This window comes from Ensifer adhaerens, assembly GCF_013283195.1.
Classification (GTDB): domain Bacteria; phylum Pseudomonadota; class Alphaproteobacteria; order Rhizobiales; family Rhizobiaceae; genus Ensifer; species Ensifer adhaerens_G.
Map to the genome: position 1 here is coordinate 1,930,368 of NZ_JABEKT010000001.1, position 222,189 is coordinate 2,152,556.

General features: G+C 60.8%; 227 protein-coding genes and 8 tRNA genes (1 of these 235 cut by a window edge). 154 read left to right on the forward strand and 81 right to left on the reverse strand.

Translation table 11 applies throughout. The features are described from left to right. Both LPJGGPFB_RS09100 and LPJGGPFB_RS09105 read left to right on the forward strand, forming a co-directional pair. Positions 1–1,498, forward strand: partial view of an ATP-binding protein gene (locus LPJGGPFB_RS09100; protein WP_173419672.1) — the 3' portion only. It extends 1,964 nt beyond the left edge of the window; only the last 1,498 of its 3,462 coding nucleotides appear in the window; its start codon lies beyond the left edge, outside the window; its stop codon occupies positions 1,496–1,498. A gap of 62 nt (positions 1,499–1,560) precedes the next feature. After that, positions 1,561–1,959 (forward strand): (R)-mandelonitrile lyase, encoded by a 399-nt coding sequence (locus tag LPJGGPFB_RS09105; protein ID WP_173419673.1) that lies wholly within the window; start codon positions 1,561–1,563, stop codon positions 1,957–1,959. 294 nt (positions 1,960–2,253) lie between these two features. Here LPJGGPFB_RS09105 and LPJGGPFB_RS09110 read toward each other — a convergent pair. Beyond that, a tRNA-Val gene (locus tag LPJGGPFB_RS09110) sits at positions 2,254–2,329 on the reverse strand. Between the two features lie 727 nt (positions 2,330–3,056). On the opposite strand from LPJGGPFB_RS09110, the gene LPJGGPFB_RS09115 reads away from it, so the two are divergent. The 25 genes from LPJGGPFB_RS09115 to LPJGGPFB_RS09235 all read left to right on the forward strand — a co-directional run bounded on the left by LPJGGPFB_RS09115 (position 3,057) and on the right by LPJGGPFB_RS09235 (position 27,120). After that, positions 3,057–3,133: transfer RNA gene (locus tag LPJGGPFB_RS09115), tRNA-Asp, on the forward strand. A 75-nt stretch (positions 3,134–3,208) separates the two neighbouring features. Beyond that, positions 3,209–3,285, forward strand: a tRNA-Asp gene (locus LPJGGPFB_RS09120). A 295-nt stretch (positions 3,286–3,580) separates the two neighbouring features. Next, positions 3,581–3,946 (forward strand): NADH-quinone oxidoreductase subunit A, encoded by a 366-nt coding sequence (locus LPJGGPFB_RS09125; protein WP_112809915.1) that lies wholly within the window; start codon positions 3,581–3,583, stop codon positions 3,944–3,946. Then, positions 3,937–4,515 carry a NuoB/complex I 20 kDa subunit family protein gene (locus LPJGGPFB_RS09130; protein ID WP_077498495.1) on the forward strand — a complete coding sequence of 193 codons (579 nt, stop codon included), beginning with the start codon at positions 3,937–3,939 and terminating at the stop codon, positions 4,513–4,515. The genes LPJGGPFB_RS09125 and LPJGGPFB_RS09130 overlap by 10 nt, the downstream gene beginning before the upstream one ends. Before the next feature lie 18 nt (positions 4,516–4,533). Continuing rightward, positions 4,534–5,139, forward strand: coding sequence for an NADH-quinone oxidoreductase subunit C (locus LPJGGPFB_RS09135; RefSeq protein ID WP_173419674.1), 606 nt, complete (start codon positions 4,534–4,536; stop codon positions 5,137–5,139). A gap of 57 nt (positions 5,140–5,196) precedes the next feature. After that, the gene (locus LPJGGPFB_RS09140) at positions 5,197–6,387 is read left to right on the forward strand and encodes an NADH-quinone oxidoreductase subunit D (RefSeq protein WP_112809913.1); all 1,191 of its coding nucleotides are present in this window, start codon (positions 5,197–5,199) and stop codon (positions 6,385–6,387) included. Further along, positions 6,387–6,641 (forward strand): hypothetical protein, encoded by a 255-nt coding sequence (locus tag LPJGGPFB_RS09145; protein ID WP_173419675.1) that lies wholly within the window; start codon positions 6,387–6,389, stop codon positions 6,639–6,641. The genes LPJGGPFB_RS09140 and LPJGGPFB_RS09145 overlap by 1 nt, the downstream gene beginning before the upstream one ends. Before the next feature lie 16 nt (positions 6,642–6,657). Then, a complete protein-coding gene (locus tag LPJGGPFB_RS09150; protein ID WP_173419676.1) occupies positions 6,658–7,785 on the forward strand; it encodes an NADH-quinone oxidoreductase subunit E in 1,128 nt (375 codons plus the stop codon). An 11-nt stretch (positions 7,786–7,796) separates the two neighbouring features. Continuing rightward, entirely contained in the window at positions 7,797–9,101 is a 1,305-nt protein-coding gene (nuoF, locus tag LPJGGPFB_RS09155) for an NADH-quinone oxidoreductase subunit NuoF (protein ID WP_173419677.1), read from the forward strand. Between the two features lie 5 nt (positions 9,102–9,106). After that, on the forward strand, positions 9,107–9,781 hold the full coding sequence (locus LPJGGPFB_RS09160) for an NADH:ubiquinone oxidoreductase (protein WP_173419678.1): 675 nt from the start codon (positions 9,107–9,109) through the stop codon (positions 9,779–9,781). 104 nt (positions 9,782–9,885) lie between these two features. Beyond that, positions 9,886–11,964: an NADH-quinone oxidoreductase subunit NuoG gene (nuoG, locus tag LPJGGPFB_RS09165; RefSeq protein ID WP_173421003.1), complete on the forward strand. Its 2,079-nt coding sequence runs from the start codon at positions 9,886–9,888 to the stop codon at positions 11,962–11,964. Positions 11,965–11,984: 20 nt separating this feature from the next. Next, positions 11,985–13,028: an NADH-quinone oxidoreductase subunit NuoH gene (gene nuoH, locus LPJGGPFB_RS09170; protein WP_077498487.1), complete on the forward strand. Its 1,044-nt coding sequence runs from the start codon at positions 11,985–11,987 to the stop codon at positions 13,026–13,028. Between the two features lie 64 nt (positions 13,029–13,092). Further along, positions 13,093–13,584 (forward strand): NADH-quinone oxidoreductase subunit NuoI, encoded by a 492-nt coding sequence (nuoI, locus tag LPJGGPFB_RS09175; protein ID WP_112809906.1) that lies wholly within the window; start codon positions 13,093–13,095, stop codon positions 13,582–13,584. A gap of 137 nt (positions 13,585–13,721) precedes the next feature. Then, positions 13,722–14,336: an NADH-quinone oxidoreductase subunit J gene (locus LPJGGPFB_RS09180; RefSeq protein ID WP_173419679.1), complete on the forward strand. Its 615-nt coding sequence runs from the start codon at positions 13,722–13,724 to the stop codon at positions 14,334–14,336. A 28-nt stretch (positions 14,337–14,364) separates the two neighbouring features. Then, a complete protein-coding gene (nuoK, locus tag LPJGGPFB_RS09185) occupies positions 14,365–14,673 on the forward strand; it encodes an NADH-quinone oxidoreductase subunit NuoK (RefSeq protein ID WP_025426592.1) in 309 nt (102 codons plus the stop codon). A gap of 7 nt (positions 14,674–14,680) precedes the next feature. Then, complete coding sequence (gene nuoL / locus LPJGGPFB_RS09190) at positions 14,681–16,675, forward strand: NADH-quinone oxidoreductase subunit L (protein WP_173419680.1); 1,995 nt, start codon at positions 14,681–14,683, stop codon at positions 16,673–16,675. Beyond that, a complete protein-coding gene (locus LPJGGPFB_RS09195; protein WP_173419681.1) occupies positions 16,675–18,186 on the forward strand; it encodes an NADH-quinone oxidoreductase subunit M in 1,512 nt (503 codons plus the stop codon). Before nuoL ends, LPJGGPFB_RS09195 begins: the two co-directional genes overlap by 1 nt. A 19-nt stretch (positions 18,187–18,205) precedes the next feature. Beyond that, on the forward strand, positions 18,206–19,651 hold the full coding sequence (gene nuoN / locus LPJGGPFB_RS09200) for an NADH-quinone oxidoreductase subunit NuoN (protein ID WP_173419682.1): 1,446 nt from the start codon (positions 18,206–18,208) through the stop codon (positions 19,649–19,651). After that, the gene (locus LPJGGPFB_RS09205; RefSeq protein WP_173421004.1) at positions 19,651–20,415 is read left to right on the forward strand and encodes a biotin--[acetyl-CoA-carboxylase] ligase; all 765 of its coding nucleotides are present in this window, start codon (positions 19,651–19,653) and stop codon (positions 20,413–20,415) included. Before nuoN ends, LPJGGPFB_RS09205 begins: the two co-directional genes overlap by 1 nt. Before the next feature lie 23 nt (positions 20,416–20,438). Continuing rightward, complete coding sequence (locus LPJGGPFB_RS09210) at positions 20,439–22,106, forward strand: ribonuclease J (protein WP_173419683.1); 1,668 nt, start codon at positions 20,439–20,441, stop codon at positions 22,104–22,106. A gap of 68 nt (positions 22,107–22,174) precedes the next feature. After that, positions 22,175–22,579, forward strand: a complete 405-nt coding sequence (gene mce, locus LPJGGPFB_RS09215) for a methylmalonyl-CoA epimerase (protein WP_173419684.1) — start codon at positions 22,175–22,177, stop codon at positions 22,577–22,579. A 128-nt stretch (positions 22,580–22,707) separates the two neighbouring features. Then, complete coding sequence (locus LPJGGPFB_RS09220) at positions 22,708–22,977, forward strand: DUF1467 family protein (protein WP_025426599.1); 270 nt, start codon at positions 22,708–22,710, stop codon at positions 22,975–22,977. Between the two features lie 780 nt (positions 22,978–23,757). Next, a complete protein-coding gene (gene proS, locus LPJGGPFB_RS09225; protein WP_173419685.1) occupies positions 23,758–25,086 on the forward strand; it encodes a proline--tRNA ligase in 1,329 nt (442 codons plus the stop codon). 20 nt (positions 25,087–25,106) lie between these two features. Next, on the forward strand, positions 25,107–26,417 hold the full coding sequence (locus LPJGGPFB_RS09230; protein WP_173419686.1) for a lipoprotein-releasing ABC transporter permease subunit: 1,311 nt from the start codon (positions 25,107–25,109) through the stop codon (positions 26,415–26,417). A 16-nt stretch (positions 26,418–26,433) separates the two neighbouring features. Then, positions 26,434–27,120 (forward strand): ABC transporter ATP-binding protein, encoded by a 687-nt coding sequence (locus tag LPJGGPFB_RS09235; RefSeq protein WP_077498476.1) that lies wholly within the window; start codon positions 26,434–26,436, stop codon positions 27,118–27,120. 267 nt (positions 27,121–27,387) lie between these two features. Here LPJGGPFB_RS09235 and LPJGGPFB_RS09240 read toward each other — a convergent pair whose 3' ends face one another. From LPJGGPFB_RS09240 to LPJGGPFB_RS09250, 3 genes are all read right to left on the reverse strand, one after another. Further along, positions 27,388–27,855 carry a DUF5680 domain-containing protein gene (locus LPJGGPFB_RS09240; RefSeq protein ID WP_173419687.1) on the reverse strand — a complete coding sequence of 156 codons (468 nt, stop codon included), beginning with the start codon at positions 27,853–27,855 and terminating at the stop codon, positions 27,388–27,390. 80 nt (positions 27,856–27,935) lie between these two features. Continuing rightward, a complete protein-coding gene (locus tag LPJGGPFB_RS09245; protein WP_173419688.1) occupies positions 27,936–28,508 on the reverse strand; it encodes a hypothetical protein in 573 nt (190 codons plus the stop codon). A gap of 65 nt (positions 28,509–28,573) precedes the next feature. After that, positions 28,574–29,029 (reverse strand): hypothetical protein, encoded by a 456-nt coding sequence (locus LPJGGPFB_RS09250; RefSeq protein ID WP_173418167.1) that lies wholly within the window; start codon positions 29,027–29,029, stop codon positions 28,574–28,576. Between LPJGGPFB_RS09250 and dnaE the strand changes: the two genes are divergently transcribed. Further along, the gene (gene dnaE, locus LPJGGPFB_RS09255; RefSeq protein WP_173419689.1) at positions 28,955–32,452 is read left to right on the forward strand and encodes a DNA polymerase III subunit alpha; all 3,498 of its coding nucleotides are present in this window, start codon (positions 28,955–28,957) and stop codon (positions 32,450–32,452) included. The genes LPJGGPFB_RS09250 and dnaE overlap by 75 nt on opposite strands. A gap of 93 nt (positions 32,453–32,545) precedes the next feature. On the opposite strand, the gene LPJGGPFB_RS09260 is transcribed toward dnaE, so the two are convergent. The 4 genes from LPJGGPFB_RS09260 to LPJGGPFB_RS09275 all read right to left on the reverse strand — a co-directional run bounded on the left by LPJGGPFB_RS09260 (position 32,546) and on the right by LPJGGPFB_RS09275 (position 36,260). Next, positions 32,546–33,784 carry a L,D-transpeptidase family protein gene (locus LPJGGPFB_RS09260; RefSeq protein WP_173419690.1) on the reverse strand — a complete coding sequence of 413 codons (1,239 nt, stop codon included), beginning with the start codon at positions 33,782–33,784 and terminating at the stop codon, positions 32,546–32,548. A gap of 104 nt (positions 33,785–33,888) precedes the next feature. After that, positions 33,889–35,181, reverse strand: coding sequence for a DNA polymerase IV (locus LPJGGPFB_RS09265; protein ID WP_173419691.1), 1,293 nt, complete (start codon positions 35,179–35,181; stop codon positions 33,889–33,891). A gap of 162 nt (positions 35,182–35,343) precedes the next feature. Beyond that, a complete protein-coding gene (locus tag LPJGGPFB_RS09270; RefSeq protein WP_173419692.1) occupies positions 35,344–35,985 on the reverse strand; it encodes a hypothetical protein in 642 nt (213 codons plus the stop codon). Positions 35,986–35,987: 2 nt separating this feature from the next. Further along, positions 35,988–36,260, reverse strand: coding sequence for a DUF3572 domain-containing protein (locus LPJGGPFB_RS09275; protein WP_173419693.1), 273 nt, complete (start codon positions 36,258–36,260; stop codon positions 35,988–35,990). A gap of 156 nt (positions 36,261–36,416) precedes the next feature. On the opposite strand from LPJGGPFB_RS09275, the gene LPJGGPFB_RS09280 reads away from it, so the two are divergent. Continuing rightward, entirely contained in the window at positions 36,417–36,788 is a 372-nt protein-coding gene (locus tag LPJGGPFB_RS09280) for a response regulator (RefSeq protein ID WP_025426610.1), read from the forward strand. A 17-nt stretch (positions 36,789–36,805) separates the two neighbouring features. Next, positions 36,806–38,173: a PleD family two-component system response regulator gene (locus tag LPJGGPFB_RS09285; protein ID WP_173419694.1), complete on the forward strand. Its 1,368-nt coding sequence runs from the start codon at positions 36,806–36,808 to the stop codon at positions 38,171–38,173. Between the two features lie 546 nt (positions 38,174–38,719). On the opposite strand, the gene rpmG is transcribed toward LPJGGPFB_RS09285, so the two are convergent. From rpmG to LPJGGPFB_RS09335, 10 genes are all read right to left on the reverse strand, one after another. After that, a complete protein-coding gene (gene rpmG / locus LPJGGPFB_RS09290; RefSeq protein ID WP_007626161.1) occupies positions 38,720–38,887 on the reverse strand; it encodes a 50S ribosomal protein L33 in 168 nt (55 codons plus the stop codon). Between the two features lie 93 nt (positions 38,888–38,980). Next, positions 38,981–40,165 (reverse strand): MFS transporter, encoded by a 1,185-nt coding sequence (locus tag LPJGGPFB_RS09295; RefSeq protein ID WP_173419695.1) that lies wholly within the window; start codon positions 40,163–40,165, stop codon positions 38,981–38,983. A gap of 13 nt (positions 40,166–40,178) precedes the next feature. After that, a complete protein-coding gene (locus LPJGGPFB_RS09300) occupies positions 40,179–40,883 on the reverse strand; it encodes an NUDIX hydrolase (RefSeq protein WP_173419696.1) in 705 nt (234 codons plus the stop codon). Beyond that, positions 40,880–41,341: a DUF983 domain-containing protein gene (locus LPJGGPFB_RS09305; protein ID WP_173419697.1), complete on the reverse strand. Its 462-nt coding sequence runs from the start codon at positions 41,339–41,341 to the stop codon at positions 40,880–40,882. Before LPJGGPFB_RS09305 ends, LPJGGPFB_RS09300 begins: the two co-directional genes overlap by 4 nt. Before the next feature lie 32 nt (positions 41,342–41,373). Continuing rightward, complete coding sequence (rnr, locus tag LPJGGPFB_RS09310; protein WP_173419698.1) at positions 41,374–43,743, reverse strand: ribonuclease R; 2,370 nt, start codon at positions 43,741–43,743, stop codon at positions 41,374–41,376. Between the two features lie 2 nt (positions 43,744–43,745). Continuing rightward, complete coding sequence (gene topA / locus LPJGGPFB_RS09315) at positions 43,746–46,427, reverse strand: type I DNA topoisomerase (protein WP_173419699.1); 2,682 nt, start codon at positions 46,425–46,427, stop codon at positions 43,746–43,748. A 266-nt stretch (positions 46,428–46,693) separates the two neighbouring features. Beyond that, positions 46,694–47,845: a DNA-processing protein DprA gene (dprA, locus tag LPJGGPFB_RS09320; RefSeq protein ID WP_173419700.1), complete on the reverse strand. Its 1,152-nt coding sequence runs from the start codon at positions 47,843–47,845 to the stop codon at positions 46,694–46,696. After that, a complete protein-coding gene (gene plsY / locus LPJGGPFB_RS09325) occupies positions 47,845–48,456 on the reverse strand; it encodes a glycerol-3-phosphate 1-O-acyltransferase PlsY (RefSeq protein WP_173419701.1) in 612 nt (203 codons plus the stop codon). Before plsY ends, dprA begins: the two co-directional genes overlap by 1 nt. A 28-nt stretch (positions 48,457–48,484) precedes the next feature. Beyond that, complete coding sequence (locus LPJGGPFB_RS09330; RefSeq protein ID WP_173419702.1) at positions 48,485–49,774, reverse strand: dihydroorotase; 1,290 nt, start codon at positions 49,772–49,774, stop codon at positions 48,485–48,487. Further along, positions 49,771–50,712, reverse strand: coding sequence for an aspartate carbamoyltransferase catalytic subunit (locus LPJGGPFB_RS09335; RefSeq protein ID WP_173419703.1), 942 nt, complete (start codon positions 50,710–50,712; stop codon positions 49,771–49,773). The genes LPJGGPFB_RS09330 and LPJGGPFB_RS09335 overlap by 4 nt, the downstream gene beginning before the upstream one ends. Positions 50,713–50,869: 157 nt before the next feature. Between LPJGGPFB_RS09335 and LPJGGPFB_RS09340 the strand changes: the two genes are divergently transcribed. Next, positions 50,870–52,522 (forward strand): acyl-CoA dehydrogenase family protein, encoded by a 1,653-nt coding sequence (locus LPJGGPFB_RS09340; protein WP_173419704.1) that lies wholly within the window; start codon positions 50,870–50,872, stop codon positions 52,520–52,522. Here the strand turns inward: LPJGGPFB_RS09340 and LPJGGPFB_RS09345 are convergent. Then, on the reverse strand, positions 52,504–53,439 hold the full coding sequence (locus LPJGGPFB_RS09345) for an AEC family transporter (protein ID WP_173419705.1): 936 nt from the start codon (positions 53,437–53,439) through the stop codon (positions 52,504–52,506). The two genes, LPJGGPFB_RS09340 and LPJGGPFB_RS09345, sit on opposite strands and share 19 nt — an antisense overlap. A 380-nt stretch (positions 53,440–53,819) precedes the next feature. Here LPJGGPFB_RS09345 and LPJGGPFB_RS09350 point away from each other — a divergent pair, with 380 nt between their 5' ends. Next, positions 53,820–54,158, forward strand: coding sequence for a DUF6105 family protein (locus LPJGGPFB_RS09350; RefSeq protein WP_173419706.1), 339 nt, complete (start codon positions 53,820–53,822; stop codon positions 54,156–54,158). On the opposite strand, the gene ruvX is transcribed toward LPJGGPFB_RS09350, so the two are convergent. Continuing rightward, positions 54,101–54,589 carry a Holliday junction resolvase RuvX gene (gene ruvX / locus LPJGGPFB_RS09355; RefSeq protein ID WP_173419707.1) on the reverse strand — a complete coding sequence of 163 codons (489 nt, stop codon included), beginning with the start codon at positions 54,587–54,589 and terminating at the stop codon, positions 54,101–54,103. The two genes, LPJGGPFB_RS09350 and ruvX, sit on opposite strands and share 58 nt — an antisense overlap. An 82-nt stretch (positions 54,590–54,671) precedes the next feature. Here ruvX and LPJGGPFB_RS09360 point away from each other — a divergent pair, with 82 nt between their 5' ends. The 5 genes from LPJGGPFB_RS09360 (at position 54,672) to LPJGGPFB_RS09380 (ending at position 59,512) form a co-directional block, all read left to right on the forward strand. Beyond that, on the forward strand, positions 54,672–55,376 hold the full coding sequence (locus LPJGGPFB_RS09360) for a metal-dependent hydrolase (protein ID WP_173419708.1): 705 nt from the start codon (positions 54,672–54,674) through the stop codon (positions 55,374–55,376). A 110-nt stretch (positions 55,377–55,486) separates the two neighbouring features. Then, positions 55,487–55,774, forward strand: coding sequence for an Asp-tRNA(Asn)/Glu-tRNA(Gln) amidotransferase subunit GatC (gatC, locus tag LPJGGPFB_RS09365; protein WP_053247080.1), 288 nt, complete (start codon positions 55,487–55,489; stop codon positions 55,772–55,774). A gap of 52 nt (positions 55,775–55,826) precedes the next feature. Continuing rightward, positions 55,827–57,308 (forward strand): Asp-tRNA(Asn)/Glu-tRNA(Gln) amidotransferase subunit GatA, encoded by a 1,482-nt coding sequence (gene gatA, locus LPJGGPFB_RS09370; RefSeq protein WP_173419709.1) that lies wholly within the window; start codon positions 55,827–55,829, stop codon positions 57,306–57,308. Between the two features lie 113 nt (positions 57,309–57,421). After that, on the forward strand, positions 57,422–57,925 hold the full coding sequence (locus LPJGGPFB_RS09375; RefSeq protein ID WP_173419710.1) for a GNAT family N-acetyltransferase: 504 nt from the start codon (positions 57,422–57,424) through the stop codon (positions 57,923–57,925). Positions 57,926–58,045: 120 nt separating this feature from the next. Next, positions 58,046–59,512 (forward strand): GGDEF domain-containing protein, encoded by a 1,467-nt coding sequence (locus LPJGGPFB_RS09380; RefSeq protein ID WP_173419711.1) that lies wholly within the window; start codon positions 58,046–58,048, stop codon positions 59,510–59,512. Between the two features lie 39 nt (positions 59,513–59,551). Here LPJGGPFB_RS09380 and LPJGGPFB_RS09385 read toward each other — a convergent pair whose 3' ends face one another. Together LPJGGPFB_RS09385 and LPJGGPFB_RS09390 are read right to left on the reverse strand one after the other, a co-directional pair. Beyond that, positions 59,552–59,806 carry a YjhX family toxin gene (locus tag LPJGGPFB_RS09385; RefSeq protein WP_173419712.1) on the reverse strand — a complete coding sequence of 85 codons (255 nt, stop codon included), beginning with the start codon at positions 59,804–59,806 and terminating at the stop codon, positions 59,552–59,554. A 175-nt stretch (positions 59,807–59,981) separates the two neighbouring features. Further along, complete coding sequence (locus tag LPJGGPFB_RS09390) at positions 59,982–60,293, reverse strand: DUF1294 domain-containing protein (RefSeq protein WP_173419713.1); 312 nt, start codon at positions 60,291–60,293, stop codon at positions 59,982–59,984. A gap of 149 nt (positions 60,294–60,442) precedes the next feature. Between LPJGGPFB_RS09390 and gatB the strand changes: the two genes are divergently transcribed. The 5 genes from gatB (at position 60,443) to LPJGGPFB_RS09415 (ending at position 64,149) form a co-directional block, all read left to right on the forward strand. Next, positions 60,443–61,945, forward strand: a complete 1,503-nt coding sequence (gene gatB / locus LPJGGPFB_RS09395) for an Asp-tRNA(Asn)/Glu-tRNA(Gln) amidotransferase subunit GatB (RefSeq protein ID WP_173419714.1) — start codon at positions 60,443–60,445, stop codon at positions 61,943–61,945. A gap of 3 nt (positions 61,946–61,948) precedes the next feature. Next, the gene (locus tag LPJGGPFB_RS09400) at positions 61,949–62,446 is read left to right on the forward strand and encodes a GNAT family N-acetyltransferase (protein ID WP_173419715.1); all 498 of its coding nucleotides are present in this window, start codon (positions 61,949–61,951) and stop codon (positions 62,444–62,446) included. 146 nt (positions 62,447–62,592) lie between these two features. Further along, the gene (locus tag LPJGGPFB_RS09405; protein ID WP_173419716.1) at positions 62,593–63,063 is read left to right on the forward strand and encodes a GNAT family N-acetyltransferase; all 471 of its coding nucleotides are present in this window, start codon (positions 62,593–62,595) and stop codon (positions 63,061–63,063) included. 108 nt (positions 63,064–63,171) lie between these two features. Then, positions 63,172–63,567, forward strand: a complete 396-nt coding sequence (locus tag LPJGGPFB_RS09410; RefSeq protein WP_025426633.1) for an NADH:ubiquinone oxidoreductase subunit NDUFA12 — start codon at positions 63,172–63,174, stop codon at positions 63,565–63,567. A 129-nt stretch (positions 63,568–63,696) separates the two neighbouring features. After that, positions 63,697–64,149, forward strand: coding sequence for a DUF2155 domain-containing protein (locus tag LPJGGPFB_RS09415; RefSeq protein ID WP_173419717.1), 453 nt, complete (start codon positions 63,697–63,699; stop codon positions 64,147–64,149). 358 nt (positions 64,150–64,507) lie between these two features. Here the strand turns inward: LPJGGPFB_RS09415 and aat are convergent, their stop codons facing one another. The 5 genes from aat to LPJGGPFB_RS09440 form a co-directional block, all read right to left on the reverse strand. Beyond that, positions 64,508–65,122, reverse strand: coding sequence for a leucyl/phenylalanyl-tRNA--protein transferase (gene aat, locus LPJGGPFB_RS09420; protein WP_173419718.1), 615 nt, complete (start codon positions 65,120–65,122; stop codon positions 64,508–64,510). A 9-nt stretch (positions 65,123–65,131) separates the two neighbouring features. Further along, positions 65,132–66,475 (reverse strand): acetyl-CoA carboxylase biotin carboxylase subunit, encoded by a 1,344-nt coding sequence (accC, locus tag LPJGGPFB_RS09425; protein ID WP_173419719.1) that lies wholly within the window; start codon positions 66,473–66,475, stop codon positions 65,132–65,134. A 12-nt stretch (positions 66,476–66,487) separates the two neighbouring features. Continuing rightward, positions 66,488–66,952, reverse strand: a complete 465-nt coding sequence (gene accB / locus LPJGGPFB_RS09430; RefSeq protein ID WP_173419720.1) for an acetyl-CoA carboxylase biotin carboxyl carrier protein — start codon at positions 66,950–66,952, stop codon at positions 66,488–66,490. 23 nt (positions 66,953–66,975) lie between these two features. Beyond that, the gene (aroQ, locus tag LPJGGPFB_RS09435; RefSeq protein ID WP_173419721.1) at positions 66,976–67,422 is read right to left on the reverse strand and encodes a type II 3-dehydroquinate dehydratase; all 447 of its coding nucleotides are present in this window, start codon (positions 67,420–67,422) and stop codon (positions 66,976–66,978) included. Between the two features lie 118 nt (positions 67,423–67,540). After that, positions 67,541–68,308 (reverse strand): DsbA family protein, encoded by a 768-nt coding sequence (locus tag LPJGGPFB_RS09440; protein WP_173419722.1) that lies wholly within the window; start codon positions 68,306–68,308, stop codon positions 67,541–67,543. A 300-nt stretch (positions 68,309–68,608) separates the two neighbouring features. Here LPJGGPFB_RS09440 and LPJGGPFB_RS09445 point away from each other — a divergent pair, with 300 nt between their 5' ends. After that, entirely contained in the window at positions 68,609–69,721 is a 1,113-nt protein-coding gene (locus LPJGGPFB_RS09445) for a pyridoxal phosphate-dependent aminotransferase (RefSeq protein ID WP_427858227.1), read from the forward strand. 292 nt (positions 69,722–70,013) lie between these two features. On the opposite strand, the gene LPJGGPFB_RS09450 is transcribed toward LPJGGPFB_RS09445, so the two are convergent. Beyond that, positions 70,014–72,839 carry an Rne/Rng family ribonuclease gene (locus LPJGGPFB_RS09450; protein ID WP_173419724.1) on the reverse strand — a complete coding sequence of 942 codons (2,826 nt, stop codon included), beginning with the start codon at positions 72,837–72,839 and terminating at the stop codon, positions 70,014–70,016. 838 nt (positions 72,840–73,677) lie between these two features. Between LPJGGPFB_RS09450 and LPJGGPFB_RS09455 the strand changes: the two genes are divergently transcribed. The 3 genes from LPJGGPFB_RS09455 to prfB all read left to right on the forward strand — a co-directional run bounded on the left by LPJGGPFB_RS09455 (position 73,678) and on the right by prfB (position 78,881). Next, on the forward strand, positions 73,678–74,841 hold the full coding sequence (locus LPJGGPFB_RS09455) for an N-acetylmuramoyl-L-alanine amidase (RefSeq protein WP_412728392.1): 1,164 nt from the start codon (positions 73,678–73,680) through the stop codon (positions 74,839–74,841). Between the two features lie 356 nt (positions 74,842–75,197). After that, positions 75,198–77,651: a penicillin-binding protein 1A gene (locus tag LPJGGPFB_RS09460; protein WP_173419725.1), complete on the forward strand. Its 2,454-nt coding sequence runs from the start codon at positions 75,198–75,200 to the stop codon at positions 77,649–77,651. Between the two features lie 98 nt (positions 77,652–77,749). Continuing rightward, positions 77,750–78,881, forward strand: a protein-coding gene (prfB, locus tag LPJGGPFB_RS09465) for a peptide chain release factor 2 (RefSeq protein WP_173419726.1) whose coding sequence is annotated in 2 segments (ribosomal slippage) — positions 77,750–77,818 and positions 77,820–78,881 — 1,131 coding nt in all. Because the reading frame shifts where the segments join, the coding sequence is not laid out codon by codon here. Between the two features lie 170 nt (positions 78,882–79,051). Here prfB and LPJGGPFB_RS09470 read toward each other — a convergent pair. Both LPJGGPFB_RS09470 and LPJGGPFB_RS09475 read right to left on the reverse strand, forming a co-directional pair. After that, the gene (locus LPJGGPFB_RS09470) at positions 79,052–79,561 is read right to left on the reverse strand and encodes a hypothetical protein (RefSeq protein WP_173419727.1); all 510 of its coding nucleotides are present in this window, start codon (positions 79,559–79,561) and stop codon (positions 79,052–79,054) included. A gap of 106 nt (positions 79,562–79,667) precedes the next feature. Then, positions 79,668–80,441 carry an NAD kinase gene (locus LPJGGPFB_RS09475; protein WP_173419728.1) on the reverse strand — a complete coding sequence of 258 codons (774 nt, stop codon included), beginning with the start codon at positions 80,439–80,441 and terminating at the stop codon, positions 79,668–79,670. Positions 80,442–80,600: 159 nt separating this feature from the next. On the opposite strand from LPJGGPFB_RS09475, the gene LPJGGPFB_RS09480 reads away from it, so the two are divergent. Beyond that, positions 80,601–80,676, forward strand: a tRNA-Thr gene (locus LPJGGPFB_RS09480). Positions 80,677–80,855: 179 nt separating this feature from the next. Here the strand turns inward: LPJGGPFB_RS09480 and LPJGGPFB_RS09485 are convergent. Then, positions 80,856–81,797, reverse strand: coding sequence for a LysR family transcriptional regulator (locus LPJGGPFB_RS09485; protein ID WP_173419729.1), 942 nt, complete (start codon positions 81,795–81,797; stop codon positions 80,856–80,858). Between the two features lie 140 nt (positions 81,798–81,937). Between LPJGGPFB_RS09485 and LPJGGPFB_RS09490 the strand changes: the two genes are divergently transcribed. Together LPJGGPFB_RS09490 and LPJGGPFB_RS33005 are read left to right on the forward strand one after the other, a co-directional pair. After that, positions 81,938–82,558 (forward strand): FMN-dependent NADH-azoreductase, encoded by a 621-nt coding sequence (locus LPJGGPFB_RS09490; RefSeq protein ID WP_173419730.1) that lies wholly within the window; start codon positions 81,938–81,940, stop codon positions 82,556–82,558. A gap of 129 nt (positions 82,559–82,687) precedes the next feature. Further along, positions 82,688–82,984: a hypothetical protein gene (locus LPJGGPFB_RS33005; RefSeq protein WP_234902874.1), complete on the forward strand. Its 297-nt coding sequence runs from the start codon at positions 82,688–82,690 to the stop codon at positions 82,982–82,984. Positions 82,985–83,158: 174 nt separating this feature from the next. Here LPJGGPFB_RS33005 and LPJGGPFB_RS09495 read toward each other — a convergent pair whose 3' ends face one another. Beyond that, on the reverse strand, positions 83,159–84,034 hold the full coding sequence (locus tag LPJGGPFB_RS09495; protein WP_173419731.1) for a TrmH family RNA methyltransferase: 876 nt from the start codon (positions 84,032–84,034) through the stop codon (positions 83,159–83,161). Positions 84,035–84,253: 219 nt separating this feature from the next. Here LPJGGPFB_RS09495 and LPJGGPFB_RS09500 point away from each other — a divergent pair. The 3 genes from LPJGGPFB_RS09500 (at position 84,254) to tuf (LPJGGPFB_RS09510) (ending at position 85,882) form a co-directional block, all read left to right on the forward strand. Beyond that, positions 84,254–84,338, forward strand: a tRNA-Tyr gene (locus LPJGGPFB_RS09500). A 23-nt stretch (positions 84,339–84,361) separates the two neighbouring features. Beyond that, positions 84,362–84,435 (forward strand) — tRNA-Gly (locus LPJGGPFB_RS09505). A gap of 271 nt (positions 84,436–84,706) precedes the next feature. After that, a complete protein-coding gene (gene tuf / locus LPJGGPFB_RS09510) occupies positions 84,707–85,882 on the forward strand; it encodes an elongation factor Tu (protein WP_173419732.1) in 1,176 nt (391 codons plus the stop codon). Positions 85,883–85,900: 18 nt separating this feature from the next. Here tuf (LPJGGPFB_RS09510) and LPJGGPFB_RS09515 read toward each other — a convergent pair whose 3' ends face one another. After that, positions 85,901–86,230: a hypothetical protein gene (locus tag LPJGGPFB_RS09515; RefSeq protein WP_173419733.1), complete on the reverse strand. Its 330-nt coding sequence runs from the start codon at positions 86,228–86,230 to the stop codon at positions 85,901–85,903. Between the two features lie 86 nt (positions 86,231–86,316). Here LPJGGPFB_RS09515 and LPJGGPFB_RS09520 point away from each other — a divergent pair. The 9 genes from LPJGGPFB_RS09520 to rpoC all read left to right on the forward strand — a co-directional run bounded on the left by LPJGGPFB_RS09520 (position 86,317) and on the right by rpoC (position 98,758). Continuing rightward, positions 86,317–86,392 (forward strand) — tRNA-Trp (locus tag LPJGGPFB_RS09520). Between the two features lie 195 nt (positions 86,393–86,587). Further along, positions 86,588–86,788 carry a preprotein translocase subunit SecE gene (secE, locus tag LPJGGPFB_RS09525; RefSeq protein WP_025426653.1) on the forward strand — a complete coding sequence of 67 codons (201 nt, stop codon included), beginning with the start codon at positions 86,588–86,590 and terminating at the stop codon, positions 86,786–86,788. Between the two features lie 16 nt (positions 86,789–86,804). Next, the gene (nusG, locus tag LPJGGPFB_RS09530; protein WP_077498435.1) at positions 86,805–87,335 is read left to right on the forward strand and encodes a transcription termination/antitermination protein NusG; all 531 of its coding nucleotides are present in this window, start codon (positions 86,805–86,807) and stop codon (positions 87,333–87,335) included. A gap of 208 nt (positions 87,336–87,543) precedes the next feature. Beyond that, complete coding sequence (gene rplK, locus LPJGGPFB_RS09535) at positions 87,544–87,972, forward strand: 50S ribosomal protein L11 (RefSeq protein WP_053247107.1); 429 nt, start codon at positions 87,544–87,546, stop codon at positions 87,970–87,972. A 4-nt stretch (positions 87,973–87,976) separates the two neighbouring features. After that, on the forward strand, positions 87,977–88,675 hold the full coding sequence (gene rplA, locus LPJGGPFB_RS09540) for a 50S ribosomal protein L1 (RefSeq protein ID WP_173419734.1): 699 nt from the start codon (positions 87,977–87,979) through the stop codon (positions 88,673–88,675). Positions 88,676–89,007: 332 nt separating this feature from the next. Next, a complete protein-coding gene (gene rplJ, locus LPJGGPFB_RS09545) occupies positions 89,008–89,526 on the forward strand; it encodes a 50S ribosomal protein L10 (protein WP_025426657.1) in 519 nt (172 codons plus the stop codon). Between the two features lie 58 nt (positions 89,527–89,584). After that, on the forward strand, positions 89,585–89,962 hold the full coding sequence (gene rplL / locus LPJGGPFB_RS09550; protein WP_025426658.1) for a 50S ribosomal protein L7/L12: 378 nt from the start codon (positions 89,585–89,587) through the stop codon (positions 89,960–89,962). 266 nt (positions 89,963–90,228) lie between these two features. Then, complete coding sequence (gene rpoB, locus LPJGGPFB_RS09555; RefSeq protein ID WP_173419735.1) at positions 90,229–94,368, forward strand: DNA-directed RNA polymerase subunit beta; 4,140 nt, start codon at positions 90,229–90,231, stop codon at positions 94,366–94,368. Positions 94,369–94,552: 184 nt separating this feature from the next. Then, a complete protein-coding gene (gene rpoC / locus LPJGGPFB_RS09560) occupies positions 94,553–98,758 on the forward strand; it encodes a DNA-directed RNA polymerase subunit beta' (RefSeq protein ID WP_173419736.1) in 4,206 nt (1,401 codons plus the stop codon). 117 nt (positions 98,759–98,875) lie between these two features. On the opposite strand, the gene LPJGGPFB_RS09565 is transcribed toward rpoC, so the two are convergent. Next, the gene (locus tag LPJGGPFB_RS09565; RefSeq protein WP_025426661.1) at positions 98,876–99,172 is read right to left on the reverse strand and encodes a hypothetical protein; all 297 of its coding nucleotides are present in this window, start codon (positions 99,170–99,172) and stop codon (positions 98,876–98,878) included. A 561-nt stretch (positions 99,173–99,733) separates the two neighbouring features. Between LPJGGPFB_RS09565 and rpsL the strand changes: the two genes are divergently transcribed. From rpsL to rplQ, 31 genes are all read left to right on the forward strand, one after another. Then, a complete protein-coding gene (gene rpsL, locus LPJGGPFB_RS09570) occupies positions 99,734–100,105 on the forward strand; it encodes a 30S ribosomal protein S12 (protein ID WP_003507760.1) in 372 nt (123 codons plus the stop codon). Between the two features lie 79 nt (positions 100,106–100,184). Beyond that, positions 100,185–100,655: a 30S ribosomal protein S7 gene (gene rpsG, locus LPJGGPFB_RS09575; protein WP_025426662.1), complete on the forward strand. Its 471-nt coding sequence runs from the start codon at positions 100,185–100,187 to the stop codon at positions 100,653–100,655. A 29-nt stretch (positions 100,656–100,684) separates the two neighbouring features. Beyond that, positions 100,685–102,784: an elongation factor G gene (fusA, locus tag LPJGGPFB_RS09580; RefSeq protein WP_173419737.1), complete on the forward strand. Its 2,100-nt coding sequence runs from the start codon at positions 100,685–100,687 to the stop codon at positions 102,782–102,784. Positions 102,785–102,855: 71 nt separating this feature from the next. Next, positions 102,856–104,031 carry an elongation factor Tu gene (gene tuf, locus LPJGGPFB_RS09585; protein WP_173419732.1) on the forward strand — a complete coding sequence of 392 codons (1,176 nt, stop codon included), beginning with the start codon at positions 102,856–102,858 and terminating at the stop codon, positions 104,029–104,031. Between the two features lie 314 nt (positions 104,032–104,345). Continuing rightward, complete coding sequence (gene rpsJ / locus LPJGGPFB_RS09590; protein WP_003507767.1) at positions 104,346–104,654, forward strand: 30S ribosomal protein S10; 309 nt, start codon at positions 104,346–104,348, stop codon at positions 104,652–104,654. Positions 104,655–104,794: 140 nt separating this feature from the next. Beyond that, on the forward strand, positions 104,795–105,481 hold the full coding sequence (rplC, locus tag LPJGGPFB_RS09595; RefSeq protein WP_025426664.1) for a 50S ribosomal protein L3: 687 nt from the start codon (positions 104,795–104,797) through the stop codon (positions 105,479–105,481). Between the two features lie 12 nt (positions 105,482–105,493). Next, a complete protein-coding gene (rplD, locus tag LPJGGPFB_RS09600; RefSeq protein WP_112811830.1) occupies positions 105,494–106,114 on the forward strand; it encodes a 50S ribosomal protein L4 in 621 nt (206 codons plus the stop codon). Further along, on the forward strand, positions 106,111–106,404 hold the full coding sequence (locus LPJGGPFB_RS09605; protein WP_025426666.1) for a 50S ribosomal protein L23: 294 nt from the start codon (positions 106,111–106,113) through the stop codon (positions 106,402–106,404). Before rplD ends, LPJGGPFB_RS09605 begins: the two co-directional genes overlap by 4 nt. Positions 106,405–106,447: 43 nt before the next feature. After that, positions 106,448–107,287, forward strand: a complete 840-nt coding sequence (rplB, locus tag LPJGGPFB_RS09610) for a 50S ribosomal protein L2 (protein ID WP_112811829.1) — start codon at positions 106,448–106,450, stop codon at positions 107,285–107,287. Between the two features lie 15 nt (positions 107,288–107,302). Then, positions 107,303–107,581: a 30S ribosomal protein S19 gene (rpsS, locus tag LPJGGPFB_RS09615; RefSeq protein WP_112811828.1), complete on the forward strand. Its 279-nt coding sequence runs from the start codon at positions 107,303–107,305 to the stop codon at positions 107,579–107,581. Between the two features lie 2 nt (positions 107,582–107,583). Continuing rightward, positions 107,584–107,973, forward strand: a complete 390-nt coding sequence (gene rplV, locus LPJGGPFB_RS09620) for a 50S ribosomal protein L22 (RefSeq protein WP_112811827.1) — start codon at positions 107,584–107,586, stop codon at positions 107,971–107,973. Beyond that, positions 107,973–108,686 (forward strand): 30S ribosomal protein S3, encoded by a 714-nt coding sequence (gene rpsC, locus LPJGGPFB_RS09625; protein ID WP_053247115.1) that lies wholly within the window; start codon positions 107,973–107,975, stop codon positions 108,684–108,686. Before rplV ends, rpsC begins: the two co-directional genes overlap by 1 nt. A 36-nt stretch (positions 108,687–108,722) precedes the next feature. Then, entirely contained in the window at positions 108,723–109,136 is a 414-nt protein-coding gene (gene rplP, locus LPJGGPFB_RS09630; RefSeq protein WP_011975175.1) for a 50S ribosomal protein L16, read from the forward strand. A 12-nt stretch (positions 109,137–109,148) separates the two neighbouring features. Next, positions 109,149–109,349: a 50S ribosomal protein L29 gene (gene rpmC, locus LPJGGPFB_RS09635; RefSeq protein ID WP_025426672.1), complete on the forward strand. Its 201-nt coding sequence runs from the start codon at positions 109,149–109,151 to the stop codon at positions 109,347–109,349. A 12-nt stretch (positions 109,350–109,361) separates the two neighbouring features. Then, on the forward strand, positions 109,362–109,598 hold the full coding sequence (gene rpsQ / locus LPJGGPFB_RS09640; protein ID WP_025426673.1) for a 30S ribosomal protein S17: 237 nt from the start codon (positions 109,362–109,364) through the stop codon (positions 109,596–109,598). 178 nt (positions 109,599–109,776) lie between these two features. Then, positions 109,777–110,145, forward strand: a complete 369-nt coding sequence (rplN, locus tag LPJGGPFB_RS09645) for a 50S ribosomal protein L14 (RefSeq protein ID WP_003536525.1) — start codon at positions 109,777–109,779, stop codon at positions 110,143–110,145. 14 nt (positions 110,146–110,159) lie between these two features. Further along, complete coding sequence (gene rplX, locus LPJGGPFB_RS09650; RefSeq protein WP_025426674.1) at positions 110,160–110,471, forward strand: 50S ribosomal protein L24; 312 nt, start codon at positions 110,160–110,162, stop codon at positions 110,469–110,471. Next, entirely contained in the window at positions 110,464–111,021 is a 558-nt protein-coding gene (rplE, locus tag LPJGGPFB_RS09655) for a 50S ribosomal protein L5 (protein ID WP_025426675.1), read from the forward strand. Before rplX ends, rplE begins: the two co-directional genes overlap by 8 nt. 34 nt (positions 111,022–111,055) lie before the next feature. Next, the gene (rpsN, locus tag LPJGGPFB_RS09660; protein ID WP_025426676.1) at positions 111,056–111,361 is read left to right on the forward strand and encodes a 30S ribosomal protein S14; all 306 of its coding nucleotides are present in this window, start codon (positions 111,056–111,058) and stop codon (positions 111,359–111,361) included. 12 nt (positions 111,362–111,373) lie between these two features. Continuing rightward, positions 111,374–111,772, forward strand: a complete 399-nt coding sequence (gene rpsH, locus LPJGGPFB_RS09665; RefSeq protein ID WP_025426677.1) for a 30S ribosomal protein S8 — start codon at positions 111,374–111,376, stop codon at positions 111,770–111,772. Between the two features lie 40 nt (positions 111,773–111,812). Beyond that, entirely contained in the window at positions 111,813–112,346 is a 534-nt protein-coding gene (gene rplF / locus LPJGGPFB_RS09670; protein WP_112811826.1) for a 50S ribosomal protein L6, read from the forward strand. Between the two features lie 12 nt (positions 112,347–112,358). Continuing rightward, a complete protein-coding gene (gene rplR / locus LPJGGPFB_RS09675; RefSeq protein WP_025426679.1) occupies positions 112,359–112,721 on the forward strand; it encodes a 50S ribosomal protein L18 in 363 nt (120 codons plus the stop codon). Positions 112,722–112,849: 128 nt separating this feature from the next. Beyond that, entirely contained in the window at positions 112,850–113,419 is a 570-nt protein-coding gene (gene rpsE, locus LPJGGPFB_RS09680; RefSeq protein WP_025426680.1) for a 30S ribosomal protein S5, read from the forward strand. 12 nt (positions 113,420–113,431) lie between these two features. After that, a complete protein-coding gene (gene rpmD / locus LPJGGPFB_RS09685) occupies positions 113,432–113,635 on the forward strand; it encodes a 50S ribosomal protein L30 (RefSeq protein ID WP_025426681.1) in 204 nt (67 codons plus the stop codon). A 13-nt stretch (positions 113,636–113,648) separates the two neighbouring features. Further along, positions 113,649–114,119 carry a 50S ribosomal protein L15 gene (gene rplO / locus LPJGGPFB_RS09690; protein WP_115420480.1) on the forward strand — a complete coding sequence of 157 codons (471 nt, stop codon included), beginning with the start codon at positions 113,649–113,651 and terminating at the stop codon, positions 114,117–114,119. 233 nt (positions 114,120–114,352) lie between these two features. After that, positions 114,353–115,693, forward strand: coding sequence for a preprotein translocase subunit SecY (gene secY, locus LPJGGPFB_RS09695; protein ID WP_065785913.1), 1,341 nt, complete (start codon positions 114,353–114,355; stop codon positions 115,691–115,693). Continuing rightward, positions 115,690–116,268 carry an adenylate kinase gene (locus LPJGGPFB_RS09700; protein WP_173419738.1) on the forward strand — a complete coding sequence of 193 codons (579 nt, stop codon included), beginning with the start codon at positions 115,690–115,692 and terminating at the stop codon, positions 116,266–116,268. The genes secY and LPJGGPFB_RS09700 overlap by 4 nt, the downstream gene beginning before the upstream one ends. A gap of 231 nt (positions 116,269–116,499) precedes the next feature. Beyond that, a complete protein-coding gene (gene rpsM / locus LPJGGPFB_RS09705) occupies positions 116,500–116,868 on the forward strand; it encodes a 30S ribosomal protein S13 (RefSeq protein WP_025426685.1) in 369 nt (122 codons plus the stop codon). Positions 116,869–117,096: 228 nt separating this feature from the next. Next, positions 117,097–117,486 carry a 30S ribosomal protein S11 gene (rpsK, locus tag LPJGGPFB_RS09710; protein WP_003536496.1) on the forward strand — a complete coding sequence of 130 codons (390 nt, stop codon included), beginning with the start codon at positions 117,097–117,099 and terminating at the stop codon, positions 117,484–117,486. Positions 117,487–117,589: 103 nt separating this feature from the next. Further along, the gene (locus LPJGGPFB_RS09715) at positions 117,590–118,600 is read left to right on the forward strand and encodes a DNA-directed RNA polymerase subunit alpha (RefSeq protein ID WP_025426686.1); all 1,011 of its coding nucleotides are present in this window, start codon (positions 117,590–117,592) and stop codon (positions 118,598–118,600) included. 44 nt (positions 118,601–118,644) lie between these two features. After that, positions 118,645–119,070 carry a 50S ribosomal protein L17 gene (gene rplQ, locus LPJGGPFB_RS09720; RefSeq protein WP_077498418.1) on the forward strand — a complete coding sequence of 142 codons (426 nt, stop codon included), beginning with the start codon at positions 118,645–118,647 and terminating at the stop codon, positions 119,068–119,070. 285 nt (positions 119,071–119,355) lie between these two features. Here the strand turns inward: rplQ and LPJGGPFB_RS09725 are convergent, their stop codons facing one another. From LPJGGPFB_RS09725 to msrP, 3 genes are all read right to left on the reverse strand, one after another. After that, the gene (locus LPJGGPFB_RS09725) at positions 119,356–119,955 is read right to left on the reverse strand and encodes a histidine phosphatase family protein (protein ID WP_173419739.1); all 600 of its coding nucleotides are present in this window, start codon (positions 119,953–119,955) and stop codon (positions 119,356–119,358) included. A gap of 149 nt (positions 119,956–120,104) precedes the next feature. Then, entirely contained in the window at positions 120,105–120,758 is a 654-nt protein-coding gene (gene msrQ, locus LPJGGPFB_RS09730) for a protein-methionine-sulfoxide reductase heme-binding subunit MsrQ (protein WP_173419740.1), read from the reverse strand. A gap of 2 nt (positions 120,759–120,760) precedes the next feature. Continuing rightward, a complete protein-coding gene (gene msrP, locus LPJGGPFB_RS09735; protein ID WP_173419741.1) occupies positions 120,761–121,702 on the reverse strand; it encodes a protein-methionine-sulfoxide reductase catalytic subunit MsrP in 942 nt (313 codons plus the stop codon). Between the two features lie 198 nt (positions 121,703–121,900). Here msrP and LPJGGPFB_RS09740 point away from each other — a divergent pair, with 198 nt between their 5' ends. From LPJGGPFB_RS09740 to sugE, 3 genes are all read left to right on the forward strand, one after another. Beyond that, positions 121,901–123,298 carry a DegQ family serine endoprotease gene (locus LPJGGPFB_RS09740; protein WP_173419742.1) on the forward strand — a complete coding sequence of 466 codons (1,398 nt, stop codon included), beginning with the start codon at positions 121,901–121,903 and terminating at the stop codon, positions 123,296–123,298. Continuing rightward, on the forward strand, positions 123,295–124,602 hold the full coding sequence (locus LPJGGPFB_RS09745; RefSeq protein WP_173419743.1) for a replication-associated recombination protein A: 1,308 nt from the start codon (positions 123,295–123,297) through the stop codon (positions 124,600–124,602). Before LPJGGPFB_RS09740 ends, LPJGGPFB_RS09745 begins: the two co-directional genes overlap by 4 nt. A gap of 252 nt (positions 124,603–124,854) precedes the next feature. Continuing rightward, positions 124,855–125,169, forward strand: a complete 315-nt coding sequence (gene sugE, locus LPJGGPFB_RS09750) for a quaternary ammonium compound efflux SMR transporter SugE (RefSeq protein ID WP_173419744.1) — start codon at positions 124,855–124,857, stop codon at positions 125,167–125,169. A gap of 56 nt (positions 125,170–125,225) precedes the next feature. On the opposite strand, the gene LPJGGPFB_RS09755 is transcribed toward sugE, so the two are convergent. From LPJGGPFB_RS09755 to LPJGGPFB_RS09795, 9 genes are all read right to left on the reverse strand, one after another. Then, entirely contained in the window at positions 125,226–126,011 is a 786-nt protein-coding gene (locus tag LPJGGPFB_RS09755) for an ATP12 family chaperone protein (RefSeq protein WP_173419745.1), read from the reverse strand. Continuing rightward, positions 126,004–126,669: an HAD-IA family hydrolase gene (locus LPJGGPFB_RS09760; RefSeq protein ID WP_173419746.1), complete on the reverse strand. Its 666-nt coding sequence runs from the start codon at positions 126,667–126,669 to the stop codon at positions 126,004–126,006. The genes LPJGGPFB_RS09755 and LPJGGPFB_RS09760 overlap by 8 nt, the downstream gene beginning before the upstream one ends. Further along, positions 126,669–127,661: an RluA family pseudouridine synthase gene (locus tag LPJGGPFB_RS09765; RefSeq protein WP_077498410.1), complete on the reverse strand. Its 993-nt coding sequence runs from the start codon at positions 127,659–127,661 to the stop codon at positions 126,669–126,671. Before LPJGGPFB_RS09765 ends, LPJGGPFB_RS09760 begins: the two co-directional genes overlap by 1 nt. A 37-nt stretch (positions 127,662–127,698) precedes the next feature. Next, complete coding sequence (crcB, locus tag LPJGGPFB_RS09770; protein ID WP_173419747.1) at positions 127,699–128,076, reverse strand: fluoride efflux transporter CrcB; 378 nt, start codon at positions 128,074–128,076, stop codon at positions 127,699–127,701. 26 nt (positions 128,077–128,102) lie between these two features. Then, a complete protein-coding gene (fghA, locus tag LPJGGPFB_RS09775) occupies positions 128,103–128,936 on the reverse strand; it encodes an S-formylglutathione hydrolase (protein ID WP_173419748.1) in 834 nt (277 codons plus the stop codon). A 25-nt stretch (positions 128,937–128,961) separates the two neighbouring features. Further along, positions 128,962–129,609 (reverse strand): DUF1345 domain-containing protein, encoded by a 648-nt coding sequence (locus tag LPJGGPFB_RS09780; protein WP_173419749.1) that lies wholly within the window; start codon positions 129,607–129,609, stop codon positions 128,962–128,964. 40 nt (positions 129,610–129,649) lie between these two features. After that, on the reverse strand, positions 129,650–130,090 hold the full coding sequence (locus LPJGGPFB_RS09785) for a YaiI/YqxD family protein (protein WP_077498406.1): 441 nt from the start codon (positions 130,088–130,090) through the stop codon (positions 129,650–129,652). A gap of 133 nt (positions 130,091–130,223) precedes the next feature. Next, complete coding sequence (locus LPJGGPFB_RS09790) at positions 130,224–131,351, reverse strand: S-(hydroxymethyl)glutathione dehydrogenase/class III alcohol dehydrogenase (protein ID WP_077498405.1); 1,128 nt, start codon at positions 131,349–131,351, stop codon at positions 130,224–130,226. 80 nt (positions 131,352–131,431) lie between these two features. Further along, a complete protein-coding gene (locus tag LPJGGPFB_RS09795; RefSeq protein WP_173419750.1) occupies positions 131,432–131,830 on the reverse strand; it encodes a helix-turn-helix domain-containing protein in 399 nt (132 codons plus the stop codon). A gap of 250 nt (positions 131,831–132,080) precedes the next feature. On the opposite strand from LPJGGPFB_RS09795, the gene LPJGGPFB_RS09800 reads away from it, so the two are divergent. Continuing rightward, positions 132,081–133,025 carry a DMT family transporter gene (locus LPJGGPFB_RS09800; RefSeq protein WP_234902791.1) on the forward strand — a complete coding sequence of 315 codons (945 nt, stop codon included), beginning with the start codon at positions 132,081–132,083 and terminating at the stop codon, positions 133,023–133,025. 30 nt (positions 133,026–133,055) lie between these two features. Here LPJGGPFB_RS09800 and lipB read toward each other — a convergent pair whose 3' ends face one another. Beyond that, positions 133,056–133,775, reverse strand: a complete 720-nt coding sequence (lipB, locus tag LPJGGPFB_RS09805; protein WP_173419751.1) for a lipoyl(octanoyl) transferase LipB — start codon at positions 133,773–133,775, stop codon at positions 133,056–133,058. 194 nt (positions 133,776–133,969) lie between these two features. Between lipB and LPJGGPFB_RS09810 the strand changes: the two genes are divergently transcribed. After that, positions 133,970–134,054: transfer RNA gene (locus LPJGGPFB_RS09810), tRNA-Leu, on the forward strand. Positions 134,055–134,170: 116 nt separating this feature from the next. Here the strand turns inward: LPJGGPFB_RS09810 and LPJGGPFB_RS09815 are convergent. The 4 genes from LPJGGPFB_RS09815 to LPJGGPFB_RS09830 form a co-directional block, all read right to left on the reverse strand. Further along, positions 134,171–134,941 carry an adenylate/guanylate cyclase domain-containing protein gene (locus LPJGGPFB_RS09815; protein WP_173419752.1) on the reverse strand — a complete coding sequence of 257 codons (771 nt, stop codon included), beginning with the start codon at positions 134,939–134,941 and terminating at the stop codon, positions 134,171–134,173. 434 nt (positions 134,942–135,375) lie between these two features. Beyond that, entirely contained in the window at positions 135,376–135,720 is a 345-nt protein-coding gene (locus tag LPJGGPFB_RS09820; RefSeq protein WP_173419753.1) for a hypothetical protein, read from the reverse strand. 161 nt (positions 135,721–135,881) lie between these two features. Continuing rightward, on the reverse strand, positions 135,882–136,142 hold the full coding sequence (locus tag LPJGGPFB_RS09825; RefSeq protein ID WP_173419754.1) for a hypothetical protein: 261 nt from the start codon (positions 136,140–136,142) through the stop codon (positions 135,882–135,884). 119 nt (positions 136,143–136,261) lie between these two features. Continuing rightward, positions 136,262–136,771 (reverse strand): peptide deformylase, encoded by a 510-nt coding sequence (locus LPJGGPFB_RS09830; RefSeq protein WP_173419755.1) that lies wholly within the window; start codon positions 136,769–136,771, stop codon positions 136,262–136,264. A gap of 285 nt (positions 136,772–137,056) precedes the next feature. On the opposite strand from LPJGGPFB_RS09830, the gene mgtE reads away from it, so the two are divergent. Together mgtE and LPJGGPFB_RS09840 are read left to right on the forward strand one after the other, a co-directional pair. After that, a complete protein-coding gene (gene mgtE, locus LPJGGPFB_RS09835) occupies positions 137,057–138,478 on the forward strand; it encodes a magnesium transporter (protein ID WP_173419756.1) in 1,422 nt (473 codons plus the stop codon). A gap of 70 nt (positions 138,479–138,548) precedes the next feature. Further along, a complete protein-coding gene (locus LPJGGPFB_RS09840; protein WP_025426710.1) occupies positions 138,549–138,935 on the forward strand; it encodes a MerR family transcriptional regulator in 387 nt (128 codons plus the stop codon). 77 nt (positions 138,936–139,012) lie between these two features. Here LPJGGPFB_RS09840 and LPJGGPFB_RS09845 read toward each other — a convergent pair whose 3' ends face one another. The 3 genes from LPJGGPFB_RS09845 to LPJGGPFB_RS09855 all read right to left on the reverse strand — a co-directional run bounded on the left by LPJGGPFB_RS09845 (position 139,013) and on the right by LPJGGPFB_RS09855 (position 141,322). Further along, positions 139,013–139,486: a methyltransferase family protein gene (locus LPJGGPFB_RS09845; RefSeq protein WP_173419758.1), complete on the reverse strand. Its 474-nt coding sequence runs from the start codon at positions 139,484–139,486 to the stop codon at positions 139,013–139,015. Between the two features lie 3 nt (positions 139,487–139,489). Continuing rightward, positions 139,490–140,497 (reverse strand): acetyltransferase domain-containing protein, encoded by a 1,008-nt coding sequence (locus tag LPJGGPFB_RS09850; RefSeq protein ID WP_173419759.1) that lies wholly within the window; start codon positions 140,495–140,497, stop codon positions 139,490–139,492. A gap of 132 nt (positions 140,498–140,629) precedes the next feature. Continuing rightward, positions 140,630–141,322: a DUF599 domain-containing protein gene (locus LPJGGPFB_RS09855; RefSeq protein ID WP_173419760.1), complete on the reverse strand. Its 693-nt coding sequence runs from the start codon at positions 141,320–141,322 to the stop codon at positions 140,630–140,632. 694 nt (positions 141,323–142,016) lie between these two features. Between LPJGGPFB_RS09855 and LPJGGPFB_RS09860 the strand changes: the two genes are divergently transcribed. Beyond that, positions 142,017–143,417: an L-serine ammonia-lyase gene (locus tag LPJGGPFB_RS09860; RefSeq protein ID WP_173419761.1), complete on the forward strand. Its 1,401-nt coding sequence runs from the start codon at positions 142,017–142,019 to the stop codon at positions 143,415–143,417. A 77-nt stretch (positions 143,418–143,494) separates the two neighbouring features. Further along, a complete protein-coding gene (locus LPJGGPFB_RS09865; RefSeq protein ID WP_173419762.1) occupies positions 143,495–143,932 on the forward strand; it encodes a DUF1489 family protein in 438 nt (145 codons plus the stop codon). A gap of 133 nt (positions 143,933–144,065) precedes the next feature. On the opposite strand, the gene LPJGGPFB_RS09870 is transcribed toward LPJGGPFB_RS09865, so the two are convergent. The 6 genes from LPJGGPFB_RS09870 to LPJGGPFB_RS09895 all read right to left on the reverse strand — a co-directional run bounded on the left by LPJGGPFB_RS09870 (position 144,066) and on the right by LPJGGPFB_RS09895 (position 149,905). Continuing rightward, on the reverse strand, positions 144,066–144,335 hold the full coding sequence (locus tag LPJGGPFB_RS09870) for a hypothetical protein (RefSeq protein WP_077498392.1): 270 nt from the start codon (positions 144,333–144,335) through the stop codon (positions 144,066–144,068). A gap of 78 nt (positions 144,336–144,413) precedes the next feature. Next, complete coding sequence (locus tag LPJGGPFB_RS09875; RefSeq protein WP_173419763.1) at positions 144,414–145,931, reverse strand: SPOR domain-containing protein; 1,518 nt, start codon at positions 145,929–145,931, stop codon at positions 144,414–144,416. A 184-nt stretch (positions 145,932–146,115) separates the two neighbouring features. Further along, positions 146,116–146,850: a hypothetical protein gene (locus tag LPJGGPFB_RS09880; RefSeq protein WP_173419764.1), complete on the reverse strand. Its 735-nt coding sequence runs from the start codon at positions 146,848–146,850 to the stop codon at positions 146,116–146,118. A gap of 328 nt (positions 146,851–147,178) precedes the next feature. After that, positions 147,179–147,787 (reverse strand): transglutaminase-like cysteine peptidase, encoded by a 609-nt coding sequence (locus tag LPJGGPFB_RS09885; RefSeq protein ID WP_173419765.1) that lies wholly within the window; start codon positions 147,785–147,787, stop codon positions 147,179–147,181. A 789-nt stretch (positions 147,788–148,576) separates the two neighbouring features. After that, positions 148,577–149,185 carry a PilZ domain-containing protein gene (locus tag LPJGGPFB_RS09890; RefSeq protein ID WP_173419766.1) on the reverse strand — a complete coding sequence of 203 codons (609 nt, stop codon included), beginning with the start codon at positions 149,183–149,185 and terminating at the stop codon, positions 148,577–148,579. A gap of 111 nt (positions 149,186–149,296) precedes the next feature. Further along, the gene (locus LPJGGPFB_RS09895) at positions 149,297–149,905 is read right to left on the reverse strand and encodes a PAS domain-containing protein (protein WP_173419767.1); all 609 of its coding nucleotides are present in this window, start codon (positions 149,903–149,905) and stop codon (positions 149,297–149,299) included. A gap of 345 nt (positions 149,906–150,250) precedes the next feature. Between LPJGGPFB_RS09895 and LPJGGPFB_RS09900 the strand changes: the two genes are divergently transcribed. Further along, positions 150,251–150,982, forward strand: coding sequence for a rhomboid family intramembrane serine protease (locus tag LPJGGPFB_RS09900; protein ID WP_173419768.1), 732 nt, complete (start codon positions 150,251–150,253; stop codon positions 150,980–150,982). Between the two features lie 265 nt (positions 150,983–151,247). Then, on the forward strand, positions 151,248–151,676 hold the full coding sequence (locus LPJGGPFB_RS09905; RefSeq protein ID WP_077498384.1) for a CBS domain-containing protein: 429 nt from the start codon (positions 151,248–151,250) through the stop codon (positions 151,674–151,676). 158 nt (positions 151,677–151,834) lie between these two features. On the opposite strand, the gene LPJGGPFB_RS09910 is transcribed toward LPJGGPFB_RS09905, so the two are convergent. From LPJGGPFB_RS09910 to folE, 3 genes are all read right to left on the reverse strand, one after another. Next, the gene (locus LPJGGPFB_RS09910; RefSeq protein ID WP_173419769.1) at positions 151,835–152,800 is read right to left on the reverse strand and encodes a patatin-like phospholipase family protein; all 966 of its coding nucleotides are present in this window, start codon (positions 152,798–152,800) and stop codon (positions 151,835–151,837) included. 406 nt (positions 152,801–153,206) lie between these two features. Further along, positions 153,207–153,659 (reverse strand): phosphoribosyl-AMP cyclohydrolase, encoded by a 453-nt coding sequence (gene hisI / locus LPJGGPFB_RS09915; protein WP_173419770.1) that lies wholly within the window; start codon positions 153,657–153,659, stop codon positions 153,207–153,209. Positions 153,660–153,682: 23 nt separating this feature from the next. Further along, positions 153,683–154,300 (reverse strand): GTP cyclohydrolase I FolE, encoded by a 618-nt coding sequence (gene folE / locus LPJGGPFB_RS09920; RefSeq protein ID WP_173419771.1) that lies wholly within the window; start codon positions 154,298–154,300, stop codon positions 153,683–153,685. A gap of 342 nt (positions 154,301–154,642) precedes the next feature. Between folE and LPJGGPFB_RS09925 the strand changes: the two genes are divergently transcribed. From LPJGGPFB_RS09925 to LPJGGPFB_RS09950, 6 genes are all read left to right on the forward strand, one after another. Next, positions 154,643–155,089, forward strand: coding sequence for an iron-sulfur cluster assembly scaffold protein (locus LPJGGPFB_RS09925; RefSeq protein WP_173419772.1), 447 nt, complete (start codon positions 154,643–154,645; stop codon positions 155,087–155,089). A 3-nt stretch (positions 155,090–155,092) separates the two neighbouring features. Next, positions 155,093–155,467, forward strand: a complete 375-nt coding sequence (gene yidD, locus LPJGGPFB_RS09930; RefSeq protein WP_173419773.1) for a membrane protein insertion efficiency factor YidD — start codon at positions 155,093–155,095, stop codon at positions 155,465–155,467. Next, complete coding sequence (locus LPJGGPFB_RS09935) at positions 155,464–155,892, forward strand: DUF2267 domain-containing protein (RefSeq protein WP_173419774.1); 429 nt, start codon at positions 155,464–155,466, stop codon at positions 155,890–155,892. Before yidD ends, LPJGGPFB_RS09935 begins: the two co-directional genes overlap by 4 nt. 17 nt (positions 155,893–155,909) lie before the next feature. After that, positions 155,910–156,449: a DUF1697 domain-containing protein gene (locus LPJGGPFB_RS09940; protein WP_173419775.1), complete on the forward strand. Its 540-nt coding sequence runs from the start codon at positions 155,910–155,912 to the stop codon at positions 156,447–156,449. Positions 156,450–156,577: 128 nt separating this feature from the next. Then, positions 156,578–158,560, forward strand: coding sequence for a threonine--tRNA ligase (thrS, locus tag LPJGGPFB_RS09945; protein ID WP_173419776.1), 1,983 nt, complete (start codon positions 156,578–156,580; stop codon positions 158,558–158,560). Positions 158,561–158,655: 95 nt separating this feature from the next. Next, positions 158,656–159,495, forward strand: coding sequence for a lysophospholipid acyltransferase family protein (locus LPJGGPFB_RS09950; protein ID WP_173419777.1), 840 nt, complete (start codon positions 158,656–158,658; stop codon positions 159,493–159,495). Between the two features lie 45 nt (positions 159,496–159,540). Here the strand turns inward: LPJGGPFB_RS09950 and LPJGGPFB_RS09955 are convergent, their stop codons facing one another. Beyond that, positions 159,541–160,545, reverse strand: coding sequence for a hypothetical protein (locus LPJGGPFB_RS09955; RefSeq protein ID WP_173419778.1), 1,005 nt, complete (start codon positions 160,543–160,545; stop codon positions 159,541–159,543). Between the two features lie 99 nt (positions 160,546–160,644). On the opposite strand from LPJGGPFB_RS09955, the gene LPJGGPFB_RS09960 reads away from it, so the two are divergent. Together LPJGGPFB_RS09960 and LPJGGPFB_RS09965 are read left to right on the forward strand one after the other, a co-directional pair. After that, a complete protein-coding gene (locus LPJGGPFB_RS09960; RefSeq protein ID WP_173419779.1) occupies positions 160,645–161,229 on the forward strand; it encodes a nitroreductase family protein in 585 nt (194 codons plus the stop codon). Beyond that, a complete protein-coding gene (locus tag LPJGGPFB_RS09965) occupies positions 161,229–161,831 on the forward strand; it encodes a flavin reductase family protein (RefSeq protein ID WP_173419780.1) in 603 nt (200 codons plus the stop codon). Before LPJGGPFB_RS09960 ends, LPJGGPFB_RS09965 begins: the two co-directional genes overlap by 1 nt. A 37-nt stretch (positions 161,832–161,868) precedes the next feature. On the opposite strand, the gene LPJGGPFB_RS09970 is transcribed toward LPJGGPFB_RS09965, so the two are convergent. Next, entirely contained in the window at positions 161,869–162,573 is a 705-nt protein-coding gene (locus LPJGGPFB_RS09970; RefSeq protein ID WP_173419781.1) for an aldolase, read from the reverse strand. Positions 162,574–162,646: 73 nt separating this feature from the next. On the opposite strand from LPJGGPFB_RS09970, the gene LPJGGPFB_RS09975 reads away from it, so the two are divergent. Then, positions 162,647–163,786 (forward strand): DUF2336 domain-containing protein, encoded by a 1,140-nt coding sequence (locus LPJGGPFB_RS09975; RefSeq protein WP_173419782.1) that lies wholly within the window; start codon positions 162,647–162,649, stop codon positions 163,784–163,786. 93 nt (positions 163,787–163,879) lie between these two features. Here LPJGGPFB_RS09975 and LPJGGPFB_RS09980 read toward each other — a convergent pair whose 3' ends face one another. Continuing rightward, positions 163,880–164,296 (reverse strand): hypothetical protein, encoded by a 417-nt coding sequence (locus LPJGGPFB_RS09980; protein ID WP_173419783.1) that lies wholly within the window; start codon positions 164,294–164,296, stop codon positions 163,880–163,882. 242 nt (positions 164,297–164,538) lie between these two features. Here LPJGGPFB_RS09980 and LPJGGPFB_RS09985 point away from each other — a divergent pair, with 242 nt between their 5' ends. Beyond that, complete coding sequence (locus LPJGGPFB_RS09985; protein WP_173421007.1) at positions 164,539–165,018, forward strand: GNAT family N-acetyltransferase; 480 nt, start codon at positions 164,539–164,541, stop codon at positions 165,016–165,018. Positions 165,019–165,092: 74 nt separating this feature from the next. Here LPJGGPFB_RS09985 and parE read toward each other — a convergent pair whose 3' ends face one another. Continuing rightward, positions 165,093–167,156 (reverse strand): DNA topoisomerase IV subunit B, encoded by a 2,064-nt coding sequence (parE, locus tag LPJGGPFB_RS09990; RefSeq protein ID WP_173419784.1) that lies wholly within the window; start codon positions 167,154–167,156, stop codon positions 165,093–165,095. Between the two features lie 209 nt (positions 167,157–167,365). Between parE and LPJGGPFB_RS09995 the strand changes: the two genes are divergently transcribed. The 6 genes from LPJGGPFB_RS09995 (at position 167,366) to LPJGGPFB_RS10020 (ending at position 174,196) form a co-directional block, all read left to right on the forward strand. Then, entirely contained in the window at positions 167,366–168,298 is a 933-nt protein-coding gene (locus tag LPJGGPFB_RS09995; RefSeq protein ID WP_173419785.1) for an alpha/beta hydrolase, read from the forward strand. Positions 168,299–168,427: 129 nt separating this feature from the next. Next, positions 168,428–169,870, forward strand: coding sequence for a UbiA family prenyltransferase (locus tag LPJGGPFB_RS10000; protein ID WP_173419786.1), 1,443 nt, complete (start codon positions 168,428–168,430; stop codon positions 169,868–169,870). Then, positions 169,867–171,189, forward strand: a complete 1,323-nt coding sequence (locus LPJGGPFB_RS10005) for an FAD-binding oxidoreductase (protein WP_173421008.1) — start codon at positions 169,867–169,869, stop codon at positions 171,187–171,189. The genes LPJGGPFB_RS10000 and LPJGGPFB_RS10005 overlap by 4 nt, the downstream gene beginning before the upstream one ends. 93 nt (positions 171,190–171,282) lie before the next feature. Next, positions 171,283–171,723, forward strand: coding sequence for an EamA family transporter (locus LPJGGPFB_RS10010; protein WP_173419787.1), 441 nt, complete (start codon positions 171,283–171,285; stop codon positions 171,721–171,723). Then, positions 171,720–172,730 carry an NAD-dependent epimerase/dehydratase family protein gene (locus tag LPJGGPFB_RS10015; RefSeq protein WP_173419788.1) on the forward strand — a complete coding sequence of 337 codons (1,011 nt, stop codon included), beginning with the start codon at positions 171,720–171,722 and terminating at the stop codon, positions 172,728–172,730. Before LPJGGPFB_RS10010 ends, LPJGGPFB_RS10015 begins: the two co-directional genes overlap by 4 nt. A gap of 11 nt (positions 172,731–172,741) precedes the next feature. Beyond that, a complete protein-coding gene (locus tag LPJGGPFB_RS10020; RefSeq protein ID WP_427857840.1) occupies positions 172,742–174,196 on the forward strand; it encodes an aspartate aminotransferase family protein in 1,455 nt (484 codons plus the stop codon). Between the two features lie 35 nt (positions 174,197–174,231). Here LPJGGPFB_RS10020 and LPJGGPFB_RS10025 read toward each other — a convergent pair whose 3' ends face one another. Next, positions 174,232–174,834, reverse strand: a complete 603-nt coding sequence (locus LPJGGPFB_RS10025) for a YceI family protein (protein ID WP_173419790.1) — start codon at positions 174,832–174,834, stop codon at positions 174,232–174,234. A 3-nt stretch (positions 174,835–174,837) separates the two neighbouring features. Then, positions 174,838–175,452 (reverse strand): cytochrome b, encoded by a 615-nt coding sequence (locus LPJGGPFB_RS10030; RefSeq protein WP_173419791.1) that lies wholly within the window; start codon positions 175,450–175,452, stop codon positions 174,838–174,840. A gap of 213 nt (positions 175,453–175,665) precedes the next feature. On the opposite strand from LPJGGPFB_RS10030, the gene LPJGGPFB_RS10035 reads away from it, so the two are divergent. Beyond that, positions 175,666–176,112 carry a hypothetical protein gene (locus tag LPJGGPFB_RS10035; RefSeq protein ID WP_173419792.1) on the forward strand — a complete coding sequence of 149 codons (447 nt, stop codon included), beginning with the start codon at positions 175,666–175,668 and terminating at the stop codon, positions 176,110–176,112. 1 nt (position 176,113) lies between these two features. Here LPJGGPFB_RS10035 and LPJGGPFB_RS10040 read toward each other — a convergent pair whose 3' ends face one another. Continuing rightward, a complete protein-coding gene (locus LPJGGPFB_RS10040; protein WP_173419793.1) occupies positions 176,114–176,725 on the reverse strand; it encodes a TetR family transcriptional regulator C-terminal domain-containing protein in 612 nt (203 codons plus the stop codon). A 154-nt stretch (positions 176,726–176,879) separates the two neighbouring features. On the opposite strand from LPJGGPFB_RS10040, the gene LPJGGPFB_RS10045 reads away from it, so the two are divergent. The 5 genes from LPJGGPFB_RS10045 to pyrG all read left to right on the forward strand — a co-directional run bounded on the left by LPJGGPFB_RS10045 (position 176,880) and on the right by pyrG (position 182,034). After that, complete coding sequence (locus LPJGGPFB_RS10045) at positions 176,880–177,371, forward strand: GNAT family N-acetyltransferase (RefSeq protein ID WP_173419794.1); 492 nt, start codon at positions 176,880–176,882, stop codon at positions 177,369–177,371. A 59-nt stretch (positions 177,372–177,430) separates the two neighbouring features. Next, complete coding sequence (locus tag LPJGGPFB_RS33585) at positions 177,431–178,750, forward strand: GNAT family N-acetyltransferase (RefSeq protein WP_210264376.1); 1,320 nt, start codon at positions 177,431–177,433, stop codon at positions 178,748–178,750. Positions 178,751–178,879: 129 nt separating this feature from the next. Further along, complete coding sequence (gene tpiA / locus LPJGGPFB_RS10055; protein WP_173419795.1) at positions 178,880–179,650, forward strand: triose-phosphate isomerase; 771 nt, start codon at positions 178,880–178,882, stop codon at positions 179,648–179,650. Between the two features lie 134 nt (positions 179,651–179,784). Beyond that, positions 179,785–180,255 (forward strand): preprotein translocase subunit SecG, encoded by a 471-nt coding sequence (gene secG, locus LPJGGPFB_RS10060; RefSeq protein ID WP_112809893.1) that lies wholly within the window; start codon positions 179,785–179,787, stop codon positions 180,253–180,255. 141 nt (positions 180,256–180,396) lie between these two features. Continuing rightward, positions 180,397–182,034, forward strand: coding sequence for a CTP synthase (gene pyrG, locus LPJGGPFB_RS10065; protein WP_327795898.1), 1,638 nt, complete (start codon positions 180,397–180,399; stop codon positions 182,032–182,034). A 78-nt stretch (positions 182,035–182,112) separates the two neighbouring features. Here the strand turns inward: pyrG and LPJGGPFB_RS10070 are convergent, their stop codons facing one another. The 7 genes from LPJGGPFB_RS10070 to LPJGGPFB_RS10100 form a co-directional block, all read right to left on the reverse strand. Beyond that, on the reverse strand, positions 182,113–182,772 hold the full coding sequence (locus LPJGGPFB_RS10070) for an SdpI family protein (protein ID WP_173419797.1): 660 nt from the start codon (positions 182,770–182,772) through the stop codon (positions 182,113–182,115). Beyond that, positions 182,769–183,038 carry an autorepressor SdpR family transcription factor gene (locus LPJGGPFB_RS10075; protein WP_209792869.1) on the reverse strand — a complete coding sequence of 90 codons (270 nt, stop codon included), beginning with the start codon at positions 183,036–183,038 and terminating at the stop codon, positions 182,769–182,771. Before LPJGGPFB_RS10075 ends, LPJGGPFB_RS10070 begins: the two co-directional genes overlap by 4 nt. Before the next feature lie 135 nt (positions 183,039–183,173). Continuing rightward, positions 183,174–184,367 carry a DUF418 domain-containing protein gene (locus LPJGGPFB_RS10080; RefSeq protein ID WP_234902792.1) on the reverse strand — a complete coding sequence of 398 codons (1,194 nt, stop codon included), beginning with the start codon at positions 184,365–184,367 and terminating at the stop codon, positions 183,174–183,176. Between the two features lie 285 nt (positions 184,368–184,652). Continuing rightward, the gene (locus LPJGGPFB_RS10085; RefSeq protein ID WP_173419799.1) at positions 184,653–185,306 is read right to left on the reverse strand and encodes a CDP-alcohol phosphatidyltransferase family protein; all 654 of its coding nucleotides are present in this window, start codon (positions 185,304–185,306) and stop codon (positions 184,653–184,655) included. 3 nt (positions 185,307–185,309) lie between these two features. Beyond that, the gene (locus LPJGGPFB_RS10090; RefSeq protein WP_173419800.1) at positions 185,310–185,696 is read right to left on the reverse strand and encodes a hypothetical protein; all 387 of its coding nucleotides are present in this window, start codon (positions 185,694–185,696) and stop codon (positions 185,310–185,312) included. Beyond that, positions 185,693–186,643: a phosphatidate cytidylyltransferase gene (locus LPJGGPFB_RS10095; RefSeq protein ID WP_077498349.1), complete on the reverse strand. Its 951-nt coding sequence runs from the start codon at positions 186,641–186,643 to the stop codon at positions 185,693–185,695. Before LPJGGPFB_RS10095 ends, LPJGGPFB_RS10090 begins: the two co-directional genes overlap by 4 nt. Further along, the gene (locus LPJGGPFB_RS10100; RefSeq protein WP_173419801.1) at positions 186,640–187,287 is read right to left on the reverse strand and encodes a lysophospholipid acyltransferase family protein; all 648 of its coding nucleotides are present in this window, start codon (positions 187,285–187,287) and stop codon (positions 186,640–186,642) included. Before LPJGGPFB_RS10100 ends, LPJGGPFB_RS10095 begins: the two co-directional genes overlap by 4 nt. 538 nt (positions 187,288–187,825) lie before the next feature. On the opposite strand from LPJGGPFB_RS10100, the gene LPJGGPFB_RS10105 reads away from it, so the two are divergent. The 15 genes from LPJGGPFB_RS10105 (at position 187,826) to LPJGGPFB_RS10175 (ending at position 202,047) form a co-directional block, all read left to right on the forward strand. Further along, positions 187,826–188,635 carry a class I SAM-dependent methyltransferase gene (locus LPJGGPFB_RS10105; protein WP_173419802.1) on the forward strand — a complete coding sequence of 270 codons (810 nt, stop codon included), beginning with the start codon at positions 187,826–187,828 and terminating at the stop codon, positions 188,633–188,635. 547 nt (positions 188,636–189,182) lie between these two features. Then, positions 189,183–190,073: a VOC family protein gene (locus LPJGGPFB_RS10110; RefSeq protein ID WP_173419803.1), complete on the forward strand. Its 891-nt coding sequence runs from the start codon at positions 189,183–189,185 to the stop codon at positions 190,071–190,073. Then, a complete protein-coding gene (gene kdsA, locus LPJGGPFB_RS10115) occupies positions 190,073–190,915 on the forward strand; it encodes a 3-deoxy-8-phosphooctulonate synthase (protein ID WP_173421010.1) in 843 nt (280 codons plus the stop codon). Before LPJGGPFB_RS10110 ends, kdsA begins: the two co-directional genes overlap by 1 nt. 130 nt (positions 190,916–191,045) lie before the next feature. Beyond that, the gene (eno, locus tag LPJGGPFB_RS10120) at positions 191,046–192,320 is read left to right on the forward strand and encodes a phosphopyruvate hydratase (RefSeq protein ID WP_173419804.1); all 1,275 of its coding nucleotides are present in this window, start codon (positions 191,046–191,048) and stop codon (positions 192,318–192,320) included. Positions 192,321–192,462: 142 nt separating this feature from the next. Beyond that, the gene (locus tag LPJGGPFB_RS10125) at positions 192,463–192,783 is read left to right on the forward strand and encodes an FtsB family cell division protein (protein WP_173419805.1); all 321 of its coding nucleotides are present in this window, start codon (positions 192,463–192,465) and stop codon (positions 192,781–192,783) included. Between the two features lie 136 nt (positions 192,784–192,919). Beyond that, positions 192,920–193,966: a pyruvate dehydrogenase (acetyl-transferring) E1 component subunit alpha gene (pdhA, locus tag LPJGGPFB_RS10130; RefSeq protein WP_173419806.1), complete on the forward strand. Its 1,047-nt coding sequence runs from the start codon at positions 192,920–192,922 to the stop codon at positions 193,964–193,966. Between the two features lie 17 nt (positions 193,967–193,983). After that, positions 193,984–195,363 carry a pyruvate dehydrogenase complex E1 component subunit beta gene (locus LPJGGPFB_RS10135; RefSeq protein WP_173419807.1) on the forward strand — a complete coding sequence of 460 codons (1,380 nt, stop codon included), beginning with the start codon at positions 193,984–193,986 and terminating at the stop codon, positions 195,361–195,363. Between the two features lie 15 nt (positions 195,364–195,378). Further along, positions 195,379–196,722: a pyruvate dehydrogenase complex dihydrolipoamide acetyltransferase gene (locus LPJGGPFB_RS10140; protein WP_173419808.1), complete on the forward strand. Its 1,344-nt coding sequence runs from the start codon at positions 195,379–195,381 to the stop codon at positions 196,720–196,722. 66 nt (positions 196,723–196,788) lie between these two features. Further along, on the forward strand, positions 196,789–197,430 hold the full coding sequence (locus LPJGGPFB_RS10145; protein ID WP_173419809.1) for an SGNH/GDSL hydrolase family protein: 642 nt from the start codon (positions 196,789–196,791) through the stop codon (positions 197,428–197,430). A gap of 1 nt (position 197,431) precedes the next feature. Further along, positions 197,432–198,013 (forward strand): GNAT family N-acetyltransferase, encoded by a 582-nt coding sequence (locus LPJGGPFB_RS10150; RefSeq protein ID WP_173419810.1) that lies wholly within the window; start codon positions 197,432–197,434, stop codon positions 198,011–198,013. A gap of 18 nt (positions 198,014–198,031) precedes the next feature. After that, positions 198,032–199,477, forward strand: coding sequence for a dihydrolipoyl dehydrogenase (lpdA, locus tag LPJGGPFB_RS10155; RefSeq protein WP_173419811.1), 1,446 nt, complete (start codon positions 198,032–198,034; stop codon positions 199,475–199,477). Between the two features lie 74 nt (positions 199,478–199,551). After that, positions 199,552–199,803, forward strand: a complete 252-nt coding sequence (locus LPJGGPFB_RS10160) for a GlsB/YeaQ/YmgE family stress response membrane protein (protein WP_173419812.1) — start codon at positions 199,552–199,554, stop codon at positions 199,801–199,803. 134 nt (positions 199,804–199,937) lie between these two features. Beyond that, positions 199,938–200,909: a lipoyl synthase gene (gene lipA, locus LPJGGPFB_RS10165; protein ID WP_173419813.1), complete on the forward strand. Its 972-nt coding sequence runs from the start codon at positions 199,938–199,940 to the stop codon at positions 200,907–200,909. 115 nt (positions 200,910–201,024) lie between these two features. Beyond that, complete coding sequence (locus tag LPJGGPFB_RS10170; RefSeq protein ID WP_234902876.1) at positions 201,025–201,588, forward strand: P-loop NTPase family protein; 564 nt, start codon at positions 201,025–201,027, stop codon at positions 201,586–201,588. Positions 201,589–201,597: 9 nt separating this feature from the next. Beyond that, the gene (locus LPJGGPFB_RS10175) at positions 201,598–202,047 is read left to right on the forward strand and encodes a type II toxin-antitoxin system RatA family toxin (RefSeq protein ID WP_173419815.1); all 450 of its coding nucleotides are present in this window, start codon (positions 201,598–201,600) and stop codon (positions 202,045–202,047) included. Here the strand turns inward: LPJGGPFB_RS10175 and LPJGGPFB_RS10180 are convergent. Together LPJGGPFB_RS10180 and LPJGGPFB_RS10185 are read right to left on the reverse strand one after the other, a co-directional pair. After that, positions 202,035–202,532, reverse strand: a complete 498-nt coding sequence (locus tag LPJGGPFB_RS10180) for a CinA family protein (RefSeq protein WP_173419816.1) — start codon at positions 202,530–202,532, stop codon at positions 202,035–202,037. The genes LPJGGPFB_RS10175 and LPJGGPFB_RS10180 overlap by 13 nt on opposite strands. Beyond that, positions 202,519–203,742: a bifunctional 2-C-methyl-D-erythritol 4-phosphate cytidylyltransferase/2-C-methyl-D-erythritol 2,4-cyclodiphosphate synthase gene (locus LPJGGPFB_RS10185; RefSeq protein WP_173419817.1), complete on the reverse strand. Its 1,224-nt coding sequence runs from the start codon at positions 203,740–203,742 to the stop codon at positions 202,519–202,521. The genes LPJGGPFB_RS10180 and LPJGGPFB_RS10185 overlap by 14 nt, the downstream gene beginning before the upstream one ends. Before the next feature lie 149 nt (positions 203,743–203,891). On the opposite strand from LPJGGPFB_RS10185, the gene dusB reads away from it, so the two are divergent. From dusB to hflX, 9 genes are all read left to right on the forward strand, one after another. Then, positions 203,892–204,920, forward strand: a complete 1,029-nt coding sequence (gene dusB / locus LPJGGPFB_RS10190; protein WP_173419818.1) for a tRNA dihydrouridine synthase DusB — start codon at positions 203,892–203,894, stop codon at positions 204,918–204,920. Further along, positions 204,917–206,074, forward strand: coding sequence for a two-component system sensor histidine kinase NtrB (locus tag LPJGGPFB_RS10195; protein ID WP_173419819.1), 1,158 nt, complete (start codon positions 204,917–204,919; stop codon positions 206,072–206,074). The genes dusB and LPJGGPFB_RS10195 overlap by 4 nt, the downstream gene beginning before the upstream one ends. Continuing rightward, the gene (gene ntrC, locus LPJGGPFB_RS10200; protein WP_077498331.1) at positions 206,071–207,525 is read left to right on the forward strand and encodes a nitrogen regulation protein NR(I); all 1,455 of its coding nucleotides are present in this window, start codon (positions 206,071–206,073) and stop codon (positions 207,523–207,525) included. The genes LPJGGPFB_RS10195 and ntrC overlap by 4 nt, the downstream gene beginning before the upstream one ends. 213 nt (positions 207,526–207,738) lie before the next feature. Next, complete coding sequence (locus LPJGGPFB_RS10205) at positions 207,739–210,009, forward strand: sensor histidine kinase NtrY-like (RefSeq protein WP_173419820.1); 2,271 nt, start codon at positions 207,739–207,741, stop codon at positions 210,007–210,009. Beyond that, positions 209,999–211,363 (forward strand): two-component system response regulator NtrX, encoded by a 1,365-nt coding sequence (gene ntrX, locus LPJGGPFB_RS10210; protein WP_077498329.1) that lies wholly within the window; start codon positions 209,999–210,001, stop codon positions 211,361–211,363. The genes LPJGGPFB_RS10205 and ntrX overlap by 11 nt, the downstream gene beginning before the upstream one ends. Before the next feature lie 52 nt (positions 211,364–211,415). After that, the gene (gene trkA, locus LPJGGPFB_RS10215; RefSeq protein WP_173419821.1) at positions 211,416–212,792 is read left to right on the forward strand and encodes a Trk system potassium transporter TrkA; all 1,377 of its coding nucleotides are present in this window, start codon (positions 211,416–211,418) and stop codon (positions 212,790–212,792) included. A 15-nt stretch (positions 212,793–212,807) separates the two neighbouring features. After that, complete coding sequence (locus LPJGGPFB_RS10220) at positions 212,808–213,671, forward strand: D-amino-acid transaminase (RefSeq protein ID WP_173419822.1); 864 nt, start codon at positions 212,808–212,810, stop codon at positions 213,669–213,671. A 110-nt stretch (positions 213,672–213,781) separates the two neighbouring features. Continuing rightward, on the forward strand, positions 213,782–214,024 hold the full coding sequence (gene hfq, locus LPJGGPFB_RS10225; protein ID WP_003535434.1) for an RNA chaperone Hfq: 243 nt from the start codon (positions 213,782–213,784) through the stop codon (positions 214,022–214,024). A 78-nt stretch (positions 214,025–214,102) separates the two neighbouring features. Beyond that, on the forward strand, positions 214,103–215,428 hold the full coding sequence (gene hflX, locus LPJGGPFB_RS10230; RefSeq protein WP_173419823.1) for a GTPase HflX: 1,326 nt from the start codon (positions 214,103–214,105) through the stop codon (positions 215,426–215,428). Positions 215,429–215,458: 30 nt separating this feature from the next. On the opposite strand, the gene mazG is transcribed toward hflX, so the two are convergent. Next, complete coding sequence (gene mazG / locus LPJGGPFB_RS10235; RefSeq protein ID WP_173419824.1) at positions 215,459–216,292, reverse strand: nucleoside triphosphate pyrophosphohydrolase; 834 nt, start codon at positions 216,290–216,292, stop codon at positions 215,459–215,461. Positions 216,293–216,296: 4 nt separating this feature from the next. Continuing rightward, positions 216,297–216,884, reverse strand: a complete 588-nt coding sequence (locus tag LPJGGPFB_RS10240) for a nucleoside deaminase (protein ID WP_173419825.1) — start codon at positions 216,882–216,884, stop codon at positions 216,297–216,299. A gap of 232 nt (positions 216,885–217,116) precedes the next feature. Between LPJGGPFB_RS10240 and cysG the strand changes: the two genes are divergently transcribed. The 5 genes from cysG to LPJGGPFB_RS10265 all read left to right on the forward strand — a co-directional run bounded on the left by cysG (position 217,117) and on the right by LPJGGPFB_RS10265 (position 222,068). Next, entirely contained in the window at positions 217,117–218,577 is a 1,461-nt protein-coding gene (gene cysG / locus LPJGGPFB_RS10245) for a siroheme synthase CysG (RefSeq protein ID WP_173419826.1), read from the forward strand. 10 nt (positions 218,578–218,587) lie between these two features. Beyond that, positions 218,588–218,902 carry a DUF2849 domain-containing protein gene (locus LPJGGPFB_RS10250; protein ID WP_173419827.1) on the forward strand — a complete coding sequence of 105 codons (315 nt, stop codon included), beginning with the start codon at positions 218,588–218,590 and terminating at the stop codon, positions 218,900–218,902. Positions 218,903–218,916: 14 nt separating this feature from the next. Beyond that, positions 218,917–220,590 (forward strand): nitrite/sulfite reductase, encoded by a 1,674-nt coding sequence (locus tag LPJGGPFB_RS10255; protein WP_173419828.1) that lies wholly within the window; start codon positions 218,917–218,919, stop codon positions 220,588–220,590. Positions 220,591–220,607: 17 nt separating this feature from the next. Then, positions 220,608–221,108 carry a DUF934 domain-containing protein gene (locus tag LPJGGPFB_RS10260; RefSeq protein WP_173419829.1) on the forward strand — a complete coding sequence of 167 codons (501 nt, stop codon included), beginning with the start codon at positions 220,608–220,610 and terminating at the stop codon, positions 221,106–221,108. A gap of 147 nt (positions 221,109–221,255) precedes the next feature. Next, positions 221,256–222,068: a ferredoxin--NADP reductase gene (locus LPJGGPFB_RS10265; RefSeq protein ID WP_173419830.1), complete on the forward strand. Its 813-nt coding sequence runs from the start codon at positions 221,256–221,258 to the stop codon at positions 222,066–222,068. The last annotated feature ends 121 nt before the right edge of the window (positions 222,069–222,189 follow it).

Here is a 222,189-nt window from a genome sequence, read left to right on the forward strand (position 1 = left end):
TGTTCGCACGCAGCAGCGCTCGACCCGGCTGGAGTTCGATCGCGCCCAGGCCGACGCGAAGGACGCGCGTGAAACACTCAAGGAATCACTCGCCGAGATCGGACTGACCGAACGTCTCCCGCCGCGGCTTGATGATCTCATGGCCTTTGCCGAAAATGCCATCGCGCAGGCACAGGCGGCCTTCGTTGCCGGCAAGGCGGCGCGCGAGGCCGCTCGACGTGCCGCCGACGGTCTGGAGCAGCGGCTGTCGACCTTGACGCAGGCCGAAGACGCCTTGTCGTCCTGGCAGGCGCAATGGGATGATCTGCTGTCGGGCACCTGGCTTGCTGGTCGGCCTGAGCGGCCGCTGCCGGATCAGATTGCGCCCATGCTCGCCGTCTTGCAGGATCTCGACAAGCTGGTGCAGCGCAAGGTGGATCTCGATCACCGCGTCACCGGCATGCGCAAGGACCAAGTGGCCTTTGAGACGGCGATCGCAGACCTTGCCGGCGCTTCGGCCGTCGACGATACGCTTGCGACCTTCGCCGCCATGAAGGCGCGCATCGCCGAGGCTGAAAAACACGAGGCTCGGCGCGCGGCGCTGTTGGCGGAATGTGTCCGGCTTGAAGAGGAGAAACGCAAGGTAGCTGCGGAGCAGGAGCTCCACGTTGCCCGCAAGCGCCTCGTGCTCGATTTTTTCGACTGCGAGACTTTGGATGAAGCAGGCTTGCGGCTCGACGCTTCCCGCGAACAGGAGAGGCTGTGCCAGCGCATCACCGAAGCGGAGGCCGACCTGGTGTCGCGCCTTGGCGTTGTCAGCATCGACGATGCGTTGGCGTTACTGGCCACGCTTGATGACGAGGCGGTAAGGCTGGAGTTGGTTCGCATCGAGGCGCTTCTTGAGGAAAGCGACCGCGATGTCAGCGAGTTGCATGCCGACATGCGAACGAAGGAAGCCGCGCTTGCAAATATCGCCGGCGATGACACCGTTGCAGCCCTCGAGCAGCGTCGCCGCACGCTGCTTTTGGAGATCGAGGCAAAGGCGCTCGGCTATCTCAAACTGAGGGCGGGTCTGATCGCTGCCGAACAGGCGCTCCGGCTCTTTCGCGAGCGCCACCGCAGCGCCATGATGCGGCGCGCCTCGGAAACCTTCAGCCGTATCAGTGGCGGAGAATATACGGGTCTGTCGGCACAGGCCGACAAGGGCCAGGAGTTCCTGATTGCCAACGCCGCTGCCGGCGGATCCAAGCTGGCACGCGATCTCTCCAAGGGCACGCGCTTCCAGCTCTATCTGTCACTCAGGATCGCGGGCTACCATGAAGTGGCCGCAGCGCGCGAAACCTTGCCCTTCATTGCTGACGACATCATGGAGACGTTTGACGACGGTCGTGCCGGTCGCGCCTTCGCGTTGATGGCGGATATGGCCCGCCTCGGGCAGGTGATCTATCTGACGCATCACGAGCATCTTTGCGACATCGCCCGGGCGGCGTGCCCGGAAGTGACCATCCACAGGCTTTGACGCTTGCTTAAATCGGCATGCTGTTGCCGAATGGTCGCCACGAAGAACTGGAGGAACGGCAGATGGATATCATACCCAGCGGTTCACGGCCCTCAACGCGGCCTCCGGCCGAGTATTTTACCGGAGCGGTCAGGCAGGACCCCGTGATCGAGGCGGCGGAGCCGGCTCGCGTGCGCGCCGTGAACGTGACGTTCGAGCCTGGGGCACGCACTGCGTGGCATACGCATCCGCTGGGCCAGACCCTGGTGGTCACCTCGGGCCGCGGGCTGGCACAGGTCTGGGGCGGGCCGGTGCGCGAGATAAAGACTGGGGACGTGGTTTGGTTTCCGCCGGGTGAAAAGCACTGGCACGGTGCCGCGCCGGATACCGCCATGGCTCACCTCGCCATTCAGGAAGCACTCGAAGGCAAGGCGGTCGATTGGCTCGAACATGTCAGCGAAGAGCAGTATCGCGGCGTCTAGCCGATTCTTTTGCGAATCGGCCGCGTTTGAGATGGGATGGCGAATCGGATTTGAGGAGTTCTTTCGCCGCGCGCCGCCAGAGCAAGGGCGCTTTCAAGAGAATCGGCTCCGCGACACGACTGAACGCCAAAGTGGTTTTCGCCGCTTGAGTTTGCCGGAAGCGCCAACAGCACGATGTTTTGATGCGTTGAGTCCGCGAGACGCTGGGCGTTCATCGCGCATTGCGGCATAAAGCACTGCGAGAGGCAGACACATGGCCTGAATTATCATCAACAATTACATGAGAAGAGAAAATGGTGGGCGATGACGGACTCGAACCGCCGACATCCTCGGTGTAAACGAGGCGCTCTACCAACTGAGCTAATCGCCCTTCAGCGTCCGGACCGGATGTGTCCGCCGCGTCGGTGGCCGTGATCTAGGCGTAACCGAAAAAAACCGCAAGAGCATTTCCGTCGTTTTTTCGATTTTTTTTGCACGACGCGACAGAAGTGCAGGAGTTGTCGGGTTCTCGCGTTGTGGAAAAAAACGGTGAACGGCGACTGTGGAAAACGACGATTGGTCTCACGGCGACTTTCGCTCGAATCCGTCGAGCAGGGACCAATACCAAGTCTCGATGATAGGAACCTATAGGATGGCTCACGGCTCATCGCCGGTCTCTGCCTCGGCGCGGTGCTGCATCGAGCAAGCATCGCATCGACGCCAGAGCCAGCCAGCATTACCTTCGGCAGGCTTCTCAAGCTTTCTGGCGGTGTCGAGATCCTTGACCGATGCACGAGCATCGCTCCGCGGATCTCTCCTTGCCAGAAAACCCGATCGAGCCTGTCCTATAGGTTCTTATCATCGAGACTTTGATGAACATCCGCGCACCGGCTCTCCTCATGGCGGGACGTCCGGCCGTGCAAAGGGAAGCGAGCCTCCTATGATAGGGGAGGGAAGAGCCGGCTTTGATCTTGCCTGTGGATCAAATTTGGCTCTGTCACGGATTTGTCTCCAAACACGCTTGACACCCAAATGCGAACCGCTTAGTTAGCCGCTCATCGAACGGGCAAGCCCGCTTCGGTGCCGGGGCGGAAACGCCCCAGCCACTTCAAGATGATGCGGGTGTAGCTCAGTCGGTTAGAGTGCCGGCCTGTCACGCCGGAGGTCGCGGGTTCGAGCCCCGTCACTCGCGCCATTCTTGACATGGTTTGACTTGAGGCATTTTCAGAAAATGCCGATGGTGGTAATACTGACCCCTTGGGTCATATGCGCGGGTGTAGCTCAGTCGGTTAGAGTGCCGGCCTGTCACGCCGGAGGTCGCGGGTTCGAGCCCCGTCACTCGCGCCATTTACCCCTTGATCCCTCCGATATAATATGATTGCGAATAGCCTCTTTTGCAGTGCGGCAATCTGTCCTCCAAACTACGATTTTACCGTAAAGTCTGCCCATCCCTGCAAATCAGCGCTTTGCCGCGGCACGTCGTCCAATCCTGTGTCGCGAACCGGTTTAAATGCCCCTCGAAGGCTTGCGCGCAAGCGCGGGCTGCGCTAACCACTCTGGCGTTGCAACATATTTTTCGGCCTGCGAGATTTGTTGTTTGGCGCTCTCCCATGCGCCCTCCCGCAGGCAGGGACGGATAACAATGACTGAACTTCTCGGTTCCTATGTTCCGATCGCGATTTTCATTGGAATCGCACTTGTGATCGGTGTGGCACTTTTGATTGCCCCTTTCGCCGTGGCGTTCAAGGCGCCTGATTCGGAAAAGCTGTCGGCCTACGAATGCGGTTTCAATGCGTTCGACGACGCTCGCATGAAGTTCGACATTCGATTCTACCTTGTGTCGATCCTCTTCATCATCTTTGACCTGGAAGTCGCCTTCCTCTTCCCGTGGGCCGTTTCGTTCCATCAGCTCGGCTGGTTTGGATTCTGGTCCATGATGGTCTTCCTCGGTGTGCTGACGATCGGCTTTATCTATGAATGGAAGAAGGGAGCGCTGGAATGGAACTAGCATCCGGCACCACGCTCGTTGCGCCCAAGCCGAAGGGGATCATCGATCCCTCGACCGGCAAGCCGATCGGCAGCAATGATGCATTCTTCGGCGAGATCAACAACGAGCTCGCCGACAAGGGTTTTCTGGTTACCTCGACCGACGAGCTCATCACCTGGGCGCGCACCGGTTCGCTGATGTGGATGACCTTCGGTCTTGCCTGCTGCGCCGTCGAGATGATGCAGATGTCGATGCCGCGTTACGACGCTGAGCGCTTCGGCTTTGCGCCGCGCGCCTCACCGCGCCAGTCCGACGTGATGATCGTCGCCGGCACGCTGACCAACAAGATGGCGCCCGCACTCCGCAAGGTCTACGACCAGATGCCGGAGCCGCGTTACGTGATCTCGATGGGTTCGTGCGCCAATGGCGGCGGCTATTATCACTATTCCTATTCCGTCGTGCGTGGCTGCGACCGTGTCGTGCCCGTTGATATCTATGTGCCAGGCTGTCCTCCCACGGCAGAAGCGCTGCTTTACGGCGTGCTTCTGCTGCAGAAGAAGATCCGCCGGACCGGCACGATCGAACGCTAAGGGTAGGGGGTTCTGAACATGAGTGAAGCCCTGAACGAGCTTGCCTCCTATCTGCGCGAGACGCGCGGTCAGCTGATTTCGGACGCCGCGATCAATTACGGCGAACTGACGCTGACGACGACGGCTGCAAACCTGATCGAGCTGTTGACGTTCCTGCGTGATGACGTGCAGTGCGCCTTCATCAACTTCGTCGATGTTTGTGGCGTCGACTGGCCGCAGCGGCCGGATCGTTTCGACGTCGTCTATCACCTGCTGTCCCCGCGCCAGAATCTGCGCGTGCGCATCAAGGTTGCGACCGGCGAAGGCGAACCCGTGCCGTCGGCCACCAGCGTCTTTCCGGGCGCCGACTGGTTCGAGCGCGAAGCCTACGACATGTATGGCATCCTGTTTACCGGCCATCCGGACCTGCGTCGCATTCTGACGGATTACGGTTTTGAGGGGCATCCGCTGCGCAAGGACTTCCCGGTTACCGGGTTTGTCGAGGTTCGCTATGATGACGAAGCCAAGCGCGTCGTCTATGAGCCCGTCGAACTGAAGCAGGAATTCCGGAACTTCGACTTCCTCTCCCCGTGGGAAGGGACCGAATACGTCCTGCCCGGCGACGAGAAGGCGAAAGCACGGTGAGACTAAGTCGGCCCGCGGCGACCCCTAGAGGGCGCCGTCCGGCCTGGAGCAATCGGTATGACCGAACATAACGTCCGCAATTTCAACATCAACTTTGGTCCGCAGCATCCGGCGGCGCACGGCGTTCTGCGTCTGGTGCTCGAGCTTGATGGCGAAATCGTCGAGCGCGTCGACCCGCATATCGGCCTGCTGCATCGCGGCACCGAGAAGCTGATCGAAACCAAGACCTATCTGCAGGCTGTTCCCTATTTCGATCGGCTCGACTACGTCGCGCCGATGAACCAGGAGCACGCTTTTGCGCTTGCCGTCGAAAAGCTGACCGGAACAGAAGTGCCGATCCGCGGCCAGCTGATCCGCGTTCTCTACTCGGAAATTGGCCGTATCCTGTCGCATCTTCTGAACGTGACCACGCAGGCCATGGACGTCGGCGCGCTGACACCGCCGCTCTGGGGCTTCGAGGAGCGTGAAAAGCTGATGGTGTTCTACGAGCGTGCCTGCGGTGCGCGCATGCACTCGGCCTATTTCCGCCCCGGTGGCGTGCATCAGGATCTGCCGCACGAGTTGGTCGAAGACATCGGCAAGTGGATCGATCCGTTCCTGAAGACCGTCGACGATATCGATGAGCTTCTGACCGGCAACCGCATCTTCAAGCAGCGCAACGTCGACATCGGCGTCGTCAAGCTGGACGACGCCTGGGCCTGGGGTTTTTCGGGCGTGATGGTTCGTGGTTCCGGCGCTGCCTGGGACCTGCGCCGTTCGCAGCCCTACGAATGCTATTCCGACATGGAATTCGACATTCCGATCGGCAAGAATGGCGACTGCTTCGATCGTTACCTCATCCGCATGATCGAAATGCGCGAGTCGGCCAAGATCATGCGCCAATGCGTGAACCGCCTGCTCGGGGACGCCAAGGTTGGGCCGGTCTCGTCGATGGACGGCAAGATCGTTCCGCCGAAGCGCGGCGAGATGAAGCGCTCGATGGAAGCGCTGATCCACCACTTCAAGCTCTACACCGAAGGCTACCATGTGCCGGCAGGTGATGTTTACGCAGCCGTCGAAGCGCCGAAGGGCGAATTCGGCGTCTACCTCGTCTCCGACGGTAGCAACAAGCCCTATCGCTGCAAGATCCGTGCCCCAGGCTACGCGCATCTGCAGGCGATGGACTTCCTCTGTCGCGGACACCAGCTTGCCGACGTTTCGGCGGTGCTGGGCTCCCTCGATATCGTGTTCGGTGAGGTGGATCGCTGATGCGTTTCGCGCCCCTGGCAACGGCTGGATTTCTTGTGCTGGCAACGGCGGCATCCGCGCAGGATTCCGCCAACAGCGAAGCGTCTGCCGGAATGCGTGGGGGCTCGATGGCCGAGCTCGTGGCCAACGGCTACGAGATCAAGGCAGCCGTGGCCAATGGCACGCGCTACATCGTATTTTTACAAAAAGACCAGTCGGCCTATGCCTGCGAGTTCGTTTCGGTGACGAAGTCGCGGTGTGGATCGATTAACTGATAAGGTGTCGTGAAGAATGTCTGTTCGTCGACTAGCCGAAGACAATGTCCAGCCGGCGGCTTTCGCGTTCAATCGCGAAAATGCCGCTTGGGCACAAATGACAATCCAGAAGTATCCGAAAGGCCGCGAGCAGTCCGCGGTCATTCCGCTGTTGATGCGGGCGCAGGAGCAGGACGGCTGGGTAACGAAGGCCGCGATCGAATCGATCGCCGACATGCTCGGCATGGCCTATATCCGCGCGCTCGAAGTTGCGACCTTCTATACCCAGTTCCAGCTGAAGCCGGTCGGCACGCGCGCTCACATCCAGGTCTGCGGCACGACGCCGTGCATGCTGCGTGGCGCTGAAGACCTGATCCGCGTCTGCAAGAGCAAGATCGCCCATGATCCCTTCACCCTCAACGAGAGCGGGACGCTGTCGTGGGAAGAAGTTGAATGTCAGGGCGCCTGCGTGAATGCGCCGATGGTCATGATCTTCAAGGATACCTATGAAGACCTGACGCCCGAGCAACTCGAGCAGATCATCGACCGCTTTGATGCAGGCAAGGGCGCCGAGGTTGCGACCGGCCCGCAGGTCGACCGCATCTTCTCGGCACCGGAAGGTGGCCCGACGACACTGGCGACTCCGGATGCACCGGTGAAGAAGGCTCCGGCTGCAGCCAAGAAGGCCGGCGAAGCGCCTGCCGTCAGCGTGCCGCCGTCGAATGCCGCACGCGTCAAGACCGATGCCATCGAAACCAGCGCCGCCGTGAAGACGCCGGCAACGGCAAAGGCGGCCGCGGCCGAAAATGCCAAGGTCGAAGGCGACACAGTCGACAAGTCGAAGCCCGCCAAGGCAGCCGAGATTTCCGGCAAGCCGTCGCTTGAAGACAAGAACCGCCCGGCAGGCATTTCGCGGCCCGGTTCCGTCGACGACCTCAAGCTGATCTCGGGCGTTGGCCCGAAGATCGAAGGCACGCTGCACGAACTCGGCATCTTCACCTTCGCGCAGGTCGCGTCGTGGAAGAAGGTCGAACGCGAATGGGTCGACAGCTATCTGAATTTCAAGGGCCGGATCGAACGTGACGATTGGGTCAAGCAGGCCAAGGCGCTCGCCAAGGGTGGCGAAGCCGAATACATCAAAGTTTTCGGCAAGAAGCCGCGGTAAAGAGGTGAACCATGCTCAGAGATGAAGATCGCATCTTTACCAACATCTACGGCCTCAAGGACAAGTCTCTCAAGGGCGCGATGAGCCGTGGCCATTGGGACGGCACCAAGCAGCTGCTCGAAAAGGGCCGCGACTGGATCGTCAACGAAGTGAAGGCATCCGGCCTTCGCGGCCGTGGCGGCGCCGGCTTCCCGACAGGCCTCAAGTGGTCCTTCATGCCGAAGGAAAGCGACGGCCGTCCGCACTATCTGGTCGTCAACGCCGACGAATCCGAACCAGGCACCTGCAAGGACCGTGACATCATGCGTCACGACCCGCACACGCTGATCGAAGGCTGTGTCATTGCCTCCTTCGCAATGGGTGCGCATGTGGCCTATATCTACGTGCGCGGCGAGTTCGTCCGCGAGCGCGAGGCGCTGCAGGCAGCCATCGACGAGTGCTACGCTTACGGCCTGCTCGGCAAGAACAACAAGCTCGGCTACGACATCGACATCTACGTGCACCATGGTGCCGGCGCCTACATCTGCGGCGAAGAGACGGCCCTGCTCGAAAGCCTTGAAGGCAAGAAGGGCCAGCCGCGCCTGAAGCCGCCGTTCCCTGCCAACATGGGTCTCTACGGCTGCCCGACGACCGTCAACAACGTCGAGTCGATCGCGGTTACGCCGACTATCCTGCGCCGCGGCGCCGGCTGGTACACGAGCTTTGGTCGTCCGAACAACCATGGCACAAAGCTCTATTCGGTTTCCGGGCACGTCAATCGTCCGTGCACGGTCGAAGACGCCATGTCGATCCCGTTCCATGAGCTCATCGAGAAGCACTGCGGCGGCATTCGCGGCGGCTGGGACAACCTGCTTGCCGTCATCCCCGGTGGATCGTCCGTCCCTTGCGTGCCCGGCGCGCAGATGAAGGACGCGATCATGGATTTCGACGGGCTGCGTGAGGTCGGCTCCAGTCTTGGCACCGCCGCCGTCATCGTCATGGACAAGTCCACCGACATCATCAAGGCGATCTGGCGTCTCTCGGCCTTCTACAAGCACGAGAGCTGCGGCCAGTGCACGCCGTGCCGCGAAGGAACGGGCTGGATGATGCGCGTGATGGAACGCATGGTTCAGGGTCGCGCCCAGAAGCGCGAAATCGACATGCTGTTCGATGTCACCAAGCAGGTGGAAGGCCACACGATCTGCGCGCTCGGCGACGCAGCCGCCTGGCCGATCCAGGGCCTGATCAAGCATTTCCGTCCGGAAATGGAAGCGCGCATCGACGAATACACGCGCAATGCGTCGTCGCATGGCGCGGTCCTGGAAGCGGCGGAGTAACGGTCATGGTCGGCGCACGCAAGGATGGACAGGTGAGGGGAGAGGCCGAGAGCGGCATTTCATCCGCACGTCCGCTTGGCGGCGATCCGGCCGATCCGTTCGGCATGGCCGAATGGATGAAGACCATGCCGCAGGTGCCGCTGCATCCGTTGATGGCGCATCCGGCAGGTGCTGTTGCGGCTGCAACCGCACTGGGTTTCGGTCTGTCGAGCCACATCGCTGGCGTCATGCTCGGTGCGATGCAGGGCGCGGTCGAAGCGTTGCAGAAGGGTTCGGCTTTGGCCGGCCAGATGCAGGCAGGCGTTCCGGCTGAAGTCGCTCCGATCAAGCCTGCTCCGGCCCAGGCGGAAGCAAGAGCGCAAGAGACCGTGAAGCCGACTGTGGCGAAGAAGAGCCCGGCCCCCAAGCCGAAGACAGAGAAGAAGTCGGTGGAGCCTGCAAAGGCTCAGGCTGCTTCGAAGCCGAGGGCTCGTACCTCCGACGATCTCAAGCGGATTTCCGGCGTCGGCCCGAAGCTCGAGCAGGTGCTGAACGGCAAGGGCATTCGGCGGTTCGCCGATATCGCCGCGTGGAGCGAAGCCGATGTCGCTCGCTTCGATGACGAACTGGGCTTTGGCGGGCGCATTCTGCGCGACGACTGGGTAAAGCAGGCTAAGGCGCTGAAAGGCGCGAAAGAATAAGAGGCGGTGACCTCAAGAGGTCACCACCGGCAAGCAGCATGGCTGTGTTGGAATTGTCCGTCGCCTCGAAGGTGGACGGATGGAAGACAGGATTGAGTACGAAGATGGCAAAGCTGAAAGTCGACGGAAAAGAGATCGAGGTCCCGGATCATTTCACGCTGCTTCAGGCGTGCGAAGAGGCCGGCGCCGAGGTTCCGCGCTTCTGTTTCCATGAGCGGCTGTCGGTCGCCGGTAACTGCCGCATGTGTCTGATCGAAGTGAAGGGAGGGCCGCCCAAGCCCGCCGCTTCCTGCGCCATGGGCGTGCGCGACCTGCGTCCCGGTCCGAACGGCGAGACGCCGGAAGTCTTCACGACCACGCCGATGGTCAAGAAGGCGCGCGAAGGCGTCATGGAATTCCTGCTGATCAACCATCCGCTCGATTGCCCGATCTGTGACCAGGGTGGCGAATGCGACCTGCAGGACCAGGCGATGGCCTTCGGCATCGACAGTTCGCGCTACCAGGAAAACAAGCGCGCCGTCGAAGACAAGTATATCGGCCCGCTGGTCAAGACGGTGATGAACCGCTGCATCCATTGCACGCGTTGCGTCCGTTTCACCACGGAAGTTGCTGGCATTGCCGAACTCGGCCTGATCGGTCGTGGCGAAGACGCCGAAATCACCACCTATCTCGAACAGGCGATGACCTCCGAGCTGCAAGGCAACGTCGTTGACCTCTGCCCGGTTGGCGCGCTGACCTCGAAGCCCTTCGCCTTTACGGCGCGTCCGTGGGAGCTGAACAAGACCGAATCCATCGACGTGATGGATGCGCTCGGTTCGGCCATCCGCGTCGATACCCGTGGCCGCGAAGTGATGCGCATCATGCCGCGCGTCAACGAGGACATCAACGAAGAGTGGATCTCCGACAAGAGCCGCTTCATCTGGGACGGCCTGAAGACCCAGCGTCTCGACCGTCCTTACGTCAAGAAGGATGGCCGCCTGCAGGCGGCCAGCTGGAGTGAGGCGTTCGAAGCGATCAAGGTCGCCGTTGCCGCGACGTCCGGCGACAAGATCGGCGCCATTGCCGGCGATCTCGCGTCCGTCGAAGAAATGTATGCGCTGAAGGAACTGCTGGCTTCGCTGGGTTCAGAGAACATCGACTGCCGCCAGGATGGCGCAGCACTCGATCCGTCGCTCGGCCGCGCCAGCTACATCTTCAACCCGACGATTCAGGGCATCGAAAGCGCAGACGCGCTGCTGATCATCGGCTCGAACCCGCGCTTCGAAGCATCCGTTCTCAACGCCCGCATCCGCAAGCGTTACCGGATGGGCAACTTCCCGATCGCCGTCATCGGCGAGCCGGGTGAACTGCGCTACGAATATGAATACCTCGGTGCAGGCACCGACACTTTGGCCGAACTCGTGTCCGGCAAGGGCAAGTTCGCAGCCACCTTGAAGGCGGCGCAGCGTCCGATGATCATCATCGGCCAGGGCGCCGTCGCAGGGGAGGGCGGTGCTGCCGTACTCGCTGCTGCGGCGAAGCTCGCAGGCGCCGTCGGTGCAGTGACGGCGGACTGGAACGGCTTTGCCGTTCTGCACACCGCAGCGTCGCGCGTCGGTGGTCTCGACCTCGGCTTCGTTCCGGGCAAGAACGGCAAGACGGCCGCCGAAATGGTGTCCGCCTCCGACGTTCTCTTCCTGCTCGGCGCCGATGAGATCGATCTGGCTGGCCGCAAGGGCTTCACGGTCTACATCGGCTCGCACGGCGACAACGGCGCGCACGCTGCCGACGTCATCCTGCCGGCCGCCACCTACACCGAAAAGTCCGGGACCTGGGTCAACACCGAAGGCCGCGTCCAGATCGGCAACCGCGCCGGATTCGCACCGGGCGACGCCCGCGAAGACTGGGCGATCATCCGTGCGCTTTCCGACGTTCTCGGCAAGAAGCTGCCCTTTGATTCGCTTGGCGAATTGCGCTCGAAGCTCTATGCGGCGCACCCGCATTTCGCCGATGTCGACGCAATCGTTGTCGGCAGTGGCGACGAAATTGCCGCACTTGCTCAAAAAGCCGGTGAGATGGGCAAATCCGTGTTTGCGTCTCCGGTCAAAGACTTCTATTTGACGAACCCGATAGCGCGCGCATCCGCCGTCATGGCCGAATGCTCGGCATTGGCACGCAACAACTTCAAAGCTGCGGCGGAATGAGCGCGAGGGAATAGAGTATCATGGACGCTTTCATTTCGACCTATGTCTGGCCTGCGATCATCATGGTCGCCCAGTCGCTGCTGCTGCTGGTCGCGCTGCTGCTTTTCATCGCCTACATTCTACTCGCCGACCGCAAGATCTGGGCTGCTGTCCAGCTTCGCCGTGGACCGAATGTGGTGGGCCCCTGGGGTCTTTTCCAGTCCTTCGCCGACCTTTTGAAGTTCGTCTTCAAGGAGCCGGTGATTCCGGCTGGCGCCAACAAGGCAATCTTCCTGCTCGCACCGCTCGTCTCCGTGACGCTGGCGCTGGCCGCTTGGGCGGTGATCCCGCTCAACGCCGGCTGGGTGATCGCGAACATCAACGTCGGCATCCTCTTCGTGTTCGCCATATCTTCTCTTGAAGTTTATGGCATCATCATGGGCGGCTGGGCGTCGAACTCGAAATATCCCTTCCTCGGCGCGCTCCGTTCCGCCGCACAGATGGTCTCTTACGAAGTCTCGATCGGTTTCGTCATCGTCACCGTTCTGCTCTGCGTCGGCTCGCTGAACCTGACGGATATCGTCAATGCGCAGAGCAACGGCATCGGCACGAACCTCGGTCTGCCCGCATCGTTCCTCGACTGGCACTGGCTGGCGCTGTTCCCGATGTTCGTGGTGTTCTTCATCTCGGCACTTGCCGAAACGAACCGTCCGCCCTTCGATCTGCCGGAAGCGGAATCCGAACTCGTCGCCGGCTTCATGGTCGAGTACGGCTCCACGCCCTACATGATGTTCATGCTCGGCGAGTACGCGGCCATCTGCCTGATGTGCGCGCTGACGACCATTCTCTTCCTTGGCGGCTGGCTGCCTCCGGTCGACGTCTGGTTCCTGAACTGGGTCCCGGGCATCATCTGGTTCGTTCTCAAGGCATCCTTCGTGTTCTTCATGTTCGCGATGGTGAAGGCTTTCGTTCCGCGTTACCGCTACGACCAGCTGATGCGTCTCGGCTGGAAGGTCTTCCTGCCGATCTCGCTCGCAATGGTCGTGATCACTGCATTCGTTCTCAAGCTGACGGGAGCCGCATGATGCTGGCTTTCGCTTGGTTGCATACCGCTGGCCGCTCTGAGGCCAGCAAGTCTGGAGGTAAATGATGGCCGGTCTTTCGCACGCCGTCAGCTCGCTGTTCCTCAAGGAATTCGTTGGCGCGTTCTTTCTGTCGATGCGCTACTTCTTCAAGCCGAAGGCGACGTTGAACTACCCCTTCGAAAAGGGGCCGGTCAGCCCGCGCTTCCGTGGCGAACATGCGCTGCGCCGTTATCCGAACGGCGAAGAGCGTTGCATCGCCTGCAAGCTCTGCGAGGCGATCTGTCCTGCCCAGGCCATCACCATCGAGGCCGGCCCGCGCCGCAACGACGGCACCCGCCGCACGGTGCGCTACGACATCGACATGGTGAAGTGCATCTATTGCGGTTTCTGCCAGGAAGCCTGTCCGGTCGATGCCATCGTCGAGGGTCCGAACTTCGAATTCGCCACCGAGACGCGCGAAGAGCTGTACTACGACAAGGACAAGCTCCTCGCCAACGGCGACCGTTGGGAACGGGAAATCGCACGCAACATCGCAATGGACTCGCCTTATCGCTGAGGCCGCTGCGTGGTGCCGCCCCTGAACGGCGGCACATGTGAAACAGTTTGGGGCAAAGGCCGGACACGCGTCCGGCTTTGCCAGTGGAGTGGGGCTGCAAGAGCCTCACGCCGTGCAAGACGAAAAAGGCACCGATCATGGGTCTGCAGGTTCTTTTTTTCTATCTCTTTGCCTTCATCGCGGTGGCATCGGCATTTATGGTCATTGCGGCCAGGAACCCCGTTTATTCGGTGCTGTTCCTGATCCTGACCTTCTTCAATTCGGCGGGCCTGTTCCTGCTGGCCGGCGCCGAGTTCCTGGCGATGATCCTGCTCGTGGTCTATGTCGGCGCGGTAGCGGTGCTGTTCCTCTTCGTCGTCATGATGCTCGACATCGACTTCGCGGAGTTGCGCGCCGGCGTGCTTGAATATGCCCCGGTTGGTGCGCTGATCGGTCTGATCCTCGCCGCCGAGCTGATCATTGTCGTTGGCGGCGCGACCTTCTCGCCGGAGATTGCCAAGGGCATTTCGATGCCGATCCCGGCGATTGCCGATCGGACGAACACGGCCGCGCTCGGCGACGTGCTCTATACCCACTATGTCTACTTCTTCCAGATCGCGGGCCTCGTGCTGCTGGTCGCCATGATCGGCGCCATCGTGCTCACGCTGCGCCATCGCACGAACATCAAGCGCCAGAGCATTCCGCAGCAGGTTGCCCGCACGCCCGAGACCGCCGTCGAGGTGGTCACGGTCAAGCCCGGGCAGGGCATTTAATTCGGACGCGAGGTCGAGGAACTAAAAAATGGAAATCGGAATTTCCCACTATCTCACCGTCAGCGCCATCCTGTTCACGCTTGGTGTCTTCGGCATCTTCCTGAACCGGAAGAACGTCATCGTCATCCTGATGTCGGTCGAACTGATCCTGCTTGCGGTCAACATCAACATGGTCGCCTTCTCGTCGTTCCTGAACGACATCACCGGCCAGGTGTTTGCCCTGTTCATTCTGACCGTCGCGGCCGCGGAAGCCGCCATCGGGCTTGCAATTCTCGTCGTCTTCTATCGCAACCGCGGCTCGATCGCTGTTGAAGACGTCAACATGATGAAGGGCTGATTGGGCTATGGATACCATCATCAAGGCTATCGTCTTCCTGCCTTTGATCGGCTTTCTGATCGCCGGCCTTTTCGGTAACTCGATCGGCGCCAAGGCTTCCGAATTTGTCACCAGCGGTTTGATGATCGTGACCGCCGCATTGTCGTGGTTCGTCTTCTTCCACGTTGCGCTCGGCGAGCAGGAACTGATCAAGGTGTCGGTGCTGCGCTGGATCCAGTCCGGCAGCTTCGACGTCGAATGGGCGTTCCGTGTCGACACGCTGACATCGGTGATGTTCGTGGTCGTCAACACCGTGTCGACGCTCGTGCATGTCTACTCGATCGGCTACATGCACCACGATCCGCATCGTCCGCGCTTCTTCGCCTATCTGTCGCTGTTCACCTTCGCGATGTTGATGCTGATCACGTCTGACAACCTCGTGCAGATGTTCTTCGGCTGGGAAGGTGTGGGTCTCGCATCCTACCTGCTGATCGGCTTCTGGTATAAGAAGCCGTCGGCGAACGCTGCCGCGATGAAGGCCTTCATCGTCAACCGCGTCGGCGACTTCGGCTTCGCACTCGGCATCTTCCTCGTCTTCGTGCTCTTCGGCTCGGTCAACTTCGAGACGATCTTTGCTGCTGCCCAGACCTACCTGCCGGCCGAAGGTGCCGCAGCAGGGGAGGCGGTCATCACGCTGTTCGGCATGCACCTCGACAAGGCCGATGCGATCACCGCTGCCTGCCTGCTGCTCTTCATGGGCGCGATGGGCAAGTCGGCGCAGTTCCTGTTGCACACTTGGCTGCCGGACGCGATGGAAGGCCCAACCCCGGTTTCGGCCCTCATTCACGCCGCGACCATGGTCACCGCCGGCGTCTTCCTCGTTGCCCGCATGTCGCCGCTGTTCGAACTGTCGCCGGATGCGTTGACCGTTGTCACACTGATCGGTGCGATCACGGCCTTCTTTGCCGCGACCGTCGGTCTCGTTCAGAACGACATCAAGCGCGTCATCGCCTATTCGACCTGCTCGCAGCTCGGCTACATGTTCGTGGCACTCGGCGTCGGCGCCTATGGCGCGGCCATCTTCCACCTCTTCACGCACGCCTTCTTCAAGGCGCTGCTGTTCTTGGGCGCAGGCTCGGTCATCCACGCCGTCGATGGCGAACAGGACATGCGCTACATGGGCGGCCTTCGGAAGCACATTCCGGTCACCTACTGGATGATGTTCATTGGCACGATCGCGCTCACCGGCGTCGGCATTCCCGGCACGGTCATCGGTACGGCCGGCTTCTTCTCCAAGGACGCGATCATCGAATCGGCGTTCGCAGCCCATAGCGCGGTTTCCGGCTTTGCCTTCTCGATGCTGGTCATTGCGGCTCTCTTCACCAGCTTCTATTCCTGGCGCCTGACCTTCATGACCTTCCATGGCAAGCCGCGCGCTTCCTCGGATGTCATGCATCACGTCCATGAATCGCCGCAGGTCATGCTGGTGCCGCTCTACATCCTGGCCATCGGTGCCCTGGTGGCAGGCTTCCTGTTCCACGACTATTTCTTCGGTCACCATTATGCCGAGTTCTGGCAGGGTGCCTTGTTCACCTCGGCCGAGAACGAGATCCTCGAGGAATACCACCACGTTCCGCTGTGGGTTAAGTGGAGCCCGTTCTGCGCCATGGCCCTCGGCCTGATAACCGCCTGGTACATGTACATCCGCCGTCCTGATGTGCCGAAGTACCTGGCAGAGCAGCATCGCGGCCTCTACCAGTTCCTGCTCAACAAGTGGTACTTCGACGAACTGTACGACTTCCTGTTCGTACGCTCGGCCAAGCGCCTCGGCGTCTTCCTGTGGAAGGAAGGCGACGGCCGGGTCATCGACGGCCTCGGCCCGAACGGGATTGCGGCACGCGTGCTTGATGTCACCGATCGTGTCGTCCGGCTGCAGACCGGTTACCTCTATCACTACGCGTTCGCCATGCTCATCGGCATCGCAGCGCTTGTTACATGGATGATGCTCGGGAGTTCCTTCTGATGACCGATTGGCCCGTACTTTCCGCGGTCACCTTCATGCCGCTCGTCGGCGTCCTGCTTCTCTTGCTGACAAGAGAAGACAGCGCCTACGGCCGCCGCAACATCCTGAATGTCTCGCTGCTGACGACGCTCTTCACCTTCGCCGTCTCGGTCTATATCTGGTACCAGTTCGACAGCTCGAATCCGGGCTTCCAGATGACCGAGAAGCACGACTGGCTCGGGACCGGGATTTCCTATCATCTCGGTGTCGACGGCATCTCGGTGCTCTTCGTCGTGCTCTCCGCGTTCCTGATGCCGTTCTGCGTGCTCGCAAGCTGGTTCTCCGTTGAGAAGCGGCTCAAGGAATACATGATCGCGTTCCTGATCCTGGAAACGTTCATGATCGGCGTGTTCGTGTCGCTCGACATCGTGCTGTTCTATGTGTTCTTCGAAGCCGGCCTCATTCCGATGTTCATCATCATCGGTGTGTGGGGCGGCAAGGACCGCGTCTACGCCAGCTACAAGTTCTTCCTCTACACGCTGCTCGGCTCGGTGCTGATGCTGCTCGCCATCATGGCGATGTACTGGCAGGCCGGCACGACCGACATCACCGAACTGCTTGCCTATAACTTCCCGCGTGAAATGCAGACGTGGTTATGGCTCGCCTTCTTCGCGTCCTTCGCGGTGAAGATGCCGATGTGGCCGGTACACACCTGGCTTCCCGACGCACACGTTCAGGCGCCGACGGCGGGTTCGGTCATCCTGGCCGGCATCCTTCTGAAGCTCGGTGGCTACGGCTTCCTGCGCTTCTCGCTGCCGATGTTCCCGCTGGCATCCGACTACTTTGCGCCGTTCGTCTTCACGCTGTCGGTCATCGCCATCGTTTACACCTCTCTGGTGGCGCTGATGCAGACCGACATCAAGAAGCTGATCGCCTATTCGTCGGTTGCCCACATGGGCTACGTGACGATGGGTATCTTCGCCGCCAACACACAGGGCGTCCAGGGTGCGATCTTCCAGATGCTGTCGCACGGTATCGTGTCGGGTGCGCTCTTCCTTTGCGTCGGCGTGGTCTATGACCGCCTGCACACCCGCGAGATCTCGGCCTATGGCGGTCTCGTCAACAACATGCCGAAGTATGCCGTCGCCTTCATGGTCTTCACCATGGCGAACGTCGGTCTTCCCGGCACCTCAGGCTTCGTCGGCGAAGTTCTGACCCTCGTCGGCGCCTTCCGCGCCAACACCTGGGTCGCGTTCTTTGCGACGAGCGGTGTGATCCTGTCGGCGGCCTATGCGCTTTGGCTTTACCGCCGCGTCGTGTTCGGCGCGCTGGAAAAGGAGAGCCTGAAGGCGCTGCTCGATCTCTCGGGACGTGAAAAGGCGATCCTCTATCCGCTGGTGATCCTGACGATCTTCTTCGGTGTCTATCCGGCACCGATCTTCGATGCGACCGCAGCCTCCGTGGATCTGCTCGTCAACAACTACTCCGCAGCCCTGCAGGCAGCGCAAAACGTTGCGCTTTCGGTGCAATGACCACAGGACGTGATTGGACATGACTGCTGAAACCCTCCTCGCTAGCCTGCAGCTCTCGATACCCGAGTTGATCCTCGCGGTCGGTGCGATGGCGCTCTTGATGATCGGCGTCTTCGCCGGTGAAAAGTCGACCTCGACCGTCACCGGCCTTGCGGTTGCCCTTCTCATCATCGCCGGCCTCTGGCTCGTCCTGAAGACGGGCGAGGGCGAAGCTTACGGCGGCGCCTTCCTGTCCGATCCCTTCGCCAAGTTCATGAAGGTGCTGGCGCTGATCGGCTCGATCACCGCCATGGTGATGACGGTCGGCCATGCCCGTTCGTCGCAGATCGACCGCTTCGAGTTCCCGGTGCTTCTGGTGCTCGCCACCCTCGGCATGCTCCTGATGATCTCGGCCAACGACCTGATGTCGCTGTACCTGTCGCTGGAACTGCAGTCGCTGGCGCTCTATGTCGTCGCGGCCATCAACCGCGACAGCATCCGCTCGACGGAAGCCGGCCTGAAGTATTTCGTCCTCGGCGCGCTGTCCTCGGGCATGCTGCTTTACGGCATGTCGCTGGTCTACGGCTTCACCGGTCATACCGGCTTTGACGAGATTGCGGCTGCCCTGACTTCGACCGGCACGCCGTCGCTCGGCCTCATCTTCGGTCTGGTCTTCATTCTGGCCGGCCTCGCTTTCAAGATCTCCGCTGTGCCGTTCCACATGTGGACGCCGGACGTCTATGAAGGTGCGCCGACGCCGGTGACCGCGTTCTTCGCCGCTGCTCCGAAGGTTGCCGCCATGGCCATCTTCGTTCGCATCGTAATCAACGCCTTCGAGCCTGTCGTCGTTCAGTGGCAGCAGATCGTCGTCTTCATTTCGATCGCTTCGATGCTGCTCGGCGCCTTCGCGGCGATTGGCCAGAAGAACATCAAGCGCCTGATGGCCTATTCCTCGATCGGCCACATGGGCTACGCGCTCGTCGGTCTTGCTGCCGGCTCGATGGCAGGTGTCCGTGGCGTCCTGCTTTACATGCTCATCTACATGGTCATGACGCTCGGCACGTTTGCCTGCATTCTCGCCATGCGCCGCAAGGACGGCGAGAATGTCGAAAGCGTCGACGATCTCGCGGGCCTGTCGCAGACAAACCCCTTCATGGCCACGGTCCTGACGGTCCTGATGTTCTCGCTCGCCGGCATTCCGCCGATGGCAGGCTTCTTCGGGAAGTACTTCGTGTTCATGGCAGCGATCGAAGCGCACCTCTACGCGCTCGCGATCATTGGCGTGCTCGCATCGGTGGTCGGCGCCTATTACTACCTGCGCGTCATCAAGGTGATGTGGTTCGATGATGCCAAGGGCGAGTTTGCCCGCACGGCGGGCGAGCTTCGCCTGGTCTTCGGTCTCTCGGGCCTGTTCGTGCTTGGATACGTCCTGATCGGCGGTCCGCTCGGCGAAGCCGCTGAAGTCGCGGCTCGGACCTTCTTTTGATCGGCCTTGAAGGCGGCGGCCGGGGTTCGCTCGACGATTTCCGGCACGTCGCGCTCAATGAAGTCGGCTCCACAAACAGCGAATGCCTGACGCGGGCGCGCGAGGGAGACAGGGGAAACCTCTGGATCACCGCCGCCCGCCAGACAGGCGGACGCGGCCGACGCGGCCGGGCCTGGTTTTCAGAGCCCGGCAATCTCTATGCCTCGCTCCTCCTGATTGACCCGGCGCCGATCGAACTGCTGCACTCGCTGCCGCTGGCCGTGGCGGTGGCAGTTCACAGGGCCATCCGAAAGGTGATGCCGCTTGCCGGTGCGCCGGTCGAGATCAAGTGGCCGAACGATATTCTCATCGACGGCAAGAAGACCTGCGGCATCCTGCTTGAAGGCGAAAGCCTGGCAGACGGCCGTCGCGCGCTGGTTATCGGCTGCGGCATCAACATTGCTGTCACGCCGGACGAGGCGCTCTACCCGGTGACGTCGCTTCGCAACGAAGGCGCGTCGGTATCTCCGGACGAACTGTTTGCCCACCTGTTCCTGACTATGGCCGAAACGCTTTCCGTTTGGGACCAGGGCCGGGGTGTGGCACACATCATAGACCAATGGCGGGCGGCAGCGCGCGGCATCGGCGAGACCATTACGGTGAACCTGCCGGATCGGTCGCTTTCCGGCCGCTTTGCCGGTATTGATCAGGACGGCCGGTTGATGCTCGATACGGGCTCTAGCACGATGCAGACGATCGCCGCCGGCGACGTATTTTTCGGATAATCAAAACAAGGGCGCATCAAAACATGGCGCAAGAAGAAGAACTGGTGTTCTTGCCGCTCGGCGGCGTCGGCGAAATCGGGATGAACCTTGGCCTCTACGGCTACGGAAAACCCGGTAACCGGCAGTGGATAATGGTCGATTGCGGCGTCACTTTCCCGGGTCCTGAGCTTCCGGGCGTGGATCTGGTGCTGGCCGATATCAGCTTCCTGGCGGAAGAGCGCCGCAATCTCAAGGGCATCATCATTACCCATGCCCATGAGGATCACTATGGTGGTCTCAACGATCTCTGGCCGGGGCTGAATGTGCCGGTCTACGCTTCGCCGTTTACGGCGGGCATGCTGGAAGCTAAGCGCGACTTCGAAAAGAGCCGCGGCGAGATCCCGATCACGATCTTCAAGCAGGGCGACCGCATCAATGTCGGCCCGTTCGAAATCGAGGCGGTCGGTGTCAACCACTCGATCCCTGAGCCGATGTCGCTGATCATTCGCACGCCGCTTGGCGCGGTCGTTCATACCGGCGACTGGAAGATCGACCTTCAGCCGTCGCTCGGGCCGCTCACCGACGAGCAACGCTTCCGCAAGATCGGCGACGAAGGCGTGCTCGCGCTCGTCTGCGATTCGACCAATGCGCTTCGCGACGGCGTCTCGCCGTCCGAGCAGGAGGTTTCCGCCAGCCTGACCGAGATCATCTCCAAGGCCGAAGGGCGCGTGGCAATTACCACTTTCTCCTCGAATGTGGGACGTATCCGCTCGATCGCCGAAGCTGCGGAAGAGGCCGGCCGTGATGTGCTTCTTCTCGGTAGTTCGATGAAGCGCGTCGTCGCCGTCGCCCGTGATCTCGGCCTGATGGAAGGCATCAAGCCGTTCCTGGCTGAAGACGAGTTCGGCTATGTGCCGCGCGACAAGGTCGTCGTTATTCTGACGGGCAGCCAGGGCGAACCGCGTGCAGCGCTCGCCAAGATCGCCCGCGATGAGATGCGCAACGTTGCCTTCTCGGCCGGCGATACCGTCGTGTTTTCGTCGCGCACCATTCCCGGCAACGAGAAGGCGATCAACGACATCAAGAACGGCCTGATCGAGCAGGGCATTCACATCATTACCGACAGTGAAGCGCTGGTGCATGTGTCGGGTCACCCGCGCCGCAGTGAATTGCAGCAGATGTACCAGTGGGTCCGTCCGCAGATCCTCGTGCCGGTGCACGGCGAAGCCGCACATCTGACGGCACACGGTGAGCTTGGGCGGCAATCGGGTATCGCCAGCGTCCCGCGTCTTCGCAACGGCGAGATGTTGCGGCTGGCACCCGGTCCGGCCGAGGTCATCGATACCGTGCCGCATGGCCGGATCTACAAGGATGGCTCGCTGATCGGCGACTTCGAGGAGATGGGCATCGGCGAACGGCGCAAGCTCTCCTTCGCCGGACATGTCTCCGTCAACGTTGTGCTCGACAATCGCTACGACTTCCTCGGCGATCCGGACCTTGTTGCCATCGGCCTGCCCGAGTTCGACGACGAGGGCGAAGACATGGAAGACACGCTCTATGACGCGGTGCTCGGTGCTGTCGAAAGCATTCCGCGTGCCAAGCGCAAGGATCTGGCCATGCTCCAGGAGGCTGTGCGCCGCGCCGTGCGCAGCACGACCAACCAGATCTGGGGCAAGAAGCCCGTGGTGACAGTGTTCGTCACCAAAGTCTGATTTTCTCTGAGCCCCGGGCGTTGTAAACGTCCGGGGCTCTCTCGTCGTCGGAAGGTTGGAGGATCGCGATGCTCGGACGGGTCAATCATGTGGCAATCGCAGTGCCGGATCTGGCATCCGCCACGCAAAGCTACCGCACCACGCTTGGCGCGACGGTGACTGAGCCACAGGCCTTGCCGGAGCACGGGGTTACCGTCGTTTTCGTGACGCTGCCCAACACCAAGGTCGAACTGTTGGAGCCGCTTGGCGACACCTCGCCGATTGCAGCGTTCCTGGCCAAAAACCCGTCCGGCGGCATGCATCACATCTGTTACGAGGTCGAGGACATCGTTGCCGCCCGTGACGCACTGCAAGCGTCTGGCGCCCGCGTTCTCGGTGACGGCGAGCCGAAGATCGGCGCCCATGGCAAGCCGGTGCTCTTTCTGCACCCCAAGGATTTTCAAGGTACCCTGATCGAACTCGAGCAGGTGTGACAGTTGATCGCGCGATACCGGTTTGTGTGATCGCGCCCATGGCGTTATAAGCGGGCCAGAATGTCGAGAGGATTGTTCCGCAGAAGGCCAGTGTGCGCTTCGGGCGAGGTCCTCACCAGGAGCCGGAAATGCCGCTTTTTTCCACCTTTGCCATCTACTTCATTATCTGGTGGCTGACGCTGTTTGCCGTGCTGCCGCTTGGCGTGCGCACCCAGGCGGAGGAAAACGAGGTCGTTCCCGGCACCGTCGAAAGCGCACCGGCGCGGTTCCGTGCCAAGCGCGTTATCCTGTTGACGACGGCGATCGCGGCGGTCATCCAGCTCGCCTGGTACATCGTATCGGTGCGGCTCGGCTACGGCATCGACAGCATTCCGCGCTTCTATCCGAAGTTCTACTGAGGCGGTCGCCCAGACGTGCGCGGACGCGTGACGTCGGCGTTTTTCGGTCGATGCGGACCGGCTTGCCAATAATCCCCAGTTAAGTGTCCGGATTTTTCGACTGCACAGGTCCAACGAAGGCGCTCGGGCGGTCCGTCGGCTGAAACCCGGGCAATCCTACGATTGACCGCCCTGAAATTGACACAGTTCAAGAAGGCGTTGCTGCTTCGCTGCGGTCTCGCTTGGTGAAAGGCAAAAAAAAACAAGGCTGAAAGCCTTGTTTTTCAAGTATCGCGTGATCTTTAATCCGTTTCCGGCGGCAGCGACGAAGCGCGCCTAAGATCTTATCCTCCCAAGACTTGACCGCGAAAGTCGGCAAGAATTTAGACTTCATGCCTGTTTTGTGAGCCGAAATTAGCCCAAACATTGGGCGATGTCACCCTGTTTTTTTGCATTTTTGCTACAGTTGGATAAAATTTCTCCGTTGACAAGCATCGTCGCAATCCTGTTACTAGCGTGCTCTTTTGACGCAGCTTTTGGCCTGCGGTTTCTCCTTCAGATCTCTCTGCCCGCTCTGTGCTATTCCCACCGCAAGCAGGGTTTTCATCCGGGCGCGAAGCGGTTATGAACGCAGGGCTCGGATAGGTTCCAGCCGATTTGTCGGTGACGGAAATTTGAGAGCCGACCCCAAGAAGCAATGGTCGCCTTTGCCTGTTTTGGTGAGACCGGCGTGCCTGAGCTCAACGTCATTTCGCCCGAATCCGTCGATAGTGCGACGTTCATCAAGTTTTGGAACCCGTCATGCGCCTGTCCCGCTTTTTCATGCCCATCTTGAAGGAAAATCCGAAGGAAGCGGAAATCGTTTCCCACCGTCTTATGCTCCGGACGGGCATGATCCGGCAGCAGTCCTCGGGTATTTATACCTGGCTGCCACTCGGAAAGCGGGTTCTCGACAAAGTCAATGCGATCGTCCGCGAGGAACAGAACCGCACCGGCGCGAATGAGCTGCTGATGCCGACGCTGCAGTCCGCCGAACTTTGGCAAGAAAGCGGCCGCTATGATGCCTACGGCAAGGAGATGCTGCGCATCAAGGATCGCCAGGACCGGCCGATGCTATACGGTCCGACCAACGAGGAAATGATCACGGACGTCTTCCGTTCCTACGTGAAGTCCTATCGTAGCCTGCCGCTCAATCTCTACCATATTCAGCTGAAATTCCGCGACGAGATCCGCCCGCGTTTCGGCACCATGCGCTCGCGCGAATTCCTGATGAAGGACGCTTATTCCTTCGATCTCGACCGCGAAGGCGCCGAGCACGCCTATAACAAGATGTTTGCGGCCTACCTGCGCACTTTCTCGCGCATGGGATTGCGTGCCATTCCGATGCGCGCAGACACCGGCCCGATCGGCGGCAATCTCAGCCACGAATTCATCATTCTCGCCGAAACCGGTGAGTCCGAAGTGTTCTGCCACAAGGACTTCCTCGGCTTCGACATTCCCGGCGAAGACACCAATTTCGACGATGTCGCCGGCCTGAAGAAGATCTTCGACAAGTGGACGTCGCGTTACGCCGCCACCTCGGAAATGCATGACGAGGCTGCGTTCAACGAAGTCGCCGAAGGCGACCGCGTGTCGGCACGCGGCATCGAAGTCGGCCATATCTTCTACTTCGGCACAAAGTATTCCGAGGCGATGGGCGCCAAGGTTCTCGGTCCTGATGGCAAGGAGCACACGGTCCACATGGGCTCCTACGGCATCGGCCCGACACGGCTGGTCCCGGCGATCATCGAGGCGTCGCATGACGACAACGGCATCATCTGGCCGAAGTCGATCTCGCCGTTCGATGGCGTGATCATCAACATGAAAGCGGGCGATGCCGCTTGCGACGCAGCCTGCGAGACGCTCTACTCGAAGCTCGGTGCTGCCGGATTCGACGCGCTGCTCGACGATACGGATGACCGCGCCGGCGCCAAGTTCGCGTCGGCCGATCTGATCGGCGTGCCGGTCCAGATCATCGTTGGGCCACGTTCGATCGCTAACGGCGAAGTCGAGCTCAAGGATCGCAAGACCGGTGAGCGCGAGACCATGAGTGTCGAGGCGGCCCTCAACAAGCTGATCGCGACGAAGTAAGTGAGGCAAGGGGAGGCAGGATGACCGCCGTGACGGAAGATCAGGTGCAGGCTGCTGGCCAGTCCGCAAAGTCCGCCAGCCGCCCCTTTTCCGCCTTTGAGCGCATGGTCGCCTGGCGCTACCTGCGCTCGCGGCGCAAGGAAGCCTTCATTTCGGTGATCGCCGGCTTCTCGTTCATCGGCATCATGCTCGGCGTTGCGACGCTGATCATCGTCATGGCGGTGATGAACGGCTTCCGCACCGAACTCATCTCGCGCATCCTCGGCATCAACGGCCATATGATCGTGCAGCCGATCGATGGTCCGCTTAACAATTATGCCGAGCTTGCCACGCGCTTTTCCGGCGTGAAGGGCGTGACGATGGCGATCCCGCTCATCGAGGGGCAGGTCCTGGCGCAGGGCGTCAGCGACAGCTCGACTGGCGCTCTCGTGCGCGGCATCCGCGCCGACGACCTCGGCAAGATGAAGTCGGTCTCCGACCATATCCAGTCCGGCGATCTCGTCGGCTTCGCGGCAGGCACCGGCGTTGCGATCGGCTCGCGCATGGCCGATCAGCTCGGCATCCAGGTGGGCGGCACCATCACGCTGACATCGCCGAACGGCGACGTGACGCCCATGGGCATGAACCCGCGGGTCAAGGCCTACACGGTTTCGGCGATCTTCGAGATCGGCATGTCCGAATACGATTCATCGATCATCTTCATGCCGTTGGAGGAATCGCAGCTCTTCTTCAACGCCGAGGGGCTGGCACAGCAAATCGAAATCTTCGTCGAGCACCCGGATATGGTCGATGAGCTGCGCAAGCCGGTCGAAGATGCCGCCGGGCGGCAGATCTTCATCACCGACTGGCGCGACCGCAACAAGACGTTCTTTTCAGCGCTCGAGGTCGAGCGCAACGTGATGTTCATGATCCTGACGCTGATCGTTCTGGTCGCGGCATTGAACATCATCTCCGGCCTGATCATGCTGGTGAAGGACAAGGGAAGCGACATCGCCATCCTTCGCACGATGGGGGCGACATCCGGGTCGGTCATGCGCATCTTCTTCATGACCGGGGCTGCGATCGGTGCTGCGGGAACCGTTGCCGGCGTGCTGCTTGGCGTCGTCGTCTGCCTCAACATCGAGTCCATCCGCCAGTTCTTCTCCTGGATTTCAGGGACGACGCTGTTTAGCCCGGAACTCTATTTCCTGAGCCAACTTCCGGCGGACATGAATGCTGATGAGACTATTCTCGTCATTGTCATGGCGCTCAGCCTGTCGTTCCTTGCCACGATCTTTCCGGCATGGCGCGCCTCGCGTCTCGATCCCGTGCAGGCCCTGCGGTATGAATGACAAGGACAACAACTGAATGAATGCGCGCGTGGCACTGCAGCTTTCGGGCATCGAGCGTACTTACGGGCAGGGGGACACCTTCCTGTCGATCCTCAAGGGGGCGGACTTCACGCTGAAAAGCGGCGAAACCGTCGCACTCGTGGCGCCGTCGGGCACCGGCAAGTCGACGCTGCTGCACGTCGCTGGCCTCTTGGAACGCCCGGATGGCGGAAAGGTCGTCGTCAACGGCGTGACCTGCGATGGTCTCAACGACGACCGGCGGACGGCCATCCGCCGCAATGAGATCGGCTTCGTCTACCAGTTCCATCATCTGCTTCCGGAGTTTACCGCTCTCGAAAACATCATGATGCCGCAACTGATCGCCGGGCTCGGCAAGGCGGAGGCGGCCGAACGGGCAAGGGCGCTGCTCGATTACATGCGTATCGGTCATCGCGCCGATCATCGCCCGTCGGAGCTGTCGGGCGGCGAACAGCAGCGCGTGGCGATTGCCCGTGCCGTCGCCAACGCACCGCTGGTGTTGCTGGCCGACGAGCCGACCGGCAATCTCGATCCGGAAACCGCAGGCTATGTTTTCGAGGCACTCGAGGCCTTGGCGCGTCAGTCGGGTCTGGCGGCTCTGATCGCCACGCACAATCACGAGCTGGCATCGCTGATGGATCGGCGGGTGACCATCGAAGATGGCAAGGTCGTCGAACTGAAGTGATGCTGAGCGCATTTGCGGCCCAGACGGGCCCGTGCAAACGCGCCATCGTTCTGCCTCGACGGATCTCCTGACGAAGCCGCGCTTTGCGCATTTTCCAAGGCGTGAAGCAGACAGCGTCAGCGTTTGATGCGACGGCCGAACTCCAGCATCCCGCTTTCACGTGGCTTCATGGAAGGCGGATAAGATGCCCCAGAATCAAAGTGTCGGTGCGTCCCTATTCCGTTCTTCAGCGTGCACGGCACTCTTTGCCAAGCGCCAGCTCACTGCCTACGGCACGATGAGGCCGCCGCGATAGTCGAGTTCATAGGCTTCGTCGCCGTCGACAAAGATAACCTCACGTCCGGAAAAGTGCTGCGTGTCGCCACGGCTGGTGTCGATGTAGGTGCCGTAAGCGTGGCGATATTGCATTCCACCGAGGAAATGCCGCTTTTCGCGATACATGGTTTCGAGCGCTGTCTTGATGACGATGCCGGCGCGCTCCGCATCGATCAGATCGGGCCGGACGACGTGACCGAAATAGTTCATGACCCAGCGGGTATCGTCCCCGAACCAAACCGTTTCCTGGCCGGCAAAATCCGTTCCACCGAAATAACTGTCGAGATACCTCCACCGGTCGCGCTGATAGCCGATATCGCGTGCGCCCGTGCGCGAAGGCGGCTGTGCGGTACCGCCGCCGACATACGCCTTCGATTTGGCTTCCACGATGAAGTCCTTGAGCTCGTCGATACTGGCCATGAGAACACCCTGTTTGTTCACACGCAGCATGCCGCGAGACATCCGTGATGTAAAGAACAAAAAGAGAACGAACGACGCGATTACCGGATGCCGCAGGCGTGCTGTCCGCGGTCGTCGTTCCAGTCCTTGAGGAGCACCAATTCGCCCTTGGCGCTGACGGGCCTGTCGTTGGATTTGCCCTTGCCGGTCAGCACATTCAGGTCACACTGCGACGTGTTGCTGGGATCAAGGGTGTCGTAGGAGGCGTAGGTGTAACCGGCAACGACGAAATCGAAATTGCGGTAGGCAATCGTCAGCTTCTGTTCCCAGCGGTCGCGGCCGATCGCATCGTTGTGCGTGGTAATCACCAGCGAGCCGTTCGGGAGCGCACTGACCGTCGGCGCCTGGCCGACCATGCCGTACTGCCCCCAGATCTTGTTTGGGATGGCTGACTTGAGCGTCAGCGGGCCATCTTCGCCAGCGAGATAGATGTAAATCGCATTGTCCTCGTCGGTCTCCTCGCCAGGTTTGACCAGCAGCGCCAGATCGATCGTACCGTCCTTGTCCCAGTCGCCGGTCGCAGCCGACACGATGCGCGCGGGGTCGATCGCCTCAGCGGCGAAAGTGAGGGAAGGAAGCAGGAGGAAAAGGGGCAGTGTCAGGCGTGCAATCATGTCGCTGTTGCTCCGTGTGGTTGCTCTAGTCATAGGCGCGATGGGCGAAGTGCTCAAGCTTTCGGTTAATCACCGCGGACGACGATTGCCGGCGTGATTAACCATGCGCGGTGGAAAGCGGGCGCTCCGCTCAACAGTGATTGACGAGGGAACAAAAATGGAACAAAGTAAAAACATAACGGAAAAGGAGCCATGTTATGACTGATTTTGTTCGTGACCTCGCCGCCTTCACATCGATGGGCCTGTTCGTCGCCAGCATTGCCTTCATCGCTCTCGGGCTTTGATCCGAGGATGTGTTTTCGAAGCGGCGTGACCCTGACGCGGGGTCGCGCGATACCATACCGGCACTGCACCGTTGAAAAGAACGCCGGCCCATGTTGCAAAAACTGGACATGGCGGATGAGAAACGGGATATCCTGACGCCTGACAGGAATCAGGGTGTAAAGATGGCGGATCAAGGCGGCGCGGAACGGAACGAACAGACGGCTGCGGATCCACAGTTCGTGCATCTTCGTGTCCACTCGGCTTTCTCCCTGCTCGAAGGGGCGCTGCCCATCAAGAAGGTGATCGGCAAGGCCGTGGCTGACGCCCAGCCGGCAATCGGGATCGCCGACACCAACAATCTTTTCGCAGCGCTTGAATTTTCCCAAAAGGCGGCCGAAGACGGTCTGCAGCCGCTCACCGGTTGTCAGCTGTCGATCGACATGGAAGACGAGGCCGACGGCGACCGCCGCGGCCACGCGCAGCAACTGGCCAAGCTGCCGGCCATCGTGCTGATCGCTGCCACCGACGACGGCTACACGCGATTGGTCGATCTGGTCAGCCGCGCCTATCTCGGAGGCGAAGGCAGCCAGGTCACGAGAATAACGCGTTCGTGGCTGGTGGAGGCCGGCACGGATGGGCTGATCGCGCTTTCGGGCGCAAGCGGCGGCCCGATCGATATGGCAGTGAAATCCGGTTCGACGGCTCTGGCTGAGGCGCGTCTGGAAGCATTGCAGGAACTCTTCGGCGATCGGCTCTATATCGAGTTGCAACGGCACGGCAATTTTGATCGCCGGCATGAGAGCCGGATGATCGACCTTGCTTACAAGTTCGATGTGCCTTTGGTTGCGACCAACGAGGCGTTCTTTCCCTCGCCGTCCGATTATGATGCGCACGACGCGCTGATGGCGGTTGCCCACAACGCCATGGTTTCCGACGACAGCCGTTTCCGGCTGACGCCGGATCACTATCTCAAGAGCCGAAAGGAAATGGCGGCACTTTTCGCCGACCTGCCCGAGGCGCTCGAAAACACCATCGAGATCGCGCGCCGATGCTCGTTCATGCTGAAGACGCGCGGGCCGATCCTGCCGCGCTTCACCGGTGCCTCCGACGACCCGGAGGAGGCCGAGCGCGCCGAATCGGGCGAACTGCGCCGGCAGGCGGAGGAGGGCCTCGACGACCGCTTGAACAAGCTCGGCATGGCGCCCGGCTATACCGAGGAAGAGTATCGCGAGCGGCTCGCATTTGAACTCAGCGTCATCGAGCGCATGAAGTTCCCGGGCTACTTCCTGATCGTTGCCGACTTCATCAAGTGGGCAAAGCAGCAAGATATCCCGGTCGGCCCTGGCCGTGGTTCCGGTGCGGGCTCGCTGGTCGCCTATGCGCTGACGATCACCGACGTCGACCCCATGCGCTTCTCGTTGCTGTTCGAGCGCTTCCTCAATCCGGAACGCGTGTCGATGCCCGACTTCGACATCGACTTCTGCCAGGATCGGCGCGAAGAGGTCATCCGCTACGTCCAGGCGAAGTACGGCCGCGAGCAAGTCGCCCAGATCATCACCTTCGGTTCATTGCAGGCGCGCGCGGCACTTCGCGACGTCGGCCGCGTGCTCGAGATGCCCTACGGTCAGGTCGACAAGATCTGCAAGCTCGTGCCCAACAACCCGGCCAACCCGACACCTTTGTCAAAGGCGATCGAGGAAGAGCCGCGCCTGCAGGAAGAAGCCGAGAGGGAGCCTGTCGTCGCGCGCCTGCTCGATATCGCGCAGAAGATCGAGGGCCTGTATCGTCACGCCTCGACCCATGCCGCCGGCATCGTTATCGGCGACCGGCCGCTGTCGAAGCTGGTGCCGATGTACCGCGATCCGCGCTCCGACATGCCGGTGACCCAGTTCAACATGAAATGGGTCGAGCAGGCCGGCCTCGTAAAATTCGACTTCCTCGGCCTGAAGACGTTGACGGTCCTGAAGGTCGCCGTCGACTTCGTCAAGTTGCGCGGAATCGAGGTCGACCTCGCCAGCATTCCGCTCGATGACGAGAAGACCTACGAGATGCTGTCGCGCGGCGAAACGGTCGGCGTGTTCCAGGTGGAAAGTGCCGGCATGCGCAAAGCGCTGATCGGCATGCGGCCCGACTGCATCGAGGACATCATCGCCCTGGTGGCGCTCTATCGCCCGGGCCCGATGGAGAACATTCCGGTCTACAACGCCCGCAAGCACGGCGAAGAAGAGATCGAATCGATCCATCCGAAGATCGATTATCTGCTCAAGGAAACGCAGGGCGTTATCGTCTACCAGGAACAGGTGATGCAGATCGCCCAGGTCCTGTCGGGCTATTCGCTCGGCGAAGCCGACCTTCTGCGTCGCGCCATGGGTAAGAAGATCAAGGAGGAGATGGACAAGCAGCGTGCCCGTTTCGTCGACGGTGCGGTCAAGAACGAGGTGTCGAAACCGCAGGCCGATCTGATCTTCGATCTCCTCGCCAAGTTCGCCAATTACGGCTTCAACAAGTCGCACGCCGCCGCCTACGCCATCGTCTCCTACCAGACCGCCTATATGAAGGCGCACTACCCGGTCGAGTTCCTGGCAGCGTCGATGACGCTCGATATGGCCAACACCGAAAAGGTCAACGACTTCCGTCAGGATGCCGGACGCCTTGGCATCCAGGTGATTGCGCCGTCGGTCCAGTCCTCCTTCCGGCATTTTCAGACGGGCGAGAAGCGGATCTATTATTCATTGGCGGCCATCAAGGGCGTCGGCGAATCGGCGGTCGAGCACATCGTTGCCGTTCGCGGTGACCGCGAATTCGCGAGCCTTGAAGATTTCTGCCTGAGGATCGACCCGAAGCTGCTCAACCGGCGTGTGTTCGAAAGCCTGATCGCGGCTGGTGCCTTCGATTGCTTCGGCTACGACCGCGCCGAACTCGTCGGCGGCCTCGATCGAATTCTCGGCTTTGCCCAGCGTGCGCTGGAAAACAAGACCAGCGGACAGGGCGATATCTTCGGGGCAGGAGCTGCAACCGGACCGGAACGGATATCGCTTCCTGCCTACACGCCGTGGCTCGCCTCGGAAAAATTGCACCGGGAATTCCAGGTGCTGGGCTTCTATCTCTCCGCCCATCCGCTCGACACCTACAATCCGCTGCTCGCCAAGATGCGAGTCCAGACGTTTGGTGATTTCGCCGGCGCCGTGAAGAAGGGCGCAACGGCCGGCCGTCTCGCCGGCACCGTGACGTCCAAACAGGAGCGCAAGACCCGGACGGGCAACAAGATGGGTATCATCGCCTTCTCGGATTCATCCGGTCAGTTCGAGGCCGTTCTGTTTTCGGAGATGTTGCACCAGTATCGCGACCTGCTCGAGCCCGGGAAATCGCTTGTCATGACCGTGCAGGCGGAGGAGCGGCCGGAAGGTATCGGTCTTCGCATCCAGACGCTGCGCTCCCTTGAGGAAGAATCGCTGCAGATGCAGAAGGCGCTGCGCGTTTACGTGCGCGATTCCGGACCGCTGAAGTCGATCGCCGCCCACTTGAACGCGAGAGGCGAGGGGCTCGTTTCCTTCATCGTGATCAAGGACAACGGCCAGCGCGAGATCGAGGTCGAACTCAGCGAAAAATTCCGGATTTCGCCCGAGATTGCGGCAGCGCTTCGCTCCGCCCCGGGAGTTGTCGACGTCGAGCTCGTCTGATCCGCTCTGTGGTGGGTTGCTTGACGTTGCGTTGACCAGGGAAAGGTACGACCGTCAGACGTGACGGCCCGCTCCTGGTGGACGTCTATCGGCTCAGCCGCGTGGTGAAGCCCGTGTGATGGTGATGAAATCGGTTCCGTCGCCGGTTTCAAGTCCGCTTTCCATGTCGGAAATCGAGAGCGACGACCCGTCGGCAAGCAGGCTGCCGATGCGCTTGCGCACCTCGTCGGAGACAGTCAGGCGACCAAGCGTGCGCTGGGTGGCGTTGAAGGCGGATGGGTCGGCGTCGGTGCTGATTCCGAGCCGTTTTTTCGTCCCTGATGGCAGGTGGTTTTCGAGCGAAACGCCGTACCATTTGCCTTCGCCCTTTTCGCCGTCAACCTCATGAAATTGCAGGAAATGCGTGCCCAGCGCCTGCTCCGGCCCGTCGATTATGACGTCGCCTTCGAAGATCGGCTTGAAGCCCTGCCGCACAAGGATCACGCCATTGGCGGGAGTGTCGCGTCCAACCTTCTTGAAGATGGCATCCGTCAGTTCCGGCGTCAGCTTCCCATCGACGGCCAACCCCTCGGCGGTTTGAAACGCATTGATGGCGGCGGTCGTGTCCGGGCCGATGTGGCCGTCCGCTGCTCCGGCGACATAGCCGAGTTGGTTCAGCGCCGACTGGACGTCGCGCCGGATATCACGCTCGCCACGGCGGGTAATCAGCATCCGGATCGGCTCGCGGCTTTCCTCAGCGACGGTTGACGGAATGCTCGATGTCTCCGTCATGGCCACTTCGACCGGTCCGTTCTCGGCCTGGCTGATTGCCGGGCGAAGCGGCACGTCCGACAGCGGAGCGGGATTGTCGCCCGGCGCCGGCTGACGCTGGAAGAGCATGGCGCTCGACACTTCGGTGGGGCTGACCTGATGGTCTGTTATGAGGACATGCATGCCGCGCGACGTCATCTTGAAGAGGCTGGCGGCAAACTTGCTCGGCAGGCGCACACAGCCGTGGGAGGCGGGATAGGCAGGTACGTGATTGGAGCCGTGCAATGCGATGCCGGACCAGGTCAGCCGCTGCATGAAGGGCATCGGTGCGTTCGAATAGATGTTGGATTTGTGCTGACGCCGTTTTTCCAGGATCGAGAAGATGCCCGTCGGTGTCGAATGGCCAGCCTTGCCCGTGGAGACCGCCGATGTCGCGATCACCGCGTCGCCATCATAGACGACGAGCGATTGTTGGTTCTTCGAGACGATGATCTGCAGCGGCGCGCTGCTGCCGGCGAAACCGGCGGCAGGCGAAAGCAAGACGACGACGACGCTGGCCGTGAGAGCGAAACGCGATACCATACACTCATCCCAACACGTAAACTGGCCGACGAGCTTAGACTGCAATCTTTAAAGAATTCGTCCGGATCGGGCCAAGGAAACGGCAAGCCACCGCCGATGACGCACTAGTGATCGCGCTTGCGGCTGCCGAACGTGTAGCCGGTTTCGACGCTTGCCTTGCCGAACTTGTCGCGTAGCCTGTTGATGGCGTCTTCGGCGGCCGCGCGGCGGGTCGCTGCGGGATCGACCAGATCCGGTGGATCGGCGAGATCGGGGCTCGACAGATCGCTGACGCCAATGCCGATCAGCCGGTACTTGGTGCCGTCGATCTCCTTCTCCAGGAGTTGCAGCCCCGTGCGGAAGATGCGGTCTGCAAGCCGGGTCGGGCTGTCGAGACGGCGGTTGCGGGTCCTGGTCTTGAAGTCCGCGGTCTTCAGTTTCAACACGATTGTCTGGCCGGCCAGTTCGGATTTGCGCAGCCGATGTGCGACCTGTTCACTCAACCGGCGCAGATGTGTGACGAGATCATCCTGACGGGCAAGATCGTCGTTGAAGGTCGTTTCGGACGACACGCTTTTCGCCTCGCCATCAATTTCGACGGTTCTCTCGTCGAGGCCGCGCGACAGGCGGTAAAGCCTCTGGCCCATGGTGCCGTAGCGGCGCATGAGGTCGGCTTCCTCCATGGCCTGGAGCTGGCCGATCGTTCGGATGCCGTCGCGTTCCAGTGTGGTCGCAAACGCCTTGCCGACGCCCCAGATCAAGGTCACGGGCCGTTCTCTCAGGAATTCGAGCGCTTCGGCCTGGCCGATCACGGAGAAGCCGCGAGGCTTCTGCAGATCGGATGCAACCTTGGCGAGGAACTTGCAGTAGGAGAGCCCGACAGAGACAGTAATGCCGATCTCCTGTTCGACGCGGCGGGCGAAGCGCGCGAGCGTTCGGGCCGGGGGATCGTGGTGCAGCCTTTGGGTGCCGCTCAGCTCCAGAAAGGCCTCGTCGATGGAGAGGGGCTGCACCAGCGGTGTCAGTTCCTGCATCAGCATGCGGACCTCGCGGCCGACGCGAACGTATTTTTCCATGTCGGGCTTGATGACCACCGCCTGCGGGCAGGCCTCGAGCGCCTTGAACATCGGCATGGCCGAGCGCACGCCATGGATGCGGGCGATGTAGCAGGCGGTCGAGACGACGCCACGTTTGCCGCCGCCGATAATGACCGGCTTGTCGGCAAGTTCGGGATTGTCCCGCTTCTCGACTGAGGCATAAAACGCATCGCAATCGATATGGGCGAGTGTCAGGTCGTAAAGCTCGGCATGACGCAGGATGCGGGGACTGCCGCAGGCAAGGCAGCGTCGCGCCGATGCGCTCTGTTCCCGAAGGCAGTCACGGCAGAAGCCTGGAGTTTGAGAACCACTGTCGAGCATATCTGGAACAAATGTTGAACATTGCGACTTTACGCTCTACGCTAGCGAGTCTCAAGGGAGGCCGCGTTGGAAATTGCCTTGCATGTCAGGTTGCCGACGCCAAGCCGCGGGTCGGGTTTCGAGTGCCTTCGCGCGGGTGCCTTGTTGTCGGGCCGGCTCTCGCTACCTTTGGAAATGCGCGCGAATTGCACTGGCAGCATCAGCCCAATCGGCAGCAGTATGAACGCACGTATCTGGTGTCGGCGCGAGCGCGCGAAACTCGGCATTCGCCATCAGGTTGATCAGCAGGCACGACGGCGCGTGCTCCTGCACCGATTGCAGGTTGCGGGCGATGTCGTCGATGAAAACAATGGGAAGTGCCCGTCCGGCATGCAGACGCTCGACGATCGGCCCCTTTGGGTCCTCGGAGGCGAGCAGAGGGTAAGGCAGTTCAAGGCGATCGAGCAGGGCACGGCGCGCGGCCGCATAACGTGGCGGCATTGCCGTCAGAAACACTATGTCCGCCTCAGTCGACAGGTCGCGAAGGGTTTCGACAGCGCCGGCAGCCGGTGTCTGCCAGCGATCCTGCGTGGCGTAGAAGGTGTCGAGCATGTCTTTGACGTCGTCCGCACTCGCTGCCTGCTCCGTTGTGCGATGGACGACGTTGCCGGTCAGCCGGAAAGAGCGCGGCACGAGGATATGATCGCGGCTTTCGAGGAAAGCCCGAAAGGGGCTCAGGAATTCGAGCACCACCTCGTCGATGTCGCTGACGACGAGCGGGCGGTCAGTGAGGCGGATTTCATCGTCGAAGGCGGTGTTGCTCACGGTCAGCTGTCCTGCAGGTCGGCGGCGCCGGAGAGCTTCTCATGTGCACGCACGACGTCCTGGGGTTCTGTGCCCGTTGCCTCGCAGAATGCGATCAGTGTCGGCTCATGGTCCATGAGAAAGGCGACGAGCCCGCCCATGAAGCCCGGCTCGCCGATCGCGTTGCGCAGGGAGGACGGATCCGTTCCCGTCAGCGCCAGAAAACGGGACAAGAGGTCCGGCTCGCCGGCAAGCCAGGAAAGAATGTCGATGGCGATTTCGTCGGCGCTCTTCAATGTCTTGGCCTCCTACTGTTTTTACGCCCGGAATTACCTATTTTTCAACCAAATAGGTTTATCGTTGAACTCGAGGAAATGGGTCGAGTCGTTGGCTCTGCAACTTAGATGTCTTGATAAGACTTGCAAGAAGACGACTGGCAGCAAGGGATCGACATGCCCAAACAGGTAATGATTGTTGAGGATAACGAGCTGAACATGAAGCTCTTCCGAGACCTGATTGAGGCTTCCGGCTACGCGACGATCCAGACGCGCAACGGGATGGAGGCGCTCGAGCTGGCGAGGAAGTACCGTCCCGATCTGATTCTGATGGACATCCAGTTGCCGGAGGTCTCCGGGCTCGAAGTGACGAAATGGCTGAAGGAAGACGACGAGCTGCACGTCATCCCGGTCATCGCCGTGACCGCCTTCGCCATGAAGGGCGACGAGGAGCGTATCCGCCAGGGCGGCTGCGAAGCCTATGTTTCAAAACCGATTTCTGTGCCAAAGTTCATTGAGACGATCAAGACCTACCTTGGCGATGCCTGAACGGCGGGAAAATTGATATGACTGCGCGCATTCTTGTTGTCGATGACGTGCCTGCCAACGTTAAGCTTCTCGAAGCACGTCTGCTCGCCGAGTATTTCGATGTGCTGACTGCCGGCGATGGTCATACGGCGCTGTCGCTCTGCGAGACGACGCCGGTCGACCTGGTGCTGCTCGACATCATGATGCCTGGCATCGACGGTTTCGAAGTCTGCGAGCGTCTGAAGGCCAATCCGCGTACCGCCCATATTCCCGTCGTCATGGTGACGGCGCTCGACCAGCCTTCCGACCGGGTTCGCGGATTGAAGGCCGGTGCCGACGATTTTCTCACCAAGCCGGTCAACGATCTGCAGTTGATGTCGCGGGTCAAGAGCCTCGTCCGCCTGAAGAACGTCAGCGACGAACTGCGGCTGCGGGCCCAGACGGCGCAGACCATCGGCCTGCAGGAACTGGCGCGCCAGGACCGCCCGGACGAGCCGGGCAATATCCTCCTGGTCGATGGCCGCGGGTCATCTCAGGAGCGGCTGCAGCGTGCGCTACAGCCGATTGCAGAGGTCTCCGTTATCTCCGATCCGCAGGCGGCTTTGTTCGAGGCCGCCGAGAACAATTTCGACCTCGTCATCGTCAATGCCAACTTCGACGACTACGACCCTCTGCGGTTGTGCTCGCAGCTGCGGTCTCTGGAGCGCACGCGCTTCATCCCGATCCTGCTGATCACCGAGCAGGGCAATGACGAAATGATCGTGCGGGCGCTCGATCTGGGCATTACCGACTACATCATCCGACCGGTCGACCCCAATGAACTCGTTGCCCGCTCGCTGACGCAGATCAGGCGCAAGCATTGCAACGACATGCTGCGAAAGAGTGTGCAGCAGACGATCGAACTGGCGGTCACCGATGGCCTCACCGGTCTGCACAATCGCCGTTACCTCGACAATCATCTGAAGCTGCTGCTCGATCGTGCTGCAGCGCGCGGACGCCCGCTGTCGATCTGCATGACCGACATCGACCGGTTCAAGCAGGTCAACGACACCTACGGACATGATGTCGGCGACGAGGTGCTGCGTGAGTTTGCCGGCCGCATCCGCGCGACGGTGCGCGGCGCAGATCTCGCCTGCCGCTTCGGCGGCGAAGAGTTCGTAGTCGTGATGCCCGACACGTCGCCTGAGATGGCAGCGACAGTTGCCGAACGGCTACGGCATATCATCGAGAGCCAGCCGTTCTCGATACCGCATGCGGACGGCGCACTGGTCATCACTGCTTCCATGGGTATTGCCGGTCTCAAGCTGGAAGGTGACACGACGGAAGCTCTGTTGAAGCGCGCAGATACGGCTCTCTATCAGGCGAAGAACGAAGGCCGTAACCGCGTGGTGGCAGCTGCAGCCTGAAGGCCGGAACCCACCGGCGACGTCATCCGCTGCCGGCGTGATGAAATTCCGGATCCCTCTTGCGATATGCCTTTAAAGTTGTATTCTTCGCCGCGCCGATGCTACCAAGGCGGTTGGTGGCGGCGGCGGCTATGCATCTACCTGTATCAGGACGGTACGGAATTAACCATGCGCCGAGCAACACCGCTCCGCGCATTAAGAATTCGTTGATTTTTTTCTATTTTCAGGTGATGCTGATAAACAAGGGGGCATCGCTTCCGGCAGTTTCAGTTACCCCATGATGCTCAGGTCCGCCGCATCTCCTGGGTCGTGGGGTCGGTCGGTTGGCTTTTGACACCTGCGGAATCCTCGTGCCGCGGTTAGAAGCCAGCCGACCCCCATTCAAAGCGCCGTTCCGTAAGGGGCGGCGCTTTTCGATTCGTGCCGCTGTGTTCTTGTCATTCGGGAGAGACGAAGGGGAGGCCGGTGGCTGCTTCCGGGTGCACCAACGGAATGGGGCGCCAAACCTTGCGGTTGGCGCCCCTTGATCCCACGAAACGTCAGATCTTACTTGATCTTGGTTTCCTTGAATTCGACGTGCTTACGCGCGACCGGATCATACTTGGTCTTGGTCATCTTGTCCGTCATCGTACGGCTGTTCTTGGTCGTGACGTAGAAGAAACCCGTGTCGGCTGTCGACAGCAACTTGATCTTGATGGTGGTGGCTTTTGCCATGGTCGTCCTGCCTTTATGAAATTGAACGCCGTGGAAAACCGGTTGCGGGCCACGGGCAAGGTTGGCGCGAAACTACAAATCGCGGCTGAAAAGTCAAGGCCGTTTTGGATTCAAAACGATCCTTACAACCGAAAGCGCGACGTAAAGACCGAAAAACCCGGCAATCGCCCAGGCAAATCCGTTGTTGCCTGCCACATCCATCGACGCGCCGATGACCTGCGGCCCGGCAACAGTGCCGACCGCATAGGAGAAGACGAACGCTGCGTTGGCGGCGGCAAGGTCGGAGCCTTGCAGGCGCGAGCCGAGATGGCTGAGGCCGACCGTATAGAGGCCGGAGACGCAGCCACCCCAGAACAATAGCACGACTGCCATCAGGAACCAGCTTTCCACCAGCATCGGCAGACAGAGGGCGCCGATGAGACCGATGACGGTCATGGCGGACAGCAATGTGCGCTTGTCCTTGATCTGATCTGACAACATGCCGAGCGGAATCTGGAAGATGAAATTGCCGACGCCCATCACGGTCAGCAGCAACGCCGCCTGTGATTCGGTGAACCCCGATCGTGTCCCGTAGACCGTAAAGAGCGACAACCCACCCGATTCGACTGCGCCGAAGATGAAGACGGCGGCGGTGGCCGTCGGCACCAGGAAAATATAGCGCATGAAGTGACGGTCTGGCTTTTCGTCGATCACCGGGCTCTCGTCCCGTGCGATGAAGATAGGCACGGCGGCGAGCAGAATGACGCCGGCACCGACCACGAAAGGCAAGACACCCTCACTGCCGAGGATCGAGAAGAGCAGCGGCCCGCTCAGGAAGCCGAGGGATAGAACCGTGCCGTAGATGCCGAGCACGAAGCCCCGTTTCGCTGGCGGCGCGGTAGCGTTGATCCAGAACTCGGAGAGGATGAAGAGGACTGTGATGGCGCCATGGAAGACGACGCGCAGCGGAAACCAGAGCCAGAAGTTGGTAATGTAGTAGAAGCCGAACGCGCTGATTGCGGCAAGCAGGACGGCCCAGAGCATCGTCGGCGCAACACCGTGACGATGGGCGAACTTGGTCGTGAAGGACGCTGCGACCATGGATGCCACGCCGGCCATCGCCGAATTGAGACCAATCAGCGTCGATGAGATGCCGCGCTTCTCCATGATGCTCGAAAGCAGCGGCAGGCCAAGGCCGATTGCAATACCGACGGCGCTGATGGCGGAGACTGCCGCGATCAGCGACGGCCAGTGAATTTCGTCAACCGGTGCTGGGCACCCGGGCGTCGGCTGTGACATGCGACTGTGGTCCTTAGAGAAGCGTGCGGATGAACCGCCCACGGCGCGTGAAATAGAAAGGCACGGAGCGCCCATAAGGGAGCGATGGGTCCGCTTCAAGGCCGCTACGCAAATCCGAAAGGATGATGGCGGTTATCTCCGGTATCCGGAGCGAGGGGAGGTCGTTGACATCGATCCACTGCAAATCCTGGAGCTCCCGGCTTTCCAGAACCCGCGATGTATCGACCTTGGCTTCGTCCGCGAAAATCGCGAAGAAGCGCGTATCGAACCGCCTCGAGTGTCCCGGAGGAGTAATAGCCCGAGCCATATAGCGCAAGTTTGCGAGATCTGGAAGAAAGGGCAGCGGCGCTTCCGTCTCGGCAAGGGGCTGGCCTAGGGGGACGCCCGCCTCCTCGTAGAGTTCTCGCAGCGCCGCCAGCGCGAGCGCTCTGGCGCGTGCGTCGCTGACCGGCTGGCCCTCGACGCATTTCAGCGCCTGCAGAACGGCGGGATTGAGGTCCGTGGAAAAGGCAAGACGGTGATCCGTCGGGTCCCTGCGCCCGCCGGGAAAGACGTAGAGGTCGGGCATGAAGACATGCGCACTGCTGCGCCGGCCCATCAGCACGCGCACGCCGCCGCCGGTGCGGTCAAGCAGCATGATCGATGCTGCGTCACGCGGCCTTACGCGCCGCTCAGGGCTGGCGTGAGCAAGGACGACGCTTTCGCGCCCTGACGTCATGCGGAGGGATCTCTTGCAGGCAGTACGTCCTCGGGCGCATCCTCCTGTCCACCGAAGCCATGCATCCTCAGCGCCCATTGCAGGCCGATGACGGCGCCCTTGATCGGCTGCAGCAGTGCCAGCGAACTGATCAGCGTAATCGGTGTCCAGATCGCAAGGTGCTGCCACGTCGTCAAGGGCAGGATCATGTCGGTCATCATGTAGCCGGCAAGCACCAGATGGCCGACGATAGTGACGACGATATAGGGCGGAAAGTCGTCGGCGCGCTGGTGATCCATGCGCTCGCCGCAGGCGGCGCAGGCATCGACTGATTTGACGTAGCTGCGGAAGAGCTTGCCACTGCCGCAGGCCGGGCAGGTGCCGAGAAATCCGCGCCGCATCGACCGGCCGACGGGACGTTCCTCAGTGGCATCGCCCCCGAGATGAAGCGTTTCCTTGTCCGTTGCCGTCATCTGCATTCTCTCCTTGTCGAAGCCGCTTGGCGTGTAGCCTAGCGTTTGCCGCGTGGCGGTCGGGTTCCCGGCGTCTTGCGCGGGCCCGAGCGATCACGACGCCCCGACTTGTGGAAGGAGCGCGTGGCGGTCGGCATCTTACGCCCTTCGCTGATCATCTCGAAGCGAAGCGCGCCGGCAAGCGGCACGGCTTCGACCAGTTTGACCTGCACCTGATCGCCGAGACGGAAGCCGAGGCCGGTCTTTTCACCGGAAAGGGCCTGATGTGCCTCATCATAGATGAAGTAGTCTCGACCGAGCGTAGATATAGGCACGAACCCGTTGGCGCCATAGGCCGGCAGGGTGACAAAAAGTCCCGCCTTGGTGACGCCGGCAACGCGGCCTTCGAATTCCTCGCCGATGCGGCCGTTCAGGTGATGGGCGATCAGCCGGTCGACGGTGTCGCGCTCGGCGGCCATCGCCCGGCGCTCGAAGGTGGAGATTTCGGCGGCAATATCATCGAGAACGGCTTCTTCCTGCGGCGTCAGTCCGCCTTCGCCGAGCCCAAGCGAGGCGACCAGCGCCCGGTGGACGATCAGATCGGCGTAGCGCCGGATCGGCGAGGTGAAGTGCGCATACTTCAAGAGGTTGAGGCCGAAATGGCCGATATTCTCGGGGCTGTAGATTGCCTGGCTCTGGGAGCGCAGCACCATCTCGTTGACCATGGTTTCGAACGGCTTGCCTTCGGCCTTCGACAGGATGCCGTTGAAGTGGTTGGAGCGCATGTTGCCGCCCTTGACCAGCGCGATGTCAAGCGTAGCGAGGAACTCGCGCAGGCTCTCCTGCTTGGCCAGCGACGGCTGGTCGTGCACCCGGTAGATCAGCACCTGACGCTTCTGCTCGAGCGTCTCTGCGGCAGCGACGTTCGCCTGGATCATCATTTCTTCGATCAGTTTGTGCGCGTCGAGGCGATCGGGCACGAAAACGCGATCGACGGTGCCGTCCGGCTTCAGGATGATCTTGCGCTCGGGCATGTTCAGCTCGAGCGGCTGGCGGCGGTCGCGGCCACGGGTGAGGATGCGGTATCCCTCCCACAGCGGCTTCAGGATCGTGTCGAGGATCGGCCCGGTCTTGTCGTCGGGACTGCCGTCGATGGCGGCCTGTGCCTGCTGGTAGGAGAGCTTGGCAGCACTTCTCATCATGATGCGATGGAAGGTGTGGCCCGCCTTGCGGCCTTCCTTGGAAAAGCGCATGCGCACGGCGAGCGCCGGCCGGTCGACGCCTTCCTTGAGCGAGCAGAGGTCGTTGGAGATCCGCTCGGGCAGCATGGGCACGACGCGATCGGGGAAATACACCGAGTTGCCGCGCTTCAGCGCTTCGAGATCGAGCGCGGATTTCGGCCGGACATACCACGAGACGTCGGCAATCGCGACGGTGACGATCACGCCACCCGGATTGTCCTCCGACGGGTCCGGCTCCGCGTAGACAGCGTCGTCATGGTCCTTCGCATCGGCCGGATCAATGGTGATCAGCGGCAGGGAACGCCAGTCTTCACGGTGGGCCATGGTGGCTGGGCCGGCGTCTGCCGCTTCCTGAAGCACGCGCTCCGGAAAAATGTGCGGTATGCCGTGGGCATAGATAGCGATCATCGAGATCGCCTTTTCCGAGGCAACCGAACCGACGACATTTTGGACCTGGGCGCGCGGCAGGCCGTAGCGGCCAAGGCGCGTCAGCTGGACCTCGATGAGGTCGCCATCCTTGGCGTCGCCGACAAAGTCCGGATCAACAAGGATTTCTTCGCCGCGTTTCTCGATCGGCATCAGCCGCCCGCCACCGCCGGGTGTCGCACGGAAGACGCCGAGAACGGCGTCCTTGCGCTTGTCGAGCACCTTGATGATGCGAGCCGTGTAGGCAGGGCCGCCGCGGTCCTTGGCCGGGAAGATCTTGGCAAGCACACGGTCGCCGAGCCCGCCGACCGGCGTCTTGCCCTTGTCTCTGCCGACCGACGACTGCTTGATCAACACCGCCGGTGCGACACCGTCATCATCAAGCCATTCGGCCGGGCGGCCGATCAGTTCGCCATCGACGTCGCGCATGGTGATATCGAGCACGGTCACCGGGGGAAGGGCGCCTGGGCGCACGAGCGATTTGCGCTTCTTTTCGACCAGTCCGTCTGCTTCGAGCGAACGCAGCAAGGCCTTGAGTTCGACGCGCGTGTCGCCCTTGAGGCCGAAGGCCTTGGCGATTTCCCGCTTAGAGGCGCGGTCCGGGTTTTCGGCGATGAAGCGCATCAGCACGTCGCGCGGAGGAACCGCGCCGTGGATGATGGAGGTTTTCTCCGGTGCCGGCGCGGCCTTTGCCGCGCGGCCCTCTTTCCTGCCGGAGCCTTTTCCGGATCTTTGGGTCGGGTCGCGCGGTATTCTGGTCAAGATCAGTCCTTCTTGGCCTTCGCGGCCGTCTTTGGTTTTGCTTTGGCGGGCGCCTTGGCCTTGGTCGTCTTCTTGGCCGCACCGTCAGCAGCAGCCTTCGAAGACTTCGTCGCCGTTGTCTTGGCTTTTGCCTTCGTCGTCTTGCCCTTGCCGGTGCCGCTCTTGGCGGCACGCTCGGCAATGAGCGCCAGCGCCTCTTCCACCGTCACCGACTGCGGGTCCTTGCCCTGCGGTAGGGTCGCATTGACCTTGCCCCAGTTGACATAGGGGCCGTAGCGTCCGTCACGCACCGTGATCGCGCCGCCTTCTGCGTGCTCGCCCAGTTCCTTCAGTGCCACAGCCGCGGCACGTCCGCGACCGGCGCCGGCCTTGGATTGCTTGTCGGCAATGACGGAGACGGCGCGGTTGAGACCGATCGAGAACACATCTTCGATCGATTCGACGTTCGCATAGGTGCCGTCATGCAGCACGAAGGGTCCGTAGCGGCCAAGACCGGACGAGATCATCTTGCCGGTTTCCGGGTGCGGGCCGATATCGCGCGGAAGCGAAAGCAGGGCGACGGCCTTCTCGTGGTCGATCGTGGACGGCGTCCAGCCCTTGGGCAGGCTCGAGCGCTTGGCTTCCTTGCCGTCGCCGCGCTGGACATAGGGGCCGAAGCGGCCGCTGCGCAGCGTGATTTCCTCGCCGGTGTGCGGATCCTTGCCCAGCGCCTGCGGTTCGTTCGAGACCGAAGCCTCGGCGTCGCTGTTGCCGTCGGAGGAAAGCTGGCGGGTGAAGTTGCACTCTGGATAGTTCGAGCAGCCGACGAAGGCGCCGTACTTGCCGAGCTTCAGCGACAGCTTGCCGGTGCCGCAAACCTGGCAGATGCGCGGGTCGCTGCCGTCTTCGCGCTTCGGGAAAACAAGCGGTGCCAGTTCCTCGTTCAGCGCGTCGAGCACGTTGGTAACGCGCAGTTCCTTGGTTTCCTCGATCTGGGCGAAGAAGTCCTTCCAGAAGTCGCGAAGAACGTCCTTCCAGTTGACTTCGCCGGCCGAGACCTGGTCGAGCTTTTCTTCGAGCGACGCGGTGAAGTCGTAGCCGACATAGCGTGTGAAGAAGCTTTCCAGAAACGCGGTGACGAGCCGACCCTTGGCTTGCGGCACGAGCTTGCGCTTGTCGTTGGTGATGTAGTCGCGATCGAGCAGGGTGGTGACCGTTGCGGCATAGGTGGAAGGACGGCCGATGCCGAGCTCTTCCATCTTCTTGATCAGCGTTGCTTCCGAGTAGCGCGGCGGCGGCTCGGTGAAATGCTGCGAAGCGTTGATCTTCTGCTTGGCCAGGCTTTCGCGGGCGTTGATCTCCGGCAAGCGGCCGTCTTCGTCGCCGTCGTCGGTCTGTTCGCCGTCTTCCTTGGCGTCGGTATAGGCGGCAATGAAGCCGTCGAAGCGAATGACCGAGCCGGTTGCACGCAGGCCGGCCTTGTTGCCGGCGTTGTCGGCAGTGATCTCGGCGGTCGTGCGTTCGATCTCGGCAGACGCCATCTGGCTGGCGATGCCGCGCTTCCAGACGAGGTCGTAGAGCTTCAGCATGTCGCCGTCGAGGAAGCGGCGGACCTGATCCGGCGTCCGGTTGAAGTCGGTCGGACGAATGGCTTCGTGGGCTTCCTGGGCGTTTTTCGCCTTGGTGGAATAGATGCGCGGCTTTTCCGGCAGGTAGCGGTTGCCGAACTGGCTGCCGATCGCCTCGCGGGCGGCCTCGATCGATTCCGGCGCCATCTGAACGCCGTCGGTACGCATATAGGTAATGAGACCGACGGTTTCGCCGCCGATATCAACGCCTTCATAGAGCTTCTGCGCCACCTGCATGGTGCGCGATGCCGAGAAGCCGAGCTTCGACGAGGCGGCCTGCTGCAGGGTCGATGTGGTGAACGGCGGCGAGGGGTTTCGCTTGACCGGCTTTGCCTCGATGCTGTCGACGACATAGGTCGCACCGTCGAGCAGGGTCTTCAGTCGGTTGGCTTCTTCGCCGTTGCCGACCGCGCGCGGTGCCAGACGCTTTCCGTCCGCCGAAACGAGCCGTGCCTCGAATTCGTCGCCGCGCGGCGTCTTCAAAAGGGCTGAAAGGTTCCAGTATTCTTCCGTAACGAACCGCTCGATCTCTGCCTCGCGATCGCAAACCAGCCGCAGCGTGACCGACTGGACGCGGCCGGCAGAGCGGGCACCGGGCAGCTTGCGCCACAGCACCGGCGACAGGTTGAAGCCGACGAGATAGTCGAGAGCGCGTCGTGCCAGATAGGCGTCGACCAACGGGATGTCGAGTTCGCGTGGATGGGCGATGGCGTCGAGCACGGCCTTCTTGGTAATGGCGTTGAACGCCACGCGTTTGACCGGCTTGTCGCCCAGCACCTTCTTCTTGCGCAGCAGATCGAGCACGTGCCAGGAAATTGCTTCCCCTTCGCGATCCGGGTCGGTCGCAAGAATGAGGCCGTCCGATTCCTTCACGGCATCGGCAATATCCTTCATGCGCTTGGCTGACGCGGCGTCAACCTCCCAGGACATCTCAAAATCTTCGTCAGGACGGACCGAGCCATCCTTGGCAGGCAGGTCCCGCACATGGCCGAACGATGCAAGAACCTTGTAGCCGGGGCCGAGGTACTTGTTGATCGTCTTTGCCTTCGAAGGCGATTCCACCACTACAACATTCATAGTCATTTTTCTGAGACAACCGGGTTTGGTCCTGCGTCAGCGCTGTTTGCACCGAGCGTCGCCGAATATCGATGCCCCGAAATGGACAGGGATTCGAGCGCGGTCAAGAGGTTTCATTCAAAATAGCGGCTGCGCGGCGATATGCATCCACAGAGAGAATATATAATTTTGTCTCTCTTTGGTTGAGTTACTCGTGTTTTCTTCGTATCTGCGAATGTGCTTTCGTGGCATCGGTTGCCGACATGATCGTGCGCGCACATGAAGTTTTATTGCTCGACGTTGAGCGACACGAGCCCCGACGCATGACGGTTGAGACGCCCGGCAAGATCAAGCTCGATCAGCGCCAGGTAGACTTCGGCCGCGGGCAGTCCGGTGTGGCGGATGACGTCGTCGATTTCAACTGGTGTCGGGCCGAGAGCATCAGTGATCGTTGCGCGGTCGCCGTTAGCGAGCCGCGCCGACTGTATTGAAGGCATCTCCTGCGCAGGCTCTCCGGCTCCCGTGGGAAAAGGCAAGGTGTGCTGGCTGAGAGGTGCAAGGCCGTCGAGAACATCATCCGATGTGGTCGTGACGATCGCACCTTGTTTGAGAAGGTCGTTGGTGCCGTGGCAGCGTGGATCGAGCGGAGAGCCGGGAACGGCAAATACGAGGCGGCCGAAGTCGGCGGCATAGCGCGCCGTGATCAGCGAGCCCGAGCGGTTGGCCGCCTCAATGATCGCCACGCCGAGACTGATGCCGGCGATCAGGCGATTGCGTCTCGGGAAATCACGAGCGCGGGGCTCCCATCCGAACGGCATCTCGCTGACTGCCAGGCCCTGGCCGGCCATGATGTCGTTGAGCAGTCCGATATTCTCCCGCGGATACGGCCGGTCGATGCCTCCGGCAAGCACGGCGATCGTTCCACTCGCAAGGCTCGCGCGATGGGCGGCGGTGTCGATGCCGCGCGCAAGTCCAGACGTGATCACGTAACCGGCGCGTCCGGCATCGCGCGCAATCATCGCTGCAAACTTGGCGCCGCTGGCCGAGGCGTTGCGCGAGCCGACGACGCCGAGGGACGGGCGGAAAGCGGCGTTGAGGTTGCCTTTGACGGCGAGAAGAGGAGGGGCGCCATCGATCTGGCGGAGGGCAAAGGGGTAGTTCGGCTCGCCGATGCCGATGAAGGTTGCGCCGAGGCGGTGGGCGATTTCGAGTTCGCGCTCTGCTTCGGCTGTTGTTGCGACACGGAACGTCCGCGTACCAGCTCCGCGCCGGGAGAGTTCGGGCAGGGCATCAAGTGCCGCCTCGGCGGTGCCGAAATGGTTGATGAGGTCGCGGAACGTGACAGGGCCGACATTGTCGCTGCGGATGAGACGCAGCCAGGAGATCTTCTGTCGTTCGGTCAGTGCAACTCCGGTTCGTCGTGCACTGACCTCCAACATTATCCCTTGTCTCCGATCCGGCTCTCGGTGCCTGCAAGCAGCCGCTTGATGTTGGCGCGATGCTTGACCCAGGTGATCAGGGTCATGACCGCAAACAGCAGAGCGACTTTCTCGTGTCCTGTCAGATAGAGTACAACCGGAATGACTGCGGTTGCAACCAGTGCCGAGAGCGACGAGTAACGGCTGATTTTCGCCATCGCCAGCCAGATCGCCGCGAAGACGAGAACCATCCACGGCACGAGGCCGAGCAGAACGCCGATATAGGTGGCGACACCCTTGCCGCCCTTGAAGCCGAGCCAGACCGGGTAGAGGTGACCGAGGAACGCGGCAAGGCCGGCGGCGATGCCCGCTTCGATCCCCCAAAGCGACGCGATCGCGGCGGCGGCCGTGCCCTTCAAGGCGTCAAGCAGCAGGGTTGCGGCGGCAAGTTTCTTGTTGCCAGTGCGCAGAACGTTGGTGGCGCCGATATTGCCGGAGCCGATCTTGCGAACGTCTCCAAGACCGGCCATGCGCGTCAGGATAAGCCCGAACGGGATAGAACCGAGCAGGTAGCCGAAGGCGAGGCTAAGGGCTGTTGAAAGCAGCCCGAGCTGCCAGGAAAAAAGATCCACCGAAAACCTCCCGCGCGACCGCTGTCGCTTATGCCGAATGCACAAGCTTGCCGGCAACATAGGTTTGCACAACCCGGCCGGTAAAGCGCGCATTTTCGAATGGCGTATTCTTCGATCGCGAAACGATCGCTTCCTTGTAGAGGACCCACGGCTCTTCGAGATCGATGACGGTGATGTCGGCCTTGGCGCCCCGCTTCAGCGTGCCGGCATCCAGCCCGAAGATCGCCGCAGGGCGCGTCGACATCGCATCGATGAGCCGCATCAGCGGCACCTGGCCGCTGTGGTGCAGGCGCAGTGCTGCAGCCAGCATCGTCTCAAGGCCGATCGCGCCGTTTTCGGCATCCGAGAACGGCAGGCGCTTGGTGTCGACATCCTGCGGATCGTGCGAGGAAACGATAATGTCGATGGTGCCGTTGGCAAGGGCGTCCACCATTGCGACGCGATCGTCCTCGCGGCGCAGGGGCGGCGAGAGCTTGAAGAACGTCCGGTACTCGCCGATGTCGTTCTCGTTGAGCGTCAGATGGTTGATCGAGATGCCGCAGGTGACGTTGGCGCCGCGGTTGCGGGCGGTGAGAACGGCGTCGGCCGATTCGGGAACCGAGATCTTGGCGGCGTGGTAGGCCGCCTTGGTCAGGCTGGCGATCCGTAGGTCGCGCTCGAGCGGGATGATTTCCGCCTCGCGCGGCACACCGGCAAGACCGAGCCAGCTTGCAAGCAGCCCCTCGTTCATCACGCCGTTGCCGAGATACTTGTCGCGCGTTTCAAGCGCGATGACAGCGCCGAATTCGCGGGCATAGGTCATCGCACGGCGCAGCATCAACGTGTCGTGGATCGCCCGGCGGCCGTTTGTAAAGCAGACTGCACCCGCTTCGCGCAGCAGTCCGAACTCGGTCATCTCTTCGCCGGCAAGACCCTTGGTCATGGCCGCCGCCGGATAGACATTGACGAGCGCCTTATCGCGCGCCGTCTTCTGCATGAATTCGACCAGCGCGATATCGTCGATGACGGGATCGGTGTCCGGCATCGAAATGAACGAGGTGACACCGCCGACGGTTGCGGCGCGCGATGCAGATTCGATCGTTTCGCGGTGCTCGGCACCCGGTTCGCCGACGAAGACGCGCGCGTCGACGAGGCCGGGGACAGCCGTCAGTCCATCGCAGTCCTTGACGAACGCGCCATCCGGTGTGCCCTGGTTGTGTGCATCCTTGCCTGCGGCGAGGATCCTGCCGTCGTCGCCGACGATGATCGTGCCTGTTTCGTCGAGGTTGCGGGACGGATCGACGATGCGGAGGTTTCTAAGAACGAGCGGTCTGGTCATACGCGCGGCCCCTGGTTCTGCGAAAGAAGAAGTGTTTCCATCACCGCCATGCGCACGGCGACGCCCATTTCGACCTGCTGCTCGATCACGCTCTGTGGCCCGTCGGCAATCTCGGAGGCGATCTCGACGCCGCGGTTCATCGGGCCTGGATGCATGACCAGCGCGTCGTCCTTGGCGGCTTTCAGCTTTTCGGCATCGAGGCCGTAGTAGTGGAAATATTCGCGCACCGAAGGCACGAAGGAGCCCGCCATGCGCTCGCGCTGCAGGCGCAGCATCATCACCACATCCGCATCCTTCAGCCCTTCGGCCATCGAGTGGTAGACCTCGACGCCCATGTCGGCGATGCCCGACGGCAGCAGGGTCGCCGGTGCAACGACGCGCACCCGTGCGCCCATCTGGTTGAGAAGAAGAATGTTGGAACGGGCGACGCGCGAATGCAGCACGTCGCCGCAGATCGCCACGATGATGCGCGAGAGTTTGCCCTTGATGCGGCGGATCGTCAGTGCATCGAGCAGCGCCTGGGTCGGGTGTTCGTGCTGGCCGTCGCCGGCATTGACCACCGAGCAGGACACCTTCTGCGCCAGAAGGGCAGCGGCACCCGCAGACGAGTGGCGCACGACCAACACGTCGGGGTGCATGGCATTCAGCGTCATCGCCGTATCGATGAGCGTTTCGCCCTTCTTCACAGAGGAGTTGCCGACCGACATGTTCATGACGTCGGCGCCTAGCCGCTTGCCGGCGAGTTCGAAGGAGGATTGCGTTCTCGTCGACGCTTCGAAGAAGAGATTGATCTGCGTCAGCCCGCGAAGGGTTGACGTCTTCTTCTCTCGCTGACGGGAGATCTTGACGGCTTCATCGGCACGATCGAGCAGGTGGGTGATGTCCTGCTCCGTAAGACCTTTGATGCCGAGCAGGTGGCGATGCGGGAAAGTGGTCATGGGCCGCCCTTGCGCTCTGGAATGTGGCTCGCTCTATAAGACGTGACCCCCGGCACGGCAAGCGGTGCGCAGGCCCGTCCGCAGAAAACTTGGGTGCGGCATCCTATCTTTCCCCGGCCCCGTTTCGTGGTCGGCAAACTTGCGCTAGAACCGGCCCATGAATCAGATGAACCGGACCGAACAGAAACTCGCCGAGCTGAACCAGCCCAAGCCCTGGTCCGGCATCAATGCCTATCGTTCCGATCCGCTGGTCGTGGACATCACCTCGGGCATGACGAAAGCGCTTCGCGACGAGTTCGATACGCTCGGGCGCTACGTGACTTCGCCCGAGGCGCAGGAACTGGCGCGCATGGCCAATGAAGGCGCGCCGAAGTTGAAGACGCACGGGCCCCGCGGCGAGCGCCTCGACGTCGTCGAGTTCCATCCGGCCTGGCATGCCCTGATGCGGCGATCCATGACCTCGGGCCTGCACGCATCAGCCTGGGAAAACCTGCCCGACGAGCGCAACCAATCGCACAAGACCAGGGCGATCCGCTTCTACCTGACGGCGCAGCTGGAATGCGGCCATCTCTGCCCGCTGACGATGACGAGCGCTTCGCTTGCCGCGATCACCGCATCGCCCGCAGTCCAGAAGGAGTGGGCGCCCAAAATCCTGTCGCGCAAATACGATTCGTCGAACAAGCCGTGGATGCAGAAGTCTGCCGTGACTGTCGGCATGGGCATGACGGAAAAGCAGGGCGGAACCGACGTGCGCGCCAACACCTCGACCGCCGAGCGCGTGGGCGAGGGCATCTACCGCCTCAACGGCCACAAGTGGTTCATGTCGGCGCCGATGAGCGACGCGTTCGTAATGCTGGCACAGACCCGCGACGGCCTCGGCTGCTTCCTCGTCCCGCGACTTCTGGAAGACGGTGCCGCCAACGGCCTGCGCTTCCAGCGGCTGAAAGACAAGCTCGGCAACCGCTCCAACGCATCCGCCGAAGTCGAGTTTTCCGACACGTTCGGTTTCGTGCTCGGCGCGCCCGATGCCGGCATCCGCACCATTCTCGACATGGTGACGCTGACGCGCCTCGATTGCGCTCTGGCGTCTGCCGGCATCATGCGGGCTTCGCTCGCGGAAGCGGTCCATCACACGCGTGGCCGCAAGGTGTTCGGCAAGCCGCTCGTCAGCCAGCCGATGATGACCCGTGTTCTCGCCGACATGGCGCTCGACGTCGCAGCCGCCAGTGCCCTGTCGTTCCGTCTGGCGGATGCCTTCGACAAGGCACACGCCAGTGCCGAAGAGGCAGCCTATGCCCGCATCATGACGCCGGTTGCGAAATACTGGTGCTGCAAGATTGCCCCGGCTCTGATCTACGAGGCAATGGAATGCCTCGGAGGCAACGGCTATGTCGAGGAGCGGGCGTTGGCGCGGCACTATCGCGAGGCGCCGGTCAATGCGATCTGGGAAGGTTCCGGCAACGTCATGGCGCTGGACGTCCTGCGCGTGCTGCTCAAGCGCAAGGACCTGTTCGAACAGCTGTTTGCCGTGCTGAGCCGTGACCTCGGGCCTGCCGGCCGCAAGACCATCGACGTGCTGCGTGCGGCGATGTCGCTCTGCGAGCGTGACGAAGGGGCCGCCCGGATGCTGGTCGAGCAACTGGCTCTGGCTGCCGCTGCCGCCGAACTCTATCGGTTGGGCGCCGGTCGCATCGCCGATGCCTTCCTCGAATCGCGTCTCGCTGCCGGTTGGCGGTCGACCTACGGGATGCTCGATTCGCGCTTCGATTCGGCCTACATCCTCGACCTGCTTTACCCGGCCGCGACGTAAGCCGTCACGGACAGAACCAGTGGTATCGTGAAGAAGGAGACGACGGTCTGGACCGTCGCCACCGCCGCATAGAGCTCGGCATCGCCGCCCATCTGCTTTGCGAGCAGATAACCGTTCATTGCCGTGGGCACCGCCGCGCCGAGCGCGATGACGCACAGCGCGTCGCCGCGGATGCCGAGCAGGAAGCTGGCGCCAACCATGAAGACCGGCATGACAATCAGCTTCAGGACGACGGCGAGCAACGCCGACCTGCTCGGCTTTAGAGCATCGGATACGCGCAATCCGGCGCCGACCATCACCAGCCCGAGGCTGAGCGAGGCGCTCGCCAGCATGTCGATGGTCGTCATCACCGGCCCATAGACCTTGATGCCGACCAGGTTGAACACGATCCCGAATACCGATGCGACGATTAACGGATTGGTGACGATCTTGGCAAAGAAACGCCGGAAATCCCGGTTGCCGCCGCCGAACCAAACCAGCACGCCGACGTTGTAGAGATTGATCGGGATGATCACGAGCGTCATCACCAGCGCCGTCAGTGTCAGCCCGATCGGCCCATACAGCTTTTGGGCGATTGCCAATGCCATGAAGCCGTTCCAGCGGGTTGCCGTCTGGAAGACCGAGGTGAAGGAGGCGCCCGAAACCTCTCTGTTGCGAAACAGCGGCCAGAGTAAAAGCACGAAGACCGACATCAGGCTGACGCTGCCGATCGTGGCAATCGCCGTGGCGTCCGCCTTCATGCCGGAAAAATCGGCCTGCGCCAGCGTCGAAAACAACAGGGCGGGGAAGAGGATGTAGTAGCCGAACTGCTCGAGGCCGAGCCACAGATTCTGATCGACCAGCGTCGTGCGTTTCAGCCACGCGCCGAGCAGCACTAGAAGGAAGATGGGAAGGATACTTTCAAAGACGATGATCATGGACGGGCCTGCGCGGGAAGAGGGCCCACCGTTACTGCATAATGTCTGAGACCGGAATCGATTTAAGACGAAATCACGCCGTGAGTTTCAAGTCTTGAGAAGCCATTCCGACCGCAGTCGGGCTGGGCCTGTGAAAATTAACCTTAACAAATGGTTTACATTGCGCGATCGACGGCGAGCGTGGACAGTGGTTGGGTAACGCAATGAAATCCGGAATGGAGCGGTTCGGTGAGAACTGGTCTTTTGATCATCATGATGATGTTTTTCGCCGGACTGGCGCTCGATATCGTGGTCCCTGCGGTGGTTCTGCTTATCTTGGTATTGGCAGATCGCGCACTCTATCCACTGTTGCATCGGCGCCTATCGGAAAGGGGGGCCGCATGAAGTGGTTTCTGATCCTGTGGGCATGCCCCGTCATGCTTTTGGCCGGCTGGTACGGCCTTTCCTACTACGACATGAGCTTCGGTTTCTTCATGCTGACGCGCCAGACCCATGACCTGGTCTTCCAGGTCTACGGTAACGTGCTTGGCATTCCGCCGGAAAGCATTCCGCCGCTCGTTGCGCGCGCCATCATTGTCGACAGCTTCATCGTTTTCGGCATCATCGCCTACCGCAAGCGCCGTGAGCTTGTCGCCTGGTACCGCCGCCGCTTCGGTGCCGCTCAGTCGCCCGAGGCGCCGTCCCTGGCAAGGGACGCCAGCCTGTCGAGTGCACCCTGAAGAATGAAGGATGCGGCCGCCGAGTCTATGCGCTCGGCCCGCTTCTTGCGTGACACGTCCATCTCGATCAGCACCCGCTCGGCCGCAACTGTCGACAGCCTCTCATCCCAATAGACGAAGGGCAGGGGCGTTTTCTCCACCATGTTTCGAACGAAGGCGCGGGTCGCCTGACACCGCGGTCCTTCGCTGCCGTCCATGTTGACGGGCAGGCCGATGACGAAGGCTGCGACCCTTTCTTTCTCCGCAACCGAGAGAAGCGTCACCGCATCGATGCCGAACTTGACCCTCTTGATCACCTCGCGCGGCGTCGCGATCCGGCGGCCAAGGTCCGACACCGAGATGCCGATCGTCTTGGTACCGAGATCGAGGCCGGCGATGGCCTGATTGGGCTGCAGCTGGCTCGCAAGCTCTTCGATGGTCAGAATTGTCATTTGGTTTGCCGATTCGATCTTTGCAGGGGTTCGTTTCGTTCCATATAGCTGGATCAACACGCAAATCATCTGGGAGAATGTCATGAAGATCAAATGGCTCGGCCATTCCGCCTTTCACATCGAAACGGCAACGTCGAAGATCCTGATCGATCCCTTCTTCACCGGCAATCCGGCGTTCCTCGACAGTGAACGCAAGGAGGTAACGGCGGGGCTCACCCATATTCTCCTGACGCACGGTCATGGCGACCATGTCGGTGACACCGTCGCGATTGCCAAGGAAACGGGAGCGGTGGTCGTTGCCAACTTCGATCTCTGCATGTGGCTCGGTCGCCAGGGTATTTCGGCGATGGAGCCCGGGAACACCGGCGGTACCATCCATCTCCCAGGCTTTTCCGCCACGTTCGTCAATGCGCTGCATTCCTCGGCGCAGATTACCGAAGACGGCGTTTCGCATTCGCTCGGCAACGCCAACGGCCTCGTCCTGCATTTCGAGGACGAGCCGACGCTCTATCACATGGGTGACACCGACATTTTCTCCGACATGGCGCTGATCGAAGAATTGCACGAGCCCCAGATCGGGCTTGTTCCGATCGGTGACCGTTTCACCATGGGCGGTGCTGTCGCAGCACTCGCGTGCCAGCGCTATTTCAAGTTCTCGACCGCCATTCCCTGCCATTACGGATCCTTCCCGATCATCGACCAGACGCCGGAAAACTTTGTCGTCGGCATGGACAGCGCCTCGACCAAAGTCGCGACACCAGTCGTTGGCGGCATCGTGACCGTCTGACTGCAAAGCCCGTCGGCACTGCGGCAGGCGCGCGATCGGGCGATTCCCCCGTTGCGCGCCTCGCCGCGCACCATTATAGCGGGGGAAAGTTCCAGAGACCGGAGACGACCATGTCCGTAGACCTTGCCACCGTGAAGCGCGTCGCGCGCCTCGCCCGCATCGCCGTCAGTGAAGATGAAGCCACGCGGATGGTGGGCGAAATCAACGGCATCCTTGGTTTCGTCGAGCAGCTCTCGGAAGTGAATGTCGATGGCGTCGAGCCCATGACGTCGGTGACGCCGATGGAGATGAAGAAGCGACTGGACGTCGTGTCCGACGGCAGCAAGGCCGACGACATCGTCGCCAATGCTCCCAATACCGATCGCAACTTCTTCCTCGTCCCGAAGGTCGTCGAGTAATCCGACCGCCTGCCGCCCCGACGTACCCGATTTGCGAAAGCCCGATTTCACCATGACCGAACTCACCAGCCTGACGATTGCCGAAGCCCGCACCAAGCTTGCCGGCAAGGAAATCACCGCCGTTGAACTGACCGACGCCTATATCGCGGCGATCGATAGCGCCAACGAAGCGATCAATGCCTATATTGCCGTCACGCCCGACAAGGCGCGCGAAATGGCCAAGGCTTCGGACGCGCGCATCGCCGCCGGCAAGGCGGGCGCACTCGAAGGCATTCCGCTGGGGATCAAGGATCTCTTCGGTACCGAAGGCGTGCACACCCAAGCCTGCAGCCACATTCTCGATGGCTTCGCCCCGCGTTACGAATCGACCGTGACCCAGAACCTCTGGAACGATGGCGCGGTCATGCTCGGCAAGCTCAACATGGACGAGTTCGCCATGGGCTCTTCCAACGAGACCTCCTATTACGGTGCCGTGAAGAACCCCTGGCGCGCCAAGGGCTCGAACCTCGACCTGGTCCCTGGCGGCTCGTCCGGTGGTTCTGCGGCGGCCGTGGCTGCGCATCTGTGCGCCGGTGCGACGGCAACCGATACCGGCGGCTCCATCCGTCAGCCGGCGGCCTTCACCGGCACCGTCGGTATTAAGCCGACCTATGGCCGCTGCTCGCGCTGGGGCGTCGTCGCCTTCGCGTCGTCGCTGGATCAGGCCGGCCCGATTGCCCGTGACGTGCGAGACGCGGCAATCCTTCTGAAGTCGATGGCAAGCGTCGACGCCAAGGACACCACTTCCGTCGATCTGCCGGTGCCGAACTACGAAGCCTCGATCGGCCAGTCGATCAAGGGTATGAAGATCGGCATTCCCCGCGAGTACCGCGTCGAGGGCATGCCGGAAGAGATCGAAGCCCTTTGGCAGCAGGGCATCGCCTGGCTGAAGGACGCCGGTGCCGAGATCGTCGACATCACCCTGCCGCACACCAAATATGCCTTGCCGGCCTACTATATCGTCGCTCCGGCCGAAGCGTCTTCGAACCTTGCCCGCTACGACGGCGTTCGCTACGGCCTGCGCGTCGACGGCAAGGATATCGTCGACATGTACGAAAAGACCCGGGCCGCCGGCTTCGGCCAGGAGGTCAAGCGCCGCATCATGATCGGCACCTACGTGCTGTCCGCCGGCTACTACGACGCCTACTACCTGCGCGCCCAGAAGGTTCGCACGCTGATCAAGCGTGACTTCGAACTGGCTTTCCATGCGGGTGTCGACGCGATTCTGACGCCGGCCACTCCGTCGTCCGCGTTCGGCATTGCCGACGAGGATCTCGCATCCGATCCGGTCAAGATGTACCTCAACGACATCTTCACGGTGACGGTCAACATGGCCGGTCTGCCGGGTATCGCCGTTCCGGGCGGCGTTGATCACAAGGGCCTGCCGCTCGGCCTGCAACTGATCGGCAAGCCGTTCGAGGAAGAGACCCTGTTCAAGACGGCGCATGTTATTGAACAGGCAGCCGGCCGTTTCACGCCGACCAAGTGGTGGTAATGCGTTGAAGGCGCAGCACCGTGTGTGCTGCGCCGCAATCGCGGCGACTGGCGAGGTCGCAAGCGCCGTGATCTACTGCGCAATGCGCCGTGGTGGCGCGCAGGAGCCGCATCGTGCCTTTAATCCGTCATGCCCGCCAGGATGAGGTCGGCGCTCTGATCGCCATCGGCCTGCGCGCCTGGGAGGGCGCGATCACAGGTCTTGCGGATGTGGGCCGGATGCGGCGCCTGGCGGAGAACGCCTTCGCAGACTTTCTTTCCACTCACTGGCTTGCCGTTTCACTGGTCGAGGTTGAGGGCAGGCCGCGTGGCTGGGCAGCCCGGGAAAACTTCGACGAGAGCATTTCCGACCTTTGGATCGAGCCCGAAGCCCAGCGGCGGGGGCATGGCGGTCATCTGCTCGCAGATCTCGAACGTCGCATCGCAAGCGACGGCTTCGAAGCCGCGCAAACCAGGACACATGCCCAGAACACTGCAGCCATCAGCTTCTTCCGCAAGCACGGCTATGGCGTCAGTTGGCTATCGACCGCCTATGCGCCGAAGCTGGACCGGGATGTCGAATTCATTGGCTTGAGCAAGCCGCTGGCGGCCACCGATCCCGACCTCTACGGCCGCTGAGCCGAGAAGACATGATGTTTTCTGCGAGATTTGGCCCCCGACCGAATATTCACCTCGCATTCATTCGACCCATGAAATATTAGGGGTATTGAAACTACGTGGCGACGCAGGGACCGTTCGTTGCAGATCTTCGAGAATACCGTAGAGCAATCGGCGTTTTATCGATCATCCGTTCGTCCGCTATGGATCGCCGGCCTCGGCTTGGTGGTCTTTGCCGCCTGCCTGCTCGGTATTTTCAGCCGGCCTTTCGGCATGCTCGCTTCCGTATGGCCGGCCAATGCCATCCTGCTCGGGTTGCTGGTGCGTCATCCCTCGTTGAGCACACCAACCGCGTGGATATGCGCAGCGCTGGCCTACCTCATGGCCGACCTGCTGACGGGCTCGAGCCTTGGCGCCGCCGTCGCCCTCAATGCTGCCAATCTGATCGGTGTCGGTGTCGGCTACATCCTCTTCATGCGCCTTTCCACCGAACATCGTCACCTGCGTCGCCCCCTTGCCGTGCTCTACATGTTTTCGATCTCGGCAATCGCCGGCGCCAGCGCGTCGATTGTCGGCGCACTCGCGGTCGCGCACTACTTCGGCGAGCCGATTTCACGCGCCCTTGTCGCCTGGCTAACGACCGAGCTGGTCAACTACGTCGTCATCCTGCCGGTGTTTTTGGCCATGCCGCCATTCGCCGACAGAGATCGGGTTGTGTCTGCGACGGGCGTCAAACCTTGGCCGGTCGTTTCTCTGGCGGCGTCCTGTGCCGCGGCGCTGCTGATCGGCGGTCCGGGAGCGATCGCATTTCCGGTGCCGTCGTTGCTTTGGTGCGCTTTGACCTACCGTCTCTTTGCCGTCACAGTGCTGATGGCAATCGCCTGCATGCTGGCGCAGGTTGCCGTAGCGTCGGGCGTGTTGCATCTTGGGGTCGACCGTCTCGCCGAGGCCACACTCCTCTCGTCCCGTCTTGGTATCACGCTTCTGGCGCTTGGGCCGCTGACGGTGGCAAGCATCGATGCCGCGCGCCGAACCTTGATCGCCCGGCTGTCCCACGCGGTCGACTATGATTTCCTGACGCAATGCCTTGCCCGTGCCGCCTTCATGGTGCGTGCGTCGGCGTTGATCGAGGCCGAAAGTCGGAAAACACCGATCTTCGCCATGATGCTGGATATCGATCGCTTCAAGGTGATCAACGATACTCATGGTCATGCGGCAGGCGATCGCGTGTTGCAGGCCGTGGCGCTGACAGTCCGCATGGCGCTGCGCTCCGACGACCTCTTTGGCAGGCTCGGCGGGGAAGAGTTCGCGATCCTTCTTGTCCGGCAGACGCCAGCGAATGCCAACCGCGTCGCCGAGCGGATCTTGGCCGCCATCCGCGCACTCAAAGTCGACCTTGAGAATGGCGAGACGCTGTCTGTGACAGCCAGCATCGGCATTGCCGAACGGCTGCCGACCGGCCCTGAAATTGAGGGTCTGCTGTCGCAGGCCGACAGGGCCCTCTATATCGCCAAGGCGGAGGGGCGCGATCGTATCCGCGCCTTCGCCGATGGCACGTCCGCGTCCGGTGCGACCGCCGCTCGCTTCGACGCCGCGCGCCAACAATGACGCGCAGCGCCTGCCGGTTATCTTCGCCGGTCTGTCCGGCTACCGATTGTTGAGTTCCGACCGGACGAGGCGCAAGCCTCGCTCGGTGATGCGATAGGGTCTGCCTGCTGACGACGAGATCGCCTTCTTGCGCTTCAGCTTGCGGAAGAGTTCGAGGTCGAAGCCCGGATAGACCCATCCGTCGCGCGTGAAGCATCTGATCTCGATGATCGTCTTGTCGTCGCGGGTGATTTCAATGCGGCCGCCCTGGGCCAAATGATGGAGAATGCGCTGCTCAGCGCGTGAGATATCCATGTCTGAATGTTCCGGAATAGCGTTCGTAAGAACGCACAAAAACGTTCCGCAAATCTTGGGAAAAGCGGGGCTACGTTTCCGGCCCGTGCGCGCAATCTTTAAGAGAAAGCGGGCAGGGGCCCTTACCGGGACTCAGACGATGAGAACATCAAAACTCCATTCGAACGAACGCTTCCTAAAAGAGACCGGCGAGGGCGTCAAGAGTTCCGCTCGCAAAGATTGCGCAGGCGGCCGACACAATCATCTGAAAAAGGACGATCAGGATGAGATGTGTTCGAAACGGCTCCTTGCGTGTCTTGTGTCTGAAGACATGTCGACCGACCATGGCGCCTATGCTGCCGCCGAAAAATGCCGATTGCAGCAACGTTCGCTCGCGGATCCGGCGCCAGCCTGATCGCGCTGCGTGCTTGTCGTACCAGAACTGGCAGAAGCTCGTGATGTTGATCGCGACAAGGAAACACAGGAGGCTGGTAGCGGTGAGCAGCATATTCGCCTTTTGCCATACAGGGCGCTAAGCGTCGGTTAAAGCGTGTGCCACGCCATCACTTGGCGGCTGATCGCCCCTAACAACTTGCACCGTTGCGGCAATTGCTCTACCGAGAAACCAAGAATTCAGGCTTCAAAGAAGAGCATGATATGAGCATTGTCGACGTCCGCACCCCCGATTCCAAACGCTTCATCCCCGGCGCCACCGGTGACTGGGAAGTCATCATCGGCATGGAGGTCCATGCCCAAGTGCTTTCCAATTCGAAGCTCTTTTCGGGTGCTTCGACCGAATTCGGCAAGCCGGCGAACGCCAACGTGTCGCTGGTCGATGCGGCCATGCCCGGCATGCTGCCCGTCATCAACGAAGAATGCGTCAAGCAGGCGGTGCGCACCGGTCTCGGCCTCAAGGCCGTGATCAACAACCGTTCGATCTTCGACCGCAAGAACTACTTCTACCCCGACCTGCCGCAGGGCTATCAGATCTCGCAGTTCAAGGATCCGATCGTCGGCGAGGGCCAGATCATCATTTCCGTCGGGCCGGATCGCCAGGGCCAGTTCGAAGACGTCGAGATCGGCATCGAGCGCCTGCACCTCGAGCAGGATGCCGGCAAGTCGATGCACGACCAGCACCCGTCGATGTCCTATGTCGACCTCAACCGTTCCGGCGTGGCGCTGATGGAAATCGTCTCCAAGCCCGATATGCGCTCGTCCGACGAGGCCAAGGCCTACATGACCAAGCTGCGCTCGATCGTGCGCTACCTTGGCACCTGCGATGGCAACATGGATGAAGGCTCGATGCGCGCCGACGTCAACGTCTCGGTCCGCCGCCCGGGCGAGGGCTTCGGCACGCGTTGCGAAATCAAGAACGTCAACTCCATCCGCTTCATCGGCCAGGCGATCGAGTACGAAGCACGCCGCCAGATCGGCATTCTGGAGGACGGCGGCTCCATCGATCAGGAAACCCGTTTGTTCGACCCGAACAAGGGTGAGACGCGCTCGATGCGCTCGAAGGAAGATGCGCATGACTATCGCTACTTCCCGGATCCGGATCTGCTGCCGCTCGAATTCGATCAGGCTTTCGTCGACGCGCTGAAGGCCGATCTGCCGGAATTGCCCGACGACAAGAAGGAACGCTTTGTCAGCGCCATGGGCCTGTCGGTCTACGATGCTTCGGTGCTGGTGTCGGAAAAGTCGATTGCCGACTATTTCGAGGCGGTCGCCGAAGGCCGTGATGGCAAGATCGCCGCAAACTGGGTCATCAACGACCTGCTCGGCGCCTTGAACAAAGCCGGCAAAGCCATTGAAGAGACTCCGGTTTCCCCGGCCCAGTTGGGCGGCATCATCGATCTCATCAAGGCCGAGACGATCTCCGGCAAGATTGCCAAGGATCTCTTCGAGATCGTCTGGAACGAAGGTGGAAATCCCGCCGAGATCGTCGAAGCACGCGGCATGAAGCAGGTGACGGACACCGGCGCCATCGAGAAGGCGGTTGACGAGATCATCGCCGCCAACCCGGATCAGGTCGCCAAGGTGCAGGCAAAACCGTCGCTGGCCGGCTGGTTCGTCGGCCAGGTGATGAAGTCGACCGGCGGTAAGGCCAATCCGCAGGCCGTTCAGGCTCTGGTCAAGGCCAAGCTCGGCATCGAGGAATAAGCGGTGTTCTTCGTCCGAACGGCGAGCGAGCGCGATCTGGAGAAGGTTCGCGCGCTGCTCGTCGAGACGTGGCACGCGACCTATGACACATTCTATGGCGTCGAGAAGGTCAACGAACTGACAGGGCGCTGGCATGCGCTGCCGGCGCTGAAGGCCCGGCTGGAGCGCAAGGACGCGGAATTCCTCGTGGCCGACGACGGCCGCAATATCGGCGGCATGGGGTATGCATCCATGTCCGATACGTTGAAGAAGACCGTGATGCTCCATCAGCTTTACGTTCTGCCGAAACTCCAGGGTCAGGGTATCGGACGCGATATTTTCGCCGAACTCGAAACCTGCTTCCCGGATGCCGAACGCATGCGAGTCGAAGTCGAGCCCCAGAACCTTCATGCCCTTGCATTCTATCGGGCTCACGGCTTCAGCGAAGTCGGTCAAGTCAGCAACTGCGGCGACGAGCAGTCGGGACTTCCGGCGCTCATTCTCGAGAAACCGCTCTCCTGACGCTTGCTTGCTCCCGATGCAGGCGCTTAAGAGCGGCGTTTTGTCATGGGTTGTGGAAAAGATTGCGTACGGCGTTGGCTGTCACGAGACCGTATCCTTGTGATGATTGACGCTTGGCGCTGATTTCCAGGCCCCGGGGAGACCACATGGACGCGACAATAGGCTTCGATATCCGCAGGGCCGAACTGGCCGATCTTCCTGATATCATCGCGCTCTTTGCTGCCGACGAGGTTGGCGGGCATGGAGATACGACCGAGCCCGAGGCTTTCGCTGACTATCTTGCCGCCTTTGCGCGTATCGACACCTCGTCGCTTCAAACCCTTTACGTCGCCTGCCTCGGTGATGATGTCGTCGGCACGTTTCAGACAACACTGCTGAGATCGCTTTCGGGGCGCGGGAAGCCAAGGCTGTTGATCGAGGCCGTGCAGACCCGCGAAGATATGCGTGGCCGCGGCATCGGCGAACGCATGATGCGCCACGCGATCGAGCGGGCGCGTGAGGCGGGGGCCGCAAAGGTGCAACTCGCCTCGAATGCGACGCGCACGGCCGCGCACCGCTTCTATGAGCGTCTCGGTTTCGTGCGCAGCCATTTCGGCTTTCACATGCCGTTGAAATGACCGAGCCTGCCTCGGAAACACTGGACAAGGCTGGAGTGGCGGGGCATAAGCGGGGACATAGTTTTGGTATCCGGCCGCCTTCCCAACGGTCGGTTGAGGACGGCATCCATGAAGCTCCTGCTGCAGATTTTCACCTGGTGGAACCAACAGACGATCGGAACGCGCTTTCATACCTGGCGTAACGGCCAGCGCGTCGGCGAAGACGAGCTCGGCAACGTGTATTACCAGGGCGGCAAGGACTCCGAAGGCCGCACGCGCCGCTGGGTGATCTACAACGGCTATGCTGAAGCCTCGGCTATTCCGGCTGGCTGGCACGGCTGGATGCATCACCGCACCGACGTTTCGCCGGCTGACGAGAAGTACGTCGCCCGCGAGTGGCAGAAGCCGCACCGCCCCAACCCGACCGGCACTGCCAACGCCTACAGGCCGCAGGGTTCGATCGCCGGGACCGGTGCACGTCCGCGCGTAACGGGCGACTACGATGCCTGGACGCCGGGTTCCTGAGACGCTTGACGTCGGACAAGCGTGCGCCGCTTCGCCAAATGGTCCTGTGACCACGGGGCGGCCACATTTCATGTTTAGCGCCTGATATCCATCAACGGTGAATGCAAGGCGCGCGGGAGACAGGCGGGAATGGCGGGTTCTTATCTGCGGAAAACAATCGGCCAGATGTCGAGCCGGCTCTGTGTCGCTGCGCTTGCCGCGCTGCCGATGGTAGCCTCGACCGGTACAGCCGAGGCCGCGCGGATTAACAATCCCGTCGCCGTGTTTTCCGGCATCGACAAGATCACCGGTCGTATCACCACCTTCGATGTCTATATCGGTGAGACCGTCCAGTTCGGCGCCCTGCAGGTAACGCCACGCGTCTGCTACAACAGGGACGACACCGAAGCGCAGAAGATCACGACTTTCGTTGAGGTCGACGAAATCACCCTCGACCGCAAGATCAGGCGGATCTTTACCGGCTGGATGTTTGCCGACAGCCCCGGTCTCAATGCCGTCGAGCACCCCGTCTACGACGTCTGGCTGCAGTCCTGCAAGGCGACGTCGGACCTGCCGCCGCCGGATACGGCGTCCAAGAAATAATCTTGCCTGCCGAGCGCCCCTTAACGCGGCCGCGTTATCTCTCAATTTTTCTGTGCCGACGCCATTATCCGGTGCGCTTGAGTGAGCGTGTAAAAAGGGGGCGGGTAAGCACTCCTGCCGGTATCACGTCGCTTACGTTGGCATCGGGTGGTACCGAGACCAGCCATGCGCAGCATCTTGCAAGTTCAGCGAGATGGCATCCGCAAAGAAATCCGTCAAAACAAAGCGATAGAGCGTTTGCACGACTCATTTTGTGAGCGGACTTCACTCCACGTGACGTATCAATGCAACGCGATTGAGAAGGGTTGAGGCGGGCGAAAAGCGGCGTTCGCATTAGAGGCTCAGGTAGATGATGAGCTCAAAACGTTAGATCGGGCGAGTTCATCGCATCGGCGAGCATGATTTCATACTCGGCCTTCGGCACGTCGATTGCGCCGAACGATTTCAGATGCTCCGTGGTGAACTGGGTGTCGAGCAGCTCAAAGCCTTTTGCGCGCAGGCGTTCCACCAGTTGCACAAGGCAGATCTTGGAGGCGTTAGTGCGTCTAGAGAACATGCTTTCGCCGAAGAATGCCGAACCGAGCGTAACGCCGTAGAGCCCGCCGACGAGCACCCCATCCTCCCATGCCTCGATGCTGTGCGCGTAGCCCATGGCGTGAAGCGTGGCGTAGAGGGCGCGGATCTTGTTGTTGATCCAGGTCGTCGGCCGATCGGGTGCCGGCGCGGCACAGCCTTCCATGACGGCCTCGAAGGCGGTGTTGAAGCGGATGTCGAAGTGGCTCTTGCGGATTGTCTTTGCGAGGCTGCGCGAGACGTGAAAGCCATCAAGCGGGATGACGCCGCGGATTTCCGGCTCGACCCAGAAGAGTTCCGGGTCGTCTGCCGAATCGGCCATCGGAAACAGGCCTATAGAATAGGCGCGCAGCAGCATGTCCGGTGTTACGTCGGGTTGCTTGCTGCGCGTCCCTTTCAATGCACAGTCCTATTCGGACGTCGTGGCCAGATGATGCTCCAGCCAATGGATGTCGTAATCGCCGTTCGCGATGTCCTGATTGTTGATCAGGTCCTGGAACAGCGGCAGCGTCGTCTTGATACCGTCGATGACGAATTCGTCGAGTACGCGACGAAGGCGCATCATGCATTCGACGCGCGTGCGGCCATGGACGATGAGCTTGCCGATCAGGCTGTCGTAGTAGGGCGGGATCCGGTAGCCCTGATAGGCGCCCGAATCGACGCGAACGCCGAGGCCGCCCGGTGCGTGGAAATGCGTGATCGTGCCCGGAGAGGGGACGAAGGTGCGCGGATCCTCAGCGTTGATGCGGCACTCGATCGCGTGACCGGAAAACACGATGTCTTCCTGCTTGACCGACAGTCCGCCGCCCGATGCGACACGGATCTGCTCGTGCACCAGGTCGATGCCGGTGATCGCCTCAGTGATCGGGTGTTCCACCTGCAGACGGGTGTTCATTTCGATGAAATAGAACTCACCGTTCTCGTAGAGGAACTCGATCGTGCCGGCGCCGCGATACTTCAGCTTGCGCATGGCATCGGCGCAGACTTCGCCGATCTTCATGCGCTGTTCGACGTTGAGGGCCGGGGAGTTCGCCTCTTCCCAGACCTTCTGGTGGCGCCGCTGCAACGAGCAGTCGCGCTCGCCGAGATGGATCGCATTGCCTTCGCCGTCGCCGACGATCTGGATTTCGATGTGGCGCGGCTTGCCGAGATACTTTTCCATGTAAACGGCGTCATTGCCGAAGGCGGCAAGCGCTTCGGAACGAGCGGTCGAAACGGCTTCTTCGAGTTCGGCTTCGGTCTTTGCGACCTTCATGCCGCGGCCGCCGCCGCCGGCGGTTGCCTTGATCAGGACCGGGAAGCCGATCTTGCGCGCCACTTCGAGCGCATTTTCCGGGCGCACTTCGCCGTCGGAGCCTGGAACCACGGGGATGCCAAGCTCCTGCGCCGTCTTCTTGGCGGTGATCTTGTCGCCCATGATGCGGATATGTTCCGCGGTGGGTCCAATGAAGGTGATGTCGTGCGCTTCGAGGATTTCGGCGAACTTGGCGTTTTCCGACAGGAAGCCGTAGCCCGGGTGCACGGCATCAGCGCCGGTGATTTCGCAAGCCGCGACGATCTGGTGAATGTTCAGATAGCTATCGCGCGACGGCGGAGGACCGATGCAGACGCTTTCGTCGGCGAGGCGCACGTGCATGGCGTCGCTGTCGGCCGTGGAGTGGACGGCCACCGTCGCGATGCCGAGCTCCTTACAGGCGCGCAGCACGCGAAGGGCGATTTCGCCGCGATTGGCAATGAGAATTTTCGAGATCATCGCAGTGCCGCCTTATTCGATTACGATCAGCGGCTCGCCATATTCGACGGGGGCTGCGTCCTGGACGAAGATTTCGGTCACCTTGCCCGAACGCGGGGCAGGGATCTGGTTCATGGTCTTCATCGCTTCGATGATCAGGACCGTCTGGCCTTCCTTGACCACGGTGCCAACCTCGATGAACGGGCGGGCGCCTGGAGCCGGTGCCAGATAGGCCGTGCCGACCATGGGAGCCGTTACGGCATTCTTGGAGGTGCGGCTGGTTTCCGCCGGTGCGGCAACAGCGGCGGGCTGCGCAGCGTGGACCGCCGGCTGAGCCTGATAGGCCGGCATCGAGACGGCGACCGGGGTGCCGGCGCGCGATACGCGGATGCGAAGATCTTCCTGCTCCACTTCGATCTCGGTGAGATCCGTGTCGTTCAGGATATTGGCGAGATCGCGGATCAGCGCCTGGTCGATACCGGGTTTCTTGTCAGCCATGGGATATGAGCCTCGTGTTCTTTTTATTTCGACGTTTCTGTCAGGTTCTTTAGCGCATGCAGCGCCAGAATGTAACTCTGCGCGCCGAAACCGCAGATAACGCCTTTGACCGCAGGTGCGATCATCGACTTGTGGCGGAATTCTTCACGCGCGTGGATGTTGGAAAGATGCAGTTCGACCACCGGGATGCCAATGGCGCGGATGGCATCGTGCAGCGCGATCGACGTATGACCGTAGGCCGCCGGATTGATTGCGACACCAGCGGCCTTTTCGCCGGCCTCGTGCAGCCAGTCGACCAGCGTGCCTTCATGGTTGGATTGTCGAAAATCGACTTCCAGTCCCAGTGCCTTGCCTTCCGTGGTGCACAGTGCCTCAATGTCGGCGAGTGTCTGGCCGCCATAGATCCCCGGTTCGCGCTTGCCGAGCGCATTCAGGTTGGGGCCGTTCAGCACGAAAATTTTGGTGGGCATGCGGGATTCCGGTCCAGTGATAGAGGGTTACCTATAGACTGATGGTCCCGCGAGGAAAAGCCCTTTGGGTCCTCGCGGGATTTGTCCACAGTTGGGACAGGTCGTTGAGTGCAGGCGTTCAGCAGGCGGTCTTGCCGCAGCTGCGCATGTTGGCCACTTTGGTGCTGATTTCTTCGGCGCCGACGGCTCCGAAGACCGCCTCGTTGCCGATGACATAGGACGGCGTGCCGGTGATGCCGAGATCGTTGGCAAGGCTATAGGCCTCGCGCACGGCCGCGTCATGCGGCTCCTTTTCCATCTTGGCCCGCAGCTGCTTTTCGGTGACGCCGAGCTTGCCGGCAACGGCAATCGCCGTTTCCTCGGTTGCACGGTCCTCAGCACCGAGCAAGGCCCGGTGGAACTCGCCAAATTTCTCCGGCGCGACGAGCCGGAAGGCGGCGCTGACCTTATGGGCAGCAAGCGAATCCGGACCGAGGATCGGCAATTCCTTCAGCACGAAGCGGACATTCTTGTCCTTGGTGAGGATATCTTCCATGTCGGTCAGTGCACGTTTGCAGTAGCCGCAATTGTAGTCGTAGAACTCGACGACCGTGACGTCTCCATCAGGATTGCCAAGGACCATGTCGTACTTGGAATTGAAGATCGCCTTCTTGTTCTCGGAGATCGCGCCTTCGGCGGCTTCCTGCTGCTTTGCGCGCTGCTTGTTCGCGAGCGCCTCCTGAACCTCGAGCATGATCTCGGGGTTGGCAAGCAGGTATTCCTTGATGAAGGCGCCAAACTCGTCCTTCTGCTTCTGGTCGAGCGCGAGCGCGTTTTGCGGCAAGCTGACCCCTGCCATGAGCGCGGCGAGCGCCCCGGCGGCAATCATTTTCGTGCTGAAATTCATTTTTACCTCGTTGTCTCTGCCTGCCCTGTCTGTCGTCCATGTCGCGATACGGCGTCAATGCGCGCGTGTAAAAGACAACAGGATTCTCCAACACCGCAACACGCGGGCAGCATAGGGTGGCCCCCGGTGAAACGAAACGGCAAAATCGGCGGAAATACGGCGCTCGCGGACTTGTGAAGCCTTTGGCGATCGGGCAAAGGGGCCGAATGGAGTATCAGCGTAGGTTGATACGCGCCGCTTTTTGAGGATATTGCCTTGGTGGAATTGTCGAACCGCAGCGCCGTCGAACCCTTTCATGCCATGGACGTGCTTGCGGAGGCCACGCGCCGCCGCGACGCCGGTCACCCGGTGATTTCAATGGCCGTTGGCCAACCGGCGCACCCGGCGCCGAAGGCTGCTCTCGATGCGGCACGCAAGGCGCTCGAACATGGCCGTCTCGGCTATACCGATGCGCTCGGCACGCTGTCGCTGAGAACTGCGATTGCCGCGCACTATCAGAAGCGCCATGGCATCGCGCTCGATCCGCAACGCATCGCGGTGACCACAGGCTCGTCGGCCGGTTTCAACCTGGCTTTCCTCGCGCTCTTCGATCCCGGCGATTGCGTGGCGATCGCGCGGCCCGGCTATCCCGCTTATCGCAACATTCTTGCAGCCCTCGGCCTGACGGTCGTCGAGGTGGAAGCCAACGCCGAGAGCGGCTTCACGCTGACGCCGGAAAACCTGGCGCGGGCTGCTGCCAAGATCGGGCGACCGTTGAAGGGCGTTCTTCTGGCAAGCCCGGCCAATCCGACGGGCACGGTGACGGGCAGGGCGGGTCTCAAGGCGCTCGCCGACTATTGCCGCACTGAGAACATCGCCTTCATCTCGGACGAGATCTATCACGGACTGACTTTTGCCGGCGAGGAGGCAAGCGCTCTCGAGGTCACCGACGACGTCGTCGTGATCAATTCCTTTTCCAAGTATTATTGCATGACCGGCTGGCGGATCGGCTGGATGGTACTGCCGGAAAAGCAGGTCCGCGGCTTCGAGCGCATTGCCCAGAGCCTCTACATCTCGCCTCCGGAACTATCACAGATCGCTGCCGAGGCGGCACTTGGTGCGCAGGTCGAACTCGACGGTTACAAGGCGGCCTATGCCGCCAATCGCGAAATGCTGCTGAAGCGCCTGCCGGAGATTGGCTTCACCATCGCTTCGCCCATGGATGGTGCGTTTTACGCCTATGCGGATGTCAGGCGCTTTACCAATGACAGCATGGCGTTCGCCCGCCGGATGCTAGCTGAAATCAACGTGGCTGCGACACCGGGCTTCGATTTCGATCCACTTGAGGGGCATCGGACGATGCGGTTCTCCTATGCCGGATCGACAGGAGACATGGTCGAAGCCGTGGACCGCATTGCCCGCTGGATTTCCTGAGTTTCATTCATTTCAGGCGCTTGCGGCCGCTGGCGGATTCACTTTGACAGCGCCTTGATTCAAATTCTGAGGCAAACAGCCACCTGAAGCTTTCGCGAACGCGCGCGGAGATTTTGCGACGACGACATACGCGAGAACCGGAGCATCAGGTTCGGAGCGCGCACCTGTTGGGCCGCAGCGCACTCTCGCCATGGTCGCGGCGCACGCTTGCTTTTGTCACCAGCCCCAAACGAAAAAAGCCCGGACCAAGCAAGGTCCGGGCTTTTCTGTTCTTCCGAAGGTCAGTCGCGGCTTAGAAGAAGCCGCGGCGCTGCCACCATCCGCCCTTCTTGGGCTTGGACTGGTCCTCTTCGGTGCTTTCGTTCTTGTTCGTGACCGTCGAGGTCAGCACCGGTTCCGATGCAATCGTCGAAAGGTCGCGGTTGGCACGGGCAGGCTTGCCTTCTTCGAGGTCGGCGGCCGCCTCTACGATGGCTTCCGGTACCGGTTCTACCGCGACTTCCGGCTGTGCCTCGACCGCGCTCTGCGCAGCCTCGTCAGCGCTGGCCACAGGCTCGTCGACCTTGACGGCCTTCTTGCGTGTGCGCTTCGGCTTGGCGGCCTTCTCGACGACCGGTTCTACCTCTTCCGCTACGATCTCGGCTTCAGCGATCACGGCGACCGCTTCAACCTCGGCTGTTGCCGGGGCTTCGACGTTGCCTTGCTCATCGGCCTCGTCGTCAGCGGATGCAGCAGCCTGCTCTTCGCCTTCGACTTCACCTTCGCCCAGTTCCGGACGGTTACGGCGGCCACCGCGCTTGCCGCGACGACGGCGCTTGCGCTTCTGTTCGCCGTCGGCGGTCAGCGCATCCGCATCGTTTTCGTCCTCGTCGCCATCGGTCTCCGTGGCGTCATCGCCTTCGTCTGCAGCATCGGTGTCCTGTGCGGTTGCACCGTCGGCCTGCTGGCTGCCCTTACCGCGACGACGGCGGCGACGCTTGCGCTTGCGGCCGTTCTGGTCGTCAGCCTGGGCAGCAGCCTTCGGCTGTTCCTGGCGCTGCTCGACGACCACTTCCTCTGCTTCTTCCTCGTCGAGATCCTCTTCGATCACGATGTCGTCGTCTTCTTCGGGCTCCGGCTCGAAGTGCAGGATCTGTTCGATCTTGACCGGGTTTTCGACCGGTTCGCCGCGGTCGATCGCAAAGTGCTGCGCGCCGACATGGGCGTCAGCCTCGATGATGATCGAGACGCCGAAGCGCTGTTCGTAATCCATGATCGTGCTGCGCTTCTGGTTGAGCAGATAGAGCGCGATATCGGGGATCGTGCGAACGGTGATGTTGTGCGTGGTGTTCTTGAGCAGGTGCTCTTCGATGCCGCGAAGCACATGCAGCGCGACCGAAGACTGCGAGCGGACGTGGCCCGTGCCGTTGCAATGCGGGCAGGTCTGCATCGTCGATTCGAGTACCGAGGCGCGGATGCGCTGGCGCGACATTTCGAGCAGGCCGAAGTGCGAGATGCGGCCGACCTGGATGCGGGCGCGATCGTTCTTCAGGCAATCCTTCAGACGCTTCTCGACCGAGCGGTTGTTCCGCTTTTCTTCCATGTCGATGAAGTCGATGACGACGAGGCCTGCAAGGTCGCGAAGGCGCAGCTGGCGCGCAACTTCTTCGGCGGCTTCGAGGTTCGTCTGAAGTGCCGTGTCCTCGATCGAATGCTCGCGGGTCGAACGACCGGAGTTGACGTCGATCGAAACCAGAGCTTCCGTCTGGTTGATGATGATGTAGCCGCCCGACTTCAGGGTCACCTGCGGCTGCAGCATGCGGTCAAGCTGCGCTTCGATACCGGAACGCGAGAAGATCGGATGCACGTCGCGGTAGGGCTGAACCACCTTGGCGTGGCTCGGCATCAGCATCTTCATGAAGCCCTTGGCTTCCTTGTAACCTTCCTCGCCGGAAACGACGATCTCGCTGATGTCCTTGTTGTAAAGGTCGCGGATCGAGCGCTTGATCAGGCTGCCTTCCTCGTAAACGAGGCAGGGGGCCGTGGAGTTGAGCGTCAGCGTTCGGACGTTCTCCCACAGGCGCATCAGATATTCGAAGTCGCGCTTGATCTCGACCTTGGTGCGGTTGGCACCGGCGGTGCGCAGAATGACGCCCATGCCCTGCGGCACTTCGAGGCCACGCGCGATTTCCTTCAGGCGCTTGCGGTCCTGCAGGTTGGTGATCTTGCGGGAGATGCCGCCGCCACGAGCCGTGTTCGGCATCAACACCGAGTAACGGCCGGCGAGCGACAGGTAGGTCGTCAACGCTGCGCCCTTGTTGCCACGTTCTTCCTTGGCGACCTGGACAAGCAGGATCTGGCGGCGCTTGATGACTTCCTGGATGCGGTACTGCTTGCGCGGCTTGCGCACGTGACGATCCGGAACCTCTTCCATTGCATCTTCGGCGCCGACGGACTCGATGATTTCCTTCTCGCCATCGTGGCTGTCGTCATCATCGTCGTCGTCATCGCGGCGTCGGCGGCTGTCGACGTCTTCGGAGATCGAATCGGTGTCGACCATGGCGGCCATCTCGCCACCATTGCCTTCTTCGCCGGCGTCCGCCTCTTCGGTTGCTGCAGCGGCTGCAGCGGCCTCTTCGGCGATCTTCGCCTTGGTGCGGCGCGGGCGCTTCGGCTTTGCCTTGGGCTTTTCGGCCGGCGCTTCCGCCTCGACGACTGCTTCGGCTGCAGTCTCGGTCACTTCCGCGACAACTTCCGTTTCGGCGGCAATTTCCAGATCAACCGGCACGCTGAGCGCGGGCTGAGTCGGCGTTGCCGTTTCGACGTGTTCGATGTCGTCGTCGCGGCGCGCCTCTTCGGCTTCCGCCTTCAATAGCGCCTGCCGGTCGGCCAGCGGGATCTGATAGTAGTCGGGATGGATTTCGGCAAACGCCAGGAACCCGTGGCGGTTGCCGCCGTAGTCAACGAAGGCCGCCTGGAGCGAAGGCTCCACTCGCGTTACCTTTGCGAGGTAGATGTTGCCGCGTATCTGTTTCTTGTGTTCCGATTCGAAGTCGAATTCTTCTATGCGGTTCCCGCGAACGACAACGACGCGCGTCTCTTCAGAGTGAGACGCATCGATAAGCATTTTCTCTGCCATCTAAGTTGTGCTCCTCGACGCGACAGCGGAACGGGCGGCAGACGTTCTTCCATGGGAAGACTGCCACTCGCGTCAGTTGGTGCGTCGGATGTGAAAGGTCCTGTCTGGTGCAGGTGATGGTGCAGCAGCCAGATGGCAGCCGGAACGGTTACGTTCCGGGGCCTCTCTACTTCTGACCGATACCGCTGAGTCAACATCAATGACCAAACAAGAATGCCAATGTCAAAGGTCTCATAAAGACCCGATGAATGCGCCCGCTTGCGGGCTTGCCGGTGAAAAATCACCGCTAAGAACTCCGGCCACCGCCGGAAATTTGCGATCCAGTGTACGGGGAGGAAATGCAGCGACGGCGGATGAACACCTTGCGGCCGCGGAAAGATGATACGGTTTCAACCGGCAATTCCGGCTCGATCACTCCCTGGCGCCAAGCTCTGGAATGCTCCGGCTGCCCGGCCGACGATTCTATCCCGTCAACACTTTCTCCTTGTGATGCTTTTATGTTTTCTATGTCACATTGGCAAGGGAAAAGCCTGTGCCGCCACAATAATGATCGATTCGCTTGCCCCGGTAGAGTAGGTCGGGGAACAGCGAATCGTATGCTTTGTCCGCGTTGCTTAAGGAGCGCTGTCAAGCTTTGGTTAACCATAAGGGTTCATTGATCAAGGGATGTCGCGGTGTGCGCGGGCGGATGCCTGGCGCGTTGACCGCTCGGATTTCGTGTATTGACGGAGAAACCGGGGTGAAGCCTTCGGCTGTTCATAGGGACGCTTCACTGTTGTCAGCACTGCTGCGCGGTGGCGCGCGTGTTGTGGCCTCAGCGTTCGTTGCAGGGGCATTGATGGTGCCTGGACCGGTGGCGAATGCGGCCGAGCCCGCGCCATTGCTGGCATTCGGCGCACGGGTTGCCGGCGACGACGCACGCACGCGCGTCGTCGTCGAGTTCGATCGGAAGCCCGACTTTTCGATCCATTACGTGGCGAACCCGATACGGGTCGTCGTCGATCTGCCGGAAACCGCCTTTGGTCTGAAAGCCGAGAGCCTTGAGCCGAGGGGATTGTTCGAGGCCATCCGCTATGGCGGCATGGGGGCTGGCAGTTCTCGCCTCGTGCTATCGGCAAAGGGGCCGGTCGCGGTCACCAACGCCGAGGTCATCGAGGAGGAGGGCGGCAAGAGCTATCGCCTGGTCATTGATGCCGAGAAGGTCGACCAGCCCCGCTTCGATGCGCTCCTGGGTGATCAGCAATGGACGGGTTCCGTTGTCGCGGCAAAAACAGACAGGCCGACAATTGCGCCCGCGGAAAAGGGTAGCGCCTTCGTGATTGCAATCGATGCCGGTCATGGCGGCATCGACACTGGAGCGATCGGCGGAGCCACCAAGACCGAGGAAAAACATGTCACGCTTGCCTTTGCGCAGGAGCTGGTTGCCACCCTCAGCCGTGAAAGCGGCATCGAAGCCTTTCTGACGCGCGACAAGGATGTCTTCCTGTCATTGCCGCAGCGGGTGCAGATCGCCCGCAACAAAGGCGCCAATCTGTTTATTTCGATCCACGCCGATACGCTCAAGCAGAAGGATATTCGCGGCGCCACCGTCTATACGATTTCCGACAAGGCCTCCGACCATCTGGCGGCCGACCTGGCGCAACGCGAAAACCTCTCGGACGAGATCGCTGGCGTACCGCTCCAGAGCGAGCCGGCGGAAGTCGCCGATATCCTTATCGATCTGACACGCCGCGAAACCCAGGCTTTTTCGGTCAATATGGCGCGCACCGTGGTGTCGTCCTTCGAAGGACAGATCAATCTCATCAACAATCCGCACCGTCATGCGGGCTTCCGAGTGCTGCAGGCGCCAGATGTTCCCTCAATCCTGCTCGAGCTCGGTTTCATGTCGAACAAGGACGACGAGAAGCTGCTGCTTGATCCGGAATGGCGAAAGAAAGTATCCGGTCTTCTTGCTGTTGCCATCAAGCGCTATCGTGATCAGGCCGTTGCGAACGGCGGCTAAGGTTTAGCCGCGACAAGCTGTTTGACGGCGTGGCATAGGAAGTGATTTGTGTCGCCCCGGTAACAGCGATATGCTTTTCAACAGGATGCGCACTCGATAATCGGTAACAAGCCCTATTTTACGCACAATCCGGGACCTATCCCGAATTGCGCCCGGATTTGTTGGGAAACAGTGTTGATGCCCGGTGCCCCTCGCCATATGAGGAGCTGGGTGGGCGCGCGTAGCTGCGATGCCAGATGATTTCTGATGGAAGCGTTTGGCCAGGCCGACGGAATGCGGACCGATGGGACGGGAAGCGTCCTTATCGGTTCCGCGGCCTGGCAATTGGACGATAATAAGGTACCGGTATCTGACTGATGATCAGACTGATTGGATATTTCTTCGGGATTGGTGCGTTTTTGCTGCTCGGCGTGGCTGCGGCCGCGGCGCTTTATTTGGGCGTTGTCACCAAGGACTTGCCTGACTATGAGGTGCTGGCGAAGTATTCGCCACCAGTGACGACGCGCTTTCATGCCGGTAACGGCGCGCTGATGGCGGAGTACGCCCGCGAGCGGCGCCTCTATCTGCCGATCCAGGCGATCCCGGACCGCGTCAAGGCGGCGTTCATTTCCGCTGAAGACAAGAATTTCTATCAGCATCCCGGCGTCGATATCACCGGCCTGGCCCGCGCCATCGCCGTCAACCTCCAGAATTTCGGATCAGGCCGCCGCCCTGTCGGCGCGTCGACGATCACCCAGCAGGTCGCCAAGAACTTCCTGCTCTCGTCGGACCAGACGATCGACCGCAAGGTCAAGGAAGCGATCCTCTCCTTCCGCATCGAGCAGGCCTATAGCAAGGACCGCATTCTCGAGCTCTATCTCAACGAGATCTTCTTCGGCCTCAATTCCTACGGCATCGCCGGCGCGGCGCTCACTTATTTCGACAAATCGGTGACGGAACTGACGATCGCCGAGACGGCGTACCTCGCGGCGCTGCCGAAGGGCCCTGCCAATTATCACCCGTTCCGCAAGGCGGATGCCGCGATCGAACGGCGCAATTGGGTCATCGACCGCATGGTCGAGAACGGCTACGTCAGCAAGACCGACGGCGAAGACGCAAAGAAGCAGCCGCTCGGCGTCAATCCGCGCCGCGGTGGTGCCCACCTCTTCGCCTCCGATTTCTTCGCCGAGGAAGTACGCCGGCAGATCATCCAGAAGTACGGCGACAACGCCCTTTATGAGGGCGGCCTTTCGGTTCGCACCTCGCTCGATCCGCGCATGCAAATCGCTGCGCGCAAGGCGCTGCAGGACGGGCTGCTCAGCTATGACGAGCGTCGCGGTTTCCACGGCCCGGTCAAGTCGATCGAGATCGGCGGCGACTGGGGCGAGCCGCTCGGCAAGGTCGTTGCCCTGGCCGACGTGCCGGAATGGAAATTGGCGGTCGTGCTCTCGGCCGATGGCCAGGGTGTCGAAATCGGCATCCAGCCGGACAAGGAAGCGTCCGGCAAGATCATCGCCGAACGCGTGACCGGTCATATCTCCGCCAAGAACATGCAGTGGGCCTATCGCTCCGCTGGTGGCGAACGCAAATCCGCCAAGTCGCCGGAAGGCGTGCTGGGCCCGGGAGACGTCGTCTATGTCGAGCCTCTGGCGGAAAAGGGCGAATATCGCCTGCGTCAGCCGCCAAAGGTTCAGGGCGGCCTCGTCGCCATGGATCCCCAGACCGGCCGCGTGCTGGCGATGGTCGGTGGCTTCTCCTACGGTCAGTCGGAATTCAACCGCGCGACCCAGGCGATGCGCCAGCCGGGGTCCTCGTTCAAGCCGTTCGTCTATGCGGCAGCGCTTGACAACGGCTACACGCCCGCGTCGGTCATTCTCGACGCTCCGATCGAAATTGTCGCCGGTGGCCAGGTCTGGCGCCCGGAAAACTATGGCGGTGGCTCTGCCGGCCCGTCGACGCTGCGTCTCGGCATCGAGAAGTCTCGTAACCTGATGACGGTTCGCCTCGCCAACGACATGGGCATGAACATCGTCGCCGAATATGCCGAGCGCTTCGGCATCTACGACAAGATGCCGCCCTTGCTGGCGATGTCGCTCGGCTCGGGCGAGACCACCGTTCTGCGCATGGTTTCGGCCTATTCGGTTCTTGCCAATGGTGGCAAGCAGATCAAGCCGTCGCTGATCGACCGGATCCAGGACCGCTACGGCAAGACGATCTTCCGTCACGAAGACCGGACCTGCGACAATTGCAATGCAGGGGATTGGGCAGAGCAGGAAGAGCCTGTGCTGACCGACAACCGCGAGCAGGTTCTCGACCCGATGACCTCCTACCAGATCACCTCGATGATGGAGGGTGTGGTCCTGCGCGGCACCGCCGCCGGAAAGATCAAGCTCGATCGCCCGGTCGCCGGGAAGACCGGTACCACGAACGACGAAAAGGACGCCTGGTTCGTCGGCTACACCCCTGACCTCGTTGCAGGCCTTTACCTCGGTTTCGACAACCCGGCCCCGCTCGGCCGTGGTGCCACCGGCGGCAGCCTTGCTGTGCCGATCTTCAACAACTTCATGCAGGAAGCCGTGAAGGGTTCGCGTCCCGGCAAGTTCGTGGTGCCGGAAGGCATGAACATGATCGCCGTCAACCGCAAGACCGGCATGGCCGCCTATGAGGGCGAACCGGACACCATCATCGAAGCTTTCAAGCCCGGAACCGGGCCGGCTGACACCTTCTCGGTCATCGGTGGCCTCGACCAGTACGTGCCGCCGGAGGAGATCCTCAAGAATTCTCCGCAGGCCAACCAGGCCGTCACCTCCGGTTCCAACGGCCTGTTCTAGGCCCTATCCTTCGTCTCGCAATGCCCGCCGCCTTTACATAAGCGGCGGGCATCGCTATTTGACGCTCACGTTAAATCGGGTTCACAAGAAGCAGGATCATGCGCAGCGAAATCGAGAACATTGTCGACGAAATCAAGCAGGCCATAAGCCTGCTGAGGAGGCATCTTTGACTGGGATCAGGCGGTAAGACGACTGGACTGGTTGAACAACAAGGCGGAAGATCCGTCGCTGTGGAATGATGCTGCCGAAGCGCAGAAGCTGATGCGCGAGCGCCAGCAGCTCGACGATGGCATCAACGGGCTGCGCCGTTTCGAGCAGCAGCTCCGCGACAACATCGAACTGATCGAGCTCGGCGAGGAAGAGGGCGACGCTGCCATCGTTGCCGATGCCGAGCAGGCGCTGCGCGAGTTGCGCAACGAAGCGGCCAAGAAACAGGTCGAGGCGATGCTGTCGGGCGAAGCCGATCAGAACGACACCTATCTCGAAGTGCATTCCGGTGCCGGCGGCACCGAGAGCCAGGACTGGGCGAACATGCTGTTGCGCATGTACACCCGCTGGTCCGAGCGCCAGGGATACAAGGTCGAACTGATGGAAATTCAGGACGGCGAAGAGGCTGGCATCAAGTCAGCAACGCTGTTGGTCAAGGGGCACAATGCCTATGGCTGGCTGAAAACGGAATCGGGCGTTCACCGCCTGGTTCGTATTTCGCCTTACGACAGCAACGCCCGTCGCCACACGTCGTTCTCGTCGATCTGGGTTTACCCGGTTGTCGACGACTCGATCCAGATCGACATCAACGAGAGCGATTGCCGCATCGACACCTATCGCTCGTCGGGTGCCGGCGGCCAGCACGTCAACACGACCGACTCGGCCGTGCGTATCACGCACATGCCGTCCGGCATCGTCGTGCAGTGCCAGCAGGAGCGCTCGCAGCACAAGAACCGGGCGAAGGCCTGGGACATGCTACGTGCCCGCCTTTACGAATCGGAACTGAAGAAGCGCGAAGACGCGGCCAACGCCGAAGCGGCTTCAAAAACCGATATCGGCTGGGGCCACCAGATCCGCTCCTACGTGCTGCAGCCCTACCAGCTGGTCAAGGACCTGCGCACTGGTGTCGAGAGCACGGCGCCGGGTGACGTGCTCGACGGCGAGCTGAACGAGTTCATGGAGGCTGCCCTTGCCCACCGCGTCAGCGGCGGCGCGGACGCTGCCGTGGACGATTTGAACTAGCGTCGAGTGCAGGCGGGGCCTTACCTGCCTGACGAAATGAATACGAGACGACAAAGGCCGGGTGTTTCATCCGGCCTTTGTCTTTGGCGTCTAACGCATCGGAATTTCTCGCCGGCGCTCTGCTCGTGGCGCTGTCACAGGACCGCTGCGGAGTTGTAGGGAGACATGACTCAGTTCGATGCCCGCTCGACCTTGATGTCGCCGAGGTCGTCGATCAGCACGGTCCAGGTTTCCGGTTCGCGGGCAGCGGGATCGGTCTTCAAATAGACGGTCGCGAACATGCCGGGCTGTGCGGTAACGCCCGTCGAGGTTTCCGGCCTGATATCGGTGACATAGGCCTTCAGCGACGAAAACTCCTCGAGTTCTGCGGAAGACACGACTTCCGGTCCGGCAGGTGTCGCCGCGATCTGCTGCAGGTGGATCTGCGCCGTGCCGTCCTGTTGCCGAAGGGCGATCAGCTTGTAATAGCCGCGCCGTGCGCCGTCGGCACTCCGCGGCTCTGTGGGTGTTTGCGCCTGCTCACCGTTCGGGTCCAGTGCCGAAAGCGGATCGCCGCTTTCTTCCCAATAGCCGGTACTGGTGACGAAGGTCACTTGCGGCGAAACCACAATCGCATCCTCGGCATGGGCGCTCGCGCCGGTCGTTGCGATAAGAAGCGCAAGGAGGAGGGGCTTGTGCATCGCTTTTGATTTCCTGTTCGTACCGCGACGCGGTGGATTTTCTAACGTTGATCCTTCGCCGGGCGCCCGGCGAAATCATACCATATCGCGCGTTGAGACCGCCTGCTCAATTGGAAAACTGCTCGGCCAGGATGCGATCCGACCAGGAGTGATCTGGATCCGAGAGGATGCGGGCGGTCATGTTTTCCGATTCGGCGATGCGTACCTTCGCCACCGACTTGACTTCCTGGTGGTCGGCAACGGCGTTGACCGGCCGCTTGTCAGCCTCGAGAATCTCGATCTCGACCGTTACGTGGTTTGGCAACAGGGCGCCGCGCCACCGACGCGGACGGAATGGGCTGACGGGTGTGAGTGCCAGAAGAGGGGCTTCCAACGGCAGGATCGGTCCATGCGCCGAGAGATTGTAGGCGGTGGAGCCGGCGGGTGTGGCCAGCAGCAACCCGTCGCAGGTCAACTCTTCAAGCCGGGTCTTGCCGTCGATGACCACACGCAGCTTGGCTGCCTGGTAGGATTGCCGGAACAGATAGACTTCGTTGATGGCGAGCGCCTTGAACGTTGCGCCTTGACCGTCGGTGGTCTGCATCTCCAGCGGACGAAAGGCATTTTCCACCGCGTTGCAGATGCGCGCTGTGAGATTTTCAGTGCTGTAGCGGTTCATCAGAAAGCCGACCGATCCCCGGTTCATACCGTAGACGAGCTTGCCCGAGTTCATCGTCTGGTGCAGCGTCTGCAGCATGAAGCCATCGCCGCCGAGCGCGACGATGACGTCGGCTTTATCGGCATCATGGTCGCCGTAAATCGCCTTCAGATCTGCCGCCGCCTTTTGCGCCTCTTCAGCGGGTGAGGCAAGGAACGCGAGTGAAGTGAACGTGCGGGCCATGAATTTTCAGTCCGTTCAACAGGTTGGGCATCGCCGCGGTGGCCGAGCCTAGGCTTCGTTTCTGGCACGACGTGGCGCCGAACGCATCTGAAAAATTGGGAGAATTCGCAATTTTGCTTTACACGCTGTGAGATTGTGATAACTCCCACCGCTGAAAGTGCCCTTATAGCTCAGTTGGTAGAGCACCTGATTTGTAATCAGGGGGTCCCGGGTTCGAGTCCTGGTGGGGGCACCACTTTTTCCCGATAGCTATTGAATTCGTAAGGCCGCGATCCGGCATATAGGCGATGCTTGCTGAGCACCCGCGCGGTCAGCCGTCGGAACGCTTGGCGCACCCTAACGCGCGCCGGGCGATATCGTCTGGTGATGCGAAGCGCTGCGCCTTACAGTGCTTGTCTGCAACTGCTTGCGCGCTCAAATCTCGAACGACCCGGCTCCCTTGGGAACAATCTCGCGGCATTTCTGCATGGCGTTCAGGAGATTGTCGGCCAGATAGTCGATCAGGGCGCGGGTCGCCGGCAACATGCCGTGACGCGACGGGAAAACGAGGTGAACGACGACGTCGCCCGAACTCCATTCGGGAAGCACCGGAGCAAGCACGCCGGCCCGGAAGGCACGCTCGCAAATGTGGTCAGGCAGAAGCGCCACGCCCATGCCTTCGATGGCCGCACGTTCCAGGATGAGAAAATCGCTGCAGCCGATGATCGGTCGGTGCGAAATTTCGGCGGTGTTTCCTTCCGTATCGACCAGGCGCCAGACATCGGTCGCGTGGCTCTCGTTCATCGACAGTGTCGGCATTTCGCTGAGAGTGTCGATCGTGACGTCGTCGAAGCGGGTGAGCAGAGTGGGGCTGGCCGCAAGCCTTTGGCGAACCTCGCCGAACCTGCGGATGATCAGCTGATTGTCGGTGTCGAGCTGATCGCGGGCACGCAGCGCCACGTCGATCCGCTCCTCGATCAGGTCGATCCTCCGGTTGGTCGCCGTAATCAGCAGACGGACGCCGGGGTAGCGGCGGTGAAACGCCGGCAAGATATCGGCGAGCATCGGTGTGAAGCCGAGCGGGCAGGCGAGGCGGACCGTGCCGGTCGGCTCGGCCCTGACGGCTGCGATCTCGGCTTCAGCGACTGCGACGCCATCGAGCAGGCTCTGGCAATGCTCATAGAAGACCCGGCCGATCTCGGTGACGCGAAGCTTGCGCGTCGAGCGCTCCAACAGCCGCACACCAAGCTGCTCTTCGAGGCGTGCAACGTGTTTGCTAAGCTTGGATTTGGGTATATTCAGATCGCGCGCCGCCGCACTGAAACCGTTGTTGCGCACGACGGCAGCGAAGAGGGCGAGGTCGTTCAGGTCCTGCATCTGTTTTTGATCTCCCGCCGCCGTATCCAGGTTTCATTGTTTCCATCTGGAAACAGTATGTCAAATAACCGCGGACTTATCGCGCGATTGTTTTCAAATCATATGTGATGCACCGCAACGCCAACACAAAGGTGCTTCCCATGAACGTCCTTCACATCGACTCGGGTATCCTCGGTGATCACTCTGTCTCCCGTCGCCTGACAGCCGCTATCACCGCACAGATCCAGGCAGACCGCCCGGATGCCAAGGTGACCTACCGCGATCTCGCATCCAGCCAGATCCCCCATCTGACCGGCGCACAGATCATGGCACCTGCCGATCTCGCTGGTGTCGACGCCGGCCTCGCTGCCGAAGTCACGATCGGCCGCGAGATGCTCGAAGAGTTCCTGGCCGCCGACACGGTCGTCGTCGGCGCTCCGATGTACAATTTTTCCATCCCGAGCCAGCTCAAGGCCTGGATCGATCGTCTGGCCGTCTCCGGCAAGACCTTCCGCTACACCGAATCTGGCCCGGAAGGCCTCGCCAAGGGCAAGAAGGTCATTGTCGCCTCCACCCGCGGCGGCCACTATTCTGCCGGCCCGGCTTCGGCCATGGATCACCAGGAAGCCTATCTGAAGACGGTCTTCGGCTTTTTCGGCATCACCGACGTTGAGTTTGTCCGCGCCGAGGGCCTGAACCTCAGCGCCGACTCCAAGCAGTTCGCGATCGCCGAAGCTGAAAAGACCATTGCCGAAGGCACCGTTCTTCGCCTGGCCAGCTAAGTCAAGAGTTCAGCGGATCACGTCAGTGGTTCGATGAAGGGGCGTTGGCCCCCATTGCGGACGGTGCCGGTTGCCATGCAGCCGGCATTGTCCGTTTCCGCGTCGGTATTTCTGTATTATAATGTGCTCATGAGAGACTGGCGGAGAAGACCCTTGGCTGTCATCGCTGCGGTGGTCGCGCTTACGACCGCCGGTGCAGCATATGCGTCTCCGCCTGATGCTGACTGCACGTGTCGCAATCGCGACGGCTCCAAATATGAACTCGGCCAGACAGCCTGTCTGCGTGTGGACGGGACTTCCTATCTCGCGCGCTGCGAGATGAACCTCAACGTCACCACCTGGAGGAAGCTGCGTGAGGGGTGCCCGACCGCGAGCAATCAGAGCCGATGGCTTCGTACTGGCGAAGACGCGGTGACGCGGTTTTGACGGCTGCAAGAAAGGCGCTGAGGCTGTGTATCGGCGCTCGATGTCGCCGCGTCGTGCGACCGGTCGAATCGATCGGTCTCGCCCATCAGAAGGTATGTTCGGTCAGAAAATCCCCCGGCTCTTCGTGTCCGGAGGATTCTGCAGGCGTTTGGCGGCCTTGAAAGACCGAACTGCTCACTTGCTCAGGAACTGACGGGCCGCATACATGGCGATCGCTGCTGCATTCGAGACGTTGAGCGACTTGATTGCGCCGGGCATGTCGAGCCGGGCGAGCGCCTTGACAGTCGAGCGGGTCTTCTGCCTGAGACCCTTGCCCTCTGAACCAAGCACCAGCGCGACCTTGCCGCCGGCAAACGTGCCCTCGAGCGGCTCCGGTCCTTCCGAATCAAGGCCGATCGTGTGGAAGCCGAGGCGGTGCAGTTCCTCGATCGTGTCGGAAAGATTGGTGATCTGGATATAGGGGATCATTTCCAGGGCGCCGGAAGCCGACTTTGCCAGAACGCCTGATTCGGTCGGGCTGTGGCGAATGGTGGTGATCAGGGCGCCGGCATCGAATGCGACAGCCGAGCGCATGATCGCACCGACATTGTGCGGATCGGTCACCTGGTCGAGCACGAGAATGAGTTGGCATTCGCTGAGCGCTTCGAGCTTGCGCAGCGGTAGCGGCTTGGTTTCGAGCATCACGCCCTGGTGGATCGCGTCAGGACCGAGGATCTTGTCGAGATCTTGTGGCGCCACGGTCTCGACCGGGAAGGGGAGTTCTGACACTTCGCCGAGTTCGAGCCTTGCGGCTGCGTTCTGCGTCACGCACAGGCGAACGATCTTGCGCGACGGGTTGTCGAGTGCTGCACGAACCGTATGAAGGCCGTAGAGCAGCACCTGTTCGGGTGCGAGCGCTGGCGGCTTCCAGTCGCCGGGCTGTTTGCGCCAGCGATCCTGCTTGGGTGTCGGGATCTCCCCGCGCTCGCGCTTGGCGTCGCGGTGGGCGCGTCTGAGAGTGGCGTAGTGGGTGTTCTTGGCGCTCTTGTCGCCGATGTCATCTTTGCTCATGCCCGCCTTATAGAGCGCTTCTTGTGACCTGGGAATGGAATTCGATGGCAGTGGATAAAACGGGCCTGCGGAGAAATTCCCAAAAATTTCCGTTTAGGCGTGTTGACAGGAGCAAGGCGGGCCGTCATATACCCCCCGCAGAACGAGAGGCGGCCACGACAAATTGCTGGTTGTCTCACGATCTCAAATGCTTGGTCGACTTGATCCCGACAGAATAATGGAGGGATGCCCGAGTGGTTAAAGGGGACGGACTGTAAATCCGTTGGCTTCGCCTACGTTGGTTCAAATCCAACTCCCTCCACCATTCTGCTTCTGGATCGAAGGCCCGCGGGTATAGCTCAATGGTAGAGCAGCAGCCTTCCAAGCTGAATACGCGGGTTCGATTCCCGCTACCCGCTCCAGCAGCGTCGACACATTCCCACTGTTAATGCACCGTTTCAACTGCCCTTCGTAAACTGTTGTTTGCGCTTTTCTCACGCAGCCAGGCGGTTCGCGAATCGGCCTGACTTGCATCCCGGATGCGCCGTTCTTACATGGCGGTATGAAATGGCCGCCGTGGCCGGTCCGGGCGCACGCAATTAAGTCTTGCGCAAATCCCTTGAAACCCTTAAACGGCTCCACAAACCGGCCCCGCCGGCTGATCAATCATACTTGACCACAGGAAACGTACCCATGGCAAAGAGCAAATTTGAGCGCAACAAGCCGCACGTTAACATTGGCACGATTGGCCACGTTGACCATGGCAAGACGTCGCTGACCGCAGCGATCACGAAGTACTTCGGCGAGTACAAGGCGTACGACCAGATCGACGCTGCTCCGGAAGAAAAGGCCCGTGGTATCACGATTTCGACGGCTCACGTTGAGTATGAGACGCCGAACCGTCACTACGCGCACGTCGACTGCCCCGGCCACGCCGACTACGTCAAGAACATGATCACCGGTGCTGCGCAGATGGACGGCGCGATCCTGGTTTGCTCGGCTGCTGACGGCCCGATGCCGCAGACCCGCGAGCACATCCTGCTTGCTCGCCAGGTTGGCGTTCCGGCAATCGTCGTGTTCCTCAACAAGGTCGACCAGGTTGACGACGCCGAGCTTCTCGAGCTCGTCGAGCTTGAAGTTCGCGAACTTCTGTCGTCCTACGAATTCCCGGGCGACGACATTCCGATCATCAAGGGTTCGGCACTTGCTGCTCTTGAAGATTCCGACAAGAAGATCGGTGAAGACGCGATCCGCGAGCTGATGGCCGCTGTCGACGCCTACATCCCGACGCCTGAGCGTCCGATCGACCTTCCGTTCCTGATGCCGATCGAAGACGTGTTCTCGATCTCGGGCCGTGGTACGGTTGTGACCGGTCGCGTTGAGCGCGGCATCGTCAAGGTCGGCGAAGAAGTTGAAATCGTCGGCATCCGCGACACGTCGAAGACGACGGTTACGGGCGTTGAAATGTTCCGCAAGCTGCTCGACCAGGGCCAGGCCGGCGACAACATCGGCGCGCTGGTTCGTGGTGTTAACCGTGACGGCGTTGAGCGTGGCCAGATCCTGTGCAAGCCGGGTTCGGTCAAGCCGCACAAGAAGTTCATGGCTGAAGCCTACATCCTGACGAAGGAAGAAGGCGGTCGTCATACGCCGTTCTTCACGAACTACCGTCCGCAGTTCTACTTCCGCACGACGGACGTGACCGGTATCGTGACGCTTCCGGAAGGCACGGAAATGGTTATGCCTGGCGACAACGTCACCGTTGCCGTTGAGCTGATCGTTCCGATCGCGATGGAAGAAAAGCTGCGCTTCGCTATCCGCGAAGGCGGCCGCACCGTCGGCGCCGGCATCGTCGCTTCGATCGTCGAGTAATATCCGGATTATTTCGGTTCAGAAGGCCCCGCTGGAAACGGCGGGGCTTTCTTCGTTTTGAATAAAGCGCTTGGGCGAGCCGCCGGGCAGGGGCGTCGCCGTATCCTTGCGGAAATTCCTTGCGAGGGGGGCGTAAGGAGGCATCTGGCTGCGCGGTGCAGTACCAAGCTCGTGCGACGTTTTCACCGCCAGTGCGTCCGACGGTCCTGTCAATGCGCCGTAATGCGGCCGTCGGGCCGGCGCGACTGCCGCTTCAATGGCGCGCAACGGAGGGTGTGGCGCGGGGTGAAAAGGCACATCACGCGCTGTTGCGGTTTTTGCCACAAGAATTTGAATCTTTTCCGTCAAAGACGCTTGTCATCGCCCGATAAACTGAATAATAAGCCGCTGACTTGATGCACTGACCGGTTCGAGAATGACCGGCTGGAGCGACTAGGGGTATAGCTCAGTTGGTAGAGCGGCGGTCTCCAAAACCGCAGGTCGTCGGTTCAAGCCCGGCTGCCCCTGCCATTGCCTTCGCCATTGCAAACGGCTCAAAGCCGGGTAGGGCGGAAGGAGGTCGGATAGGCCGACCATCGAAATTCACAGAAAAGACCGAATGCCTCTTGTGATTTGTGGAATCGGTCTTTATGTAGGGTCCAAACAGACACGCGGTGCGTGGGGCTGAATCATCGGCTTTACGCGCCGTAATGGCGTGAGCATTACATGGCATCCAAAACGAATCCGTTTACGTTTCTGCAGCAGGTTCGCTCAGAGGCGTCGAAAGTAACTTGGCCATCCAGGCGCGAGACGATGATCTCGACGCTGATGGTATTTGTGATGGTCTTTTTTGCCGCTGCCTTCTTCTTTGCTGCGGACCAGTTGATGGGTTGGCTGATTGGCCTAGTCCTCAACGCTGGCGCTTGATTGGGTGGAGGGTAGTATGGCTGCACGCTGGTATATTGTTCACGCCTATTCGAATTTCGAAAAGAAGGTGGCTGAATCGATCGAGGAGAAGGCCAAGCAAAAGGGTCTTTCGCACCTCTTCGAAAAGATCCTCGTTCCGACCGAAAAGGTTGTCGAGGTTCGTCGCGGTCGTAAGGTTGATGCCGAGCGCAAGTTTTTCCCGGGTTACGTCCTGGTGCGCGCCAACCTGACGGATGAGGCTTATCACCTCATCAAGAATACGCCGAAGGTCACCGGCTTCCTCGGGACCGACAGCAAGCCTGTTCCGATTCCGGATCACGAAGCCGACCGTATCCTTGGCCAGGTCCAGGATGGTGTCGAGCGTCCGAAGCCGTCTGTCTCGTTCGAGATCGGCGAGCAGGTTCGTGTCTCGGATGGTCCGTTCGCCTCGTTCAACGGCATCGTTCAGGATGTCGACGAGGAGCGGTCGCGCCTGAAGGTCGAGGTTTCGATTTTCGGTCGTGCGACCCCTGTCGAGCTGGAATACGGCCAGGTCGAGAAGGTCTGAGAAGATCAAGAGAGATTGGGCAAGTCGTTTAGGCCTGCCCTGGCGGAGAAATCCGCATGCGCGTGGAAGGATGTCGGCCTTAGCCAGGTCGAAGGGTCCGTACCACGCAACCGCAGCCGCCGATCCCTGATCGGCAGAATGCCGGGAAACCGGCGTAACAGTTCCTCGTTTCGATCCGTCGGGATGAGGCAATGAGAGGCAGAGAGAAATGGCTAAGAAAGTTGCAGGCCAGCTCAAGCTGCAGGTGAAGGCAGGGTCGGCCAATCCGTCCCCGCCGATCGGTCCTGCACTCGGTCAGCGTGGCATTAACATCATGGAATTCTGCAAGGCGTTCAATGCCGCCACGCAGGAAATGGAAAAGGGTATGCCGATCCCGGTCGTCATCACCTATTACCAGGACAAGTCGTTCACCTTCGTCATGAAGCAGCCGCCGGTCAGCTACTTCCTGAAGAAGGAATCGAAGATCACGTCCGGTTCGAAGACCCCAGGTAAGGCCAAGGCTGGTTCGATCACCAAGGCTCAGATCCGCACGATCGCAGAGGCCAAGATGAAGGACCTCAACGCGGCCGATATCGAAGGCGCAATGGCAATGGTCGAGGGCTCTGCCCGCTCCATGGGCCTGGAAGTGGCGGGCTAAGACCATGGCGAAGATTGCAAAGCGTGTACAGAAGTCCCGCGAGGGCATCGACCCGACGAAGATCTACGGCCTCACTGAAGCCGTTTCGCTGGTCAAGGAACGTGCAACTGCCAAGTTCGACGAGACTGTTGAAGTCGCGATGAACCTCGGCGTTGACCCGCGCCACGCCGACCAGATGGTCCGCGGCGTCGTCAACCTGCCGAACGGCACGGGCCGCACGGTTCGCGTTGCCGTGTTCGCACGTGGCGTCAAGGCTGACGAAGCCAAGGCTGCCGGTGCAGACATCGTTGGCGCCGAAGAGCTCGTTGAAATCGTCCAGAGCGGCAAGATCGACTTCGATCGTTGCATCGCTACCCCGGACATGATGCCGCTCGTCGGCCGCCTCGGTAAGGTTCTCGGCCCGCGCGGCATGATGCCGAACCCGAAGGTCGGAACGGTCTCGATGGACGTTGCCGGTGCCGTCAAGGCATCCAAGGGCGGTGCTGTCGAGTTCCGCGTCGAGAAGGCTGGTATCATCCACGCCGGTATCGGCAAGGCATCGTTCGACGCCAAGGCTCTGGAAGAAAACATCCGCGCCTTCGCTGACGCGGTCGTCAAGGCCAAGCCGGCTGGCGCCAAGGGCAACTACGTCAAGCGCGTAGCGATTTCGTCGACGATGGGCCCGGGCCTGAAGATCGACCCGGCAACGCTCAGCGTCGCCTAAAGAATTTCGGGCTTCGGCCCGAGCATGAATTTCCGGCCCTCCGGGGCCGGAAATCCGGATTTCGATCCGGAACTCCTGTCCGAGATTGCGGGTGGTTATACCTTAATCACTTCGGCCTGCATGAGACGGGTAAGATCTGAATTTCGCAATGACGCCGGAGGCGTCGAAATTCGGTTCGAGCCTCGCTTGCCTTGTGTCAGACCCGGCTTTCCGGGAACGCCAAGGGACAGGATCCTCAAGCGTTGCTCGGGATCTTCGTAAGATGATCCCTGGTGACAAAGGCAAACCCGGCGGGGCTGCATCATTGCAACCCTGCCTACTGGAGACAGACAGTGGAAAGAGCGGAAAAACGCGAATTCGTCACGGAGCTGAACGAAGTCTTCAAGGCTTCCGGTTCGGTTGTCGTGGCCCACTATGCTGGTGTCACAGTTGCGCAGATGAACGACTTCCGTTCGAAGATGCGCGCTGCTGGCGGCACCGTCAAAGTCGCGAAAAACCGCCTGGCCAAGATCGCTCTTCAGGGCACCGAGTCGGAAGGGATGACAAATCTCTTCAAGGGTCAGACGCTGATCGCATTCAGCCAAGACCCGATCACGGCTCCTAAGGTCGTCATGGATTTCGCCAAGACCAACGACAAGCTCGTTGTCCTCGGTGGCTCCATGGGAACAACCACGCTCACCGCCGAAGCAGTCAAGTCGCTCGCGACCCTGCCTTCGCTGGACGAGCTGCGCGCAAAGCTGCTGGGCCTTCTCAATGCCCCGGCAACCCGCGTTGCTACGGTTGTTGCAGCACCGGCAAGCCAGCTTGCCCGCGTGTTCGCCGCCTATGCCAAGAAGGACGAAGCCGCCTAAGGCGGATTTTCGCTGTTGTATTTAAAACCAGTTCGAACCGAACAAAAGGAAAAGTAAAATGGCTGATCTCGCAAAGATCGTTGAAGACCTGTCCTCGCTGACCGTCCTGGAAGCTGCTGAGCTTTCCAAGCTGCTCGAAGAGAAGTGGGGCGTTTCTGCAGCTGCTCCGGTAGCTGTTGCTGCTGCTGGCGGCGCTGGCGCTGCTGCACCGGTTGAAGAAGAAAAGACCGAATTTGACGTTATCCTCGTTGACGCTGGCGCCAACAAGATCAACGTCATCAAGGAAGTCCGCGCCATCACCGGTCTCGGCCTCAAGGAAGCCAAGGACCTGGTCGAAGGCGCTCCGAAGCCGGTCAAGGAAGCAGTTTCCAAGGCTGAAGCTGCTGACCTCAAGAAGAAGCTCGAAGACGCTGGCGCCAAGGTTGACGTCAAGTAATTCGGCATTTTGCAAGGGGAGGTGGCCATTTCGGCCGCCTCTCTTTGACCGTTTTTAGAACATATTACCCAAAAGCCTGTCGCAAAACGGCTTTTGGGTAATGGGTTCTTCAAGAGGATGGTCTCGAACGGAAATCGGCACAGCAATCCGCGCTGGGTGTTTTCCGCAAGTTAGACGAGATTGAACTACTCATTGATTGACGGGGTCGACTGGCCATCGGTTCCCGTCCGTTGCAGGCCCGGATGCAAGATTGACAAGGAGCGACGATGGCTCAGACCCTTTCGTTTAACGGTCGCAGGCGCGTACGCAAGTTTTTTGGTAAAATTCCAGAAGTCGCGGAGATGCCGAACCTCATCGAGGTTCAGAAGGCATCCTACGACCAGTTTCTTATGGTTGAAGAGCCCAAGGGCGGACGCCCTGATGAGGGCCTTCAGGCCGTTTTCAAATCGGTTTTCCCGATCAAGGATTTCTCCGGCGCTTCAATGCTCGAGTTCGTTTCCTACGAATTCGAACAGCCGAAGTTTGACGTCGAAGAATGCCGTCAGCGCGATCTGACCTACGCAGCGCCGCTGAAGGTGACGCTGCGTCTGATCGTGTTCGATATTGACGAGGATACCGGCGCGAAGTCGATCAAGGACATCAAGGAACAGAACGTCTACATGGGCGACATGCCGCTCATGACCGACAACGGTACCTTCATCGTCAATGGCACCGAGCGCGTCATCGTTTCGCAGATGCACCGCTCCCCGGGCGTGTTCTTCGACCACGACAAGGGCAAGAGCCATTCTTCCGGCAAGCTGCTCTTCGCGGCTCGCGTGATCCCGTATCGCGGTTCCTGGCTGGACATCGAGTTCGACGCGAAGGACATCGTTCACGCCCGTATCGACCGTCGCCGCAAAATCCCCGTGTCTTCGCTGTTGATGGCGCTTGGCATGGACGGCGAGGAAATCCTCGACACCTTCTATACGAAGTCGCTCTACCAGCGCGACGGCGCAGGCTGGCGCGTGCCGTTCCAGCCGGATGCGCTGAAGGGCCAGAAGGCGATCACCGAGATGGTCGACGCCGACACCGGCGAAGTCGTCGTCGAAGCCGGCAAGAAGCTGACGCCGCGCCTGCTGCGCCAGTTGCAGGACAAGGGCCTGAAGGCTCTCAAGGCGACCGATGACGACCTCTATGGCAACTACCTTGCCGAAGACATCGTCAACTTCGCGACCGGTGAAATCTACCTCGAAGCAGGCGACGAGATCGACGAGAAGACGCTTCCCGTCATCCTGTCGGCAGGCTTCGACGAAATCCCGGTTCTCGACATCGACCACATCAATGTCGGCGCCTACATCCGCAACACGCTGACCGTAGACAAGAACGAGAACCGTCAGGACGCTCTGTTTGATATCTACCGCGTGATGCGTCCGGGCGAACCGCCGACCATGGATTCCGCGGAAGCCATGTTCAACACGCTGTTCTTCGATGCTGAGCGTTACGATCTCTCGGCCGTTGGCCGCGTGAAGATGAACATGCGCCTCGACCTCGAAGTTGCTGACACGGTTCGTATCCTGCGCAAGGAAGACATCCTGGCTGTCGTCAAGATGCTGGTCGAACTGCGTGACGGCAAGGGCGAAATCGACGACATCGACAACCTCGGCAACCGCCGTGTTCGTTCGGTCGGCGAACTGATGGAAAACCAGTACCGCCTTGGTCTGCTCCGGATGGAGCGCGCGATCAAGGAACGCATGTCGTCGATCGAAATCGATACCGTCATGCCGCAGGACCTGATCAACGCCAAGCCGGCTGCAGCAGCCGTCCGCGAATTCTTCGGCTCGTCGCAGCTGTCGCAGTTCATGGACCAGGTGAACCCGCTTTCGGAAATCACCCACAAGCGCCGTCTATCGGCACTTGGCCCGGGCGGTCTAACCCGCGAGCGCGCAGGCTTCGAAGTCCGCGACGTTCACCCGACCCACTACGGCCGTATCTGCCCGATTGAAACGCCGGAAGGCCCGAACATCGGTCTGATCAACTCGCTCGCAACCTTTGCTCGCGTCAACAAGTACGGCTTCATCGAAAGCCCGTACCGCAAGATCGTTGACGGCAAGGTGACGAATGACGTCGTCTATCTCTCGGCGATGGAAGAAGCCAAGTATCACGTCGCCCAGGCAAACTCGGTTCTCGAGAGCGATGGTTCGTTCTCGGAAGAATTCGTCGTTTGCCGCCATTCCGGCGAAGTTATGCTGGCACCGCGTGACAACATCAACCTGATGGACGTTTCGCCGAAGCAGCTCGTTTCGGTCGCAGCCGCGCTCATCCCGTTCCTCGAGAACGACGACGCCAACCGAGCACTCATGGGCTCGAACATGCAGCGTCAGGCCGTGCCTCTGCTGCGCGCCGAAGCTCCGTTCGTTGGTACCGGCATGGAACCGGTCGTTGCCCGTGACTCCGGCGCTGCCATTGCAGCCCGTCGTGGCGGTGTCGTCGACCAGGTCGATGCCACGCGTATCGTTATCCGCGCCACCGAAGACCTCGATCCGTCGAAGTCGGGCGTCGATATCTATCGTCTGCAGAAGTTCCAGCGTTCGAACCAGAACACCTGCGTCAACCAGCGCCCGCTGGTCACCGTCGGTGACATTCTGAACAAGGGCGACATCATCGCTGACGGTCCGTCGACCGATCTCGGCGATCTGGCGCTCGGCCGCAACGCGCTCGTCGCGTTCATGCCCTGGAACGGTTACAACTACGAAGACTCGATCCTGCTCTCCGAGCGTATCGTGCGTGACGACGTGTTCACCTCCATCCACATCGAAGAATTCGAAGTGATGGCGCGCGACACGAAGCTCGGCCCGGAAGAAATTACCCGCGACATTCCGAACGTTTCGGAAGAAGCGCTGCGTAATCTCGACGAAGCCGGCATCGTCTACATCGGTGCGGAAGTTCAGCCGGGCGATATCCTGGTCGGCAAGATCACGCCGAAGGGCGAAAGCCCGATGACGCCGGAAGAAAAGCTTCTGCGCGCCATCTTCGGTGAAAAGGCTTCCGACGTCCGCGACACGTCCATGCGCATGCCCCCGGGCACGTTCGGCACCGTCGTCGAAGTTCGCGTCTTCAATCGCCATGGCGTTGAGAAGGACGAGCGCGCGATGGCTATCGAGCGCGAGGAAATCGAACGCCTGGCAAAGGACCGCGACGACGAACAGGCGATCCTCGATCGTAACGTCTACGCACGTCTCGTCGACATGCTGCGCGGTCACACCGCGGTTGCAGGTCCGAAGGGCTTCAAGAAGGGCACTGAGCTGTCCAACCTCGTCGTCAGCGAATATCCCCGCTCGCAGTGGTGGATGTTTGCCATCGAAGACGAAAAGGCTCAGGGCGAGATCGAAGCGCTTCGCGCCCAGTACGACGAATCCAAGTCGCGCCTTGAACAGCGCTTCATGGACAAGGTCGAAAAGGTCCAGCGCGGCGACGAAATGCCTCCTGGTGTCATGAAGATGGTCAAGGTCTTCGTCGCTGTTAAGCGCAAGATCCAGCCGGGCGACAAGATGGCCGGCCGTCACGGCAACAAGGGTGTCGTGTCGCGTATCGTGCCGATCGAAGACATGCCGTTCCTGGAAGATGGTACGCACGTCGACGTCGTTCTGAACCCGCTCGGCGTGCCTTCGCGCATGAACGTCGGCCAGATCCTCGAAACCCATCTTGGCTGGGCTTGCGCCGGCATGGGCAAGAAGATCGGTGCGATGCTCGATGCCTATAAAGCGGGTGCCGATATCCAGCCGCTGCGCGATACCATCGACAGCGTCATCGGGTCGGGCCCGAAGGGTGAGCCGATCAAGCAGTACGACGACGCGTCGATCGTACGGCTTGCCGAGCAGACCCGTCGTGGCGTTTCGATCGCAACGCCGGTCTTCGACGGTGCTGTCGAAGCCGACGTCAACGAGATGCTGGAGCAGGCGGGCCTCAAGGTCAGCGGCCAGTCGACGCTGTATGATGGCCGTACAGGCGATCAGTTCGACCGTCAGGTGACGGTTGGCTACATCTACATGCTGAAGCTGAACCACCTTGTCGACGACAAGATCCACGCCCGTTCGATCGGTCCTTACTCGCTCGTTACCCAGCAGCCGCTGGGCGGCAAGGCGCAGTTCGGCGGTCAGCGCTTCGGGGAAATGGAAGTCTGGGCGCTCGAAGCCTACGGCGCCGCCTACACCCTGCAGGAAATGCTGACGGTGAAGTCGGACGACGTGGCCGGCCGTACGAAGGTCTACGAAGCGATCGTCCGTGGCGACGATACCTTCGAAGCGGGTATTCCTGAGAGCTTCAACGTTCTCGTCAAGGAAATGCGCTCGCTTGGCCTCTCGGTCGAACTCGAGAACACCAAGGTCGACGAACTCGGTGCTGGTCAGCTGCCTGACGCAGCCGAATAAGAAACATCAAGGTGCGTGCCGCGTCGCGGCACGCACCGCTTCCTCCGCAAGGCTTCATTGGCAAGCGAGAGGAACGGGGCCGCATCAGATGCGGTTTTAGCTGTTTATGGGGCAGGGGCCGGCGCCCGGGATTTGTCGGCACCCTCGCCAAGCTCAGGGCGTTAAGCCCGTAAAGGAGACAGGCATGAACCAAGAGGTCATGAATCTTTTCAATCCGCAGGTGCCTGCACAGACTTTCGATTCCATCCGGATTTCGATCGCCTCGCCGGAGAAGATTCTTTCCTGGTCTTACGGTGAGATCAAGAAGCCGGAGACGATCAACTACCGCACGTTCAAGCCGGAACGCGATGGTCTCTTCTGCGCTCGTATCTTCGGTCCGATCAAGGATTACGAATGCCTGTGCGGCAAGTACAAGCGCATGAAGTACAAGGGCATCATCTGCGAAAAGTGCGGCGTTGAAGTAACGCTGTCGCGCGTTCGCCGTGAGCGCATGGGCCACATCGAGCTCGCCGCTCCCGTTGCCCACATCTGGTTCCTGAAGTCGCTGCCGAGCCGTATTTCGACGCTGCTCGACATGACGCTGAAGGATGTAGAGCGCGTTCTGTACTTCGAAAACTACATCGTCACCGAGCCTGGTCTGACGTCGCTGAAGGAAAACCAGCTCCTCAGCGAAGAAGACTACATGCTCGCTGTCGACGAGTTCGGCGAAGATCAGTTCACCGCGATGATCGGTGCTGAAGCGATCTATGAGATGCTCGCTTCGATGAATCTCGAAAAGATCGCTGGCGATCTGCGTTCGGACCTGGCCGAGACCACCTCGGATCTGAAGCAGAAAAAGCTGATGAAGCGCCTGAAGATCGTCGAGAACTTCATGGATTCCGGCAACCGTCCGGAATGGATGATCATGAAGGTCGTCCCGGTGATCCCGCCGGACCTGCGTCCGCTCGTGCCGCTCGACGGTGGCCGTTTCGCGACGTCGGATCTGAACGATCTCTATCGCCGCGTGATCAACCGCAACAACCGTCTGAAGCGCCTGATCGAGCTTCGCGCACCGGGCATCATCATCCGCAACGAAAAGCGCATGCTGCAGGAATCCGTGGACGCGCTGTTCGACAACGGTCGCCGCGGTCGTGTCATCACGGGTGCCAACAAGCGTCCGCTGAAGTCGCTGTCCGACATGCTCAAGGGCAAGCAGGGCCGCTTCCGTCAGAACCTGCTCGGCAAGCGCGTCGACTACTCCGGCCGCTCGGTTATCGTGACCGGTCCGGAACTGAAGCTGCACCAGTGCGGTCTTCCGAAGAAGATGGCACTCGAGCTGTTCAAGCCGTTCATCTATGCTCGCCTCGACGCCAAGGGTTACTCCTCGACCGTCAAGCAGGCCAAGAAGCTCGTCGAAAAGGAAAAGCCGGAAGTCTGGGATATCCTCGACGAGGTCATCCGCGAACATCCGGTCCTCTTGAACCGCGCACCGACGCTGCACCGCCTGGGCATCCAGGCCTTCGAACCGACCCTGGTCGAAGGCAAGGCGATCCAGCTGCACCCGCTCGTCTGCACGGCCTTCAACGCCGACTTCGACGGTGACCAGATGGCGGTTCACGTGCCGCTGTCGCTCGAAGCGCAGCTTGAAGCCCGCGTTCTGATGATGTCGACGAACAACATCCTGCACCCGGCCAACGGTGCTCCGATCATCGTTCCGTCGCAGGACATGGTTCTCGGTCTCTACTATCTGTCGATCCTGAACCAGAACGAGCCGGGCGAAGGCATGGCGTTCTCCGACATGGGCGAGCTGCATCACGCGCTCGAAACCAAGTCCGTGACGCTGCACGCCAAGATCCGCGGCCGCTTCAAGACCGTCGACGCCGAGGGCAACCCGGTTTCGAAGATCTACGAAACGACACCTGGCCGCATGATCATCGGCGAACTGTTGCCGCGCAACGTCAACGTGCCGTTCGAGACCTGCAACCAGGAAATGACCAAGAAGAACATCTCCAAGATGATCGACACGGTCTACCGTCACTGCGGTCAGAAAGACACGGTCATCTTCTGCGACCGCATCATGCAGCTCGGCTTTGCCCATGCCTGCCGCGCCGGCATTTCGTTCGGCAAGGACGACATGGTCATTCCGGACACCAAGGTGAAGATCGTCGGCGACACTGAAGCGCTCGTGAAGGAATACGAGCAGCAGTACAATGACGGCCTCATCACGCAGGGCGAAAAGTACAACAAGGTTGTCGACGCCTGGGGTAAGGCGACCGAAAAGGTCGCCGACGAAATGATGGCCCGCATTAAGGCCGTGGAGTTCGACGACAACGGCCGTCAGAAGCCGATGAACTCGATCTACATGATGTCGCACTCCGGCGCCCGTGGTTCTCCGAACCAGATGCGTCAGCTGGGCGGCATGCGCGGCCTGATGGCCAAGCCGTCGGGCGAAATCATCGAGACGCCGATCATCTCGAACTTCAAGGAAGGCCTCACCGTTAACGAGTACTTCAACTCGACCCACGGTGCCCGTAAGGGTCTGGCCGACACCGCCTTGAAGACCGCGAACTCGGGCTACCTGACCCGTCGTCTCGTCGACGTGGCGCAGGATTGCATCGTCAACTCAGTCGATTGCGGCACCCAGAACGGCCTCACCATGACGGCAATCGTCGATGCCGGTCAGGTTGTGGCTTCGATTGGCGCTCGTATTCTCGGCCGTACGGCTCTTGACGACATCGATCACCCGGTCACGGGCGTTCGGATCGTCGATGCAGGCCGGATGATCCTTGAACCCGACGTCATCGAGATCGAAAAGGCTGGTATCCAGTCGATCCGCATCCGTTCGGCGCTGACCTGCGAAATCCAGACCGGCGTCTGCGGCGTCTGCTACGGCCGCGACCTGGCACGTGGTACGCCTGTCAACATGGGCGAAGCGGTTGGCGTTATCGCCGCACAGTCGATCGGTGAACCGGGCACCCAGCTCACCATGCGTACCTTCCACTTGGGCGGTACGGCGACCGTGGTCGACCAGTCGTTCCTGGAAGCGTCCTACGAAGGCACGGTTCAGATCAAGAACCGCAACATGCTGCGCAACTCTGACGGCATTCTTGTCGCCATGGGTCGTAACATGGCCGTGCAGATCCTCGACGAACGTGGTGTCGAGCGCTCCTCGCAGCGTGTCGCCTATGGTTCGAAGATCTTCGTCGACGATGGTGACAAGGTGAAGCGCGGTCAGCGCCTTGCCGAATGGGACCCCTACACCCGTCCGATGATGACGGAAGTGGAAGGTATCGTTCACTTCGAAGACGTCGTCGATGGCATCTCGGTGCTCGAAGCGACCGACGAATCGACCGGTATCACCAAGCGTCAGGTTATCGATTGGCGTTCGACGCCGCGCGGTATCGACCTGAAGCCGGCGATCGTCATCAAGGACAAGAACGGTGCGGTCATGAAGCTGTCGCGCGGTGGTGACGCCCGCTTCATGCTTTCGGTCGACGCCATTCTTTCGGTCGAGCCTGGTACGAAGGTCTCCCAGGGTGACGTGCTTGCGCGTTCGCCGCTGGAAAGCGCCAAGACCAAGGACATCACCGGCGGTCTGCCGCGCGTTGCCGAACTGTTCGAAGCTCGTCGTCCGAAGGACCACGCCATCATCGCTGAGATCGATGGTACGATCCGCTTCGGTCGCGATTACAAGAACAAGCGTCGCGTGCTGATCGAACCTGCTGAAGACGGTGTCGAGCCGGTCGAGTACCTGATCCCGAAGGGCAAGCCCTTCCATCTTCAGGATGGCGACTACATTGAAAAGGGCGACTACATCCTCGACGGCAACCCGGCGCCGCACGACATCCTGGCGATCAAGGGCGTGGAAGCACTCGCTTCCTACCTGGTCAACGAAATCCAGGAAGTTTACCGACTGCAGGGCGTTGTGATCAACGACAAGCACATCGAAGTCATTGTTCGTCAGATGCTGCAGAAGGTGGAAATCACCGATGCCGGCGACTCGACCTACATCGTCGGTGACAATGTCGATCGCATCGAGCTCGAAGACGTCAACGACGGTCTGATCGAACAGGGCAAGAAGCCGGCATACGGCGATCCGGTCCTGCTCGGCATCACCAAGGCCTCGCTGCAGACACCGTCGTTCATCTCGGCGGCGTCGTTCCAGGAAACCACCAAGGTCCTGACCGAAGCGGCAATCGCCGGCAAGGTCGACGGCCTGCAGGGTCTGAAGGAAAACGTCATCGTCGGTCGTCTGATCCCGGCCGGTACCGGCGGAACGATGACCCAGATCCGTCGCATTGCGACGGCGCGCGACGAGATGATCCTCGAAGAACGTCGCAAGGGTACGGGCGCAGACGTTGCGACCCCGATGCTTGCCGATCTCGCGAAGGAAAACGCTGCGGCCGAGTAATAGGAGGAGGGCGGTTCCCGCCCTCTTTCCCCAGATTAAAAAAGCCGCCCGGAGCGATCCGGGCGGCTTCTTCATTATGGGAGGCTGAAAAGGGGCGACGCGTCGGCGTCGGCGGCTTCAGCTGAAACGGATGATCGCAACTTCGCCTTCAAGCGCGCCCTGGTAGGCGGAGGCATGCGGCTCCTCGTTCGGCACGTCGGTCAGTGTGCCGATCTGATCGAGGTCGGCCTCCAGGAAGCCTTCTTCGGCAAGCGCGTTCAGCGCCTCGCGTACGGCCGTATCGTCGTCGGGTGCGCGCAACATCACGTGAATGTCGACGCCTTCGTCGTCTCCGTCGGTCTCATAGGCCTTGCCGATGATGATGAAGACCATCGGCTCGTCCGGTGCATTGTCGTTGTCAGGCGTGACGCTCATAGAATATCCTTTCGAGTGCGTGGCTGACTTTAGCGCCCTTTTCAGTGCAGTGCGAAAGAAATAGATCGGAGGCCACAGGCTTTGGTGGGGGATAGAATCGTTCTGGTGGAAAACCGTCATAAACTGGTTGCCGATTCCTTAACCCTGTTGGAAGCTGCTTGCGTTCAAGTGCAATCCGGGTCGCCATACCCCGCCGGGACACGCGCCAAAGCCTTGTTTTCCGGGCATGTCAGGCTTGCGAACCGGAGTTTATTTGTTAATTGCCCTTGACTGTCGGCCTTGAAATCAGTACACCCCGCCGCATCGGAGCCCATGTGAGGCTGGCTGGTTCGGAACGTCGCGTTCTGGAGTTCGCCTCAAACAAGGTTCAAAACGCACGCTGACTACAAAAAATGCTGCACGCATGACGCGCGAAATTGTGTGTCCTCTGCTTTTTGTAGGGCCATCCGCGATAAGGCGGATCGGTCCTCGTTTGCGCATTTTACAGGCGTTCGTATCGCCGGCGACGGCAACGATCCGCCCGCAAGGGTAACGAGACAAGATTTTGCAAGGGATGGTTACATGCCTACCGTAAACCAGCTGATCCGCAAGCCGCGTCAGGCACAGGTAAAGCGCAACAAGGTTCCTGCTCTGCAGGAAAACCCGCAGAAGCGCGGCGTTTGCACGCGCGTCTACACGACGACCCCGAAGAAGCCGAACTCGGCTCTGCGTAAGGTTGCCAAGATCCGCCTGACCAACGGCTTCGAAGTCATCGGCTATATCCCGGGTGAAGGTCACAACCTTCAGGAACACTCGGTTGTCATGATCCGCGGCGGCCGCGTAAAGGACCTTCCGGGTGTCCGTTACCACATCATCCGTGGCGTTCTCGATACGCAGGGTGTCAAGAACCGCAAGCAGCGCCGCTCCAAGTATGGTGCGAAGCGTCCGAAGTAATTTCGGGTTTCACGAATTCGGCGCTGCGCGAGGTTCTCCGCGTGTTAAGGCGCCAGTCAACAGTTGAGAGACAAAACGTATGTCACGTCGTCACAGTGCAGAAAAGCGCGAGATCAATCCGGACCCGAAGTTCGGCGATCTGGTTGTCACCAAGTTCATGAATGCCATCATGCTTCATGGCAAGAAGTCGGTTGCTGAAAGCATCGTTTACGGTGCGTTCGATGCCGTTCAGGGTAAGCTGAAGCAGGAGCCGATTGCCGTGTTCCATTCGGCACTCGACAACATTGCTCCGCACGTCGAAGTCCGTTCGCGTCGCGTTGGTGGTGCAACCTACCAGGTTCCCGTCGACGTTCGTCCGGAACGCCGTCAGGCGCTCGCCATCCGCTGGCTGATTGCTGCTGCCCGCAAGCGCAACGAAACGACCATGGTTGATCGCCTCTGCGGCGAACTCATGGACGCTGCGAACAACCGTGGCAGCGCCGTCAAGAAGCGCGAAGACACGCACAAGATGGCCGACGCCAACCGTGCATTCTCGCACTACCGCTGGTAATCGACGACCAATTTCGAAAGGGAGTCCCTATGGCTCGCGAATACAAAATCGAAGACTACCGCAACTTCGGTATCATGGCGCACATCGACGCCGGCAAGACGACGACGACCGAACGTATTCTCTACTACACCGGTAAGTCCCATAAGATCGGCGAAGTCCATGACGGCGCCGCTACCATGGACTGGATGGAGCAGGAGCAGGAACGCGGCATCACCATCACGTCTGCTGCGACCACGACCTTCTGGAAGGGCCGTGACGGCAAGACCCGCCGCTTCAACATCATCGACACCCCCGGCCACGTCGACTTCACCATCGAAGTCGAGCGTTCGCTGCGTGTTCTCGACGGCGCCATCGCGCTGCTCGACGCCAACGCCGGTGTTGAGCCGCAGACGGAAACCGTCTGGCGTCAGGCTGAGAAGTACAATGTCCCGCGGATGATCTTCTGCAACAAGATGGACAAGACCGGCGCTGACTTCTACCGCTCCGTTTCGATGATCAAGTCGCGCCTCGGTGCGATCCCGGTCGTCATGCAGCTGCCGATCGGCGCTGAGACCGAGTTCAAGGGCGTCATCGACCTGATCGAGATGAACGCACTCATCTGGCGCGACGAATCGCTCGGCGCCCAGTGGGACGTCGTCGAGATCCCGGACGATATGAAGGCAGAAGCGCAGAAGTACCGCGAACTGCTGATCGAGACCGTTGTCGAGATCGACGAAGCAGCGACCGAAGCGTACCTGGAAGGCAATTTGCCTGACAACGACCAGATCCGCGCGCTCGTTCGCCGTGGCACCATCGACGTGAAGTTCCACCCGATGTTCTGCGGTACCGCGTTCAAGAACAAGGGCGTTCAGCCGCTTCTCGACGCCGTCGTCGACTACCTGCCGTCGCCGCTGGACATCCCGGCGATCAAGGGCATCGACGTCAAGACCGAAGCCGAGACCGAGCGCCATGCTGACGACAGCGAGCCGCTCTCGATGCTCGCCTTCAAGATCATGAACGACCCCTTCGTCGGTTCGCTCACCTTCGCCCGCATCTACTCCGGCAAGCTCGAAAAGGGCACGTCGGTCATGAACACGGTCAAGGAAAAGCGCGAGCGCGTTGGCCGTATGCTGCAGATGCATTCCAACAGCCGTGAAGACATCGAAGAAGCCTTTGCAGGCGACATCGTTGCTCTGGCTGGCCTCAAGGAAACCACCACTGGCGATACGCTCTGCGACCCGCTGAAGCCGGTTATCCTCGAGCGCATGGAATTCCCGGAGCCGGTCATCCAGATCGCTATCGAGCCGAAGACCAAGGGCGACCAGGAGAAGATGGGCCTCGCGCTCAACCGCCTGGCTGCAGAAGACCCGTCGTTCCGCGTCAAGACGGACGAAGAGTCCGGCCAGACGATCATCGCAGGTATGGGTGAACTTCACCTCGACATCCTGGTTGACCGTATGCGCCGCGAATTCAAGGTCGAAGCAACCGTCGGCGCGCCGCAGGTTGCCTACCGCGAAACCATCACGCGTCAGCACGAAGAAGACTACACGCACAAGAAGCAGTCCGGTGGTACCGGCCAGTTCGCGCGCGTCAAGATCGTCTTCGAACCGAACCCGGATGGCGAAGACTTCAAGTTCGAGTCCAAGATCGTCGGTGGTGCTGTTCCGAAGGAATACATCCCGGGCGTTCAGAAGGGCATCGAAAGCGTTCTGTCTTCGGGTCCGCTCGCAGGCTTCCCGATGCTCGGCGTCAAGGCGACGCTCATCGACGGTGCCTTCCACGACGTCGACTCGTCGGTTCTGGCGTTCGAAATCGCTTCGCGTGCCTGCTTCCGTGAAGCAGCCAAGAAGGCCGGCGCTCAGCTCCTCGAGCCGATGATGAAGGTCGAAGTCGTAACGCCGGAAGACTACGTCGGTGACGTTATCGGCGACTTGAACTCGCGTCGTGGCCAGATCCAGGGCCAGGAAGCACGCGGCGTTGCTGTCGTGATCAACGCAAACGTCCCGCTCGCGAACATGTTCAAGTACGTGGACAACCTGCGCTCGATGTCTCAGGGCCGCGCCCAGTACACGATGACCTTCGATCACTACTCGCCGGTCCCGTCGAACGTCGCACAGGAAATCCAGGCAAAGTATTCCGGTCAGAAGTGACCGGAATACCCTTTCGCTGAAATAGATAGATAAGATTTCCCCGACAGGGGACAGGAAACGGAGAGCCGAAAATGGCAAAGAGCAAATTTGAGCGCAACAAGCCGCACGTTAACATTGGCACGATTGGCCACGTTGACCATGGCAAGACGTCGCTGACCGCAGCGATCACGAAGTACTTCGGCGAGTACAAGGCGTACGACCAGATCGACGCTGCTCCGGAAGAAAAGGCCCGTGGTATCACGATTTCGACGGCTCACGTTGAGTATGAGACGCCGAACCGTCACTACGCGCACGTCGACTGCCCCGGCCACGCCGACTACGTCAAGAACATGATCACCGGTGCTGCGCAGATGGACGGCGCGATCCTGGTTTGCTCGGCTGCTGACGGCCCGATGCCGCAGACCCGCGAGCACATCCTGCTTGCTCGCCAGGTTGGCGTTCCGGCAATCGTCGTGTTCCTCAACAAGGTCGACCAGGTTGACGACGCCGAGCTTCTCGAGCTCGTCGAGCTTGAAGTTCGCGAACTTCTGTCGTCCTACGAATTCCCGGGCGACGACATTCCGATCATCAAGGGTTCGGCACTTGCTGCTCTTGAAGATTCCGACAAGAAGATCGGTGAAGACGCGATCCGCGAGCTGATGGCCGCTGTCGACGCCTACATCCCGACGCCTGAGCGTCCGATCGACCTTCCGTTCCTGATGCCGATCGAAGACGTGTTCTCGATCTCGGGCCGTGGTACGGTTGTGACCGGTCGCGTTGAGCGCGGCATCGTCAAGGTCGGCGAAGAAGTTGAAATCGTCGGCATCCGCGACACGTCGAAGACGACGGTTACGGGCGTTGAAATGTTCCGCAAGCTGCTCGACCAGGGCCAGGCCGGCGACAACATCGGCGCGCTGGTTCGTGGTGTTAACCGTGACGGCGTTGAGCGTGGCCAGATCCTGTGCAAGCCGGGTTCGGTCAAGCCGCACAAGAAGTTCATGGCTGAAGCCTACATCCTGACGAAGGAAGAAGGCGGTCGTCATACGCCGTTCTTCACGAACTACCGTCCGCAGTTCTACTTCCGCACGACGGACGTGACCGGTATCGTGACGCTTCCGGAAGGCACGGAAATGGTTATGCCTGGCGACAACGTCACCGTTGCCGTTGAGCTGATCGTTCCGATCGCGATGGAAGAAAAGCTGCGCTTCGCTATCCGCGAAGGCGGCCGCACCGTCGGCGCCGGCATCGTCGCTTCGATCGTCGAGTAATCGACGACGGGCGGAATGGGCGGGGCGCATCGGTATGCGCCCCGGACATAGCCGCCCAGCAAGATTTAGTTGGTCGCACGGCTTGCCGACGACGCCGAAATAGTGCAAATGGCGCGCAAGCGTGATTTGCATGGTGCGTCGGCATTGTGCGAACGCGAAAGTACAGGCCGGCCACGGCCGCTCAAATAGGAAGGGGCAGGGGAAACCTTGTCCCTCCGATCTTTGAAAAATTAGCGGACTGGCCGAACATCAAACGAAGTTCAATGCGCGTTTCTCCACGGAAACCGCAACTAACATGAACAAGGATAAGTCGTATGAACGGCCAGAACATCCGCATCCGCCTCAAGGCGTTTGATCACCGGATCCTCGATGCCTCGACGCGCGAAATCGTCTCGACGGCCAAGCGCACCGGTGCCAGCGTGCGCGGTCCAGTACCGCTGCCGACGCGCATTGAAAAATTTACGGTCAACCGTTCGCCGCACGTCGACAAGAAGAGCCGCGAACAGTTCGAAATGCGTACCCACAAGCGCCTTCTCGATATCGTAGATCCGACCCCGCAGACCGTTGACGCGCTGATGAAGCTCGACCTCGCTGCCGGCGTCGACGTGGAAATTAAGCTTTAATAACAAGGAAGGTACGTGGACTTCGGTCCAACGGCTTCCAGAAACGGGCGACCCGACGTTCCGCAAGGAGCAGAGGGAGACCTTAAACAAGAGATGCGAGGGGGTTCGCCCCGTCGTTAACTCTCAAGAGGAATGAACCGATGCGTTCAGGTGTGATTGCACAGAAAGTGGGAATGACGCGCGTCTACAACGACGCCGGCGAGCATATCCCGGTAACAGTATTGCGGCTGGAAAACTGCCAGGTGGTAGCCCAGCGCACGGACGACAAGAACGGCTATACCGCTGTCCAGTTGGGCGCTGGCACTGCCAAGGTCAAGAATACGCCGAAGGCGATGCGCGGCCACTTTGCTGCCGCCAACGTCGAACCGAAGGCGAAGCTCGTCGAATTCCGCGTTTCCGCGGACAATCTGATCGACATCGGCTCCGAACTGACCGCAAACCATTTCGTTGCGGGCCAGCTCGTCGACGTTACCGGTACCACGATCGGTAAGGGCTTTGCCGGCGCCATCAAGCGCCACAACTTCGGCGGCCTTCGTGCAACGCACGGCGTTTCCGTATCGCACCGCTCGCATGGTTCGACCGGCTCCAACCAGGATCCGGGTCGCGTCTGGAAGGGCAAGCGCATGGCTGGTCACATGGGCCAGACGCGCGTTACCACGCAGAACCTCGAAGTCGTATCGACCGACGAAGATCGTGGTCTGATCCTGGTCAAGGGCGCAGTCCCCGGCTCCAAGGGTGCCTGGATCGTCGTTCGTGACGCCATCAAGTCGGGCACCCCGGAAGGCGCACCGCGCCCCGCGGCCGTGCGCGCCGAAGCATCCAAGTAAGGGAGCCGAATTATGGATCTCACCGTCAAAACCCTCGAGGGCAAGGACGCGGGAAAGGTTTCCCTTTCGGACGCCATTTTCGGTCTCGAACCCCGTGAAGACATCATTGCCCGCGTCGTTCGCTGGCAGCTCGCCAAGAAGCAGCAGGGCACGCACAAGTCGAAGGGCCGCGCAGAAGTTTCGCGCACCGGCGCCAAGATGTACAAGCAGAAGGGTACGGGCCGCGCCCGCCACCACTCCGCTCGCGCGCCGCAGTTCCGTGGTGGTGGTAAGGCTCATGGCCCGGTTGTTCGCAGCCACGCCCATGACCTGCCGAAGAAGGTTCGTGCACTCGGCCTTCGCCACGCTCTGTCTGCCAAGCTGAAGGCTGAAAACATCATCGTCCTCGACGATCTCGTTGCCGCAGAAGCAAAGACCAAGACCCTCGCAGGCGTTTTCGCCTCGCTGGGCCTGACCAATGCTCTGATCATCGGTGGCGCCGAAATCGAGAACAACTTCAAGCTCGCCGCTCAGAACATTCCGAATGTGGACGTTCTGCCGGTTCAGGGCATCAACGTTTACGACATTCTGCGCCGTGGCAAGCTCGTGCTTTCCAAGGCTGCCGTGGAAGCTCTGGAGGAGCGGTTCAAATGACGGATCTTCGCCACTACGACGTGATCGTGTCCCCCTCGATCACTGAAAAGTCGACGCTGGTTTCCGAACAGAACCAGATCGTCTTCAACGTCGCCAAGGGCGCTTCGAAGCCTGAAATCAAGGCTGCTGTCGAAGCACTGTTCGGCGTCAAGGTTACGGCCGTGAACACGCTCGTCCGCAAGGGCAAGACCAAGCGCTTCCGCGGCTTTACCGGGAAGCAGAAGGACGTGAAGAAGGCGATCATCACGCTCGCCGACGGTCAGTCCATCGACGTCTCCACCGGTCTCTAACGGATAGGCCCATTAGGGTAAAAACCCAAAAGGGAACAATAAAATGGCATTGAAAAGTTTCAATCCGACGACCCCGAGCCAGCGCCAGTTGGTCATCGTTGACCGGTCCGGCCTCTACAAGGGCAAGCCGGTCAAGGCGCTGACCGAAGGTTTGCACTCCAAGGGCGGTCGCAACAACCTTGGCCGTATCACCGTCCGCTTCCAGGGCGGCGGTCACAAGCGGACCTACCGTCTGGTCGACTTCAAGCGTCGCAAGTTCGACGTCGAAGGCACCGTCGAGCGTCTGGAATATGACCCGAACCGCACCGCGTTCATCGCGCTGATCACCTACGCCGATGGCGAACAGGCCTATATCCTCGCTCCGCAGCGCCTCGCTGCCGGCGACAAGGTCATCGCTTCGGGCAAGGCAGCCGTCGACGTCAAGCCCGGCAACACCATGCCGCTGCAGTTCATCCCGGTCGGCTCCATCATCCACAACGTGGAAATGAAGCCGGGCAAGGGTGGTCAGCTCGCTCGTTCGGCCGGTACCTACGCTCAGCTCGTTGGTCGTGACCAGGGCATGGCGATCCTCCGCCTGAACTCTGGCGAGCAGCGCCTGGTGCACGGTTCGTGCCTGGCATCGATCGGCGCCGTGTCGAACCCCGACCACGGCAACATCAATGACGGTAAGGCTGGTCGTTCGCGTTGGCGCGGCAAGAAGCCGCACGTTCGCGGCGTCGTCATGAACCCGGTTGACCATCCGCACGGCGGTGGTGAAGGCCGCACATCCGGTGGTCGTCACCCGGTTACCCCGTGGGGCAAGCCCACGAAGGGTAAGCGGACGCGCTCGAACAAGTCGACCGACAAGTTCATCATGCGCTCGCGCCACCAGAAGAAGAAGTAAGAGAGGAAGTCTCGAATGACTCGTTCAGTATGGAAAGGTCCGTTCGTTGACGGCTATCTTCTCAAGAAGGCTGAGAAGGTCCGCGAAGGCGGTCGTAACGAAGTGATCAAGATGTGGAGCCGTCGCTCCACGATCCTTCCGCAGTTTGTCGGCCTCACCTTCGGCGTCTACAACGGCAGCAAGCACGTTCCGGTCAGCGTCAATGAAGACATGGTCGGCCACAAGTTTGGCGAATTCTCTCCGACCCGGACCTACTACGGTCATGGTGCGGACAAGAAGGCAAAGAGGAAGTAACAATGGGCAAGGCAAAAGCCGAACGCCGGCTGAAGGATAATGAAGCGCAGGCAATTGCGCGCACGATCCGCGTCAGCCCCCAGAAGCTCAACCTGGTTGCCGCGATGATCCGCGGCAAGAAGGTCGAGCGCGCTCTGGCCGAACTCGAGTTCTCGCGCAAGCGGATCTCCGAGACGGTCAAGAAGACGCTTGAATCCGCGATCGCAAACGCTGAGAACAACCACGACCTCGACGTTGATTCGCTCATCGTTGCCGAGGCATATGTTGGCAAGTCGATTGTGATGAAGCGCTTCCACGCTCGTGGTCGCGGCCGTGCATCGCGTGTTGAGAAGCCGTTCTCTCACTTGACGATCATCGTTCGTGAAGTGGAAGCCAAAGGGGAGGCTGCATAATGGGCCAGAAGATTAATCCGATCGGTTTCCGTCTCGGCATCAACCGGACCTGGGATAGCCGTTGGTTCGCTGATAACGCGGAATACGGTCAGCTTCTGCATGAAGACCTGAAGATCCGCGCTTACCTGATGGAAGAGCTGAAGGCCGCTGGCATCGCCAAGGTCGTGATCGAGCGTCCGCACAAGAAGTGCCGCGTGACGATCCACTCGGCTCGCCCGGGTCTGATCATCGGCAAGAAGGGTGCAGACATCGAAAAGCTCCGCAAGAAGCTTTCCGAGATGACCAACTCCGAAACCCACCTCAACATCGTTGAAGTGCGCAAGCCGGAAGTTGACGCAACCCTCGTTGCTCAGTCGATCGCTCAGCAGCTCGAGCGCCGCGTGGCTTTCCGCCGTGCGATGAAGCGCGCTGTTCAGTCGGCAATGCGTCTTGGCGCCGAAGGCATCAAGATCACCTGCGCCGGTCGTCTCGGTGGTGCCGAAATCGCTCGTACCGAATGGTACCGCGAAGGTCGCGTTCCGCTGCACACGCTGCGTGCGGACATCGACTACGGCACGTCTGAAGCTGAAACCGCTTTCGGTATCTGCGGCATCAAGGTCTGGATCTTCAAGGGCGAAATCCTTGAGCACGATCCGATGGCCTCCGAGCGTCGCGCCATCGAGAGTGACAATCAGGGCGGCAGCAGCAGAGACCGTCGTCGCGAAAACGCGTAACACGCGTCTGGCAGCCAATATCGGAGAATTAAAAAAATGTTGCAGCCAAAGCGTACGAAGTATCGCAAGCAATTCAAGGGCCGCATCAAGGGCGTAGCCAAGGGCGGATCTGATCTTGCCTTTGGTGAATTCGGCCTGAAGGCTCAAGAACCAAACCGCGTCAATGCGCGCGAGATCGAAGCGGCCCGCCGCGCGATCACGCGTCACATGAAGCGCGCCGGCCGCGTCTGGATCCGTGTGTTCCCTGACGTTCCGGTCACAGCCAAGCCTACCGAAGTCCGCATGGGTAAGGGTAAGGGCTCGGTCGAATACTGGGCATGCAAGGTCAAGCCTGGTCGTATGATGTTCGAGATCGATGGTGTCAGCGAAGAACTCGCCCGTGAGGCACTTCGTCTTGGTGCTGCCAAGCTCTCTGTCAAGACGCGCTTCGTGCAGCGTATCGCAGAGTAAGGAGTGAATCTCATGAAAGCCGCAGATGTTCGCGCTTTGAGCGCCGATCAACTCAACGAAGAGCTTGCCAAGCTGAAGAAAGAGCAGTTCAATCTGCGTTTCCAGAAGGCAACCGGCCAGCTCGAAAAGTCGTCGCGTATCGACGAAGTCCGTAAGGACATCGCACGCGTCAAAACAATTGCCCGCCAGAAGGCGGCAGAAGCCAAGGCCTAAGGACCACAAAATATGCCGAAACGCATTCTGCAGGGCACTGTTGTCAGCGACAAGAACGACAAGACCGTCGTCGTAAGGGTCGAGCGCCGCTTTGCGCACCCGATTCTCCAGAAGACCGTCCGCCGTTCGAAGAAGTACAAGGCGCACGACGAAAACAACCAGTACAAGGTTGGTGACGTTGTTTCCATCGAGGAATGCGCGCCGATCTCCAAGGATAAGCGCTGGACGGTGGTTGCCGCCCAGGCTTGATTTCTGCGGGATTTGACCGCGAGACCCTTGCGTCTTGGGCAAATACCTGTATGAAGCACGCAATTGAAGTGAAGGAACGCTCGAGTCCGGGCGTTCTTTTGCTTTGAGATAGGCACAATAAGCCGGGCGAGGGGGTCTAGACCCAACCGGCCCGGTAACAACAAGAAGGCGACCTGACATGATTCAGATGCAAACAAACCTCGACGTGGCGGATAATTCCGGCGCACGTCGTGTCATGTGCATCAAGGTGCTGGGCGGCTCCAAGCGTAAGTACGCGTCGATCGGCGACATCATCGTCGTTTCGATCAAGGAAGCCATTCCGCGCGGCCGCGTGAAGAAGGGTGATGTCATGAAGGCTGTTGTCGTTCGCACCGCGAAAGACATCCGCCGTGCGGATGGCAGCGTCATTCGTTTTGACACAAACGCAGCCGTTCTTATCGATAACAAGAAAGAGCCGATCGGCACCCGTATCTTCGGACCGGTTCCGCGCGAACTTCGCGCCAAGAACCACATGAAGATCATCTCGCTGGCTCCGGAAGTACTCTAAGGGAGCGTTGAGAGATGCAAAAGATTCGTAAAGGCGACAAGGTCGTCGTTCTCACCGGTAAGGACAAGGGTCGTACCGGCGAAGTCGTACAGGTAATGCCGAAGGAAGATCGGGCTGTAGTGCGTGGCGTAAACATGGTGAAGCGTCACCAGCGCCAGACCCAGAGCCAGGAAGCCGGCATCATCAACAAGGAAGCCTCGATCCATCTTTCGAACATCGCGATTGCCGATCCGAAGGACGGCAAGCCGACCCGCGTCGGCTTCAAGATCGACGGTGACAAGAAGGTCCGCGTGGCCAAGCGTTCGGGAGTAGTGATCGATGGCTAAGTCCGCTTATGAGCCCCGGCTCAAGAAGGAATATGTCGAGCGTATTCGTGCGGCTATGCAGGAGAAGTTCTCCTACGCCAACGAAATGCAGATCCCGCGCCTCGACAAGATCGTCATCAACATGGGTGTTGGCGAATCGACTGGCGACTCGAAGAAGCCGACCGTCGCAGCTGCCGACCTCGCTGCGATTGCTGGTCAGAAGCCGGTAATCACCCGCGCTCGCAACTCGATCGCTGGCTTCAAGCTGCGCGAAGGCATGCCGATTGGTGCCAAGGTTACCCTGCGCGGCGTTCGGATGTATGAGTTCCTGGATCGTCTCGTGAACATCGCTCTTCCGCGCGTTCGGGACTTCCGTGGCCTCAACCCGAAGTCCTTCGATGGCCGTGGCAACTTCGCCATGGGCGTCAAGGAGCACATTGTGTTCCCTGAGATCAACTACGACAAGGTTGATCAGATGTGGGGCATGGACATCATCGTTTGCACGACGGCTACTAACGACGACGAAGCACGCGCTCTGCTCACAGAGTTCAACTTCCCGTTCCGTCAGTAATCCGTAACGACAAGCGTAAAGAAGGATAACTGTTATGGCGAAAACGAGCGCAGTTGAAAAGAACAAGCGCCGCCGCAAACTGGTTGCCGGGCAAGCCTCTAAGCGCGCCGCTCTTAAGGCAATCATCATGAACCAGTCTCTGCCGATCGAAGAGCGGTTCAAGGCAACCATCAAGCTGGCTGAACTGCCGCGTGATGGATCCAAGACCCGCATCCGCAACCGTTGTGAAGTTACGGGCCGTCCGCGCGCCTACTATCGTAAACTTCGCATGTCGCGTATTGCGCTTCGCGAACTGGGCAACTCTGGCCGCGTGCCGGGTATTGTCAAGTCGAGCTGGTAAGGAGACGGGCACATGGCAATGACTGATCCGCTGGGCGATATGCTCACCCGTATCCGTAACGGCGCGGCACGCCGCAAGTCGAGCGTTTCCACGCCGGCTTCGAAGCTCCGCGCACGTGTTCTGGATGTCCTTCAGGCTGAAGGCTACATCCGTGGATACTCTGAAGTTGTATTTGGCAACGGCAAGGCCGAGCTGAACATCGAACTGAAGTACTACGAAGGCGCTTCCGTAATCCGTGAGATCGGACGCGTTTCCAAGCCGGGCCGCCGAGTTTATGTCTCGGTTAAGTCCATTCCGCAGGTCGCGAACGGCCTCGGCATCACCATCCTTTCGACTCCGAAGGGTGTGATGGCCGATCATCAGGCACGCGAACAGAATGTTGGTGGCGAGATTCTTTGCTCCGTCTTCTAAGACGTAACATGATCTCCATAGCGAACAGACAGGTATAAAAATGTCTCGTATCGGTAAGAAGCCCGTTCAAGTTCCTGCAGGCGTCACGGCAAGCGTGGATGGCCAGAAGGTAACGGCGAAGGGCCCTAAGGGCGAACTGTTCTTTGTTGCAAACGACGAAGTTTCGGTCGCTCTCGAAGAAAACGCGGTTGTTGTACAGCCGCTCAACCAGAGCAAGGATGCTCGTTCGAAGTGGGGCATGTCCCGCACGATGATCGAGAACATCCTGAAGGGCGTCAAGGACGGTTACGAGCGCAAGCTCGAAATCAACGGCGTTGGTTACCGCGCGTCGCTGCAGGGCAAGAACTTGCAGCTGGCACTCGGTTTCAGCCACGACGTCGTCTACCAGACGCCGGAAGGCATCACGATCGCTGTACCGAAGCCGACGGAAATCATCGTCTCCGGCATCAACAAGCAGCAGGTCGGCCAGGTTGCAGCGGAAATCCGCGAATACCGCGGCCCCGAGCCCTACAAGGGCAAGGGCGTCAAGTATGCCGAAGAGCGGATTGTCCGCAAAGAAGGCAAGAAGAAGTAAGGATCACGCGAAATGGCTAGCAGGAAAGATACTCTTGTGCGTCGCGCCAACCGCGTGCGCCGTCAAATCAAGGCGGTCGCGAATGGCCGTCCGCGCCTGTCGGTTCATCGCTCGTCGAAGAACATCTACGTACAGGTTATCGACGACGTGGCCGGCAAGACGCTTGCGTCTGCCTCCACGCTCGACACCGATCTGCGTTCGTCTTTGAAGACGGGCGCTGACGCGGCAGCAGCAGCTGCCGTCGGCAAGCTCATCGCTGAGCGCGCCGTAAAGGCTGGCGTCAAGGACGTTGTCTTTGATCGTGGCGCCTTCATCTATCACGGCCGCATCAAGGCTTTGGCCGAAGCTGCACGTGAAGGTGGTCTGAACTTCTGATCGGTTGCCAGGCGGGCTTTGTGTCCGCCTGGCACCTTCATGAGTTTCCGGTCGCTTCCGATCCATGTGACGGGGGCGACTTTTGTCAATCTGCCGATTGCACCCGGAAAAGAAAAAGGAAAAGGACAATGGCACAGGAAAGAAGGGGTTCTCGCGAAGATCGCCAGAACCGCGAAGAGCGCGACAGCGAATTTGTCGATAAGCTCGTAGCAATTAACCGCGTCGCCAAGGTGGTGAAGGGCGGTCGTCGTTTCGGTTTCGCAGCTCTCGTCGTCGTTGGCGACCAGAAGGGCCGCGTTGGCTTCGGTCATGGCAAGGCGCGCGAAGTGCCGGAAGCCATCCGCAAGGCAACGGAAGCCGCCAAGCGCGACCTGATCTTCGTCCCGCTGCGTGGTGGTCGTACCCTGCATCACGACGTTCACGGCCGTCACGGCGCCGGCAAGGTGCTGCTGCGTTCGGCCAAGGCCGGTACCGGTATCATCGCTGGTGGTCCGATGCGCGCCGTCTTCGAAACGCTCGGCGTTCATGACGTCGTCGCTAAGTCGACCGGCTCGTCGAACCCGTACAACATGGTTCGTGCAACGTTCGACGCCCTCAAGAACCAGATGCACCCGAAGGACATCGCAGCTCAGCGCGGCATGAAGTACGCCACGCTCCAGGCTCGTCGTGTTTCCTCCGGCGCTGCTTCCGAAGAATAAGGGAGCTGACAGATGGCTAAGAAAGAAAACGCTGCGAAGACGGTTACCGTCGAGCAGATCGGTAGCCCCATTCGCCGTCCGGCCGTACAGCGTCAGACGCTTATCGGCCTGGGCCTCAACAAGATGCACCGGGTTCGCACGCTGGAAGATACCCCAGCTGTTCGCGGCATGATCCGGTCGGTCCAGCACCTCGTTCGCGTCGTCGACGAGAAGTGAGGGGGATAAGCTCATGAAACTGAATGAAATCAAGGACAACGAAGGCTCGACCAAGAACCGCAAGCGTCTTGGCCGCGGCATCGGCTCCGGCTCCGGCAAGACTGCCGGTCGCGGTGTGAAGGGTCAGAAGGCTCGTTCGGGCGTTGCCATCAACGGCTTCGAAGGCGGCCAGATGCCAATCTACCGTCGTCTGCCGAAGCGCGGCTTCAACAACATCTTCGCTTCGGAGTTTGTTGTCGTGTCGCTCGGCCGCATCCAGACGGCAATCGACGCCAAGAAGCTTGACGCTTCGAAGTCCGTCGATGCAGCAGCTCTCAAGGCTGCCGGCGTGATCCGTCGCGAAAAGGACGGCGTTCGCGTGCTGGCCGATGGCGAACTGAAGGCGAAGATCTCGCTCGAAGTTGCAGGCGCTTCCAAGTCGGCGATCGAAAAGATCGAAAAGGCTGGCGGCTCCATCAAGCTGCTTTCGGCTGCTGCCGAATAATATTACTGATCAACCGCCCGGGGTGCTTCACTCCGGGCGGTTTTGCTCCCATATGTGAGCCTCACGTCCGCGATGGCGAATCGCTCGCCTCGGCGGACATAGCGGAAACCACGGTGAGGCATCCGATTGCAGACACAATCGCCTCGCGTCCGGTTTTCAAGACGAAAAGTTAGTCCTTCCGGAACGGACAGGGTACTCCCGCTGATTCCGAGATTTGGTACGCGGAGAATTGCATGGCTTCTGCAGCGGAACAGCTCGCCTCGAACCTGAATTTCTCGACTTTCGCCAAGGCGGAAGATCTGAAGAAACGACTGTGGTTCACGCTTGGTGCGCTTTTGGTCTACCGTCTTGGCACCTATATCCCGCTGCCAGGCCTCAATCCGGACGCGTTCGCGCAGGCCTTCCAGGGCCAGAGCGGCGGTATCCTCGGCCTCTTCAACATGTTTTCGGGCGGTGCAGTGGAGCGCATGGCGATCTTCGCGCTCGGCATCATGCCCTATATCTCTGCTTCGATCATCGTTCAGCTGATGACCTCCGTCGTTCCGGCGCTGGAACAGCTGAAGAAGGAAGGCGAGCAGGGTCGCAAGATTATCAACCAGTACACCCGCTACGGCACGGTGCTTCTCGGCGTCATGCAGGCCTATGGCATTGCCGTCGGCCTTGAGAGCGGCAACGGCCTCGTCAACGATCCAGGCTGGTTCTTCCGCATTTCCACGGTCATTTCGCTGCTCGGCGGCACGATGTTCCTGATGTGGCTCGGCGAACAGATCACGTCGCGTGGTATCGGCAACGGGATCTCGCTGATCATCTTCGCCGGTATCGTCGCTCATCTGCCGACCGCACTTGCCGGCACGCTCGAACTCGGCCGCACCGGCGCGCTGTCGACCCCTCTGATTCTGGCGATCATCGTCATGATCGTTGCGGTTATCGCGCTCATCGTCTTCGTCGAACGCGCCCAGCGCCGGCTTCTGATCCAGTATCCGAAGCGCCAGGTCGGCAACCGCATGTTCCAGGGCGACACCTCGCACCTGCCGCTGAAGCTCAACACCGCGGGCGTCATCCCGGCGATCTTCGCGTCGTCGCTGCTGCTGCTGCCGGCAACGCTTGCTGGCTTTGCCAACACCGCGACGCTGCCCGGCTGGGCGACGTCGATCGTCAGCGCGCTCGGCCACGGCCAGCCGCTCTACATGGTGCTCTACGGCGGCATGATCGCGTTCTTCGCCTTCTTCTATACGGCCATCGTCTTCAACCCGAAGGACACGGCCGACAATCTGAAGAAGCACGGTGGCTTCATTCCGGGCATCCGTCCGGGCGAGCGCACCGCCGAATACATCGATTACGTCCTGACGCGCATCACCGTGCTTGGCGCGATCTACCTGATCTTCGTCTGCATTCTGCCTGAAATTCTCATCGCGCAGACCGGCGTGCCGTTCTACCTTGGTGGTACGTCGCTTTTGATTGTTGTCAGCGTTACCCTTGATACGGTAGCACAGATCCAGGGTCACCTCATTGCTCAGCAGTATGAGGGGCTGATCAAGAAGTCGAAGCTGCGCGGAGGGAAGAGGGGACGATGAGACTGATTTTTTTGGGACCGCCCGGAGCTGGCAAGGGGACGCAAGCCAAGCTTCTGACGGAGAGGTACGGTATTCCGCAGCTTTCCACAGGTGACATGTTGCGGGCGGCCGTCGCCCAGGCGACCGAAGTCGGCAAGCGGGCCAAGGCTGTCATGGACGCCGGCCAGCTCGTTTCTGATGCGATCGTCAACGAGATCGTGTCGGACCGGATCGATGCGCCGGATTGTGCCAACGGCTTTATCCTCGATGGATATCCGCGCACGGTTCCGCAGGCGGTCGCTCTCGGCCAGATGCTCAAAGGCAAGGGCTTGAAGCTCGACGCAGTGATCGAGCTCAAGGTCGACGAGACGGCGCTTGTAAAGCGCATGGAGAATCGCGTAGCGGAAACCATCGCTGCGGGCGGATCGGTCAGATCGGACGACAATCCGGAAGCCTTCAAGCGTCGGCTTACGGAATATCGCGAAAAGACCGCACCTTTGTCGGAGCACTATGCCGGCACTGGTGAGCTGAAGACGATTGATGGCATGGCCGATGTGGACGCCGTGACAGCACAGATCGAGAAGATTCTGGCCTAGACCCTGGGTCTTTGCCGAAAAGGAACCGCCGGGGAGTTGACTTTTCCGGCTGATTCCGCCAAAGACAGCGCCAACTCGCGACATGGGAGCGATCGGCGCGGTCTTCAACGAAACGAAGTCCGGGTACGGTCGTTTTTGACGTGTCTCGAACCTCAATCAACGTGCGGCTCTTGAGGCCGCGTAACGAAGCACCTATTGCCGGATGGCAACTGGAACGCAAGGAGAATAGACGTGGCACGTATCGCTGGCGTCAACATCCCGACGGCAAAGCGCGTTGTTATCGCGCTGACCTACATTCACGGGATCGGACCGAAATTCGCACAGGAAATCGTCGAGAAGGTCGGTATTCCGGCTGATCGCCGCGTGCATCAGTTGACGGATGCTGAAGTTCTTCAGATCCGCGAAACGATCGACCGCGACTACCAGGTTGAAGGTGACCTGCGTCGTGACACGTCGATGAACATCAAGCGTCTGATGGACCTGGGCTGCTACCGCGGCCTGCGTCATCGCCGCAGCCTGCCGGTGCGCGGTCAGCGTACCCACACCAATGCCCGCACCCGCAAGGGTCCGGCAAAGGCGATCGCCGGTAAGAAGAAGTAATTTCCCGAATAGGGAGATTGGGAGGCTGGCGCACGCGCCGGCCTCCTTTTGCAGTTTGGGAAGGGCGATGCCCGACCGTCGCGGAGCCGGACCGGTTTCGTGAAATACCTGCAGGGCCGGTTCCTCCGGTCCTGGATGAAACTGAAGAAGCAGGGCAGGGGACGAAAATTCCTTTCCCGGTGGAGCCGCTGGAATTACGGCGGTGCAGAGATCTAAGAAAGGGATCCTATGGCCAAGGAAGCCACCCGCGTTCGCCGTCGCGAACGCAAGAACATCACGTCTGGCGTAGCGCACGTCAATTCGTCGTTCAACAACACCATGATCACCATCACCGACGCACAGGGCAACGCAATTGCCTGGTCGTCTGCCGGTGCGAAGGGTTTCAAGGGCTCGCGTAAGTCGACCCCGTTTGCCGCTCAGATCGCCGCTGAAGACTGCGCCAAGAAGGCTCAGGAACACGGCATGAAGTCGCTTGAAGTCGAAGTTTGCGGCCCAGGTTCCGGTCGTGAATCCGCTCTTCGCGCACTGCAGGCAGCGGGCTTCATGATCACCTCGATCCGCGATGTGACCCCGATCCCGCACAACGGTTGCCGCCCGCGCAAGAAGCGCCGCGTCTGATCATTTGCGTTCAAAATGCCGGTGAGGGCGCTTCGGCGCGCTCCCGGACTTCGGGGCTCGGTTGTCACGATTGGATGGTGACAACGAACGGAAGGCACAAAACATGATCCAGAAAAATTGGCAGGAACTGATCAAGCCGAACAAGGTGGAGTTCATCTCCTCGGGCCGCACCAAGGCAACGTTGGTCGCGGAACCGCTTGAACGCGGCTTTGGTCTGACGCTCGGCAACGCGCTTCGTCGCGTGCTGTTGTCGTCGCTTCGCGGTGCTGCTGTCACCGCGGTGCAGATCGACGGCGTCCTGCATGAGTTCTCCTCTATCCCGGGCGTCCGGGAAGACGTGACGGACATCGTGCTCAACATCAAGGAAATCGCCATCAAGATGGATGGCGACGACGCAAAGCGCATGGTTGTGCGCAAGCAGGGTCCGGGCGTTGTAACCGCCGGTGACATCCAGACGGTTGGCGACATCGAAATCCTCAACCCGAACCATGTGATCTGCACCCTCGACGAGGGCGCTGAAATCCGCATGGAGTTCACCGTCAACAACGGCAAGGGCTACGTTCCGGCTGACCGCAACCGTTCGGAAGATGCTCCGATCGGCCTCATCCCGGTCGACAGCCTGTACTCGCCGGTCAAGAAGGTCTCGTACAAGGTGGAAAACACCCGCGAAGGCCAGGTTCTTGATTATGACAAGCTGACGATGTCCATCGAGACGGACGGTTCCGTCACCGGTGAAGATGCGATCGCGTTTGCGGCCCGTATCCTTCAGGACCAGCTGTCGGTTTTCGTCAACTTCGACGAGCCGCAGAAGGAAGCAGAGGAAGAGGCTGTCACCGAACTCGCCTTCAACCCGGCGCTTCTCAAGAAGGTCGACGAACTGGAGCTTTCCGTCCGTTCGGCCAACTGCCTGAAGAACGACAACATCGTCTACATTGGCGACCTCATTCAGAAGACCGAAGCAGAAATGCTCCGCACGCCGAATTTTGGTCGCAAGTCGCTGAACGAAATCAAGGAAGTTCTCGCTTCCATGGGCCTCCACCTCGGCATGGAAGTGCCGTCCTGGCCGCCTGAGAACATCGAAGATCTCGCCAAGCGTTACGAAGACCAATACTAACCATTAGACTGCGGGCAGATGCCTGCAAGTGAAGGAGAATAGCAATGCGCCACGGTAAAGCCGGCCGCAAGCTGAATAGAACCGCCAGCCACCGCAAGGCGATGTTTGCCAACATGGCAGCTTCGCTGATCGAGCACGAGCAGATCGTTACGACCCTGCCGAAGGCTAAGGAAATCCGCCCGATCGTTGAAAAGCTCGTCACCCTCGGCAAGCGCGGCGACCTGCATGCTCGTCGTCAGGCGATCTCGCAGATCCGCGACGCTGTTGTCGTTGCCAAGCTGTTCGACACGATCGCTTCGCGCTACGCCACCCGCAACGGCGGCTACCTGCGTATCATGAAGGCTGGCTTCCGCCAGGGCGACAACGCTGCTCTCGCCGTCATCGAATTCGTTGACCGCGACACCGATGCAAAGGGTGCGAAGGATCGCGCTCGCGTCGCAGCTGAAGCTGACGCCGCAGAAGCAGCCTGATTATTTCAGGCTGATTGAATTGAAAGCGGCCGAGTGTTCGTCACCCGGCCGCTTTTTTATGTCCGATCATTCGGTGAGGCCGCGTCTTACAGCCAGACCATCAGCCTCGCTGATCGGGACGTACAGACACTGCGCCGCCGATCCGCTTGCGAATGTAACCAGCACGCCTACCGCCGTGGTCAACGGCCAGAGGCAGTGCCAGGTTGAGGGTCTCTTGCAGTGGAATTGTCCGACAGGGCCATCTATGCCCGACGGCTTCTGTTGGCCCCAAGAGGCCAATGGGCCTCATATCGAGGCTGGCACACATAAACCGTCGACGAAGGAAAATACACCGTCATGGAGGCGATAGAAGCCGTCTTGCGGGACCGGGAGTTCCAGCATTTCTCGTTTCGATAGGCCTGCGTAGACGCCTCGGATAATTCGCCCGAACAAGCCGTGTGATATCGCTATCGTCGGACGCCCGATATCTGCAATCCATGCTTTCGCACGGTTGCAAGCATGGTCGAAGTTCTCACCATCAGGTGATTTGAAATACCAATCGAAAGCATCGGAACCGTCGAGATAGCCGGGGAACTCCGAGTTGATCTCAAATGTGGTCATCCCGTCCCATGAGCCAAGCGTGACCTCCATGAGCCGGGCATCTTCGCTGCTTGGGACGGAAAGCACACGTTGAACCCTGCGCGCGGTCTCGCGAGTTCTGCCAAGGGGACTGACTTCCATCACGGACGACTGAGCGGCATCAGCGATCTCGTGAAAGAGAATTCTTGCGACGAAATCTGCCTGATCGATACCGCTCGGAGTAAGTGACGAGTCCATTTGGCCCTGAAACCTCCCGAGTGTGTTCCAAATGGTTTCACCATGCCGCAACAGGTAAATATTCGACACGCGAATGCCCCTCTTAAACGACTAAATACAAGAATGGACATTCGCATGGCCGATTGATGACCGCAATTGGCGCGAAGCGGCCGTCCCGTCATGGCGGCAGTCTTCGATACGGCATGACGGATCTTGTTCAAGGTACAGCAGGGTACCGCCTACGCTACGGCATCCTTTGCGTGTCGGTGCGGCGGGTTGGCCTGCCGTTTGCGCTTCAGATAGGGCTTGCGCACCAGCCGCCATCCCAAAAGCAAGGCGACGAGCGCGAGATAGGTCATCTGCTCGAGACCGACCACCTTCACCGACATGGCAAAATGCAATGCACCCGCCGCAGCGATGACATAGGCGAGCTTGTGCAACTGGTTCCAGCGGCTGCCAAGGCGTCGGATCGACCAATTGTTCGATGTCAACGCCAGCGGAATGAGCATCACCAGACCGGCCATTCCGATGGTGATGAACGGGCGCCTGGAAATGTCGGCGATGATGGCGGGCATGTTCAAGACCTGGTCGAGCAGGAAATAGGCCAGGAAGTGCATGGCGACGTAGTAGAAGGCGAGCAGCCCGAGGGCACGTCGATAGCGCAGCCAGTTGATCCCGAAGAGGTCGCGGATCGGGGTGATCGCCAGCGTGGCGACCAGAAAGCGCAGCGCCCAGATGCCCAGCAGATGCTCGAATTCCTTGACCGGATTTCCCGGAAGCCGCCCGGCCGCGCCGAGATAGAAGGCAGCAAGCGCCGGACAGAGACCGAGCCAGTACAGTGCCCAGACGGACGCCGTGTGGAAGCGTTTTGGCAGGGCTGGCAGTTTGGCCATGGTCAGAAATTCGCTTTCAGGTCCATGCCGGCATAAAGGCCGGCGACTTCGTCCGCATAGCCGTTGAAAGGCAGTGTGTCGCGCCGGTTGGCACCGAAGAAGCCGCCGCCGCCGATCCTGTTTTCTGTCGCCTGGCTCCAGCGCGGATGGTCGACGGCGGGGTTCACATTGGCGTAAAAGCCATACTCGGTCGGCGCCGAGAGGTTCCAGGTCGAAGGTGGCGGTGTTTCCGTCAGCGAGATCCGCACGATCGACTTGATACCCTTGAAGCCGTATTTCCAGGGGGTGACGAGCCGGATCGGCGCGCCGTTCTGGTTGGGCAGGGTCTTGCCATAGACGCCGACCGAGAGAATGGTTAGCGGGTGACGGGCCTCGTCGAGGCGCAGGCCTTCGCGGTAGGGCCAGGGCAGCGGCTGGAAGAAGCCGGATTGGCCGGGCATTTGCTCCGGGCGCACCACGGTTTCGAACGAGACGTACTTGGCACTACCAAGCGGCTCGACCTTGTCGAGGAGTGCCGCGAGCGGAAATCCGGTCCAGGGAATAACCATCGACCAGGCTTCGACGCACCGCATCCGATAGACACGTTCCTCAAGTGGAAGCGCCAGAAGCTCCTCCAGCCCGAACTCCTTCGGCTTGGCGACGAGACCGTCGACCTTCACGGTCCACGGCGTCGGCTTGAATGCATCCGAATTTGCGGCAGGATCGGCCTTGCCGGTCCCGAATTCGTAAAAATTGTTGTAGCCCGTGACGTCGGCTTCCGGTGTCAGATCTTCGTCGACGGTGTATTTGCCTTTTGGTGCCGCAAGGGCGGCCGCCTGGGCAGCACCCGCGCCCGCGCCGAGCAGGGCGCCAGCAGTCGTTGCCAGAAATGTGCGTCGTGAAAGAAAGCAGCGCTCCGGTGTGATTTCGGATGGTGCGATTCTCGGTGGACGATAGGCCGGCATGATCTTTTCCGCTTTGAAGGTGTGGGTCTTGTCTGCTCAAACTGACCAGAGTTTCGATCACTGAGAAAGAGGCGGATAACCACGTTTTCGTGCGTTGCGCGTGATGCCAACTGATTTGCGTATGTCTTGGCGACGTTTGCCTTTTTTCCTGCGAAATCCTATCTGAACGTAGCCGCGACGAATAGGAGAATGCGTCATATGATCTTTGGTTCAAGAGCGCTTGCAACGCTCGTTCTTGCTGTCTCTCTGTCCTGTCCGGCAATTGCTCAGGATGCGAAGACCGTGCCGCAATCGCGCACGGAAATGCAGCTTTCCTTCGCGCCGTTGGTCAAGCAGACAGCGAACGCTGTGGTCAATGTCTATGCCGAGCGCGTGGTAGAGCGTCGATCGATCTTCTCGGGCGATCCCTTCTTCGAGGAGTTCTTCGGGCAGCGCATGCCAAACCGCAGTGAGAAGCAGTCATCGCTCGGTTCCGGGGTGATCGTCGGCAAGAACGGCATCGTCGTCACCAACAATCACGTGATCGAAGGCGCCGACGACATCAAGGTGGCGCTCGCCGATGGCCGTGAATATCCCTGCAAGATCATGCTCAAGGATGATCGCCTCGATCTCGCGGTGCTGAAGATCCAGTCCGATGGGCCGTTCGACGTCATTCCGATTGGCGATTCTGACGCGGTCGAGGTCGGCGACATCGTGCTGGCGATCGGCAATCCCTTCGGCGTCGGCCAGACCGTAACCAGCGGCATCGTTTCGGCGCTTGCGCGCAATCAGGTGTCGTCGGGCGATTTCGGCTTCTTCATCCAGACGGACGCGGCCATCAACCCCGGCAATTCCGGCGGCGGCCTGATTGACATGAACGGCGCGTTGATCGGCATCAATACCGCAATCTTCTCCAAGGGTGGCGGCTCCAACGGCGTCGGCTTTGCCATTCCGGCCAATCTGGTGAAGGTTTTTGTCGCATCCGCCGAGGGCGGCAATGGCTCGTTCGTGCGTCCATTCATCGGCGCGTCTTTTGAGCCTGTGACATCGGAAGTCGCAGAAGCGCTCGGGCTCGATCGTGCGCGTGGTGCGCTCGTGACCGCCGTTGTCAATGGTGGGCCGGCGGCCTCGGCCGGGATCAAGCCGGGGCAGGTGATCACGGCCGTCAATGGTATCGCCGTCGAACATCCCGATGCTCTTGGCTATCGCTTGACCACCGTCGGCATCGGCCATGAGGCGCGCGTCACGGTTTCGGAAAACGGCAAGCCGCACGATGTCAGCCTGAAGCTCAACCGGGCACCGGAGACGTCGCCGCGTGATGAACGGCTTATTGAGGGCCGCAATCCGTTTGCCGGTGCAGTTGTCGCAAATCTCTCGCCTCGACTGGCGGAGGAGCTGCGCCTGTCGACCTCGTTGCAGGGTGTCGTCGTGACCGAAATCAACCGCGGCTCGCCCGCCGCACGCATCGGCCTGGCGCCGAAGGATATCATCCGGTCCGTCAACGGGGCTGCGATCGACAGCTCGAAGACGCTGGAAAGCGTCATGGGCGAGGGTGCCTCCTTCTGGCGCGTTGAAATTGAGCGTGACGGCCAGATCATTCGTCAGTTCTTCCGATGAGTGACCTCTTCTCCTCCTCGGAACCGCCGGAAATGACCTCGGCAAGGCCGCTTGCCGATCGTCTGCGTCCACGCACGCTGTCCGAAGTCACCGGCCAGGAGCATCTGACGGGCGAGGACGGCGTGCTGACGCGCATGATTGCATCGGGATCGCTCGGCTCGATGATCTTCTGGGGGCCGCCCGGTACCGGCAAGACGACGGTTGCGCGATTGCTGTCGGGCGAGGCGGGGCTGGCTTTCGAGCAGATCTCGGCGATCTTTTCCGGTGTCGCAGATCTCAAGAAGGTTTTCGAATCGGCGCGGGCGCGGCGGATGTCCGGCCGGCAGACCTTGCTGTTCGTCGACGAGATCCACCGTTTCAACCGTGCGCAGCAGGATAGCTTCCTGCCTGTGATGGAAGACGGCACGGTCATTCTGGTTGGGGCAACGACGGAGAACCCATCCTTCGAACTCAACGCCGCTCTCTTGTCGCGCGCTCGCGTTCTGACGTTCAAGCCGCATGGTGAAGAGAGCCTGCAGGAATTGCTGAAGCGCGCGGAAGAAACGGAAGGCAAGCCGCTGCCGCTCGACGCGGACGCCCGAGCAAGCCTCATTCGCATGGCCGATGGCGACGGCAGGGCATCGCTGACTTTGGCCGAAGAAGTCTGGCGTGCGGCGCGACGCGACGAGATCTTCGACGTCGAAGCGCTGCAGCGGATCGTGCAGCGGCGAGCGCCCGTCTACGACAAGGGCCAGGACGGTCACTACAACCTGATCTCGGCGCTGCATAAATCGGTGCGCGGCTCTGACCCGGATGCCGCCCTCTATTATCTCTGCCGGATGTTCGATGCCGGCGAGGACCCGCTCTATCTCGGAAGGCGCCTCGTTCGCATGGCGGTGGAGGATATCGGCCTTGCAGATCCCCAGGCGCTGGCAATCTGCAATGCCGCCAAGGACGCCTACGATTACCTCGGCTCGCCGGAAGGAGAGCTGGCGCTCGCCCAGGCCTGCGTCTATCTCGCGACATCGCCGAAATCGAACGGCGTTTACATGGCCTATAAGGCCGCCATGCGGGCTGCCAAGGAAAACGGTTCTCTGCTGCCACCGAAGCATATTCTCAACGCGCCGACCAAGCTGATGAAGGGTGAGGGTTACGGCGACGGCTACCGCTACGACCACGACGAGCCGGATGCGTTCTCGGGCCAGGACTATTTCCCGGAAAAGATGGGGCGCAGAACTTTCTACGATCCGCCGGAGCGAGGCTTCGAGCGCGAGATCCGCAAACGATTGGAATGGTGGGCAAAGCTGCGTCGCGAGCGAAGCTAAGAGACAATTGGGACCTGGTCCAAGACGGAATGCTCGGGGCGCTCCATCCCCGGTCCCAAGTATCGCGAGGCCGAAAACCGCTTCAACTTTGGAAAGAACCAAGCATTGCCGGTCGTGCAGGGCTGGTTTGCCGCGGCATATCTTGCTGTCGCCCGCGAACCATGAGATAGAGACCGTGTTGCAGACGGCTGCACGGTATTGGATACCGAACATCCGCGGGGACGGCCTCGCTCCACTCTCTAGGAGTTTGAAATGGCCTGGTTAATCCTCTTTCTTGCCGGCATCCTCGAAATCGGCTGGGCAATCGGTCTCAAATACACTGAAGGCTTTACGCGGTTGGTGCCGACGGTCCTGACCGCTGGATCGATGGTTGTCAGCATCGCCTTGCTTGGCCTTGCTGTCAGAACCCTGCCGCTCGGCACGGCCTACGCCGTCTGGACCGGTATCGGCACTGTTGGCACCGTCATCCTCGGCATCGTTCTTTTCGCCGAACCGGCGACCTTTGTCCGTCTCGGCTGCATCGCGCTGATCGTCACCGGCATTGCCGGCCTGAAGCTTGCCGCCTAACGCCACGTTAGGCGCCTGCCGCTACGGCTTGGATATTACTGTATTCCGACGCACTGCTATCGCAGTGCGTCGAGAACGGCTGCTGCCGCCTGCATCTCCTGCCAGCGGAGCTCGCGGCGCTTGAACGCTTCCTCGTCCGTGCCCCAATGCTCGATCTGCCAGTCTTCGTCGACATGGGCAGCCGCCCAGGCCTGCTCGGCCGTCAGCCTGCCGGATGCGAAAGCGACCGCGAGCAGGGCGGAGCCTGTCAAAGTCGTGATTGTGTGGATGCAAGTGAGGCCGAGCGGCGTCGCGAAGGCGCGCAGGCTTTCGGCATAGGCGGTGATCGCCTCTTCTGGCTGTTCCTGGTGAATGACACCCTCGGCCAGAATGAAGCGAGCGCCGAGCGACTGGGCGGCCCATTCGAGCACAGGATTCCAGACGACGTTCTGCCGTTCGACGAGCCCTTCCGGACTGGACGCGCGGTAGCAGATCAGGTCGGTTCCGGCAAACCGCAGAATGTCTTCGAAAACTGAGCGCTGGTCCTTCGCCACGCCGTCGAGCGCCGTGTTGGCGATACGGGTGACCGGCATCTTGGCGGGATCGATGACCTCGGCCTGTGCGTCCCATTCGGCCGCCAGCATTTCGGCAAGCTTGAGGGTCGGGACGGCAAGGGGATGTTTGGCTGGCGTGCGAACCGGCCGGCCGTCGAGCAGGACGCTGTGGCCGCCGTCGTCCGCCACGCCAATGCTGACGTCCTTGTAGAAGCGCTTGGGCAGCGGCTTCAGCATCTGGATCTGCGCACGCCGGACCGGGTCCTCGTGGCTCAGCGCACCGATGAGTTCATCGCGAATATCAGGCATGATAGTGTTCCATCCACTCAATGATATCGGCCGGCGTGCGGGCAATATAATCGGCGCCCGCTTCGACGAGGTCGGGCACGCCAGCGTAACCCCAGGCAACGCCGATGGCGGCGGCACCGGCAGCCTTTGCCATCTGCATATCATAAATCGCGTCGCCTATGACGACGGTATCGCGCGGATCGATCCCCGCTTCGGAGCAGCATTCCGTCACCATGGCAGGATGCGGTTTTGAAGGGCAGTCGTCAGCGGTACGCGACACGAAGAACATCCTGTTAAAGCCGTGGGTCTCGGCGATATGCGTCAGGCCGCGGCGCGATTTGCCAGTGACGGCTCCGATCAGCAGCTCGTCGCGACCGGAAAGCGTCTGCATCATCGCTGCGATGCCCGGAAACAGCAATTCCTGAAAGCCGGCTTCCGCACGAACGCCGGCAAAAATCGCCTTGTAGTGCGCTGTCATTGCCAACGCCTGGTCGTCGACATGATCGCGTCCGAGCAGGCGGGCAATGGCGATATCGAGCGTCAGGCCGATGATGCCTTTGGTCGCCGACAATTCAGGGCGATCCAGCGCGAAGGCTTCGAAGGTTCGTGCCATCACTTCATGGATGAGACCGCCGCTGTCGACCAGCGTGCCGTCGCAATCGAAAAGCGCCAGTTTCATCAGTCGTCCTCGCCAGGCTCGTTCTCTTCGAAGCCCAGCAGGTTCCAGCTTTGGACCATGTGCGGCGGCAGCGGCGCGGTCACACGCAGGCGACCACCGTCCGGATGCGGGATATCGATATGGCGCGCGTGCAGATGCAGACGGTTCTGCATGCCGCCGGGCAGGCTCCAGTTGATATCGGCGTCGAAATACTTGGGATCGCCAAGGATCGGATGACCGATGTGCAAGGCGTGCACGCGAAGCTGATGGGTGCGGCCGGTATAGGGCTCCATCTCCAGCCAGGCGAGGTTCTGCGCGGCCTGCTCACGAATGCGGTAGTAGGAAATGGCGTGGTCGGCGCCGTCCTCGCCATGTTTGGCGATGCGCATGCGGTCGCCGTCCGGCGTCTGCTCCTTGACCAGCCAGGTGGAGATGCGGTCTTCGCGCTTGCGCGGAACGCCCTTGACCAGCGCCCAGTAGGTCTTCTTGGTGTCGCGCTCTCGGAAGGCAGCCGTCAGTTTCTGCGCCGCGCCACGGGTGCGCGCGATGACAAGCACACCTGAAGTGTCGCGGTCGAGGCGGTGAACCAGACGGGGCTTTTCGCCGCGCTGGTTGGTCCAGGCCTCCAGCATCTTGTCGATATGCCGGTTGACGCCCGAGCCGCCCTGCACCGCAAGCCCTGCCGGCTTGTTGAGCACGATAACCTTCGCGTCCTCATGCAGCACCATGCGCGACAACAGCTCACCGTCTGGCGAGTGGCGAAGATCACGCCCGGCAATCGGGCCTGTCTTCACTTCCTTCGCGTCGACGTTAAGCGGAGGGATGCGGACCGTCTGGCCCGGCTGCAGCCGCGTATCGGATTTGACGCGGCCACCATCGACACGGATCTGGCCCGAGCGCAGCAGCTTCTGCAGCGGACCGAAACCCAGCCCGGGAAAATGTACCTTGAACCAGCGATCGAGGCGCATACCCGCCTCGTCACCGTCCACCTGCTTGTGTTCTATGCCTGCCATCTCAGCGAACCTGCTTCCTGTTCTTTAGAGGCAGCCTTTAGACCATTGCGCGCATCAGGGCCAGCCCGGCAAAGACCGCCAGGATCGAAAGCACGACGCTTGCCGCGATATAGGTGACGGCAAGTGCGGCATCGCCACGTTCAAACAGCGTGATCGTGTCCAGCGAGAAGGCGGAAAAGGTCGTGTAGCCGCCGAGCACGCCGGTGATCAGAAACAGCCGCATCTCCGCCGAAGCACCGAACTTGCGCATGATCAACTCGGCCAAGAGGCCGATGAGGAAGGAGCCTGTGATGTTGACGCCGAGCGTTCCCCAGGGAAAGCCCGGCCCCCAACGGTGAAGCGTCCAGAGGCCAACGAGATAGCGGACCATCGATCCGATGGCGCCGCCGGCACCGACAAGCAGAAGGTTGGACATTGGATACTCCCGCTATTCCCTCTGTCTTAGGCCAGCCGCTCGGCGTGCCATTTCAGGTGGTCGTCCATGAAGGTCGAGATGAAGTAATAGGAGTGGTCGTAGCGCTCGTGCATGCGCAGTGTGAGGCCTATACCGGTTCCCTTGATGGCCTCTTCGAAGAGCCACGGCCGCAGGCCGTTGTCGAGAAAGCTGTCGGCTTTGCCCTGGTCAATGAGGAACTCAGGGAAACGGGCACCGTCCTTGACCAGCGCGCAGGCATCATATTGCCGCCAGGCGGCCTTGTCCTCGCCAAGATATTTCTCGAAGGCGCCGATCGACCAGTCGGCCGTCGATGGTTCGACGATCGGTGCAAAGGCCGAGCAGCTGCGGAAACGGTCGGGGTTCTTGAGCGCGATGGTCATTGCGCCATGGCCGCCCATCGAATGGCCGAAAATGCCCTGCCGGCTCATGTCGACGCGGAAATGCTGGCTGACGAAAGCCGGCAGCTCCTCGGTGATGTAGCTGTACATCTGATAGTGCTCGGCCCACGGCGTCTGCGTGGCATCGAGGTAGAAGCCGGCACCCTTGCCCATCTGCCAGTTGGTGAGTTCGTCCGGTACCTCCGTCCCGCGCGGGCTGGTGTCGGGGCAGACGATAATCAGCCCCAGCTCGGCGGCCATGCGGCGGTATTCGCCCTTTTCCATGACGTTGGCATGGGTGCAGGTGAGGCCCGAAAGATACCAGAGCACCGGCCGCGGCTCCTTGATCGCCTGCGGGGGCACGAAGACGGCGAACGTCATCTCGCCCTTGCAGGCCTCTGACTCGTGCGAGAAGACGCCCTGCATGCCGCCGAACGCGGTGTTCTGAGAAAGGACTTTCATCAAATGCTCCTGGGATATCGTGGGTTCAACCGGCGAGTTGCACGGCCGCGTTGACCGCGGCGGCAACAAGCACGGTGTTGAAGAAGAAGGAAACGATGGCGTGCATCAGATTGATGCGCCGCATCGCCGTGGTGGTGATGGCGACATCAGACGTCTGGGCGGTCATGCCGATCACGAAGGAAAAATAGAGAAAATCGTAGCCGCCCGGTTCCGGCGTCTCGGGGAAATCGAGGCCACGCTGCGGGGTGGGGGGCTGCCCGCTGTCGTCAGGCACCCAGTAAACGTGGGCATAGTGCATCGCTGCCATCACGTGAATGGTTGCCCAGCCCAAGACGACGGAGGCAAAGGCCAGCGCCAGCTCGAGCGTCGGCCCCTTGCTTTCGCCGTTGAGCGCGAAGAACAGCGAGATCAGCGCCGTGGCGGCCGCTCCGAAGGTGACGAGAAAGATGACGGATTCCGGTTCGTCGGTGTTTCGCGCGTGCGTCTTGAGGTGTTTGCCGGTCATCATTCGCAGCCTTCGGCCGCTCAGGACGAGATAGACACAGAAGAAGGCAATCGCCGCGACCTCGAGCATATAGCTTGGCGCGAAGAACCATGTAACCGGCAGGCTGACGAAGGCGCATAGCGATGCGGTGTAGAACGGCCAATGCCTGAGCTTTGTCGTCGCTGTCATCGAAAATGCCCTTGCGATCCATCGCGGGGTGACGCCCGCCTCACTTTTTCGTCTGGCGTGCGAGTCGGTCAAGTGTCTCAAGGAAGGTCGAACGGTCGCGTTGCGTGAATGCGGCATTGTAGCCCTTGCTTTCGCCGGTCTCGCGCAGGTGCTGGCCAAGGTCGCGCATGGCGGATGCCATGCCGATATTGCTCTTGTCGAAGACGCGGCCGGAAGGGCCGGTGACGAAAGCGCCGGCAGCCACGCAGCGGACCGCAAGCGGTACGTCGGCGGTCACGACGATATCGCCTTCATGAGCGCGTTCGGCGATCCAGTCGTCGGCAGCGTCGAAACTCGCCGAGACGATGACGTTGTGGACCATCGGGTCGCGCGACGGACGCAGCCCCGAATTGGCGACGAAGGTCACTTCGAAGCCGTGGCGCTCGGCCACCTTCAGCACTTCCGCCTTCACCGGGCAGGCATCGGCATCGACATAGATCATCTTGAATCAACTTCTCAACGGGACTGAAAAAGCGCCGGAATACAATTGATTCCGGCGCCTTCCTGAATCGGATTACTAAGCAATTCCCGGAAAAGTGCGAAACGGTTTCCGTCTGGAATTGCTCAGTTGGCGCTTAGTAGAGAACCACGCTGCGGATGCTTTCGCCGGAATGCATCAGCTCGAAACCCTTGTTGATGTCTTCTAGCGGCATGGTGTGGGTGATCATCGGATCGATCTCGATCTTGCCTTCCATGTACCAGTCGACGATCTTCGGCACGTCGGTGCGGCCGCGTGCGCCGCCAAAGGCAGTGCCCATCCAGCTGCGACCGGTGACGAGTTGGAACGGACGGGTGGAGATCTCCTGGCCGGCGCCGGCAACGCCGATGACAACAGACTTGCCCCAGCCGCGATGCGAGGCTTCGAGCGCCTGGCGCATGACCTTGGTGTTGCCCGTGCAGTCGAAGGTGTAGTCGGCGCCGCCGATCTGGTCGGCACCGCGCTTCGTCATGTTGACGAGGTAGGGCACGATGTCGTCGCCGACTTCCTTCGGGTTGACGAAATGGGTCATGCCGAAGCGCTCGCCCCAGGCCTTCTTGTCGTTGTTGAGATCGACACCGATGATCATGTCGGCACCGGCGAGACGCAGGCCCTGGATGACATTGAGGCCGATACCGCCGAGACCGAAGACGATCGCGGTCGCGCCCATCTCGACCTTTGCGGTGTTGATCACGGCACCGATACCGGTGGTGACACCACAACCGATGTAGCAGATCTTGTCGAACGGCGCGTCGGGGTTGACCTTGGCGACGGCGATTTCCGGCAGCACGGTGTAATTGGCGAAGGTGGAGCAGCCCATGTAGTGATGGATCTTGTCCTTGCCGATCGAGAAGCGCGAGGTGCCGTCCGGCATCAGGCCCTGGCCCTGGGTCGAACGGATCGCGGTGCACAGGTTGGTCTTGCGCGACAGACACGACGGGCAGGAGCGGCATTCCGGTGTATAGAGCGGGATGACATGATCGCCCTTCTTCACCGAGGTAACACCAGGACCGACGTCGACAACGATGCCGGCACCCTCGTGGCCGAGGATCGCCGGGAACAGACCTTCGGGATCGGCACCCGACAGCGTGAAATCGTCGGTGTGGCAGATCCCGGTGGCCTTGACTTCGATCAGCACTTCTCCGGCTCGCGGGCCCTCGAGCTGAACGGTCATCACTTCCAGCGGCTTGCCTGCCTGAACGGCGACGGCGGCGCGTACATCCATCTATTTTCTCCTTGGATTAACAATGACTTCGGGCGGCATCGGCGCAGTGACCAATGTCGCCCGTTGGAATCGGCAATGAACTAACGAATAGTCTGTTGGACGCGATTGAGTTCCATCTCAAGAGCGGCAATGGCCTTGCCGGTCTGTTCGTGCAATTTCTTGACGAGCGCAAGCTGCTCGCGAAGGCTTTCGCCAGAAGCGGTCTTCGTCTCGTCATCAGGCGCGCGGCCCATGCCGGCGATCAGCCAGGCGGGCGTGACGCCCAATACGCCGGCGAGCATGAACAGGCGGTTGGTGCGTGGCTCCGCCCGGTCGCGCTCCCAGGCGGCGACTGTTTCCACCCGGACGCCGAGCTGATCGGCGAGATCCTTGGTCGAAAGATTGGCCGCGTCACGTGCGCGCCAGATGCGTCCGCCCAGCGTATCTCCGTCGCCGGGTTCGCGCAGGCGGGCAATCATCGTTTCGGTGGACAAGCGCATGGATATCTCCTTTGCCACGGTCACGTTCAAAGGTCCCGGTTTCTGATCGGAGAAGTGGGAGAACTTCTCCTCCGGGGCGGAAGATGACGTGAGCTTATAGGCATTCGGGCCGTTGCGGACCACCCCGGAGCGGCAAAAACACGGTCAAAAGCGGCCCGGGCCATGAAATCCGCTCTTTCGTGTCGCGCCCGCATGCGTTGAAAAGCGCCGCTAACGTTCTAAGGTGGCGCAACCAAATCGGAAAAAGCCCATGACCGCGCCGGTATCGACAGCAGCCACTCCCCAGAACACCGTGATGCAGGGCGTCGCCATCATGCTTTTTGCCATGGTCATCCTGCCGGGCATGGATGTGATTGCCAAATACATGGCGGTGGTCGAGGGCATGGCGCCGGCACAGGTGACCTTCTATCGGTTCTTTTTCCAGCTTGTCGCGACGCTGCCCTTGCTCCTGACGATTGGTGGCGTGAGGGCGCTGCGACCGAAACGGCTCTGGCTCAACCTGCTGCGCGGGATTCTCTTGGCGGCAGCAGCCCTGTTCTTCTTCATTTCGGTGAAGTACATGCCGCTCGCCGATGTGTTTGCGATCTATTTCGTCGAGCCGTTTATCCTGACGTGCCTGTCGGCGTTGATCCTGCGCGAGAGGGTAGACTGGCGTCGGTGGTTGGCGATCGCCGTCGGTTTTGCCGGCGCGATGATCGTCATCCAGCCGAGCTTCGCAGCGTTCGGGGCAACATCGTTGCTACCGGTCGCCTGCGCCACAGTCTTTGCGTTTTATCTTCTCTTGAACCGTGCGGTCGGAACGGCCGACAGTCCTCTGACGATGCAGACGATTGCCGGTATCGGCGGAACGCTGTTCATGGTGGGCGTGATTGCGATAGGCGACGGCTTGGGCGTCGCCGACTTCGAGCCGTCCCTGCCGAAGACGTCGCTCGGCTGGGTGCTCGTCATCATCCTCGGCTCGCTTTCGGGCTATGGCCACCTTCTGGTGGTCAAGGCCTTCCAGGCCGCACCCGTTTCCCTGCTGGCGCCGTTTGCCTATTTCGAGATCGTCACAGCGACCGCACTTGGCTATCTCATCTTCGGCGACTTCCCGTCGCTCTCGAAATGGCTCGGCATCGCGATCATCGTGGTGTCAGGGTTGTTCATGATCTGGCGCGAGCGCCAGGCCGGCGGCCGATCCATCGAAGCAACGTGATACGGGGGCCGGCCTGCAGCAAGCCTAGTTTCAGGATTCGTCGTTGCGGGTCGGACCGAAGACCGTCTCGAACGCCTCGCGAACACGCATGTCCACATCCGGCATCATCACCGGCAGGCCGAGGTCGACCAGGCTGGTCACGCCATAGCTGCGGATGCCGCACGGCACGATGCCGCCGAAATGGTCGAGGTCCGGATCGACGTTGAGCGAAAAGCCGTGAAAACTCACCCAGCGGCGCAAGCGGATGCCGATCGCCGCGATCTTGTCTTCTGCCATCGACCCGTCGGGAAGCGATGGCTTCTCCGGCCGGCGCACCCAGACGCCGACGCGATCTTCGCGGCGTTCACCCCTCACGTTCATCGAATCGAGCGAGGAGATGATGACGCTCTCGAGCGCGGCGACGAAGGCGCGTACATCCTGTCGACGGCGCTTGAGGTCGAGCATCACGTAAACCACCCGCTGGCCCGGCCCATGATAGGTGTATTCGCCGCCCCGTCCCGTCGCAAACACCGGGAAGCGGTCGGGCATGACGAGGTCGGCCGCATCGGCGCTGGTGCCTGCAGTATAAAGTGGCGGATGTTCCACCAGCCAGACGAGTTCGTCCGCGGTGCCGGCGGCTATGGCCGCCGCTTCGCGCTCCATTGTTTCGATTGCCTGTGGATAATCGACGAGGTGAGGGGCAATCCGCCAGCGAACCGGGGGTGATTCCGGGGGGGCGAACATGTCCTGGCTCAGATTTTCGCGCTGCATTTCCGTCTGCATTCCTATTTTGATGCCCTGTACATGGGACGGCGCGCGACAAGAGTCCAGCGTTTGCGGGGTTTCGCGAGGAGGCTGTTGAAATAGTTTCTTTTCTCGTCAAATTTCTGTCGTCATGCCCTTGTGCACCCCAGGGGCTTTTGCTACATGCAGCCCCGCCGGAGCAATTCGGCGCCTACCACGATGCGGTCGTGGCGGAATTGGTAGACGCGCAGCGTTGAGGTCGCTGTGGGGCAACCCGTGGAAGTTCGAGTCTTCTCGACCGCACCAAAGAAAACCTGCTTCGGCAGGTTTTTTTGTTTTTATCCCTATGCTTAGCTTTGTCGGTGTGGCGCATCAGGACCCGGTGTGGGATCGGATTTATCTGCTCCCGTGTGCCTCCAGCGTCAATTCGTCGTGAGTATACGTGCCTCAACGGGGTGCTCCAGGCCTTTCAGTGAAAGCAGCCTGGTCTCGGACGCGCTCAGGAAATCCGGCACCTGCGCAGCCGTCTCGGCTGACACGAGGATCTCACCGGCGGCAGCTTGGGATTCGAGCCGTGCGGCGAGATTGACGGTGCCGCCGATCGCGGTGAAATCGCTGCGGAAGCTTGAAAACTCACCAATCTCGACATCGCCCGTATGTATGCCCACACCAACACCGAGCCGGTGGTCGCGTGATTCCTTCAGATCGGAACTCAGGCCGTTGAGTGCATCGGTGTAATGTCGCTGTATATCCGCCGCCGCCCTGACCGCAGCACGAGCGTGGTCCTTGATCTCGATCGGGAAATTGAAGATCGCCATCAGGCCGTCGCCCATCTGCTTGTTGACGATGCCATCATGCGCCCAGATCGCCTGCGCGCATCGATCATGAAACAGGCTGACAATCTCACTCAGCTCGATCGCCTCTGTTCGCTCGGAAAGGGAGGTAAACCCTCGCATATCGGCAAACAGGATCGTTGCGTGGGCACTTATGTGGCGCTGCTTCTTGACGTAGCGAAAGGAGCGTTCGCAGATCGTGCAGATATTCGGGTTCATCTTGCTTCGGGTGATGCCGAATGCCCGAAAGGGAAGGGCAAACGCCCCGCGGATCGGGATCGGCACGCGCATCTGATCCCAGCAGCCCCGGCAGATGCTGGCGCTGTTATGGGTAGGCGCGAGGGAAGGGGCAGTCGTCATGTGCTGCAGTCTCGCCGCGCCGCGCAGACTTATTGGTGGCGCACAAGCAAACTTCTAATATTCAATTGCCTTTGGCAACTCGAAGTTTTTCTCAGGCGACGATAAGACGGACACGTCCGCTGTCCGTCTGCCACTGCAAAAGGCCGGCTGACTGCGGCAGGCCGGACCCTTCGCCCTTGTCGATGCGTCGGTGGTTGCGAAAGAGCGATAAATATACGTCGCGGCGGGGCCTTCACTTCGCGTTCCGCACGGACACCACGGCGGACGATAGCTATGTTTGGCGCGCTCCGCTCTCGCTCAGCTGGACCGCTTCTTATCCAGCCTTCCAACAGTTGGGTCTATTTTTCTTCAACCGATCTCGTTTCGGTTTCGATGACCGGCGCTCGGCGAGGCGCCGTCGTCAGGCAGCGAAACTCATGAAAGGCGAACTGCTGCTATTTGGTCGTGCCATCGGGCGAAGCCTGTTGCGTTTGACCGCCGGCAATCGGCGCGGCAGCAGTCGGTGCCTGCACGCGATCCTTCTTGTTATCGATGCTGCCGGTCTGTTCCGGTGACGGCTGAACCTGGTCGACTGCCGTCGTCCGGTCGTTGTCGTTGTTTTCGCCCCAGATCGCTGCGCCACCCCAGACCAGCAGCGCCAGAAACAGGCCGGCTCCGAGGATTGCCAGAACACGCACGCCAAGAGGACCTTGGCGGCTTTCGCGGGCCGTGAAGTTTTCCCGGTCGTCGTCGGGCTCCGCTGTGATGGGATCGCCCCGTTCATCCAGATATTTTGTCATCGGATGACCTCCATTGTTGCCATCCTAAACAACGGGATTCGAACGAAAATGTTCCACTATGAGACAAATTCATCCGGGCATCAGGCTGAGAATGCGAGCACCGAAGCGCCAAGCAAGTTGGCGATCCGGCGTGACAGGTCTTTCGACGAGAAAGCCAGGTTTCAGTTCGACCAGGTATCGGCGACATTGCGCCGCACGAGCTTATAGGTATGGTCGGGTTGAACTTCGTAGGTTTCGAAGACCATCGTGCCTTGATGCATGAAGCGGTTCTGGATCATCGTGCCTGGCGCGGAGATCGTCTTGCGCGTGGGGCCCGTCTCGCCATAGGTCAAGCTGCCTGGCAGCGGTTCGAGATTGGGCGTTGTGCTGTTGCATCCCGCCAATGCGAGAAGGGTGACGATAGCGACATGCGTCGATTTCATAGGCTGATCCTTGATTGAAAACATGAATGTGAACTTAGCCATGCTGACTTGCGGCGGAAAGAGCAGGCTTTGGTGATTGCCGCGTGCCGGAAGCTTGAACTTGCGAGGCGCGCGCCGGTTCAGCTTCGCGCCATTTCCCTTGTGGCCTTGTCGAACTTCTTGACGGCTCGCTCCCGCTTCAACCGCGACAGGCGCTGCGTCCAGAATATGCCGTTCAGCTGGTCGATTTCGTGCTGGAGGCAAACCGCCATCAGGCCATCCGCATCTTCCTCGACTGCGTTGCCGTCGAGCGTCTGGTACCGGACGCGCACCTTCGCAGGGCGCTCGACGTCCTCGGAAATTCCAGGCATCGAAACGCTTCCCTCGGCATGCCTGACCATTTGCGGCGAGCGGGAAACGATCTCGGGATTGACGAAAATGTGGACACCGCTTTCACGGGTCAGTTCGATCACTGTCAGGCGTTGCAGAATGCCGATATGCGGCGCTGTGATGCCAATTCCCGGCGCTGCGCGCATCGTGTCGAGCAGATCGTCGGCAAGAGCCTGCAAGGCGTCGTCGAACCGGTCGACTGTCTGTGCTTCCCGGTTCAGTATAGGGTCGGGAAAACGAACAAGGGGGCGGATCGCCATCGGAAGCTCCTGGGCTGCGGCCGCATAGTGCTATCCGATCGCCAGGTCGATGTCGACTGTGCACGCGCATGTGCGTTTCCCATGTATTTGCAACAGCTTGAATAAATCTGTTACCACACGCGGGACGTTGGCCGTTGTGATGTGGACCTTGGCAAGGCTTTGCGCTAGCAGGGCTCTAAGGCCCATATCCTTGAGGAGGATGGGGGACAACACCGGCAGTGATGTACCCTTTCCCGATCGGCGCATGGCGGCCGGGAAGTTGGCAATCGTTTCGAGGGCGCGCTCATGAGCAATACCGGCGACGACGACCGCGGTTCCGAAGAAATCCCCGTCTATGACGGAGCGGACATCTATGCCGATGATGGTTCGGTGCGCTCCGACTTCCTGATGCATGTCGGCGCGGCGATTGCCGACCGTGACACGATCTATCTGCGCCAGCATGTCGCTGGCCTGCATTCATCCGAAATGGGCGACCTGCTTGAGGCGATCCAGCCGGAGCAGCGCTTGGCACTTGTCTCCCTGCTTGGCAAGGATTTCGACCTTTCGTCTCTGACCGAAGTCGACGAAGCCATACGCCTCGATATCGTTGAGCACCTGCCCAACGAGCAGATCGCCGAGGCGCTTGGCGAGATGGATTCGGACGATGCCGTCTACATTCTCGAAGACCTCGACCAGGAGGACCAGGACGAGATCCTGGCGAAGCTGCCCTTTACCGAACGTGTGCGCTTGCGCCGCTCTCTGGACTATCCCGAGAGCACAGCCGGCCGCCGCATGCAAACGGAGTTCGTGGCGGTGCCGCCGTTCTGGACCATCGGCCAGACGATCGATTACATGCGCGAGGACGCGGAGCTTCCGGAAAGTTTTACGCAGATCTTCGTCATCGATCCGACCTTCAAGCTTCTGGGTGCGGTCGATCTCGACAAGGTCCTGCGCTCCAAGCGCTCGATCAAGGTCGACGCCATCATGCGAGATACCAGCCACGCCATTCCGGCTGAAATGGACCAGGAAGAGGCGGCGCAGCTCTTCGAGCAATACGACCTTCTCTCCGCCGCCGTGGTCGACGACAACGGCAGGCTCGTTGGGGTGCTGACCATCGACGATGTCGTCGACGTCATCCAGGAGGAGGCGGAGGAAGACTTGCTGCGTCTGAGCGGCGTCGGTGACGAGGAACTGTCGGACTCTGTCGCCGAGGCATCGCGATCACGCGTGCCGTGGCTGTTCATCAATTCGATGACAGCTTGTATTTCGGCTTCGGTCATCGGCCTTTTCGATGCGACAATCCAGCAGATCGTCGCGCTCGCAATTCTGATGCCGATCGTCGCCGGCATGGGCGGAAATGCTGGTTCGCAGACGATGACTGTGACGGTGCGTGCGCTTGCGACCCGCGGCCTCGACATTCACAACGCGCCGCGAATCATCCGACGCGAAGCGGGAGTGGGCCTGCTGAACGGCATGATCTTCGGCTCGCTGATCGGCCTTTTGGCTGGCCTGTGGTTCCAGGATCCGAACATCGGCGGTATTATCGCCACCGCGATGCTTATCAATATGATGGCCGCGGCTCTTGCCGGCATCATGGTTCCGCTGCTTCTGGAACGTTTTGGCGCTGACCCCGCGGTGTCTTCGGCCGTGTTTGTGACGGCGATTACCGATATCACCGGCTTCTCGAGTTTTCTCGGCATTGCCACCTGGTGGTTCCACGTCACCTGACATCGCCGGTTGTTTGACTTTTACGTCAAGGTCAACGATAGTGATGCTCAGGAAATCATGGAATGGCAGCGTGAATAAGTACTATAGCATTACCGAATTGACGCGGGAATTCGGCATTTCGACCCGGACGCTGCGGTTCTATGAGGACGAGGGCCTCATCCATCCGGAGCGCCGCGGTCGAACCCGCATGTTTCGTCCTGCCGACCGTCGGCTGATCCAGGAGATCCTCCGGGGCCGGCGTATCGGTTTTACGATCGCCGAAATCCGCGAGATCATTCAGGTTTACAAGGATCCGCCCGGTGAACTTGGTCAGTTGCAACTGCTGATGAGCCGTGTCGAGGCCAAGCGCGAAGAACTGCGCCAGAAGCGCAAGGACATCGAGGATACGCTGACCGAACTCGACAATGTTGAGGAGGCCTGTTTGACGCGTCTTGCCGAGATTGGCGTCGGGACCTGATCGCGAACCTGGTCAACGCATGAAGAACAAAAGGGTGGCTTTGGTCGCCTTTTTTGTTGTCTGAAAAGAACTGCGGATCAGATCCAGCGGCTCGTATGCCGGCAATAACGCTCGAACTCGAAGCCGAAGCGTGAAAGCAGATGCCGTTCTTCGTTGCGGATGGCAAAAATGGTCGTCAACATCACGGCTGCAACCGCCATCACGAAGAACCATGGATTGAGCGTGATCAGACCGAAGCCGATCATCATCAGCGTATAGCCGAGATAGATCGGGTTGCGGGTGAAGCGAAACGGTCCGTAAGTGACGAGGCACGTGGCACACCGGTGCGGAAGCACAGCGGTATGGCGATCCAGCAGTGTCTTGACGGCCCACAGGTCGAGCCAGATTGCCGCGGCGACAAGGATGCTACCGGAAATCCACGGCACCCAGCCGTGGCCGTGGGCGACCGGGATGGGCGAGTATCGTGCGAGCAGCAAGGCTGCAAGGGTGGCGGTCCCGTAGAGCAGGGCCGGCCATGGGAAACTCAGCGGCTTGGCACGATAGGCATTCATGTCCTAGTCCCCTGATTGCACGTCCATTGTGCATTGACCGGCGATTCGCGCAATGCGTTCATCCGTGTTGACGTTGATCTTTCCCCTGTTCAGGTCGTCGAACAGGTTCTGCTCCACCAGCTTGTCGAGGGTACATCCACAGAAGGCGTCGCACGGCACGGCCGGATTGCCGCGGCTGCAGGCCTCGACGCAGTTGGTGCGGTAGGCTTGCTTGGGATCCGGCAGTGTCGGTGGCGAGACCAGCGAGAAGAGGAAGACCAATCCGATGAGCAGCGGCTGGTGGAGGAGGTATATGGCCAGACTGTGACGCCCTCCGAAGACCAATGCTTTCGTCCACAGGCGCGTCTTTTCGTCGTCGACCGGGCGCTTTGAAAGGGCTGTCACGAGACGCGCATGCACCAGTTTTGCGGTGCCGAGGCCAAGCAGGAAGGGTGCGAGCCACGGCAGCAGCGGCACGTAGTCGTTCGAGCGTGGGATCGTTTCGGAAAGACCGACCCACCAGAGATAGGGTGCGTCGAAGATCGCGGAGCGGAGATAGAGGGGGGCGGCGAAGGCGGCGGCCGCAGCCGCGAACGAAACAATCGCCGGAAGGGGCAGGAAAAGAAGACCGATGAGGCTTGCCGCGGCAATGGAATGCAGGATGCCGAAGAATATGAAGGTGTTGGGGAAGGCGAACCAGGTCGCGATACTGATGATCGCGGCCGCTCCGGCAATCTTGGCGAACCGGCGCATGAAGGCATCGAACCGGATCTTCGGCCGCTGCCCGAGCACGAGGCTGTAGCCAGCCAGAAACAGGAAGCTGCTGGCAATCAGCCGTGCAAACATCTTCCACCCGCCGGTGCCGGCGGTCCCGGCGGCGACATAGCCGAAGAATTCCAGATCCCAGACGAAATGGTAGAGCGCCATGGCCACCAGCGCCAGGCCGCGCAGCACATCGATAAAGACGAGCCGGTTTCGGCTGCCGGTCGTCGGCTGCGGTTCAACGGTCGAGGTCATGTTGGTGTCGGACATGGTGTTCGCCATCCAGTTGGCGCGAATGAGAGTGGCAGGCCTGGCTTGCGCCAGACCGCCTTGATTGCTCGGAAAAAGACAAAATGCGGCAGAAACCCGTTTGGCGATATCCGCGGTGCACCGGGCAAGCTGTTAGCGGGCGACGTCCTGCAGCAGGGCTGCCCGCGCCTCGGAGAAGAATTGCCGGCGTGTCAGGACGAAGATGACGAAGATTGTCAGGCCGACGAAGGCGTAGGGACTGATAAACCAGCCGAGATAGCCGATCGACAGGAAGATCGCCCTGAGGCCGGCATTGAAGTGCTTGGCGGCAAGTACGTTCATGCGGACGGCCCGTTCGGCCGCAATCTCGGCGGCGTGCCGGTCGCGGATCATGTCCGCTGTCATCGGTATGCCGCCCATCAGGATCGAGCAGTAGTTGAACAGGCGATAGGACCAGCCGAACTTGAAGAAGGAATAGCCGAAGAGGCAGGTGAGCCCGGCGACCTTCAGCTCGAAGGCCGTCCGCCCGCCATGGAATACATAGGGCATGTCGGCGAAGATCATCTGCGCCTGCTCGGTCGCGCCCAGGAGCGCGAAGCAGCCGCCGAGCGCAAAGATCGTCGTCGAAGCGAAGAAGGCCGTGCCCGCCTGCAGCCCGGCAATGATCTGGGTGTCGATCATTTTCAGGTCGCGGTTGAGCGAGTTGCGAATCCACCGGCCACGATGGTCGTTCATCAGCCGTGTGAGGCTGATGCGTTTGAAGCCGCGCGTGCCGTCTGTCGCCCAGCTGAAGCCGGCCCACAGCAGGATGAACACGGCAAGTGCTATGTAATCTTCGAAGGTCATACACGTGTTTTTGGCATGGCTTTTGGAAATTGCAAGGCCGGCACGCCTGTGGAGAATCGGTGCCGCATCAACTAGTGTGATGAAATTGCGGCGGAATTTCTTCCGGCAGAAATGCGCGAACTCCAGCGTTTGGTGCCTTGGTTCGAACGCCGGCGTGCGCCTGACACCTTTCTGCCATATTTCACCGTTGCGTCTTTACACTTTCTTCAGTATGCATTGCGCCATGCGCGGGCCCTTGATGTGTGGCCCGCAGCCGTTGAGAGTTTTTCGGAGACATCATGGACAATACAATACAGAAGTCTTGCTGGGGCGTGACTGCTCGCGCCGTAGCCGGTTTCGCTGGCGTTCTTGTTCTTGCTTATCTTTTCGGCGGCCTTTGATACCCAAAAGTCCTCTGATTGACAGCGCGGCTTCCCGGAAGCCGCGCTGTTTTGATTCCTGCCTGTCGCATCGTAAAGCCGAGAGACCGCAAGCCCACTCCCCAGCGCAATGTCGCACCAACGGGATCGAATGTCGGTTGATCGCCTGATCGACAGGGATAGGATGGCTTAGGGTTTGATCCTATATCTAAGCGTGAGGGTACTGCTTCGGTCTTGAGGAGAGATCGAGGTTTGTATCGACTGTGCAATCATGCATATGACGGCATCCGGCGATCGGCCGGGCGGCATATGTTCAGGCTCCGGGCAGGCAATTCATGTTTCTTTCCGTCTTCGACGTCTTCAAGATCGGCATTGGTCCTTCGAGTTCGCATACGATGGGGCCAATGTCGGCCGCCAATCGCTTTCTCGAGCTCATCCTGTCCGATGAATGGCCGCGGCCTTCGCATGCGTCCGTCGCTGCCATCAAGGTTAGCCTGCACGGCTCGCTCGCCCATACCGGCATCGGCCACGGTTCGGGCAGGGCGGTTGTGCTCGGGCTTGTCGGCGAGCGTCCCGATCGTGTCGACCCCGACCGCATGGACGCGCTGATCGACGACGTCGAACGCACCGGGCGCATCACGCCGCCGGGCCATCCGTCCTATGAATTTCAGCCGAAGACCGATCTGATTTTCGACAAGAAGGTCCCCTTGCCGGGCCATGCCAACGGCATGTCCTTCTCGGCCTTTGACAAGGACGGCCGCCTTCTGCTCAAGCGCATCTACTATTCGATCGGTGGCGGTTTTGTCGTGACCGACACGGAACTCGAAGCCATGCGCGCCTCGAAGAACAAGCCTGCGGGCGTCAAAGTGCCGTTCCCCTTCAGCAGCGCCGTGGAAATGCTCGAGATGGCGGCCCGCTCCGGCATGACGATCGCACAGATGAAGCGGGCAAACGAAGAATGCACCATGTCGCCTCAGGAGTTGAATGAGGGCCTCGATCGCATCTGGGGCGCTATGAGCAACTGCATCGATCGCGGGCTCAGCCAGGACGGTATCATGCCCGGCGGCCTCAAGGTGCGTCGTCGCGCCCGATCCATTCATGACAAGCTGCAGGAAGAGTGGCGCTCCAACAAGATCAATCCGCTGCTCGCCAACGACTGGCTGAGCGTCTACGCCATGGCTGTCAATGAAGAGAATGCGGCCGGCGGTCGCGTGGTGACGTCGCCAACGAACGGTGCTGCAGGCGTCGTTCCGGCGACCATCCGCTATTACATGCATTTCCATGACGATGCCGACCAGGACGGCGTTCGCGACTATCTGCTGACCGCTGCCGCCATCGGCGGCATCATCAAGCACAATGCGTCGATTTCCGGTGCCGAAGTCGGCTGTCAGGGCGAGGTGGGCTCCGCCTCGGCGATGGCGGCGGCGGGTCTTGCCGCCGTTATGGGTGGCACGCCGGAGCAGATCGAGAACGCAGCGGAAATCGCGCTTGAACATCACCTCGGCATGACCTGTGATCCCGTTGCCGGCCTGGTGCAGGTGCCCTGCATCGAGCGCAATGCGCTCGGCGCGGTCAAGGCAGTGACCGCCGCGTCCCTGGCGCTCAAAGGCGATGGCCAGCATTTCGTGCCGCTCGACGCCTGCATCGAAACCATGCGCCAGACCGGCGTCGACATGAACGAGAAATACAAGGAAACCTCGACCGGCGGCCTGGCGGTCAATGTCGTCGAATGTTGAGTGGCGCGCGGACGATTGTGGATGAGGCTGCGCAATTCGCTTGACCGTGACGGCCGGACGGGTGTTCAAAAACAGCCATGTCTCTGCATCTCATAAAGCTCTGCGTCGGGGCGGAATCGATCGAGGATTTGCGCGAATGGGTTTCGCGCAAGGCTCTGACTGCGATTGCCGCCGGCCTTGAACCGCACTCCTACCATACCACCCGCATGGTCCCGAAACGCATGGAAGAGCTGCTGGAAGGTGGCTCGCTTTATTGGGTCATCAAGGGCCAGGTGCAGGCGCGCCAGCCGCTGATCGGCATTGAAACCTTCACCGACGGCGAGGGGATCGGGCGCTGCAATCTGCTGCTCGGTCCTGAAGTCGTTGAGACCGAACTGCAGCCGCGCCGGGCCTTCCAGGGGTGGCGCTATCTCAAGGACAATGAAGCACCGCGCGATCTGGCGTCGCTTTCCGGTGGCGGAGCCGAGATGCCGCTTGAGCTTCGCCGCGAGCTCGCCGAACTCGGTCTGCTCTGACGGGCGAACTTTCGTACCGCTTGCCGCGCCTTTTGCCTTTATCGCCCATGTTGGTCACCACCTCTACGCTTGCGCGCGGCATGCAGGGCCCAACGAAAAAGGCGGCCGAAGCCGCCTTTGAATATTAGTCTGTTCAGAGAATGCGCATCTTCAGCGGCTGGCGACGGCCGGGCGCCGTCACGTGAAGATGAATGCCTGCGCGTGGCTGCGTCGAGCGCCAGGCTCTAGCACCATGTGTCAGCAGCATGCCGACCAGATCCTTGGTCTTCGCCTTCGGACGGTTCAGACCGAGATCGGCAATGCGCATCGCTGCCTCATGCAGCGGATGCAGATTGATGCGCGACGGTTTTGCCCGTCGCCCCGGCAAGGGAGTAACACCCGGAACATTCTCGTTCATTGCCATAACTAACCTCGTACGCTTTACAAAACCGAGGAGGGCGTCCGGACAAATACAAACCGGACGCCGAAACTAATTACCCGTCTACTGCTGGGCAGCCCAGCAGGAAATGCCTTTCTTCTTCAACGTCTTGCATGCGTTGATCGCCGCATTCTGGTCATCGAAGCCGCCAAAGCGGGCGCGGTAGACCTGTGCGCCGCCATTGCTGAAGGCGACGGTAAAGGGTGTTGCCTTGCTCAGCGCCTTGCCGCCCTTGTCCTTGGCGTTGCCGAGCAGCGTCATGGCCTGGTCCTTGTCCGGCGTCGCGCCGATCTGGATGACCCAGCCCTGAGGTTGCGGAACGGGCTGCGGTTCGGCTTCGGCCGCAACCGGCTCGCGCTTGGGAACGGAGTTGGTGATCTGAGCGTCGACCATGCCGGCCGATACCGGCTGGCGTGACAGCTTGACGCTCTGGGCGTCGAGCGTATTGGGAATAATCTTCGGCGAAAGGACCGGGTTGTCCGACGCGCGCTTGGTGCCGGCATAGGCCATCTGCACGCTGTTGGTATTCTCGCCATTGTAGCGAACGGCCGGAACCGGTCCGGTGTTCGGCAGATCGAGACCGGCTGCGGCGGCGACGGGGCTGGCAACCGGTGTTTCCGCGACCCGCGCCACAGCGATCGGTTCTTCGGCAACCGGTGCGACCGGCGTCGGCGCGGTTTCGGCAATCAGGTTGCCACCGCCGCGGCGCGATGCGGCCGGCATGTATTTTGCCACGAGGCGGCGCATCTGGGCGTCGCGGCTGGCGCCCGACGTGCCGCCCATGACGACGGCGACGATGCTGCGGCCTTCGAGCTGCGCCGAGGTCACCAGGTTGAATCCGGAAGCGCGGGTGTAACCGGTCTTGATGCCATCGACACCGCGCACATTGCCGAGCAGGCGGTTATGATTGCCGATCGTCTGTTTGCCGAATTGGAAGCTGCGGGTGGAGAAATAATCGTAATACTGCGGAAAATGCTGGCGAAGCGCGAGACCGAGGCGCGCCTGATCGCGCGCGGTGGTGCGTTGCTCCGTGTTGGGCAAGCCGTTGGCGTTGCGATAGGTGGTGCGCGTCATGCCGAGCGCCCGTGCCTTGTTGGTCATCATACGGGCAAAACGCTGCTCCGAGCCGCCCAGCAACTCGCCAAGCGCCGTCGAGGCGTCGTTGGCGGAACGGGTGACGAGCGACAGGATTGCCTGCTCGACTGTGATCGATTGCCCCGCCCGCACGCCGAGCTTCGACGGCGGTTCGGCTGAGGCGTTCTTGGAGAAGGGGACGGGCGTCGACTTACTGATCCGGCCGGCTTCGAGCGCCTCGAACGCCAGATAAAGCGTCATCATCTTGGTCAGCGAGGCGGGATAGCGCAATTCGTCGGCATCCTCGCCGTAAAGCACCTTGCCGGTCTTAGCGTCGACGACGATGCCCGAATATTTCGGGTTGGCCAAAGCGGGCGCTGCGAAGGCAACCGATGCAACGGTGCCCGCAAGGACGATCCGTCCGACCATCTTTGAAAAAGCGCCGAACGGGCGTTTCGCGAGATCAAGAAAACCTGATTGGGACACTACGCTACTCTTCATTCTCATGTCATGGGTGTTGTCCGGACGCCGCCTCCGGGAACGACCGTTCCTGAGACAGTATCGGCATAGCGTTACCAATCGGTTTATGATGAATGATTGGTTTCCGGGATCGGACGCATTTGTACAGGGGCGATACCGGTGTAGCGCAATGGTGCGGCGCTGAAGCCAGCACCACAGCACTTGGACGAAATCAGGGCACGAGATGGCTTTTGACGAAGCCTTCAACAGCATTGTCGATTTCGCGCCACTGCGGCAACAGATTGCGGGAGAAGCGGTAAAGGACGACAAGGTCCTTGCCGACATGGATATCGCGCTGGCAGTCTGCGCTGGTTGACGTTTCGTTGGCGCCAGGCTCCAGACAGCGCACGACATAGGGTGGCTCCTGCTCTCGCTCCGCAGTGAAGAAGGCCTCGCCGGCATAACTCGATGCCGCTTTGACGCCGTGTCGCGTCAACCCGCCGGGGGCGGAGCTCGTCGGCCCATCGAAAACCTGGGTGTAGATGGGCTCTAGTCGGCCGGACATGTCGCGCGACATGGTGCTCTGCGAAATCTGCAGGAAGATCAGGGCTTCGGGGCGGTTGACGTCATTGAAGAGGTGGCGGTTGTCATCGCTGTAGCCTTCGAGCGAAGGCCAGGCCAGGTAGAGATCGACGCGTTCGGCGATCGAGGTCGCGCGCTGGTTTTCAAAGCGAATGACGTTGGCAGGCAGCCGCAAGTGATCTTGTCCGATAAAGATATCGTAGGGCGTGAGGATCGACGTGTGGCCGGCAAGCGCGAGGTTTTCGCCGAACCAGCGCCCCGTCAAAGAAAGCGCCGCGGTTGCCGCGGCAAGCAACGCAACGACCGCGGCAATTTTGTAGACGAAGCGTCCTGAAAGAAGCGGGCTGAGTTCCGGCTCCGAATTCCCGTTGGAAGAGGTGCTCATCAATGGGGCGTCCCGTCGCGGTTGCCGCGCGAAATGTGGCGGTTCAGCTGCCGGTCGTCGATCGGTGGCGGCATCGGACCCTGGCAGGGTTTGCTTGCTCGACGCTGGTCGAAGATGGTTAATTTTCGATGAAGTCGACGTGGGTTCCGTTGGTGCCTGCCTGACCATGCTTTGGCCGGGCTGCCTAAAAACGAAAAAGACCGGTTCCGAGGGACAGCGGAACCGGCCAGGGCCTGGTCTGAAACGGGGATGGAACTGACCGAAGCCCGGTAAATTGAGTGTGGCGCGGGACATCACCCAACCGCGCCACAAGTCACTTTACTGCGGCCTACTGGGTGCGGACGCTGCCGACGGCGACCGTGCGGCCATCCTGCAGCTTGACCCAGCGGCCGGCATGTTCCGTCGACTGCCGCTTGAGGTAGGTGTATTCGGTATCCGACCACAGCAGCACCTTGTTGCGCATGTTGTCGAGGATGAAGTCGCCGCGATCGGTGCGGACGGTCAGTACCGCGTGGCCATCACCATTCGGCTGAAGGACGACGGTGATCAGAAGATCGGAGGCGGAGAAACCGCTTTCGATCAGCTTGCGGCGCTTCAAGAGCACGTAGTCTTCGCAGTCGCCAACGCTGTCCGGGTAGGACCACTTTTCTTCGACGCCGTGGATTTCCATGTCGGTCATCGGCGTGATCGCCTGGTTGACGTCGAAGTTGACCTCGAGAATTTTCTGCCAGCCTTCGCGTGTTAGGACCATCGGACCGCGGTCGGCGCCGTTCGCGCGGCATTCGCCCGGATTGATCTTGCAAAACTCGTAGTGACCGATCGGCGGATTGGTGGAGCCGGTCACAGCCATATTCGCCGGCAGGGCCAGCGCGCCTTCGATCAGGCTGCCGGTGAAAATTGCGGCGACAGCGATCATCTTGGTGATTGTCTTGAGCATGATTGTCTCCCCGTTATGGTTCGACAATGGCACGGACATTTTTATCGCTCGCGAATATGCGAGGTAAAACAAAGTACAAATGAAATTCGTATCAGAATAAAATAAGAATAGAATTTGAGATGTATTTAAATCGGATTTGATTCAATTTTTATCGATCTTGACGTTCCAGCGATCGCGAAGGTGGAATTTGTTAGGCATCCAAATGGTTGCGGGAACACCGTTTTTTGGGGGGCATGTCGACGGAAGCTAGGCTGATTTGGAGGCGTACGATGGCGGTCGAAGGCGTCCGCGAGGAGGAAATTCGCAACTTTGCATCCCGCTCGAATGCTTGATTAAAGCGTGAAATCAATGTGGAGAGCGAAAATGTCGAGAAAAAATATTTGAAAAAAGTTGTGCCGAAAATCGGCAGAAAGAACATGGGATGTGCTGAAATGGAGCAAATGCGCCCAGATCCAAGCACGCGCGCAAGCTCTCCAGGTCGATTGTCGAAGGAACTCGGCCCGAATGGTGCCATGGCGAAGCCGCGGTCCCGCCTCGGACATGCCGGTCGTCGGTTGCGCTATACGATGCAACCGTGGTCGAGGCGTCAGAGGAAAAGAGCTGGCAATGTCGGTGAGCTAGCGACCGAACCTGTCTGGTACCGGACACGCAGAAGCGTTCTGCGGTAGCGCCATGCGCAAGAGCGTGCACTCAATGCGCGGTCATCGAGGCTGACTGAATGTTTCCTTAGATCGTATCCGGTTCAAGGATAAAGACCTGCAGCGACTAGACGCGCTGTATCGGTGTGTTCTAGAGGAATTCCGTCAAGGCTTCACGGGACTGAACGCCCGAGAATTCGATGGCAACGCCTTCTTGGAAATGACGGACGATCTTGCCCTTCATGTTGCCGAGCCTGATCTGTGTGCCGATCGGCGGGCGGTTTTCAATGTCAACGGCGGCGCCGGACAGCGAAAGGTCGATGATGCGGCAGGGATACTTCGCGCCGGTATCGAGCGTCAGCTCGGTCACTGTCTTGCGCGGTGCAAGGCGGTCATGGCGACGGTCTTCCGGCAGGCCGAGTTCGTGCTTGTTGGCAATCCACGTCAATTGCGCCGCAAGCTTCTCGCGCTTGCGTTCGGTGGCATTGAGCTGGATGACGAAGGCGTTTTCGGCAAGCCGCGACACGGTGCCTTCGAGCCGACCGACGTGATCGATGTAGGCGATGATGCGTTCGCCGGCGCGCGGGCGGGCCGGCGACAACAAAAGCACGTCACCCGGTGACATGTCGACGGCGGTGCAGTCGTATTCGTCGTGATTGGCAAGCATCAGTCGCCCGGTGAGATTCACCGAGACGCGCTGGAACGCGCCTTCCTGGTGCGGCTTCGGACCGGTATTTTGCGCTTGCTGGAACGAGAACATGATCACTCTGCATCGACGTATCTTGGCACGCGAAAGCATAGTGTGATCCGGTTAATAGAAGGTTCGCCCTGCGGTTGGTGCCGGCATCGCTCTCGGTGCGGACCTGCAGCGTTACCCGTCACGACCACCTTCGAAGACGCGCAGGTGTTGAACCCGGCGTATGCCCGGCTGAGTGGCATCGCGCTCAACCGGTTCTTTGAGGAAAGCTGCGGTTCGGTCCGGATCGAGTACCCTGAGGCCTGTGACGTCGAGGCCGGAAACGGGGGTGGCATTCAACCAGTACGGGCGCGATAGCGGAGAGAGCGAGCCGAGAATGCGGTCGCTTTGACCTTCGTTGGACGCAAGGGGGAGGAGCAATGTCTCGGTCTCCAGCTCTCTTCCGTCATCCGTTCGTGCTGTCGCCGACAGGACGACGGGGACATGTTGTGTCATGACCCGCCTGCCGATCTGGAGTACTTTGCCAGCCTGGCTTCCGAGCCAAAGCGTGGCGAACTGCCGGCCGCGAAAATCGTGATCGAAGAGGGCGCAGACATGCGTACCGGCAAGGCGGAATTTCATGCCGCCGAAATGATCCCGCTCGAGGATGAAGAGTTGGGGAAGGAGCGTTCGAATTGCCGACGGATCGATCTCGTTGCGACGTGGTAACTCACGGTCGCCTCGGATGACGTTCCAGTACTGAAACAGCTGCGTCGATGTCTTGTTGCGCATGATGTCGTTCATTCCACTTCTGCGGTCGCCTGTGTCGATCCGGCACACAATCGCCCGCTCATTCCTGTCGTACCGATGACAGTGCGAAATTCGTGCCACCCGGAAATTAAGGTTAACAAACGGTTTCGATTGCCGCGGACGCACAGGAATGGCACTTGATTGGACATCACTTCACGAAGGGTTGCCTTCGGCACAGAACTTGAGCTCGCGCTATTGGGGGCTCACGGACCGTTCAGTTTTTACTGGACGGTCTTTTTTTGTTTGCTTATGGCTGGGCGCGCTGTCCGGCTTATGCGCAATTGCCCGACCGACGTGGTCGGATCGAAACGGATATGCGGACGGAAGAGAGCATCAGCCATGGAACGAGATCAGGCGGCAACGCCACCGGAGGCGGAACGGGAAGGCGCCGTCAATCGCGCGCGCGAGCCAGCTTTCAATTTGCCGGCGGGGCTGACGTGCATTCTGCTGTTCCTCGTCGCCATTCACGCGTTGCGCACCTATGTTTTCTCGGAGAGTCTCGATCGGGAAATCATCCTGAACTTTGCCTTCCTTCCTGCACGCTATGATCATCCGCTTGCCGAGCAGGGCCTCGCCTGGCTCTGGAGCCCGGTGACCTATTCGTTCCTGCACGGAAGCTGGGAACACCTGATCTTCAACATCTTCTGGATGGTTGCCTTCGGCGCGCCGGTGGTGCGGCGCATCGGCATGATGCGGCTTGCGGTTTTCTGGGTTCTTTCAGCCGCCGCCGCCGTAGCACTTCACACGGTTTTTCACTGGGGCGAAATGATCGTCGTCGTCGGTGCCTCGGGGGTGGTTTCCGGCTTCATGGGAGGTGCAGCACGATTCGTGTTCTCACCCAGCGGCCGTATCAGTCGTCAATTCGCCCATCTTAACCGCCGGCTTTCCGTCAAAGAGGCGCTGTCCAATCGTTCCGTCGTCGTTTTCAGCGGCATCTGGTTCCTGACGAATTTTCTCGTCGGATTTGGCATGTTCACGCCAGGCGGTGCCGGCAGCGTGGCATGGGAAGCGCATATCGGCGGTTTCCTCTTCGGCTTCCTCCTGTTCGCCCTGTTCGATCCGCGGGATTGATAGCGGACCGATCCTGTTGCGATCATTGTCAGAACGCTTGATTTCCCCGGAACGCTGGCGCACCATTTGAAACGGCCGTTTTCATTCAAGGGTGACGCGGTCCGTGAAGGCCGGGTGCCGGCAGGTCGATTGCGTCCCTGAGGAGCGTCGCGTTGACCTTGACAGCATCGGAAAGGGTATAGGTTCCATTGCCCGATTGTGCCGCACACGACAGGCCGGAACCTGCCTCGCCGACCCGGCGTCGTCGCAACGGGGAGAAGTGCGCATGTCAGTAAAAGCGATACTCAATGAAAAAGGCCGGAACGTCGTGACCGTCGGTCCTCGCATGACGGTTCAACAGGCTGCAGTCCTTCTACGTGACAATCATATCGGCGCGGTGATCATCATCGATGCGGATGATCAGATCGCCGGCATCCTGACCGAGCGCGATATCGTCGCCGCCATCGCCAAACACGGGGCAGCCTGTCTGGAGAAGCCGGTTTCGGCTGTCATGTGGCAGAACGTCTATTGCTGCACCGAGGACATGTCAGTCGATACGCTGATGGAGATGATGAGCAAGTTGCGGGCCCGTCATCTCCCAGTTGAAACCAATGGGCACCTGGCCGGCATCATTTCGATTGGCGACGTGATCAAGCATCACATCCGCGCCATGGAGCAAGAGGCCGAGCACATCAAGGCCTACATCGCCGGGTAATGGTAAAGGGCGGTTGCCGCCGCCCTTTCGTCACCCGCCTGCGGCATGGTCTCGAATATTCGCGCGGAGCGCCTGTTCGCGTTATGGCCTTTCGCGAAACATGCGACCGGTACGGCCATCTCTTGGGTCAACGCGAAAGCCTGGCGTCGCACCAGCCGTTAACGGACGAGGACTTCCTGCATGCGGCGGATTTCGGCGAGCTTGGCCTTTGCTTCCTGATAGCCGCGATCGATCGCCTCGCCGGCGCGGTGGAATTCCGAAAGCCCGATATCGTTGAGCTTAGGATGGAGCGCGAGATCCGGCGGGTCGCCGGCAAGGCGTGCGCGCGAGATCCGATCCTGGATGATGTTGAAAGCCTGAACCATGACGCTGGTCATGCCCATGCGCGCAGAATGGTGCGTCGGCTCCTTGGCGGGCGGCGTATCGTGGGTCTCGGAGCCGGCGTTGTGCTTGACGACGGCAGAACGCCCATAGAGGTCGTAGTTGAGGTTCACCGCGACGACGAGCTGTTGTTCGTGAGCGCGGCAGACGGAAACGGGGACGGGATTGACGAGCGCGCCGTCCATCAACATCCGGCCGTTGGCCTTGATCGGCTCGAAGATGCCGGGCAGGGCGTATGAGGCGCGGATCGCGGTGATCAGCGAGCCTTTTTCCAACCAGACTTCATGGCCGCTATGCACTTCGGTGGCAACTGCGATAAACGGTCGGTCGAGGCCTTCAATGCTCAAGCCCTGCAGATGCTCCTGCATGCGCTTGGTCAAGCGCAGCCCACCGAACAGGCCTCCGCCGCCGATGGCGAAATCGAGCAGGCCGGCAATGCGCCTGACGGTGAGGGAGCGGGCGAACGTTTCCAGTTCATCAAGTTTGCCGGCGAGATAACAGCCGCCGACCAGGGCGCCGATCGAAGTTCCGGCGATCATGCCGACTTCGATGCCCTCTTCGTCAAGCGCCCGGAGCACACCGATATGCGCCCAGCCACGGGCGGCGCCGCCACCAAGGGCGATGGCGATCTTCGGCGGTTTGGGCGGCACGGCGGGTTCTGATGGTGTTGTCGAGAGTGATGACCCATCCGGGTCGGTCAGGTCGGCAATCTGGCTGCTACGCGTAAAAGTCCAGTTCAACATCCGGCACCTCCAACACCGCCGAACACTTGGCAGCGCAACACGTCCTTCAGAATGCGCGAAGGGCGTTGTGGCGCTCCATGCATTGACTCAAACTTCCGAAGACCCGATTCGATCCTGGAACCACGCAATAATTTTTGAGCGCGCTTGTCTGGAGGATACCCTGCCAAGCCGGCGCTGGTGCCGGCCTTGTCCTTATTCATTGCTGAAAGACTGGCACCGTTACTCAGATTACCATCGATCCTGCCGCCGTGTGCGGCGGAGTCGATAAACATTCGCTACAGTCTGCAATACTGCCCGGCTTGTGGCCGTTCCCGGCGAAACTGTATCCTTGCCAAAGGATTAGGCGCCCGCTGGGTTACCAAAATATAAACGCAGTATGCACCCGCGCCAAAAAGGTGCGCAATGCTTAATTTTTGTCATAAACCTTGTTCGGGTCGAAATGCTGATGATCGTCCGTGATCGTGACGGTCGCACGACCCTGCTCGACACCGACCGTGCGATAGAAGCAGGAGCGGCGGCCGGTGTGGCAGGTTGCATCGTGCCCGGCGACCGAGACCTTCAGCCAGATGGCGTCCTGGTCGCAATCGGTGCGAATTTCCTTCACCGTCTGCAAATTGCCGGAGCTTTCGCCCTTCTTCCACAGGCTCTTGCGGGAGCGGCTGTAATAGTGGGCGACACCAGTCTCGATCGTCAGCGCCAGTGCTTCGGCGTTCATGTGCGCGACCATCAGCAACTCGCCGTCGCGCGCATCGGTCACGACTGCCGTGATCAGGCCCTTGTCATCGAAGCGGGGTGTGAAGGCCGGACCGGATTCCAGTTCGGCCTTGTTGGAAGAGGGGGTCTCGAAGGTCAGCGTCATCGAAGGCTCCGTTGATTGGAGCCTTACTTGAAGCCCCGCAGCATCGTCATGAAACGGGCCTGTTCGGCCGGTTCGGTCTGGAACGTACCCGTAAATGTGGTGGTCAGTGTTGTCGAGCCTTGCTTCTGAACGCCGCGCATCGCCATGCACATATGCTCGGCCTCGATCATCACCGCGACGCCGCGTGGGGCCAGCGTTTCATCGATCACCCGGGCGATCTGCGCCGTCATCGATTCCTGCGTCTGCAGCCGACGTCCATAGATGTCGACCACGCGGGCGATCTTGGAGAGACCCAGTACTCTTCCGTTGGGCAGATAGGCGACGTGCGCCTTGCCGATGATCGGCACCATATGGTGTTCGCAATGGGAGTAGAACGGGATGTCCTTGACCAGCACCATGTCGTCATAGCCGGCAACCTCCTCGAAGGTCCGGCCGAGCACGTCTTCGGCTGCAAGATCATAGCCGCTGAAAAGCTCGCGGTAGGACTTGGCCACGCGTGCCGGTGTATCCAGCAGGCCTTCGCGGCTCGGATCGTCGCCGGCCCAGCGAAGCAGCACGCGCACGGCGTCCTCGGCTTCCTTCTGCGTCGGCCGGTCGCTCGCATTGTCGAGCACGGGGAAATTCTTCACTATGGCATCCATAATGGCCTCTTTGCGCAATACGGGGATTGCTTGACGTTTTATCTTTCGGACAACTCGCCACTGGCCATTCGCCTAACCCTGCAGGCTTGGGTTCCGTCGGCGGGCTCCGGGGCTTTCTGGTCCTTGCTTAGCAGTGCAATGGACCGTCCGGCACGGTTTCCCAAACAACAGGCGACATTTGGTCCTCTTGCGGAACTGTCGCCCCAACACGACATAGCATATAGTATGGTGCCATAGAGATGAAAGAGGCCGAGGGGACTGCGTCGTGCTTTTTTCCTGCCTACAGGAGAAAATCATGCGCCGATCACCCAAAACCGCGAAAAATCAGCCGGAACGCGTCACATGATGGATGACATCTACAACAATCGTATTCTCGACTTCGCCGGCAATATCCCGCGCATCGGGATTCTCGAAAATGCCGATGCCGAAGCAGTGGCCCATTCGAAACTCTGTGGCTCGAAAGTGCGGATCTGGTTGAAGATGGACGGCGACGTGGTCACGGATTTTGCCCACGACGTGAAGGCATGCGCGCTCGGTCAAGCATCGTCTTCGATCATGGCGCGCCATGTGGTCGGCGCACAGGCGAGCGAAATCCGCCAGGCGCGCGACGAGATGCTGGCGATGCTCAAAGCCGACGGCGAAGGCCCCACGGGCCGTTTCGAGGATATGCGCTTCCTCAGACCTGTGAAGGACTACAAGGCCCGCCATGCATCGACCATGCTCACCTTCGATGCTGTCGTCGATGCGATCGGCCAGATCGAGGCCAGGCGTCTGGCAACGGCCGTTTGAGCCATGTGCCGGGATCCGCATTGTGAACATTCGACAGCGGCAGGCCCCGTGTCTGCCTACAAGGGACGCAATTGGGCTGGTCCCTTCCGCAAGACGCCGGGGCGTCTCATCGGCATGGCCCTCATTCGTGCCTACCAGCTGACCCTTTCCAGTTTCATCGGCAATGCCTGCCGGCATCTGCCGACCTGCTCGGAATATGGTTATGAAGCAATCGCGCGCCATGGCTTGTGGGCAGGCGGCTGGATGACGTTTTTCCGCGTGACGCGTTGCGGCCCGGGCGGCACTCACGGTTTCGACCCGGTGCCGGAACGCCTGAAAGCCAGGCATCTCTGGTATGCACCGTGGCGCTACTGGCAGCCGCGGCCGAAGGGCGGATGAACGCGATGACCATCCCGATGGAGTACCGGCAGGCGTCGGTCGATTTCGACCGGTTTATCGTCGATGCCCGCGACATCGCGGGGCTTCAGACGACGAACCAGGCCTATACGATGGTTCAGGCCGTGCTGCAGACCTTTCGCTGCCGCCTGGACGTCGAGGATGCGATCCTGTTTGCTGATGTCCTGCCGCCGGTTCTAAGAGCGATTTTCGTTGCCGCGTGGGATCTTGAAGCGCCAAGGAGCCCATTTTCAGGCCGGACGACGATGACGCTTGAAGTGCAGGCGTTCCGCGGCGATCACAACATTTCGCCGGATACGGCGATTGCGGATGTGGCGGCTGCCTTAAGGAAGAATATCGACGAAGCGAAGCTCGATCGCGTGTTGGCCCGTCTCCCGGCCGGCGCCGCCGACTTCTGGCGTGCATGAGCCAGGGAGTTCCGCGCGTGAAGAGTTACGTAGCGTTGCTCTACAGCATTGTGCTTGGCGAAGGGCGCCGCGTCGTCATGGGGGACCTGAGGGCCATGGCCGAGCGGCTTGGCCACCGGTCTCCGCGGACGCTCGTCGCAACCGGCAACCTGCTCTTCGACGCTGATAACGCCGCCGTCAACGATCTGGAGGCAGCGCTCGAGAACGCATTTGCCGAAACATTCGGCCGCCATGTCGACATCATCGTACGCCCCGGCGTCGATTGGCTGCGGCTCGCCGCGACCAATCCGTTTCATACCGAAGGCGAGGAGGACGGCACCCGCGTCCATGTTCGCGTGATGCGCCAGCCATTGTCCGGCACGGTGCCTGCTGATTTCGAACGCTACTGCACGGCGGGCGAGCGGCTGGCGGTCGTCGATGGTGATCTCTGGGTTCATTTCACCGGCCAGGCGAGCGAATCGAAACTGCTCGGCGCCTTGACCAAAAAACGTCTTGGAGTCGGTACGTTTCGCAACTGGAACACGGTGAAGGGCCTGGCCGCGCTGCTCGGCAGCTAGGCTTGCCTTGCCTTTACTCGGCCTCGAAAAACCTCTATCAGGCCTGCGTCAAATAGCCGGCCCAAGCCGGTCAGTCATACCACACCATACCACCCGCATTCGTTGGCGGGACTGGATAGGAGATCATGATGTCGAATCCCGTTTCCCTTACATTTCCTGATGGCTCCGTCCGCGAATACGCCCCGGGCACGACCGGGCGCGATGTCGCCGAGTCGATTTCGAAGTCACTGGCCAAGAAGGCTGTCGCCATTGCGCTCGACGGCGAGCTGCGCGACCTGTCCGACACTATCGCCGATGGCCGCATCGAAATCGTCACCCGCGACGACAAGCGTTCGCTTGAGCTGATCCGTCACGATGCGGCACACGTGATGGCGGAAGCCGTGCAGGAGCTGTGGCCCGGTACGCAGGTGACCATCGGGCCGGTGATCGACAACGGCTTCTACTACGACTTTGCCAAGAACGAGCCCTTCACGCCCGACGACCTGCCGGTCATCGAGAAGCGGATGAAGGAAATCATCGCCCGCAACAAGCCGTTTACCCGGGAAGTCTGGTCGCGCGACAAGGCACGCCAGGTGTTTGCCGACAAGGGCGAGGCCTACAAGGTCGAGCTCGTCGACGCGATCCCGGAAGGCCAGGATCTGAAGATCTACTACCAGGGCGACTGGTTCGACCTCTGCCGTGGCCCGCACCTGGCGTCCACCGGCCAGATCGGCACGGCCTTCAAGCTGATGAAGGTTGCCGGCGCCTATTGGCGCGGTGACAGCAACAACCCGATGCTGACCCGCATCTACGGCACCGCCTGGCATACGCAGGAAGAGCTCGACCAGTACCTGCACATCCTGGCCGAAGCGGAAAAGCGCGACCACCGTCGCCTCGGCCGCGAGATGGATCTCTTCCATTTCCAGGAAGAAGGTCCCGGCGTCGTGTTCTGGCATGGCAAGGGCTGGCGTCTGTTCCAGACGCTGACGGCCTACATGCGCCGGCGGCTTGCCAATACCTACCAGGAAGTCAACGCACCGCAGGTGCTCGACAAGTCGCTGTGGGAAACCTCGGGCCACTGGGGTTGGTACCGCGACAACATGTTCAAGGTGACCGTTGCCGGCGATGACACCGACGATGAGCGCGTCTTCGCGTTGAAGCCGATGAACTGCCCGGGTCATATCCAGATCTTCAAGCACGGCCTGAAGTCCTACCGCGAACTGCCGGTGCGGCTGGCCGAGTTCGGCAACGTTCATCGCTACGAGCCGTCGGGCGCGCTGCACGGGCTGATGCGCGTGCGCGGCTTCACCCAGGACGATGCGCACGTCTTCTGCACCGATGAGCAGATGGCGGCCGAGTGCCTGCGCATCAACGATCTCATCCTGTCGGTCTATGAAGACTTCGGCTTCAAGGAAGTCGTCGTCAAGCTGTCGACTCGTCCGGAAAAGCGCGTCGGCTCCGACGAGCTCTGGGATCGCGCCGAAAGCGTCATGACCGACGTGCTGAAGACGATTGAGGCGCAGTCCGAGGGCCGGATCAAGACCGGCATCCTGCCGGGTGAGGGCGCGTTCTACGGTCCGAAGTTCGAATATACGCTGAAGGACGCCATCGGCCGCGAATGGCAGTGTGGCACGACGCAGGTCGACTTCAACCTGCCGGAACGTTTTGGCGCCTTCTATATCGACAAGGATTCGGAAAAGCGTCAGCCGGTGATGATCCACCGCGCGATCTGCGGCTCGATGGAACGCTTCCTCGGCATTCTGATCGAAAACTTCGCCGGCCACATGCCGCTGTGGATTTCGCCGCTGCAGGTCGTCGTCGCGACGATTACCTCGGAAGCCGACGACTACGGTCGCGAGGTCGCCGAGCTTCTGCGCGACGCCGGGCTGACCGTCGAGACCGACTTCCGCAATGAGAAGATCAATTACAAGGTCCGCGAGCATTCGGTGACCAAGGTTCCGGTCATCGTGGTTTGCGGCAAGCGCGAATCGGAAGAGCGGTCGGTCAACATCCGCCGTCTCGGCTCACAGGCGCAGACGGCGATGTCGCTCGACGAGGCGATCGCTTCGCTCTCTGCCGAAGCGACGGCGCCCGATCTCAAGCGCAAGGCGGAAAAGAAAGCCCGGGGTTAAGACCCCGGGACCTTCGCTCTGTCAGTAAACTGTCATATTAGCGGAATATCCGGATACTGCAGCGCCTTGTACCGGGCCATCCATCGGAGACTTCCGTGCAGTTCAAAGAGCTGTCCTACGCAAACGAAAATGACCGGCGCCTGAAGCGCTGGTTCATCCGCTCGATGGAAGGCTTGGCGGGTCGCAACCGATACGCCAAGCTCTATGCCCGCTGGCGGGCCGACATTGTCGGCAAGAGCGACCGTATCTTCGGCGAGATGTTGCAACTGATCGATGTGCGCCTGCGGCTTCAGGGCGAATGGCCTCCGCGCCACTTGCCGGACACGCCGCTGGTCATCGTCGCAAATCACCCGTTCGGCATCGGCGACGGTATCGCTGTTCTGGCACTCGCCGAGCAACTCGGCCGGCCGTTCCGGGTGCTGATCAACAACGAGCTGTTGAAGGTGCCGGAGATGGCGCCCTATTCGCTGCCGGTGTCTTTCGAGGAAACGAAGGAAGCGCTGGCGCTGAACATGGCTACACGCCATGAGGCCGTGCGGCTGCTGAAAGAGGGCGTGACGATCGTGATCTTTCCCGCCGGCGGGGTGGCAACGGCACGTTCGGGCTGGGGTAGGGCCGAGGATCTGCCGTGGAAGATCTTTCCCGCCAAGCTCATTCAGGCGGCGCGCGCCAGCGTCATACCGATCTACTTCGAAGGGCAGAACGGGCGCATCTTCCATCTCGCGAGCAAGGTGTCGCTCACGCTCCGGATCTCACTGCTGATCCGCGAATTCCGGAGATTGTCGGGTACGACGATCGCGGCCCGCATCGGGCATATCCTGACATGGGAAGAGCTTTGCGCGCATGGCGACCGCAAGGATCTGCTCGGTCGGATCTATGAGGCGGTGTTTTCGATGGCTCCGCCGCGTCGTCGCTTTCTCAGGCGCGCCGGCTAACGCGGCGTGAGGCATTTGCCTTAACGCCAGCCCTCCACCGTAAGATCAATCCTGCGCTTCCGCGGCCGCTTCCGGGCTTGCGGCGGCGCCGCCGTTGGTCAACAGCACTTCGATGTCGGTGTTGACGCCGGCCTTCACCGTGAAATCGCGCTGGTAGATCTTGTTCTTGTTTCTCGCAACGGCCGTATAGTTGCCCTCGAGAAGAACGAGCGTCGGGAACGCGCCTTCCTCCTGGTCGACGATGTCGCCGGCCGAAGTGAGGATCGACCAGCCGGTATCGGCGATGGCTTCGCCACCCGCTTCGGAAACCAGCTTCAGCGTCAGCTTTGCGGCCTTGTGCTGGATCGTCGCCTCGGTGAGCTTGCCGGCTTCCACCTGGATGTCGGCGGTGATCACCGCGTTTGTCGTGCCGTAGTTGGAGCTGACATGGTAGGTGCCGGCGCCAAGGCGGATGACGGTGCTGGGTTTCACGTCGGCGGCAATCAGCGCCCGTTCACCATCGCCCTGCGTTTCGGAGGAATAGATGGAGAAGCTGAGTTCGCCCGGAGGAATGCGCACATCGCTGCCGGAGACAGCGTTCAGCGTCATGCCGCCGGCATCGAGCACCAGCACTTGTTTGTCGAGCGCACCGTCTTCCGGGATGCGGATCTTGCGCGTGGCGGCCGCACGTCCGAATGCGACGTTGACGAAATACTCGCCTGGTACCAGGCTGAAGGCCGTTGATCCGCCTTCCGACGTTGCCAGCAGCGGCAGCTTGCCATCGCTTCCAGGGATGGGGCTGAACACCCGCCAGGTCAGGCCCGCCTCGACCGGGTGGCCCTTGCCGGTCAGAAGCGCCTCGAGCTTCACGTCCTTCAGCGTGCCTTCCTGTGTCGGGTCGGTGGTCATCGGGCTGAAGCCGGTCAGCTTCGGCATCTTGCGCGTTCCGGAAATCGACGGAAAGCTCTCGAAAGCCTCGGTCGCATCCTGCGCCAGGGCGCTGCCGGCGGTAATGCTTGCGAGTGCGACCGCCAAACCGGTTCTAATGAAAATACGAGGGCAGGTGCGCATGAGAGCAGTTGACTTCCTGACTGGGTGACTCCACTTGAGACGCCGGTATGGCATTTTCGTGGCTGCCGGTCGGCGGCAAAATAGTGGAATTCACCCAATATGAAAACCGAAATAAAGCTCGTTGATTATCTCGCGTCCCGGCGATCCATTCCCGCGTTTCAGATGGGCGAACCAGGGCCTGGTAAGGCCGAAGTCGAGGAAATGCTGACGCTCGCCTCGCGCGTGCCGGATCACGGCAAGCTCGCTCCATGGCGGTTCATCGTTTACCGTGGCGAAGAGAGAGCCCGCATCAGCGCCGAATTGAAGACAATGGCACTCGCCAAGAAACCTGATCTTTCGGAAGAAATGATCAAGGTGGAAGAGACACGGTTGTCGCGTGCGCCCGTGGTCGTCGCAGTGGTCAGCAAAGCGGCGCCGCATTTCAAGATCCCGGAATGGGAGCAGCAGATGTCGGCCGGTGCCGTCTGCCTCAACTTGTTGATGGCGGCCAACGCGCTGGGCTACGCTTCCAACTGGCTGACCGAATGGTACGCCTTTGACGAAGCGGCGTATCCGCTGCTCGGTGTCGAGCCGGGCGAAAGGGTCGCCGGATTCATTCACATCGGCACCGCCATGGTTCCGCCGACCGAGCGTCCGCGCCCGGAGTTGGCCGAGATCGTCACCTGGGTCGGAGAAGAAGCCTGATGTTCTACGATACGGCCGCAAACAGGCATGGCCTGCCGCACGATCCGTTCAAGGCCATCGTCTCGCCGCGGCCGATCGGCTGGATTGGCACCCGCGCTGCGGACGGGTCGCTGAATGTCGCGCCCTATTCTTTTTTCAATGCGATCAGCGACCGGCCAAAACTCGTGATGTTCTCGTCGAGCGGCTACAAGGACTCTGTGCGCAACATCGAGGCGACGGGCGAGTTCACCGCCAGCTTCGCAAGCCGCAACCTGAGCGAGGCCGTCAACAAGACCTCGATTGCAGCGCCTCACGGCGAGAGCGAGTTTGCGATCGCCGGGCTGACCCCCGTTGACGGAACGCTGGTAAAGGCGCCGTTCGTCGGCGAGGCCTATGCCGCGCTCGAATGCCGAATGACGGAGATGTTCCAGCCCAAGGGGCTCGATGGCGAGCCCTCGGACAATTACGTCGTCATCGGCCAGGTCGTCGGCATCCACATTCGCGACGAGGCAATCCGCGACGGTCGTTTCGACATGGCGACGGTGCGCCCGCTCGCCCGCCTCGGCTACATGGATTATTGCGACGGTGGCGATGTGTTCCAGATGGTGCGGCCGACGCGCTGAACCGTTTTCGATTTGCTGATGCCTGCGGCCGATCGCGTCAATCGTCGCTATTCAGCCATGCCGCCTGCTCCGGGGAGCGGCAGACCACGGATGAGAACCCATCGGCGCGGCTGGCAGCAAATGCCTGCCGGGCAGCAAGCTCAGTGATGGCCGTCTGCGGCAGCACGTCGTAACAGGCAAGACCCGCTTCATGGGCGCGAAGAACGGTGGCGGCACGCCCGGCGGCAACAGGCGCCGCCGTGACCTGGTCCTGCCGTACCGGGAGTGGTTCGCAGCCTGTCGCCGCCGCTAGCTTTTGGCCGTCGAACACAAGTCCTTCGAGACGTGGTGAGCTTTCGTGAAGGGAGTAGGGTGAAAGCACGCTTTCCGGGACGGCACCATATTCGGCAAGGATAGCGATCTGTTGCGGACGAGAACCGGTGCTTGCCTCTGCGACACGCAACATGACGTCGAGCTTCTGCACGTCCGCACGGCTCCGGCATTCGGAGAGCAAGACGCCGTCAATATCGTTGCGAAGCAGCGCGAAGAGTGCGTCCTCCGTCACGCGGTTGATCGGAGGGATCCGTGTGAAGATGCGCAAGGCGCTTCTCACGACGCCCGCTGGTCGAGCAAGCGCGTCGCCACCAAACCTGAGTTCGACAATGAGGCCATCAACACTTCCGAAGACAGAGGATGTGAGGACAGGCGCTTCGGCGCCCTGAAACAGCAGCGGCTTCATGGTTTTGAAGCGGTTAACGGACATGGTGAACCAATCTTAAACCTTTGCCGGCTAGGCTTCCAACATCAGGTGGCTTTGGGTGTCTAGTGGGGCGTCGGTGATCATACAAGCATTTCTTCGCTGGGTGGAAACGGCGAGAACGGGCGATCGAGCTCGCGCTGCACGAGCCCTCGGCCGGGCGTATGTCGACGCGCAGATGAACGGCATAGATCGTCAGGCCGCCGAAATGGCCATGACCTTTCTGCTCGACGATCCCTCGCCAAAGGTGCGCTTCGCTCTGGCGGACGTGCTTGCCGCATCGTCCGATGTTCCGCGCGCCATCGTTCTCGGCCTTGCCGAAGACCAGCCTGAGATCGCCTATATCGTCATTTCCCGCTCGCCCGTTCTGACGGACGATGATCTTGTCGATCTTGCTGCCCGCGGCTCGGTCGAAACGCGGGCGCTGATTGCGGCGCGTACGTTCGTTTCCCGCTCGGTCTCAGCCGCTATCGCTGAAATCGGCGGTGAAGAAGAAATGCTGATCCTGCTGGAAAACGCCGGCGCGCAACTGTCGCGCCGGTCGTTGAAGCGGATTGCCGACCGCCTCGGCCATTCCGCATCCGTCCGCGACCTTCTGCTTGATCGTGCTGATCTTCCAGGTGACGCGCGGCACGCGCTTGTCGAAGAGGTTGGGGCAGCCCTTGCCGCATTCGGCCTGGTCCAGATGGCGATAGGCACGTCACGGGTAGAGCGCGTCACGCGCGAGGCCTGTGATGTCGCAGCGGTCGGCATGGCTGGTGCCCTGGCAGTGAACGAATTGCCGAACCTCGTCGCCCATCTGCGCGAAACCGGCCGTCTGACGCCGGCCTTCCTGCTGCACGCACTTGTCACGGGCCGGGCGGAGTTTTTCTCGGCCGCGATCGTCGACCTCTCCGGCGTTGCGGAAAAGCGCGTTCGCTCGATCCTTTCGGGCGGCCGTATTCATTCGATCCGCGCGTTGTTCGAGAGCGCCGGTCTCGGGCGCGACGTCAGCGAAGCGTTTGCCGAAGCGGTCCTTCTTTGGCGCAGGGATGGCAATACGGGTGCTGACGATTGCCGCGCCTCCGTCTGCTCGGCGCTGCTTACAAGCCTGCGCGGCCAAGGTGCGTCTTCGCCGGCATGCAATGCAATGGCGGAAATTCTTGAGCGACTGGCCTTTGCCGAGCAGCGGCAGTCTGCTCGCGACTATGCTCAATTGGCCGCGCGCCAAGCCGCCTGACGTTGCCTCACCGAAGTTGAAGCCGAAGGGGCTACAGCTTCGTTGGGGTCACGCCGCCGGCATACGCGTTGATGCTGATCTCGCCTTCCTGCGTCAGTCGGTGAACCGCCGCGCCACCCAGGAGTAACCGTCCTCGATATAGTGAACCGGCTTGCTGACGAGGTTCTTCAACTTCTCGCGGTCTGGGACGGCGCCTGAGAGAAATTCCAATGCCCGTTTAGGCAGACCTGGTTGCGTCTCGGTCGCCTGAGGCAATGGCGTCTCGGGCCGTGGTAGCGGAGCAGCCACCTCCTGCTGCGGTTCGTTGGTTGCAAGGCCGGGGCCGGAACTCTCGCAGACGGCAACGACCACCGGATAGTTGGCGTTGGAGAAGCGTGGCAGCTGCTTCTGCGAATCCGTATCGCACTGCGCGATTGAGGGCCATGCCCCATCCACGGTCGAAATATATTGGCACTGGTTCACGTCGTGGTCACAGCCAAGAATGGTCATGACGATCAGGGCGGCTTTCATGGTCTGGCTGTGTCCATCTGGTGCATGATTGTGCGTTTTCTGACGTCAACTTATGCCTGTGTGATTCTTCCTGAAATGGGGCGATGGCTTGAATGCGCAGAAACAATTTGTTTCGTCGCGTCATTCGGATTGATGGGGCAGGTCCGTTTGTTGCGCAATTTGACGTATTGGCTCCCGATACGCCCGACCGTAGTTTCTTCCGCGAACCGTACCAGAACTCAGAATCAGCCATGGATCAAAAATTGCCTGAAGTCACGATTGCCGAAGAGCCGCCGCGGCAGCCGGAAATCCTGCGCCTCCTGGAGATGTCGGACGCCTATGCCGCCTCGCTCTATCCCGCCGAAAGCAATCATCTTGTCGATGTATCGGCGCTGGAGCAGCCGGACGTATCATTCTTTGTTGCCCGCTTCGACGGGGCGATCGTCGGTTGCTGCGCGCTGGTGGAAGCCGGCGATGGCACGGCGGAGATCAAGCGCATGTTCGTCGATCCGCAAGCGCGGGGGCTGAAAGTCGGCAAGCACCTTTTACAGACACTCGAGCATCACGCCGTGAGCATCGGGCTTGACGTGATCCGACTTGAAACCGGCATTCACCAACCGGAAGCAATCGGACTTTACAGAAACAGCGGATATGTCGAGCGTCCGCCTTTCGGCGGCTATCAGCTGGACCCGCTAAGCCTGTTCATGGAGAAGGTGCTGCAGCCGGCTGATCTCGACGGATAGGCCTTGTCGCTTCTGGCGCCACAGCGGGTGCCCGTCTGCCTGCAGGCAGATAGGCACCGCGACGGATCGGTCGATCAGATGTCGAGATTGTCGGCGAACACTGCCCGCTCCTGGATAAAGCGAAAGCGTGCGTCAGCCTTCGTACCCATCAGGTTGTCGACGGCTTCGCGCGTGCCTTCGAAATCGACGTCGTCGATCTGCACCTTCAGCAGCGTGCGGAACTTCGGGTCCATCGTCGTTTCCTTGAGCTGGGCCGGCAGCATCTCGCCAAGACCCTTGAAACGGCCGACTTCCACCTTGCCGCGACCGTTGAATTCGGTGCGCATCAGTTCTTCACGATGGGCATCGTCGCGCGCGTAAAGCGTCTTTGAGCCCTGGCTCAGGCGATAAAGCGGCGGCACGGCGAGATAGAGGTGGCCGCCGCGGATGAGCTCGGGCATCTCCTGATAGAAGAAGGTGATCAGCAGCGAGGCGATATGTGCGCCGTCGACGTCGGCGTCGGTCATGACGACGATGCGCTCGTAGCGAAGATCCTCTTCGCGGTACTTGCTGCGCGTGCCACAGCCGAGCGCCTGGATCAGGTCGGCGATCTGCTGGTTGGCGCCCTGCTTTTCGCGGCCGGCGCTGGCGACGTTCAGGATCTTGCCGCGCAGCGGCAGGATGGCCTGGTTGGCGCGATTGCGCGCCTGCTTGGCCGAGCCGCCAGCCGAATCCCCTTCGACGATGAAAAGTTCGGCGCCATCAGCGGTGTTCTGCGAGCAGTCGGCAAGCTTGCCGGGCAGGCGCAGCTTGCGCACGGCGGTCTTGCGGTTGACTTCCTTTTCCTTGCGGCGGCGAACGCGCTCGTCGGCACGCTCGATCACCCATTCGAGCAGCTTTGCAGCCTCCGCCGGATTGTCGGCAAGATAATGGTCGAAGGGGTCGCGCAAGGCGTTTTCGACGATGCGCTGCGCCTCGACGGTTGCCAGCTTGTCCTTCGTCTGGCCGACGAATTCCGGTTCGCGGATGAAAACCGACAGCATGCCGGCGGCTGAAATCATCACGTCATCGGTGGTGATGATCGCGGCACGCTTGTTCTGCGTCAGCTCGGCGTAGTTCTTCAGACCCTTGGTGAGCGCGATGCGGAAACCCGCCTCGTGCGTCCCGCCTTCGGGTGTGGGAATGGTGTTGCAATAGGAATGGACCTGCTGGTCGCCGCCGTACCAGGTGACCGCCCATTCGAGCGAGCCGTGGCCGTTCGACTTCTCGGATTTGCCGGCAAAGATCTCGCGAGTGACAGTGAATTCCTTGCCGAGCGTGGCGGCGAGATAGTCCTTCAGGCCGCCCGGGAAATGGAACACCGCCCGATCCGGAATTTCGGAACCTTCCAGCAGCAGCGACGGATCGCACGACCAGCGGATCTCGACGCCGCCGAACAGATAGGCCTTGGAGCGGGCCATACGGAACAGCCGCGCCGGCTCGAAGCGGGCATGCGGTCCGAAGATCTGCGGATCGGGATGAAAGCGAACCCGCGTTCCGCGCCGATTGTGGACGTCACCCAGTTCTTCCAGCCCGCCCTGCGGTACGCCGCGCGAAAAGCGCTGACGATAAAGCTTGCGGTTTCTGGCGACCTCGACCTCCAGATCGTCCGAAAGCGCGTTCACCACGGAAACGCCGACGCCGTGCAGACCGCCGGAGGTCTCGTACGCCTTGCCATCGAACTTGCCGCCCGCATGCAGCACCGTCATGACGACTTCGAGCGTCGATTTTCCGGGGAATTTGGGGTGGTTTTCGACCGGAATACCGCGGCCGTTGTCGGTCACCGACAGATAGCCGTCGGCATCGAGATGGACGTCGATGAAGTTGGCATGGCCCGCCACCGCTTCGTCCATCGAATTGTCGATGACTTCGGCGAAGAGATGGTGCAGCGCCTTTTCGTCGGTGCCGCCGATATACATGCCCGGACGCCGACGGACCGGCTCCAGCCCTTCCAACACCTCGATTGCCGAAGCGTCGTAGTCGTCGCTGCCGCTGTTCTTGGGGGCAGGGCGCGGTTCTTCACGCGGGACCGGTGCCGCTCGCGCAGCGGGCGCGGCTTCCGGCGCAACGGGCTTCGGTTGTTCGGGCATTGCAGAGAAGAGGTCGTTGCTGTCGTCCATGGGGCGTCTAGATCATTCCTGTCGTGCGGAGGTGTCAAGGCCATAGCAAGACCGCGGTCTTGTCGCCATCCCCAGTCATTCGAATCACCCGAATTCTGCCAGACTCTTGCCGATTGTGCGAACAAAAGGAGAATGGCGGCGCCGAATGCCTGCAAAATAATGCCTGAGCGTTGGCACCTGTCACCAACTGTTGCTTTGGTGCCGAGCCGATGGCAAGGCTTTGCGACGAACCAGGGAGCCCTTCGTTGTCCGTGTCCACAGCTCATTTTTGCTTTCGTCGTCTTAGCGCCATCGTGCTGTCCTTCGGGCTTGTTGCCGGGGCCGCTGCTTCCGCCGCGGCGCAGGTGTTGAAGCCATACAAGGATGATCTGTTTTCCTACGGCACAGTGCTTGAGCAGAGCGACAATGGCGACTACCGCGTCGTCGATTATCAGGAATTGCGCGACATCAACGGGCGTGACGAAATTCCGGAGCGGCGGGTCAAGCGCGCCTTCGTTTCGCTTGGCGTCAAGGGAGATCAAGTCAACGAAACTATCGAAATCGGTGGGCGTTCTCTTGATGTAACACGCGTCGGTCGGGAGCAGGGCGCTGCATTCAGCGTAATCTTCATCCACGGGCGAGGCGGCGACCGGCGGCTAGGCGCCAACGACTTTTCGTTCGGTGGCAACTTCAATCGTCTGAAGAACCTGGCTGTCGCCAATGGCGGCGTCTACTATGCACCGAGCGTCCGGTCGTTCGATACGGCCGGGGCGGCTGATGTTGCCGGCTTGGTCAAGCTTGTTGCCGAGCGCTCCGGCGGTCGGCCGGTCGTGCTGGCTTGCGCCTCCATGGGCAGCTTCATCTGTTGGGGTGTGGCCCGAGATGCCGGTGCCGTTGCGGCCCTTGGCGGCATGATAATCATGGGCGGCGTCGCCGATCCCGAATTCACGAAGAGTGCCGCGTACAAGGCAAGGCTGCCGATGTTCTTCAGCCATGGCAGCAAGGATAGCGTCTATCCGGCCGAGAGCCAGAAGGCCCTCTATGGTGCGTTGAAAGGGCAGGGATACCCGACCCGCTTCGTGCTGTTTGAAACCGGTTCGCACGGAACGCCGGTTCGCATGACCGATTGGCGCGACGCCTTGAACTGGATCGGCAGTCGCTGAAACGCACCGTCCAGCACTCGGCATTTGTTAACCAGACCGGCAATTTCCGGCTGCAACCTGGCCGCTTGTTTCCACCTTTGAAAGCGATCGGCGCGATGATCTTCGGCAGATATTGCTGGGGTATATTTCATGGATGCGCGTACCGAAACACGGCAGGTTCCGCTGTGTGTCGACCTGGACGGCACATTGCTGGCCGCCGATACGCTATGGGAAGGCGCCGCGATCATTCTGCTGCGCAACCCGCTGATGCTTGTGCCGATGCTCATGTGGTTGTGGCAGGGCAAGGCACGCCTGAAACATGAGGTTGCCCTGCGCTCGGGCCGAAAGGCGGAGGACTGGCCGTACCGCCAGGCCGTCCTGGACCGCCTGTCGGCCGAACGTGCCGACGGACGCGAGATTGTGCTGGTGACCGGCGCGGCAGCTTCCGTCGCCCAGGACGTCACAGCACATGTTGGCCTCTTTGCGTCGATCATGCATTCATCAGAGACACTCAACATGACGAGCAGCCGGAAGCGTGACGCGCTGGTCGAACGCTTCGGCAAAGGCGGTTTCGACTATATGGGCAACAGCCGCGACGACATCGCGGTTTTCGAAGTTGCGCGCCGGGCGATCGTCGTGGCACCCGATGCGGCCGCCGAGAAATGGCGCCGCAACCACGACGCCGAGAAGCTCGACACCGGCAAGGTCAGCATGCTTGCCCCGCTGAAGTCGATCCGGGTTCATCAGTGGGCGAAGAACGTGCTGATCGGCGTGCCGATGATCCTCAATCACGAAGTGCTGCATCTCGATGCGCTGCTGAGCGTCACAATTGCATTCTTCGCGTTCAGCTTCCTCGCCTCCGCTGTCTACGTGATCAACGATCTGTCCGATCTCGCGAACGACCGGCGGCACGCAAAGAAGCGCAACCGGCCGCTGGCCAGCGGTCAGATGTCGGTGCCGACAGCATTGATGCTGGCAGTCTGCCTGATCCTCGCCTCGGTTTCGCTGACCTTTCTGCTTCCCTGGAAATTTGCCTGCGTACTCGCTTTTTATGCCTGCGCGACGACGGCTTACACCTTCGTGCTCAAGCGCAAGCTTCTCGTCGACGTCTTCACGCTCGCCGGCCTCTATACCACCCGTATCGTCGCCGGCGCCGCTGCGACCGGAACGGAGCTCTCCTTCTGGCTGGTGTCCTTTGCGATCTTCTTCTTCCTGAGCCTGGCGCTGGTGAAGCGCTACGTTGAACTGCATGAATTCGACGACAAGGATGGTGGCGCCGTTCCTGGCCGTGGTTACCTCGCGGTCGATTTCGAAATGGTCGGGCAGGCAGGCGTGGCCTCAGCCTTCACCTCGGCCCTGGTGCTTGCGCTCTATGTGCACAGCAAGGAACTGCAGGAAATGTATACGACGCCGTGGGCGTTGTGGCCGCTCTGCCCGCTGGTGCTCTATATGCTGTTGCGAATCTGGATGCTTGCACGTCGTGGCATGCTGCACGAGGATCCTGTCGTTTTCATCATGCGCGACTGGCGCAGCCAGCTGACCATGCTGGTCGGGGCGTTACTCATCCTTTTCGGAGCTGTCGGGCCGCAATGAACACGCAAGATTACGAAAGCTGGGGCCGGCTCGATCGCCGGCCGCGGCAGGGCATTTCGCCGGACGACTACGAAGATCGCATAGGTTCGATCGAGCCGGAGACGTTCCTCCCGTTCGGCAACGGTCGCAGCTATGGCGACAGCTGCCACAACGATCTGGGCGTACTGATCGACAATCGCCGCCACGCCCGCATACTCGCGTTCGACCCCGGCACCGGCATGATGACCTGCGAGGCGGGCATTACCCTTGGCGACGTTCTTGCACGTGCCATTCCCCATCGTTTCTTTCTTCCGGTGACGCCCGGCACGGCTTTCGTCACGATCGGCGGCGCGCTTGCCAACGATGTTCACGGCAAGAACCATCATGCGCGGGGAACCTTCGGCAATCACGTCACCGGCTTCACGCTTTTGCGGTCCAATGGCGAACGCTTGACCTGCACGCCACAGGAAAGCCCGGAGCTGTTTGCAGCCACGATCGGCGGCATGGGGCTGACCGGTTTGATCCTGACCGTGAGCCTTCGTCTCAACAAAGTGCCGTCGCCACATGTTCAGCAGCACGCCATTCGTTTCAACAGTCTCGACGAATACTTCGGTCTGGTCGACGGCGTCGACGAGGAGCATGAATACTCCGTCGCCTGGATCGACCAGCTTGCAACCGGACGGCGCATGGGCCGTGGGGTCCTGCTCGCCGGGGATCATGCGGATGGCTCGTGCGAGTTTCCGGACATGCCGAAAGGCATGAAACTCTCGGTGCCGTTCTCGCCACCTTTCAACCTTCTCAACTTCGCGACGCTCAAGGCGTTCAACGAATACTATTTCCGCAAGGAGAAGCCGGGCGAAACCGTTTCGACGGTGCCGTGGACGTCCTACTTCTATCCGCTCGATGCCATCGGCGCGTGGAACAGGCTTTACGGTCCCAAGGGGCTCTATCAGCACCAGAGCGTCTACCCTACCGAGAATGCCCGGGAAATCACTGCGATCCTGATGGACACCGCGCGTCGTGCCGGACATGCATCCTTCCTCACGGTGTTGAAGCGCTTTGGGGACGTCGCCTCGCGCGGCCTGCTGTCGTTTCCCCGGCCTGGTTTTACCTTGACGCTCGACTTCGCCAATCAGGGTGAACGGACGGTAAAGCTGCTGGACCGCTTGGACGCGATCGTTGTCGAAGCCGGGGGCGCGATCAATCCTTACAAGGATGCGCGCATGAGCTCACAAGTCTTTGAAAAGTCTTTCACTTCTTGGCGATCGCTCGAGGCGTTGCGCGATCCGGCGCTGACGTCGAACTTCTGGCGCCGCACCGCGTTGGCTTTGTCAAAATGAGAATGCGGACAAATTTATTAAATTAAATGCGCGAACTTCACGGAATATGCGCCTCTTGCGTGTAGTTCATTTCCCGGGACTGGGAGTAAAACTATGAAATATATTCCATTCATTCTCTTCACTGTGCTGACCAATGCGGCCGCACAGCTGATGCTGAAGCAGGGCATGATGTCGCTCGGGCCGATCTCGATGACGGCAGAGACGGCGATCGTTCGCCTGTTCCAGATCGTTTTCAATCCATGGGTCTTTGCGGGGCTCGCGACCTTCGTCATCTCCATGGCATCGCATCTCTACGTGCTGTCGAAGGTGGAGCTTTCCTTCGCCTATCCGTTCCTGAGCCTGGCCTACGTGGCGGTCGCGATCTTCGCCTACTTTGTTTTCCGCGAGGATCTCAATGCCTGGCGCATCGCCGGCATCGCGCTCATCTGCGTCGGAACGGTCCTGATCGCCCAGTCGGGCATGTCTTCCCATAGCGACGAAACGCCGGCCGATGCGGCTGGAGCAAGAACAGCAGATTTCGGGAGCAAGTCATGAAGCATATTATCTTTGGTGGCGACGGGTTCGTCGGGCGGCATCTGGCGCAGCGCCTCGTTCAGGACGGCGAAGATGTCGTCGTCGCCGATATCGTCAAATCCGATCTGCCGCACTACAGCCGCGCGCGCTTCGTCCATTGCGACGTGACGCAGGTGAGCGATGTGCTGAAGGTCGGCATCGGTCCGGACGACATGGTCTACAACATGGCGGCCAAGATGCTGTCGCCGTTGCAGATCCGCTCGAAGCGTTGGGATTTCTTCTGGCCGGTCAACTACTACGGCGCCGAGAACATCATGAAGGCCATGGGTGTAGCGAACGCCTCGCGCCTCGTTCAGTTCACCACCGACATGATCTATGGCCACACGGTTCAGTCACCGCAGACCGAGGACCATCCCGCAAAGCCGCTCGGCGAGTACGGAAAGTCGAAGTGGGCGACAGAACAACTGGCCGTGCAATGGCGCAAGCAGGGCATGAGCATCTCGATCTTCCGCCCGCGCCTGATCATCGGCCCCGGTCGTCTCGGCATTCTCGAAAAACTGTTCAAGCTGATCGACATGAACCTGCCGGTGCCGATGATCGGTTCTGGCAAGGTGCCATACCAGTTCATCTCGGTGTTCGATTGCGCCGAAGCGGCGCGGCTTGCCTGGAAAGGCGGTGTGCCCAATGAGGCCTACAACCTCGGCTCCGACAATCCGCCATCGGTTCGCGAACTGCTCGGCAACCTGATCAAGCACGCCGGCTCAAAGTCCTTCCTGCTGCCGACGCCTGCCTTTGCGGTCAAGCAGACGCTTGCACTCTTCGATCTGATCAACAAACCGATCATGGATCCGGAGCAGTACCTGATTGCCGACGAACTGTGCGTGCGCGAGACGGGCAAGCTGAAGCATCAGCTCGGCTGGCGGCCGGAGTTCAACGACGGCGATATGCTGGTTGCCGCCTATGACGAATATCGGGCCAAGAAGTCCGGTGCCACGATGCAAAACGCCGCTGCCGTACCGGCCGAGTGAGGGGAATGACCATGCTGGATAGACCGAACCGCACAGCCGTCTCGGCACCGTCGCAAGAAGGTGGCGTCGCAAGGCCAAACCTGCTCACGGTCGAGCAGGCGAAAGCCATGTCGATCGGCGATATCACCACGGCCTTCAAGGACCACCTCAATCCAGGCCAGTTGCACTTCATGAAGCTGCTCGGTTTTCACAAGGTGAAGATCGAAAGCGCCGAGGGCATGTATTACACCGACCAGAACGGCCGGAAGATCCTCGATTTCTTCGGCGGCTTCGGCTCGCTGGCCTTTGGCCACAACCACCCGCGCATTCTCGAAGCGCGTCAGAAGTTCCAGGACGAGAAGCGCCACGAGATCGCCATCGCCTTCATGTCGCAATATGCCGCAGCGCTCGCCAAGAACATCGCAGCCTGCTCGCCCGGTGACCTCGATATGGTCTTCCTCGGGTCGTCCGGTTCCGAGGCGATGGAGGCAGCGATCAAGCTTGCCGAACGCGCCGCCGGCCCGAAGCGACCGAAGGTCGTCTATGCGGAAAATTCTTTCCACGGCAAGACCAAGGGGGTGCTTGCCATCACCGACGGGCAACTCTACCGCGCCGATTTCAAGCTCACTGACAACACGGTGCGTGTTCCCTTCGCTGATATCGCGGCCGTGGAGAAAGCCTTCCAGTCCGATCCGGAGATCGGGGTGATCGTGCTGGAGACCATCCAGGGCGGCGGCGGCATCATCCAGGCACCGGCCGAATACTGGCAGCAGCTTCGCGCTCTGTGCGATCGCTATGGCGTTCTGTGGGTCGCGGACGAAGTGCAATGCGGTTATGGCCGCTCGGGCCGCTTCTATGCCTTCGAGCACTACGGCGTCGTGCCTGACGTTACCGCTCTCGCCAAGTCGCTCGGCGCTGGCAAGGCGGCGGTTGGCGCGATGATCGCGCGGCGCGAAGTCTACATGAAAGCCTATGGCACATCGAAGACGGCGATGATCCACGCCATGGCGACGTTCGGCGGCATGGGTGAAGCCTGCGTCACAGCGATCGAGGGCATCAACGTGCTCTACGACGATCATCTGATCGATCGCGCCGCCGACAGCGGCGACTATCTGCTTGAGCGTCTGCAGGCGTTGAAGGAGAAGTATCCGAAGATCATCAAGGATGTGCGCGGCAAGGGCCTGATGGTTGGCCTGGAGTTCCAGGATTTCAGTCAGACATTGCCGATGGTACTGCGTCCCGTGGTTTCCGTGCTCGACGACAAGCTGAAGGGATCGCTCTCGGGCTTCATCGGCGCCTTGCTTCTGCGCGACTACGATGTGCTTGTCGCGTTTACCGAATACAATCGCAACGTCATCCGCCTTGAGCCGCCGCTGATCTGCGAACGTTCTCATGTCGACCAGTTCATTGCCGCGCTCGACGCGCTCCTGGGCCGTGGGATCGTGCGTATCGTCAAGGACTTCGTCGGCAGTCAGATCGGCAGCTGATAGCGTTCGCAATCGATTGAGAGGGGGCAGGGCGCTTAGTGCTTCTGCCCCTTTATGTTCATGTCGAATTCGACGACGTTGGAATAGATCGGTGTGCCGACGTCCATGCCGTAGGGCGAGCGAAAGATGCTGCCCCGGATCATGAACGAGATCGAGCGGCTGTTCCAGTCCGTCAGCTTTACCGAGAAACGTTCCTTCCGGGTTTTGCCGCGCGCGGTCAGGGTGCCTTCGACAGCGGCTGAGTCAGGGCCGGTCTGCGTGATGCTGGTCGACCGGAAGGTGACGGTGCGGTAGGTTGCGCTGTCGAAGACTGCGCTCGACTTCAGAAAGTCTTCGACGCGGCTTTCTCCCGTCTCGACACTTTCGGGATAGAGCGTGAACTCGACTGACGAGCGGCTGATATTGTTGCCGTCTATGCGAAAATTGCCTGAGAATTTGCCGAAGTCGCCGACAATGCCGCCGCCACCGACTTGGGCGACGGAAAAATGAACGCGTGACGCCCCGGTAATGCCGTAGTTGCCGGCAGCGTCCTGGAGTTGCGGGGCACTGGCTCTGGCAATACCTGGTCCAGACGCGCTCGTGAGCACGATACAAAGTGCCAATGCTGCTGGCGATGGTTTCGATTTCTGCATGATCATGGGTTATTTCCTCTTGGCAACCAGGGGCGCGCCGCTGGCTTTCTCGATTTCGCCGTGACGCCGCTGCCGCAACGTCAACATGCGGGCCAGAACCTCATCGCGCCTGATGATGTGGTGGTAGAGAGCGGCCAGGGCGTGGACGAGGACGAGGGTGAGCATCACGTAGGCCAGGATCGCGTGCGTTGACGTCCAGACGGTCTCGGCCGCCTCTGATTTCGCCATCGGCAGATGCGGGATGACGAACCAGTCGAAATAGAAGCTCGGAATGTTCAGGGTCGATGTCGACGCGACCGCCCAGCCGGCAAGGGGCACCGCCAAGGTGAGAACGATCAGCACAACATGCGTTGTTGCCGATGCCTGCCGTTCAAGTGGCGAAAGGCCCGCGGTCGCCTCTGGTTTCCGCTCCAGGAGATGCCAGGCGGCCCGAAGCGCCGCGAGAGCAAGCACGGTAAATCCGAACGATTTGTGCCATTGGTAGAGTGAGAATTGCAACGCCGGATCCAGCGATAGTCTTCGCATGGCGAAGCCGAGCGCGATCAGGCCAAGGATCAAGGCGGCGATCGCCCAATGGAGGACGATCGTCACCCAGCCGAATGTCGATCTGCTGTTTCGCAGCATGGCAAGCTCCCGCGATTTCAGACGAAGTCCAAGACTTCGCTCTGGTCGCTCGGATGGGACCCACAGGCCCTGGCTTTTATTCGCCGACGATACCGTAAATCTGCGGGCCGTTTACGTTGATGCGCGCGAAAGACGCCTCATTTGCTTGTGATCAGGCCGCGGGCTGGCTGGTCTGGTCTCTGCAAAAATCCAACCTATCGCGGAACATCAATCATGACCGAGAATAAGCCGACACACCAGTTGATCCCACTTGAAAACGTGGTGTTGGACCACGCAAACGCCGGCATTGCACTGGGGACGGAGCGCCGGTTCGAGGACGCGCTCGAACAGTGGCGGCTGGCCGCGCAACTGGCGGACGCAAATTTCGAGGGGGAAGATCTCTATTATTGGGTCAAGGGTGGTTATGGCGCTGCGCTTCACGACGTCGGTCGTCACCGCGACAGCATCGCCGTTTCGAAGCTTGTTCGTGCGTGGACGCTTTCACTGCGCCAGCCGCTCGCATCGATGACCATTGCACGCTCTTACCTGGCACTCGGCGAGGCCGAGAACGCCTATCCCCATATCCAGGACGTCCACCGGTTGGTGGGTGACGAGGTGTTCAATTTGTTCGACCGGCGGCACCTGGCGGAAATCCGCAGGGCGCTTGCGGTGAAGGCGTAAGTCAGGGTGCCCCGGTCATCTCCTGAAGCGCGATGCCGAGGTCGTCGGTCACGGTCTGCATCATGAGATTGCGGACGGCTGGCGGCGACAGCAGGGGCACCGGCAGCACCGCCATGCTGGAAAGGCCAATACCGAGACCGAGGATCCGCCACGCGATCGTTTCCGACACGGCGCCTGTGCGGAATTCATCGGCTGCAATGCCATCCGCGATGATGTCACAGAGAAGGCGATGCCAACAGGAAACGGCCTCAGCGTAAGCCTCTGCCAACGCGATGTCGGCCTGGGCCGCCCTCCATGCCTCCGCCCAGAAGCGCATGCCGTTCTCGCGCGCGTTGTCCGTGTGGTCGCTGACGAAGAGCTTGAGTGCCGACGTCGCTGCGAGCGTCGGCCTCATCTTCACGAATTCGGCCCGGGCCGCAGCCTCGTAATGCTGGAAGGCCGCACATTTGAGTTCGCTTGCGGTCTTGAAGTGATGGTGGATGATGCCGTTTGCCGCTCCCATTTCGGCGGCTACCCGCCGTGTCGTCATCCCGTCAAAGCCGTCCTTCAGCATGACGGCAATGGCCGCCGCGATGATCGCCTCACGCCGGGCGAGGCGGGTCATGTACACCATATTCAGTCTCCGGTTGTATCCGGTTGACATAGCGCAGATTTGATCATATGTCCAATTTGAGCGTTGGCTCAAATCGTTGGCGGACGATCTAAAACCGCGGCCGGCCTTTTTGGTCTGGTCTTCGTTTTCATCTATTGATTTTCAGGGAACGCTCATGAGCGAACATGCATTGCCGTCCGATGCCGAAATCACCTTCCGCCGTATCTCGGCGCTGACTGTCTGCGACGTCTGCGAACTCAGCGAAACGCTGAGCGAAGAACAGCGCAACATGGTGGCCGACAACGGCACGTCGATTGCCGAAGCACATTTCTCCGAGAATGCCTGGTTTCGCGCAATCTACGCCGAGGAAACGCTTGTCGGTTTCGTCATGCTGCACCAGGGATCGGATTGGGACGATGGCATCGATTGCCCCGGCGTCTACCTCTGGCGCTTCATGATCGCCCGACCTTTTCAGGGCAAGGGCATCGGCAAGAAGGCGATCGACCTTGTCGTGCGCGACCTCAAGGCGCGCGGGATCCGCGAGCTTTACACCAGCTACGGCTTGGGCGAGGCAAGCCCGGAAGGCTTCTACAAGGGACTGGGCTTTGTTCGAACCGGTGACAGCTACGGCGAAGAGCCGGAGGCCGTGCTGAAATTTGCGGCCTGAACGAGACATCATTGGCGGCGCTCGACCCGGCGTCGCCTAGAATATTTTACGAGAGAGACATGCAAAACGACCTGCACGAGGCCAATCGCCTCTCATGGAACGCGGCAACCGCCGCGCACAACAGCCACAAGGGTGATCAAGGCGCGTTCTTCCGCAACGGCGGCTCGACGCTCTATCCCGAAGAGATCGAATTGCTCGGCGACTTGGCCGGCCTCGATCTCTTGCATCTGCAATGCAACTCCGGCCAGGACAGTTTGAGCCTTGCCCGCCTGGGCGCCAACGTCACTGGCGTCGACATTTCCGACGAAGCCATCGCATTTGCCACAAGGCTTTCGAGCGAAAGCGGCATCGCGGCGACTTTCGAGCGCGCCGACCTTTTCCACTGGTTCGAAGGCGCTCGAGCACGCGGCGCTGTGTTCGATCGCGTCTTTGCGTCCTATGGCACCATATGCTGGTTATCCGACCTCGGGCCGTGGGCTCGAGGTATCGCTTCCGTGCTGAAACCCGGCGGCCGGTTCGCCTTCATCGAGTTTCATCCGTTTGCGATGGTCTTCGATGAAACGTGGACGCCACGTTATGACTATGCACCGCGAGAGCCGATCTCCGAAGCGGGCGTTGGCGATTACGTCGCAGGTTCCGGGACGGGTCTGGCGCCGGATGGCTACGAGCAGGGGGTGGTGGATTTCCGCAACCCCCACCCCTCATTCGAGTTAAATTGGGGCATCGCCGACGTCGTCCAGGCGCTGATCAACGCCGGTCTCAAGGTCGAATGCCTGAAGGAATATCCCTATGCCAACGGCTGGGTCGGCTTCGAAGCGATGCGCGACAGTGGTGGCGGGCGGATGCTGCCACCCGAAACCATGCCCAGCATTCCGCTGATGTATGCGATTGCGGCGGCGAAACCGGACGCGACAACGCAGGTTTCGGCAGGGAAACGGTCCGAGGCAATCATCCGTCCCTACCGCGCAGAGGATCGTGACAGGCTGGTCGATATCTGGCTCTCCGCCTCGCGCGTCGGGCACCCCTTCCTTGGCGAAGAGCGCCTGCTCGCCCAGCTAGAGATGGTTCGCGACACCTACCTGCCGATGGCGGATAATTGGGTTGCGGACGTGGACGGGCGTCCGGCCGGCTTCATCGGCCTGATCGACAGATTCATCGGCGGGCTGTTTGTGGATCCGGAGATCCATGGCGCCGGCATCGGCCGCGGGCTGATCGAGCACGCGGCAGCGCGGCTCGGGCATCTCGATGTCGGCGTCTATGCCGACAATGCCAGTGCCGTTGAGTTCTATCGCCGTCGCGGTTTTGTCGAGACCAGCCGGCAAGAGACGGATGATGAAGGGTTGCCTTTTGCTGTGATCCACATGGCTCGCCCTTCCTGAGCAACAAACGACCGACAGGGCCACTCGTTTCGGCCCTGTCGGGAATATTGCGTGCCGCATGCTTTCCTTTGCCGGTGGCATTTGCTAGGCCGCTTCCCGGAGAAACGTACCTGACCCGGAGGAAATTTCATGACGCCTGACATCCGCCCGCTCGTCGCCGGAAACTGGAAGATGAACGGAACGCGCGCCTCGCTCGATCAGATCAAGGCGATGGCCGAAGGGGTCAAGGGCGATCTGTCAGGTAAGGTCGAGACGCTGATCTGCCCGCCCGCGACGTTGCTCTACGTGGCGACGGCGCTGTGCGACGACAGTCCTCTGATGATCGGCGCTCAGGATTGCCATCAGAAGCAGTCCGGCGCACACACCGGTGACATCTCGGCCGAGATGATCGCCGATTGCTTCGGTACCCATGTGATCGTCGGCCATTCCGAGCGCCGCACCGACCATGCCGAACAGGACGGGCTGGTGCGCGAAAAGGCCGACGCTGCACACGCTGCCGAGCTCATCGCCATTGTCTGCATCGGCGAAACAGGTGACGAGCGCAAGGCGGGCAAGACGCTCGACGTGCTCAAGCGTCAGCTCGCCGAAAGCCTGCCCGATACCGCCACGGCGGAAAACACAGTTATCGCCTACGAGCCGGTCTGGGCGATCGGTACGGGCCTGACGCCGACAACTGCCGACGTCGAGGAGGCGCATGCCTTCATGCGCAACGAACTGGTGTCGCGCTTCGCCGACGCCGGTGCCAAGATGCGCATCCTCTATGGCGGTTCGGTCAAGCCGTCCAATGCCCGCGAGTTGATGGCCGTCGCCAATGTCGATGGGGCACTGATCGGTGGTGCGAGCTTGAAAGCCGAAGACTTCCTCGCCATTTACCGGGCTTATGAAGATTTGACGGCCTGATTGTCCGGCACAGATCGGGCAGGGGGTTGGAATAGCGGACAGGTTGGTATAAAGAGGCGCGAAAATTGCGCCCGGGAAACCCCGTGTCCGCGCAAGATTTGATTCGTTTGCCCAAAGGGCAGGACTGGAAGCTGATGCAGACCGTACTACTCGTCATCTATCTCATGGTCGTCGTTGCCCTGATCGGCGTCGTTCTCATTCAGCGCTCTGAAGGCGGTGGCCTCGGCATCGGTGGCGGCTCGGGCTTCATGTCCGCACGCGGCACGGCCAATGCGCTGACCCGCACCACGGCGATCCTTGCCGCGCTGTTTTTCGTTCTGGCCCTGGCGATGGGTATCCTTGCCCGTTACGAGCCGCAGGCGACCGACATCCTTGACCGTATTCCGGGCACCAGCTCGGGTGGCGGCGTGCTCGATTCGCTTGGCGGCGGCAACACCCAGGCTCCGGCTGGCGGTGCAACCCAGCAGCCGGCGACCGGCAATGGCGCCGCGGCACCGGCTCCCGCCACCACGGGCGAAGCTCCGGCCGGCGGTGCTGCGACAACGCAGACACCCGCAGCCGGCGCAAACGGCAATACGGGATCGCAAGTTCCCAGCGGCCAATAAGGTCGCAAATTAGAAGAACCCGCCGGCGGATGGCACCATCCGCCGGTTTTGTTTTGTGTGAAAATCAGATTCCCTTCGAAGACGGAAAAATTCGGATAGACGAATTTTTCGGTGGCGGAATCGTTTGTTAAAAGGTATCCGGTGACTCCCATGGCGCGATATGTATTCATCACTGGCGGCGTGGTTTCCTCCCTCGGAAAAGGCATAGCTGCGGCTGCTCTTGGAGCATTGCTGCAGGCGCGTGGCTACCGGGTGAGACTGCGCAAGCTCGACCCCTACCTCAACGTCGATCCGGGCACCATGAGCCCGACCCAGCACGGCGAGGTGTTCGTCACCGACGACGGCGCCGAGACCGATCTGGATCTCGGCCACTATGAACGCTTCACGGGGCGTTCGGCGACGAAGACCGACAACATCACCACTGGCCGGATCTACAAGAACATCATCGACAAGGAACGTCGCGGCGACTATCTCGGCGCGACCGTTCAGGTGATCCCGCACGTCACCAACGAGATCAAGAACTTCGTTACCGAAGGCAACGACGACTATGATTTCGTGCTGTGCGAGATCGGCGGCACCGTCGGCGACATCGAGGCGATGCCGTTCATGGAAGCGATCCGCCAGCTCGGCAACGATCTGCCGCGCGGCACCGCCGTCTATGTTCACCTGACACTGATGCCCTATATTCCGGCGGCGGGTGAACTGAAGACCAAGCCGACGCAGCATTCGGTAAAGGAGTTGCAGGCGCTCGGCATTCATCCCGACATCCTGCTGGTTCGCGCCGACCGCGAAATCCCCGAAGCCGAACGCCGCAAGCTGTCGCTGTTCTGCAACGTCCGGCATTCGGCGGTTATCCAGGCGCTCGATGTTGCCTCGATCTACGACGTGCCGATCGCCTACCACAAGGAAGGTCTCGACAACGAAGTGCTTGCCGCCTTCGGCATCGAGCCGGCACCGAAGCCGCGCATGGCAGCGTGGGAAGAGGTTGCCGATCGCATCCGTACGCCGGAAGGCGAAGTCACCATTGCGATCGTCGGCAAATACACTGGCCTGAAAGATGCCTACAAGTCGCTGACCGAGGCGCTCTATCACGGTGGCATTGCCAACCGGGTCAAGGTCAAGCTCGAGTGGATCGAGTCGGAAGTCTTCGAAAAGGAAGACCCGGCGCCGTATCTTGAAAAAGTGCACGGCATCTTGGTTCCCGGCGGCTTCGGCGAGCGTGGCTCCGAGGGCAAGATCAACGCGGCGCGTTTCGCCCGCGAACGCAAGGTGCCGTATTTCGGCATCTGCTTCGGCATGCAGATGGCGGTCGTCGAAGCGGCGCGCAATCTCGCCGGTATCGACAAGGCGTCCTCGACCGAGTTCGGCCCCACCAAGGAGCCGGTCGTCGGCCTGATGACCGAATGGGTGAAGGGCAACGAACTCCAGAAGCGTTCCGCTTCTGGCGATCTCGGCGGCACCATGCGCCTTGGCGCTTATCGCGCGTCGCTGAAGGGTGGCACGAAGATTGCCGACATCTACGGCACAACCGACATCTCGGAGCGTCATCGCCACCGTTACGAGGTCAACGTCGACTACAAGCCGCAGCTCGAATCCTGTGGCCTGGTCTTCTCCGGCATGTCGCCTGATGGCATCCTGCCCGAGACCGTCGAGTACCCTGATCACCCGTGGTTCATCGGCGTGCAGTACCATCCGGAGCTGAAATCGCGTCCGCTTGATCCGCACCCGCTGTTTGCGAGCTTCGTCGAAGCCGCGCTGGAACAGTCGCGCTTGGTTTGATCCGCGATCGCGGTTCTGAAAATGACGGCCGGTCCCTTGTGACCGGCCGTCGTCGTTTCAGCGTCCTGTGCTGCATCGTCAGCGGCGTGACGGATGTCCTTGCCGCCGTGAGAAGATGTAGCTGTACAGGCCGCCGACGGCGAACGGCAGCATGAAGGCTGCAATCGTTACCGCCGCGAGCAGCGGTCCGGCGTTTAGGGCCAATGCGGCCAGCATCAGCAGGCTGCCGGATACCAGCATCAAGCGGCCGGTGAGGCGATGCGTCGCTACCCAGTTTGCCGGGTCGGCGAGGGTCCATGGCAGGCGGAGGCCGGCAATGCCGTTGGGTTGCGATTTCGGCATCACGTTGCCGATGACGACGGAAAGCAGACCCATCGCGAATGCGATGACGTTGACCATCGATATGTCGAACCCGAGACCTATGAGCACGATGACGGTTTGGATTGCCATGAAGAGTGCAAGGATGCCGGTCGAAGCCGCGGAAACGACATGGCGGCCGGCCTGTCGTCCGGGTGCGAAGCGGTCGGTAAAAGCCATCAAAGCCAGAACGACCGTTGCACCGACCGGAGCCGACAGCAGCGCCCGGTCGCGCGGCCAGAACGCATCCGGCTTGCCGTCGAGACCCCAATGGATCGGAAGCTCGGTGGCGGACGGTATCATGAGATAGCCGGTGATCGTCGTGGCGACGAGCGCGGCGGCCAAGGGCAGCACCAGCGGAGAACGCAGCACAGAGGTCATGGCGTTTGATCCTTCTTGCCCAGAAGTCCGCTCAAGGCTTCTTCCAGGATGGACATGTTGAGATGATAGATGAGGCTGGTGCCCCGCCGTTCCACCGCGACCAGTTCGGCATCGCGCAGCTTGTTGAAGTGCACCGAAAGCGTCGGCTTGGTTAGATCGAAATGACCGGCGAGCTCGCCGGCGCTCATCGGACCGGTTTTCAGCAGGGTCAGAATTTGTCGCCGTACCGGGTGTGAAAGCGCTTCGAAGACGGTGTTGATCCGCATGTTCATGTTCCGTTGTGACTCAATAGTTAGATAATTATCTAATTAGAGTCAACGCGAAGAACGAAACGCGCTGAACAGCAAAACACCCGTCGCGAAACGCGCCGGGTGCATGGAGATTGCGCCTGAAGCCGGGGGCTATTGCTGATCGGCGCTTGCGAGCTTGCGCCATTGCGGGATGCGCCAGATGGTGATGAAGCGCAACAGCCACTCCAGTGGACCATAGGCGAAACGCTGCATCCACCAGCCGCTGAGAACGAGCTGTGCGGCGTAGATGATAAGGGCAATCAATACGGTTTCCAGCGGCGAAACGCGTCCGACCAGGCCCAGGCCATAGCCATGGAAGATCAGCGCGCAGACGAACGACTGCAGCAGGTAGTTGGAAAGCGCGGTGCGTCCGGCTGGTGCCAGCCGATCGCGCAGCCATCGGCCGCCGGCACTGTCAAGGAGCAGCACCATGGCGCCGACATAGGCTCCCGTCAGCAACGGTGCTGTCAGGAGCCCAATGGCAAGCCCGATGATCGCCAGCGGCGTATCGCTCATCTCGACGCCGGTATAGGCATAAACGACGGCGCCGGGCAGGCCGACGAAGAGGCCGAGCCGAACGAGCCGCCGGAGCAGGCCGCGGTTTTCCTGCGGGCGAGACAGGATCTGCCGGCGCCCGGCAATCAGGCCGACGAGGAACATGGCGAGCGCCGATGGCGCCTGCAACAGACCAAGGATCACCCAGACTGACGACAGTTCCGTCAGGTGCTGTCCGATGATCGATTGCCAATTGCCTCGGAAGGCCGCTTCCGTCGCTGCGGCCGCGGCGACGATTGCATCCCGGTCAAGCGAAGGAGGTTCCAGGACGGCGACGACGCCAAGAGCGAACCATGCGAGAGCCGTGCCGATCACCAGAAAGCGAGCGAGACGCCAGAGGGTGGCATCGCTTCGTGTCCGCAGCATCATCAGCGCGATGCCGAGAACGGCGTAGGTCGTCAGGATGTCGCCGTGAAACAAAAGCACCCCATGCGCCAGCCCGATCAGCCAGAGCCCCACTTGGCGCCGCAGGAGGCGCGGCACAAAGGCATCGCCGGCTTTTTCGGCGGAGCGCATCTGCAGCGTGAAGCTGTAGCCGAAGAGGAAGGAGAAGAGCAGGTAGAACTTCATCTCGAAGAACAGCGCGACGATAAGGTGCACGGCGCGGTCGAGGCCGGTATCGTACGACGGATCCGGCAGTTCGAGGCCGTAAAATGCCGAAGCGAACGCCATGCTGTTGACAAGCAGGATGCCGAGCAACGCGAACCCGCGCAGTGCATCGACCCCGTCTATGCGGTCTTGGGTGGTCATGGTCATCTCCGTTTCGGCAGGCGCTATGGCTCCCACCGGATCCAACTGATTCAAAACATGTATCGGAGAACGGACCGGGCGATTGCACGGCCGATTTAGCCGCTTCAATCATCCATCTCGGTAGTGCGCCGCGTCAGCCGTTCAACGCTGGTCAGGTTGTGTTATTTAGTAAATAGAGTAATCTGTCTAATAATTAGCGACGGTAACGTCAAGGCTCTCACCGGGCCGATATGGGCGAGGGCGGTCAAAGGATCGGTTTTGGAGATTGCAGTCCGGCTGACGCGACTATTTACGTGTGGCGTTGGTCCTCAGCCAGACGGTCTGGCGCCGGGCGCGACGCAGCGCCGTGAACGCCGCGCCGAGTGCGACAATGACAAGTGCGGCGAGTAACACTTCGCCATCGCCAAGCCACAGCCCCTCAAAAGCGGAAACCACGGCCGCGAGCGTGATTGCCGCCATGCGGTGCTGTTTTGCCATCGGGCCGGAAAAGTCGCTCGGCGCACCATTGGCGCGTCCGAGTTCGCGGACATAGGCAGTGAGCACGGCGAACGCGCCTGCGGCAAAGCCGAGCGCTGGCAGGCCCGTGCCGTAGCCGGCACCGACGAGAATGAAAAGGTCGGCGACCCGGTCGGGAAATTCGTTCCAGAAGGGACCATCCGGTGCCCCCTTGCCACCCTCAACGGCAACCATGCCGTCAAACAGATTGCAGAGCAGACGCAACTGGCAGAACAGAGCCGCCGCCATGAAGAGAAGCGAGCGAAGTCCGTCCTGGGTCTCGCTCGTCAGCCAGAAGGCAAGGCCTGCCAGCGCCGCGGCCGCCATGCTCGACTGCGATATCTGGTTGGGCGTGATCGCCATCGCTGCGAGCCGCCGAGCGATCGTCTGTGCCCAGCGGGTGTTGCGGCTCGCGAGCGGCCTTCGGTCACCGGTGTCTGTCATGGTTCAAGTTCCCCCGCGGCTGATCGAATAGTTGTAGGCAACCGCATAGCTGGTCGAGACCATGAGCGGTACGGCAATGGTCTTCAGAATTTCCGGGGTTCCGGTTGCCGCGTGGATTGCAACGAGAATGCTCGTCGAGGCAAGGCAGGCCAGAAGCGGCGGCATCCAAAGCCGCGCGGTACCGCGGAAACGAAGCGACAGCGCATCGATCGTCGACTTCAGACAAAGCGTCAGCGCGGCTGAAAGCGCGCCCTGCACAATGCCGGCAACGAGCGGCCGCGGCATCGGGTGAAGCCTGTTGGCAAACAGCGCCCATCCGCCCATGGCCACAAAAGCAAAAAGCACGTGGACGACACTGCTGCGTGCAAGGGCGCGCAGATGGCTGTTCATGTCAGCGACCACCAGTATCGCGTCAGATGGAAGAAGATCGGTGCCGAAAACACCACGGAATCCAGACGGTCGATCAGGCCGCCATGTCCTTCGATCAGATGGCCCCAGTCCTTTACTCCGCGGTCCCGCTTGATCGCCGACATCACCAGTCCGCCGAAAAAGCCCATCAATGTGATGATGAGAGACATCACGCCTGCCTGAAGCGGTGTGAACGGCGTGATCCACCACAGCGAGGCGCCGAGCAGCGTGGCGCTCGCAACGCCGCCGACAAACCCCTCCACTGTTTTCGATGGAGAGAGTTTTGGCGCGATCTTGGTGCGTCCGAAGAGTTTGCCCCAGACATATTGCAGCACGTCGCTCGATTGCACGACGATCACCAGGAAGGCGATCAGGAGCACGTTGCGCCCTTCGTAACCGGGGATCTGCAGCGTCAAAAGCGCCGGTACGTGCGAGGCGCAGAACACGCAGATCATCAGTGCCCATTGAACTTCCGAAATCCGCAGCAGGAAGTTTTGCGTGTCGCCTCGCAACACCGCGATGATCGGCATCAGCAGGAAGGCATAGACGGGAATGAAGATCGCATAGATGCCGTACTCTTCCGCCCAGAGCAGATAATAGTTGATCGGCAGGGCCAGGAAGAAGGCGGCGGCGATCGCCCAATGATCGGCGCGTCTCGTGTTGATCAGCGTGATGAATTCGCGCAGCGCTGCAAACGAGCAGAAGGCGAAAAGCAGAAGCACCCCGACACGTCCGGCGATGAAGGCGATGGCGATGAGGAAGACCATTGCCCACCACGCCTTAATGCGGGCGTTGAGGTTCTCGATCGCGCCATTGGAGCCATCCGGCGACAGCTTGCGCTGCAGAACGTAACCGACCGACGAGGCGAACAGCAGGATGCCGCCGACGCCGAGCAGCAGGGTGACCATGTCGGAAGTCGTCGTGCTCATGCTTCGTTGTCCGTCTGGGTCGGGGCGAGGGACAGCAGTGCGCCTTGTGCCCTGGCGATGAAGTCTTCCTTGCTCTCGTCCGCTTCGACCTTGAGCGGTTCGCCGAAGTTGATTGTGCAGATCAGCGGGATCGGAACGAACTCGCCCTTCGGCATCACCCGGTTGAGATTGTTGATCCACACCGGGACCAGCGCCACGTCCGGCCGCTTGCGCGCGAGGTGATAGAGCCCGCTCTTGAACGGCAGCAGCTTGGCGTCTGTCTGGTTGCGCGTGCCTTCGGGAAAGACGATCAGCGAGGCGCCTTCGTCGAGTGCGGTTGCCATCTGCTCGACCGGGTCGCTGGTGCGAGCGGCGGGATCGCGCTCGATCAGAACGGCATTGAAGACGTCGCGGCCGATAAAGGATGTCAGCTTTGACTTCAGCCAGTATTCGGCACCGGCGACAGGGCGGGCGCGTTGGCGAAGCCACGGCGGCAACACGGCCCAGATCAGAATGAAATCGCCATGGCTTGAGTGATTGGCGAAATAGACGCTTTGTCTCGGAGGCAGGCCGGTTTCGTGCCAGAGTGCCCTGGCAGCGGTCAGCGCACGTGCAAACATCATGATGGCGACTGAAGCGAGCTTGGCAAGAAAATCGCGAATCATGCTGCTTCGATCTCACCCGCAAGAGATGCCGTTGTTGAAGGGCGCTTCGCCCCTCGTGCCCGGATGCGTCTCACGCTGTGCAATGCATTGATCAAATGGTGGCCCTCAAAATGGCAGGCCTGTCGTAACCTCAGGCTGCATTTGCCGACTTTACGCGATTGCGTCCGCTTCACAAGCGGCCCCAGTCGCTGCTGAGATGATGACGTTTGGGCGCCGCGAATTCTTCGATCTCCGTAAGGTTTTTACGCGCACCCAGAAAAGATGCGACGTCTCACCGCAGTCTTTGCCTCAAGGACGGCTTCTATCCAGCGTTGACCGCTTGCAACTCCGGCGCTAATTTCCGAGGGTCAATAAGAGGAGCGTCGTCCAATGTGCCAGTAATGCCCGGTGAAAACCGAATTCGCCTCAACTTCGCTCGCGAAGGGGATGGACGATGGCATTGCTCGACCCGCACAACGGACAGACGCAAAGGCACCTTTGCCTGCAAATTCCATTCCCCGTGAGCGGTCATGTTTGGACATGTTTCCAAGGACCGATTATGCAAGACACAACGAACAAGCTCGATATCATCGATCACAACCGCCAGGCCTGGGACCGCCAGGCAAGCGAGCAACGCGAATGGTCAAGACCGGTGACGCCGGAACTGATCGCTGCCGCCCGCAACGGGCAATGGCAAGCGCGGCTGACGCCCGGTGACCTCCCGAAAGGCTGGCTGCCCGACATTAGCGGCCTGAAGATCCTGTGCCTGGCATCGGCCGGCGGTCAGCAGGCGCCTATTCTGGCGGCAGCCGGTGCCGAGGTCACCGTCTTCGATATTTCGGAACGCCAACTCGATCAGGACCGGCTGGTGGTGCAGCGCGAAGGTCTGGCGCTGAAGGCCGTCCAGGGCGACATGCGCGACCTCTCGGTCTTTGCCGATGGCGCCTTCGACATCGTCTTCCATCCGATATCGAACCTCTATGTGCCGGATGTGCAGCCGGTCTGGCGCGAATGCCACCGGGTGTTGAAGACGGGCGGACGACTGCTGGCAAGCTTTTACAACCCGGTCGTCTTTATCGGCGACCGCGACCCGAGCCATGCCGAGCAGGGTCTCATCCGACCGGCCCACGCGCTGCCCTTTGTCGAGGCCGAGCATCTCTCCCCCGACCTGGTGCGGTCAAAGATCGAAAGGGGTGAGGCACTGGTGTTCGGGCATAGCCTGGCCGAGCAGATCGATGGCCAACTCCGGGCCGGTTTCGTGCTGGCTGGCTTCCACGAGGATCGGCAACCGGTGCCGCGCTTCCTGATCGATAGGTTCATGCCGACCTTTATCGCCACCTGCGCCATCAAGAGCGATCTTGGTCTTTAGCGCGCTTGAGCCGACCCCGCTGTTCGGGTCGTAAACACAAAGGTAACGAGGACAACCGCAGCGCCCGACGCGACGCTGCGGTTCCCAACGCCGCTCGTAATCCCATGTTACGTCGTGTTACTGTTACGTACTCGCCAAATCATCGGATTCATTCTTTTCTGTTCTCCAGCGAAACCGGAAAGGGTCAATGCATATGCGCTACATAGCTTTGTTGTTTGTGCCTCTGACGATTGCCCTGCTGGGGCTGTCGGGCTGTGCCACGACGTCATCGAGCAATACGACCTACGCGCAGCCGCAAACATCCGCCCCCGGACTCGGAGCCTCGAGTACGGGCAATGCCACGGCGGCTCCAGGCTACTATTGACGCCGAGGCAGTTCGGCGCCTGCTGGCAGCCGTAAATCCGCGGCGGGGTGGTGCCCGGCGCGGACGGGTTGTGTTTGTTGAGGATGTCTGGGTCAAGGCGGCCAATCGGCGCCATGGCCGGCAGCCGGCTTGCATTCGCCGGGCAAAAGTTGCAAACAGCGGCAAACCATCAGGGAAACCGCCATGAGCCTCTCCAAGCGCACCACCCGCCCGCTCGATCATCTCGTGCTGCCGGTGGACGCACTTGAACAGGCGCGGCGACGGCTCAATGATCTCGGCTTCACCGTGGCCGAGGATGCACGCCATCCCTTCGGCACCGAAAACGCCTGCGTCTTCTTTTCCGACAGCACCTATCTCGAGCCGCTTGCCGTCGCTTCGCGTGAGGAATGCGAAGCCGCCGCCCTGGACGGCAACGCCTTCGTCGCCCGCGACCAGGCATTCCGTTTCCGTCAAGGGCCGCAGGGGCTGTCGGCGATCGTGCTCGGCACCGAGGACGCAGCCTCTGACCACATGCGGTTCCGCGCCCATGGTATCTCGGGCGGCGACATGCTGGAGTTTTCGCGGTCGATGCGGCTTCCCGACGGCCGGGAAGGGCTGGGCTCGTTCCGGCTGGCTTTTGCCGCAGACCTGCGCTCGCCGGATTTCTTCCTGTTCAGCTGTCAGCGTGTGCGCGCGCTTCCGAGCGAGCGCGGTGCGCTGGAGCGGCACGACAACGGCGTGCTCGGGATTTCCGAGGTCGTGCTATCGGAGACGAACCCGACCGATTTCCAGTACCTCCTGCAAGAGGCAGTCGATGAGCGTGAAGTCGAAGCGCATTCTTTCGGCATGGACATCGAGACGACGAACGCCAAGATCTCGGTGCTGAGCGCCGCCGGCATGGAAGCTTTCTTCGGCCGTTCCGTTCGCAGCGCCGAGCGCGGCCTGCGTGGCCGGGCCGTGGTCTTCCGTGTCGCCGACCTCGAGGTGACGCGCGCGCACTTTGCGCGCAACGACATCGAATTTTCAGAAATGGGCGGACGCCTCATTGTTCCCGAAATGCCGGGGCAAGGGGTGATCTTCGCGTTTGGAGCTTGATAATGGAAACGAATGCCAGAGTAGTTGTCGGTGAGGGTTCAAAGCAGGTCGCCTTCTCGCAGAAGGAGCGGCTGTCGCTGATCGCCGGCCCCTGTCAGATGGAAAGCCGCGAACACGCCTTCATGATGGCCGGAAAACTTGCCGAACTCTGCAAGTCGCTCGACATCGGCCTCGTCTACAAGTCGTCCTTCGACAAGGCCAACCGCACCTCGCTTTCGGGCAAGCGCGGCATCGGCCTCGACACGGCGATGGAGGTCTTTGCCGACCTCAAGAAGGAGTTCGGCTTCCCGGTGCTGACTGACGTCCACACCGAGGAGCAGTGCGGGCTCGTCGCCAAGACTGTCGACATCCTGCAGATCCCGGCCTTCCTGTCGCGCCAGACCGACCTGCTGGTGGCCGCCGCCAAGACCGGCCGCACCATCAACGTCAAGAAGGGCCAGTTCCTGGCGCCTTGGGACATGAAGAACGTGCTTGCCAAGTTCACGGAAAGTGGCAACCCCAACATTCTCCTGTGCGAACGCGGCGCGTCCTTCGGTTACAACACGCTGGTGTCCGACATGCGCTCGCTTCCGATCATGGCTTCGCTCGGCGCACCCGTCGTTTTTGACGCCACGCACTCGGTGCAGCAGCCCGGCGGGCAGGGTGGTTCGACCGGTGGCCAGCGCGAGTTTGTCGAGACGCTTTCGCGGGCGGCCGTTGCCGTTGGCATTGCCGGCCTGTTTGTCGAAACCCACGAGGATCCTGACAACGCTCCGTCCGATGGCCCCAACATGGTGCACTTGAAGGACATGCCGCGGTTGCTCGAAAAGCTGTTGGCCTTCGATGCCGTTGCCAAGGGCTGAGACAGGCTCGTGAAATTTTCGTGAACCCCGGTGGCGCGGTTGTTTTTACATCTTGCGCGCCATTGAAATTCCCGGGCCTTCGCTTATGACAGGCCCGACCCCACCACCGTCCTCAAGTAGGGAAGAGATCATGACTGCAATCATCGACATCATCGGCCGAGAAATTCTGGACAGCCGCGGCAACCCGACCGTCGAGGTCGACGTCTACCTGGAAGACGGAAGCTTCGGCCGGGCGGCAGTCCCGTCGGGCGCTTCGACCGGTGCGCATGAGGCTGTCGAGCTGCGTGACGGTGGAACGCGTTACCTCGGCAAGGGCGTCGAGCGCGCTGTCGACGCCGTCAACGGCGAGATCTTCGAAGCGATCGGCGGCCTCGATGCCGAAAACCAGATCCAGATCGACAAGACCATGATCGAGCTTGACGGCACGGCCAACAAGTCGCGCCTCGGCGCCAACGCCATCCTCGGCGTTTCGATGGCTGTCGCCAAGGCCGCTGCAGAAGCCTCCGGTCTGCCGCTCTACCGTTACGTCGGCGGCCCGAACGCGCACGTGCTTCCGGTACCGATGATGAACATCATCAACGGTGGCGCCCATGCCGATAACCCGATCGACTTCCAGGAATTCATGATCGTTCCTGTCGGTGCCGATACGATGCGCGATGCGGTCCGCATGGGTTCGGAAGTCTTCCACACGCTGAAGAAGCAACTCTCTGCCGAAGGCCACAACACCAATGTCGGTGACGAAGGTGGTTTCGCGCCGGGCCTCGCTTCCGCTCCGGCGGCACTCGACTTCATCATGAAGTCGATCGAAAAGGCCGGCTACAAGCCGGGCGAAGACATGTTCATCGCGCTCGATTGCGCTGCGACCGAATTCTTCAAGGACGGCAAGTACGTTCTCGAAGGCGAAGGCCGTACGCTGGAGCCGGGCGCCATGGCCGAGTACCTGGCCGAACTCGCTGCCAAGTACCCGATCTTCTCGATCGAAGACGGCATGGCGGAAGACGACTGGGATGGCTGGAAGGCCGTGACTGATCTCATCGGCAACAAGTGCCAGCTCGTCGGCGACGACCTGTTCGTCACCAATTCCGCGCGCCTGCGCGACGGCATCAAGATGGGCGTCGCCAACTCGATCCTCGTCAAGGTCAACCAGATCGGTTCGCTGTCGGAAACGCTCGACGCGGTCGAGACGGCGCACAAGGCGCGCTACACCGCCGTCATGTCGCACCGTTCGGGCGAGACCGAAGACGCGACGATCGCCGACCTCGCGGTTGCCACCAACTGCGGCCAGATCAAGACCGGCTCGCTTGCCCGTTCCGACCGGCTCGCAAAGTACAACCAGCTGATCCGCATTGAAGAGCAGCTCGGCCTGCAGGCCAAGTACGCAGGCCGCTCGATCCTGCGCGGCTGATAACCTCGATCGATCGTTGAAATCTTGACCCGCTCACGGCCTCCGTGGGCGGGTTTTGCTTTATCCGGCCATTCATGGTCAACGGTCGGTTAATCAATGCCCGCTAGTCTCTATTCCGTAATGCGTATCAGGGTGTGACGGGATGTGGACACGGCATCATAAGAAACGGAAACTGGGCCGGCTGGTGCTGCCGCTGATCGCGGTCGCCTTTCTCTCCTATTTCGGCTATCATTCCATTCATGGCGGCTACGGCTTGAAGGCGACGGAACAATTCGATCGCCAGATCGTTGAGCGGCAGGCACGGCTGGACGAGCTCACAAAGCAGCGGACGACTCTCGAAAAAGAGGTTCAGCTGATGAGCGACGGTTCGCTGGAGCGCGACATGCTGGATGAGAAAGCTCGCCTCGCGCTCAACATGTCGCGGAGCGACGAAATCGTTATTTTCCACCGCATGACGAATTAACCGAAATTCGGTTAATTGATATTTTGTGTTTTAATTCAACATCTTACGCGGAATGCGAGCCATGCAAATATGGCATTGCTGTGGCGCTTTTCTTTCCCTATGGTAACCCTCAAAGGCTAACCATTGGGAGGAATGAATGGCTCCGCGAAAAAACGCGTCCGTCTCCAGCCGTAAGACCGCAGCAAAGCCGGCCAAGAAGGACTTGAGCGGCGGCAATATCGCCGAATTCACCAAAGAAGACGAACTGAAAGCCTACCGCGAAATGCTGCTGATCCGGCGTTTCGAGGAGAAGGCCGGCCAGCTCTATGGCATGGGTTTCATCGGCGGCTTCTGTCACCTTTATATCGGCCAGGAAGCTGTCGTCGTCGGCATGCAGATGGCTTTGAAAGACGGCGATCAGGTCATCACCGCCTACCGTGACCATGGCCACATGTTGGCCTGCGGCATGAGCGCCCGTGGCGTCATGGCCGAACTGACGGGTCGTCGCAGCGGTCTTTCCAAGGGGAAGGGTGGCTCGATGCACATGTTCTCCAAGGAAAAGCATTTTTACGGCGGTCACGGTATCGTTGGCGCCCAGGTGTCGCTCGGCACCGGTCTGGCGTTTGCCAACCGCTACCGCGGCAATGACAATGTCAGCGTCGCCTACTTCGGTGACGGCGCGGCCAACCAGGGCCAGGTCTACGAGAGCTTCAACATGGCGCAGCTGTGGAAGCTCCCGGTGATCTACGTGATCGAAAACAACCGTTACGCCATGGGTACCTCGGTCACCCGCGCCTCGGCGCAGACCGATTTCTCCAAGCGCGGTGTTTCCTTCGGTATTCCCGGCTTCCAGGTCGATGCCATGGACGTTCGCGCCGTCAAGGCTGCGGGCGACGAGGCAGTCGAGTATTGCCGTTCCGGCAAGGGCCCGATCATTCTGGAAATGCAGACCTATCGTTACCGCGGTCACTCCATGTCCGACCCGGCGAAGTACCGCTCCAAGGACGAAGTGCAGAAGATGCGGTCGGAGCACGATCCGATCGAGCAGGTGAAGGCGCGTCTGGCTGAGAAGGGCTGGGCGAGCGAGGACGAGCTGAAGCAGATCGACAAGGACGTCCGCGATATCGTCGCCGACAGCGCCGATTTTGCCCAGGCTGATCCGGAGCCGGATGTATCCGAGCTCTACACCGATATCCTGCTTTGATCCGGGGAGGCTCAAATATGCCAGTAGAAATTCTCATGCCCGCCCTTTCCCCGACGATGGAGGAAGGCACGCTCTCGAAATGGCTGAAGAATGAAGGAGATAAGGTCTCCTCCGGCGACGTCATTGCCGAGATCGAGACTGACAAGGCCACCATGGAAGTGGAAGCCGTCGACGAAGGCACGATCGGCAAGCTGCTGATCGCCGCCGGCACCGAGGGTGTCAAGGTCAACACGCCGATCGCGGTCCTGCTGCAGGACGGCGAAGGTGCTGGCGATATTGCCGCACCGAAGGCGGAAGCGCCGAAGGCTGCAGCTGCAAGCGAAGCACCTGCCGCCGCCGCATCTGCGCCGGCACCGGTTGCCGCCCAGCCGAAGGTCGAAGTTGCTGCCGACCCGGCGATCCCGGCCGGCACCGAAATGGTGACGATGACCGTGCGCGAAGCTCTGCGCGACGCCATGGCCGAAGAAATGCGCGCCAGCGACGACGTCTTCATCATGGGTGAGGAAGTTGCCGAGTACCAGGGCGCCTACAAGATCACGCAAGGGCTGCTGCAGGAATTCGGCGCCCGTCGCGTCATCGATACGCCGATCACCGAGCACGGCTTCGCCGGCGTCGGTGTCGGTGCTGCCATGACTGGCCTGCGTCCGATCGTCGAGTTCATGACCTTCAACTTCGCCATGCAGGCGATCGACCAGATCATCAACTCGGCCGCCAAGACGCTCTACATGTCCGGTGGCCAGATGGGTGCGCCGATCGTGTTCCGAGGCCCGAGCGGTGCTGCGGCCCGCGTCGCAGCCCAGCACTCGCAGTGCTATGCCGCCTGGTACAGCCACATCCCGGGCCTCAAGGTCGTCATGCCCTACACGGCAGCCGACGCCAAGGGCCTGCTGAAGGCGGCGATCCGCGATCCGAACCCGGTCATCTTCCTCGAAAACGAAATCCTCTACGGTCAGACCTTCGAAGTGCCGAAGCTTGACGATTTCGTCCTGCCGATCGGCAAGGCGCGAATCCACAAGGTCGGCAAGGATGCCACCATCGTTTCCTTCGGCATCGGCATGACCTATGCGGTCAAGGCAGTTGCCGAGCTTGAAGCGCTGGGCATCGACGTCGAGCTGATCGACCTTCGCACCATTCGTCCGATGGATCTGCCGACGGTGATCGAATCGGTCAAGAAGACCGGCCGTCTGGTCACCGTCGAAGAAGGCTACCCGCAGTCTTCCGTCGGCACCGAGATCGCGACCCGTGTCATGCAGCAGGCCTTCGACTATCTCGATGCCCCGATCCTGACGATCGCCGGCAAGGATGTGCCGATGCCTTACGCCGCGAACCTCGAGAAGCTCGCGCTTCCGAACGTCGCAGAAGTCGTCGATGCGGTGAAAGCCGTTTGCTACAAATAAGGGGAGGGCCCTTCGATGCCTATCAACATCACAATGCCTGCCCTCTCCCCGACGATGGAAGAAGGCAATCTGGCCAAGTGGCTGGTCAAGGAAGGCGATAAGGTCAAGTCCGGCGACGTGATCGCCGAGATCGAGACCGACAAGGCGACGATGGAAGTCGAGGCTGTCGACGAAGGCACCGTTGCCAAGCTCGTCGTTCCCGCCGGCACCGAAGGCGTGAAGGTCAATGCACTGATCGCAGTTCTGGCCGCCGACGGCGAAGATGTCGCCGCGGCCGCCAAGGGCGGCAATGGTGCAGCATCTGCCCCGGCCGAAAAGAAGGAAGAGGCAGTGGCAGCACCTGCAGCCGCCAGTGCTCCGGCACCTGCCGCAGCTCAAGCCGTGGCGGCAGCACCGCAGGCGGCCAAGGCCGACACCGGCGCCCGCGTCTTCTCCTCGCCGCTCGCCCGTCGCCTTGCCAAGGACGCCGGCATCGATCTCTCGGCAATCGCAGGCACCGGCCCGCATGGCCGCGTCATCAAGAAGGACGTCGAAACGGCTGTTGCCGGTGGCGGTGCCAAGCCGGTAGCTGCGCCAGCAGCTGGTGCAGCAGCTCCTGCTGCAGCGCCGCTTGCCAAGGGCATGTCGGAAGACGCCGTCCTCAAGCTGTTCGAGCCCGGTTCCTACGAGCTCGTGCCGCATGACGGCATGCGCAAGACGATCGCCAAGCGCCTCGTCGAATCCAAGCAGACGATCCCGCACTTCTACGTTTCGGTCGATTGCGAACTCGACGCGCTTCTGGCGCTCCGCGCCCAGCTCAACGCTGCATCCCCTGAAAAGGACGGCAAGCCGGTCTACAAGCTCTCGGTCAACGATATGGTGATCAAGGCTCTGGCCCTGGCCCTGCGCGACGTTCCGGATGCCAACGTGTCCTGGACCGACAGCAACATGGTCAAGCACAAGCACGCCGATGTCGGCGTTGCCGTGTCCATTCCGGGCGGCCTGATCACGCCGATCGTCCGCCAGGCAGAGCTGAAGAGCCTGTCGGCCATCTCCAACGAGATGAAAGACCTCGGCAAGCGCGCCAAGGACCGCAAGCTGAAGCCCGAGGAATATCAGGGCGGCACCACTGCGGTCTCCAACATGGGCATGATGGGCGTCAAGAACTTCGCCGCCGTCGTCAACCCGCCACACGCCACGATCCTCGCGGTCGGTGCCGGCGAGGAGCGCGTCGTCGTCAAGAACAAGCAGATGGTCATCGCCAATGTCATGACCGTCACGCTGTCGACCGACCATCGCTGCGTCGATGGCGCGCTCGGCGCCGAGCTGCTCGGAGCCTTCAAGCGCTACATCGAAAACCCGATGGGCATGCTGGTCTGAGGTGGATAAGGACCGGCCTTCGGGCCGGTCCGTTCCTTTTCGCGCAGTCGAAGGCGGGCTCGGACGATGAAAACAGTTCTCTGCTACGGTGATAGTCTGACCTGGGGCTACGATGCCACGGATGGCGGCCGCCATGCGCTTGCCGATCGCTGGCCGAGCGTCTTGCAGACAGCCCTGGGCTCGGACGTCCAGATCATTGCCGAAGGGCTGAACGGCCGTACGACCGCCTATGACGATCACCTCGCCGATTGCGATCGCAATGGCGCCAAGGTGCTGCCGACCATTCTCCACAGCCATGCGCCGCTTGATCTGATCATCTTTCTGCTCGGCGCCAACGACATGAAGCCGATCATTCACGGAACAGCCTTCGGCGCCGTGAAGGGCATCGAGCGCCTCGTCAATCTGGTGCGCCGGCACGACTGGCCGGTGGAGAGCGAGGGCGGACCGGATATTCTGATTGTCTCGCCGCCGCAGCTTTGCGAAACGGCCAATGCCGCCTTCGGTGCGATGTTCGCCGGCGGCATCGAGCAGTCGGGCATGCTGGCGCCGCTCTACCGTGATCTGGCCGATGAACTCGATTGCGGCTTCTTCGATGCGGGATCGGTTGCGAGGACGACACCGCTCGACGGCGTGCATCTCGATTCTGAAAACACCCGCGCGATCGGCCGTGGCCTCGAGCCGGTCGTCCGGATGATGCTCGGGGTTTGAGATGACGGGTGACGTCACGATCAGACCGGCGGAACGAAAAGAGGCGGCGGAACTCGCGGTTCTCGTTGACATCGCCTCGCACGGCTTTGCCGCCTGGCTCTGGTCCGGCGCCGTTCTCAATGGGGCGGCCGATACGGCGTTCGAGCGCGGGCGCAACAAGCTGCGCGAGGATGTTGGGCCGGGACACTGGCGCGACGCTGTTGTTGCCGATGTCGAGGATGAGGTCGCGGGCGTATCGATCGGCTACGGCATCGACGTATCCGCAGTCGAAACCGAAGCAAGGCATGCGGTGATCGAACCTTTGCTGGCATTGCAGCGGCAGGTGGTTGGTCACTGGTTCATCGATAGCCTCGGCGTATACCGCCATCGGCGCGGCCGCGGCATCGGACGCAGATTGCTTGCACATGAAATTGCACGCGCCGGCTCGGCGCCGGTGAGCCTGATCACCGAAAGCCACAATGACGCGGCGCAGGCGCTCTACAGGAAAAACGGCTTTAAGGAGGCGGCTCGCGCTGAGGCCGTACCGCTCTTCGAAGGCAGCAGAAAACACGACTGGGTGCTCTTCACCCGCAAGGTCGCTTGAGACAAAGGCAGGAAACACATGGCTGAGAATTACGACGTCATCGTCATCGGTTCGGGTCCGGGCGGCTATATCGCCGCCATTCGTGCGGCACAGTTGGGTTTCAAGACCGCGGTCGTCGAGCGCGAGCACCTGGCCGGCATCTGCTCCAACTGGGGCTGTATTCCGACCAAGGCGCTGCTGCGTTCGGCCGAAGTGCTGCACTACGCCCAGCATCCAGGCAGCTACGGCATCAAGATCGAGGGTGCGGTGACACCTGATCTGAAGGCGATCGTTGCCCGCTCGCGCGGCATTGCCGAGCGCATGAACGGCGGCGTCGGCTTCCTGATGAAGAAGAACAAGGTCGATGTCATCTGGGGCGAAGCCAAGCTGACGAAGCCCGGCGAAATCGTCGTCGGCAAGTCGACGAAGCCGGCCGTCCAGCCGCAGGCGCCGTTGCCGAAGAACACCAAGGGCGAGGGCACCTACACCGCCAAGCACATCATCATCGCCACCGGTGCGCGTCCGCGCGCGCTGCCGGGCATCGAGCCGGACGGCAAGCTCATCTGGACCTATTTCGAGGCGATGAAGCCTGAGGAAATGCCGAAGTCGCTGCTGGTCATGGGCTCGGGCGCGATCGGCATCGAATTTGCCTCGTTCTACCGCACCATGGGCGTCGACGTGACCGTTGTCGAAGTCATGCCGAACGTCATGCCGGTCGAAGACGCCGAGATCTCGAGCATTGCCAAGAAGCAGTTCGAAAAGCAGGGCATGAAGATCCACCTCGAAGCCAAGGTGACGAAGGTCGAGAAGGGTGCCAATTCGATCACCGCCCATGTCGAGATGAAGGACGGCAAGGTCGAAAAGATCACCGCGGACCGGATGATTTCTGCCGTTGGCGTTCAGGGCAATATCGAGAATCTCGGTCTCGAAGCGCTGGGGATCAAGACCGACCGCGGCTGCATCGTCATCGACGGCTACGGCAAGACCAACGTTCCCGGCGTCTATGCAATCGGCGACGTTGCCGGCCCGCCGATGCTCGCGCACAAGGCTGAGCATGAGGCGGTCATCTGCGTCGAGAAGATCGCCGGGCTGCCGAACGTCCATCCGATGGACAAGCTGAAGATCCCGGGCTGCACCTATTGCCACCCGCAGGTTGCCTCCGTCGGCATCACCGAAGCCAAGGCGAAGGCCGAAGGCCGCGATATCCGCGTCGGGCGCTTCCCCTTCGTTGCCAACGGCAAGGCGATTGCGCTGGGAGAAGACCAGGGCATGGTCAAGACGATCTTCGACAAGAAGACCGGCGAGCTTCTGGGCGCCCACATGGTCGGCGCCGAGGTGACCGAACTGATCCAGGGCTTCGTCGTTGCCATGAACCTGGAAACGACGGAGGAAGACCTGATGCACACGATCTTCCCGCATCCGACGATCTCGGAGACGATGAAGGAAAGCGTGCTCGATGCTTACGGACGTGCACTGAACGCCTAATCCAAAAGGCTGAGGCCGGAACTTTTTGGCGCCATCCGGCATTGAGGACTTGTCCTCAATGAACGGAGATCACCATGAGCTTGAACGGCGTCGGCATTCTGGCTGCGATCATCATCGGCGGGTTGGCCGGATGGCTCGCGGAGCGTTTCATGAACAGCGATATGGGGCTGTTCATGAACATTGCGCTCGGCATCATCGGTGCGGTGGTGCTGAATTTCATTCTGGCGGCCTTCGGCATGGCCTTTGCCGGGTGGCTTGCCTATCTGGTTACCGGCTTTATCGGCGCCTGCCTGCTGATTGCCGTCGGCCGCGCTGTCAAGCGATAGCCTGCGACGCTTCCTTTACAAGCGGTCGGGCCGTCGAGCAAAAGGTGGCCTGACATTTCGCGTCGGGCCATCTATATAGATCGAAAATGGGTCTGCCGGCACGACGCCGGACCCGCCGCGACGAGGAAGACAGTATGGTAACGGTGTTCGATGCCGTCTCTGAACGGGCGCAACGCGTCCGCCATCCGGAAAAGGCCCACAAGCCCGATACCGAAATGCTGCGCAAGCCGGAGTGGATCCGCGTCAAGGCGCCGACCTCCAAGGGCTACCAGGAGACGCGCGAGCTGGTGCGTTCGCACAAGCTGGTCACCGTCTGTGAAGAGGCCGGCTGCCCGAATATCGGCGAGTGCTGGGACAAGAAGCACGCCACCTTCATGATCATGGGCGAGATCTGTACTCGCGCCTGCGCCTTCTGCAATGTCTCGACAGGCAAGCCGAATGCGCTCGACATGGCGGAACCGGAGAATGTCGCCAAGGCCGTCAAGCAGATGGGCCTCTCCCACGTCGTCATCACGTCCGTCGACCGCGACGATCTGCCGGATGGTGGCGCCGAGCATTTCGAAAAGGTGATCTGGGCGATCCGCGCCGCGTCGCCGCAGACGACGATCGAAATCCTCACACCCGACTTCCTGAAGAAGCCCGGCGCGCTGGAGCGCGTGGTCGCTGCCAAGCCCGACGTCTTCAACCACAACATGGAAACCGTGCCGGGCAACTATCTGACTGTCCGTCCGGGCGCTCGCTACTTCCACTCGATCCGCCTGCTTCAGCGCGTCAAGGAACTCGACCCGACGATGTTCACCAAGTCCGGCATCATGGTCGGTCTCGGCGAAGAGCGAAACGAAGTGCTGCAACTGATGGACGATCTGCGCACCGCCGACGTCGATTTCATGACCATCGGCCAGTATCTGCAGCCGACCCGCAAGCATCACAAGGTCGAGAAGTTCGTGACGCCGGAGGAGTTCAAGTCCTACGAGACTGTCGCATACACCAAGGGCTTCCTGATGGTCGCCTCAAGCCCGCTGACCCGCTCGTCGCACCACGCCGGCGACGATTTCGCCCGCTTGCGCGCAGCCCGCGAAAAGAAGCTCGCCGCCGTAGCCGGGTAAGGCCGAGGCATTTCGAGACAACAGAAACTCCGGCCCCGCGCCGGAGTTTCGCTGTTTACCGTTGTTCCCGTATCTGCCGGGAGTTCCCATGGACCAGCCGTCAAAACCGGCAGGGATGAACTATGTCGATGATGCCGTGGGTGCCAATTGCATCCGCAACGCTCGACGCATCCTCGTCGTGGGATGCTCCGGTGGCGGCAAGTCGACGCTTTCGCAGAAGCTCGCTCGACATTTCGACCTGAGCTACATCTCGATCGATCGCGACATCCTGTGGCTGCCCGGCTGGCAGCAACGTGATCGGGCCGAGCAACGTCAGCGCATCGTCGAGAGGATCGCCGCCGAGCGCTGGGTCATGGATGGCACAGGTCCTTCTACTTTCGATCTGCGCGTGCCGCGGAGCGATGTCGTGATCTGGGTGCGCATGCCGAGGCTTCGGTGCATCTGGGGCGTTCTCAGCCGCTGGTTGAGGTACTTTGGGCGCACCCGTCCAGAGATGGCGCCGGGATGCATCGAGAAGGTCGACTGGGAATTCATCGAGTTCATCTGGACCTTCGAGCAGAAATTCTCGCCGCGGATTGTCGCAGGCCTGGCAGAGCATGGCCCTGACGTGCCGGTTCTGCAGTTGAAATCGCGTCGCCAGGTGCAGGGGCTCCTTGATCTTCTCGGTCTGCCCGCTTAACTCCCCTTTATGCCACACTTTGAAACGAACCATGTCGTCAAGCACACGGCCGACCAGATGTTTGATCTCGTTGCCGATGTCGAACGCTACCCGGAATTTCTGCCGCTCTGCGAGGCTCTGACCGTGCGCTCGCGCAAGGAGAGGGATGGCAAGGTTTTGCTGCTGGCTGATATGACCGTCGGCTACAAGGCGATCCGCGAGACATTCACGACGCAGGTGCTGCTCAACAAGGCCGAGCGGGTGATCGAGGTGAAATACATTGATGGCCCGTTCAAGTATCTCGATAATCGCTGGCGCTTCGAGCCGGCGGGCGAGGGGCAGTCGTCGGTGCATTTCTACATCGACTACGAGTTCAAGAGCCGCATCCTTGGAGCTCTGATGGGCTCGATGTTCGACCGCGCCTTCCGCATGTTCTCCGACGCGTTCGAGAAGCGCGCCGACAAGATCTACGCCGTCTGAGCGACCTCGGCCAGCATCTCCAGCGCCGTTCGGACGGTTGCGAGCCGCACGGCGTCGCGGCCGATATCGCCGTAGCGCATCTCGCGGTGGAGAGCGGTGCCTGTGCGCCCGGTTGCCGACAAATGCACCAGTCCAACAGGCTTTTCTGCCGATCCGCCACCCGGGCCCGCAATGCCGGTGACGGCGACGGCAAAATCAGCCTCGGAGCGTGAGACAGCGCCGCGCGCCATTTCGACGGCCGTCTGCCTTGAAACGGCGCCATGGGCCGCGAGCGTCGCCGGATCGACGCCGAGCATCTGGATCTTGGCGTCGTTGGAATAGGTCACGAAACCACGGTCGACGACTGCCGACGATCCGGCGATTTCCGTCAACGCGCCGGCGATCAATCCGCCGGTGCAGGATTCGGCCGTTGCCACCTTGAGGCCGCGGGCGGTGAAATCGGCAATGATCTTGCCGGCCGTCGCTTGAATGTCATTCGGCCACATCGTGGATGCCCCCCGAGGTGTAAACGACGGTTGCGGTCGCGATTGCGGCGATACCTTCGTCGCGACCGACAAAGCCGAGGCGCTCGTTCGTCGTCGCCTTGACCGAGCACCGGTCGAGGTCGATGCCGAGCATGGCGGCAAGGTTCTCCCGCATGGCCTGTCGATGCGGTCCGACCTTCGGCGCTTCGGCAATCAGCGAAATATCGGCATTGGTGATGGTGCCGCCGCGCTGGCGCACGATATTGGCCGCATGCTCGAGGAAGATGCGTGAAGGCGCACCCTTCCACTGCGGGTCGGATGGCGGAAAGTGGTCGCCGATGTCGCCAGCGCCGCAGGTGGCCAAGAGCGCATCGGTCAGCGCATGCAACGCCACGTCGGCATCGGAATGGCCGGAGAGCTTTTTGGTGTGCGGGATGAGAACGCCACAAAGCGTGACGCCATCACCTTCGACCAGCTGGTGAACGTCGTAGCCATTGCCGGTGCGGACATCCGGGATGAGATGTCGCTTGAGTTTTTCGTCGGCCATGGCGATGTCCCTTTTCAGTGTGAGCTTGACGTTGTCGACCGTGCCCTCGACGAGAGTGACAGGAATGCCCGCCCATTCGGCGATTGAGGCGTCGTCGGTAAAATCCGTCCGTCCGCTGCTGGCTGCGGCCCTGTGGGCGTCGAGGATGGTCGTGAGGTCGAAGGTTTGCGGCGTCTGTGCCGCATGAAGGTGATTGCGCGAAACGGTTTCGGTCACCATGCCGGCGGCATCGGCGCGCTTCAGCGTATCCGACACGGCAATTGCCGGCAGCACGGCGCGCGCTCCCTTCGCCACCGCTTCCGCGCAGCGCGAGAGCAGGGCATGATCGGCAAACGGGCGCACGGCATCGTGAATCATGACGTAGCGTGAGCCGGTTGCTGCTACGGCTTCCAGGCCTGCCAGTACCGATTGCTGTCGGGTTGCGCCGCCGTGAACGACGATCAGGGCGCGTGTCGGCGATCGCCTGCGCGCCGCTGCCAACAGATCTTCATCGTCAGGATGGATCACAACGACGATCGGTCCAGTCCCCGGCCATGTCGCGAAAGTGTCAAGCGTATGGGCGATAACCGGCTTGTCGCCGATGGTGCGGTACTGTTTCGGCCCCTCGGCCGACTGTCCCGCGCGTTCGCCGCGCCCTGCTGCAACGATCACAATGCCGCAGGAAAGCTGTTCTTCAGGCTGCATCTTCTGTATGTGGTCCCGGATTTCGCCAATCTTCGCCGTGATGTACCGCGAAGGTCCGCGCTTTGCCAGCCGAACAGGGAAATTTGCCCGACGCTTCGAAATCGCTTGGCAAGCCAGAGAACAATGTCTAAAAATAGTGCAAGAACAACATGTGCCTGAAAGATATGCATTTGCCAGCTCCGGCTTTGTCATCACCGCTTCGGATCGGGAATATCGAAATCCGCAACCGGGTGGCGCTCGCCCCGATGTCAGGTGTCACGGACCTGCCATTCCGCACTTTGGCCTGGCGCTTCGGTGCGGGGTTTGTCGTGACGGAAATGGTAGCGAGCCGCGAACTGGTCGGTAACGCCTCGGAATCCTGGGCGAGGCTGAAGAACTCCGGCATCAAGCCGCATATCGTGCAGCTGGCCGGACGCGAGGCGCATTGGATGGCCGAGGCGGCCAAGATTGCCGCCGCCAACGGCGCCGATATCATCGATATCAATATGGGTTGCCCGGCAAAGAAAGTGACGGGCGGCTATTCCGGCTCGGCGCTGATGCGCGATCCCGATCACGCTCTGTCGCTGGTCGAGGCGACCGTCAACGCGGTCGATGTGCCGGTCACTTTGAAGATGCGGCTCGGCTGGGACGAGAACTCGATCAACGCGCCGCTGATTGCTAGGAGGGCGCAGGAGGCCGGTGTCCAGGCGATCACCGTGCATGGCCGCACCCGCATGCAGTTCTACACCGGCAAGGCCGATTGGGACGCGATCCGCGCCGTGCGCGACGTCGTGACTGTGCCGCTGGTCGCCAACGGCGACGTCGATACCGTCGCGGATGCGCAAGAGATCCTCAGGCGTTCCGGCGCCGACGCCGTCATGGCTGGGCGGTCCTCACAGGGCCGTCCCTGGCATGTCGGCGTTCTCGCTGGTGCTGCAGGCCATCCTGACCAGGCGGCGATCGCCGACATTTTCGTGGAGCACTATGAAATGATGCTCGAATTCTACGGTGCCGACACGGGCTTGAGGCATGCACGCAAGCATGTCGGCTGGTACTTGGACCGTTTCGCATCCGATCTTGCCGGGACGGAGAAGGGAGCGATCCTGACGTCGACCGATCCCAAATCCGTCGCCGCGCGTGCCTCGGAGGCCATTCGCAGTTCGCATGCGCCCCTCGCAAGCGAAGGGATCGCGGCATGACGGACAAGCCCAACACGCCGGAAGCCATGGCTGCTGCCAACGGGCTGTCGATGGCCGTTCTGAATGCCATTCAGAACCCGGTAATTCTCGTCGATCAGAATGGCCTGGTCGCCTTTGCCAATTGGGAAGCCGAATCCTTCTTCGGCGCCAGCGCCAATCATCTCGCCCGCCACGATATCAGTGCCTTCATCCCGTTCGGCAGTCCGCTTCTGACGCTGATCGAGCAGGTGCGCGAGCGCAAGGCGCCGGTCAACGAGTATCGCGTCGATCTGAGTTCCCCGCGGCTGGGTGCCGACAAGCTGGTCGATCTCTACGTGGCGCCGGTGATTTCGGAGCCCGGCTCCGTCGTGGTCGTGTTCCAGGAGCGGTCGATGGCCGACAAGATCGATCGCCAGTTGACGCATCGCGCGGCGGCGCGCTCGGTCACTGGCCTTGCCTCGATGCTGGCGCATGAGATCAAGAACCCGCTTTCCGGCATTCGGGGTGCGGCGCAATTGCTGGAGACCTCCGTCAACGACGAGGATCGGGCGTTGACCCGGCTGATCTGTGACGAGACCGACCGGATCGTATCGCTGGTCGATCGCATGGAAGTGTTTTCCGACGAGAGGCCGGTCGATCGCGTGCCGCTCAACATTCACTCGGTGCTCGATCACGTGAAGGCGATCGCACGGGCCGGTTTTGCGCGCCGGATCAAGGTGACGGAAAACTACGACCCGTCCCTTCCGTCCGTCTTTGCCAACCGCGACCAGCTCGTGCAGGTGTTTCTCAATCTCATCAAGAATGCGGCGGAAGCGATCGGCGATCGGCCGGAAGGCGAGATCATGCTGACGACCGCCTACAGGCCCGGCATTCGCCTTTCGGTCGCCGGCACCCGCGAGAAGATCTCGCTGCCGCTGGAGTTCTGCGTCCACGACAACGGCCCGGGCGTTCCTTCCGACCTGCTGCCGCACCTGTTCGATCCGTTCATCACCACCAAGACCAACGGTTCGGGCCTTGGGCTGGCGCTCGTCGCCAAGATCATCGGCGGGCATGGCGGCATCGTCGAATGCGACAGCCAGCAGAACCGCACGACTTTCCGCGTCCTGATGCCGGCCTCAAAGGGGCAGGCGGCGGATGAAGACGACATGCCTATGACAAAAGGAAACATTGCATGACGGGCGCCACGATCCTCGTCGCGGATGACGACGCAGCCATTCGCACCGTGCTCAATCAGGCGCTGAGCCGCGCCGGCTACGATGTCCGGATTACATCGAACGCAGCGACGCTCTGGCGTTGGATTTCCGCGGGCGACGGTGACCTTGTTGTCACCGACGTGGTCATGCCCGACGAGAATGCCTTCGATCTTCTTCCGCGCATCAAGAAGGCGCGACCGGACCTGCCGGTCCTTGTTATGAGTGCGCAGAACACCTTCATGACGGCGATCAAGGCTTCCGAGAAAGGCGCTTACGACTACCTGCCGAAGCCCTTCGATCTGACCGAGCTGATTGGCATCATCGGCCGGGCGCTGGCCGAGCCGAAGCGACGCCCGGCGAAGATCGACGACGATTCGCAGGATGGCATGCCGCTGGTCGGTCGCTCCGCAGCGATGCAGGAAATCTACCGCGTTCTCGCCCGCCTGATGCAGACCGATCTCACGCTGATGATCACCGGCGAATCCGGCACCGGCAAGGAACTGGTGGCGCGGGCGCTGCATGACTACGGCAAGCGCCGCAACGGCCCTTTCGTTGCCATCAACATGGCCGCGATCCCGCGCGACCTGATCGAATCGGAACTGTTCGGTCACGAAAAGGGGGCCTTCACTGGCGCGCAGACACGGTCAACCGGTCGTTTTGAGCAGGCCGAAGGTGGAACGCTCTTCCTCGACGAGATCGGCGACATGCCGATGGACGCACAGACGCGGTTGCTGCGCGTGCTGCAGCAGGGCGAGTATACGACGGTGGGCGGACGCACGCCGATCCGCTCCGATGTGCGCATCGTCGCTGCAACCAACAAGGATCTGAAACAGTCGATCAACCAGGGTCTCTTCCGCGAGGACCTGTATTACCGGCTGAATGTGGTGCCGCTGCGCCTGCCGCCGCTGCGCGATCGTGCGGAAGACATTCCCGATCTCGTACGCCATTTTGTCCAGCAGGCCGAAAAAGAAGGCCTGGACGTCAAGCGTTTCGATCAGGAAGCGCTGGAGCTGATGAAGGCGCATCCGTGGCCGGGCAACGTGCGCGAGCTCGAAAACCTCGTGCGACGACTGACCGCCCTTTACCCGCAGGATGTCATCACGCGGGAGATTATCGAAAACGAACTGCGGTCGGAAATCCCCGACAGCCCCATCGAAAAGACGCAGGCGCGCAACGGCTCTCTTTCGATCTCGCAGGCGGTTGAGGAGAACATGCGGCAATACTTTGCCAGCTTCGGGGACGCGCTTCCCCCAAGCGGTCTTTACGAGCGGGTGCTCGCCGAGATGGAGTATCCTCTCATCCTTGCCGCTTTGACGGCGACGCGAGGAAATCAGATCAAGGCCGCAGATTTGCTCGGCCTCAACCGCAACACGCTGCGCAAGAAGATCCGCGAACTCGGCGTCTCTGTGTATCGCAGCTCACGTACGGCTTGACTTGGCCGCAACCACCGTTGCATTTTCGCCACAATGCGTTGCTTGAACGTGTTATGACCGCCGAATAGAGCGGTGTTGCGCTGCTTTGCCTGGCCTTGGGGGCTGTGGCTGATGCGCAACAGCTCCGGTTGACGGTCCGGTCAATACCTTGACCCGGGATGTGCGTGAGAATTGCTGGTGTCGATAGGCGCCGGTCGGGGGAACGTTTTTTACATGGTGGATGCAATGGCCTTGCCGCTGGGCACAGATGACGGATTGGCGGCGCACGACCGTCGCGCGTCCTTTGCCTTACCGGGCCTCATGCTGGCGATCGGCGCACTCGTCTGCGCCACTCTGTCTCTGCTCGTTCTGCTTGGGCTGACGCCGATTCGGCTGGAACGCAACATTTTCATCGCCTGTGCCGCGATCAACGGACTATTTGTCGTCGGCCTGATCTATCTCATCGTTCGCGAAATTCTCAGGCTGCTGCGGGCGCGTCGCAAGGGGCGGGCCGCCGCGCGGCTTCATGTCCGCATCGTCGCGCTGTTTTCGATCGTCGCCATCACGCCCGCCATTCTGGTCGCGATCTTCGCCAGCATAACGCTCGATGTCGGACTTGACCGCTGGTTTTCGCTGCGCACGCAGGCGATCGTCCGGTCGTCGATCAGCGTCGCCCAGGCCTATGTGCTGGAGAATGCCAGCTATCTCCAGGGTCAGACCGTTTCGATGGCCAATGATCTTGAGCGCAACCGGCAACTCTACAGCCTCGACCGCACCGGCTTTACTGAACTGGTGACGCGCCAGGCCAGAGGGCGCGGCATGCTCGGCGCGTTCCTCGTGCGGGCAGACGGCAGCGCCATTCTGCAGGCCAACATCTCGACGGAAAAACCCCTGCCGGCCATCCCGCCGGATGCGCTCAAAAGCTCGGTTTCCGGACAGCCGACATTGATACCGCCCGGGATTACCAATCTGGTGGGTGCGGTGATCCCGCTTGACGATATTCCCGGCACCTATCTTTACACCGTTCGCAACGTCGATCCGGAAGTGATGCGTTCGCTGCGGCTGATGGAAGAAAACACGGCGGAGTATAAGACGCTCGAAGCCGGGCGCGCCTTTACGCAGATTGCCTTCGGCGTGCTCTATATCGGCTTTGCCCTGATCGTGCTTCTGGCGGCCATCTGGACGGCGATCGCCGTCGCCGACCGCATCGTTCGACCGATCCGCCAACTGATCGGCGCCGCCGACAGCGTTGCTGCTGGTAATCTTGATGTCGTCGTGCCGGTGCGTGCCGTCGATGGCGACGTCGGCAATCTTTCGCGTACGTTCAACAAGATGGTTTCGGAAATCCGCACCCAACAGGAGCAGATCCTTGAGGCCAAGGATGAGGTCGACCACCGACGGCGTTTCATCGAGGCAGTTCTTTCGGGCGTCACGGCAGCGGTCATCGGCGTCGGCCGCGACCGGCAGATCACCATCGCCAATTCCTCTTCGGAGGAGTTTCTGAAGAAGACCGCTCCGGATCTGCTCGGTGCGGATCTGCGCGTGGTTGCGCCTGAGATCGAAGAAGTGCTGGTCGAAGCGGAAAGCCGCTACCGCAACAATTTCCGCAAGCAGATCAACATTATGCGCGGAGGAACAGAGCGCACGCTGAACATCCAGGTGACGCGCGAAGAAGGCGGCGAGGCAAACGAATCCTACGTCATCACCATCGACGACATCACGGATCTCGTCATCGCGCAGCGCTCCACCGCCTGGGCCGATGTGGCGCGCCGTATCGCACACGAAATCAAGAACCCTCTGACGCCGATCCAGCTCTCGGCCGAGCGCCTGAAACGTCGCTATGGCAAGCAGATCGATCAGGAAGACAAGGCCGTCTTCGATCAGTGCACCGACACGATCGTAAGGCAGGTCGAAGATATCGGTCGCATGGTCGATGAGTTCTCCGCCTTTGCCCGCATGCCGAAGCCGACGAAGGAGAAGGTGGATCTGCGCGCAATTTTGAAGGACGCCGTGTTTCTGCGCGAGATGGGCAACAACCACATCCGCTTCATCCGCGAATTCGGCGACGAGCCGCTCCAAGGCATGTTCGATGGCCGCATGCTCGGACAGGCCTTCGGCAATATCGTCAAGAATGCCGTGGAGTCGATCGAGGCGGTGCCGACGGACGCTGTCCGTGGCGAGCCGACAGTGCTCGTGCGTGCGCAGCAGGATGGCGTCGCCGGCCGGTTTGTCGTCGATGTCATCGACAACGGCAAAGGCCTGCCGACCGAGAACCGGCATAGAATATTGGAACCGTATATGACGATGCGCGAGAAGGGCACGGGCCTCGGGCTCGCGATCGTCAAGAAGATCATTGAGGACCATGGCGGACAATTGGAATTGCACGACGCACCGGCCGATTTCGATGGCGGCGTTGGAGCAATGATCCGCGTGATCCTGCCGCCTGCCGGAGAAGCCGCGGGCGAAGACACTTTGAAGGGTAAGGGTACGAGCGATGGCCGCTGACATTCTGGTTGTAGACGATGAGGAAGACATCCGCGAGATCGTCTCCGGCATCCTGTCCGACGAGGGGCACGAGACCCGAACGGCTTTTGATAGCGACAGTGCGCTGGCGGCGATCAGCGACCGCGTGCCGCGGCTCGTCTTTCTCGACATCTGGATGCAGGGCAGCCGCCTCGACGGCCTCGCCCTGCTCGACGAGATCAAGGCGCGCCATCCCGATTTGCCGGTGGTGATGATTTCGGGGCACGGCAATATCGAAACGGCGGTCAACGCCATCAAGCGCGGCGCCTATGATTTCATCGAGAAGCCGTTCAAGGCTGACCGCCTGATCTTGATTGCCGAGCGCGCGCTCGAGAACTCCAAGTTGAAGCGCGAAGTCTCGGAGTTGAAGAAGAAGTCGGGCGATCCGGTCGAACTGATCGGAACCTCGGTGGCCGTCTCGCAGCTCCGCCAGACCGTCGAAAAGGTCGCGCCGACCAACAGCCGCATCATGATCCAGGGACCGTCCGGCTCCGGCAAGGAGCTGGTGGCGCGCATGATCCACCGCAAGTCGACCCGCTCGACCGGTCCGTTCGTGGCCCTGAACGCCGCGGCGATCACGCCCGACCGCATGGAGATCGCGCTTTTCGGAACCGAGGGAACGCCGGGGCAACCGCGCCGTACCGGTGCTCTCGAAGAGGCACATAGCGGCATCCTCTATCTTGACGAAGTCGGCGAAATGCCGCGCGAAACGCAGAACAAGATCCTGCGGGTTCTCGTCGATCAGCAATTCGAGCGGGTCGGCGGCACGAAGCGCGTCAAGGTCGACGTCCGCATTATCTCCTCGACGGCCTACAACCTCGAAAACATGATCTCCGAAGGCCTCTTCCGCGAGGATCTCTTCCACCGGCTCGCGGTCATCCCGGTGCGGGTGCCGGCTCTGGCCGAGCGCCGCGAGGATATTCCGTTTCTTGTCGACATGTTCATGCGCCAGGTCAGCGAGCAGGCGGGTATCCGCCCGCGCAAGATCGGCGACGATGCGCTTGCGGTGTTGCAGGCCCACGATTGGCCCGGCAACATTCGCCAGCTCCGCAACAATATCGAACGGCTGATGATCCTGGCCCGCAGTGACGGCCCGGATACGCCGATCTCGGCCGACATGCTGCCGACCGAAGTTGGCGATACCTTGCCGAAGATCTCCGCGCAGGGCGACCAGCACATCATGACGCTGCCGCTGCGCGAGGCTCGCGAAATGTTCGAGCGGGATTATCTGATCGCTCAGATCAACCGATTCGGCGGCAACATTTCCCGCACGGCCGAATTCGTTGGCATGGAGCGGTCGGCGCTTCACCGCAAGCTGAAGTCGCTGGGCGTTTGAGCGATAGATTTCTTCTGGCCGACGGCCGCCTGTACCTTGGTGAAAGAACGACATGAAGGTGATCATTTGTGGTGCGGGACAGGTCGGCTACGGCATCGCCGAACGGTTGGCCCAGGAAGACAATGACGTCTCGGTGATCGACACATCGGCGGCGCTCATTGCCAACATTACCGAAAGCCTCGATGTGCGTGGCTATGTCGGCCACGGCGCCCACCCGGACGTGCTGGCGAAAGCCGGTGCCGATCAGGCCGACATGTTGATCGCGGTCACGCTGTTCGACGAGGTCAACATCGTCGCCTGTGAGGTGGCGCATGCGATCTTCAATGTGCCGACCAAGGTCGCCCGTATCCGCGCTCAGAACTATCTGGCGCCGGAATACGCCAACCTTTTCTCCCGCGAGAACGTGCCGATCGATGTGACCATTTCGCCGGAAGTCGAAGTCGGGCGCTTGGTGCTGCGGCGCATCTCGTTCCCGGGCGCGACGGATGTCGTACGCTTTGCCGACGACCGGATCGCGATGGTCGCGATCGAGTGCATGGAAGACTGCCCGGTGGTCGACACGCCGCTGCAGCAGTTGAGCGAACTGTTTCCCGATCTGCAGGCAACGGTCACCGGCATCTTCCGCAACGGCAAGCTGATCGTGCCGCATTCGTCGGATCAGTTGCAGACCGGCGACCTTGCCTATGTCGTCTGCGACCGCGACCATGCGCGCCGCACGCTGGCTCTGTTCGGCCACGAAGAGCAGGAAGCGCGCCGCATCGTCATTCTCGGCGGCGGCAATATCGGCTATTTCGTCGCCAAGGCGATCGAGGAAAACCAGCCGAGGACCCGCGTCAAGCTGATCGAGAACGATCGAGACCGTGCGGTGATGATGGCCGACAAGCTCAGCAACACTGTCGTTCTCAACGGTTCGGCGATGGATCAGCGTATCCTGATGCAGGCCGACGTGCAGGATGCAGACCTGGTGGTGGCGCTGACCAACAACGACCAGATCAATATCCTCGGCAGCATGATGGCAAAACGGCTGGGCGCCAAATCGACGCTCGTTTTGATCAACGAACCGTCCTACCAGGATTTCGCGGGAACGGCCGGTGTCGATGCCTATATCAACCCGCGTGCGGTGACGATCTCGCGCGTGCTTCAGCACGTGCGCAAGGGTCGTATCCGCTCGGTCTATGCCGTCCAGAAGGGCACGGCTGAAGTGATCGAAGCCGAAGCGCTGGAAACCTCGCCGCTGGTCGGAAAAGCACTGCGGGAGCTCGATCTGCCCGATGGCATTCGCATCGGCGCGCTCTACCGGGACAAGACATTCATCCGCCCGCACGGCGACACCAAGATCAAGGCTAGGGATCGCGTCGTGCTCTTTGCCGCCGCCGAGGCCGTCCGCCACGTCGAACAGCTCTTCCGCGTCAGCATCCAGTTCTTCTGAGGTCAAACAAACGCCATGCCGAGAATTGCCTATGTCAACGGCGCCTACGTGCCGCACGCCGATGCTGCCATCCATATCGAAGATCGTGGCTACCAGTTCGCAGATGGGGTCTACGAGGTCTGCGAGATCCGTCATGGCTTCATCGTCGATCTGACCCGCCATCTCGACCGCCTTGGTCGATCGCTGAGTGAACTTCGCATCGACTGGCCGATGAACCGTGCGGCGCTGACGCATGTCATTCGTGAAGTCGTGCGCCGCAACCGGGTGCGAAACGGCCTGTTCTACATGCAGGTCACGCGCGGTGCCGCTCGCCGCGATCACGTCTTCCCGGCAAAGGGCACCGTGCCGACGATCGTGGTGACGGCCAAGCGCACTGATACCGCGGTAATCGCCAGGAAGGGTGCTGAAGGTATAGCGGCCATAACGGTTCCGGAGAACCGCTGGGATCGGGTCGACATCAAGTCCGTCGGTCTTCTGCCGAACGTGCTGGCCCGCCAGAAGGCCAAGGAGGAGGGCGCCCAGGAGGCGATCTTCGTCGATCCTGATGGCACGGTGAAAGAAGGTGCTGCGACCAATGTCTGGATCGTCGATCGCGACGGCGTCCTGCGTACGCGTCCGGCCGATCACGGCATTCTCAGGGGTATTACCCGCACGACGCTGATGGACGTGGCCAGGCCCCTTGGCATCAAGATCGAGGAACGGGCCTTCTCAGTGGACGAGATGCTCGCAGCGCGCGAGGTCTTCATCACGGCCGCAACGAGCATCTGTTTTCCGGTCGTTTCCATCGACGGCAAACCGATCGGCAACGGTCATCCAGGAAGCATAGCACAGAATATTCGTGAAGCCTTTTTCGACGTTGCGGAAAAGACATTGATTTGATACCAAACTGACAGAGGCGTCGGGGGAAGGGTACTTGTGACGCCTCTGATTGAAAAAATAGACAAAATGCACCGGCGCGCGACGCCGGCAAATAAGAAAGAATCGGCGCGATGGCGGAACGTTCTCAGAACTTGCAGGATCTTTTCCTTAATACGGTCCGCAAACAAAAGATTTCTCTGACAATTTTTCTTATCAACGGCGTCAAATTGACGGGCGTTGTCACGTCATTTGACAATTTCTGTGTGTTGTTGCGCCGCGATGGTCATTCGCAGCTCGTCTACAAGCACGCGATCTCGACCATCATGCCGGGCCAGCCGCTGCAGATGTTCGAGAACGAAGAAGCCGCATCCTGACGGGACGTAAGGCACATTACCAAACGGGATTCAAAGTCGTCGTCGATCATTCCGGAGCTTGAAACGCTCCGCGACGACATGCGCGCAGTCGTTATTGTGCCGGTCTTGAAAAAGACCGGCAGGCAGTCGGCTGAAACTCTCTCTGCGACCAGCACCCGCACCGACGAAAGTCGGCTGGAAGAGGCAGCGGGCCTTGCCCGGGCGATCGACCTCAACGTCGTTCATGGCGCCATCGTATCTGTGGCGCAGCCAAAGCCGGGCACGCTGCTCGGCACCGGCAAGATCGAGGAGATCGGTCACATCCTCGTTGAACAGGATGCTGGCCTGGTCATCGTCGACCACCCGCTGACCCCGGTGCAGCAGCGCAATCTGGAAAAGGAATGGAACGCCAAGGTCATCGACCGGACGGGCCTGATCCTTGAAATCTTCGGGCGCCGCGCCTCCACCAAGGAAGGCACGCTGCAGGTTGATCTCGCGCATCTGAACTATCAGAAGGGCCGGCTCGTCAGGAGCTGGACCCACCTCGAGCGTCAGCGCGGCGGTGGCGGCTTCATGGGCGGCCCGGGCGAAACCCAGATCGAAGCGGACCGGCGCTTGCTGCAGGACCGTATCGTCAAGCTTGAGCGCGAACTGGAACAGGTTCGCCGCACACGGCAATTGCACCGCTCCAAGCGCAAGAAGGTGCCGCATCCGATCGTGGCTCTTGTCGGCTACACCAATGCCGGCAAGTCGACGCTTTTCAACCGAATGACCGGAGCCGGCGTACTGGCTGAGGACATGCTGTTTGCAACGCTCGATCCGACGTTGCGACGGCTGAAGCTGCCGCAAGGCCGCATGGTGATCATGTCCGACACGGTCGGCTTCATCTCGGATCTGCCGACGCATCTTGTCGCCGCCTTCCGTGCGACGCTCGAAGAGGTGCTTGAAGCCGATTTGATCCTGCATGTCCGCGATCTCTCCGATCCGGACAATCAGGCGCAGGCAAGCGACGTTCTGCGCATCCTTGCCGATCTCGGGATTGACGAGAAGGAGGCTGCGGCCCGGCTTGTCGAGGTCTGGAACAAGATCGACCGGCTGGAGCCGGAAGCGCGTGAGGCCTTGACGAACAAAGCCGCAAGCTCTGAGAACACCGTGGCCGTCTCGGCGATTACGGGTGAGGGCGTTGATGGGCTGCTGGCCGAGATCGGCCGTAGGCTTTCCGGTGTCCTGACAGAATGCACCGTCGTTCTCGGTGTCGATCAGTTGCAGCTTCTGCCCTGGGTCTACGAACATGCCATCGTCGACGGTCGCGAAGATCAGGAGGACGGCAGCGTCAGTCTCGATCTGCGTCTGACGGAAAACGAGGCTGTGGATCTGGAGCGGCGTCTCGGCAACGGGCCGAAGCCCGCCGCGGAAGACTGGTAAGCCATTGCACCTGAGGCGCGGATCGTCGCCTCAGGTCAGTTGCCGTTCGATGGCCTTGGCCGCCTGCCACAGCTCTTCCATCCGTTCCAGCGTGGCTTCCTCGAGCGTTTCTCCGTGCGCTTCAAGCTCGTGCTCGATATGGGCAAAGCGTCGGCGGAACTTGGTATTGGTGCCGCGCAGCGCCATTTCCGGATCGGTGCCGACATGGCGGCCGATGTTCACGACCGCAAAGATCAGATCGCCGAGTTCATCGGCCACCTTCGCATGGTCCTTCTCCTTCAACGCCTGACGCAACTCTCCGATCTCTTCCTCGATCTTGTCGAGGATCGGCTCCGGCTCCGACCAGTCAAAGCCGACCTTGGCGGCGCGTTCCTGCAGTTTAAGCGCTTCCACGAGGGCAGGGAAGCTGCGCTGGATCGAACCCAGATGACTGGCAGCACCATCGTGCGGCAAACCCCGGTTGGCGCGCCGCGCCTGACGTTCGGCCTTTTCGGCCTGCTTGATCTCGTCCCACTGGGCCTTGACTGCTTCCGGAGTGTCCGCGTCCGAACGGGCAAAGACGTGCGGGTGGCGGCGGATCATCTTGGCCGTGACGGCCTCGACGACATCGCCGAAGGCGAACTCGCCGGCCTCTTCGGCCATGCGGGCATGAAACACCACCTGCAACAGCAGGTCCCCCAGCTCGTCGCAAAGGTCGTGCATGTCGCCGCGCTCGATCGCGTCGGCAACTTCGTAGGCTTCTTCGATGGTATAGGGCTTGATCGTCTCGAACGTCTGGACGATGTCCCACGGGCAGCCGGTTTCCGGCTGCCGCAGTGCTTCCATGATATCGAGAAGGCCCTTGATGTCGCGTGATGGTTTCATAAGATCAATTCAACGGAATGGCGTTGTCGCTTTTGCCCGACTGGTAACTGTCGGACAGGCGCTGATAACAGTCACGGATGCGAGCATCCTGGGCTGCAAGCTTCTCCTGCGTTGCCTGGTCGGCGTCCCTGGCGAGCGCTGCGATCGACGATGACGTCCAGAACGCATTGTTCTGTGCGTAGCCGCCTGGCTCAAGACGAAACACCTCCTTGAGGATCTTCAGGTCGTGCGGGATGGAAAAGCTGTCGCGCGAATCTTCGTGGCTGAAGAAGTAGTAGAAATTGTCAAAGCCCGCCCAGGTGATTGCCGACAGACACATCGAGCAGGGCTCGTGCGTCGAAAGGAAGATCAAGTCGTGTGTATCAGGTTTTTCCGCCAGCTCGTAGAAACGCTTGAGTGCGTGTACTTCGCCGTGCCAGAGCGGATTTTCCGTCTCGTTGTTCGTCTCGGCGAGAACGAGAGAAAGATCGGACTTGCGCAGGATCGCCGCGCCAAACACCTTGTTGCCGGCGGCCACACCCTTTTCCGTCAGGGGCAGGATATCCTGTTCGATCACATCGAGCAGCCGTTCGGCCAGTTCGGATTGCGTCATGTCTTCAGTCTCCGGCAAATGCGTTGCGGCATTTAACGGAGGTTGCCCCTTGGGCGCAATGGCTGCCGACAGCAGGTATTGCGCAACAGTCCCGGAGATATTTGCTCAAAATGCCGCGTGGTCGAGCAAAACAATACGGGACCTCAAAGCCATTGAAATTTCTGTTTCTTCAATTGCTGTGGGCTATGCGGGATATTGAGCGGAGCCTGTAGAAGGAACAGATTGCAAGACCATGCCGCAGCAACTCTCCGTCTTCCCCGCATTCTTTCGCGTCGCGCAAAAGCGCGTGGCGGTTTTCGGCAATGGCGACGAGGCCTTTGCCAAGGTGCGTCTGCTGCTCAACACCGAGGCCGCGATCGTCGTTTATGCCGATGCACCGGAGGCCGACTTCGCTGCATTTCTGAGCGAGCGCGCGATTGAAACCGTACGCGCCGCCTTCGCTCCGAAACAACTTGAAGGCGCGATCCTGGCGTTTGCCGCGACTGGCGATGCAGCGCAAGATCGCAGGATCGTCGTTGCCGCGCGCGAACAGAGAATTCCGGCCAACGCCGTCGATCAGCCCGATTACTGCGATTTCTTTACACCGGCGCTCGTCAATCGTGCCCCGGTCGCCGTTGCGATCGGCACCGAAGGCGCCGGCCCGGTGCTTGCGCAGATGATCCGCGCCCAGATCGATCAGATGCTGTCACCGTCGCTCGGGCTCGTGGCAACGCTCGCCGCCAGCTACCGCGAAGCTGTCGATCGGCTCGTGCCGCGCGGTGTCGCGCGTCGCCTCTTCTGGCGTCGGTTCTTTCAGGGGCCGGTGGCAGACAAGGTTGCGCTTGGCGATGTTGCCGCCGCGCGCAGCGAAGCTTCGCGCCTGCTCGACACGGCACAGGCAGCCTCCGGTCACGTCTGGCTCGTCGGCGCTGGCCCGGGCGCCGAGGATCTGCTGACGCTGAGGGCGCAGCGGGTGATGATGGAAGCCGATGCGATCGTCTACGACGCGCTGGTGCCACAGGCGATCGTCGACATGGGGCGCCGCGATGCCGAGCGCCTCTCTGTCGGCAAGCGCAAGGGGTGCCACACGAAATCACAGGACGAGATCAACCAGCTGCTGGTGAAGCTTGCAAGTGAAGGCAAGCGCGTCGTTCGCCTGAAATCTGGCGATCCGCTTGTCTACGGTCGCGCTGGCGAAGAAATGGCTGCGCTGCGCGAGGCTGATATCACCTATGAGATCGTACCGGGGATCACCTCTGCCTTTGCCGCCGCTGCCGATTTCGAGTTGCCGCTTACATTGCGCGGCGTTGCATCGTCGCTGGTCTTTACGACCGGCCATGACCTGACTGGAGAAGTGCTGCCGGACTGGGCGCGCCTGGCCGTGTCGGGCGCGACCATCGCGGTCTATATGGGGCGCACCGTCGCGGCCTCGGTTGCCGGCCGCCTGATGCAGGCGGGCTTGCCCGCGGAAACGACCGTGGCGGTGATCGAAAACGCCAGCCGCTCCGACCGCCGGCTGTTGCACGGCACGCTCAAGGACCTGCCGGATCTCGAGAGCCGCACCGAACTTTCCGGGCCGGTCATGGTCATCATCGGCGACGCCGTAGCCGGCGCGAATTTCGAGCGTTCCGAGCCGCTGGTGGCCGGCAAGCGCACAGCAAAGCATAAGAAGATCGAAGCTGCCGCTGAGCGCAGCGAACAGTTTGTGAATTAAGGGAAACGTCATGGTGAACAAGGTATTGACGGCAAATCGGCTCTCGGATGGCATATCCGTCTGGCTGGATGCCTCGGGCAACTGGGTCGAGCAGCTCCAGCAGGCCTTCATTGCCCGCCATGCCGAGGCGGTCACCGCGCTCGAAGCGACCGGCAAACTCGCTTTTGACGACAACAAGGTAGTCGACGCCAACGTCGTCGACGTCGAGGAAGTCAACGGCACGCTGCGGCCGCTGCGCATGCGTGAACGCATCCGCGCCGAGGGTCCTTCGATCCCCTATGCCGCCGGATATAATGGCCTCGCCGGCCCGAACTTTGCTGCCTGAGGAACCGACAAAACATGTACCGTTACGATGAATTCGATCATGCCTTCGTTTCCTCGCGAGTCGATCAGTTCCGCGATCAAGTCGAACGCCGCCTGAGCGGCGAGTTGGCGGAGGATGCATTCAAGCCGCTGCGTCTGATGAACGGCGTGTACCTGCAACTGCATGCCTACATGCTGCGCGTCGCCATCCCCTATGGCACGCTGTCGAGCCGCCAGATGCGCATGCTCGCGCACATTGCCCGCAAATATGATCGTGGATACGGCCATTTCACCACCCGCCAGAACATCCAGTATAACTGGCCGCGTCTTTCCGACACGCCGGATATCCTCGACGAACTGGCAAGTGTCGAAATGCACGCGCTGCAGACGTCAGGCAATTGCATTCGCAACGTCACGGCTGACCACTTCGCCGGCGCGGCGGCTGATGAAGTCGCAGATCCAAGGCCTTATGCGGAAATCCTGAGGCAGTGGTCGAGCGTGCACCCGGAATTCTCGTTCCTGCCGCGCAAGTTCAAGATCGCCGTTACCGGTGCCGAGCGCGACCGTGCGGCGATCCAGGTGCATGACATCGGCCTGCACCTGAAGAAGGATGAGAACGGCCGCATCGGCTTTGCTGTCTATGTCGGTGGCGGACAGGGCCGCACGCCGATGATCGCCAAGAAGATCCGCGATTTCCTGCCGGAAGAGGATCTTCTGTCCTACACGACGGCGATCATGCGCGTTTACAACCTGCATGGCCGTCGCGACAACAAGTACAAGGCGCGTATCAAGATCCTCGTCCACGAGACCGGTGCGGAAGAACTCTCCCGTCAGGTCGAAGTGGAATTCGCAGCGCTGAAGGATACGGAGCTGAAGCTGCCGGAAGCCGATATCCAGGCCATCTCCACCTATTTTGCACCTCCGGCGCTGGAGCCGCGCGCGGAAGGCTGGGAAAGCCTTGCACGCTGGAAGAAGACCGATGCGGAGTTCTCGCGCTGGGTCCACCAGAACGTTCAGCCGCACAAGCATCCTGACTACGGAATGGTCACGATCTCGCTGAAGCCGATCGGCGGCATTCCGGGGGATGCGACCGACGCCCAGATGGACGCCGTTGCCGACATCGCCGAGGAATATGCCTTCGACGAAATCCGCGTCAGCCACGAGCAGAACCTGATCCTGCCGCATGTGGCGCTGGCGGATCTGGAGCCGATTTACCGGGCGCTCGTCGTTGCCGGTCTGGCGACGGCCAATGCCGGCCTGATCACCGATATCATTGCCTGTCCCGGGCTCGACTACTGCGCGCTTGCAAACGCTCGCTCCATTCCGGTTGCGCAGGAAATCTCGACCCGCTTCGGCGCGCCAGAGCGGCAGGCCGAAATCGGCGAGTTGAAGATCAAGATCTCCGGCTGCATCAACGCCTGCGGCCACCACCATGTTGGCCACATCGGTCTGCTCGGCGTTGAAAAGAAGGGTTCGGAACTCTATCAGATCACGCTTGGCGGCTCCGGCGATGAGAACACTTCGATCGGCGAGATCATCGGTCGCGGTTTTGAACCGGAGAAGGTGACCGACGCGATCGAGACGATCGTCGATACCTATCTCGGGCTGCGCAACGACAAGTCGGAGACGTTCCTCGAAGCGTACCGTCGGGTCGGTCCGCAACCTTTCAAAGACGCGCTCTATGGCGGCAGCGCACAGGAAGCCGCTTGAGGGGCTAAGGAACGGACATGACAAAAATCTGGAAGGAAACCGGTTTCGTCAGCGACGATCCCTGGATCATCGAAAACGAGGAAACCAAGGCCGGTTCGAACGAAAAGGCGATCCTCGGTCTCGATGCGTTTCTCGCCAAGGTGGCTGAGACGGATGAGGTTGGCTTGGGGGTTGTCGTTGCTCCGGCGGATGACGTGACCAAACTGCAGCCCTATCTCGATCGCATCGCGCTGGTCGCCGTCGCATTCCCGGCTTTCAATGACGGGCGGGCATTCAGCCATGCGTCGCTGTTGCGCGCGCGGCTTGGTTTTGCCGGTGAGGTAAGGGCAGTCGGAGACGTCCTGATCGATCAGATCCCGTTGATGCTGCGTTGCGGTATCGATAGTTTCGCGGTAACCAATGGAACGGCCCTGAAGCGTCTGACGGAGGGCCGGTTGCCGGGTATCGCCAATCATTATCAGCCGACGGCGCGACCCTCTGCAGACGCCAGATCCTATAGCTGGCGGCGTGTTTCTTGAATGTTGTGCTGACCGCGACAGTGTGAAGCACGCCGAATTGCGCGAAAGCGACTATATTTGGAAGGGATTTCCTTCCCGTTGAGCGCGGCTTGGAATATCCGCTTATTGTTGATAGACAGGGTCATCATTTACAGGACTGTAGCCACGATGAATGCTCCGGCAAAAACGGAAGATTTCGCGATCCAGGCACCAGCAGGTGTCTTCGTCGAGACGGTGACGAGCGTCACTCACTATACGGATCGGCTCTTCCGCTTCCGAATGACCCGTCCTGCGGAGTTCCGCTTCCGCTCTGGCGAATTCGCGATGATTGGTTTGATGGTCGGGGACAAACCCGTCTATCGCGCCTACTCGATCGCAAGCCCTGCCTGGGACGAGGAACTCGAATTCTTCTCGATCAAGGTTCCCGATGGCCCGCTGACGTCGCATCTGCAGGCGATCAAGCCGGGCGACAAGGTGCTGATGCGCAAGAAACCGACCGGCACGCTGGTTCTGGATGCGCTCGTTCCCGGCCGCCGGCTCTACATGTTCTCGACCGGCACCGGCATTGCGCCTTTTGCCAGCCTGATCCGCGACCCCGAGACCTATGAGAAGTTCGAGGAGGTCATCCTCACGCACACCTGCCGTGACGTGGCCGAACTGAAATACGGCTTCGATCTCGTGGACGAGATTCGCAACCACGAATTCCTGAACGAGATTGTCGGTGACAAGCTTCGCCACTATGCGACGGTGACGCGCGAGGACTACCCGTTCAAGGGCCGGGTGACCGACCTGATGGTCAACGGCAAGTTCTTCGCCGATCTTGGTCTTCCGCCGCTCGATCCGGCGATCGACCGCGGCATGATCTGCGGCTCGACGGCGATGTTGAAGGACACCAAGGAGATCCTCGAGGCGGCAGGCCTGACCGAGGGCGCTAACAACAAGCCGGCCGAGTTCGTCATCGAACGGGCTTTCGTCGGCTAACGGGCGACAAGAGACGAAACATCATCGCAACATCTTGAAGGGCGCATCACCGGATGCGCCTTTTTCGCATCTGTGCCACAGTCGCGACCGGAGGACGAGCTATGCGTTTCCGGAAGCTCCG

Excerpts from the sequence above, each read along its gene's own strand:
- LPJGGPFB_RS09800 (WP_234902791.1), top strand. The coding sequence starts at position 132,081 with ATGACCGCGCCGGTATCGACAGCAGCCACTCCCCAGAACACCGTGATG.
- LPJGGPFB_RS09450 (WP_173419724.1), bottom strand. The coding sequence starts at position 72,839 with ATGGCAGAGAAAATGCTTATCGATGCGTCTCACTCTGAAGAGACGCGC.
- cysG (WP_173419826.1), top strand. The coding sequence starts at position 217,117 with ATGCCGCAGCAACTCTCCGTCTTCCCCGCATTCTTTCGCGTCGCGCAA.
- LPJGGPFB_RS09905 (WP_077498384.1), top strand. The coding sequence starts at position 151,248 with ATGTCAGTAAAAGCGATACTCAATGAAAAAGGCCGGAACGTCGTGACC.
- nuoL (WP_173419680.1), top strand. The coding sequence starts at position 14,681 with ATGGATACCATCATCAAGGCTATCGTCTTCCTGCCTTTGATCGGCTTT.
- LPJGGPFB_RS09715 (WP_025426686.1), top strand. The coding sequence starts at position 117,590 with ATGATCCAGAAAAATTGGCAGGAACTGATCAAGCCGAACAAGGTGGAG.
- LPJGGPFB_RS09285 (WP_173419694.1), top strand. The coding sequence starts at position 36,806 with ATGACTGCGCGCATTCTTGTTGTCGATGACGTGCCTGCCAACGTTAAG.
- accC (WP_173419719.1), bottom strand. The coding sequence starts at position 66,475 with ATGATCTCGAAAATTCTCATTGCCAATCGCGGCGAAATCGCCCTTCGC.
- rpsK (WP_003536496.1), top strand. The coding sequence starts at position 117,097 with ATGGCCAAGGAAGCCACCCGCGTTCGCCGTCGCGAACGCAAGAACATC.
- sugE (WP_173419744.1), top strand. The coding sequence starts at position 124,855 with ATGGCCTGGTTAATCCTCTTTCTTGCCGGCATCCTCGAAATCGGCTGG.
- LPJGGPFB_RS10240 (WP_173419825.1), bottom strand. The coding sequence starts at position 216,884 with ATGACGCAATCCGAACTGGCCGAACGGCTGCTCGATGTGATCGAACAG.
- LPJGGPFB_RS10035 (WP_173419792.1), top strand. The coding sequence starts at position 175,666 with ATGACCGAGAATAAGCCGACACACCAGTTGATCCCACTTGAAAACGTG.
- LPJGGPFB_RS09970 (WP_173419781.1), bottom strand. The coding sequence starts at position 162,573 with ATGTCCGTTAACCGCTTCAAAACCATGAAGCCGCTGCTGTTTCAGGGC.
- LPJGGPFB_RS09965 (WP_173419780.1), top strand. The coding sequence starts at position 161,229 with ATGTTCTACGATACGGCCGCAAACAGGCATGGCCTGCCGCACGATCCG.
- LPJGGPFB_RS09795 (WP_173419750.1), bottom strand. The coding sequence starts at position 131,830 with ATGCGCTTGTCCACCGAAACGATGATTGCCCGCCTGCGCGAACCCGGC.
- LPJGGPFB_RS09145 (WP_173419675.1), top strand. The coding sequence starts at position 6,387 with ATGCGTTTCGCGCCCCTGGCAACGGCTGGATTTCTTGTGCTGGCAACG.
- rpoB (WP_173419735.1), top strand. The coding sequence starts at position 90,229 with ATGGCTCAGACCCTTTCGTTTAACGGTCGCAGGCGCGTACGCAAGTTT.
- LPJGGPFB_RS09565 (WP_025426661.1), bottom strand. The coding sequence starts at position 99,172 with ATGAGCGTCACGCCTGACAACGACAATGCACCGGACGAGCCGATGGTC.
- rpoC (WP_173419736.1), top strand. The coding sequence starts at position 94,553 with ATGAACCAAGAGGTCATGAATCTTTTCAATCCGCAGGTGCCTGCACAG.
- LPJGGPFB_RS09135 (WP_173419674.1), top strand. The coding sequence starts at position 4,534 with ATGAGTGAAGCCCTGAACGAGCTTGCCTCCTATCTGCGCGAGACGCGC.
- rplQ (WP_077498418.1), top strand. The coding sequence starts at position 118,645 with ATGCGCCACGGTAAAGCCGGCCGCAAGCTGAATAGAACCGCCAGCCAC.
- LPJGGPFB_RS10195 (WP_173419819.1), top strand. The coding sequence starts at position 204,917 with ATGACGGACAAGCCCAACACGCCGGAAGCCATGGCTGCTGCCAACGGG.
- LPJGGPFB_RS09755 (WP_173419745.1), bottom strand. The coding sequence starts at position 126,011 with ATGCCTGATATTCGCGATGAACTCATCGGTGCGCTGAGCCACGAGGAC.
- tuf (WP_173419732.1), top strand. The coding sequence starts at position 84,707 with ATGGCAAAGAGCAAATTTGAGCGCAACAAGCCGCACGTTAACATTGGC.
- LPJGGPFB_RS09180 (WP_173419679.1), top strand. The coding sequence starts at position 13,722 with ATGGGTCTGCAGGTTCTTTTTTTCTATCTCTTTGCCTTCATCGCGGTG.
- rpsC (WP_053247115.1), top strand. The coding sequence starts at position 107,973 with ATGGGCCAGAAGATTAATCCGATCGGTTTCCGTCTCGGCATCAACCGG.
- LPJGGPFB_RS09875 (WP_173419763.1), bottom strand. The coding sequence starts at position 145,931 with ATGAGAATGAAGAGTAGCGTAGTGTCCCAATCAGGTTTTCTTGATCTC.
- LPJGGPFB_RS09295 (WP_173419695.1), bottom strand. The coding sequence starts at position 40,165 with ATGTCACAGCCGACGCCCGGGTGCCCAGCACCGGTTGACGAAATTCAC.
- LPJGGPFB_RS09900 (WP_173419768.1), top strand. The coding sequence starts at position 150,251 with ATGGAACGAGATCAGGCGGCAACGCCACCGGAGGCGGAACGGGAAGGC.
- LPJGGPFB_RS09870 (WP_077498392.1), bottom strand. The coding sequence starts at position 144,335 with ATGGCAATGAACGAGAATGTTCCGGGTGTTACTCCCTTGCCGGGGCGA.
- LPJGGPFB_RS10095 (WP_077498349.1), bottom strand. The coding sequence starts at position 186,643 with ATGAGCACGACGACTTCCGACATGGTCACCCTGCTGCTCGGCGTCGGC.
- LPJGGPFB_RS09865 (WP_173419762.1), top strand. The coding sequence starts at position 143,495 with ATGTCTCTGCATCTCATAAAGCTCTGCGTCGGGGCGGAATCGATCGAG.
- rplE (WP_025426675.1), top strand. The coding sequence starts at position 110,464 with ATGGCTAAGTCCGCTTATGAGCCCCGGCTCAAGAAGGAATATGTCGAG.
- LPJGGPFB_RS09830 (WP_173419755.1), bottom strand. The coding sequence starts at position 136,771 with ATGGCGATCCGCCCCCTTGTTCGTTTTCCCGACCCTATACTGAACCGG.
- gatB (WP_173419714.1), top strand. The coding sequence starts at position 60,443 with ATGAGCATTGTCGACGTCCGCACCCCCGATTCCAAACGCTTCATCCCC.
- LPJGGPFB_RS10125 (WP_173419805.1), top strand. The coding sequence starts at position 192,463 with ATGTGGACACGGCATCATAAGAAACGGAAACTGGGCCGGCTGGTGCTG.
- rpsH (WP_025426677.1), top strand. The coding sequence starts at position 111,374 with ATGGCAATGACTGATCCGCTGGGCGATATGCTCACCCGTATCCGTAAC.
- LPJGGPFB_RS09220 (WP_025426599.1), top strand. The coding sequence starts at position 22,708 with ATGCCGCTTTTTTCCACCTTTGCCATCTACTTCATTATCTGGTGGCTG.
- LPJGGPFB_RS10260 (WP_173419829.1), top strand. The coding sequence starts at position 220,608 with ATGACAAAAATCTGGAAGGAAACCGGTTTCGTCAGCGACGATCCCTGG.
- rplL (WP_025426658.1), top strand. The coding sequence starts at position 89,585 with ATGGCTGATCTCGCAAAGATCGTTGAAGACCTGTCCTCGCTGACCGTC.
- LPJGGPFB_RS09935 (WP_173419774.1), top strand. The coding sequence starts at position 155,464 with ATGAACGCGATGACCATCCCGATGGAGTACCGGCAGGCGTCGGTCGAT.
- LPJGGPFB_RS09980 (WP_173419783.1), bottom strand. The coding sequence starts at position 164,296 with ATGAAAGCCGCCCTGATCGTCATGACCATTCTTGGCTGTGACCACGAC.
- rpmD (WP_025426681.1), top strand. The coding sequence starts at position 113,432 with ATGGCTAAGAAAGAAAACGCTGCGAAGACGGTTACCGTCGAGCAGATC.
- rpmC (WP_025426672.1), top strand. The coding sequence starts at position 109,149 with ATGAAAGCCGCAGATGTTCGCGCTTTGAGCGCCGATCAACTCAACGAA.
- LPJGGPFB_RS09125 (WP_112809915.1), top strand. The coding sequence starts at position 3,581 with ATGACTGAACTTCTCGGTTCCTATGTTCCGATCGCGATTTTCATTGGA.
- LPJGGPFB_RS09195 (WP_173419681.1), top strand. The coding sequence starts at position 16,675 with ATGACCGATTGGCCCGTACTTTCCGCGGTCACCTTCATGCCGCTCGTC.
- LPJGGPFB_RS10205 (WP_173419820.1), top strand. The coding sequence starts at position 207,739 with ATGGTGGATGCAATGGCCTTGCCGCTGGGCACAGATGACGGATTGGCG.
- parE (WP_173419784.1), bottom strand. The coding sequence starts at position 167,156 with ATGGACGACAGCAACGACCTCTTCTCTGCAATGCCCGAACAACCGAAG.
- LPJGGPFB_RS09855 (WP_173419760.1), bottom strand. The coding sequence starts at position 141,322 with ATGACCTTCGAAGATTACATAGCACTTGCCGTGTTCATCCTGCTGTGG.
- LPJGGPFB_RS09150 (WP_173419676.1), top strand. The coding sequence starts at position 6,658 with ATGTCTGTTCGTCGACTAGCCGAAGACAATGTCCAGCCGGCGGCTTTC.
- gatC (WP_053247080.1), top strand. The coding sequence starts at position 55,487 with ATGTCCGTAGACCTTGCCACCGTGAAGCGCGTCGCGCGCCTCGCCCGC.
- LPJGGPFB_RS09300 (WP_173419696.1), bottom strand. The coding sequence starts at position 40,883 with ATGACGTCAGGGCGCGAAAGCGTCGTCCTTGCTCACGCCAGCCCTGAG.
- LPJGGPFB_RS09995 (WP_173419785.1), top strand. The coding sequence starts at position 167,366 with ATGGCAAGGCTTTGCGACGAACCAGGGAGCCCTTCGTTGTCCGTGTCC.
- LPJGGPFB_RS33585 (WP_210264376.1), top strand. The coding sequence starts at position 177,431 with ATGCAAAACGACCTGCACGAGGCCAATCGCCTCTCATGGAACGCGGCA.
- LPJGGPFB_RS10085 (WP_173419799.1), bottom strand. The coding sequence starts at position 185,306 with ATGACAGACACCGGTGACCGAAGGCCGCTCGCGAGCCGCAACACCCGC.
- LPJGGPFB_RS09445 (WP_427858227.1), top strand. The coding sequence starts at position 68,609 with ATGGACGTGCTTGCGGAGGCCACGCGCCGCCGCGACGCCGGTCACCCG.
- LPJGGPFB_RS09890 (WP_173419766.1), bottom strand. The coding sequence starts at position 149,185 with ATGTTCTCGTTCCAGCAAGCGCAAAATACCGGTCCGAAGCCGCACCAG.
- nuoK (WP_025426592.1), top strand. The coding sequence starts at position 14,365 with ATGGAAATCGGAATTTCCCACTATCTCACCGTCAGCGCCATCCTGTTC.
- LPJGGPFB_RS09210 (WP_173419683.1), top strand. The coding sequence starts at position 20,439 with ATGGCGCAAGAAGAAGAACTGGTGTTCTTGCCGCTCGGCGGCGTCGGC.
- rpsS (WP_112811828.1), top strand. The coding sequence starts at position 107,303 with ATGACTCGTTCAGTATGGAAAGGTCCGTTCGTTGACGGCTATCTTCTC.
- LPJGGPFB_RS09495 (WP_173419731.1), bottom strand. The coding sequence starts at position 84,034 with ATGAGCAAAGATGACATCGGCGACAAGAGCGCCAAGAACACCCACTAC.
- LPJGGPFB_RS09475 (WP_173419728.1), bottom strand. The coding sequence starts at position 80,441 with ATGGCCCGCACGTTCACTTCACTCGCGTTCCTTGCCTCACCCGCTGAA.
- LPJGGPFB_RS09605 (WP_025426666.1), top strand. The coding sequence starts at position 106,111 with ATGACGGATCTTCGCCACTACGACGTGATCGTGTCCCCCTCGATCACT.
- rplX (WP_025426674.1), top strand. The coding sequence starts at position 110,160 with ATGCAAAAGATTCGTAAAGGCGACAAGGTCGTCGTTCTCACCGGTAAG.
- LPJGGPFB_RS10185 (WP_173419817.1), bottom strand. The coding sequence starts at position 203,742 with ATGCAGCCTGAAGAACAGCTTTCCTGCGGCATTGTGATCGTTGCAGCA.
- trkA (WP_173419821.1), top strand. The coding sequence starts at position 211,416 with ATGAAGGTGATCATTTGTGGTGCGGGACAGGTCGGCTACGGCATCGCC.
- fghA (WP_173419748.1), bottom strand. The coding sequence starts at position 128,936 with ATGAAAGTCCTTTCTCAGAACACCGCGTTCGGCGGCATGCAGGGCGTC.
- proS (WP_173419685.1), top strand. The coding sequence starts at position 23,758 with ATGCGCCTGTCCCGCTTTTTCATGCCCATCTTGAAGGAAAATCCGAAG.
- nuoH (WP_077498487.1), top strand. The coding sequence starts at position 11,985 with ATGGACGCTTTCATTTCGACCTATGTCTGGCCTGCGATCATCATGGTC.
- gatA (WP_173419709.1), top strand. The coding sequence starts at position 55,827 with ATGACCGAACTCACCAGCCTGACGATTGCCGAAGCCCGCACCAAGCTT.
- msrQ (WP_173419740.1), bottom strand. The coding sequence starts at position 120,758 with ATGGCCAAACTGCCAGCCCTGCCAAAACGCTTCCACACGGCGTCCGTC.
- LPJGGPFB_RS09895 (WP_173419767.1), bottom strand. The coding sequence starts at position 149,905 with ATGAACGACATCATGCGCAACAAGACATCGACGCAGCTGTTTCAGTAC.
- LPJGGPFB_RS09360 (WP_173419708.1), top strand. The coding sequence starts at position 54,672 with ATGAAGATCAAATGGCTCGGCCATTCCGCCTTTCACATCGAAACGGCA.
- LPJGGPFB_RS10020 (WP_427857840.1), top strand. The coding sequence starts at position 172,742 with ATGCTGGATAGACCGAACCGCACAGCCGTCTCGGCACCGTCGCAAGAA.
- hisI (WP_173419770.1), bottom strand. The coding sequence starts at position 153,659 with ATGACGCTGACCTTCGAGACCCCCTCTTCCAACAAGGCCGAACTGGAA.
- LPJGGPFB_RS10000 (WP_173419786.1), top strand. The coding sequence starts at position 168,428 with ATGGATGCGCGTACCGAAACACGGCAGGTTCCGCTGTGTGTCGACCTG.
- rpsG (WP_025426662.1), top strand. The coding sequence starts at position 100,185 with ATGTCACGTCGTCACAGTGCAGAAAAGCGCGAGATCAATCCGGACCCG.
- nusG (WP_077498435.1), top strand. The coding sequence starts at position 86,805 with ATGGCTGCACGCTGGTATATTGTTCACGCCTATTCGAATTTCGAAAAG.
- LPJGGPFB_RS10080 (WP_234902792.1), bottom strand. The coding sequence starts at position 184,367 with ATGACCACCCAAGACCGCATAGACGGGGTCGATGCACTGCGCGGGTTC.
- LPJGGPFB_RS10135 (WP_173419807.1), top strand. The coding sequence starts at position 193,984 with ATGCCAGTAGAAATTCTCATGCCCGCCCTTTCCCCGACGATGGAGGAA.
- LPJGGPFB_RS09305 (WP_173419697.1), bottom strand. The coding sequence starts at position 41,341 with ATGCAGATGACGGCAACGGACAAGGAAACGCTTCATCTCGGGGGCGAT.
- yidD (WP_173419773.1), top strand. The coding sequence starts at position 155,093 with ATGTGCCGGGATCCGCATTGTGAACATTCGACAGCGGCAGGCCCCGTG.
- ruvX (WP_173419707.1), bottom strand. The coding sequence starts at position 54,589 with ATGACAATTCTGACCATCGAAGAGCTTGCGAGCCAGCTGCAGCCCAAT.
- LPJGGPFB_RS10045 (WP_173419794.1), top strand. The coding sequence starts at position 176,880 with ATGAGCGAACATGCATTGCCGTCCGATGCCGAAATCACCTTCCGCCGT.
- LPJGGPFB_RS09140 (WP_112809913.1), top strand. The coding sequence starts at position 5,197 with ATGACCGAACATAACGTCCGCAATTTCAACATCAACTTTGGTCCGCAG.
- lipB (WP_173419751.1), bottom strand. The coding sequence starts at position 133,775 with ATGCAGCGCGAAAATCTGAGCCAGGACATGTTCGCCCCCCCGGAATCA.
- rpsQ (WP_025426673.1), top strand. The coding sequence starts at position 109,362 with ATGCCGAAACGCATTCTGCAGGGCACTGTTGTCAGCGACAAGAACGAC.
- secE (WP_025426653.1), top strand. The coding sequence starts at position 86,588 with ATGGCATCCAAAACGAATCCGTTTACGTTTCTGCAGCAGGTTCGCTCA.
- LPJGGPFB_RS09160 (WP_173419678.1), top strand. The coding sequence starts at position 9,107 with ATGGTCGGCGCACGCAAGGATGGACAGGTGAGGGGAGAGGCCGAGAGC.
- LPJGGPFB_RS09455 (WP_412728392.1), top strand. The coding sequence starts at position 73,678 with ATGGTGCCTGGACCGGTGGCGAATGCGGCCGAGCCCGCGCCATTGCTG.
- mce (WP_173419684.1), top strand. The coding sequence starts at position 22,175 with ATGCTCGGACGGGTCAATCATGTGGCAATCGCAGTGCCGGATCTGGCA.
- ntrC (WP_077498331.1), top strand. The coding sequence starts at position 206,071 with ATGACGGGCGCCACGATCCTCGTCGCGGATGACGACGCAGCCATTCGC.
- rplO (WP_115420480.1), top strand. The coding sequence starts at position 113,649 with ATGAAACTGAATGAAATCAAGGACAACGAAGGCTCGACCAAGAACCGC.
- lipA (WP_173419813.1), top strand. The coding sequence starts at position 199,938 with ATGGTAACGGTGTTCGATGCCGTCTCTGAACGGGCGCAACGCGTCCGC.
- LPJGGPFB_RS09405 (WP_173419716.1), top strand. The coding sequence starts at position 62,593 with ATGGACGCGACAATAGGCTTCGATATCCGCAGGGCCGAACTGGCCGAT.
- tpiA (WP_173419795.1), top strand. The coding sequence starts at position 178,880 with ATGACGCCTGACATCCGCCCGCTCGTCGCCGGAAACTGGAAGATGAAC.
- LPJGGPFB_RS10220 (WP_173419822.1), top strand. The coding sequence starts at position 212,808 with ATGCCGAGAATTGCCTATGTCAACGGCGCCTACGTGCCGCACGCCGAT.
- LPJGGPFB_RS09910 (WP_173419769.1), bottom strand. The coding sequence starts at position 152,800 with ATGTTGAACTGGACTTTTACGCGTAGCAGCCAGATTGCCGACCTGACC.
- LPJGGPFB_RS09960 (WP_173419779.1), top strand. The coding sequence starts at position 160,645 with ATGAAAACCGAAATAAAGCTCGTTGATTATCTCGCGTCCCGGCGATCC.
- ntrX (WP_077498329.1), top strand. The coding sequence starts at position 209,999 with ATGGCCGCTGACATTCTGGTTGTAGACGATGAGGAAGACATCCGCGAG.
- LPJGGPFB_RS10090 (WP_173419800.1), bottom strand. The coding sequence starts at position 185,696 with ATGAACAGCCATCTGCGCGCCCTTGCACGCAGCAGTGTCGTCCACGTG.
- LPJGGPFB_RS09765 (WP_077498410.1), bottom strand. The coding sequence starts at position 127,661 with ATGGCAGGCATAGAACACAAGCAGGTGGACGGTGACGAGGCGGGTATG.
- LPJGGPFB_RS10255 (WP_173419828.1), top strand. The coding sequence starts at position 218,917 with ATGTACCGTTACGATGAATTCGATCATGCCTTCGTTTCCTCGCGAGTC.
- dusB (WP_173419818.1), top strand. The coding sequence starts at position 203,892 with ATGTGCCTGAAAGATATGCATTTGCCAGCTCCGGCTTTGTCATCACCG.
- LPJGGPFB_RS10010 (WP_173419787.1), top strand. The coding sequence starts at position 171,283 with ATGAAATATATTCCATTCATTCTCTTCACTGTGCTGACCAATGCGGCC.
- mgtE (WP_173419756.1), top strand. The coding sequence starts at position 137,057 with ATGAGCAATACCGGCGACGACGACCGCGGTTCCGAAGAAATCCCCGTC.
- LPJGGPFB_RS10170 (WP_234902876.1), top strand. The coding sequence starts at position 201,025 with ATGAACTATGTCGATGATGCCGTGGGTGCCAATTGCATCCGCAACGCT.
- LPJGGPFB_RS09845 (WP_173419758.1), bottom strand. The coding sequence starts at position 139,486 with ATGAATGCCTATCGTGCCAAGCCGCTGAGTTTCCCATGGCCGGCCCTG.
- LPJGGPFB_RS09330 (WP_173419702.1), bottom strand. The coding sequence starts at position 49,774 with ATGACCAGACCGCTCGTTCTTAGAAACCTCCGCATCGTCGATCCGTCC.
- LPJGGPFB_RS09350 (WP_173419706.1), top strand. The coding sequence starts at position 53,820 with ATGAAGTGGTTTCTGATCCTGTGGGCATGCCCCGTCATGCTTTTGGCC.
- msrP (WP_173419741.1), bottom strand. The coding sequence starts at position 121,702 with ATGCCGGCCTATCGTCCACCGAGAATCGCACCATCCGAAATCACACCG.
- LPJGGPFB_RS09760 (WP_173419746.1), bottom strand. The coding sequence starts at position 126,669 with ATGAAACTGGCGCTTTTCGATTGCGACGGCACGCTGGTCGACAGCGGC.
- LPJGGPFB_RS10110 (WP_173419803.1), top strand. The coding sequence starts at position 189,183 with ATGAGCCTCTCCAAGCGCACCACCCGCCCGCTCGATCATCTCGTGCTG.
- LPJGGPFB_RS09410 (WP_025426633.1), top strand. The coding sequence starts at position 63,172 with ATGAAGCTCCTGCTGCAGATTTTCACCTGGTGGAACCAACAGACGATC.
- rplK (WP_053247107.1), top strand. The coding sequence starts at position 87,544 with ATGGCTAAGAAAGTTGCAGGCCAGCTCAAGCTGCAGGTGAAGGCAGGG.
- rplF (WP_112811826.1), top strand. The coding sequence starts at position 111,813 with ATGTCTCGTATCGGTAAGAAGCCCGTTCAAGTTCCTGCAGGCGTCACG.
- LPJGGPFB_RS09340 (WP_173419704.1), top strand. The coding sequence starts at position 50,870 with ATGAATCAGATGAACCGGACCGAACAGAAACTCGCCGAGCTGAACCAG.
- nuoF (WP_173419677.1), top strand. The coding sequence starts at position 7,797 with ATGCTCAGAGATGAAGATCGCATCTTTACCAACATCTACGGCCTCAAG.
- rplA (WP_173419734.1), top strand. The coding sequence starts at position 87,977 with ATGGCGAAGATTGCAAAGCGTGTACAGAAGTCCCGCGAGGGCATCGAC.
- LPJGGPFB_RS09825 (WP_173419754.1), bottom strand. The coding sequence starts at position 136,142 with ATGAAATCGACGCATGTCGCTATCGTCACCCTTCTCGCATTGGCGGGA.
- rpsJ (WP_003507767.1), top strand. The coding sequence starts at position 104,346 with ATGAACGGCCAGAACATCCGCATCCGCCTCAAGGCGTTTGATCACCGG.
- LPJGGPFB_RS10070 (WP_173419797.1), bottom strand. The coding sequence starts at position 182,772 with ATGACCTCTGTGCTGCGTTCTCCGCTGGTGCTGCCCTTGGCCGCCGCG.
- LPJGGPFB_RS09230 (WP_173419686.1), top strand. The coding sequence starts at position 25,107 with ATGACCGCCGTGACGGAAGATCAGGTGCAGGCTGCTGGCCAGTCCGCA.
- LPJGGPFB_RS10160 (WP_173419812.1), top strand. The coding sequence starts at position 199,552 with ATGAGCTTGAACGGCGTCGGCATTCTGGCTGCGATCATCATCGGCGGG.
- fusA (WP_173419737.1), top strand. The coding sequence starts at position 100,685 with ATGGCTCGCGAATACAAAATCGAAGACTACCGCAACTTCGGTATCATG.
- LPJGGPFB_RS09745 (WP_173419743.1), top strand. The coding sequence starts at position 123,295 with ATGAGTGACCTCTTCTCCTCCTCGGAACCGCCGGAAATGACCTCGGCA.
- hfq (WP_003535434.1), top strand. The coding sequence starts at position 213,782 with ATGGCGGAACGTTCTCAGAACTTGCAGGATCTTTTCCTTAATACGGTC.
- pdhA (WP_173419806.1), top strand. The coding sequence starts at position 192,920 with ATGGCTCCGCGAAAAAACGCGTCCGTCTCCAGCCGTAAGACCGCAGCA.
- LPJGGPFB_RS10175 (WP_173419815.1), top strand. The coding sequence starts at position 201,598 with ATGCCACACTTTGAAACGAACCATGTCGTCAAGCACACGGCCGACCAG.
- rplN (WP_003536525.1), top strand. The coding sequence starts at position 109,777 with ATGATTCAGATGCAAACAAACCTCGACGTGGCGGATAATTCCGGCGCA.
- LPJGGPFB_RS09385 (WP_173419712.1), bottom strand. The coding sequence starts at position 59,806 with ATGGATATCTCACGCGCTGAGCAGCGCATTCTCCATCATTTGGCCCAG.
- thrS (WP_173419776.1), top strand. The coding sequence starts at position 156,578 with ATGTCGAATCCCGTTTCCCTTACATTTCCTGATGGCTCCGTCCGCGAA.
- accB (WP_173419720.1), bottom strand. The coding sequence starts at position 66,952 with ATGGCTGACAAGAAACCCGGTATCGACCAGGCGCTGATCCGCGATCTC.
- LPJGGPFB_RS09850 (WP_173419759.1), bottom strand. The coding sequence starts at position 140,497 with ATGTCCGACACCAACATGACCTCGACCGTTGAACCGCAGCCGACGACC.
- LPJGGPFB_RS09925 (WP_173419772.1), top strand. The coding sequence starts at position 154,643 with ATGATGGATGACATCTACAACAATCGTATTCTCGACTTCGCCGGCAAT.
- rpmG (WP_007626161.1), bottom strand. The coding sequence starts at position 38,887 with ATGGCAAAAGCCACCACCATCAAGATCAAGTTGCTGTCGACAGCCGAC.
- rplC (WP_025426664.1), top strand. The coding sequence starts at position 104,795 with ATGCGTTCAGGTGTGATTGCACAGAAAGTGGGAATGACGCGCGTCTAC.
- tuf (WP_173419732.1), top strand. The coding sequence starts at position 102,856 with ATGGCAAAGAGCAAATTTGAGCGCAACAAGCCGCACGTTAACATTGGC.
- nuoG (WP_173421003.1), top strand. The coding sequence starts at position 9,886 with ATGGCAAAGCTGAAAGTCGACGGAAAAGAGATCGAGGTCCCGGATCAT.
- eno (WP_173419804.1), top strand. The coding sequence starts at position 191,046 with ATGACTGCAATCATCGACATCATCGGCCGAGAAATTCTGGACAGCCGC.
- LPJGGPFB_RS09245 (WP_173419688.1), bottom strand. The coding sequence starts at position 28,508 with ATGATTGCACGCCTGACACTGCCCCTTTTCCTCCTGCTTCCTTCCCTC.
- LPJGGPFB_RS10075 (WP_209792869.1), bottom strand. The coding sequence starts at position 183,038 with ATGCGGATCAACACCGTCTTCGAAGCGCTTTCACACCCGGTACGGCGA.
- LPJGGPFB_RS09790 (WP_077498405.1), bottom strand. The coding sequence starts at position 131,351 with ATGGATGTACGCGCCGCCGTCGCCGTTCAGGCAGGCAAGCCGCTGGAA.
- folE (WP_173419771.1), bottom strand. The coding sequence starts at position 154,300 with ATGGATGCCATAGTGAAGAATTTCCCCGTGCTCGACAATGCGAGCGAC.
- LPJGGPFB_RS09390 (WP_173419713.1), bottom strand. The coding sequence starts at position 60,293 with ATGCTGCTCACCGCTACCAGCCTCCTGTGTTTCCTTGTCGCGATCAAC.
- LPJGGPFB_RS10250 (WP_173419827.1), top strand. The coding sequence starts at position 218,588 with ATGGTGAACAAGGTATTGACGGCAAATCGGCTCTCGGATGGCATATCC.
- rplD (WP_112811830.1), top strand. The coding sequence starts at position 105,494 with ATGGATCTCACCGTCAAAACCCTCGAGGGCAAGGACGCGGGAAAGGTT.
- LPJGGPFB_RS09345 (WP_173419705.1), bottom strand. The coding sequence starts at position 53,439 with ATGATCATCGTCTTTGAAAGTATCCTTCCCATCTTCCTTCTAGTGCTG.
- aroQ (WP_173419721.1), bottom strand. The coding sequence starts at position 67,422 with ATGCCCACCAAAATTTTCGTGCTGAACGGCCCCAACCTGAATGCGCTC.
- mazG (WP_173419824.1), bottom strand. The coding sequence starts at position 216,292 with ATGAAACCATCACGCGACATCAAGGGCCTTCTCGATATCATGGAAGCA.
- LPJGGPFB_RS10040 (WP_173419793.1), bottom strand. The coding sequence starts at position 176,725 with ATGGTGTACATGACCCGCCTCGCCCGGCGTGAGGCGATCATCGCGGCG.
- LPJGGPFB_RS10025 (WP_173419790.1), bottom strand. The coding sequence starts at position 174,834 with ATGATCATGCAGAAATCGAAACCATCGCCAGCAGCATTGGCACTTTGT.
- rpsE (WP_025426680.1), top strand. The coding sequence starts at position 112,850 with ATGGCACAGGAAAGAAGGGGTTCTCGCGAAGATCGCCAGAACCGCGAA.
- LPJGGPFB_RS09885 (WP_173419765.1), bottom strand. The coding sequence starts at position 147,787 with ATGCTCAAGACAATCACCAAGATGATCGCTGTCGCCGCAATTTTCACC.
- LPJGGPFB_RS09490 (WP_173419730.1), top strand. The coding sequence starts at position 81,938 with ATGAACGTCCTTCACATCGACTCGGGTATCCTCGGTGATCACTCTGTC.
- rplR (WP_025426679.1), top strand. The coding sequence starts at position 112,359 with ATGGCTAGCAGGAAAGATACTCTTGTGCGTCGCGCCAACCGCGTGCGC.
- LPJGGPFB_RS10150 (WP_173419810.1), top strand. The coding sequence starts at position 197,432 with ATGACGGGTGACGTCACGATCAGACCGGCGGAACGAAAAGAGGCGGCG.
- LPJGGPFB_RS09105 (WP_173419673.1), top strand. The coding sequence starts at position 1,561 with ATGGATATCATACCCAGCGGTTCACGGCCCTCAACGCGGCCTCCGGCC.
- rpsN (WP_025426676.1), top strand. The coding sequence starts at position 111,056 with ATGGCGAAAACGAGCGCAGTTGAAAAGAACAAGCGCCGCCGCAAACTG.
- LPJGGPFB_RS09235 (WP_077498476.1), top strand. The coding sequence starts at position 26,434 with ATGAATGCGCGCGTGGCACTGCAGCTTTCGGGCATCGAGCGTACTTAC.
- lpdA (WP_173419811.1), top strand. The coding sequence starts at position 198,032 with ATGGCTGAGAATTACGACGTCATCGTCATCGGTTCGGGTCCGGGCGGC.
- secY (WP_065785913.1), top strand. The coding sequence starts at position 114,353 with ATGGCTTCTGCAGCGGAACAGCTCGCCTCGAACCTGAATTTCTCGACT.
- LPJGGPFB_RS09820 (WP_173419753.1), bottom strand. The coding sequence starts at position 135,720 with ATGACAAAATATCTGGATGAACGGGGCGATCCCATCACAGCGGAGCCC.
- LPJGGPFB_RS10140 (WP_173419808.1), top strand. The coding sequence starts at position 195,379 with ATGCCTATCAACATCACAATGCCTGCCCTCTCCCCGACGATGGAAGAA.
- crcB (WP_173419747.1), bottom strand. The coding sequence starts at position 128,076 with ATGTCCAACCTTCTGCTTGTCGGTGCCGGCGGCGCCATCGGATCGATG.
- topA (WP_173419699.1), bottom strand. The coding sequence starts at position 46,427 with ATGAATGTTGTAGTGGTGGAATCGCCTTCGAAGGCAAAGACGATCAAC.
- LPJGGPFB_RS10145 (WP_173419809.1), top strand. The coding sequence starts at position 196,789 with ATGAAAACAGTTCTCTGCTACGGTGATAGTCTGACCTGGGGCTACGAT.
- secG (WP_112809893.1), top strand. The coding sequence starts at position 179,785 with ATGCAGACCGTACTACTCGTCATCTATCTCATGGTCGTCGTTGCCCTG.
- LPJGGPFB_RS10105 (WP_173419802.1), top strand. The coding sequence starts at position 187,826 with ATGCAAGACACAACGAACAAGCTCGATATCATCGATCACAACCGCCAG.
- LPJGGPFB_RS09240 (WP_173419687.1), bottom strand. The coding sequence starts at position 27,855 with ATGGCCAGTATCGACGAGCTCAAGGACTTCATCGTGGAAGCCAAATCG.
- LPJGGPFB_RS10005 (WP_173421008.1), top strand. The coding sequence starts at position 169,867 with ATGAACACGCAAGATTACGAAAGCTGGGGCCGGCTCGATCGCCGGCCG.
- LPJGGPFB_RS10030 (WP_173419791.1), bottom strand. The coding sequence starts at position 175,452 with ATGCTGCGAAACAGCAGATCGACATTCGGCTGGGTGACGATCGTCCTC.
- LPJGGPFB_RS09260 (WP_173419690.1), bottom strand. The coding sequence starts at position 33,784 with ATGGTATCGCGTTTCGCTCTCACGGCCAGCGTCGTCGTCGTCTTGCTT.
- LPJGGPFB_RS10015 (WP_173419788.1), top strand. The coding sequence starts at position 171,720 with ATGAAGCATATTATCTTTGGTGGCGACGGGTTCGTCGGGCGGCATCTG.
- rpsL (WP_003507760.1), top strand. The coding sequence starts at position 99,734 with ATGCCTACCGTAAACCAGCTGATCCGCAAGCCGCGTCAGGCACAGGTA.
- nuoI (WP_112809906.1), top strand. The coding sequence starts at position 13,093 with ATGGCCGGTCTTTCGCACGCCGTCAGCTCGCTGTTCCTCAAGGAATTC.
- LPJGGPFB_RS09130 (WP_077498495.1), top strand. The coding sequence starts at position 3,937 with ATGGAACTAGCATCCGGCACCACGCTCGTTGCGCCCAAGCCGAAGGGG.
- dprA (WP_173419700.1), bottom strand. The coding sequence starts at position 47,845 with ATGTTGGAGGTCAGTGCACGACGAACCGGAGTTGCACTGACCGAACGA.
- LPJGGPFB_RS09335 (WP_173419703.1), bottom strand. The coding sequence starts at position 50,712 with ATGACCACTTTCCCGCATCGCCACCTGCTCGGCATCAAAGGTCTTACG.
- LPJGGPFB_RS09470 (WP_173419727.1), bottom strand. The coding sequence starts at position 79,561 with ATGCACAAGCCCCTCCTCCTTGCGCTTCTTATCGCAACGACCGGCGCG.
- hflX (WP_173419823.1), top strand. The coding sequence starts at position 214,103 with ATGCGCGCAGTCGTTATTGTGCCGGTCTTGAAAAAGACCGGCAGGCAG.
- LPJGGPFB_RS09485 (WP_173419729.1), bottom strand. The coding sequence starts at position 81,797 with ATGCAGGACCTGAACGACCTCGCCCTCTTCGCTGCCGTCGTGCGCAAC.
- LPJGGPFB_RS10265 (WP_173419830.1), top strand. The coding sequence starts at position 221,256 with ATGAATGCTCCGGCAAAAACGGAAGATTTCGCGATCCAGGCACCAGCA.
- rplV (WP_112811827.1), top strand. The coding sequence starts at position 107,584 with ATGGGCAAGGCAAAAGCCGAACGCCGGCTGAAGGATAATGAAGCGCAG.
- LPJGGPFB_RS09780 (WP_173419749.1), bottom strand. The coding sequence starts at position 129,609 with ATGACAGCGACGACAAAGCTCAGGCATTGGCCGTTCTACACCGCATCG.
- LPJGGPFB_RS09265 (WP_173419691.1), bottom strand. The coding sequence starts at position 35,181 with ATGCTCGACAGTGGTTCTCAAACTCCAGGCTTCTGCCGTGACTGCCTT.
- LPJGGPFB_RS09955 (WP_173419778.1), bottom strand. The coding sequence starts at position 160,545 with ATGCGCACCTGCCCTCGTATTTTCATTAGAACCGGTTTGGCGGTCGCA.
- LPJGGPFB_RS09815 (WP_173419752.1), bottom strand. The coding sequence starts at position 134,941 with ATGACGACTGCCCCTTCCCTCGCGCCTACCCATAACAGCGCCAGCATC.
- LPJGGPFB_RS09440 (WP_173419722.1), bottom strand. The coding sequence starts at position 68,308 with ATGAATTTCAGCACGAAAATGATTGCCGCCGGGGCGCTCGCCGCGCTC.
- LPJGGPFB_RS09880 (WP_173419764.1), bottom strand. The coding sequence starts at position 146,850 with ATGAGCACCTCTTCCAACGGGAATTCGGAGCCGGAACTCAGCCCGCTT.
- dnaE (WP_173419689.1), top strand. The coding sequence starts at position 28,955 with ATGGCGGATCAAGGCGGCGCGGAACGGAACGAACAGACGGCTGCGGAT.
- LPJGGPFB_RS09700 (WP_173419738.1), top strand. The coding sequence starts at position 115,690 with ATGAGACTGATTTTTTTGGGACCGCCCGGAGCTGGCAAGGGGACGCAA.
- rplP (WP_011975175.1), top strand. The coding sequence starts at position 108,723 with ATGTTGCAGCCAAAGCGTACGAAGTATCGCAAGCAATTCAAGGGCCGC.
- LPJGGPFB_RS09280 (WP_025426610.1), top strand. The coding sequence starts at position 36,417 with ATGCCCAAACAGGTAATGATTGTTGAGGATAACGAGCTGAACATGAAG.
- LPJGGPFB_RS10180 (WP_173419816.1), bottom strand. The coding sequence starts at position 202,532 with ATGTGGCCGAATGACATTCAAGCGACGGCCGGCAAGATCATTGCCGAT.
- LPJGGPFB_RS10100 (WP_173419801.1), bottom strand. The coding sequence starts at position 187,287 with ATGATTCGCGATTTTCTTGCCAAGCTCGCTTCAGTCGCCATCATGATG.
- LPJGGPFB_RS09860 (WP_173419761.1), top strand. The coding sequence starts at position 142,017 with ATGTTTCTTTCCGTCTTCGACGTCTTCAAGATCGGCATTGGTCCTTCG.
- rplB (WP_112811829.1), top strand. The coding sequence starts at position 106,448 with ATGGCATTGAAAAGTTTCAATCCGACGACCCCGAGCCAGCGCCAGTTG.
- nuoN (WP_173419682.1), top strand. The coding sequence starts at position 18,206 with ATGACTGCTGAAACCCTCCTCGCTAGCCTGCAGCTCTCGATACCCGAG.
- LPJGGPFB_RS09460 (WP_173419725.1), top strand. The coding sequence starts at position 75,198 with ATGATCAGACTGATTGGATATTTCTTCGGGATTGGTGCGTTTTTGCTG.
- LPJGGPFB_RS09415 (WP_173419717.1), top strand. The coding sequence starts at position 63,697 with ATGGCGGGTTCTTATCTGCGGAAAACAATCGGCCAGATGTCGAGCCGG.
- LPJGGPFB_RS09785 (WP_077498406.1), bottom strand. The coding sequence starts at position 130,090 with ATGATCTATGTCGATGCCGATGCCTGCCCGGTGAAGGCGGAAGTGCTG.
- LPJGGPFB_RS33005 (WP_234902874.1), top strand. The coding sequence starts at position 82,688 with ATGAGAGACTGGCGGAGAAGACCCTTGGCTGTCATCGCTGCGGTGGTC.
- LPJGGPFB_RS09740 (WP_173419742.1), top strand. The coding sequence starts at position 121,901 with ATGATCTTTGGTTCAAGAGCGCTTGCAACGCTCGTTCTTGCTGTCTCT.